Raw genomic sequence first — 229877 nt, forward strand, 5'->3', positions numbered from 1 at the left:
CACCTACCGACGATCACGCCTCCGACCCGCACGAGCACCCCAGCCCCGACCCACACCAGCCCCGCGACCAGCGACTTCAGGATGAAAACTGCTCAGTGCTGTGATGACACTCCTCGCTGATTCGGCCCAGACCGCGGGCGCGTTCACAAGCTACCGCTCGACGTTCGTCGAGGGTGCCACCGGCGCGCCTGCCCACTTCCACACGCGTGCCTGGGAATTGTTCTTCGTACTGAGCGGCTCGCTCCAGGTGCTGCTCGACGCGGAGGTGACCATCCTGCACCAGGGCGACTTCCTCGCCGTGCCGCCGGGCACCCCGCACGCCTTCCGCGCCGCCCCGGGCTCGGGCGCCGACGTTCTCTGCGTCTTCACGCCAGGCATGGACCGCTTCGACTACTTGCGTCTGCTGGGACAGGTCACCCGCGGTGAGGAGCCCCCGAGCCGGCTCACCGAGACTTCGGAGCGCTTCGACAATCACTACGTCGACAGCCCGGTCTGGCGCGCAACGCTGGAGGCCTCGGCGTGATCACCCCGGACACCCGTATCAGGGTCGCCCGCCCGTCCCGGAACCTTGCGGCGGCCGAGCGCTTCTACGTCGAGGGCCTCGGTCTCGACGTTCTGTGGCGCACAACCGAGCGTGTCTCCGGCAAGCATGACCTGGTGATGCTCGGACTCCCGGGCGGCTCCTGGCACTTCGAGCTCACCCACGACCCCGAGCGGCCGCTGGAGCCCACGCCCACAGCGGACGACCTCTTCGTCCTCTACCTCGGTGCCTCGGTCGACGACGCCCTCGTCGACCGCCTCGTCGCCGCAGGCGGAACCCGCACCGCGGCGCACAACCCCTACTGGGACCAGTACGGCGTCACCGTTGTCGATCCTGACGGCTACCGCCTGGTGCTCTGCTCGCGTTCCTGGAACACCTGAAGTTCGCCGCCGTTGACAGGCCGGGTCACGGGCGCGGTTGGGTGAACCAGCCGGGCTCGGGCGCAGATTGACGGTCGACCAGGGTCGGGCCCTCTCTCCGTACTCGCTAGCGGATCACGCCCTGGGCGACCTGCCAGGAGTCCTCGAACATGTAGTAGCGGCTGATGCGGCCCTCGTGATCGACGACGATGTCGATGGCGAAGGGCGTGTCGATCACCTTGCCCGTCGACCGGACGACGACCCGCGCCCGTCCGATGAGGACCGCGTTCGGGCCGTCGACGACAACGCGCTCGACGTCGAACAGTTCGCGGTCGGTGTGCGCACCGATCGTCTCGAAGAACTCCGGGATGTTCTCGACCGAGCGACGCCCCACCCAGGGGACGATGGCCGGGTCACCGGGGATCTCCCAGACGGCGTCGCGCGCGAACAGCTCAACAACCCCGGCGATGTCGCCTGCTCCGACGCGCTTGAGGAGCTCGTCCACCACGCTGCGCGTGTTCTCACTCATGTTCTGCCCTTTCTTCGCCGAACGGGTTCGGCCTCTCGGACGGTACGGCTTTCAGGATGAGGTAACCGAAGGGCTAGCGGGCGGCGAGCACATCGCACAGCACGGTCTCCAGGGTCACCTTGGCCAGTTCGTTGCGCACGGCGCCCTCGACCCCGTCGTAGACCGCGCGCATCGCCGGCTGGATCCCGGACCCCACCACACACTGCGGGTCCGGGGTCGCGGGGTGCATGCCGAACAGCGGACTGGGGCCGACGACGTCGTAGACGTCGAGCAGGGTGATGGAAGCCAGGTCCCGACTGAGCATCCAGCCTGCGCCCGCGCCCCGCCGGGACTGGCACAGCCCGGCCTTCTGCAACTGCGCGAGCAGCCGGCGGATGACCACGGGGTTCGTGTTCACGCTCGTGGCGATCTGCTCCGAGGTGGCGACCTCGTTGCCGTAACGCTGGTACAGCCCAATCCAGGTCAGGGCATGCGCGGCGATGGTCATCCTGCTGTTGGCGCTCATTGGTCCCCACCTCCCTCTGAATGTAACAGTAACTGTTACGATTGGAACGGTCAAAGCCAGACGTAACGACGATGACGGCGATCGGGAGAGGGCTGGGCATGGTCGCGCACGGGTACTTCACCCTGGACGCTTCGGTCCGATGGCGGTTCAGGACGCCTGACGGAGATCCGTTCCTGTCCATCGGCGTCGTCCACGCCGACGACACGAACCTGCGCTACCCGCACAACATCGGCCTGTTCGCCGAGCGCTACGGATCCTCACGCCGGCGTTGGCTGGCCGAGGGCCTGGTGCCGGAACTGTCGGCCTGGGGGTTCAACACACTCGGGTGGAGCTCCGAGTACGTCAGCGGCAGCGGACTGTCGGCCACCCACGACGCGATCGACCTCGGCCACTCGGAGGGCCTGCCCGACGAAGAGGCGGCCGACACCGGCCTGCCCTACACCCTGTCGCTGCGCGTCGCCGAGATCGAGCACTGGAACGGTCACCCGGCCTACCGCGACCCCCGCTCCGAGGCGTTCGCGCAGTGGTGCGACCACCTGGCCCGGACCCGGTGCCGGCCGCAGGATCCGAACCTGATCGGCTACTTCCTCGTCGACGCGCCGGCGTGGGCGCGGCACCCGGCCGGTGCCGGCTACCCGCCCGGCGAGCTCGGGGAGATCGCGGAGGCCTACTACCGGGTGTCGGCGGAGGCCATCCGCCGTCACGACCCGAACCACCTGATCCTCGGCGACCGCTACGGGACGCGGGCCGGGATCCCGGAACCGGTGCTCGACGCGGCCGCCGCCCACGTGGACGTGCTGAGCCTGCAGAGCTTCCCGGCCGTCGACCAGGCGGCGATCGACTCCGTCGCCGACAGGTTCGACGCGTGGCACGAACGCACGGGGCTGCCGATCCTCCTCGCCGACACGGGCAACTGGTGCCCGACGGCCATGAGCCCTGCCCGCTCCGGGTCCGCGCGCGACCAGGCCGAGCGCGGCCAGGGCTACCGAATGATCGCCGACACGTTCGCAGCCCGCCCGTGGTGCCTCGGCTGGCACTGGTGCAGCTGGCTGGAGAACCCGCACCGCGGCTTCGGACTCAAAGACCCGTGGGACGAGCCGTACACCGACCTGGTGACCATCGCCCAGGAGACCAACCGACGCTGGAGGGACGCGGTCGCACCTGCGGCGCTCGCCGGCAGCAGGCCGGCGGCCGGAACCTCTTACGGATCTCAGCCCTTGAGCCAGTCGCCGTAGAGCTCGTCGCGGATGTCGTCCAGCGCCCGCTGCGTGCGGGCCCGGACGGACAGCCAGGCACCCTCGACCTCCGCGATCAGCACGTCCGGCGTGACGAACCAGCGGATCTCCTTGCCCGTCATGAGCAGTTGACGGTAGTTGTGGGTGAGGTCCAGCTCCGGTTCGGGTCTGATCAGGTGGTCGGTGAGCCCCTCGCCATCCAGAACCATCTCGAACATGACGAGCTCGACGCAGGCCAGCGAGACGCGCGACTCCCACGGGCGCCAGCGCTCCTGCGACTTGTCGACCAGGTCGGGGCGCACGACGGCGGCCGGGTCGTCCTGGTCGAGGTCGGCGAGCAGGATGCCCCAGAGCGCGCAGCCCTGGTTCTCCTCGCGGTAGACCAGGGCGTCGTGCCGGACGAACAGCTCGTCGGGCTTGAGCAGCCGGTTGTGACTGCGCGTCAGGTCGTCACGTCGACCGAAGAGTTCGTACGCCTCGCGCAGGGCGGCCGGCAGCCGCAGGCCCAGGCGCTGTTCGGCGGCGTCCAACTCGGCGCCGCGGTAGCCGTCGCCCGCGGTCAGCGGGCAGTCCCAGTAGGCGGCGAAGTCGGTGATGAAGCGCCAGACCGCAGAGCGGTGCCCGCGGGCGGCGTCGAGGGCGGCATAGGGATCGAGGTCCTCGGTCATGGCAGTACGGTACGGCGCCGGCCGGACGGCCGGAGCGGAAACCCGGGGACCTCACACCCGGTCGAGGAAGGCCAGCGCCGCGGTGTTGACCTGCTCGGCCCGCTGGAACGGCAGACCGTGGTGCGAGACGCCGGGGATGATCGCCGTCTCGACTCCGGGGAGCAGGCGGCGCGCCGCGGTGTCGACCCGGCGCGGGTCGTGCGGGCGGCTGTCGGCGGCGAGCAGGACCAGGGTGGGGGTGGTGAACCCGCGCAGTTGCGCGGCGGTCGGGCGCTTGCCGACGACCGGCCGGCTGTCGGGGAGTTCGGCGGCGAGGCCGTAGAGGTCGAGGAAGGCCGGGTCGATCGGGGCGCCGGCCGTCTCCCAGGCGAGGAACGCGCGGGCGCGGGCGGCGGTGGGACGCAGCAGCATGGGCAGGGCGTGCAGCAGGTAGCCGGGCCGGTAGCCGGCGAAGCACTGGGTCGGATCGAGGAGGACGAGCCTGCTCACCCGCTCGGGTGCGCGCAGCGCGTAACCGAGGGCGAGCCAGGCACCGTAGGAGTGGCCGAGGACGGCGGCGGGGGCGGTGAGGCCGAGGCCGTCGAGGACGGTGTCGAGCCAGCCGAACAACTCGGCCGGGGTGCGCGGCGGGTGGTCGCCGCGCAGGCTGCGGCCGGCCTCGCCGATCCGGTCGACGGCGTAGATGCGGTGCGTGCGGCTGAGGGCGGCGGCGTTGGCGAACCAGACGGCGGCGGTGGTGCCGCCACCGTGCAGCAGGAGCAGGGGCGGGGCGTCGGCGGGGCCGCAGGCGGTGATGTGGGTGCTGCCGAAGCGGGAGGTGAGGAGGCGGGTCTGGCTGGGGACGGGCCAGCGGGCGAGAAGTGCGTCGTAGGCGGCGAGGAACGGTGTCTGTGCCATCGAGAGCCTCCGCGGGTGGGATGAGTCGCTGGGCAAGTATCTCGCTGAGCGAGAGATACTATGCCTATCACGAGTCCGGCGCGGAGAGGCGAGGTGCGGCGTGGAGGAGATCGAACCGGCCCTGCGGGTGGTGCATCAACTGCGCGCGGTGACCGTCGAACTCGACCTGCTGGCCGGTGGTTTCGCGACGCGCAACCGGCTGCACCCGACGGACCTGCGGGCCCTGATCTGCCTGCTGGACGCGGCCCGGGCGGGCACTGCGGCGACGCCCGGGTGGCTGGGGCGGCAGCTGGGGCTCAACTCCGCCGGGACCACCGCCCTGGTGGACCGGCTGGAGCGGCTCGGCCTGGTCCGACGGGCGCGGGACTCGGTCGACCGGCGGCGGGTGCTGCTGGAGGTGACGGAGCAGGCGACGGCCATGGGGTGGGACTTCTTCGGCCCGCTGATCGGTGCGCTGGTGGGCGAGCTGAACGAGTTCGACGAAGCGGAACTCGCGGTGGTGCAGCGGTTCCTGGGGGGCGTGCTGAAGGTGGTGGCGGAGCAGCGGCGAGCGGGGAACGAGGCGCTTGGCCCCGCGTAATACGCGTCATACACTGGCGGCATGCCGAAGACGAGAATCAGCATCAGCCTGGACAGCGACCAGGCCGAGCGGATCCGAGCCCACGCGGAGCGCGCCGGCATGGATGTCTCCGCCTATCTCGCCAATGCCGCGACGCAGCAGATGGCCGAGGCGGAGGCGGCCGAGGCGCAGTTCGCCCAGATCGATGCCGCCATCGTCGCGGCCGAGGCGGCGGCGGCCGACCTACCGCCGCTGGCCGACGTCGCCGACGACGACCTCACCGAGGCGGAACGGCGCGAGGTGCGAGAAGCGATGGAGCTCGTCTACGGCCCGGACAGTGCGGCCGCTCGCCCGGGCAGTGCCGCGTGACCACCCGGGTGCCGGTGTACGACACCGGCATGCTGATCGCACTCGCCGATCGGAAAGCGAAGGCGGTGCGCCTGCACACCGCCCTCAAGGACACCCCGCACCGCGCGGTGCTGCTCGGCCCGGTGCTCGCCCAGGTCTGGCGCCCCGACCCGGCGACCGTGCACGCGCTGGCCGGGGTCATGAAGGACTGCACGGTGCCGCAAGCGCGCAGTTCCGCGCCGGCCATGCGGCCCACCAGCGCGGGCCAGACGGTGTGCATCAGGTGTGCGACCGGTCCGGACCTCACGGAGTGGCAACGCATCGGCAGTGCGCTCGGCACCGCCGCGCTGCCTCCGAAGAAGCGCCCGGACGCGGTGGACGCCCTGGTGGCGCTGACGGCGGCCCAGCATGGCAGCGCCGTGGTCTTCACCAGCGATCCGACGGACCTGACCGCCTGTCTCAACGCGCTGGACGCGCAGGACGTGCACGTGGTGCAGGTCTGAGCCGGTCCGCACGGCAGCCGGGCCCGGAGCGGTTGCTCCGGGCCCGGCTGCTTGCGGGATGACGGTTGATCAGTTCTCGTGGGCCGAGGCGTCGTCGATCAGGAACGCGGTGCCCGGGGTGCTGCCGGTCTCGTGCGAGACGAGTTGCAGGCCGATCGTGGTGCCCCAGCCGACCTGGCTGATGAACGGGCTCAGGTCGACCGACTGTTGCTGGTAGCCGTTGGTGGCGTTCTGGCTGGTCCAGGTCTTCACCGTGCCGAGCGACTGGCCGGTGTACTGGTCGATCACGTTGAGCGTCAGGGTGTCGGGCGAGCTGGTGGAGGTGTTGGTGGTGGAGATGTTCAGCCAGAAGGAGAAGTTGGCCAACTTGTAGCCGGGGTAGGTGTTCAGCGAGGCCGCGATCGAGTCGTCGCTGGTGGTGTCCTGGCCGAGCCAGGCGTACCACTGGCCCGAGTGGGCCGCGTGCAGGCTGGACGGGGTGATGACGTTGTAGCCCGACGGGCTCCACGCGTCGGTCATCACGGTGTGGTCGACATCGGCCGAACCGTTCTCGAAGCCGGGGTCGATCAGCTGCTCGATGCCGCCGCAGCCGGGCGAGCCGGAGGCGGTGACGTCCTCCCAGAATCCGGTGCTGGCCGTCTTGCCGTTGCCGTCACCGGCGTTGACGGTGATCCGCTGGTAGCCGTTGGTGGCAGCGGCGGTGCCGGAGATGACGCCGGTGGAGGCGTTGATGCTCAGGCCGCCCGGCAGGCCGGTCGCGCTGTAGCTGACCGTCGAACCGGTGTTGTCGACCGCGACCGCCGGGATCGAGACCGGGCCGGGGTTGTCCACCCGGTCGCACATGGTGCTCAGCACCACGGGCGGGTTGGTGTAGATCGGGTCGGAGGCCGAGCAGAGGTGGTCCGTGTTGGACCAGAGGGTCTGCAGCGGGAAGGAGCCGGTGGCGAGGTTCTCGAAGAAGAGTCCGCCGTTGGAGCCGTAGGGGATCCAGGCGCACTTGTCGCCGATCTCCTGGCCGGTGGAGTCGGTCCAACCGCCCGGGGTGTTCGGGTCGGTGACCGTCTCGGCGTACTCGTGGCCGCCGATGATGCCGTAGCCGTCCAGCTTGCCGCGCGCGGTGTTCTCACCGAACCAGTTGGCGCCGCAGCCGGCGACGTCCGGCAGGTAGGGCATGTTGCTGTAGGCGATCTGGCCCAGCGAGGAGCGCTGGAAGTCGTGCCAGGCGCAGTAGCCGAGCTCGTGCCACTTGTCCGGGTCGGTGCCCTGCGGCGAGTCGATGACGTACTGCACGTTGCGGTTCTGCGCCTCGGTGGTGTTGCCGAAGTGCTGGGCCGCGGCGAGCGCTTCGGCGCCGAGCTGCGGTTCGGTGGCCGCCTGCGGGGCGGCGGCGCCGTTGTCCACCCAGACGCCGGCCAGCACGCTGCCCTGCTGCGGGAACGGGATGTGCGCGGCGCCGGCCGGGCACTGCATGCTGCCCGAGGCGATGCCCTCGCAGTACTGGGTCAGCACGGCGCTCCAGCCGTCACCGGCGCTGCCCAGGCCCTTGAAGAAGTCCTGCTGGTACGGGACGGCGCCGTCCGGGTCGCCGGACAGCACGGTGTCGCCGGTGGAGTTGGTGGACGGGGTGCCCCACTGGGATCCCCACACCACCAGGTAGACCTTCGGCGGGCCGATCTGCACGCCGACCGAGTCCTGGCCGCCCTTGTAGGTGACCGGCGCGTCGTACTCGTTGGCGACCGAGCCGTCACCGTTGCCGCCGGTGCCCGGGTCGGCGCCGTCGGCCAGTTGCGGGGTGACCTTGCCGCCGGCCTTGCTGCCGGCCTGCGCGAGGGGGCCGGCCGTGGCGACGCGGCCGGCCTTCGCCCGGTGCGGACCCGCGGGGGTGGTGGCGGCGGTCTTCGGGGTGCCGGGCTTGACCTGCACCGCGGCGGTGGGCTTGGCCGTGCCCGGGGAGGCGATGGCGGCGAGCGGACTGGCGAGCCCGGCGCCGAGCAGCGCGGCGGAGAGTGCGACCAAGGCGGTCCGGCGGCTGCGTTCGAACAGGCCGGGTCTGTTTCTGATCACGGATCAACATCCGTTTCCGGTGATGTGGGGGCGCCCCGCCCGCGGGGCCGCGAGCAAGGGTGGAGCCGCTGAGGCGCCGGTACGGCCTGATGGGGCGCGGTTCGAAGGCGTGGGGGACGAACCGCGGACAGGTCCGCACTGGTGGGGGATGCAATGTGCAATACGATATTTCACTGATCGGGACCGCACAAGAGTCAACGCGAGTACGCAGTCGACTGCGCGGAAATGTGACGATCGTGCCGATTTGGACCGGTTCTGAACGACCGTCAGCCGGTGGCGGTGTCCCTCAGCAGGGTGATGCCGTCGCGGGCGTCGACCACCGCGTAACCCGACCGCTCGGCATCCGCGACCACGTGGGCGAGGCCGGCCGGGCAGTTGGTGGTGTCGGCGGTGGTGTCCCGGGTGTCGACCACGAGCCAGGCAACCGGGCGCGGCGCCCGGTGGTACGGGCAGGCCATGCTCACCGTCGCACGGTGCGTCAGCTGCGCGGCCAGGTGGTTGGTGGCCGCCACCGTCACGCCGTTCGGGATCTCGGCCGCCACCGTCAGCGCGGCCCGCTGGTGCGCGGTGGTGCGCCAGGTGGCCGGCTCGACCACCTCGGCCAGCGGGAAGGCGGGCAGCGTCGCCGCCGTCACCGCCAGGCCCGCCGCCAGCACCACCCGCAGCCGCCGTCCCGAGTAGCGCACCCGGTCGCGGGCCAGCGTGTCCACCATCGCGCCGAACAGGATCGGCACCAGCACGCCGTTGTAGTGGTAAGCGGTGCCCCAGTAGGCCGTGTTGTGCGAGAGGAAGCGCCAGCCGAGGGTGGGCAGCGCGAGCGCGGCCAGTGGCGAGCGCAGGGCCAGGAAGGCGGTCGGTGCGAGCAACAGCAGCAAGGTGTCCAGCCGGGTCGGCGGCCACCACTGGCCGCCGGGCACCGACGCCGGGGCGGCGCCGGGTTCGAGCTGTTGGAGGTAGTCGAAGACGCCGGTCGGACTGGCCGCCGGGATCAGCACGAACATCTCGACCAGCGTGCCGAGCACGCCGACCACCACCAGCGTGACGCCCAGCCGGCGCGGGCCGCGCCAGGCGATGTAGAGGCCGAGCATCGCGACGGTCAGCCCGAGGTCCTCCTTCACCAGCAGCAGCGGCAGCGCCCAGCAGGCGGCGGCACGCCAGCGCTCGCGGCCCGCCGCCTCGACGGCGAAGGCCGTCAACGGGACGGCGAAGCAGACCTCGTGGAAGTCGAACGCGTCGACCCGGACGATCCCCCAGGCGCAGCCGGTCCCGATCCCGGCCGCCAGTCCCACCCACAGGCCCCGGGTCCGCTGGCCCCAGCGGGTGATCGGGACGACGGTCAGGGCGAGCAGTGCGGCTTGCGCCAGCAGCAGGGTCAGCGGGGTCGGGAAGAGGCGGTAGAGCGGGGCGAGCACCGCGAGGATCGGGTGGAAGTGGTCGCCCAGCACGTTGTAGCCAGGGCCCTTGAGGTCGGCGACCGGCGCGTGGAAGTGGGCGTAGTTGCGGATCGCCTGCTCGAAGATGCCCAGGTCGTAGCCGCCGGACAGGACTCGCTGGTGGCGGCGGACGGCGACGATGGCGTACAGCAGGAAGAAGAGCGCGGCCAGGCCGTACGGCAGCGCACGGGGGCCGGGGCGGGCCGGCGGCGCGCAATCGGCGGGCCGGCGCTGGGGCCGGACGGCTGCGACGGTCGGCGCCTCCAGCACCTGCCCGTGCGACGTTCGTGCCTCCGGCACCCGCACACTCGACGTCTGCACACTCGGCGTCCGCGCACCCAGCACAGGAACGGTCTCCCTCAGGTCTGCCCGGTTCGGGGCCGGCGATACCGACGGCTGCGGGCCGGTCAGGACAAGAGTCATCGACGCTATCACCCGGCCGGCATCGCCCCTGCGGGCGGCCCGGTCACGGCGGTGGCAGCGCGGCCAGGGCCGCCTCGGTGGCCGCCAGCGAGCGGGCGTCCAGCACGGCGGCGCTGCCGCGCAGGCGGTGGACGGTCTCGGTGACGGCCAGCCCGAGCAGCCCGGGGAGCAGGTCGACGCTGCGGCGGGCCAGCCAGGCGGTGCCGCGGGTGGCGAGCCACCAGAGGTCGGCGCCGCGGCCCGGCGGCGGGGGTGCCGCGACGGCGGCGGGCGGCGGGCCGAGCGGATGCCCGGCCTCGGCGAGCAGGTGGTGGAACCGGCGGGCGATCAGCAGGTGGCCGGCCGGACTCGGGTGCAGCCGGTCGGCGCTGAGCAGTGCGCGGTCGGCCAGCCAGGGCATGGTGGCCAGGTGCAGGTGGACCGCCTGGTGGCGCTGCGAGAGCTCGTGGACGACGGCGTTGACGGCCGCCATCCGGCGGGCCAGCGGGCGGGCCAGCGGTCCCGGCAGGCCGAGCAGCACCCCCGCGTCGGGCAGGCAGGCGGTGAGCAGCACGGCGCCCTGGCCCGCCAGGGCCCCCAGCGTGGCGTCCAGCGCGGCGGCGGTGCGGCCGATGTCGAAACCGGCGCGCAGGGTGTCGTTGCCGCCGATCACGACGGCCGCCAGGTGCGGCCGCAGGCTCAGCGCGGCCGGGAGTTGACTGGTCGTCAGATCAGCGGCCTGGGCGCCGCTGACCGCCAGGTTGCGGTGCCTGACCTGGGACGGATCGGCGGCGAGGGCAGGAGCGAGCAGTGCGGACCAGCCGCGCCAGCCGTCCCCGACCGGGCTGCCGACGCCCTCGGTGAGCGAGTCGCCGAGGGCCACGAAGCGAACCGTGTCGAGCCAGGCGGTGGGGGCGGTGGGGGCGGGTCGGGTGGGGGCGGTCATCTCGCGCTCCCGGCGGCGGCCGCGGCCTGGACGCCGCAGGCGCCCTGGTGCACGGCCAGGAAGGCCGCCACCGCGGCCGGCCAGCCGTACCGCTCGGCCCTGTCCCGGGCCGTGGCGCGCCGCTCGCGCTCCGGAAGATCCAGCAACTCCCGTACCGCAGTGGCGAATCCGCTCCCGCTGTCGACCGCGGGCCGGCCCGCGGGCCCGACGATGTCGGGCAGCGCGGAGGAGCGGCTGACCGCGACCGGGGTGCCGCAGGCGAGTGCCTCCAGGGCGGCCAGGCCGAAGGTCTCGATCGGGCCGGGGGCCAGCGCCACGTCCGCCGAGGCGAGCAGGGCACTCAACTCGGCCCGGTCGGCGAGGTGGCCGAGGAACCGCACCGGCAGCCGCTCGCGGTCGGCCCGCTCGGCGAGCCGGGCGTGCAGCGGCCCGGTGCCGGCCACCACCAGCACCGCGTCCGTTCCGGCGCGCCGCAGTTCGGCGAGCGCGTCCAGGGCCCGGCCCGGGCGCTTCTCCGGCGAGAGGCGCGAGCAGAGCACCAGCATCGCCCGCCCCTGACCCGCGTACCGCGCGCGCAACTCGGCGTCGTACCGCCCGGGGTGCAGCCCCGCCAGGTCGACCCCGAGCGGCGCCCGGACCAGGTTGCGCACGCCCAGCCGGGCGAACTCGCCGGCCGCCCAGGCGGTGGTGCAGACGACGGTGTCGTAGGCCCGCGCGGTCCGGGAGTTGAGCCGGTCCGCGAGCGCCCGGGCGGCGGGGTCGGGCAGGCCCCTGGTGCGCAGCAGCCCGGTGACGTTCTCGTGCGAGACCAGCGCCGCCGGGATGCCCCGACGGCGGGCCCAGTCGCCGGTCCAGCGCAGGGTGGTGCGGTCGGAGACCTCCAGCCGGTCGGGGGCCAGCTCGGTCAGCAGCCGGGCCACCGCGCGGCGGTCGGTGAGCAGCCGGTAGCCGCCGCTGCCGGGCAGCACCGGGCCGGGCAGGGTCACCACCCGGCCCTGGTCGCTCTGCTCGTCGCGGTGGTCCGGACCGGGCACCACCAGCACCGGCTGGTGGCCGGCGGCCAGGTAGCCCGCGCCGAGGTGGCGCAGGGCGGTGCGCAGGCCGCCGGAGACCGGGGTGACGAAGTTGGCGATCCGGACGATGCGCAGGCCCTGGCTCATGCGGGCTGCTCCTCGACCGGTGCCGGAGCGGGGACTGCCAAGGGGGTGGGAGCGGCTGCCGGGGCCGGCGCCGTTCCCGAGGCCACCTCCAGCACCTCCCCCCGGTGCTCCGCCAGCACCTCGGCGTAGTGCCGCAGCAGCAGGTCCCCCACCGCCTCCCAGGTGCGCGCGGTGACGTCCGACCGCCCCGCCCGCCCGTACGCGGCCCGCCGCTCGGGGTCGGCCGCCAGTTCGGCGACCGCCTCGGTGACGGCGCGCGGATCGCGCGGGGCGACCAGCAGCCCGGTGCGGCGGTGGCCGACCAGGTCGAGCGGGCCACCGGCCGCCGGGCCGACCACCGGGACGCCGCTGGCCATCGCCTCCTGGATGGTCTGGCAGAACGTCTCCAGCGGACCGGTGTGCACGAACAGGTCCAAGGTGGCGTAGCAGCGGGCGAGTTCCTCGCCGGTGCGGCGGCCGAGGAAGATCGCGCCGGGCAGCGCCTCCTTCAGCGCGGCGGCGCTCGGCCCGTCCCCGATGATCACCAGCCGCACGCCCGGCAGCGCGCAGACGCCGGCCAGCAGGTCGACCCGCTTCTCGGGAGCCAGCCGGCCGACGTAGCCGACCAGCACCTCGCCGCCGGGGGCCAGCGCGCGGTGCAGCGCCTGGTCGCGGTGGCGCGGGTGGAAGCGCAGCGAGTCGACGCCGCGCGGCCACAGGTGCACCCGCGGCACGCCGTGCGCGGTGAGGTCCTGGGCGGCCGGGGTGGAGGGGGCCAGGGTGCGGGCGGCGGCCCGGTGCACGGAGCGGATCCGGTGCCAGGCGGTGGCCGCGCCGAGGCCGCCGCCGACCCGGTAGGCCTGGGCGTAGCCGGCCAGGTCGGTCTGGTAGACGGCGATCGCGGGCAGACCCAGGCGCCGGGCCTCGGTCATCGCGCGGGCGCCGAGGATGAACGGACTGGCCAGGTGGACCAGGTCGGGCCGGTGCGCGGCCAGCGCGCCGGCCAGCCGGGAGCTGGGCAGCGCGACCCGGACCTGCGGGTAGCCGGGCAACGGGACGGAGGGGATCCGGACGACGGGCAGCTGCACGGCGTCCGGGCCGAAGGAGTGCGCCGGGGTGCTCGCACCGCGGGCCGGCGCCGGGGTGATGACCAGTGGTTGGTGGCCACGCCGGACCAGGTGCTCGGCGGTGCGGAGCACACTGTGGGCGACGCCGTTGACTTCGGGCGGGAAGGACTCGGTGACGATCGCGACTCGCATGCCATCGTTGTTGCCGGGCTGGACGTGCGCTGGGCCAAAGGGATCTGTCGAACAGGCGAACTGCGGCCAGCTCTTTGCCGCTGCCTGCCACGGGACGGGCATTTCGGACTCGGTCCTGTCCGGCCGATCTTGCCGGGCAGGACCTGAGCGCCCGCCAATCCGAGCCCGCTCGGCCAAGGCTCAGGTTCAGCGATGCCATGTCAAACAATCATGACATTTCCGCGCACAGCGACTAGTCAACCGACCAGTAACCCACTTACCGTCAACTCCCCACCCCCACCGTGAGGAGCCGACCCTTGCCCAGCCGCGCCTTACGCCCGCCCCGCCGGCGGCTCAGATTCCCGGCCGCCGCGATCGCCGCCCTACTGGCCGGCGCCCTGCTCGCCGCCGCCCCCGGCGCCGCCACCGCCTCCGCCGTGAAGGCCCTGCCCGCCGCCGCCCCCGACTACTGCGGCGGCCAGTGCAACGACATCCTGCCGCCCGGCGAGAACGGCAACGCCACCCTCGCCGACATCCTGGCCAACAAGGTCTTCGGCACCCGCCCGGCGAACACCGACAGCCAGCTCGGCCCCTACTCCGCGCTCGCCTCCGGCTACCCGAACCTGACCAACGCCCAGTTGGGCAACTTCTTCAACGACGCCTCGTTCGGCGTGCCGGCCAACCAGGTGGCCAGCACCAGCAGCCCGCGCTCGGACGTCACGATCGTGCGCGACAACACCGGCATCCCGCACGTCACCGGCACCACCCGGTCCGGCACCGAGTTCGGCGCCGGCTACGCGGCCGCCCAGGACCGGCTCTGGGTGATGGACCTGTTCCGGCACGTCGGGCGCGGCGAGCTGTCCGGCTTCGCCGGCGGCGCGGCGGCCAACCGGCAGCTGGAGCAGAGCTTCTGGCAGGCCGCGCCGTACACCGAGGACGAGCTGCAGCAGCAGATCAGCAACGTGGCCGCCGACGGCCCGCGCGGCCAGCAGGCGCTGGCCGACGCACAGGCGTACGTGGACGGCATCAACGCCTACATCACGCAGGCCTACAACAACCGGACCTTTCCCGGCGAGTACGACCTGACCGGGCACGTCAACGCGATCACCAACGCCGGCTCGATCCAGCCCTTCCAGCTGACCGACCTGGTCGCGCTGGCCTCGGTGATCGGCGCGCTGTTCGGTTCGGGCGGCGGCGGCCAGGTCCAGTCCGCGCTGGTCAAGGAGGCCGCCGACGCGCGCTACGGCACGGCGCTCGGCGACCAGGTCTGGCAGTCGCTGCGCGAGGCGAACGACCCGGAAGCGGTCACCACGCTGCACGACGGGCAGTCCTTCCCGTACGCGCTGCCGCCGAGCGACCCGCAGGGCGTGGCGCTGCCGGACGCCGGCTCGGTGGTGCCCGAGCAGCTGATCTACAACGCGACCGGCTCGGCGACTTCCAGCACCACCAAGGCGGCCGGCGTGCTGCCCGGCAACCTGCTGACCGCCAAGCACGGCATGTCGAACGCCCTGCTGGTCTCCGGCAAGTACACCGCGAGCGGGAACCCGGTGGCCGTGATGGGCCCGCAGACCGGCTACTTCGCGCCGCAGCTGCTGATGCTGGAGGAGTTGCAGGGCCCGGGGATCAGCGCCCGCGGCGCGGCCTTCGCGGGGCTGAGCTTCTACGTGGAGCTGGGGCGCGGCCAGGACTACGCGTGGAGCGCGACCTCGGCCGGGCAGGACATCACCGACACCTACGCGGTGCCGCTGTGCACCGCCGACGGCTCGCCGGTCACCCTGGCCGCCCAGTCCTACCTCTACCACGGCGTCTGCACGCCCTTCGACAAGCTGGTGCAGACCGACGCCTGGTCGCCGACCACCGCCGACTCCACCCCCACCGGCTCCTACTCGCTGGTGATGTACCGATCCGACTACGGGCTGGTGACCTCGCGCGGCACGGTCGGCGGCAAGCCGGTGGCGTTCACCTCGCTGCGCTCCAGCTACGACCACGAGGTCGACTCGATCATCGGCTTCCAGATGCTCAACGACCCCGGCTCGGTGCACGATCCGGCGAGCTTCCAGCAGGCGACGCAGAACATCAACTACACCTTCAACTGGTTCTACGCCGACTCCCAGCACATCGCCTACTACAACTCGGGGGACAACCCGGTGCGCGCGCCCGGCGTCGACCCCGGGCTGCCGGTGCTGGCCCAACCCGCCTACGAGTGGCAGGGGTTCGACCCGACCGACAACACCGCGCAGTACACCCCGCCGGCCCAGCACCCGCAGGGGGTGGACCAGGACTACTACATCTCCTGGAACAACAAGCAGGCCCAGGACTACGGCTCGGCGGGCTTCGGCGACGGGTCGGTGCACCGGGCCAACCTGCTGGACTCCCGGGTCAAGGCGCTGGTCGCCAAGGGCGGGGTGACCCGCGCCTCGCTCACCCAGGCGATGGCGGACGCGGCGGTGACCGACCTGCGTGGTGAGGACGTGCTGCCCGAGCTGCTCAAGGTGATCAACAGCGCGCCGGTGACCGACCCGCAACTCGCCTCGGTGGTCAGCGAGTTGCAGAGTTGGCAGGCAGCGGGATCGAAGCGGGTGGAGAGCTCGCCGGGCAGCCAGGCCTACGCGAACGCGGCCGCGATCCAGGTGCTGGACGCCTGGTGGCCGCTGGTCGCGGACGGGGTGATGCACCCCGGGCTCGGCGACCAGCTGTTCACCGCGCTGACCGGGGCGCTGCAGATCAACGAGTCCCCCTCGGGCGGCCAGACCGGCGCCGCCAGCGGCGGTCCGGTGGACGCCAACGAGTCGATCCCGCACAAGGGTTCGTCGTTCCAGTTCGGCTGGTGGAGCTACCTGGACAAGGACCTGCGCTCGGTGCTCGGCGAACCGGTCGCCGGTCCGCTGGCCCAGCAGTTCTGCGGTGCCGGCGGCGGTCTGACGGCCTGTCGGACGGTGCTGCTGAACACCCTCCAGGAGGCGGCGGCCGAGTCCGCGAGCCAGGTCTACCCCGGGGACGGCGACTGCGCGGCGGGTGACCAGTGGTGTGCCGACACCATCATCCAGCGGCCGCTGGGCGGGGTGACCGACAACAAGATCAGCTGGCAGAACCGGCCGACCTACCAGCAGGTGGTGGAGTTCCCCTCGCACCGCTGAGCCGACTCGGAGCCGAAGGGGCCGAAGGACCGAAGGGGGTGCCGCGTGCGGCGCCCCCTTCGGTGGCGTCCGGCACCCCCTCACCCGCGCGGCGGCGGGTGGCTTGCCGGGGCCCGGCACCGGCCCGAGGCTGGCCGTGACCCCTCTCTCCCGCCGAGCCCCCAAGGGACCGCCGCCATGACCTCCTCCCCCGCCCCCTTCGGCCCGTACGGCACCCGGCTGGCCGACGAGTCACCCGAGTACGCCCAGGCGCGCGAGGAACTGCGGCTTGCCGAGCTCGAGTTGATGAACCGTCAGGAGCGGGTGGCGCGGCAGCGGCGGGACCTGCCGCCGGGCCCGGTGATCGGGGACTACACCTTCCTGGAGGGGCCGGCCTGGCTGGACCAGGGCGACGACCCGGTCCGTCCGGTCCAGCTCGGCGAGCTGTTCACCGCGCCCGGACGGCCGCTGGTGGTCTACCAGTTCATGTACGGCAAGCGGCAGCAGAGCCCGTGCCCGATGTGCACCATGTGGCTCGACGGGTTCAACGGCATCGCCCACCACCTGACCCGCAACGCCGACTTCGTGGTGGTGGCCGCCGCCGATCCGCAGCCGCTGCGGGCGCACGCGCGGCGGCGCGGCTGGGAGCGGCTGCGGCTGCTCAGCTGCGGGGCCAACACCTTCAAGTACGACCTGGGCAGCGAGGACGGGCAGGGCAACCAGGTTTCGACGGTGTCGATCCTCACCCGGGACGCCGACGGCACGCTGCGCCACCAGTACTCGGCCCGCCCGGCCCTGGCGCAGGAGGTCGACGAGCGCGGCATCGACCTGCTGTCGCCGGTCTGGCACCTGCTGGACCTGACGCCGGGCGGGCGCGGCGACTGGTACCCGGGGCTGGACTACTGAGACTCGCCTGCCCCCCGGAAAACCTCTGGCGCTCCCCGTCGGCTCTCCTCTACGGTGTACGAGTCTTATACGTCGTAGAAGAGAGTGGACCGGAGCCTTGTCCCAGACCGACCGCCGGCCCGACCGGTGGGTGATCCTCGCCGTGATCTGCCTGGCCCAACTCGTCGTAGTACTCGACAACACCATCCTCAACGTCGCCATCCCTTCGCTCACCAGGGAGTTGGGCGCCACCACCGCGCAGACCCAGTGGGTGATCGGCGCCTACTCGCTGGCCCAGGCCGGCCTGCTGATCGCCGCCGGTGGACTGGCCGACCGGTACGGGCGCAAACGGGTCCAGCTGATCGGCCTCGCACTGTTCGGCATCGGCTCGCTCGGCGCCATGCTGGCCGGCAGCCCCGGGCAGTTGATCGCGGCCCGGGCCGGCATGGGCGTCGGCGGCAGCCTGCTGCTGGCCACCAGCCTGGCCATCGTGGTGCGCACCTTCGAGCCCGACGAGCAGCCCAAGGCGATCGCGGTCTGGAGCGCCATCGCGTCGCTCGGCTTCGCACTCGGGCCGGTGATCGGCGGCCTGCTGCTGAGCCGGTTCTGGTGGGGCTCGGTCTTCCTGGTCAACCTGCCGGTCGCCGCGCTCGGTCTGGCCGCCGTGGCCCGCCTGGTGCCCGAGTCCAAGGACCCGCGGGGCGAGAGTCCCGACCTGCTCGGCGCGGTGCTCTCCACGGCCGGGCTGGTCGGCCTGGTGTACGCGGTGATCCAGGGGCCCGGCAACGGCTGGACAGCGGGCAGCACCCTGATCTCCGGCGGCCTCGGCCTGCTCTTCCTGCTGCTCTTCACCCTCTGGGAGCGCCGGATCGAACACCCGCTGCTCGACATGGGCTTCTTCCGCAACGCCCGGTTCCGCGGCGCGATCTCCGGCGGGGTGCTGGTCAGCTTCGGCCTGGGCGGCTCGCTCTTCCTGCTCACCGAGCACCTGCAGTTCGTGCTCGGCTACGGTCCGCTGGCGGCCGGCCTGCGCACCGCGCCGATGGCACTGACCGTGGTGCTGCTCAACCTGACCGGCTTCGGCATGCGGCTGACCATGAAGCTCGGCCTCAAGCCGCCCACCGCGATCGCCTGCGGGCTGACCATGCTCGCCGCCGGCCTGGCCTCGATCGCGCTGCTCGGCCGGCACGGCTCCTACCCCGGCATCCTGCTCGGCCTGGTGCTGATGGGCGCCGGCGTGGCCGTGGCCCAACCCGCGATGGCCGGCTCGATGATGAGCTCGATCCCGCCGGAGAAGGCCGGCGTCGGCTCCGGACTGCTGGGCACCCTCAGTGAACTCGGCACCTCGCTCGGCGTCGCGGTGCTCGGCGCGGTGCTCACCGCCGGCTTCGCCGGCTCGCTGCCGGCCGGGCTGCCGCACGCCGCGGGCCGTTCGCTGCCGGAGGCACTCGCCGCCGCCGGCCCTCAGCAGGCCGATCAGGTCCACTCGGCCTTCGCGAACAGCCTGACCAACAGTCAGCTGATCGGCTCCACGGCCGTCCTGCTCGGCGGCTTCCTGGCCGCGTGGCTGCTCAGCCGAGCCGCTGCCCAGCCGCCGGCCGCAGCCGAGACGCGGCAGGCCGAACCGGCCGAGTCCGCCCGCTGAGCGCCCCTGAGCGCCACTTGAGCTCCACTGAGCGCCACTGACCGTACGATCGCTGCACGGCCGCTCCCGGTGGCCGTGCAGCGATCGTCCGCACAGCGCAAGGACCGAGCATGGCCGAGAAACCCCGCGACCCCGCGGTCAGCATCTGGGTGAAGCCGCCCAAGCGCAGCCGCCGCGGCAGTGCCCCCAGCGGCCTGAGCCGGGAGCGGATCGTGCGCGCGACGGTGGAGCTGCTGGACGCGGACGGCGTCGCGGCCTTCTCCATGCGCAGGCTCGCGGCCGAGCTCGAGGTCACCGCGATGTCGCTCTACTGGTACGTCGACACCAAGGACGACCTCCTCGAACTGGCCCTGGATGAGGCATTCGCCCCGCTGGGCGCCACCACCCTGGAGGACCACGGCGACTGGCGCCGGCACCTGCGCACGCTGGCCCACCAGTACCGTTCCTGCTACCAACACCACCCCTGGGCACCCCAGTTGGCCGGTCAGTTCCTGCCGCTCGGCCCCAACTCGCTGCTCTTCTCGAACAGCGCTGTCGGTGCCATGACCCACAGCGGTCTGCCCGCCGAGCAGTTCGGCGCGGCGCTCGGCCTGCTCTTCGAGTTCGTCTACGGCCACGCGGTGATCGAGTCGCTCTGGCTGGCCCGGGTCCGCGCCTCCGGCCTGAGCGAGGACGAGTTCTACCGGGAGCTCTACGGCGTCATCGAACAGGCCACCCCGGGCTTCGTGGAGAACGCGGACCTGATGGCCAACCAGCCACGGGCCGGCCAGGCCGCCGTCCGGGACCTGCGCTTCGCCCAGAGCCTGGACCTCGCGCTGGCCGGCATCGAGGCGACCATCGCGGCGGCCGCGGCCGGCTGAGCCGGCCGCCCGAAAAGAGAAAAGCGCGGCAGTTCCGATAAATCGGAACTGCCGCGCTTCAGTATTCACTGAAATCACATCGTCTCGGCGACCTCGACGACGATGTCGCTCTCCTTGACGAGCTCGACCACCAGGTTCTGGATGTCCATGTTATTCCCCTCCTTTCCTTTCCGTGCTCTTCGCTTGACAAGAAGGCTAGCCGGTTCTGGATTTCTCCGTCAAGCCTTCGATCAGGGGATTTCGCAAACCTCGGTCGGCTATACGAAATCGTCGTGACCAGTGCGCCGGAAACGGCGCTCCTGGTACTGCAGAACGAGTGCGGCGGCAATCAGCCAGCACCCGGACAGGAGGATGGCGTGGCCGGCCGCCGGCAGATCGGCCCGGCCCGCCACGGCATGCCGGAAGCAGGACACGGCGGCGCCGTAGGGCACCAGGTCCGCCACGACCCGCAGCCAGCCGGGCGCGGCCACGGTCGGCAGCACGCCGCCGAGCAGCAGAAAGGCGTACGAGGCCAGGTTGCCGGCCAGCAGGTCGGCCCGTTTGCCCAGACTGAAGGCGGTGACCAGGAGGCCGACCGACAGCCCTGCCAGCGCCACCACGACCGCGCCGGCCAGCGCCTGTGGAAAGCGGGTCAGCAGCGCTGCGTCACCGATCAGCGGCGGCACCACGAGAAACGCGACCAGCCAGCTGCCGAAGGCCTCGACCAGATAGGGCAGGGAGCGCGCCAGGAACAGTCGAAAAAGGCCCAGTCGACCCATTCGCAATCTGCCCAGGGTGCCCATGTATTTCTCTTCGGCAGCCACGTCCGGCAATTTGGTGACCAGTGCCGGAATCAACGCGAAGGCAATACCGCCGAGGCCGGCGTAAACTCGTCCGGCGGCCCCGTCCTGCATACCACCGAGCAGTACCAGGAATATCGCCTGGAGCAGTGCCCGGGGCAGGATGCTCCAGCCGATCACCCCGTTCGACACATGGGCCCGATAGCTCCGCACCGACATCTTCGCGGCGACCCGGTAGGGCGACCAGCGGTCGGCCAGCTCAATTGAGGTCAACATTGCCACTCTTCCTGGCCCGCTCGGTGAGGCGGCCGAAGATCAGGCTCCCCGCGACGAGGTACCCGACGGTCGACACCGCGATCGCGCCGAGCGCGACCGGGCGCACCGCACTGCCGTCCACCGCGCTCAGCGCCACCTCGCGCAGCCAGCGCAGGCTGAGCAGCGCGGACGGCCAGCGGGCCCAGGGCGGCAGCGCGCCCAGCGGCACCAGGGCGCCGCCGACGATGAAGACCGGGTACATCAGCGCCTCGGCCAGCCGGGCCGCGGAGCGCACCACCAGGAACAGCGCCGCGAGCAGCAGCCCGAAGGCTCCGGCGTTGACCACCGCCAGCAGCACCACCAGCACCAGCAGGCCGGGGCGAGCGACCTCGACCGGGCTGCCGAAGGCCGCCGGCACCACGGCGCAGACCAGGCCGACCGCGACCAGCGCGATCACCGCGGTGCCCACCGCCTTGCCGGCCACCACCACCCGCAGGTCGGCCGGGCGGACCAGCAGTTGGCTCATGGTGCCCATCCGGATCTCCCGGTGCAGCAGCATCCCGGAGGACCAGACCAGGCTGGACCAGAGCGAGATCAGTGCGGTGCCCACGGTCAGCGCCGGCACCCCGCCAGGCGTCGAGCCGGGTCCGGCCGCGAGCAGCAGCGAGAGGAAGACCGTGGGCTGCACGATGCCGAGCACGATCACGGCGGGATTGGCCCGGACGTCCTTGATGTGGAAGCGGGCCGCGCCCAGCATCGTCACGGCGGCGCTCACAGCGGCCTCCCGTTCATCGCAGCATCCTTGAGAACACGTCGTCCAGCGCCACCGGCAGCACCTGGAAGTCCGTCACCCGGGCACCCTCCAGCGCCCCGCCGATGGCCGCCAGGTGCGCCGGGTTCCAGTCCGGCAGGGTGATCTCCACCGACCAGCGCTCCTCATCCCGCGACTCTTGACGCGAGTCCTGCCGCGAGTCCTGCCGCGCCCCGTGACGCGACTCCTGCTGCGACCAGTCGACCGCCAGGGCGGCCGGAAGCCGGAACTCGGGGCGCACGCCGCTGCCGCGGACCGCCACGGTGGCGACGGTGTCCGCCGAGGCGCGGAACTCCTCGATGGTCAGCGTGTGGCTGATCCGGCCGTCGTTCAGCATCACCACCCGGTCGGCCATCCGATCGATGTCCAGCAGGTAGTGGCTGGTCAGGATCACCGCGATGCCCTCACCGCAGAGCTCCCTGACGTTGCGCCGGAACCGCTCGGCCTCCTCCGGGTCCAGGCCCAGGGTGGGCTCGTCCAGCAGCAGCACCCGGGGCCGGGAGACCAGGCCGATCGCGATGTGCAGCCGCTGGCGCATGCCCTTGGAGAAGGTCTCCACCCGCTGGTCAGCCGCCTGCAGCAGGCCCACCTGGCCGAGCAACTCCTCGGAACGCGAGCGCAGTTCACGGGTCCGCAGGCCGGCCAGCAGGCCGAAGAAGGCGAGGTTGTCCCGGGCGGAGAGCCGCGGATACAGGCCGCGGTCGCCGCCGAGCACCAGCGAGACCTGCCGGCGGACCGCCTTGCGGTCGCGCACCACGTCCAGGCCCGCCACGCTCGCGTGGCCCGCCGTGGGGGTCAGCAGGGTGGCCAGGATCTTGATCAACGTGGTCTTGCCGGCACCGTTGACCCCGAGGACCCCCAGTACCTCCCCGTAGTCGACGTGCAGGTCCACGGCGTCCAGCGCGGTGGCGGTGCGACCGTCGCGCTGGTAGTCCCGGCGCAGCCCGACCACCTCGACGGCGCGGGCCGACCTCGGCGTCCCGGCGGTGCCCCCCGCGTGGTCGCCGGGCCGCGGCCGCGCGCCCGTCACGGTGGCTACTCGATCCACTGCGGCACGACCTCCTGGGCCCGGTGCGTGCTGACCGCGAAGGACAGCTCGGCCCGCTCGACCCCGGGCAGCACCGACTGCTCCAGCAGCGCGCTCAGCCGCTTGCCGAGCTCCGCGGCCTCGGCGGCGAAGAAGCGCGGATCGAAGGCGGTACCGACCTGCAGCGCGAGCCGGCCGCCGGCCCCCTCGGGAGTCCACTCCAGGCGCGCCAGTGGCTTGCCCTGGCGCAGCGGGCCGCGCGCGGAGGCCGGGCGCAGGTCGCCCAGCGCCACCTCCGGCAGCCGCTCCAGCGCCTCGGCCAGCAGGAAGGGCGAGAGGACCGGACGCCGCCGCCCGGCCGACTCGAGCTGCCCTTCGGATTCGACGAACGGGGTGAACGGGATCCGCCCGAGCAGCCGGATCGAGACCTCGCCCGGCTCGCAGTCGCTCTCCACCAGCTGGACCAGGTCGCCGGTGCGGTACCGGATCATCGGCTGGATCTGCGAGAACGGGAACAGCTCGGTGAGTGCGAGTTCGCCGATGCCGCCCGCCACCGGCTCGTCCCGGTCCAGCCGCAGCACCTCGGGCACCACGGTGGGGTCGAAGTGGAAGGCCTCGCAGGAGGCGCAGCGGGTGGACCCGCCGATGACCTCGGAGAGGCTGAACCGGTCGCGCAACTCCGCCCCGCCCCAGGCCTGGACGAGGGTGCGACGCTGCCCGGGCGGCAACACGTCGCTCAGGCTCACCAGGCGCTGGACGCCGAGCTCCGCCGGGTCGATCCCGGCGGCCAGCAGGGCGTCGGTGATCAGCAGCAGCGCGGCGGGGTTGCCGCAGATCCGACGTTCGAACCGGTCCTGGTCCGGCAGCAGGCCGTCCCGGGTGAGGGTGGTGACCGCGCGCTCCAGGCCGCGGTCCGAGAACGCGTCGATGGCCAGCCGCAGGTCGGTGATGGTGGTGGCGGCGACGCTGCCGTGGATCGCCATCGGCATGGCCGAGAACATGATCGAACGCCGTTGCGGCACAGCGCTCTTCTGCGCGGTGGCCGCCCGCACGGCGTCCGAGTACTCGGAGAGCGCCTTGAGTTCCTCGACCGAGCGGTAGCGGATGAAGGGCCGGCCTGTCGTGCCGGTCGAGTGAGCAACCTGACTGATCGTCAGGTCATCGCGCAGGGCGGGCAGATCACTCTCGCGCAGGGCCGCCTTGGTGATGGTCGGCAGGACCGGCAGCTCGGCGACGGTACGGACCGCGGCGAGGTCCACGCCCTTCCAGTGCTCCCGGTAGAACGGCACCGTCCGGGCGTTGTCCAGGGTCCGGCCCAGCAGGTGGTTGCGGAAGACCGACTTGGCGTGCGGCTTGGCCTGCGCGGTTGTCGCGGTCATTCGCCACCGCCGGAGGCGGCACTCAGGCGCTGCAGGTCCCGCTCGGAGAAGCCGGCCATCGCGCGCAGCTCCAGGTTGGGCCGGCCCCGGCCGCGGAAGGCCATGTGGTCCGGCTCCCGCTTGGCGTAGTCGCCCAGACCGATCTCGTCCACGATCTCGTTGTGCCGGATCAGGCAGCGCTCGGTGGCCTCTTCCACCGCCAGGTCGTCGCCGCCGTACAGGTGGCCGAGCCAGCGGTTGGCATAGGTGACGTGCCGGAGTTCGTCGGCGAGCACGTGGTCGAACATGATCGCGACCGACTCGTAGCCGGCCGCGCGCAGCTTGGGCACGGCGTTGCCGAACACCTCGATGGCGGCGTCCTCACCGGTGCGGCTCAGCACGATCATGCGGTGGTCCAGCGGCTGTCCCGCCATCGCCGCGTAGAGGTCCGGGTCGCGGTAGGGGAACTGCTTGTAGTCCACGCCCATCGCGGTCAACTCGCTGAACAGCAGGTGGGTGTGGCGCATCTCGTCGTGGGCGTGCCGGTTCATGTCCGTGTAGAAGCCGAGCGGCAGGTCGGCGAAGTCCGCCATGCTGCGCAGCGGGACGTCGGTGGCGATGAACTCGATCTGGACGCCCTTGCGCAGCAGGTAGACGACCGTTTCGTCGTCCAGCTTGGACGGGTCGGGGTCGGGCATCTGGCCGCCGATCGCGGGCACTCGGGGCGCCCAGGCCGGGTAGGCGCGCGCCGGGCAGGCCACCAGCGGGAGTTCGACGGTGCCGGTGGGGGTGACCGAGGCGCCGGCCTGGTGCGGGGCGCTCAGGTAGTCGCCCAGGTCGACCGCCGGCAGGTCGAGTTCGGCGAAGCGGGCCAGTCCGTCCTGGGCCAGCACCCGGCAGCGCTCGTGCAACCGCCGGTCGTGGTAGGTGGTCTCGGCCGTGCAGCTGTCCCGGGCCGCGGCGTGCAGGTGGGCCAGCGCCTGGAGCAGCGCCTGTCCCCAGGCCAGCGCCCGCTGCGGGTCGTCGGCCCGGGCCAGAACGGCCGCCTGCTCGACGGCCACCACCGAGGGACGGCCCAACTTCTCCTTCGGGACCCGGAGTTCACCGATCCGCGTGTGCAGCAGCTCGGCCTGGCCGATCAGGCTGTTGACGGCACTGACCAAGGCGGCCCGGGGCGGGATGTCCCCCAGGCGCGGCGCGAAGGCCGCCAGCAGCCGGCCGGCCAGCAGGGCGCCGTGGTACAGCCGCAGTTCGAAGTCGGCGAGTTCGCCGATGACGAGGGAGTCGATGGCGGGGGTCACAGGTATGGCGTCGGAGTTCACAGGATTCCTTGCCGCTCGTGTGCACTGGTCTTCGGCCGCTGCCGTCGGGGCCGCTCCCGGCAGAGGGCGGGAGCAGGCGGCGCGCGACGGCCCGTGAATCCGACAACGGTGCACCAGGGATTTTCGAGCCGAAACGACGGATGCGCTGCACGGGAGTGGGCGGTTCCCGACAGCACCGATACCCGGAGGCTATAGCGCCGAGCCGACCGCGACCGCTGGACCGGGTCCCGAAGATCCTGACAGACAGCAAGCGCTCAGGCCCGCAAATCGGGCATCCAGCGCGAATCCCGGCGTCAACCTATGCGCCGGCCGTCGACAGGCCGGTCGCTTTCGGTCCGCCCTCCTCCGGGCCGGTCTCCTCCGGGGCCGCCAGCAGGCCCAGGCGGGCGGCGATCACGCCGGCCTGGAAGCGGCTCTCCGCTCCCAGCGCCTGGGTCAGGTCGGAGATGTGGCGCCGGCAGGTGCGGACCGACATGCCGAGTCGCCGGGCCACCACCTCGTCCTTGGCGCCCGTGGCCATCAGCCGCAGGATCATCCGGCGCTGGTGGTCGGTGATGAACTTCGGCTGCGGGAAGGTCGGGTCGAACGGTTGGGCCTGGTCCCAGAGCACGCTGAAGAGCCGAACCATGAACGCCGTGACCTGCGGGTCCCGGATGATCGCGGCGGCCTCGCCGCGCCCCGGGTCGTCCGCGCTGAGCTCGCCGCGCTCGCACAGCGGCCGGATCGGCACGAAGCAGGTGCTCCGGTCGAAGATGACCAGCCGGTCGGGCACCTCGTCCACGCTGCGGAACTCTCCACCGGCCCGGGTCAGCGTCTCCACGTACCCCTGGGTGGGCAGGTCGTAGCGGGCCGCGTGCTGATACACCGTCCGGATCCGCACGCCGCGCGCCAGCATCGCCCGGTCCCGTTCCAGCGCCAGGGCCAGCCGCTCCGGCGAACGCCCGCCGCCGGGCTGGAGGGTGAGGACCTCCCGGGCACACTTGTCACTCTCGGCGTTCAGCAATAGATTCACCACGGTCAGGTCTGACACGATGTCAATCGCCTGGCCCCGGGACTCCTTGCGGCGATAGGCATCGTGGACCGGGACGAGCGCGTGGATTTGTTGGCGCATCCGCTCGGCCAGCGCCGCCTGGTGTCGTATCTTGTTCTCCAGTGGATCGACGACGCGGGCCTTGGCGACATCGGGGCTGACCACCGTCCACCGCCCGTCCTCCGGTGAGCTGAGGACGATCAACTGCAGCTCGACGAGGGTGTCCCGGGCCTGCTCGACCTGTTCCTTGCCGCACCCCAGTGCGGCCGTCAAGCTGGCGACGTCCAACTCCCGTGTCTCCATCACGTGTTGGTAGACAACCGCGTGGAGCTCGTCCAGATCCGACGGCCCGCCGAAATCGAGGCTGGTCATATCGCCCTCACCTGCCGCGGGCCGTGGATGGTCGCACGAGTCCAGACCGCCCGCATGGCCGTCGACTCGCTCGCGATCCTAACAAGGCAGTAACGGAATATGACCAGTGCTCGTCAGCCAGTTGCCGACGGCATCCGCCTCCCGAAGGAGTGATTCGACAGTGGCGATTCCCCGCTCCCATGCGATCGTCGGCTGCGGCCGCGTGGCTCCCAACCACGTCGACGGTTTCCGGTCGCTGCCGGACTGGACCGTCGCGTGGGCCTGCGACCGCGACCAGCCGACCGCCACCGCCTTCGCCGCCGAGCACGGCATACCGCGCTGGTCGGCCGCCTGGCACGAGTTGCTCGACGACCCGGCGCTGACCAGCGCCTCCATCACGGTGGACCACCGGCAGCACGCCGAACTGGCCATCGCGTTCCTGGAGGCCGGAAAGCACGTGCTGGTGGAGAAGCCGATGGCCACTCAGCCGGCGGACGCCCAGCGGATGGTGGACTGCGCGGCCGCGAACGGCCGGGTGCTGTCCGTGGTGGCCCAGCACCGCTACGACCCGCTGGTGTCGGCCGTGCGCGGCTGGGTGCGCGAGGGGCTGCTGGGCGACCTCCTCTACGTCGCGGTGAGCCTGCAGAGCAGCCGCCCGGAGAGCTACTACGCGGACAGCTACTGGCGCGGGACGCTCGACGGCGAGGGCGGCTCGGCGCTGATCAACCAGGGCTACCACTGCCTGGACACGGTCCGCTGGATCTGCGGCGACCTGGCCGTGCGCGCCGCCGTGACCAGCACCAAGGTGCTGGCCGACGTCATCGAGACCGAGGAGACGCTGAGCGCGCTGCTGACCGCCGACGGCGTACCGGTCACCATGAACGTGACCGTGGCGAGCAGCGTGGACTGGCGCACCCGGCTCGAGGTGGTCGGCGCGCTCGGCTCGGTCACCTTCGACCTGGACCACCCCGGCACCCTGCACCACTGGTCGGGCTCGGCGGAGCTGTACCGCCGGGTGAGCGCCGAGCAGGCCCGCACCGCGGTCGCCGAGCCGCCGGGCATCGACTACTACGGCATCTCGCACCGCCGGCAGATCGCCGACTTCTGCCAGAGCGTGACCAGCGGCCGCCCGATGCTGTCCACCGCGCGGGACGCGATCGGGACGCTGGACGCCGTGCTTGGCCTGTACGAGCACGCGGCCGCGTCGGCGGCGGCCGTGCGGTAGGGCCGCTAGGGCCTGTACGGCGGATCTTTTCGGATGAGCCCGCGGCGTTGGGCGCCCGGCTGGGCGTGCGCCCGAGTCGTCCTCGTACTGGACGTACTTGGGCGATTCGGGCGTGCGTCCAGCCGGGATGCCCGGCGTCGCGGGCCCGGAAAGATCCGCCGTACAGGCCCTAAGCCCTGACCGGTCACCGACGCGCCGTGTGGGCCCGTTGCTCGGACCGCCCGGATGGGCGAGGTTCGAGCAACGGGCCCGCGGGCTCAGCCGCGGGCGATGCCCAGCAGGTGCGCACTGGCGTTGACCAGCAGCGGGTCGGTCTCCACCAGCCGGGCGCTGTGCAGCGCCGCCTCGACATGCGCGTCGAACGCATCGTTTCCGGCCATGTCCAGGGCCGACCAGACCGGTCCCTCGACACCGAGGACCGAGATCTCCGACAGCCCCGCCTCGCGCAGTTCCTCGTGCAGTTCCTCGGCGGTGTGGAAGTGGGCCTGGACGAAGCCGAGATGGCCGTCGTACTCGCCGGTCCGCAGGGTCCGGGCCACCCGCTCGGCGATCTCCCGGTCCAACCGTCCGCCGCTGCCGGCCTCCAGCAGCGTGATGTAGCGGCTGGTGCCGGCGGCGGCCAGCAACCCGCCGGGCCGCAGCACCCGGCGCGCCTCGGCCAGTGCCCGCTGCCGGTCGGCGGCGTGCACCAGGTGGTAGAGCGGCCCGAGCATCAGCACCACGTCGGCGCTGTGGTCCGGCGCGGTCAACTCCCGGGCGTCCCCGACCTCCGCCGCCACCCCGGGGATCAGCGCGGCTGCGTCCACGTGCGCCGGCACCGGGTCGACCAGCCGCACCTGGTAGCCGTCCGCCACGAGCCAGCGCGCGTGCGCGCCGGTCCCGCCGCCCACGTCGAGCACCCGGGCGGGCGCAGGCGGCAGCACCCGGCGCAGCAGCTCCTGGGTGCGCAGGAACTCCAGCCGGCCGTGCGGCGTCCTGGACAGCCGCCCGTCCTCCTGGCCGGCCACGTTGTAGTGGTCGCTGGTGTCGATCGTCATGGTTCTCTGGCGCTCCTTCACTCGGCGAACACCTGGGGCATCACATGATGGGCCAACAGTTCCAGCTGGTCCCAGTCCTCCAGGTCCAGGAGCTGCAGGTAGAGCCGCTGCGCGCCGGCCCGCGCGTACTCGCCGATCCGGTCGACGAGCTCCGCCGGCGACCCGGCCAGCCCGGTGGCGCGCAGCTCGGCCACCCCGCGCCCGAGGCGGTCGGCGCGGTCGGCCAGCTGTGCCTCGGTGGTCGCGGCGCAGACCGGCAGCGCGACGGAGTAGCAGAGCTCCTCGGGGTCGCGGCCGATGGCCTCGCACGCGGCCCTGGTCCGCTGGTACTGCAGGCGGGCCTCCTCGGCCCGGACGAAGCCGATGTTGTACTCGTCGGCGTAGCGGGCGGCGAGCGCCGGGGTGCGGCGCGGGCCCTTTCCGCCGACCAGCAGCGGCGGGTGGGGGCGCTGGACGGGGCGGGGCAGCGCGGGGTTCCCGCTGAGGGTGTGGTGCTCGCCGGCGAAGTCGAAGAGTTCACCGGCCGGGGTGGTCCACAGCCCGGTGATGATCCGCAGCTGCTCCTCCAGGATGTCGAACCGGCGGGCCGGGAAGGGCAGGCCGACGGCCCGGTGCTCCGCCTCGTACCAACCGGTGCCCAGGCCCAGCTCGACCCGGCCGCCGGACATCTCGTCCACCTGCGCCACCTGCAGGGCGAGCACGCCGGGCGGCCGCAGGGTGGCCGCGGACATCAGCGTGCCGATCCGGATCGAGGAGGTCTCCCGGGCGATGGCGGCCAGCGTGAGCCAGGAGTCGGTGGGCCCCGGCAGGCCGCTCACCGCGCCCATGCTCAGATAGTGGTCGGACCGGAAGAATCCCTCGAAACCCAGATCCTCGGAGATTCTGGCAACGGCCAGTTGGGCCGCGTAGGAAGCACCCTGCTGGGGCTCAATGAAGATGCGGAGCTGCATTCCGCCATAGTGGACCGCCGGACCGTGCGAAGAACAGCGGCGACGGCTGCCACGGAATAATTGGCCACCCCGGAGGAACCGGACAAAGCAGCCATTAACCGGCTGAGTCCCTTGCCGTCCGCAGGGTGCTGTTCCAGGATTACCGGCGGTATCGGGCGGCTCGTTTCACGGTGACCGCGCCGCCATGACGAGCCGGACCGAGTCGCGCAGGTTTTCAGAAGGGACCGTCCGTTGTCGTCGTCCGCCGATCCCCCGTACGCCGGGGCCACCGTTGCCGACCCGGCGGCGCGCGACGACGCGCCACCGGACCTGCCGGCCGTGCACGCGCTGCGGGACGCGGCGCTGGACGCCCTGCGCCGGCTCACCCCGACCCCCGACGAACTCGCCGACTGGGAACGCGCCCACCTGGGCCGCCGCGCCCCGCTCGCCCGCTGCCGTGCCCGGCTCGGCGAGCTGCCCCGGGAGCGGCGGGCCGAGCTGGGCAAGGCGCTCGCCGACGCGCAGCAGCGGCTGACCCTGGCCGCCGCCGAACTGGCTGGATCCGCTGCCGAGGCCCGGTTCGCGCAGGAGCGGCTGGACCCGACCATGCCGCCGGCGGAGCGGGACCTCGGCGGGCTGCACCCGATCACCCTGCTCACCCGGGAGTGCCTGCGGCACTTCGGCGAGCTGGGCTTCGCGCACCTCGACTCGCCCTGGGTGGAGACGGTGGCGCACAGCTTCGACATCCTCGGCGTCCCCGCCGACCATCCGACCAGGGGCCTGGACCGCAGCTTCTACCTCACGGCCGACACGCTGCTGCGCAGCCACACCACCGCCTCCCAGGCCGGTGTGCTCGAACGCGAGCGGCCGCGGCAGCCGATGCGCTTCGTGGTGACCGGGCCGTGCTTCCGCAACGGCGTGCCGACGCCGCGCACCCACACCCAGTTCCACCAGTTCGAGGTGGTGGCGCTGGGGCCACGGATCCGGCTGAGCGACCTGAAGGGCCTGACCCTGGGCTTCGTCGAGGACGTGATGGGCCCGGGCTTCGCCCCCCGGTTCCGGTTCCGCTCGTTCCCCTACGCCACGCCGGGCGTGGCCGTGGACGTCGACTGCCGCCCGTGCGGCACGGCGGGCTGCGAGCTGTGCCGGGGCAGCGGGCGGCTGGAGATCATGGGCGGCGGCCTGCTGGTCCCCGAGATCCTACGGATCGGCTGCGACCCGCAGCGGACCCGGGGCCTGGCCCTGGCGATCTCCCTGGAGCGGGTGCTGGCGCTGCGGCACGGCCTGCGCGACATCCGGCACTTCCTGCAGAACGACCTGCGCGTCCTCACCCAGTTCGTCCAGTTCGCCCCGAGGTGACTGCTCGTGAGAATCCCCCTGTCCTGGCTCACCGCCTTCCTCGGCCGTGAGCTGTCCGCGCGCACCGTCGACGACCTGCTCGGCGAGGCCGGCGTGACCGTCACCGCCGTGGAACCGCTGGGCCTGCTGCACCCCCGGGTGGTGGCGGCCCGGGTGCTGGCGGACCCCGACGGCACGGGCCGGCAGCTGACCGTGGCGGTGCCCGAGCCGCAGGTCGTCGAGCTGCCCGGCACGCTGGCCCGCCGCCCCGCGCCCGGCGACGTGGTGGCGGTCGCGCTGGCGGGCGCGCGGCTGCTCGCTCCCGTCGGCGCCGCGGCGCCGGACGTGCTGCACGGTGTGCGCAAGGTGGCCGCCGCCCGGCGCGGCGCGCCCGGCGGGCGGCTCTGCGGCCGGGCCGAGCTCGGCCTGGACGGCGGCGACGACGAGCCGTGCCCGCTGCCGGCGGACGCGGCTCTGGGCGAGCCGGTCCACCCACTGCTGCCGGACGGGCGCCGCGAGGAGATCCTGCACGTCAAGGTGCCCGCCGAGTTGGGCCACTGCCGCGGTCTGTGGGGCCTGGCTGTCGAGATCTCGGCCCGGGCGGGATTCGACCTGCCGGAGGGCGCTCGGCTCGCGCGCTCCGAACCCTGCCACTGCGACCGGCCGGTGCCAGGGCCGGCACTGCCGCTGACGGTGGCCGAGCCCGGCCTGCAGGCGGCGGCCGCGCTGCTGGCCGGCCTGCCGGCCGACCTGCGCCTGGCCGGGTACGACGGGCGGCTCGCGCTGGCCGGGATCGCGCCCGCCGAGCCGGCCGAGGGGTTCCCCGGGCTGCGCAGCGCGCTGCGGATCGCGCAGTACGAGTACGGCGTGCGGCTGCGCGCCCACCCGGTGGCCGCGGGGGGCTCGGTGACCGCGGTGACCATGGGCGGGCCGGCCGACGACGCGGCCGCCGCGCTGCCGGGCGAGCTGCCGGTGCCCTGGCCCGAGCGGCTGGGCGTGCGGATCGACAGCGGCGCGGGGCCCGGGCACAGGGACGCGCCGGCCGGCCTGTTGATCGTCGCCGTCGGGCCGGCCGGCCTGGCGCTCGGTGGGGCCGCACCGACCTCGCTGGCGGTGGCGCGGGTCGTGGCGCTGCTGCGCGAGGCCGCGCCGCAGGTCGGCCGGCCGGCCGTGGCGCAGGCCGAGGGGCCCGAGATCGAGCGCCGGGAGCTCCTGCTGGACGTCGAGGAGCTGACCGGGATGCTCGGGGCGTCGCTCAGTCGCGCCGAGTGCCGGTCGCTGCTGCTGCGGATCGGCGCGACCGCCCGGGAGGTCGGCGAGCGGCGGCTGCTGGTCGCCGTGCCGCCGTTCCGGCCCGACCTGTCCGGCCCCGCCGAGCTGGCCACCGAGCTGGCCCGGCTGCACGGGTACCGCGCGCTGCCCGACACGGTCCCCAGCGATCCGGTGGCCCCACGCCGCGATCGCACCAGGGTGCGCCGGGAGGCCGCTCGGGACGCGGTGGCCCGCCAGGGCTTCCACGAGGTGGTCTCACCCGCGGTGCGGGACGGCACGGTGCCCGAGGAGCTGCGCACGGACGCGCCGCACTGGTACGGACGACTGCTGCCGGTGCTCGGCCCCGGCCAGCCGGGCCAGGCGCCGCAGGCGCTGCTGGAGGTCCGCCGCAGCCTGCTGCCCGGGCTGCTCGCCGCCGCCACCGCGAATCTGCGCCTGGCCCGCGGCTGCGCGCTCTTCGAGGCCGGGACGGTGGTGCTGCCCGAGCAGACCGATCGGCCCGAGGCCAGTCGGCTGGCGGTGCTCCTCGGCCGGGTCGAGGCGACCGCGAGTGATCGGGCGGAGCTGAACCAGCAGGCCGTCCGCGAGGTCGCCGGGGCACTGCGGGCCGCGGTGCGGGCAGCCGGGCTCACCGGGTTCACGCTGGTCGCCGCCGACTTCGCCGGCTTCCAGCCCGGCAGTGGCGCCCTCGTGCTGGTGGACGACGCCGCGGTGGGCCGGATCGGGGTGCTGCATCCGCGGGTCGCCCGGGCCGCGGCGGGGGCCGGCCGCTCCTTCGCCGCCGCCGAACTCGACCTCGACGCGCTGCTCGCCGCCCCCGAGCGGCCGCCGCTGGTCACCCCGCCCCCGCGGTTCCCCGCCGTCGAGCAGGACCTGACCTTCCTGCTGCCGGGAGACCTCGCGGTGGCGGCGGTGCTGGCGGCCGTCCAGGCGGCGACCGGGCCGCTGCTGCGCGGGCTGGAGGTGCGCAGCGTCTACCGGGGGCCGCAACTGCCCGCCGGGCTGCGAGCTCTCACCGTGCGGCTGAGCCTGGGCAGCGAGCGCCACACGCCGGCCCGGCACGAGGTGGACGACGCCTGCGCCCGGGCGACCGGCGCGGCGGCGGGGCTGGGAGCGGTGCGGCGAGCGGCTGCGGGCGGCGATCCCGCAGACCCGGAAGGCGGCTGAGCCGGGCCCGTCCGACCACGATCGCCCGGCCGGTGGCCAGGTCCCGCGGAGCGGCCTGCCCGGCCGGGCGATCGCGCTTGTTCGGGGCCGATCGGGGCGTTTCAACGGCCTCCCGACAGCACTATGCCCGTTTTGCGCGGGAAGCCCGATTTGCTGCCCTGCGCTTTTTGCGTCTGTCATCCTCTCCCCGCCGCTGCCCTGTGGATTTCGCCGCAGGTACTGCCTAGATTCCTATTCAAGGTTGACCCGCCGAAAACCGGCGGACGCCGATCTGGCCACCTAATCCCTTTCGCACAGCAGCAATTGGAACCCACATGTTTTCTAAGGCGATTTTCTCTGCGGTCGCGGTTGCGGGTCTGATTCTGGGTACCGCGGCAGCCGTCGCGGCCCCCTCGGTGACACACCGTCCGATTGCCACCGCGGCAACGGTCATCGTTCAGTCCGACACCAGCTGGGGCGACAACTACACCCAGCCGGTCCCCACCAAGTGATTCGTCCCGGGTCCCCCGAAACGAATCGTCATGCCTGAGCCAAGAGGAGACCTCGCGAACGTGAACACCGACTGGGATGCGCTGACCTACGGCACGCGCTGGAGCGGGATCTACGACGGACTGCCCTGGCCGGCTCCGGACGACGCGGTCGACTTCCTGCACAAGCTGGCCGGCGACGGTCCGGCCCTGGAGCTGGCCATCGGCACCGGACGGCTGGCCATCCCGCTGGCGGAGCGGGGGGTCGAGATCCACGGCCTGGACAGCTCGCAGGACATGATCGACAAGATGCGGCAGAAGCCCGGCGGCGCCGACATCCAGGTCACCCTGGCGGACATCTCCTCGTTCGAGGCCGAGCCCGACTACTCGCTCGCGTTCCTGGTGCTCAACACCATCTACGCGCTGCAGACCCAGGAGCAGCAGCTCTCCTGCTTCCGCAGCGCGGCGGCGGCGCTGCGCCCCGGCGGCTACTTCGTGGTCGAGGCCTTCATGCCCGACCCGACCCGGTTCCAGCGCAACTCCCGGGCACACGTGCTGGATCTGGGCCTGGACCACGTGCTCATCGAGGCCGACAAGCACGACCCGTCGACCCAGCGGATCCTCGAGCAGCACATCCACTTGAAGAACGGCGGCGTCGAGCTCTACCCGGCGTTCCTGCGCTACATCTGGCCGTCCGAGATGGACCTGATGGCCCAGCTCGCCGGCCTGCGCAAGGTCGACCGCTTCGGCAGCTGGACGCGCGAGCCGTTCACCGCCCAGTCCGGCCTGCACGTCTCGGTCTACCAGCGCCCCGAGCAGTGAGCGGTTCCGCTCCGGTCGTCCACGCCGACCGGCCCCTCGGCTCCGGTCGCCACCAGGGCGACCGGACCGGAACCCCAGCGGTGGCGGCGGCCGTACGACGCCGGATCCTGCGCTTCGCCGTCGACCAGCCGGTCCATCTGGGCCCCTCCCTCTCGGTGGCCGACATCCTCGTCACCGTCTGCGCGGCGATGGGGCTCGGCCCCTCGTTCCCGGATGATCCGGCCCGGGACCGGCTGATCCTCAGCAAGGGGCACGCGGTGTGGGCCCTGTACGCCGTGCTGGCCGAGCGGGGGGTGCTCGACCTCGACCGCCACGACGGACCGCTGGCCGGACATCCGCACGAGGAGACCGCCGGCGTGGAGGTGTCCACCGGCTCGCTCGGCCACGGCCTGTCCGTGGCGGCCGGCCTGGCCGAGGCCGGGCGGCTGGACGGGCACCAGGGCGTCGTCCATGTGGTGCTGGGCGACGGCGAGTTGAACGAAGGCTCGGTCTGGGAGGCGGTGATGTTCGCGGCCCATCGGCGGCTCGACCGGCTGGTCGCCCTGGTGGACGCCAACGGCATGCAGCAGGAGGGCCGGACGGCCGAGGTGCTGGACCTGTCGCCGCTGGAGGCCAAGTGGCGGGCCTTCGGCTGGCACACGGCCGAGGTGGACGGCCATGACCACCTGGCCCTGGCGGCCGCACTGGCCGACGCGAGGGCTCAGCGGCACCGGCCCTCGGTGATTCTCTGCCACACGATCAAGGGAAAGGGTGTGCCGTTCATGGAACACCGTGCCGAATGGCATGTCGGCCGGCTCTCCACCGAGCAGTTGGCCACGGCGCTGGCAGCCGTCGGCGCCACGGCCGACAGCGGTTCCGATGACTGACCTGGTCTCGCCTGCCCACGCGGCGGCAACCCGCCAGGCGGCCACCGACCTGGAAACGGCCGAACCCGATCGCGCCGCACCGCGGTTCCAGGCGATGCGCCCGGCCTGCGCCGAGGTGCTGGCCGAACTCGGTGACCGCTTCGAGGACTTGGTGGTGCTGGCGGCGGACGGCCACGCGCTGGCCATGCGGTTCCTTCGCGCCCACCCGGAGCGGTTCGTCGACGTGGGCATCGCCGAGGCCAACCTGGTGGGCGTGGCCGCCGGGATCGCCCGCACCGGACGGCGGGTAGTGGTCGGCACCATGGCCCCGTTCCTGGTCCGCCGGGCCGCCGAGCAGATCCGGCTCGACGTCTGCCAACCGGGCCTGGACGTGACCCTGGTGGGGATCGGCGGCGGCCTCGGCTACGGCACGCTCGGCGCCACCCACCATGTCACCGAGGACCTGGCCGCGTTGGCCGCGATGCCCGGCACCCGGGTGTTCTGCCCGGTGGACGTGCACGATGCCGCCTGGGCGCTGCGCGAGGCGGTGGCCTGGCCGGGGCCGGCGTACGTCCGGTTGGGCGCGCGGGAGGACGAGGTCGTCTTCACCGCCGACCAGGAGTTCTCGGTCGACCGGCCTCGCGCGTTCGGCGAGCCCGGCGGTGCGCTCGTGGTGGCGACCGGGGCGACCGTGCCGCAGGCGCTGCGCGCGGCCGAGCGGGTGCGGGCCACCGGCCTGCCGGTCCAGGTCCTGGCGCTGACCTGTGTCGCGCCCTTCCCGAGCGCCGCGGTCGCGGCCGCGGCGCGCACCGCCCGGGTGGTGGTCACCGTCGAGGAGCACCTCGCGGCGGGCGGCCTGGCCTCCGGGACGGCGCTCGCGCTGGCCGGCTGGTGGCACGGCCGCTTCGTCCCGCTGGCGGTGGACGGGCGCCGGGCCCCGGTGGCCGACCGGGGTGAACTCTTCCGCTTCTACGGCATCGACTCCCACGCCATCTCGTGCGCCCTGCTCGCGCCCGCTTCCGAACCTGGAGTGACTGCATGCGCTTCGTCCTAGGCGCCCAGAGCTGCGGCTTTGGGCCGATCTCCAAACTCACCGCGATCTCCCGACTGCTCTCCGAGCACCAGCGGACCTTCCTCGGGACGACCGTCGCGGCGGACTTCGCCCGACGCAACGCGGACGCGTTCGACGAGATCATCGAGATCCCGGAGAGCGCCGAGATCGGCGACGGTCCGCTGCTCGGCGGCTTCGAGCAACTGCTCGGCGAGAGCGACTACATCGTCTCGGTGATGGGCGCCGAGCTGGTGTTCCGGGCCGTGGTGGCCGGGCGCCCGGTGCTGATGGTGGACAGTCTCTTCGGCTTCTGGAAGGTTCCGGAGCCCACGCGGGTCGCCGAACTCTGCGCGAGCGCCCCGCGCGACTCCTACGAGTCGCTGGACGCCCACTTCGCCGGCCTCTCCCCGCACGAGCGGATCTACGCCGCACATCTGCTGGCCGATGCCTCGGTGGTGCAGAACTTCCCCGGCGTGCCGGCCCGGGTGACCGAGATCCGCCGGCTGGGCGTGCGGCAGATGCGGCTGAGCGGCGCGATCATCGACGAGGGCACGCTGCACGGCGTGGTCAAGGGCCGGCCGTCCCGCTACGACCTGGTGATCAATCTGGGCGGCTTCAAGAACTTCCTGCTGGACTACGACCACCACAACGACTACCTGCGGCTGTTCGTCCGCTGGGTGCCCGATCTGCTGGCCGACTGGCCACAGTTCGAGCGGGTGGCGGTCTGCGGCGGCGCCTTCGGTGCGGGCCGCGAACACCAGGTCGAGGTGGCGGGCCGGCGGGCCGAGTTCCAGTGCATGCCGCAGCCGGAGTTCCTCCAGGAGGTCTCCGGCACCCGCCACTACATGCTGACACCAGGCCTGACGGCCATTCACGAGTCGCTCCAGCTGGGCCAGTTGCCGATGGCGCTGCCGGAGCAGCACTACGGCCACATCGTCAATCTGGAACAGCTGGGCGACACCCTGTTCAACCGGCTGGGCGCCCGCTTCTCCGGCCTGATCGAGGACTACCGCGTCCCGGCCGACGACTTCGAGGGAACCGCCGCGATCGTCGACCAGGTCGGCACGGTGCTGGCCTCCGAGGAGGGCTACGCGCGCTTCCGCACCGGGATGAACGAGCGGATCGAGCAGTACCTCGCGGTCGGGCCGCAGGAGCGCCAGGACGGCGTGGCCGAGCTGCGGACGCTGCTGCACGGGCCGTCCTTCGGCACCCTGGTGACCGAGACCTTCGACTCGTTGCGCTCCGATCGGCTGATCGGCGAGCCCCGGTGACCGTCATCGACCGCCAGAGCGAGCACCCGACCGAGACCGAGCGCGAGACCGAGCGCGAGACCGAGCGCGAGACCGAGACGCCGACCGACCGCGAGACGCTCCTGGCGCTGGCGACCGAGACGCTGACCGAGGTCCACCGGGAGCTGGACGGGGTGGCGCCGGAGCGGCTGGGGTTCCGCTCCTGGGTGCCGCGCAGCGCCCGTAAGGCGTGCCAGCGGCTGTTCGTCGGCTCCTCGGTGGACGGCGTGCCGCGGTACGTCGCCAAGATCGCGCTCGACCCGGACGACCGGATGGTGGCCGGCGAGTGGCGGATCCTCAACTCGCTGCGCGAGCCGGTCGTCCCGCTCCCGCGTCCGATCCGCACCTGCCACGGCGGCTTCGTCATGAGCTATGTCCCGGACCGGGACCTGCCCACCGCGATGGCCACCACCGGACCCGCCGGCTGGGCGCGACTCCTGCTGGAGGCAGTGGAGTTGGCAGCTCGACTGCACCTGAGCGGCCCAGCCCTGGCGAAGCCGACCCCGTTGTCGGTGCTGACCGCCTTCCTGCCGGACCTCCCCCGGCCGGCCGACGCCACGGCCGCCGCGCTGGACCGGGCCCTGGTCGGGCCGGTGCACGGCGACTTCGGCCCGTGGAACCTCCAGGTGGACCAGGACGGGCGGCTCGCGGCCATCGACTGGGAGGACTACCAGCCGGCCGGCCTGCCGGCGCTGGACGTGCTCAACGTGGTGGTCACCGCCGCCCTGGCCGCCTTCCCCGAGTATCCGGAGCACGGCTTCGACTGGCTCTTCGACCAGGTCTTCCACCGGGAGAACGCGTTCCGGGCGGCGGCCACCTCGGCCCTGCGCCGCTACGCGCGGCTCACCGGGCAGCGGGTGGACGACATCGTCCAGCTGCTCCCGCTCTTCTGCCAGTGGATGATCCACCGCATCGAGAAGCAGCACCGACCCACCGCCCACCTCTTCTACGGCCCCTTCGCGGCCCGTTTCGAGCAGGAGCGCACACTCTGGCACGGAGGCGACGATGACTGACTGGGTGGCGCCGGCACCGCAGACCGAGCCGCTGGACGCGATCGTGATCGGCGCCGGCCCGGCGGGGCTGTTCTCCGCCTGGCGGCTGGCGGTCGGCGGGGCCAAGGTGGCGCTGCTGGAGGCCGGCGGCACGATGCGCGACAGCCTCTGCCCCCGGGTCAGCGCCCGGATGAACGGCCGTACCGTCCGCGCCGCGGAGAAGTTCCGACTCCAGTGCAACCGCTGCACCTGCCTGACCGGACTCGGCGGTGCCGCCTTCCACTTCGACATCAACCTCGGCTACGTGAACGGGCTGTCCCGCTCCAAGATCGAGCGGGACGGGCAGGGCGGCTTCCGCACCTACAGCGGACTGGAGCGCGCCCTGGGCGACTTCGACCGGGCGGCCCGCTCGGTCGAGGAGGTGTACGCCTCGATGTACCGCTTCGGCCTGCCCCCGGCGCAGGGCGAGCGCCCCGCCGCGAGCACGCTGGCCGGCGCCGGCGGTTTCGCCCTGGTCGACGACGCGGTGTCGCAGGCGATCACCGTGGACGAGGCCCTCACCGTGGTCGACGCGCTGACCGACGAGGCTTGTGCACAAGGCCTGCGACTGCTGCTCGGCTGTCCGGCCGGGCGGGTGACCCGCGAGGCCGACGGGCTGTGGCGGGTCGAGGTGCCGGCCGAGTTCGGCGGGGTGCTGCGGGCCCGCGCGGTGGTGGTGGCGGTCGGCAAGCTCGGCCTCGGCTGGGTCCGCAGGCTGCTCACCGAGGCCGAGGTCGCGCACAGCGCACCGCTGCGGGTCGACCTGGGCGTGCGGCTGGAGGCGCCCCGGGACATCGCGGCCCCGCTGACCGCCTCGTGCCACAACCCCAAGCTCGCCTACCTCAACGAGCAGGGCGAGTCGGTCCGGACGTTCTGCGTCTGCGAGGGCGGCCGGCTGATGCAGTACGCCTTCATGGACGCCGTGGTGCTGGACGGTCAGCACTGCCTCACCACACCCACCGAGCGGACCAACTTCGGGATCATCACCACCGTCGACGTTCCGGCCGGCCTGGACGGAACCGAGTACGCGTTGGGCTTCGCCCGCCGGATCACCGCGCTCGGCAACGGTAGGCCCGTGGTGCAGCGGGCGGCCGAACTGCTCGGGCGCGAGGGCGAGGGCGACGCGAAGACCAGCCTGGTCCACGCGGCCTGGGTGGACCTGCGCGAGGCGCTCGGGCCGCGCCGGGTGGCCGACATCGCCGGCATGGTCGAGCGCCTCGAAGAGCTGGCCCCCGGGATCGGCGGGCCTCAGGCCGTGGTGGCGGCGCCCGTGGTGGAGCGCGTCTTCCCCGCGATCGAGCTGTCCGACGGCATGGAGTCCAGCGCGCCGGGCCTCTTCTTCGTGGGCGACTGCTCCTCGAAGATCATCGGCGTCACCTACGGGGCCGCCACCGGCCTGGCCGCCGCCCAGACGATCCTGCACGGCTGACCTGCTCACCCGAACGAGGTCCTACGGCCGACCGGCCGGCACGGCTGAACCCCCGAACCACGGCACACCAAGGAAGGGTCCCATGCTCGAACTGCCCACTCGTGGAGCGGCGGTCCGCGTTCCCGTCGAAAGCCGGGCGTGGGCGCCGGAGCCGTACGCGCGGCTGCGCGATGCCCACCGTGACGTGCCGCCCTGCCAGCTGGCGGCCGCGCTGCTGCTGATCCTCGCCGAGCGGTATGGCGCGCCCTACCGGATCGGCTCGACCGACGGAGCCGAGGCCCTCGGCGGCTCCGGTTCTCTCGAGGCGGCGCGCCAGGCGCTGGCGGCCACCGAAGGGCGGCTCTCCTGGACCGCGCTGCTGGAGCTGCTGGCCGCTCCCGCCCCGGCCGCCCCAGCCCCGCCGAGTTCCGACGCCCCGCTGCTGGTGGTCGGCCCCGCCACGGCGGAGCCGCCCCGTGGCGACCTCGGCCTGCTGACGGCGCCCGACGCAAGCGTGCGGATCCACTGGAACCCTGACGCCTACCCCGCCGGCACCGTCGAGCTGATCGCCCGTCACCTGGAGCGGATCGCCGCGCAGGTGGCCGCCGAGCCCCGGCGACTGCTGGCCGAGCTGGACCTGCTCACCCCCGAGGAGGCGGCGCTGAACGGCGCCGACCCCGCCGTACTGCCCGAGTACCCGGCCACCACACTGCACGAGCTGTTCGCCCAGCAGGCCGCCCGCACTCCGGAGTCGGTCGCCCTGCGCTTCCGCGACGACGAGTTGACGTACCGTCAGCTCGACCAGGCGGCCAATCGTCTGGCGCACCGCCTGCTGGCGGCCGGCGTGACCACCGGGCAGCCGGTGGCCGTCTCCGGAGAGCGCAGCCTGGGCCTGTTCACCGCGCTGCTGGCCGTGTTGAAGGCGGGTGGCGCGATCCTCTACCTGGACCCGGCGCTGCCGGTGGCCCGGCTGGCGCAGTTCGTCGACAGCGGCGGCCCGGCCGCCCTGCTGCACGGCCCGGGCGGCGCACCGCTCGAACTCGGCCTGCCGGTACTGGAGTTCCCGGCCGTCCCCGACCCGCAGGAGTCCGGCCCCGGCACCGCCCCGCACACCGGGGCCGGCCCGCAGACCCCGGCCTACCTGCTCTTCACCTCCGGCTCCACCGGCGTGCCGAAGGGCGTGGTCCGGCCGCACCGGATGCACACCTCGCGGATCTTCCTCGAACAGGGCATGTACCAGCTCACCGCCGCCGACCGGCACCTGCTCAAGTCGCCGATCAGCTTCCGCGAGTTCCTCTGGCCGCTGGCGACCGGCGGCACGGCGATCGTGGCCGAGCCCGGCGGCGAACGCGACGACGAGTACCTGGTCGGGCTGATCGGCCGGGAGTCCATCTCAGTGGTGAGCTTCGTGCCCTCGATGCTGCGACTGCTCGTCGCGCACCCCGCCTTCGGCGAGCTGGAGCGGCTGCGGCACGTCTTCGTCGGCGGCGAGGCGCTGCCGCCCGACCTGGAGGCGCAGGTCCGCGCCCACGGGCTCGAACTGCACAACACCTACACGCTGACCGAGGCGGACTACGTCACCCACCGGCGCGGGCCGCTGGACGGGCCGTCCGGCAGCCACACCGTCATCGGCCGACCGCTGGACATGCGGGTCTACCTCTGTGACCGGCAGGGCCAGCGGGTCCCGCCGGGCATCGTCGGCGAGATCCTGGTCGGCGGCCCCGGGCTCGCCACCGGCTACGCCGGCGACCCCGATCGGACGGCGGAGCGGTTCCGGCCCAACCCGTTCGGGGACCCGCAGGCGCCGGTCCTCTTCCACACCGGTGACCTCGCCGTGCACCGCCCGGACGGGCAGCTGGAGTACCGCGGCCGCGCCGACCAGCAGGTCAAGGTGCGCGGCCACCGGGTCGAACCGCAGGAGGTCGAACACCTGCTGCGGGAGCACCCGGCGGTCCGGGACGCCGCCGTGGTCGGCTATCCCGACCCGCAGCAGGGCGCCGTGCTGGTCGCCTTCGTGGTCGCCCTCGACCCGGCCGTGACCGACCACGAGCTGCGCCGTGCGCTGGCCGAGCGGCTGCCGGACTTCATGATCCCCCGTCACTTCGCCCAGCTGCCACGACTGCCGCAGCTGCTCAGCGGCAAGGTGGACCGGCAGGCGCTGCGCCCGGCCCGCCGCCCGCGCCCGCGCCGCGCCACCGCCTTGGTCGCCCCGGGCACCCGGACCGAACGGCTGCTCACCGAGCTGTGGCAGCGGGTCCTGGATGCCGACGAGGTCGGCATCGATGACGAGTACACCGCCCTGGGCGGCGACTCGCTGCGGCTGCTGGTGCTGCGTGCCGCGATCCGCGACGAGACCGGTGTCGCGGTCGACCTCGCCGAGTTGCTGCGCCGGCCCACCATCCGGGGCCAGGCCGCGCTGATCGACGGCACCGACCCCGCGGCGGCCGGCACCACCGCAGGCATCGGCATGGTGATCGACGCCGGCAGCCGGCGCCCCGACCCGGCCAGGTCGGCCGCCGAACGCGACCGGCGTGCCGCGCTGCGCGGTGCCGCCCGGGACCAGGAGGCGGCCCGATGACCGCCATCGCCGTGATCGGCCTGGCCGGGCGGTTCCCGAACTCCCCCACCGTGGACCAGTACTGGGCCAACCTGCTGGCCGGGCGCGACTGCATCACCCGGGCGCCGGCCGAGGAGCTGCACGGGCTGGTCCCCGACCGGCAGCTGGCGGATCCCCGCTGGATCGGCGCGTCCGGCCGGATCGAGGGGGTCTTCGACTTCGACCCCGGTTTCTTCGGCATGTCGATCGCCGACGCCCGGATCACCGACCCGCAGCACCGGTTGCTGCTGCGGACCGTCTCCGAGGCGCTGGAGGACGGCTGCGTGGTGCCCGGCTCCGACGACGCCCGGGTCGGCGTCTTCGCCGGCGTCGGCAACAACCGCCACGAGGCCCTCGTCCGCGCGGTGTTGGCGGCCCGTGGCGAGGAGCCGGACGAGCTGGCCCTGGAGATCGGCCATGCCAAGGACCACGCCGCCACCAGGCTCTCCTACCGCCTGGGCCTGACCGGGCCCGGCATGGCGGTGCAATCCGCCTGCTCCACCGGACTGGTGGCGATCCATCAGGCTTGCCAGAGCCTGGCCGACTACGAGTCCGACGTGGCCGTCGCCGCCGCCGCGGCGATCCGGGTGCCCGAGCAGTACGGCTACGTGTACCTGCCGGGCTCCATCGGCTCGGCGGACGGGATCTGCCGTCCCTTCTCGTCCCGGGCCAGCGGGGCGGTCGCCGGCGACGGCGTTGCGGCCGTGGTGCTGAAGCGGCTGGTGGACGCCGAGGCCGACGGCGACCGCGTGCTCGCCGTGGTCCGCGGGTCGGCGGTCAACAACGACGGGGCGAAGTCCGGCTACGGCGCGGTCAGCGCCACCGCCCAGGAACGGGTGATCCGGGACGCCCTGCTGCTCGCCGAGGTCGAGCCGACGACGGTGGGCTCGATCGAGGCGCACGGCTCGGGCACCGCGGTCGGCGACGCCGTCGAGTGGAGCGCGCTGTCCGTCGTCTACGGCAAGGGGTCGGGGAGCCAGCCCGGCCCCTGGGTCGGCTCGGTCAAGTCGGCGGTCGGGCACCTGCGCGAGGCGGCCGGCCTGGCCGGGTTCATCCGCGCCGTGCTGAGCGTGCGCGACGGCGCCGTACCGCCGATCCTCAACCTGGGCCTGCCCGCCGACTACGTCTCCCGCGACCCCGGAGCGCTCCGCCTGCCCCGTGCCGTGCAGACCTGGACCTCGGACGGTCCGCGCCGAGCCGCGGTCAGCTCGTTCGGGCTGGGCGGCACCAATGCCCACCTGATCGTCGAGCAGCCCCCCGCGCCGCCCGCCCGTCCGGCCTCCGAGCAGGACGCCGGTGCGGGCCGCGCCTCGGTCGTGCTGATCTCCGCCGGTTCGGCGCCCGGGCTGGCGGGCACCGCGGCAGCCTGGCGCGACGCGCTGCTGGCCGGCGGCGCCGAGCCGGCCACCATGGCCGACGTGTCGCAGTCCGGCCGCCGGCACCGGGCGCACCGCAGCTTCGCGGTCGGCACCGAACCGGCCGCGCTGGCCGCGCAGTTGACTGCCGACCGGGAGCCGGTGAGCACCGTGCCCGGCCGGACCGACCTCGCCTTCGTCTTCCCCGGCGTGGGCGACCAGTACCCCGCCATGGCGGCCGGGCTGCACGGCCGGCTGCCCGGGTTCGCCACCGCGCTGACCGGATACCTGCGCCAGTGCGGCGAGTTGGTCGGGCGCGACCTGCTGGCCGACCTCTACCCGGACGGCCCGGGCCCGCGGCTCGCGGCCCCCGAGGCGGCCTTCGACCTGCGCCGGCTCGCCGGGCGCAGCACCCAGGACGGCTCGGCGCTGTTCGACCCGGTCGGCTCGCACGCCCTGCTCTTCAGCCTGCAGCTGGCCCTCGCCCAGGCACTGGCGGAGCTCGGCGTGCGGCCGGCCGCGGTCACCGGGCACAGCTTGGGCGAGCTCGCCGCAGCGACCCTGGCGGGCGTCTTCCGGACCGAGGACGCCCTGCGCCTGGTCGTGCAGCGCGCCCAACTGGTCGCCCGGCAGCCCGCGTCGGCGATGCTCGCGGTGGGCCTGCCGGCCGATCAGGCGGCCGAGTTCACCGGCCCCGAGGTGTGGCTGGCGGCGGCGAACTCGCCGCGCGGCTGCGTGCTCGGCGGCACCCGGGCCGGCTTGCTCGCGGTGCAGGAACAGCTCACCCGCCTCGACTCGCCGGGCCGGCTGCTGCCGGTCAACCATGCCTTCCACACCCCGCTGCTGCGGGCGGCCGGCGACGAACTGGCCGAACTCCTCGGCGGCTACCAGCTGTCCCGCCCGACCGTGCCGATGGTCGCCAACCTGACCGGCCGGTGGGCCGACGAGGAGCTCACCGACCCCGGCTACTGGAGCCGCCAGCTCACCTCGCCCGTCCTGTTCGGGCAGGCGCTGGCCACCACCGCCGAGCGCTGCCCCCTGCTGGTGGAGATCGGGCCCGGTCAACTGCGCACGCTGGCGGCCCAGTCGGGTGCCGCGCTCGGCGGTGCGACGGTGTTCGCCACGATGCGCCGGGAGTACCAGCGGGAGGCCGACGACCTGGCGCTCGCCCGGGCGCTGGGCGGGCTCTGGCAGGCGGGCGTGGAGATCGACTGGCAGCGGCTGCGCGATGGCGCGCCGGCTCGCCGGGCCGGGCTGCCACCCACCGCACTGGACCTGCGGCCGCTGCGGATCGCCGAACGGCTGACGGACCTGACGGGCAGTCAGTTCACCGGCGCGCCAGCCGCAGCTGCCGTGACCGACCGTCCCGAGCGGCCGCAGTCGACCGGGATGCCCGCTCCTGGCGAGCCGGCCGACGCCACGCCCGTCCCCGGCGACGGGGTGCTCCCGATGCTGGCCGAGCTGTGGTCCACGGTCCTGGGCGCCCCCGACCCGCAGCCCACCGACGACTTCTTCGAGCTCGGCGGCGACTCGCTGATGAGCTATCGCGTGATCGTCGGCTTGGAGCGGCTGCTGGGTGCCCACGTGCCCGCCCGGGTGGTCTTCCAGCAGTCGACGCTGGGCGGCATGGCGGCCCGGATCGAGCACTGGCGGCAGGAACAACGCCGGCAGTCCGACAGTCGAGGAGAACTCTCTTGAACCAGCACACCGTTGGCATCGTCGGAGCCGGCGTGATCGGCGCCAGCCTGGCCCAGGCCGCGCTCGACAGCGGCCTGCAGGTGGTCCTGCACGACAACGACCCGCAGGCCCTGGCCGCCGCCGAGCAGCGGATGGCGACCGAACGGCGGCTGGCCCGGCTGAGCGGCCGCCGGCCCGCGGCAACGGGCACGCTGACGCTCGCCACCGAGCTCGGCGGCCTGGCCGCCGTCGACCTGGTGGTGGAGAACATCGTCGAGGACGAGGCCGCCAAGGCCGAGCTGCACCGCCGCCTCGACCGGCTGCTGCCCGCCCGCACCGTGGTCGCGGTCAACACCTCGGCGGTGCCGGTCACCAGCCTGGCGCTGGCCACCGACCACCCGGACCGGGTGCTGGGCGCGCACTTCATGAACCCCGTCGGCCTGACCACGATGGTGGAGGCCGTCCGGACCCCGCACACCGCTCCCTGGGCGATCGAGGCGCTGCGCGATCTGCTGTCCCGGATGGGCAAGAGCGCGGTCGTGGTGGACGACGCACCGGGGTTCGTGATCAACCGCTGTCTGATGATCTTCGTCAACGAGGCGGCCGCTCTGCTGGACGACGGCGTGGCCGGCCCGCAGGACGTCGACCGCCTGTTCCAGGGCTGCCTGGGACATCGCAGCGGCCCGTTGCGCACGGCCGACCTGATCGGCGTCGACACGGTGGTGCGCACCCTGGAGGTGCTCGCCCGGCAGTTCGGTGCCGGCGGCCCCGGGGGCTCGGACGGCCCGCAGCGCCCCGAGCGCTTCGAGCCCTGCGCCCGGCTGCGGCGGATGGTCGCGGACGGGCACCTCGGCCGCAAGTCAGGACATGGATTCTTCACCTACCCGGAGCTGCAGACGATATGACCACCCATGCGAGCATCGGCGCCGACCACGTCACGACCGACCCGACCGACCCGACCGAGCCGGCCGACCCGGCCGACCCGGCCGACCCCACGGCCACCGTGGACCAGGACGAGCTCATCCGGCAGGAGACGACCCGCTTCCTGCACCGCTACATCGACGAGGCCGAACTGCGCTCGGGCGACCAGCTGATCACCGCGGGCCTGCTCGACTCGCTGGCCACCGTCGCCCTGGTGGCCTTCGTGGAGCGCCGGTTCGCGGTGCCGGTGCTGGACGAGGACCTCGACCTCGCGAACTTCGACAGCATCGCCGCGATCGTCGGCTTCGTCCGCCGCAAGCAGGACCGGTGAGCGCTCCCGCCGCCCCGGACCTCGGGCTTGCCGACGCGCTGCGCGGGGCCGGTGCGGCCATCGACCGCGAGGCCGAGGTGCCGCAGCGGCTGATCGGCGAACTGGCCCGCAGCGGCGCGCTGGGCGCCATGGTGCCCGAGGAGTACGGCGGCCGGCCGATGAGCTTCGCCGCCTACGGACGGCTCTGCGCGACGGTGGCGGCCGAGTCCGCGGCGCTGCAGAGCCTGCTGACCGTGCACGGCATGGTCTGCCTGAGCATCGCCCGCTGGGCCGGGGCCCGGGCCCGGGCGGAGTTCCTGCCCCGGCTCGCCACCGGTGAGCTGCTCGGCGCCTTCGCGCTGAGCGAGCAGGAGGCCGGCAGCGACATGCGGGCCATCCGGACCACCGCCGACGGTTCGGCGGCCGGCTGGGTGGTCAACGGGGAGAAGAAGTGGATCAGTTTCGGGACCGTCGCGGGTCTCTTCCTGGTCTTCGCCAGGACCGAGAGCAAGACCGGGAGCAAGACCGAGAGCAAAGCCGCGGGCACAGCCGCGGGCGGCGAACTCGCGCTGCTGATCGAGCGCGACGCTCCCGGCGTCCGGCTGCGGCCCGCCCCCCGCACCACGGGATTCCGCGGTGGCATGCTCGGCGAGCTCGTCCTGACGGACAGTCAGGTCCCGCCCGAACGGGCGCTCGGGCGCCCCGGCACCGGGCTGAGCCGGACCGCGCTCGGCGCGCTGACGCTGGGCCGGCTCTGCGTGGCGTTCGGCTCGCTCGGCCTGGCCCGCAGCGCCTGCGACGCCGCGCTCGACCACAGCGGCCACCGCCGGCAGTTCGGCGTGCCACTGCGCGACCACCAGCTGGTGGCAGGGCTGCTGGCCGACGCGGTGGCGGCCACCGAGGCCGCCGAGCTGCACTGCGAGCGGGCGGCGGCCGCCCTGGACGGGGACGACGAATGGAGCCAGTTCCACGTGCTGCTGGCCAAGTTGACCGCATCCCGGGCCGCTTCCACCGCGGCCGGCGCGGCCGCCCAGATCCACGGCGCGGCCGGCCTGCTCGAAGGCAGCCCGGTGGACCGGTACGTCCGCGACGCGCGGGTGATGGAAGTCATCGAAGGAAACACCCAGTTGATCCAGCAGCTGGTCTCGGCCCAGGCTGTGGCCCGCCGGCGCGCGACCCGAGCCCAGGAGCCCTGCCATGCCCGGTGACCAGATCAAGTGCGTCGTGTGGGATCTCGACGACACGCTCTGGAACGGCGTCCTGCTGGAGAACGACGCCCTGACGCTGCGCCCCGGCGTCCGTGAGCTGATCGAGGACCTCGACCGGCGCGGCGTGCTGCTCTCCGTCGCCAGCAAGAACGAGCCGCGGCGCGCGCTGGCCAAGCTCGCCGAATTCGGTCTCCAGGAGTACTTCCTGTATCCGGAGATCTCCTGGAAACCCAAGTCCGAGATGCTCCGCGAGATCGCCCGCCGGCTCGGCATCGGCCTGGACAGCCTGCTGTTCGTCGACGACTCGGCCTTCGAACGGGCCGAGGTGGCCGATGCCGTGCCGCAGGTCCGGCGACTGGACGCGGCGGACCTCGACCAGTTGCCCGGGCATCCCGCGCTCCCCGAGTCGGTCAGCGCCGAGGCCCGTCGGCGGCGTCAGCTCTACCGCGAGGCCCAGTCCAGGCAGTCGTACGAGGAGTCGTACGCCGGCCCGCGGGTCGCGTTCCTGCGCTCGCTGGAGATGAAGCTCCAGTTGGCCCCGGCCACCTCAGAAGACCTGCTCCGAGCCGCCGAGTTGACCCAGCGCACCCATCAACTCAACACCACCGGACTCACCTTCTCGGTCGAGGAGCTGTCCGCCCTGCTGACCGACCCCTCGCAGTCGCTGCTGGTCGCCAGGCTGACCGACCGGTTCGGCGACCTCGGGACCATCGGGCTGGTGCTGCTGGGCCGGCAGCCGGGCGAGTCGCGGATCCGGCTCTTCCTGATGTCCTGCCGCGTGATGGGCCGCAACGTCGGCGGTGCGATCCTCACCTACCTGGCCCGGTCGGCCGACGCGCGGGGCGAGCACCTCACCGCGGACTTCCTGCCCACCGAGGTGAACCGTCCGATGTACCTGGTCTACCGGCTGGCCGGCTTTCAGGAGACGACCGAGGGCGCCGGCCCCGTCCGCAGGCTCCGCCTGGCCCCCGACACCGGTCGCAACTACCCCGACTACCTCCAGCTCGACCTCGGTCGACTCGCCTGAGCCCCTCTCCCTCCTCCCTCCCCTCTTGAACTCCTCCTGAATGGAGCACGACCGTGCAGGCTTTCACCGACCGCTGGGTCAACGGCTTCAGCCAGCTCTACGACAACGACGACCTCGCCAAGATCTCCTGGGTGACCACCTCGGTCAGCCCGGCGCTCCAGGAACTCGTCATCAACGGCACGCTCGCCCACGGCTCCCGCGTGGTGGACCTCGCCTGCGGACCCGGCGTGCACGCCATCTTCCTGGCCAAGCACGGCCTGAAGGTGACCGGCATCGACCGCTCCACCACCGCCCTGGCCAAGGCCCGTGAGCTGGCCGGCTTCTACGCTGCCGACGTCGACTTCGTCGAGGGCGACATCCTCGACGTGCCGCTGCCGGACGGCTGCGCGGACGTCGTGCACGACTCGTTCGTCTTCCACAACGTCCGCCCGGAGGCCCGGGCGGCCTACCTGGACGAGGCCGCCCGGCTGCTGGCGCCGGGCGGGCTGATGGTCATCGTCGGCTTCTCCGACCGGATGTCCCCCGGCTCCGGCCCGATCCGGCTGACCTCCGACGACCTGCTCGAGCACGCCCTGCCGCGGTTCCGGGTCGAGGAACTGCGCCGGTTCCGCAACCTGCCCACCGAGAAGCGCCCCGACCAGTGGCACTGGCTGGCGCTGCTGCGCCGCCGCTGACCTCGTCCCACCCCTCGAACGGCCGGGCGCGGACGACCACCGCTCCCGGCACCCGAACTCCCCCGCTCCCCGCCGCACTCCCCGATCAGGACTCCGCGTGATGAACTCGATGGTGAACTCGTTGATGCGCTTCAAGGACCGGACCGTCCTCGTGACGGGTGGCGGACGCGGTATCGGCCGGGCCGTCGCGCTCGCCTTCGCCGAGGAGGGAGCCCGGGTCGCGGTCCTGAGCCGCACCACCGAGCAGGTGAACGCCGTCGCCGACGAACTGCGCCAACTCGGCAGCGACGCACTCGCCGTCAGCTGCGACGTGGCCGAGCCGGCCGCGGTCCACCGCGCGGTCGATCAGGTGGAGACCGCGTTCGACTCGATCGACATCCTGGTCAACGCCGCCGGCGTCTTCGCCATGGGCCCGACCGAGGACTTCCCCACCGCCACCTCGCGCGCGCTGCTCGACACCAACGTCCTCGGCACGCTGGAGATGTGTCGTGCTGTCAGCAGCGGAATGCTCCGCCGCGGCGACGGTCGCATCATCAACTTCGCCTCCCTGCTCTCCTTCACCGCCTTCCCCGGCCGCGCCAGCTACGCCGCCAGCAAGGGCGCGGTCCTCCAACTGACCCGCTCCCTGGGCATCGAATGGGCCGCCCAGGGCATCCGCGTGAACGCCATCGCCCCCGGCATGATCAAGATCGAGACCCCCCACCCCGCCGTCCAGGCCGGCACCCTCGACGAGGACGCCATCGTCCGCCGCATCCCCCTCGGCCGCCGCGGCCGCCCCTGCGACATCACCGGCCCCGTCCGCTTCCTGGCCTCCGCCGAAGCCGAGTACATCACCGGCCAGACCCTGGTCGTCGACGGCGGCTGGCTGAGCTACGGCTACCTGTAGCGGCACCGGCACCTCCGGCCCGAGCGCCTCCCTGCGGGCGCCGACCGCTCAGGCCTGGGCGACCGCGCACTCCGGGTGCCCCCAGCTCGTGCCGACCTTGGTGATCGTCTCGCCCTTGGCATAGGGCCGGCTGCAGGGGCAGGTCCCGGGGTACCGCGCGGCCAGGGTCCGCGAACCGCCCGAGGAGCTCCTCGCCGTCCCGGCCGCGGCCGCCGGGCGGCGGCTGCGCGGGGCGGACGCGGTCGCGGACGCCGGATCCGGCACCGGAAGGTCGGCCGCGGTGCCGCCCGCGTCCTGCTGGCTGCGAGCGGCATCACTGGCGGCCTTGTCGGCGATCGCGTTCAGCGGATCGCCGTCCACCTGATGGGCCGGGACATACACGAAGGTGACGTCCCGCCCCTCCAGCAGAGCGTCGATGCGCTGGATCAACTCCCGGTTGGCCACCGGCTTGCCCGCAGCCGTCTTCCACCCGTTGCGCTTCCAGCCCGCCAACCACTTCGTCACCGCGTCCCGGGTGTAGGTGCTGTCCAACCGCACCTCCAACGCCGCCCCCGGATCCGTCGCGCCCAGCAACTGCTCCAGCGCCGTCAGCTCGCCGACATTGTTCGTGTTGTGCCCCAGCGCGCCGGCCTGCCAGCGCTGCGGAACCCCAGCACCGTCCGCGATCACGTAGGCCCAGGCCGCGGGCCCCGGGTTCCCCTTGGCGGCTCCGTCACAGGCTGCGATGACTCGTTCGACCATGCACCGATCATGCCAGGCCTGGCGGCGGTCGATCGCACCTGCCCTAGTGCCTGACGCGGCACTAGTCGACGGTGAGGCGGAGCGTCGCCCCGTCAGGGAGGTCGTGGACCTGCCGGGCGATCGGCCCTCGGATCCGCATGGCGGTCACGGCATCGTGCACGACGAGGTTCTCATCGCTGTAATCGCCGCCGCCGACGAAGAACTCGAGCGGCACGAGGCGCTGGCCGGGGTCCAGGGGGCCGTTGCGCTTCTGGTAGGCATGGGCGAATCCCGCCGCGCCGTTGACGTCCGGGTCCGCGAGGAGCCAGCGCGCCCAGTCCTCAAGACTCCCGCCCAGCCGCTCCACCTCGGCCGTCTCGGGGTTGAACCGGACCACGTCCTCGTTGCCCACGATGCCGAACTGGACACCGAAGATGTCCTGCCCGAAGCAGAAGATCTCGTCGGCCAGGCCCTCGTACGCGTCCTTCCACGCCTCGCCGGAGTTCCACGCCACCATGTCCGGTCCCAGGCCCTCCTCGCCCACGCGGAAGACCTGGACACCGGCGTTGAAGAGGAAGAAGCCGTTCATGCCGGAGATGACCGATCCGAGCTCGGCGAACGGCCCGTCCCCCAGGCCGAAATCGAGCTCGACGGCAGGCCCCATGGGCCCGCGGGCCCTTGTGAGCAACTGCTCCAGTGCGCTGGACATGTCGTTCCATTCCGCGGTTACGGGGCCGATCGGCCGGGTCAGCTGGTCATCACGCAACGGGTGCTCGTGCTGCGCCTGCCGGAAGCCGGGACTCAACCCAGCGCCCCCGCCAGCCCGGTGATGACCACCGGCGACCCTACATCCGCCCGCGCCGCCCGTGATCTGCGCAGATCACGGGTGACGCTGACCCGCTTCAGCCAGCGGTCCCGCCCGTCGTAGCGCGCCGGGAACGGCTGACGGCCGTGCACCGCCCGGTAGTTGTCCACGATCAGCAGCTCCCCCGGCGCGAGCGCGATCTCGCTGCGGCCGCGCTGGAGCTGGTCGGTGAGCGCCGCCAGCGCCGCGCGGGCCTCCTCGTCCTCGGGGTCGGTCTCGATGAAGTACTCGTCGAACGCGAGGTAGGGGGCCGACTCGCCGCCGAACAGCACCCCGGTACGCGGCGGCGCGGGCGGCTCCTCACCGCGCTCGGCGGCCCGCCGCAGGTGCTCCTCGTCCGGCACCAGCACATAGCGCGGCTCCGCGAGGATCCGTCGCTGCTCAACGGTGAGCCGGGTCGGGTCGAGCGGCGCGTAGACGGTCGGGATCCGGTCGTCGTTGCGCAGGCAGAGCAGGCCCAGATAGTCGCAGCGCAGCGCCGAGAACGCGTCCTCGTTGTGCAGATCGAGCACGCTGGCGCTGCTGCCGGCGTTCTTCTCCAACTCCTCGCCACGCACCGGCATCAGGTCCTGGACCAGGCTGCCGTCCTGCACGGTGCTCCACGCGAAGACGTCGCCCAGCACGGAAGCCACCAGCACCAGGTAGAGCTCATGGACCGATGCTGTGCCCGCCGTTCCCGCCGGCTTGCGCCAGTGCGCGGGGGTGGGGCCCAACTCGTCGTCGACGACGGTCCAGCCGCTGAGGACGAAGCCGCCCGCCGGCTCCTCGCGGCGGAAGGCCTCCAGGAAGCGGAGAAGCCGCTCCGGCAGCCGGCGCGCCGCCACCGGCAACGCCCGGAAGAACTCGGTCCCGCTCTTGTCGGCGAGTGCCTCGAGCTCGGCTGCGAGACCGGCCACGGCCGCGCGGGCCTGGTCCCGTTCCTCGGGGGACAGGGTGAAGTGCAGCACCGAATGCTCCTTTCCGGCTTCAGCCGTCAGCCGCGGGTCGCCAGGTGGTCGCCGATGGCCACCGCGTCGATGCGGGTCGACCGGAAGGTCGCCAGTGCGTCGGCAGGCGTGCAGACGATCGGCTCGCTGTCGTTGAACGACGTGTTGAGCACCATCGGTACTCCGGTCAGTTCCTCGAACTCGGAGATGAGCCGGTGGTAGCGCGGATTGGCCTCCCTGGACACGGTCTGCACCCGGGAGGTGCCGTCCACGTGCACCACGGCGGGAATCCGGGCGGCCAGGCCGGGGCGGACCGGACAGGTGAAGAGCATGTACTGGTAACTGTCCGAATCCCGCCCCAGGTCGAACCAGTCCCGGGCCCGCTCGGCCAGCACGCTCGGCGCGAACGGCCGGAACGCCTCCCGGTGTTTGACCTTCTCGTTCAGCATGTCCCGCATCCCGGGGTCACGTGGATCGGCCACCAGCGACCGGTTCCCCAGGGCCCGCGGGCCCAGCTCCATCCGGCCCTGGAACCAGCCGACCACCTCGCCACCGGCGATCCGCCGGGCCACCTCGCGGGCGATGTCGGGAGAGCGTCGCGGCACGATGCCTGCCTGGGCGAAGGCCGCACGGATCTGCTCGCCGGTGAACTCCGGGCCGGTGTACTCGCAGCCGGTGGTCGCGGGCTTGGGGAACGCCGGCTGCGTCGCGTAGTAGGCCGCGAGGGCCGCACCGATCGCGGTTCCGCCGTCATGCGGCGCGGAGGGGATGTGCACCCGGGAGAACGGGCCCTCCTCCTTGAGCAGCCAGTTGGTGGTGCAGTTGAGCGCCACACCGCCGGAGAAGCAGAGCGTCCGGGTGGGGTGCAGGGCGTAGGTCCGTTCGGCGAGCCCCAGGATCGTCCGGTTGTTCCAGCTCTGCAGCGCGGCGGCCAGATCGCTGTGCCGCTCCAGGAGCGGCTCGGTGGGCAGGCGTCGTGGACCGAAACGTTTCTCCAGGGCGTCGAAGTGCGGGAGCCGGAACTCGAAGGCCTCGCTGCGCACCGCCGGCTGCGGACCGTCACCGACGATCTCCGCGAGTGCGGCCGTGTAGGTATGCGGGTTGCCGTAGGAGGCGAGGCCCATCACCTTGGAGGCGTCATAGGGGCTGAAGCCGAGGTAGGCGCTGAGCTTCTCCCAGACGAAGCCGACGGACTGCGGATAGCTCAGTTCGCCATGGGACTCGATCAGCACCCCGTTGCCGCCGCCTAGCAGTGCCGTCGCCGACTCCCCGATGCCGTCCACCACCAGGACGGCGGCCCCCTCCTCGCCGCACGGGTAGTACGCGGAGGCCGCGTGAGCCAGGTGGTGCGGTATCCAGCGGATGCTCGCTTCGCAGTCGACGCCGAGCAGCTCGGACAGGCGCTCGGGTATCCGCGCCAACCCGGCGGCGAAGTCCGCCTCGCCCTCGGCGCTGCCCCAGTCGCCGGGGACACTGAGCGGGTCCAGCCGGAAGGTGTCGCGGCGCAGCCGGGGTTCGAAGGCGATCGCGACGAGGTCGAGCTCCTGTGGAACGATCCCCGCTCGCTCCAGGCAGAAGGCCAGGGCCCGCTCCGGCAGGATGTCGGCGTTGGAGACCAGCGCGGGTTTGCCGTGCTTGACGCGGTTGAAACGCTCCTCCTCGGCGGCGGCGACCACGTCACCGTCGATGACGAGGGCGGCCGAGGACTCGTGGTACACGCAGTTGATACCGAGGATCTTCACGTCGACCTTCCGAATGGCGCGGTGCCGCGTCGAGCTTGGTGACGATCGGTCAGGTAATTCTGCACGGTCTGCTCGGACGGGAACAGACATCCGGCGATCTTCGTCGCACCGGCACCCCGGGCGGAGGGCGCGAGGTCCGGGTCGTACCGATCTAGCATGGAGAAGCAAGTCCTCATCTCCAGGCCCGCGCCGCAGCGGCAGGGAGGCCGGCATGGCGTTCGACACGGCTGGTTTCGAGCAGGCGGACGGCTACCGCTACATACCGATCTCCGAACACGGCCTGATCGGCGATCTTCGTACGACCGCCCTGGTCGGCACGAACGGCACCATCGACTGGTACTGCTGCCCTCGCTTCGATGCGCCCAGCGTCTTCGGGTCCATCCTCGACGCCGACCGGGGCGGGTCGTTCGAGCTGGCCGCCGAGGTCCCGACCCGCACCCGGCAGTTCTACTTCCCCGACACGAACGTGCTGATCACGCGGTTCTTCGCCGCGGACGGGGTGGCGGAGATCCAGGACTTCATGCCCGTGGTCGACGAGTCACGCGAGGCGTCCCGGCACCGGCTGATCCGGCGGGTGGTCTGCGTCCGCGGCACCCTCCCGTTCAGGGCGCGGATCGCCCCGCGCTTCGGCTACGGCACCGAAACGCACACCACGCACCTCGAAGGAGACCACGAGGCGGTGTTCCGCTCCCCGTCCCTGACGCTCGCGCTGACCGCCACCGCGCCCCTGGAGAGCGACGGCCTGGACGTGTGGTCGCACTTCAAGCTCCTCGAGGGCGAGTCCAACGTGTTCGCCCTCGACCGGCTCGGCGACGGCGTCCGGCCTCGGTCGTGTCCGCGTGCCGAGGCGGAGGAGCAGGCCGAGGCGACCGTCCGGTTCTGGCGCCACTGGCTGGCCGGTTCGCAGTACCACGGGCGGTGGCGCGAGATGGTGAACCGATCCGCGCTGGTGCTGAAGCTGCTCACCTACGCGCCGACCGGTGCGATCGTCGCCGCCCCGACCACCAGCCTGCCCGAACAGATCGGCGGCGAGCGCAACTGGGACTACCGGTACGTCTGGGTCCGCGACGCCGCCTTCTGCGTCTACGCCATGCTGCGCCTCGGGTTCACCTCGGAGGCCGAGGCGTTCATGGGGTTCCTCGGCGAGCGCGGCATCATGCGCGGCACCGGTGCAACCGGCCCGCTGCAGATCATGTACGGCATCGACGGGCGCAGCGACCTGCCCGAGTACGAGCTGCCGAACCTGGAAGGCCACCTCGGCTCCGCACCGGTCCGGGTCGGCAACGCCGCCACCGGCCAGCTCCAGCTGGACATCTACGGAGCCCTGATCGACTCCGTCTACCTGTACGACAAGTGGGGACAGCCGATCAGCAGCGACCGCTGGGCCGAGGTCGGCGCGATGGCGGACTGGCTCTGCGAGCACTGGGACCAGCCCGACGAGGGAATCTGGGAGACCCGCGCGGGCCGGCGGAACTTCGTGTACTCGCGGCTGATGTGCTGGGTGGCACTGGAGCGGGCGATGCGGATGGCGAACCGCCGCGGCCTGCCGGCCGACCTGCCCCGCTGGCGGGAGTCCCGGGACGCGATCTACCGGCAGATCATGCAGCGCGGCTGGTCGGTCGAGCGGGGCGCGTTCGTCCAGGCCCTGGACGACGGCGAGCTGGACGCCTCGCTGCTGATGATGCCGATGGCCAAGTTCGTCTCGCCCACCGACCCCAAGTGGCTCTCCACGCTGGACGCGCTCACCACGGACCTGGTCTCCGACTCGCTGGTCTACCGCTACGACCCGGCCAGCAGCCCGGACGGCCTGCACGGCCCCGAGGGCACCTTCTCGATCTGCTCCTTCTGGTACGTGGAGGCGCTGGCCCGCGCGGGCCGGCTGGAGGAGGCCCGGCTCGCCTTCGAGAAGATGCTCACCTACGGCAACCACCTGGGTCTGTTCGCCGAGGAGATCGGCCCGACCGGCGAGCAACTCGGCAACTTCCCCCAGGCCTTCACCCACCTCTCGCTGATCAGCGCCGCCTTCAACCTCGACCGCGCGCTGGGCTGACGCACCAGGAACCCGGGGATACGCGATCAGCCCAGCTCGGGAAAGGCTCCGGAGCTGGGCTGATGCTGGGATTCTGGCTGGTCGACTGGTGGGCGCGGACGGTTTCGAACCGCCGACATCTGCTTTGTAAGAGCAGCGCTCTACCACTGAGCTACGCGCCCCCGCCGCATGCCGGCCCTGGGGTGGGGGTCACGCGGTGAAGAGTAAGAGTACCTGGTCGCGGGCGCGGCGCCGCGCAGGGTGCGGGGGTGGGGCGGTGCAGGCGGGGGTGATCGGCGACAATGGGGGGTCGGGTCGGCGGAGCAGGGAGCGCTTGTGAGGGCGGCGGGTAGCGCGCGGGGGTTCGCGGGGCTGGTGCTGATGCCCGTGGCCGTGATCGGGGTGCTGGCGGGGGCGGTGGCCGGGTCGTTCTCCGCAGGTGGGGGCTGGGGCGGCGGCGGTGGCCGGTCGCGGTGGCGGCGGGGTGACGACGCGCAGCGGGCGGCGGCGGTGGCCGCGCGGGATGCGGCGCAGGAGGCGTTCTACGAGCTGGACTCCGCGCAGCGCGAGCTGGAGCTGGCCGTCGAGACGGTGCGGGCCGCCGAGCAGGGGGCGGCGGTGCAGCGGGCGTTGGCCGACTATCAGGACCTGCGGGGGCGGATCGACCAGGTGACCGTCGGGTACCTGGACGCGTTGGACGCGGTGGACCTGGAGGCGCCCGAGCCGCCGCCGGGGGCGCTGGCGCAGGCCAGGCAGCGGCTCGAGCAGGCCAGCCGCGAGCTGGCGGCCAAGCAGGCCGAACTGGCGAACTTCCTCAGCCGTCTGCAGCCGCTGGTGCAGCACGCGGAGGCCCAGCTGATCAAGGTGGCGCCGGCCGTCGAGCAGGCCAAGCGGGCGCTGCTGGGAGCGAGCGGCGCGCTGGACGCGGTGCGGGCTGCCGGGCTGCGGGCAGACGATCTGGCGGCCCGGCTGGCGGAGTTGGGCCCGGAGCTGACCCGGCTGAACGAGGGCGCCAGCCGGCACGGCGTACCGCAGACGCTGCAGCGAGCGCAGGAGGTGGCGCGTCGGGCGGACGGGATCCGGGGCGACGCCGAGCAGTTGCCGGAACGGGCCCGCGAGATCGACCGCCGGGTCGGCAGCCTGCGGACCCGGATCCAGGCGCTGGAGACCAAGGCGGGCACGGTCGAGCCGACGCTCAGCGAACTGCGTCGGCGCTTCTCGGCGGCCTGCTGGCAGGACCTGCAGCGGGTGCCGCAGCAGGTCGCGGAGGCGGGCCGGTCGGCGCAGGGCAAGCTGGCCGACGCGGGGCGGGCCCGGGACGAGCAGCGCTGGGCGGACGCGACGGCGGCGATCGGGACGGTGCGGGCGCTGCTGGAGACCGCCGACGGTTCGGTGGCGGCGGTGGCCGAGCGGCTGCGGCGGCTGAACGAGGCGGAGCGCGACCCGCAGACGGAGATCGAGCGCGCCCGCTTCGCGCTCCGGGACGCCCAGCGGCTGGCGATGGCCGGCCGCCAGGCGCCGGACCCGCGGCACGCCGGGCCGCTGGACGCGGCGGTGGAGCGGCTGGAGCGGGCGTCGCGGTCGCTGGCGGCGGCCGGGCGGCACCCTGACTACTGGCACTTCCTGACCGAACTGGACGGCGTGCGCGGGACGGCGGCCGAGGTGGTGGAGCTGATCCGGGCCGAGCACGCGCGGCACTGAGGCCCGCGTGGAGCAGCCGGCCTCACCCGGCCACCCCTGCGGGTACGCTGCGGGCATGCCACGCTACGACTTCCGCTGCCGCTCCTGCGGCGCGACCTTCGAACTGCGCCGCGCCATGGCCCAGGCCAACGACCCGGCCGTCTGCCCGCAGGGGCACTCCGACACGGTGAAGCTGCTCTCCACGGTCGCCGTCACCGGCGCGAGCGGCTCCGCGCCGCAGCCGCCCGCCGGCGGTGGTGGCGGCGGGTGCTGCGGGGGCGGCTGCTGCAGCTGACCCACGGCTGACCGACGAAGCAGACCGGGACGAGGCAGACCGACGGGGCAGACCGACCGCTAACCGCGGCCGGCCGGGCCTCGCACGTGGGCGAGGAACGCCGCCAGGATCTCCTCGCCCGCGAGCGCACCGCGCCGCACCAGCGCCGTGAGCTGTGGCGCGGTCCAGCCCTGCTCGGCGAGTTCGCCGTGCCCTGGGCGCCAGGACCGGTCCGCGGCGAGCAGCAGGTCGGCGTCGAGCAGCGAGTCACCGGCGGCCAGCAGCTCGACCGGCACCCCATCCGGAGGCTCACCGGCTGCCCCGGCTGCCTCACCTCGACCGGCCACCCGGCGCAGCACCTCCGCCACCGCCCCGCTCTTGGTCAGCGCCCGCGGCACGGCGTACACCTTCCGCCCTTGCAGCGAGACGACCCAGCCGCGCTCGGCGCACCAGTGCGTCAACTCCGCGAGCCACGCCTCGGGCAGCCGGTCCCGCTCGACCACCAGGTAGGCGAAGAGGCCTTCGGCAACCCGCCGCTTCAGCATCCAGTCAGGTGCACCGCACCGGGTCAGCCGGTCCACCACCTCCGCCAGCGGCGCCCCGCTCTCGGCGAGCCGGGTGGCCACCACGGCGTCCCAGTCCCGATCCGGCTCCCCGGCCACCAGCAACCGCCCGCCGTTGGCGCAGACCGCGTAGGCCGGGGAGCCGGCCGCGCCCGGCAGCCGGACCCGCCGGTACTGCTCCACCGTCCGGGTGGTGACCGGCACGAACACCGCCCGGTCCGCCAGCTCGGTGAGCAACTCGGCCGCCCGCTCGGTGAGATGCGACAGCGGCGCCTGCGCACCGTCGCGCTCCACCAGCCGCAGCCGGACGTCCGAGCCGGCCGGCAGCTCGGCACCCCGCGTCGAGTAGATCAGCGTCCGGTCCAGGTCGCTGGCCACCACACAGATCTGACGAATCGTCACTTCACCCTCCCCGTGGCGCCGGTCGCACCTCGGCTGAATCTCGGATGGATCAGCCCGACGCAGGAGTACGGCAGCTCGTCCACCTCCTCGACCGGGACCCCGCGTTGCGCGGCCAGCAGTCGGATGTGGTCGAGGTCCGAGCCGACCCCGCGCCGGGCCAGCACCCGCCACGGGACCCGGCGCAGCAGCACCCGGGTCGTCTCGCCCACCCCGGGCTTGACCAGGTTGACGTCCCCGATCCCGTACTGGGCGCTGATCCGCTCAACCGCGGTCCACCCCGCCCAGGTCGGCTCCCGCTCAACCGCCGAGGAGGCCACCCCGAGCACTGCCCCGCCCGCCTCCGCCAACTCCGCCCGAACGGAGGGAAAGTGGGCAGCGACGATGTCCAGGAACGCCACCGAGACATCCGCGCGGCCCAACTCCCGGTAGTACTTCGCCCCGTGGAAGTCCTCGGGGCCGATCAGGTCGTCCCGCAGCACGGTACGCGAAACCAGCCCGGAGACCGTGGAGTTGAGGCAGGCCGACGGGATCAGGAAGTCCTCCCGGGTGCCGAACGTCCGCACGCAGCGCCCGGGGTCGGCCAGCACGGCGAGCTCCGGGTCGAACGGGGTGCCCGCGAGCGCGGCGGCCAGCTCCCGGGCGATCGCCCCCTTGCCGGTCCAGCCGTCCACGAAGACGACGTCCGACGGATGGTGACGATCCATCAGATAACGCAGCGCGACCGGGTCGATGCCGCGGCCACGGATGATCGAGACGGCGTAGTGCGGCGCCTCGATCCGGTGCTCGGCGGCCAGCCAGCGGCGGATCAGGATCCCGACCGGGGTCCCGGCGCGGGCCAGCGAGGCGAGCACCAGATGCTCCCCCCGCTCGTGCAGCAGCGTCTCGGCGACGGTGCCGACCGCCAGCGCGATCCGCCGTGCCGAGCCGCGCAGCGCGAGGTGGAACAGCTCCTGGTACTCGGGGCTCGGCTGGTACTCCACCGGCAGCGACTCGGCGTAGTGCGCACCGCCCGACTGCACCGCCTCCTCTCGCTCCTCGGTGGACGCCTCCAGCGCGACACCGGACAGATCGGTCAGCAGCCAGCCCACCTCCGCCGCCGGGTAGGAGGAGAACTCCGGCCCCCGCAGCGGACGGGCCGTCACCGGGCGGTACTCCGGCAGCACGGTGAGCACCACCTGGTCGGTCACCTCGCGCAGCTGGGCCAGCAGGCCTTCGGGCGCGTGCAGTTCTGGCGTGTCGGCGGCCGCGTCCACGACCAGCACGATCGCATCGAACCGCCGCCCCGCCTCCCGGCCGGGGGCCACGTTGTAGGCGAACCGCGGCTCGCCGCCCTCGCCCGGCGCACCGTGCGCGGGAAAGCGGAGCCGGGTCCGGATCGGGTAGCCGGGATCGTCCACGGCGAGCACCGGCGAGCGGGTGGTGGTGGAGAACCAGACGTCCGCCGACCAGGGCGTCGCGCGCAGCGTCCCCCGCAACGCGACCTGCAGCGCCTCGGCCAGCCGCAGCGGCGCGTAGATCAGCTCCTCGCAGCCGAGCACCAGCACCCGCCGCTCACCGCCGGCCAGCTCCTTGGCCAGCAGCTCGCCCAACTCCGGCAACGCGGCCTCCAGCCGGACCCGCTGCGCGCAGACGAAGCCGTGGCGTCCGCCCTCCGGCACCCCGACCGGCCACGGCAGCGGCACCCGCACCACCTCGGCGGCATCGCCACCGTCACTGTCACCTGCACCAGCAGCGCCACCGGCACTGGCTCTGGCACGGACGCCGGCGACGGCCGCACCTCCGGCACCCAGCTCCGCCGCCAGCCGCCGAGCCCGCTCCCCGGTGCCGGCCGGCAGCCGCACCCGCCCCTCGGCCAGCGCCACCACCTCGATCGTCACCCCCAGCTCGGCCGCGAAGGTCGCCAGCCGCTTGCGGTCCGCCACGCCCCGCAGGTCCACCAGCGCCGCCAACCCGTAGCGCCGCCGCGGCCGGTGCCGGTGCAGCGCCGCGATGATGTTCAACGCCGTCTGCCCGGTGGACAGTTCGTCATCGACCAGGATCAACGGCCCGGCCGCGGAGAGCAGCTCGGGATCCGCCGGCAGCAGCAGGTGCGAGGTGGCGTGCGAGTGCTCCTCCTCGAAGCCGGCCGCCGGCTCCAGGCCGGCCACCGGGCGCCGGGTGGAGTGCAGGTAGCTCGCCTCCAACTCGTCCGCCACGCAGTGGCCGAGGCCGGTCGCGGTCTCCGCGAAGCCGAGCACCGTCACCGGCTCACCGGGCCGCAGGTCCAGCCGCGAGCGCACCGCCGCGCCCAGCCGCCGCCCGGCGCCGTAGACCACGGCGGGCCGCTGCGGCACGTGCTTGCCCAGCACCTGCGAGACCAGCAGCTGCGCCCGCCTCGGATTGCCCTCCCGGACGGCCAGTCCGAGCAGCTCGGGCAGCTCGGCATCGCCGTGCAGCCCGATCCCGAGCCGGTCCGCCACCCAACGGCCGCTCCACACCGCTTCGGTGGTCACCGTGCGGTCCCCCCGTCCCGGACCGCGTCCCGGCAGGCCGCGTACAGCTCCGCGAAGCCCACCCCCGGGCGGGCCACCCCGAACACCTCGGCCCGGAGCAACACCCGCTCCGCCCAGGCCCGGTGCGGCTTGGCCTCGTTCATCTTGTTGCCGTACGCCGAACCCGACACGCCCAGCCCGCCGCCGGGCCCACCACCCAGCACGTCCTGGGCATCCCGGTACTCCTCGTGCGTGACCACCGATCGCGCGTGCACCGCCGGCACCTGGCTCGGATGGACGCAGGTCTTTCCCAACAGGCCGTTGGCACGGTCGAGTTCGATCTCCCGGAGCAGCCCGGCCAGCTCCACACCGCCGACGCCGAGCGGGAAGTACTCCCAGACCGGCCCGGTCACGGTGTACCCGGTCCCGTCCGCCCGGCCCAGGACGTTGACCACGTCGCCGATCACCGCGGCCACCAGCGCCAGGTCGTAGGCCGTCAACTCCGGCGCACGGCGCAGCCCGTAGGCCGCGCAGAGGTCGGTGACGCCGAGCCGGACGGCCAGCACCCGGTCCCGGAACTTCGCCAGCAGCTCCGCGATGCGCAGCAGTTGGTCCCGCCGCCGCTCCAGCATCGCGAGCTCGGGGGATTCCAGCACCGGCATCCCGAACAGCCGCTGCCCGCAAGCGGTCTCGGCCGCCGCCAACGCCGCCAGATAGGCCTCGCCGAGTTCTTCGGTGAACTTGGGCAGCACGAAGCCGCTGAGCAGCCGCGCCGACTCGCCCAGCCGCTCGATCAGTTCGCCGATCTGCTCCGGCGCCCGGACCCGGACGAAGAGCAGTGGCAGCTCCACCGCCCCCGCGCCGCCCGAAAGCCCGTCACCCGCCAGCTCCCGCAGCCCGGCGACCAGATTCGCCGCGCCGGCCGCCACCTCCCGGTCGGCGATCGCGTCCTCCAGGCAGAGGACCATCGAGACCACCCCGCGCGCCGCCTGCTTGCGGACATCGGCCGCCAGGGTGGGCCGGGTGGCCGGGAGGTAGAGGGTGCCGCCCAGCGCGGTCGCCAGCGTCACGGCCGGGCCGTGCCGGTCGAACGGCACCGGCTCGACGAGGAAGAGCCGCCGGCGGAGGTCCGGGCCGAGGTGGCCGAACTGGCGCAAAATGCACTCCCAGGGAGGTCGGGACGGGCGGGGCCGAGGAGGGCGGGCCGGTCCGCACGGCCGGAACCGACGGCTTTCCCGGCCGCTCGAGAAAATCTCCGCCTCCCCCGAATTCCCAGCTCGCCCCACCTTCGGCCGCCTATCGTACGGTCCTTCCAGTACCGGATGGTGATCGGAAACATGGAATTCGCTGAACATCTCAGCCCACGAATTACTTGCGAAATGACGCAAGTTTTCGGCCATCCAGCCGCCCGCCCGAGCGGCGAGGTCCCGCCCGCACCCGCGTTGTCCACACCCTCGGCCAGCAGGCAGGATGAGTGCCATGACGCACGTGATGGCGAAGGGCGCCAACATCTCGCTGGCCACGGCCGCGGTTCGCGCCGTGCTGCGCTGGAGCACGACGCCCGGGGCACCGGACGTGGACGCCTCCGCGCTGCTGCTCGGCGCCGACGGCAAGGTCCGCTCGGACACCGACTTCGTGTTCTACAACCAGCCCCGGCACCCCACGGGCACGGTGCGGCACCGGCCCAAGTACCGGGTGCCGGGTACCGCGGAGATCGCCGACACGGTCGAGGTGGACCTGGGCAAGCTGCCCGCCGAGGTCCACCGGGTGGTGCTGGCCGGCTCCGCCGAGGAGGGTGACTTCCGCGCGGTGGGCGCGCTGCGGGTGTTGCTGTACGACGCGGCCGCACCGGCCGAGGGCGAGCCGCTCGCCGAGTTCCCGGTCGGCGAGGTGGAGGCGGTCTCCGCGCTGGTCTGCGCCGAGTTCTACCGGCGCGAGGGCGGCTGGAAGTTCCGCGCGGTCGGCCAGGGTTACGCCTCCGGGCTGAGCGGGCTGGCCACCGACTTCGGCGTCACCGTCGAGGACGAGACGCCCGGCGCGCCCAAGGACGGGGAGCCCGCCAACTACGCACTCGCCCCGGCCGCACCGATCGCGCCCCCGGCCATGCCCCCGGCCGCACCGCCCACCGCCAGCGCGAGCGCCCCGAACATCCCGCCCGTCCCCGCCACACCGCCGACACCCCCGCCGCCGGCCGGCCCGCCCGGCTACGGCTACCCGCCCCAGGCCGCCCCTGCCGCCGCGGCTGCCCCCGGCTACGGCTACCCCCAGCAACCTCCGCCCTACGGCTACCCGCCCCAGGCCGCCCCCGGCTACGGCTACCCCCAGCAGCCCCCGTCCTACGGCTACCCGCCCCAGGCCGCCCCGCCGGCGCCGCCGACGCCGACGACGCCGCCCCTCGACCCCACCTTCGCGCTCCCGCCGCAGGGCCCGCAGTTCCAACCCCGCTGACGTTCGCCCGCACGCGGCGCTAGTCCTCCTTGTACCCCCGCTGCCACTGCATCCCGAAGCCGTACAAGCGGTCCAGGTCCGACTGGAATCCGTGCACGTACCGCACCTCCCGACGGGCCGTCAGCTGCCCGCCCTCGTTCTCGATCAGCACCACCGCACACGAACGGGCCGCCGACGCCCGCTCGTCCAGGTTGACCTCCAGTCGCGGCCCGCTCGGCGGCACGATCTGGATCTGCGCGTGCGTCTGGTCGAAGGCCGGCGTGCCGTCGTAGATGTAGACGAAGATCAGCAGCCGCTTGAACTGGTCCTTCTTCTCCAGGTTGATGTACATGGTCTCGCCGGACGGCGCCCCGTACTTGTCGTCACCGCTCAGCTTGATGTAAGGCGGGTGCTGGAGGTCGCCGAAGAACTTCCCGAGCGGCTGCACCACGCCCCGGGTCCCGTCGGTGAGTTCGTACATGCAGGCGAGGTCCAGGTCGACGTTCTCGGCGCCGCCCTGGGTGGTCTCGGTCTGCGCCGCACGCAACGACCGCGGCTGGAGCAGCTTGCGGCGCAGCGCGCCCTGCGAGCCGGCCACCTGCCGCGCGGTCCAGTGCAGGTTGACGAAGAGGGTGCCGGTGGTCGGCCCGTCCGAGGTGATCGGGTAGTGCGGGCGGGACTTGGTGAGCGTCACCTTGCCGACGTTTCCCATCATGTCGGGCATGTTGCGCTCGCCCCGCAGGAACTCCCAGATCGTGGCCATACCGAACGCCCCCAGCCCGAACGCCTACTCCGACGCACCCGTGACGACCGCGGCGCACCCTGACGCACCATTGTGCACTGCGGTCCATACCCAGTACCGGGCCTGAGACACCGTCGGATGAGATGCCTGGTCAGCGCCACCCGAGTGGCGGATGGCCGGGTGAACGTGACTCCCGTACCATGCGGCCCTCTGGGACGCGATATCGTCTAGCCGCACAGGTGTCCCTCCCCTGACGACCCGTCGCACCAGGGGACCGTCCCACTCCCGCCCGACCGCGGAAAGCAGAGGCCTTCCTCGCAATGTCATCCTCCACTCAGCTGGTCTGGGCCGTCATCGGCGGCGCCGCCCTGCTCTTCATAGCCATCCTGGCGACCACCCTGCGCGCGAAGGGCGCCAAGGCCACGGCGAACGAGGACTCCTGGGAGCGCAGCGAGGAGCGACGCCGCCGCAAGGAGACGTGGTACGGGATCGCCTCGTACGTACTGCTCTTCTGCTGCGCCGGGGTCGCGGCCGCGCTCTCCTTCCACGGCCTGGTCGGCTTCGGCACCCAGAACCTGGGCCTGTCCGGCGGCTGGGAGTACCTGGTCCCGTTCGGTCTCGACGGCGCCGCGATGTTCTGCTCGGTGCTCGCCGTCCGCGAGGCCAGCCACGGTGACGCCGCGCTCGGCTCGCGCCTGCTGGTCTGGCTGTTCGCCTTCGCCTCGGCCTGGTTCAACTGGGTGCACGCGCCGCGCGGCGGGGACCACGCCGGTGCACCGCAGTTCTTCTCCGGCATGTCGATCTCGGCCGCCGTGCTCTTCGACCGCGCCCTGAAGCAGACCCGCCGGGCGGCGCTGCGCGAGCAGGGCCTGATTCCGCGCCCGCTGCCGCAGATCCGCATCGTGCGCTGGCTGCGCGCCCCGCGTGAGACCTACGCGGCCTGGTCGCTGATGCTGCTGGAGAACGTCCGCAGCCTGGACGAGGCGGTCGAGGAGGTCCGCGAGGAGAAGCAGACGAAGCTGGACGCCAGGACGCAGGCGCGCAGCGCCGACCGTCGCGAGCGAGCCGAGCTCAAGGCGATCTCCCGCGGCGGCATGCTGGCCCGGTCCCGCTCCGGCCGCCAGGTGCCCGCCCTGACCGCCGGCGGCGGCGACGGCCAGCCCGCTACGGAGCCTGCTCTAGCCGAATCCGAGGACCCGATGGCCAGGGTCGGCCCCTCCGCGCTGGAGCCCGCCGCGCTGGCCGCCGCCCCCCGCCGCACCGCGGTCGGCTCGGGCAGCGCCGCCGGCGGGAGCATCGACCTGACGGCCCACGACGACACGCTCTCGATGCCGACCGTCGACTCCCCCTTCGACTCGCTGGAGCGCAAGCTGCGGGCCATGGAGAAGCGCCTCGGCTGACAGCCGCTCAGCAGACACACGTGGGGCCCGGTTCGTTCATCGAACCGGGCCCCACGTGTACGTCTGACGCGCGCTACCGCCGGCCGGCCTGGGCCGATTCCAGCGCTGCCGCCACGTCCTCGTCGTCCTGGGCGACCCGCCGGTTGCGCAGCATCGAGGAGGCGAGCGCGGCGCCGATGAAGGCCACCCCGATCAGCCCGGTGACGACCTCCGGGATCTTCTTCTCGATCGAGACCAGCAGGATGACGGCCAGCGCACCGATCGCGTAGTGCGCGCCGTGCTCCAGGTAGACGTAGTCGTCCAGGGTGCCCTTGCGGACCAGGAAGACCGTCAGCGAGCGGATGTACATCGCGCCGATGCCCAGGCCCAGGGTGATCTGGAAGATGTCGCTGGAGATCGCGAAGGCGCCGACCACGCCGTCGAAGGAGAAGGAGGCGTCCAGCACCTCCAGGTAGAGGAAGAGGAAGAACGCGGCCTTCCCGGCCACCAGCACCGCCGACCTGCCGGGCCGCGGGGCGAGCGCCGCACCGCCCACGCGCTCCTCCTCGCCCTCGGCGTCCTCGCCCGCCTCGTCCTCGTCCTCGTCCTCGTCCTCCAGGCTCGACTCGAAGACGCCGGAGAGCCCGTTCACCCCGAGGTAGGTCGCCAGCCCCAGCAGCCCGGCGAGCAGGACCGTTTCGGCGTGCTCCTTGGCGAAGAACCGCGCGGCCAGCGCGAGGGTGATCAGCGCGATCACCGAGGAGAGCGCCTCCAGCCGCCCGATCCGCTCCAGCGGCCGCTCGATCCAGCGCAGCCAGTGGTAGTCCTTCTGCTCCAGGATGAAGTCCAGGAAGATCATCAGCAGGAAGATCCCACCGAACGCGGCGATCGCCGGGTTCGCGGCCTCCAGGTGCTGACCGTAGGTCAGCCCGTTGTAGGTATGGCTCGAGTGGAGCGCCAGGTCGATCACGGTGCCCGGGCTGATGTGCGCGGTCAGCGCCACCACCAGCAGCGGGAAGAGCAGCCGCATCCCGAAGACGGCGATCAGCACACCCACCGTCAGGAAGATCTTCTGCCAGAACGGGTTCATCCGCTTCAGCACGGTGGCGTTGACCACGGCGTTGTCGAACGAGAGCGAGATCTCCAGGATCGCGAGGACCAGCACCACGCCGAAGCCGTCGACCCCCCAGATCAGTCCGGCCGCGACCAGCCCGGCGATCGTGATCCCGAAGGACCATCCGAAAGTGCGGAGGAACACGGTATTACTACCTTTCGGTGACGTGGCGCGCCGAGGAATTGACGATGCCTTTACTGTACGTTGACTCCAAAATCGAGGGCGATCCCGCGCAGCCCGGAGGCATAGCCCTGGCCGACCGCCCGGAACTTCCACTCGCCCTGGTAGCGGTAGAGCTCGCCGAAGATCATCGCGGTCTCACTGGAGGCGTCCTCGGTCAGGTCGTAGCGGGCGATCTCCTGCCCGCCCGCCTGGTTGGTCACCCGGATGTAGGCGTTGCGGACCTGGCCGAAGCTCTGCAGCCGGGTGTCCGCGTCGTAGATCGACACCGGGAAGACCACCTTGTCCACCTGGGCCGGCACCAGGTCGAGGTTGACCACGATCACCTCTTCGTCGCCCTCGTCGCCCTCCTCGCCGCCGACCAGGTTGTCGCCCAGGTGCTCGACCGAACCCTCGGGGCTCTTGAGGTTGTTGTAGAAGACGAAGTACTCGTCGCCGAGCACCCGACCGCCCGCGCAGAGCAGCGCGCTCGCGTCGAGGTCGAAGGGCGCGCCGGTGGTGGACCGGGCACCCCAGCCCAGGCCGATCTGAACCTGGGTCAGACCGGGGGCGGCCTTGCTCAGCGAGACGTTGCCGCCCTTGGCGAGCGTGACACTCATCGTCGTCTTTCCTCCCACTCCCTGGCGGTCCGCAGCGTTCGGCACGACGGGAAGGCCGAAGAACCTGTCTACGCCCGCGCGCCCGCACGTGGTTGCGAACCATCCACTGAACATCCTGAACTTCGAACCTATCAAGGTGGTCGAACCGCTGGTCCGCCCGGCATTTCCGGACGCGGACCGGCCGGCACCACCCGCCCGCCCGAGGTCGTACCATCTCAGCTCAGCGGGCGCCCGCGGTCCGTCAAGGGGACGGCCACCTGGACGGCACCGCGCACGGGGGAGCAGTCAGCATGCCCATCCAGTCCCTGGAGCCCACCGACCCCGCCGCCGTCGGGCCCTACCGGCTGCTCGCCAGACTCGGCGCCGGCGGGATGGGCCGGGTCTACCTGGCCCGCTCGGCCGGCGGTCGGACGGTCGCGGTCAAGGTGGTGCGGGCCGAACTCGCCGAGGACCGCGAGTTCCGCGAGCGGTTCCGCCGCGAGGTGGCCGCCGCCCGCGCGGTCAGCGGGGCGCACACCGCGCCCGTGGTGGACGCCGACCAGGACGGCCCGTCGCCCTGGCTGGCCACCGCCTACGTCCTGGGGCCCTCGCTCACCGAAGCGGTGGCCGGGCACGGGCCGCTGCCGCTCGGCTCGGTCCGCGCGCTCGGCCTGGGCCTGGCCCGGGCGCTGGTCGCGATCCACCGGGCCGGGCTGATCCACCGTGACCTCAAGCCCTCCAACGTGCTGCTGGCCGCCGACGGCCCCCGGGTGATCGACTTCGGGATCGCCCGCGCCCTGGAGGGCGAGAAGCTGACCAGCACCGGCGTGGTGGTGGGCTCGCCCGGCTTCATGTGCCCCGAGCAGGTGGCCGGCGCCGCGCTGGGCCCGGCCGGGGACGTCTTCTCGCTCGGCTCGGTGCTGGTCTTCGCCGCCACCGGGGCCGGCCCCTTCGAGCAGACGGGCGAGGCCTCCTCCTCGGCCGCCGCGCTGCTCTACCGGGTGATCCATGACGAACCGTCACTGGACGCGCTGCCCGAGGAGTTGCTGCCCGCCATCGCGGCCTGCCTGGCCAAGGACCCCGCCGACCGGCCCACCCCCGAGGAGCTGGTCGAGCTGCTCGACGACGGCTCCACCACGTCCGGCCCCGGCTGGCTGCCGAGCGCCCTCGCCGCCGAGCTGGCCACCCACGCCGCCGCGGTCCTCGACCTGGACGCCCCGGCACCGCCCGCAGCCGCCGACCCGCGCCCGGCGGTGCCCCACCTGCCCACCGAGATCAGCGGGCCGGCGGCGGGCGCCACCGTGCGGCTGCTCGCGGGCGCCGCCGTCGCACCCGTCGAGCCCGCCGCGGTCGAGCCGGTCACCGCCCGCACGCCCGCCGCGTCCCGCCCCTCCCGGCGGCTCTTCCTGGCCGGTGGCGGCGCCGCGCTGCTGGTCGCCGGGGGCGCCGCCTGGGCGCTGCGCAGCGGCGGCGGCAAGCCCGCGCCCAAGCCTGCGCCGACCGCCTCCGGTCCCAGTGCCGAGCCGTCCACCACCCGCCGCCCCGGCGTCGCACCGGACCCGATCTGGACCCACCCGATCGCCGACGTGCTCAACGGGGCCACCCCGCTGGTGGCCGGGGACACGGTCTACCTGTTCGGGGTCGGCGGAGCGGCGGCGCTGGAGCTGACCAGTGGCCGACCCCGCTGGCAGTTGCCGAACGACTCCGAGGTCGGCGCCGCGGTGGCCGGCGGCGACCTGGTGTACTCCGGCGGCAACCTGGTCAAGGCGGACTCGCTGAGCGGCAACCCGGTCTGGACCTACGCCCCGAAGTCCGCCGCCGGCATGCAACTGCAGCCGGACACCGTGCTGGCCGCCGACGACCAGGCCGTCTACGCCCTGTGCAGGTACCAGCCGCTGGACGCCGGCGGCGATCCGGACCCGAGCGCCAAGACCGTGCCCGGCGTCTTCGCGCTCTCCGCCGCCGACGGCTCGGTCCTCTGGAGCCAGCAGCGCAAGCCCGACGCGACCACCGACGTCCTCGCGGTGCTGACCCGGGACCTGCTGATCTACACCGACTCGCTGCAGAACCTGGTCGCCCGCTCCCGCAAGGACGGCACGCAGCTCTGGTTCGCCACCACCGACTCCAAGGCCAGCTTCCAGCCGGCCACCGACGGGGACCGGGTCTACTGCTCCTCGACCGGCCACGGCGTCCAGGCCGTGGCCCTGGCGACCCAGAAGCAGGCCTGGGTGCAGCCCCCGCCGGCCGGCAGCCACGACCTCTGGTTCGCCCCGCCCGCGGTCTCCGGCGGCGTGGTCTACGCGGTGCTGGGCGGCATCACGATGACGCAGTACAACGCCACCCCCAGCGCCCCGCCGGCCCTGATCGCCTATCAGGCGACGAGCGGTCAGGAGCTGTGGCGCTGCCCGCTGCCGTACGAGTGCTCGATGGACACCCCGCCGACCGTGGTCCAGCAGACCTGCTTCGTCTCCACCGACGACAACGGGATCTTCGCCGTGGACACCGGGACCCACAAGATCCGCTGGACCTTCCGCGCGGACGTGCCGGGCGGTGTCCCCTGGCAGTTCAGCACCGACGGCAAGACCTTGGTCGCCTCGCAGGGGACCAAGGTCTATGCACTGCCGCCGGTCTGAGGCACCCTCAGCCGGCCGACGGACCCGAGGGGGACCGTCAGACGTTGACGCCGAAGTCCTGCGCGATCCCGCGCAGGCCCGAGGCGTAACCCTGCCCGATGGCGCGGAACTTCCACTCGGCGCCGCTGCGGTAGAGCTCGCCGAAGACCATCGCGGTCTCGGTGGAGGCGTCCTCGCTCAGGTCGTAGCGGGCGATCTCCTGGCCGCCCGCCTGGTTGACCACACGGATGTAGGCGTTGCGGACCTGGCCGAAGTTCTGCAGCCGGGTCTCCGCCTCGTAGATCGAGACCGGGAAGACGATCTTCGCGATCGAACCGGGGACCGCGGTCAGGTTGACCTTGATCACCTCGTCGTCGCCCTCGCCCTCGCCGGTCAGGTTGTCGCCGGTGTGCTCCACCGAACCGTCCGGGCTCTTCAGGTTGTTGAAGAAGACGAAGTCGGCGTCCTTGGCGACCTTGCCCTGCTCGGTGCAGAGCAGCGCGCTCGCGTCCAGGTCGAACTCGGCACCGGTGGTGGTGCGCGCGTCCCAGCCCAGACCGACCAGGACGGCGGTCAGGCCCGGGGCCTCCTTGGTGAGCGAGACATTTCCGCCCTTGCTCAGGCTGACACCCACAGGTTCCTCCAAGATGCGGGAGGCACCAGGGCGGCGCCTCGGCGGTGTGGTCCGGAGCCCCCGGCTGACGGGGCCCACGCTCCAGCCAACGGCCCGATCGTAGTACCGGGTTCCCGCCCGCAACGCGAAGTGGCCCGGCGTGGCCCGAGATCCCCTGCCGGGGCTCCCGCCGCACACCGGGCCACGGGGGCCGCGCCGCAGGCTCAGAGCGCCGCGAGCACCTTCAGGTACTCCTGCTCGTCACGGGCGTCCGGCAGGCCGTTGACGACCTCCCAGCGCACCACGCCGGCCTTGTCGATGACGAAGGTGCCGCGCACCGCGCAGCCCTTCTCGGCGTCGAAGACGCCGTAGGCGGTGGAGACCGCACCGTGCGGCCAGAAGTCCGACAGCAGCGGGTACTCCAGACCCTCCTGCTCGGCGAAGACGCGCAGCGTGAAGGGCGAGTCGTTGGAGACCGCGAGGATCTGCACGTCCTCGTTCTGCAGGCGCGGCAGCTCCTTCTGGATCGCGCAGACCTCGCCGGTGCAGACACCGGTGAAGGCGAAGGGGTAGAAGACCAGGACGACGTTCTTCTCGCCCCGGAAGTCGGAAAGCTTGACCAGCTCGCCGTGCTGGTTCTTCAACTCGAAATCCGGAGCCTGGGTGCCGACCTCGATGGCCATGGTGAGACCTTTCTCAGCGGTGGGCGCGGCGCTCACCGTGCCCACGGGTTGCTTGGGCGGCGCAGCGGCCGACCGCGGCCTCATCCTCGCATCCGGGTCCGCGATTTCGGCCTTACGAGTGAGCGGGCAGGGCCCTTCGAGGAGGTTTGGGCACCGGTTTCGCCGCAAGCGAACACGCTCTTGGGCGGCAGCCACAAGCACGGCCGGCAAAGCAGCCGGACCCCGCTGGAGCTTCCTCCAACGGGGTCCGTGCAAGCGGAGCGGAAACGTCAGCGCCTGCCGGACTTCGCCGCCTTGGGCGTCGCCAACCGGGTGCCGGCCCAGTCCTTGGCCACGGCGATCGAGCTGGTCTGCGAGAGGCCGGCGGTCTGCGCCGCCTCGGCGACCTCGTGGGCCTCGACGTGGCCGTCGCGGCCCTTCTTGGGAGTCAGCAGCCAGATCAGACCGCCATCGGCCAGGTACTCCTGGGCGTCGACGAGGGCATCGGTCAGATCCCCGTCCTCCTCGCGGTGCCACAGCAGGACGGCGTCGGCGACGTCGTCGTAGTCCTCGTCGACGAGCTCCTCACCAGTGATCTCCTCGATTCCGTCGCGGAGGTCCTGATCGGTGTCATCGTCGTACCCGAGCTCCTGCACGATCTGGCCGGGCTCGAAGCCCAGCTTGAAGGCCGGGTTGTTGGACTTGTCCGCGGGGTCCGCGGTCGCGCTCACGGGAATAACCTCCAGTATTCGGCCTGGCGTCGATGCCAGGGCTGTGGCCGTAGTCCACACGGGCGCGGCGGTTCGCGCAAGTACCCGACCCCCGATCCCACCCAAAGGTTGACGTCTCGTAGCAAGACACGCCGACTGCTGTGCCAGGAATCACACCGATTTGCCCTTTTGCGGACCGTTCGCCCATGCTGCGGATGCCACTCGTCCATCGGCGGTCGAAGGCCCGCTCGTCCGGCCTGTTGCCCGCGATACGAACGGCATTCGAGACCAACACGATCACGGGCGTAGAGTCTCCTGTTGGCCCTCACCCCGACCGCCCGCCATCGGACGAGCGGGGCACCTGGAGCAGTCCAGGAAACCGGTCGGACCACCTCTTCGTAACACCCGGTGGCAATCGGTGACGGCGGCGACGCCCGATCCGTGCCCCACCTGACCGACGCGCCCATCAAGCGTGCCGGTTACCCATCGGTAGAGATGACGGATCTCCGAGTTGCGGTACACGATGGAGGCGGCGCGACACACCTCTAGTTTCGACCGACAGTGAAGGAACAGCGTGGCTTCCGGATCCGATCGCAACCCGATCATCATTGGCGGCCTTCCGAGTCAGGTCCCGGACTTCGATCCCGAGGAGACCGCGGAATGGCTGGAGTCGCTCGACGCGGCCATTGACGAGCGGGGGCGCGAGCGTGCTCGCTACCTGATGCTGCGGCTCATCGAGCGCGCCCGCGAGAAGCGTGTCGCCGTGCCCGAGATGCGCAGCACCGACTACGTCAACACCATCGCCACCAAGGACGAGCCCTTCTTCCCCGGCAACGAGGAGATCGAGCGCAAGGTCCTCAACGCGACCCGCTGGAACGCGGCCGTCATGGTCTCCCGGGCCCAGCGCCCGGGCATCGGTGTCGGTGGCCACATCGCCACCTTCGCCTCGTCGGCGTCGCTCTACGACGTCGGCTTCAACTACTTCTTCCGCGGCAAGGACGCCGACGGCGAGTCCGGCGACCAGATCTTCTTCCAGGGCCACGCCTCCCCCGGTATCTACGCGCGCGCGTTCCTGCTGGACCGACTGAGCGAGCAGCAGCTCGACGCGTTCCGCCAGGAGAAGTCCAAGGCCCCGTACGGCCTGTCCAGCTACCCGCACCCGCGGCTGATGCCGGACTTCTGGGAGTTCCCGACCGTCTCGATGGGCCTCGGCCCGCTCGGTGCGATCTACCAGGCCCGGATGAACCGTTACCTGGAGCACCGCGGCATCAAGGACACCTCCGCCTCGCACGTCTACGCCTTCCTCGGCGACGGCGAGATGGACGAGCCGGAGTCGCTGGGCCAGCTGTCGCTCGCCGCGCGCGAGGGCCTGGACAACCTGACCTTCGTGGTCAACTGCAACCTGCAGCGCCTGGACGGCCCGGTCCGCGGCAACGGCAAGATCATCCAGGAGCTGGAGTCGCAGTTCCGCGGCGCCGGCTGGAACGTGATCAAGCTGGTCTGGGACCGCAGCTGGGACCCGCTGCTGGCACAGGACCGCGACGGCGTCCTGGTCAACAAGCTGAACTCGACCCCGGACGGCCAGTTCCAGACCTACGCCACCGAGTCCGGCGCGTACATCCGCGAGAACTTCTTCGGTGGCGACCTGCGGCTGCGCGCGATGGTCGAGTCGATGACCGACCAGCAGATCCAGCACCTGGGTCGCGGCGGCCACGACCACAAGAAGGTCTACGCGGCGTTCAAGGCGGCCCGCGAGCACGTCGGCCAGCCGACCGTGATCCTCGCCCAGACCGTCAAGGGCTGGACGCTGGGCCCGAACTTCGAGGGCCGCAACGCGACGCACCAGATGAAGAAGCTGACGGTCGAGGACCTGAAGCGCTTCCGCGACCGCCTGCACCTGCCGATCACGGACAAGCAGCTCGACGAGGGCTACCCGCCCTACTACCACCCGGGCAAGGACTCCGAAGAGATCCAGTACATGCACGACCGCCGCAGCGAGCTGGGCGGCTACATGCCGACCCGCAAGGTGCGGCCGCGCAAGCTGGAACTCCCGGGCGACGACGCGTACAAGGCGGTCAAGAAGGGCTCCGGCCAGCAGACCATCGCCACCACGATGGCCTTCGTCCGGGTGCTCAAGGACCTGATGCGCGACAAGGGCATCGGCAACCGCTTCGTGCCGATCGCGCCGGACGAGTACCGCACCTTCGGCATGGACTCGCTCTTCCCGTCGGCGAAGATCTACAACCCGCTCGGCCAGACCTACGAGTCGGTCGACCGCGATCTGCTGCTCGCCTACAAGGAGTCGCCGAGCGGCCAGATGCTGCACGACGGCATCTCCGAGGCCGGCTGCACCGCCTCGCTGATCGCCGCCGGCTCGTCCTACGCGACGCACGGCGAGCCGCTGATCCCGGTCTACGTCTTCTACTCGATGTTCGGGTTCCAGCGCACCGGCGACCAGTTCTGGCAGATGGCCGACCAGTTGGCCCGCGGCTTCGTGATCGGCGCCACCGCGGGTCGCACCACGCTGACCGGTGAGGGCCTGCAGCACGCGGACGGCCACTCGCAGCTGCTCGCCTCGACCAACCCGGCCGTCGTCGCGTACGACCCGGCGTACGGTTTCGAGATCGCGCACATCATGCAGGACGGCCTCCGCCGGATGTACGGCTCCTCCGCCGAGCACCCGCACGGCGAGGACGTCTTCTACTACATGACGGTCTACAACGAGCCGATCCAGATGCCGGCCGAGCCCGAGAACGTGGACGTCGAGGGCATCCTCAAGGGCGTCCACAAGTACCGTGCGGGCGAGGCGGGCCAGATCCCGGCGCAGATCCTCGCCTCCGGCGTGGCCGTGCCGTGGGCGCTGGAGGCCCAGCGGATCCTGGCCGAGGAGTGGAACGTCAAGGCCGACGTCTGGTCCGCGACCTCCTGGAACGAGCTGCGTCGCGACGCGGTGGAGGCCGAGGAGTTCAACCTGCTGCACCCGGAGGAGCCGCAGCGCGTCCCGTACGTGACGCAGAAGCTCTCCGGTGCCGAGGGTCCGTTCGTCGCGGTCTCCGACTGGATGCGTGCGGTGCCGGACCAGATCGCGCGCTGGGTGCCGGGTCAGTACCAGTCGCTGGGCGCCGACGGTTTCGGCTTCGCCGACACCCGTGGCGCGGCGCGCCGGTTCTTCCACATCGACGCGCAGTCGGTGGTCCTCGGCGTGCTGACCGAGCTGGCCAAGCAGGGCAAGATCGACCGCTCCGCGCTGAAGGAGGCGATCGACCGCTACCAGCTGCTGGACGTGGCCGCCGCCCACCCGGGCGCGGCCGGTGGCGACGCCTGAGGCTGACAGCCTGCTGACCGTCTGAGGTCAGTCCGAGGGCCGGGTTCCCCATCGGGGAGCCCGGCCCTCGGCGTACCGACGCCCCGCACGTCCGGCCCAGCTCCGGGTGCCCGCGGACCGGCGCGCGGTGATGATCGCCCCATGCACGACGACGAGATCCTCGACCGCGCCCGCTGGCTGCTGCGGGAGGTGCACCTCAGCCCCGCCGAGGCCGCCACCCGCCTGCTGGACTACTTCCCCGACCTGGAGCGCGAGGAGCGGGCGCGGTACCTGCGCGAGGCGGCCGAGCGGCCTGCCGAGCACCCTGGTGAGCGGGTCCGGGAGCGGCCGGGGCACGCGGTCCGCGCGAGCTGATCCGAGGTGGCGCCCGGGCCCCGCCCGTCCCCACGAGCTCGTCACCACGCGGGCGCCACCGCGCCGAGATTATGTCAGCTGCTGACAACTGGCAATATGTGACTTATGGCGGCCCCTGGCGTGCGGCCCCCGGGCCGGTCGGCGCCCGCGCGCTATCGTGTCCGCATGGCCTCCCTCGCCGCCGTGCCGAACCCGGCGCCTCCCGGCGCCCCCACGGGCCTGCGCGAACGCAAGAAGCAACGCACCCGGGACGCCCTGGTGGACGCCGCGCACCGGCTCTTCCTCAGCCAGGGCTACGCCGCCACCACCGTGGACGAGATCGCCGCGGCGGTGGACGTCTCGCAGCGCACCTTCTTCCGCTACTTCGCCAACAAGGAGGAGGCCGCGCTCGCGGTGCTGGCCGATGCCGAGGAGTACTTCGTCGGCCGGCTGCGGGCCCGCCCCGCCGCGGAGAACCCGCTGACCGCGATGCGCGCGGCGATCTGCGAGTCCTGGCGCGACCTGAGCGCCGCACACGCGCACGGCGGGCGCGGGGTCACCGCGGCACTGGAGCTGCTCCAGCTGATCGAGTCCACCCCGACCCTGCTCGCCGCCCACCTGCGCCGCTCAGCCGACCAGGAGCGGCGGGTGGTCGAGATCCTGGCCGCCCGCGAGGGCCTGGATCCGGCCGTCGACCTGCGGCCGCGGCTGCTGGCGGCGGTCTTCGGCGCGGTGATCCGCTCCGCCCACCTGGCCTGGTCCGCCGAGCGGACCGACCCGGACAGCCAGGCCTCGCGGGACGACGGGCCGGAGGCCATGATCGCCCTGATCGAGCGTCATCTGGACCAGCTGGCACCGGCATTGACCGGCGACTGGCGCCGGTGACGAGACGACCCGGCACCGGTCACTGTGACCCAACCCACAGTTTGGACCGGCTCCACCGCTCCCCGGGACCTAATACGCTGGCCAACTGAACGTTGTCCGTGGTAGCACCCCCCAGGAGTTGACTAGATGCAGCGCAGGCGGCTGAAGCGCATCCTGATCGGCGCTTTCGCGGCCTGCGCGGTGCTGGCCGACGCCGGCGGCGCGGCTGCCACCGCGGCGGCCTCCAACGAGCAGGTGGCGATCACCAGCCCGCCGGCCGGCTCGGACGCCTGGGTGCGCGACCACTCGCTGGGCCGCCCGCTGCCCGACCCGGCCACCGCCACCGCGGCCACCGTGACGGCCTTCTTCGGCTCGCTCACCCCCGCCCAGCAGGACCGGCTGGCGCACGCCTACCCGCTGGTGGTGGGCAACCTGGACGGCGCCCCGCCGCGGCTGCGCTACCAGGCCAACGCGCTGGCCCTGGCCGCCGAGGTGGCCCGGGCCAAGGCGGTGGCGGCCGACCACAAGGTCGACCCCACCACCCACGCGCTCGCCGTCTCGCGGGCCAACGACTGCCAGGCCCTGCTGCGCCCCGGCCGGCAGATCCTGGCCTTCGACCCGCGCGGCCGCGGCCTGGTCACCGAGGTCTTCGGCGACCTGGCGAGCGCCCAGCGGGTCTCGGTGATCGTGCCCGGCTCGGACACCGACCTGGGCCACCACGACCGGGCGGACGACCCGCTGCGCTCCCCCGCCGGCATGGCCCGCGCGCTGCAGGCCGAGGAGCAGCACCAGGCCCCGAACGTGCGCACCGCGGTGATCGCCTGGACCGGCTACGTCACTCCCGTGGGCCTGGGCCCGGACGCGGTCACCTCGCGGCTGGCCGACGCCGGCGCGCCGCGGCTGGCCCGACTGCTCGACGGCCTGAAGCAGACCAGCGCGCCGGTCGCCCCGCCGACCCTGCTCTGCCACTCCTACGGCACGGTGGTCTGCGGCACCGTGGCGCCCGAACTGCACGGCGCGACCACCGACATGGTGGTGCTCGGCAGCCCCGGCATGGGCGTGCAGAACGCGGACGAGCTGGGCACCGGCGTCCACCTCTGGGCCACCCGCAACCCCAGCGACTGGATCGGCGACGTGCCCTACCTGCAGGTCGGGGGCCTGGGGCACGGGGCCGACCCGACCGCCGCGGACTTCGGCGCCGAGCAGATCTCCTCGGCCGGCGCCGCGGGGCACGTGGGCTACTTCGACCCGGGCACCACCAGCCTGTACAACTTCGCGGCGATCGCGCTGGGCGACTACCAGGACGTGGTCTACCGGGCCGGCTGACGCCCGTTCACCTGGCGCCGGGTCAGCTGAGACCGATTCAGCTGGCGCCGGGTCAGAGGAACGGCCTGGCGTCCTCGGGCGGCCAGGTCCACTGCCGCTGGGGCCGGGCATCCTCGGGCCGGGCGTCCTGCGGCGGCTCGGCGACGGCCGGGGTGGCCAGCGCCGCCGCCAGCCCGTCGATCGTCTCCCGGCGGGGCGTCAGGATCGCGACCGCGGAGCCGTCCGCGAAGTGCAGCCGGAACCGGGCCATGATCTGCAGCCGCGGCCGGCGTTCGACCCGCGTCACCAGGGCCCTGGGGGCCTGCCAGGCGACCCTGGCCACCGCCTGCGGGCCGGCCGCCGCACCGACGTAGGCGACCCGCCGGTCGGTGACCACCAGCACTTTGCGCACCTCCGGGATCCGCACCGGGAAGCCGGCGGCGACACTGCCCGCTCCCCCGGTCACCGACCCCAGGTGCGAGACCGCGTTGCCGATCTCAGCGGTCGGGCCGATCCCCACCCCCGAGGTCCCGGCCACCGGATAGGCCGAGGCCACATCCAGCAGCCGCTCCCCCGGGGCCAGCAGCGGGTCCAGCACGGATCGGTAGTGCTCCGTCAGCTTCTCGGTCACCGCAGCAGCGTACTGGCCTACTCGCGGGCGGTGGCCGTGAAGTTCATGTCCGGGTAGCGAGTGCCCGCGACCGCGTCGGCCAGCGCGTCCAGGACGCCGAGTTCGGTCCCGGTCAGGCGCAGCGTGGCGGCGGCCGTGTTCTCGGCCAGGCGGCTGCGCTTGCGGGTGCCGGGGATCGGCACCACCGTCAGCTTGTGCACCTCGGCGCGCTGGTGGACCCAGGCGAGCGCGATCTGGGCCGCCGTCGCCTCGCGCTCGGCCGCGATCCGCTGGATCGAGGCGACCAGCTCGGCGTTGGCGGCCGCGTTGTCGCCGGTGAAGCGAGGCTGGTGGCGACGGTAGTCGTCGGCCGCCAGCTCGGTGGCACTGGCGAAGCTGCCGGTCAGGAAGCCGCGGCCGAGCGGCGAGTAGGGCACGAAACCGACGCCCAGCTCGGCGGCCGCGCCGACCACGCTCTGCTCCACGTCACGGGAGAAGAGCGACCACTCCTGCTGCACGGCGGCGATCGGGTGGACCGCGTGCGCCTCGCGCAGCTCGGCGCCGGTCACCTCGGACAGGCCCAGGTGGCGCACCTTGCCGGCCTGGACCAGCTCGGCCATCGCGCCCACCGACTCGGCCAGCGGGACCTGCGGGTCGCGGCGGTGCATGTAGTAGAGGTCGATCACCTCGATGCCCAGGCGGCGCAGCGAGGCGTCCACCGCGCTGCGGATGTAGGCGGGGTCGTTGCGCACGCCGCGGTGGTGCGGGTCGTCGGCCTTGCGCTCGACGGCGAACTTGGTGGCCAGCACCACCCGGTCGCGGTTGGCCCGGACGAACGGGCCGATCAGCTCCTCGTTCTGGCCCGATCCGTAGATGTCGGCGGTGTCGAAGAGGGTGACCCCGGCCTCCAGCGCGGCGTCCAGCGTGGCCAGTGCCTCGGCGGTGTCGGTCGGACCGTAGAACTCGCTCATGCCCATGCAGCCCAGGCCCTGGACGCCGACGAGCGGGCCGTCGCTGCCGAGCCGGACGGTGGGGAGCTTGGACGAAGACTGGCTGGTGGTCATGTGTTCTGCTTCTTCCCTGAGTAGAGGTCGATCTTGCGGTCGAGCACCGCGAGCGTGGCGTGCAGGTCGGCGATCTTCTGCCGGACCTCGTCGCGATGGGCGACCAGCAGGTCACGCCGTCCTTCGACGGTGTGGTCGCCCGCCCGGACCAGCTCCACGTAGCGGAGCATGTCCGCCACCGGCATCCCGGTCAGGCGCAGCCGGCCGAGGAAGGCCAGCCGCTCCAGGTCGCGGTCGCTGTAGAGCCGGCGCCCGGCGTGCGAGCGGTCGATGGGGTCGAGCAGGCCGATCCGCTCGTACCAGCGCAGCGTGTGGGTGGTCAGCCCGGTGCGGGCGGACACCTCGCTGATGCTGTGGCGCAGCGTCCTGTCGGCGGGCGCGGCGGCGGGCTCGGTGGCCTGCTCGGCTGGTACGGCGCTCATGGGCGGTTCCCCCGGAGGTGGTGCGGCGTGACGGATACGACGCTATCGAGTTGGAGTGCACTCCAAGCAAGCACTGACCAGGGTCGCACTAGAGTTCCTGGCATGCAGAGCTTGCGGATGATCGAGGACTGGCCGGTCGGCACGGCGGCCGTGGCGGTGGTGCGGGGCGCGGACGGCGCGTTGCTGGGCGCGCACGGACCGCAGCACCACCGCTTCCAGCTGGCGTCGGTGACCAAACCGCTGACCGCCTACGCGGCGCTGGTCGCCGTCGAGGAGGGTGTCTTCGAGCTGGACGACCCGGCCGGCCCCGAGGGCTCGACGGTCCGTCACCTGCTCGCCCACACCTCGGGGCTGGCCTTCGACGACAACCGCCCGATGGCCCAGCCCGGCACCCGGCGGCTGTACTCCAACGCCGGGTTCGACGTGCTCGCCGAGACCCTGGCCAAGGCGGCCGGGATCCCGTTCGAGCGGTACACGGCCGAGGCGGTCTTCCAGCCGCTGGGCATGGCCGACACCACGATCGAGGGCGTGCACCGCAGCCCGGCCGGCGCGGGCGGCCTCTCCACCGCGGCCGACCTGGCCAGGTTCGCCGCCGAGCTGCAGGCCCCGCGGCTGCTGGACCCCTCGACGCTGGCCACCGCCACCCGCGAGGTGGCCTTCCCCGGCCTGACCGGGGTGCTGCCGGGTTACGGGCACCAGAAGCCCAACGACTGGGGCCTGGGCTTCGAGATCCGCGACCACAAGGCCCCGCACTGGACCGGCGCCACCAGCTCGCCGCAGACCTTCGGCCACTTCGGGCAGTCCGGCACGTTCCTGTGGGTGGACCCGCAGGCCGGCGTGGCCTGCGTGGCACTGGCCGACCGGGACTTCGGGCCGTGGGCGGCCGAGGCCTGGCCGGTCTTCACCGACGCGGTGCTGGCGGAGCTGCGCGGCTAGGGCCGAGTGCGGCTAGCCGAGCTTCAGGTCCGAGTGCAGCTCCCAGAGCAGCAGTTGGGCGCCGTCCGGACCGGCCACCGGGGCGGTGAAGGCCTCGCCGGTGATCCGCACGCTGTCCCCCGGTTCCAGCGAGCGGCCCACCCCGCGCGGGCCGGGGACGGTGCGGTAGCCGAGCGCGCCCGCGGTCAGGTGGGCGTAGCGGTAGGGGGCCTCGGGCAGGTCGGGGAGCAGCTGGCCGGGGTCGGCGGTGACCAGGTGGAGCGCGGCGTCCGAGCGGCGCAGCCGCAGCGCCTCGGTGTCGGCGTCCCGTGGCAGCCCGGAGGCGAGCAGCGTCAATCCGTCGCCACCCGGCGTCACCCGGCGCAGCCCGTAGGCCGGCTCGGTGCCGAAGACGTCCGGCTGGAGCCACATCTGGACGAACCGGACCGGGACCTCGGCCCCGCCGACATTGCGCTCGGTGTGGCTGACCCCGCGCCCGGCGCTCAGGTGCTGGACCATCCCGGGGCGCACCACGCCCGCGTGTCCGTCGCCGTCCCGGTGGGCCAGCGCGCCCTCCAGTACCCAGGTGAGGATCTCCACGTCCCGGTGCCCGTGCGCCTCGAAGCCGGCGCCCGGCGCCAGCGTCTCCTCGTTGCACGCCAGCAGCGGGCCGAAGTGCACGTTCTTCGGGTCGTAGTGCCCGGCGAAGGAGAAGGCGTGCCGGGTCTGCACGCCGGGCGCGGGCGCGGAGCGATAGCGTTCAGCGGTACGGCGCAGGTCGGCCCGGGGGCGCGCAGGGTCGGTCACCTGACCCACCGTAGCCGGTGTGACCGGGGCCACCGGCGCTCGGCCACGGGGGTGGGCGCGAAGCGGGCGCGCGGTGAGGCAGTCTTGTCCCTGTGCCAGCCCCCACAGCTCCGACCGCCGACGACCAGAACCAGCCCGCCAAGCGCCCCGTGAGACGGACCGCCGGCTCGGGCGCGACCGCCGTGGAACGCCGGCTCGCGGCCGAGCGCGCCGAACTGCGCGCCGCCACCCTCAAGCGGTTGGAGAAATCGGCCGGAAAGCTGGCCACCGCGGCCATCACGCGGATGGACGACCAGCTCGGCTGGTACCGCCGGATGCCGCCCGAGCACCGCTCCTGGATCGGCCTGGTCGCCCAGGCCGGTATCGCCGCCTTCACCGAGTGGTACCGCCACCCCGAGGCCCCGCAGGCGATCAGCACCGACGTCTTCGGCACCGCCCCGCGCGAGCTGACCCGGGCGATCACGCTGCGCCAGACCGTGGAGCTGATCCGCACCACCATCGAGGTGATGGAGGAGGCGATCCCGGAGGTCGCGGCGCCCGGCGACGAGGACGGGATGCGCGAGTCGGTGCTGGTCTACGCCCGCGAGATCGCCTTCGCCACCGCCCAGGTCTACGCCCAGGCGGCCGAGGCGCGCGGCGCCTGGGATGCCCGGCTCGAAGCCCTGGTGGTGAACTCCCTGCTCTCCGGCGACGCCGACGAGGGCGTGCTGTCGCGGGCCGCCGCGCTGGGGTGGGGGCAGCCCAGCCAGGTCCGGGTGGTGATGGGCAGCGCCCCGGACGGGGACAGCGAGGCGGTGGTGGAGGCGATCCGGCGGGCCGCCCGGTACGCGCGGCTGCACGTGCTCACCGGGGTGCTCGGCAAGCGCCTGGTGGTGGTGGTCGGCGGTGACAAGGAGCCGGTGCACGCCGCCCGGGCGCTGATCGGCCAGTTCGCGCCCGGCCCGGTGGTGGTCGGCCCGAGCGTCGGCGACCTGCTCTCGGCCACCCGCTCCGCGCACGCCGCGGCGGCCGGCCTGCGGGCCTGCGCGGCCTGGCCGGACGCGCCGCGGCCGGTGCTCGCCGACGATCTGCTGCCCGAGCGCGCGCTGGCGGGCGACCAGGTGGCACGCCGTCAGTTGGTGGAGGAGATCTACACACCGCTGGACGAGGCCGGCTCGGCACTGCTGGAAACGCTGAGTGTCTACCTGGAGCAGGCCTCCTCGCTGGAGGGCGCCGCTCGGATGCTCTTCGTCCACCCGAACACCGTGCGCTACCGGCTTCGTCGTGTGACTGACGTCACGGGCTATGCTCCCTCGGATGTGCGTTCGGCGTTCACGCTGCGCATCGCCCTGGCGCTGGGTCGGCTCGAGTCGACCGGGGACTGACTCAGACAGCCTGTAGAGACCCCACAATCCGAGGTCCTTTTCTTCGTTACCGTCGCCTACCCGCCCTCGGGCGCCTGGCGAGAGAGGGTTGAACCGTGCTCGTTATCGTCGCCCCTGGACAGGGTGCCCAGACTCCCGGCTTCCTCACCCCGTGGCTCGACGTACCCGGGGTGACCGAGCGGTTGACCGCATGGTCCGAAGTGGCAGGCCTCGACCTGGTCCACTACGGGACCAACGCCGACGCCGATGAGATCAAGGACACCGCCGTCGCCCAGCCGCTGCTGGTGGCAGCCGGCCTGGTGACCGCCGGTGCGCTCTTCCCGGACGAGGAGGTCGCCCGCAAGCTGATCGGCGCCGTCGCCGGACACAGCGTCGGCGAGATCACCGCGGCGACGCTCGCGGGCGTGCTGAGCGCCACCGACGCACTGACCTTCGTCGGCGAGCGCGGCCGGGCGATGGCCGCGGCCGCCGCGGTCACCGAGACCGGCATGACCGCGCTGCTCGGCGGCGACCCCGAGGAGGTCGCGGCCAAGCTGGCCGAGCACGGCCTGACCGCGGCGAACAACAACGGCGGCGGCCAGATCGTCGCGGCCGGCACGCTGGACCAGCTGGCGGCCCTCAAGGCCGACCCACCGGCCCGGGCCAAGCTGGTCGCGCTGAAGGTGGCCGGCGCCTTCCACACCGAGCACATGGCCCCGGGCGTGGCCCGGCTGGCCGAGCTGGCGCCCACCCTGACCGTGGCCGACCCGGCCGTGGCCTACCTCTCCAACCGGGACGGCGAGGTCGTCGCCACCGGCACCGAGGTACTGGCCCGCCTGGTCAGCCAGGTCTCCAACCCGGTCCGCTGGGACCTGTGCATGGAGACCATCGAGCAGCTCGGCGCGACCTGCGTGATCGAGCTCTCGCCCGGCGGCACGCTGACCGGCCTGATCAAGCGCAACGTCAAGGGCGTCGCGACGCTGGCCCTGAAGACGCCGGCCGACCTGGAGAAGGCCGCCGCCCTGGTGGCGGAGCACGCCGGTGAGGAGAACGCCGCATGACATCGGTCCCGCAGATCCGTCCGGCCACGGGAGCCGCCTTCTCCCGCATCCGCGGCGTCGGTGGCTACCGCCCGGTCCGGGTGATCCCCAACGAAGAGGTGCTGACCTGGATCGACTCGTCCGACGAGTGGATCCGCACCCGCAGCGGCATCACCGAGCGCCGCTGGGCCGGCCCCGAGGAGACCGTCGCCGAGATGTCGGTGCAGGCCGCCGGCAAGGCGATCGCGCAGGCCGGCATCGACCCGGCCCAGATCGGCGGCGTGATCGTGGCCACCGTGACGCACCTCAAGCAGACGCCGGCCATCGCCACCGAGATCGCGCTGCGGCTGGGCTGCGGCACCGCCCCGGCCTTCGACATCTCGGCCGCCTGTGCCGGCTTCGGCTACGGGCTGAACCTGGCCGACGGCATGATCCGGGCCGGCAGCGCGGAGTACGTGCTGGTGATCGGCGTGGAGCGGCTCAGCGACCTCACCGACAAGCACGACCGCTCCACCTCGTTCATCTTCGGTGACGGCGCGGGCGCGGCCGTGGTCGGCCCCTCCGACACGCCTGGCATCGGCAAGGTCATCTGGGGTTCGGACGCCTCGCAGAAGGACGTCATCACCCAGACCGAGGCCTGGGACACCGCGTTCGCCAAGGCGGACGGGGTCAACGGCCTGACCGAGCACGCCGCCGAGGGCCCGAAGTGGCCGGCCCTGCGGATGGACGGCCAGCCGGTCTTCCGCTGGGCGGTGTGGGAAATGGCCAAGGTGGCCCAACAGGCGCTGGACGCCGCCGGGGTGACGGCGGACCAGCTCGGCGCCTTCATCCCGCACCAGGCCAACATGCGGATCACGGATGCCATGATCAAGGCCCTGAAGCTGCCGGAATCGGTGCCCGTCGCCCGCGACATCGCCGAGACCGGCAACACCTCGGCGGCCTCCATCCCGCTCGCCATGGAGCGGATGCTGGAGGGCGGCGAGGCCAAGAGCGGCGACCTGGCTCTGATCATCGGGTTCGGGGCGGGTCTGGTCTACGCCGCGGCAGTCGTTACCCTCCCATAGGCACACATAGCGCCTTACGTACCGTCAGTCGGCGTCGAGCATCCCGCGCGGCGTCACCTACCACTCCCAGAGGAGTAGCCAAGATGGCTAGCAAGGAAGAGGTCCTGGAAGGTCTCGCGGAGATCGTCAACGAGATCGCCGGGATCCCGACCGAGGACGTCGAGCTCGACAAGTCCTTCACCGACGACCTGGACGTCGACTCGCTCTCCATGGTCGAGGTCGTCGTCGCCGCCGAGGAGCGCTTCGAGGTCAAGATCCCGGACGACGAGGTCAAGAACCTCAAGACCGTCGGCGACGCGGTGGACTACATCCTCGCCAACGCCTGATCCCCTCCGGGTGGGGGCGGCCCCTTCCACGCCGCCCCCATCCGGAACCCCCCGCCCATCCGGAACCCCTGCCCGGCCGGCAACCCCTCCCCCGCACACGTGAGAGAAGAAGAACCAGTGACCGCTGAAAACCGCACCGTGGTAGTCACGGGTATCGGCGCCTTCACGCCGCTGGGCGGCGACGCCGCCACCACCTGGGAGGGACTGCTCGCCGGCCGTTCCGGGGTTTCCGCGCTGACCGAGGAGTGGGCCGCCGACCTGCCGGTCCGGATCGCCGCGCGCACCGCGGTGGACCCGGGCGAGGTGCTGCCCAAGCCGCTGGCCCGCAAGCTCGACCGCTCGGCCCAGTTCGCGCTGATCGCCGCCCGTGAGGCCTGGGCCGACGCCGGCTTCCAGGTGGCCGCCACCAACGAGGCCTCCACCCTGGCCCCCGAGCGGCTGGGCACCGTGATCGCCTCCGGCATCGGCGGTGTGACCACCCTGCTCGACCAGTACGACGTGCTGAAGGAGAAGGGCGTCCGCAAGGTGTCCCCGCACACCGTGCCGATGCTCATGCCCAACAGCCCCTCCGCCAACGTGGGCATCGAGGTCGGTGCCCAGGCCGGCGTGCACACCCCCGTCTCGGCCTGCGCCTCCGGCGCGGAGGCGATCGGCTACGCGATCGAGATGATCCGTACCGGCCGCGCCGACGTGGTGGTGGCCGGCGGCACCGAGGCGGCGATCCACCCGCTGCCGATCGTCGCCTTCGCCAACATGATGGCGATGTCCAAGAACAACGACGAGCCGCAGCGCGCCTCGCGCCCCTTCGACAAGGCCCGCGACGGCTTCGTGCTCGGCGAGGGCGCGGGTGTCGTGGTGCTGGAGTCGGCCGAGCACGCGGCCGCGCGCGGCGCCCGGGTCTACTGCGAGGCGGTCGGCCAGGGCCTGTCCTCGGACGCCCACCACATCGCGCAGCCGGAGCCGACCGGCTCGGGCATCGCCCGGGCGCTGGCCCACCTGTTCGCCACCAGCGACCTGGACAAGGCCGAGGTGGTGCACGTGAACGCGCACGCCACCTCCACCCCGCTGGGCGACGTCGCGGAGATCAAGGCGCTGCGCAAGGAGCTCGGCGAGCACCTGGACCACGTCGCGGTCTCCTCCACCAAGTCGATGACCGGCCACCTGCTGGGCGGCGCCGGCGGCATCGAGACGGTCGCCACCGTGCTGGCGCTGTACACCCGGCAGGCCCCGCCGACCATCAACGTCGACGACCTGGACAACGACGTGGACGCGGACATCGTGCGCTTCGAGCCGCGCGAGCTGCCCGCGGGTCGGATCGCCGCGCTGAACAACTCCTTCGGCTTCGGCGGCCACAACGTGGTGCTGGCCTTCCGCAGCGTCTGACCAGCCGTCAGTCAACAGGGGCCCCGTCATGGGGCCCTTTTTGGCGACTTCAGACCACCTGGTGCAGCCAGCGCACCGGCGCGCCCTCGCCCGCGTAGCGGAACGGTTCCAACTCGTCGTCCCAGGGCTTGCCGAGCAGCCGGGCCAGCTCCGCCTCCAGGTCGGTGCCCTCGCTGCGGGCCCGCAGCAGCACCGCGCGCAGCCGGTCCTCGGGGATCAGGATGTCGCCGTGGATGCCGGTGACGGCGTGGAAGATGCCGAGCGCGGGGGTGCTGCTGAAGCGCTCGCCCTCCGCACCGGCGCAGGGCTCGCTGGTCACCTCGTAACGCATCAGCTGCCAGCCGCGCAGCGCGGAGGCCAGCTTGGAGGCGGTGCCCACCTCCCCCTGCCAGGAGAACTCGGAACGCCACTGGCCCGGGGCGGCCGGTTGGCGGATCCAGTCGAGGCTGACGCGGACGTTGAGCACGCCCGCCACCGCCCATTCGACGTGCGGGCACAGCGCGCGGGGCGCGGAGTGGATGTACAGGACTCCACGTGTCGTCACCGGGACCTCCAGGCTGTGGACGAGGGTCGCCTTCCCCAGCTGCCTCGTGCCGGTGGCCGGTTGGTCCTGGGCGCCACTTGGCCAACTCCTGCCCGACTCTGACTCATAAGTAACTCAGGTCAACCGACATTAAGTCACTTAGTTGAGCAAAACGGACAAGCTGCAACCATGGTAGTCAGTTCCGGGGACAGGTCTACCCCTGATCGGGATCTCTCCCCCGAACGGCCCCATCAGCCGGCGCTACAGCGGTGTCGTCACGCTATCGCGCTGCACCCGGGGACGTCTGACGCTCCGTCGGAACCGGCGGAAACAGGCCGCGCGGGGTCGCGTGCGACAACGCCGCGCGCCCCGGCCGACCCTGGCGGGTCGAGCGGGGCGCGCGGTCTGACGACGGGTCAGGAGGCCAGTCGGACGACCATCTTGCCGGTGTTCTCACCGCGCATCAGGCCGAGGAACGCGTCCATCATCCGCTCGATGCCCTCGACGGACGTCTCGTCGTACCGCAGACCGCCGTCCGTCAGCCAGCCGGCCACCTCGGCGGTGAACTGCGGCTGCAGCGCGGCGTGGTCGCCCACCAGCATGCCCTCGATGCGCAGCCGCTTGCCGATCGCCTGCACCAGGTTGCGCGGGCCGGGCGACGGCGCGGTCTCGTTGTACTGGGCGATCGCGCCGCAGAGCACCGCCCGGCCGTGCACGCCCAGGGCACCGATCGCGGCCTCCAGGTGCTCGCCGCCGACGTTGTCGAAGTAGACGTCGATGCCCTCGGGAGCGGCCTTGGCGAGCTGCTCGCGGACCGGCCCCTCCTTGTAGTTGAAGGCCGCGTCGAAGCCGTAGTCGTCCACCAGCTTGGCCACCTTGGCCGCCGAACCGGCCGAACCGACCACCCGGGAGGCGCCCTTGAGCCGGGCGATCTGGCCGACCAGCGAGCCGACCGCGCCGGCCGCACCGGAGACGAAGACCACGTCGCCGGGCTTGATCCCGGCGACCGAGACCAGGCCCGCGTAGGCGGTCAGACCCGGCATGCCGAGCACGCCCAGGAAGTAGGAGAGCGGCGCCTTGGACGCGTCCACCTTCACGGCGTGCGCCGCCTGGACCGTCGCGTACTCGCGCCAGCCCTGGCCGTGCAGCACCGCGTCGCCGACCTCGAAGCCCTCGGCGGCGGAGGCCGCCACGTAGCCGACCGCGCCGCCGTCCATCGGGCGGTCCAGCTGGTACGGCGGGGCGTAGGACTTGACGTCGTTCATCCGCCCGCGCATGTACGGGTCGACCGAGAGGTAGGCGTTGCGGACCAGGATCTCGCCCGGCTCCGGCAGCCGGACCGGGGCCTCGACCAGCGCGACGTCAGTCGCAACGGGCCAGCCGTTCGGTCGGGCCTTGAGGTGCCACTCACGGGCCGTGGCGGGTACCGGCTGCTCTGCCATCACTGCGCTCCTTGCTCCTGCGGGCCTGCGGTCTGCTGCCTGCTCCGGGTTCCACCTGAAAGGTTGAGGTGATGAAGCAACGATGGACATGAAAGGTTCAGGTTGTCAAATATTCAGGTAGACTCGGAGTATGCCGAACGACGAGCTGATCCCTGAGGACGCGCTGACCCGTGAGGTGGTGGACCTCATGGCCGGCCTGGTCGCGATCTTCCATCGGGAGTACGAGGAGGCCGCCGCCGCCCGCTCCCTCACCGGCGCCCAGGCCAAGGTGCTGGCGCTGCTGCGGCGCGGCCCGATGCCGATGCGGCACATCGCCCAGACGCTCAGCTGCGAGCCGTCGAACATCACCGGCATCGTGGACCGGCTGGAGGCTCGCGGCTTCGTCACCCGGGAGAGCGACCCGCAGGACCGCCGGGTCAAGCTGGTCGCCGCCACCGAGCAGGGCCAGGCCGCCTCCGCCGAACTGCGCGAGTCGCTGAACTTCGCGCGCGAGCCGCTGGCCGCCCTGGGCCCCGAGGAGCGCGGCGTCCTGCGCGACCTGCTGCACCGGATGCTGGTCGGCGCGGGCGGCTAGGGTCTGTCTGACGCGCGCGCCGACCGCTACGCGCGCGCCGGTACCGCCGCTGGGGCCGCCCGCCGCTCGGCGCGTTCGCTGAACCGCCACCAGAGCCAGCGCCCGACGCCGAGCAGCGCCGCGTAGCCGGCCACCACCAGCGCCAGCGAGCCGTAGGCGGCCGGTGGCAGCTCCTCGAAGCCGAGCCGCTCGCCCAGCGCGCTCGGCGGCAGCAGCAGGCCGACCAGTGCGAGCAGGCCCGCCGCCCACCAGACCGGGCGCGGCGGCCGCAGCCGGGGGCGGCTCAGCCGGTACAGCACCGGCAACGCCATCGCCTGGGTGACCAGGTTCTCGGTGAACCAGGCGGTGTGGAACATCGCCGCCGAGTTCGGCGCCGTGAAACCGTGGGTCACCTGGCGCATCGCCTCGAACATCGCGATGTCCGAGAACGAGTTGAGCAGCCCGAAGCCGACCGCGAACCCGGCCAGCGCGCCCCAGCGCAGCCGGGCCGGGCGGCCGCCGAGTCCGGCCGAGCGACCGCTGACCGCGAAGGAGAGCTGCGCGGCGTCGAAGCAGAGGTTCTGCAGCAGCACCTGGGCCGGCTGCATCGGCAGGAAGGGCAGCAGCACCCCGCCGGCCAGCATCGAGAGCACGTTGCCCAGGTTGCAGGAGAGCGCGATCCGCAGGTACGCCCCGACCCGGGCGGTGGCCTCCCGACCCACCGCGACGGCCCGGCCGAGCCGGGTCAGGTCGCGTTCGCCGAGCAGCAGGTCCGCCCATTCCCGGGCCGCGCCGACCGCGCCCGCGGTGGCGATCCCGACGTCGGCGGCCCGCAGCGCGGGGACGTCGTTCACCCCGTCGCCGAGGAAGCCGACGCACTGCCCGGCCGCCCGTAGCGCCCGCACCACCTGCGCCTTCTGCTCGGGGGTGCAGCGGGCGAAGACCGCGCCCGCGGCGCCGGCCGCCGCGATGCTCCCGGGGTCGAGCGCGGCCAGCTCCGCGCCGAGCAGCACCCGCCCCGGGGTCAGGCCCAGCCGCTGCGCCAACCGCAGCGCGGTGCGCGGGTGGTCTCCGGTCAGCACGGTGAGCGCGATGCCGGAGCGACGCAGCACGGCCAGCGCCGCCTCGGCGGAGTCCTCCGGCTCGTCGAGCAGCTCGACGAAGCCGAGCAGGGTCAGCCCCTCCTCGTCCTGCGCCCGGTGGGGGCCGAGCCGCGGCTCGCGCTCCGCCCGGGCCACCGCGATCAGCCGCAGCCCCTGCCCGGCCCGCTCCTCGACCAGCCGGGCCAGCGCCGCGCGCGCCGCCCGGTCCAGCGCGGCGCCCCCGGCCAGCGTGTCGCAGCGCTCCAGCACCGCCTCCGGTGCGCCCTTGACCACCAGCACCCGCCCGCTGCCCGGCCCGCGCAACACCGCGCCCGAGCGGCGGCGCACCGGGTCGAAGGGGATCACCTCGACCACCGTGGGCAGCGGGTCGGTCAGCAGCCCGGCGGCGTCCGCGGCGGTCAGCAGTGCCTCGTCCAGCGGGTCGAGCAGCCCGGGGTCGTCGTCCAGCAGCCCGGCCTCGCCGACCAAGCCCGCCCAGCGCAGCGGCTCCTGGTCCGGGCGGCCGAACGGGTCCAGCGCTCCGGCCACCACCAGCTCGCCGGTGGTCAGCGTGCCGGTCTTGTCCAGGCAGAGCAGGTCGAGGGCCCCCAGCTCGCTGACCGCCGGCAGCGCGCGCACCGGCATCCCGGCCTTGGCCAGCCGGTGGCCACCGCTGGCCAGCACCGTGCTGACCACCAGCGGCAGCAGCTCCGGGGTGAGCCCGACCGCCGCGGCCACCGCGAACGGCAGCAGGGCGCTGCTCCAGCCGTGCAGCAGGGCGTCGGTGCCGATGGTCAGCGGGACCACCGCGAGCATGAAGACGATCAGTGTCAGCACCGCGCGACGCACCCCGCGCTCGACCACCGAGCGGCCCCCCGGACCAGGAACCACTGCGCTCAGCGGGCCCGGCGCGTGCGCGGCGCCGAACCGGGTGGCGGCGCCGGTGGCCAGCACCACGGCGGTGGCGCCGCCGGTGATCACCGTGCTGCCCGCGAAGCAGAGCTGCGGCTCGTCGAAGGGTCCGCCGGGTGGTGCGGTGGGCGGCAGGTCCAGGGCCGCGCGCGACACCGGGGTGCTCTCCCCGGTGAGCGCCGACTGATCCACCGTCAGCCCCTCGGCCCGCAGCAGCCGCAGGTCGGCCGGGACGGCGTCGCCGCCCGCCAGTCTGACCACGTCACCGGGGACCAGTTGCTCGGCCGGGACCTCCCGGGCGATCGGCAGGTCGCTCTGCCCCGCCCGGCGCAGCACCGTCGCGGTGCTCGGCGCCAGCGCCCGCAACGCGCGCAGCGCGGCGGCCGAGCGGCGCTCGCCCCGCAGCCGCAGCAGGCCGGCACCCAGCACCAGGATCGCGACTATCGCCGCGCTGCCCCAGGAGCCGCTCAGCGCGCAGATCACCGTCAGGCCCGCGAGCAGCGCGGTGAAGGGGTCGCCGAACGCGGTGCGCAGGCGACGGAGGGGGCCCGGCTCGGGCAGCGGCAGCACGATGTTCTCGCCGCATTCGGCGATCCGGGCCTCGGCCTCGGACTCGGTGAGGCCGCGCGGGGTCGCGCGCACCGCGCGCAGCGCTTCGAGCCGGCTCAGCCGGGCCGGGTCCACCGGGTCCGGCTCGGTGGCGGGGCCGGCGGCCGGTGCGCGGACGGCTCGGCCACCTGGCAGCGGCAGCAGGCGCGCCCCGCGCTCAGGCACCGCTGCTCCGGAAGTGGAGCAGGTCGCCGCCCGCCGCGCCGGCCGGTCCGGCCGCCCCCTCGCCCGGGTCGAGCTTCTCGACCATCAGCCGCACCAGCGTCGCCACCTGCGAGTCGTCGACGCCGTAGACCTGGCGCCGGCCCTCGCGACGGTTGGAGACCATGCCGGCCAGCTTGAGCTTGGCCAGGTGCTGGCTGACCGCCTGCAGCGTGCCGCCGACCCGCTCGGCCAGCGTGCCCACATCGGCCTCGCCCTGGCTGAGCACCCAGACGATGTGCAGCCGCATGGTGGAGGCGAGCAGTCCGAAGGAGGCCGCCGCCTGCTGCAGCAGTTCGGGGGACGGATCGTCGGCCCCGCTGACGCCCGTCATCCTGGACCGCCCTCTCCCTGTTCGCGAAGGCGCTCAGTCTAACCGCGCCGCCTCGGGGCGCCACGGGATCACCCCCGCGCTCCCCCGGCCGTGGGCCTGAGCCGGCCGGTGGGCCGGGGAATGCTCAGGACGTGCGAGAATTCGGCGGTCCAGAGTGCCACGCCGGTGGGGAGTTCGTGTGATAGGCAGCCAGCGGACCGAGGGCCAGCGGGGAGCCGACCGGCGTCGCAACATCGAGCTGGCACTGCTCGGCTTCGCGTACGTGGTCTGCCTCGCCGCCTACATCGACGCCGACGAGGCGATGAACAACAAGCTCCCCCCGGGCCTGCTGGTCTACGGGGTGGCGTTCGGTGCGCTGATCATCGCCGCGAACCTGGTGATGCGGCGCTTCGCGCGGTACGCCGACCCGTTGATCCTGCCCTGTGCGGTGCTGCTCAGCGGCTTCGGCCTGGTGCTGCTCAACCGGCTCGACGAGTCCTACGCGATCGCGTACTCGGCCTCCTTCCAACGCTTCCCCTCGGCGCCGGCCCAGGTGCAGTGGCTCTTCATCGCGCTGCCGGTCGCGCTCGCCCTGATCGCCGTCATCAAGCACCACCGGTTCTTCCAGCGCTACCTCTACATCCTGATGGTCGGCGCCCTGGTGCTGCTGATCGCGCCGGCCTTCGGCTCGTCCGACGCCGACTACGGCGCCAAGCGGTGGATCCACCTGCCGGGCATCACCGTCGAGCCGGACGAGTTCGTCAAGATCGCGATCTGCATCTTCTTCGCCGGCTACCTGATGGTCAGCCGGGACGCGCTGGCCCTGGTCGGCCGCAAGGTCTGGGGCCTGAGCCTGCCGCGCGGCCGCAACGCGGCGCCGGTGCTGGCGATCTGGGTGATCAGCCTGCTGGTGCTGATCTTCGAACGCGACCTGGGCACCTCGCTGATCTTCTTCGGCGTCTTCATCGTGATGCTCTACGTGGCCACCGAACGCACCAGCTGGGTGGTGATCGGGGTGATCCTGGCGGTCGGCGGCGCGGCCGTGGTGGGCACCCTGGAACCGCACGTGCACGGCCGGGTCGAGGCCTGGCTGAACCCGATGGGCGCCTTCAAGCTGCTCCCGAACGGCTCGCCCCCACCGGGCACCTCGACCCAGCAGGCGCAGGCGCTGTTCAGCTTCGGCAGCGGGCACATCCTGGGCACCGGGCTCGGCCAGGGCCACCCGTGGCTGATCGGCTTCGCCGGGCGCAGCGACTTCATCTTCACCACGGTCGGCGAGGAGCTGGGCCTGGCCGGGGTGACGGCGGTGCTGCTGGTCTACGTGATCTTCTTCCAGCGCGGCCTGAAGACGGCGCTGACCCTGACCGACCCGTTCGGCAAGCTGCTGGCCGCCGGCCTGTCGAGCGTGGTGGCGCTGCAGGTCTTCGTGGTGGTCGGCGGTGTCACCGGGCTGATCCCGCTGACCGGCAAGGAACTGCCCTTCCTGGCCGCCGGTGGCTCCACGACACTGGCGAACTGGCTGCTCACCGCGCTGCTGATCAAGCTGAGCGACGCGGCCGGGCGCACCGAGCTGGAGCCGGAGCCGGAGCCGACGGGCACCATCGCGCCGCCGAAGCCGGCCCTCGACAACGCCGGCGAGGCGGGAGCCTCGCTGCCGGGCCAGCAGGGCCCCGGGGCCTCGAACGGCACGCCGGTGCCGTACGGGGCCCCGACCGTGCACGGGACGGCGACCGGGACGCCCGGCGGCGGCGCGCAGCCGGTCGGCACCGGGACGCAGCCCGCGCTGCCGACCGCGAACCCCACCGACCCGACCGGCACCGGCCCGACCGGCGGGCCCGCGACGCCCCTGCCCGGCGGCACGGCGGAGCAGCCCTCCGGCGGCTTCCCCCCAGCCGCACCCGGCTACCCGGGCGGTGGCTTCGGTGCACCGCCCGCCCAGAGCGGCTACCCGGTCCAAGGCGGATACCCTCCCCAGGGCGGCTACCCTCCGCAAGGCGCCTACCCCGCCCAGAGCGGCTACCCGACGGGCGGTCAGGCCATGGTCCCGCCGCCGATCCCGGGCTACCAGACGGGCGGTCAGCCCGAGTACCTCTCCGGTTCCGCGCCGCAGTACCCGCCGCGCACCGATCCGGACGGCCCGGCGGCGCCCACCTTCTGACGGTCGGTCACCGTCGCGATCGGCCGGCGGCCGGGGGTCCACCACCCGGCCGCCGCCGCCCACCCTTCTGGCGGCGTTGCCAAGCTGGGCAGTATGGCCAATACTTGCTAGATTGCGCAACTGTGCAACCGGTCACCCGACCGAGCCGTCCTATCGAGCAGCCAGCCCGGCTCCCGGCGACCCGGAGAACGCCTGATGACCGAACCCGAGGACCGCCTCGGCAGACAGCGCGCCCGCTCCGCCCCAGGCGGTCGGCGGGTGCGGGAGCACCTCAGCTTAGGCCCGGGCCGCTCCGCGCCGCGCTCGCGCCGCCGCCGTGTCGCGCGGATCGCCGGACTGACCGCCGCCTCGCTGGTGCTGACCACGGCCGGCGCCGGCTTTCTCTTCTACGAGCACCTCAACGGCAACCTCAGCATCTTCGACAGCAGCGGGATCTCCGCCAGCCGCCCACCGGCCGGACCGGGCGACGGTTCGGGGTCGACGCCGGTCAACGTCCTGCTGCTGGGCTCGGACAGCCGGGCGGCAGGCAACGAGGACCTGGCCGGCGGCGACATCGGCCCGGGCAACTCGGACACCGCGATCCTGCTGCACGTCTACGCCGACCACCGGCACGCCGTCGGGGTCTCGATCCCGCGCGACGCGCTGGTGGACATCCCGCCCTGCCTGCTGCCCAGCGGCAGGTGGACCGTCGAGCAGCACGGCGAGATGTTCAACTCCGCCTTCGCCATCGGCGGTTACCCGGGCGGCAACCCGGCCTGCGCACAGAACACCGTGGAGGCGCTGACCGGCCTGCGGGTCGACCACACCATCGTGGTGGACTTCAAGGGCTTCGCCGCCATCACCACGGCGATCGGCGGCGTCCCGGTCTGCGTGCCGAACGACGTGGACGGGTTCGGCATCCGGCTCCGGAAGGGGCGTCAGACCGTCGCCGGGGCACAGGCGTTGGCCTTCGTGCGGGCGCGGCACGGGATCGGGGACGGTTCGGACATCGGCCGGATGAAGCGTCAGCAGGCCTTCCTCTCCGCGCTGATCCAGAAGGTGCAGAGCCAGGGGTTCAACCTGACCACGCTGCTCCCGCTGGCCGACGCGGCGACCAGGGCGCTCACCGTGGACGCCGGCCTGGGCACCGCGATGAAGCTGGCCTCGTTCGCCCAGTCGCTGCACACCATCACGTTGCGCGACATCAACTTCGTGACCGTGCCGTGGCAGTACGCCGGCGACCGGGTCTCCCTGGTCCACCCCGACGCGGATACGCTGTGGACGCTGCTGCGCCAGGACCGCACACTGGATGGCCGGAGCACCCGTCAGGTCGCCACCCCCAGCGCCGTGAGCCCGGTCCGGCCCGCCGATCCGACGGTGCCGATCACGGTGCAGAACGGCACCGCCACCGTGGGCCTGGCCGTCCGGGCCGCCCACGACCTGCTGGCGAAGGGATACCAGGACGTCACGGCGGGGTTGGGCGGGATCGACCACGCCGTCACCAGCATCGGCTACCCGCCGGGCAGGCAGGCCGATGCCGAACAACTCGCCCGGTACTTCCCCGGCGCCGACGTCCGCGCCGACACCGAGAGCACCGCACTGACCCTCACGCTCGGCACCGACTACGCCACCGCCGTCGCCTCGGCCGAACCGACGGGGACGGCGACGGCGAGCGCGACCGGCGCACCAACGGCCGACGCACCGTCGCACGGCCCGTCACCCGGCCCCTCGCCCGGCGCGGTGCCGAGCGGGATCGCCCAGAACACCCGCCCTGCCGACGCCGACATCTGCGCCGGCCTCACCTACGGCTGACCTGTCCGACCTGCGAGAGGAACGACGCTGACGATGTACCGGGGGGACCGAGGGGACCGAGCGTCCACCAACACCGACGCGCTGCGGCTGGCCGCGGCCGTCGCCGAGATCGAGGGCCTGCACGCCGCGCTGATCCACAGCACCGACCCCGCCCGGCGGCGTCGACTGCTCTCCGAACTGGCCCGGGCCGGCGCCCGGTTGGCCGATCTGGCCGCCACCCCGCCGGGCCGGATCCCGGCGCAGGCCCGGTTCAACTCCCGGCGCCAGCGTCGCCGGGCCGCCCTGCTGCGCGGCGCCCACTGGCTCACCGAACGGCTGAGCTGAGGCCGCTGTGGGTGGGCAGTGGCGGTGGCGGTACGCCTGCGCCGCGACGCCTCCGGTTGTCCCCGGCTGTCCCCGGAGCGGGTGAATCTCGGCGTGGCACGCGGCCACAGGCCGGCTGACTGCTCTAGGATCTGCGGCAGAGACCGGGGTGTTCTCGCAGGTCAGAGCCAGGATTACTCTGATGATCCGGCAGGATCTTGAGTAGGGCGGGTGGGACTCGAACCCACGACCCAGGGATTATGAGTCCCCTGCTCTAACCGGCTGAGCTACCGCCCCGACTCCGCGTCGGCACCACCACCACAGTGGTGGTCCATCGCAGCACAGACGGCCCCGCAGGGCCGCCTCGGGCAGCATATCCGGTCGATCAGCCGTGGTGCGCGCCGGGTGCGCACCACGAGTGCGCTCCCGGGCCCGGTCCTGCCGTCCGTGAACCGCCGGGGCCCGTAGGCTGCCAGGTGTCAGGCCGCTGCCGCCCGGGTGAAGTCGGGGCGGCGATCGGGCGGCCCGCAGGCTGCGGAGGGAGTCGCATGACGGCGCGTAGGGTGGCGCTCGGTCTGGCGGCCGCGCTGGTGGTCCCGATCACGGCGAGCGGCTGCGGTTCCTCCGGCGGGCCGTCGAGCAGCGCGCTCTTCCTCACCCCCTCGCCCGGTGCGACGAGCACCGCCGGTGCGAGCGGCTCGGGATGGAACCGGCACCGCTTCCTGGGCGCCTTCGACCGGCACAAGGGCACGACCAGGACCGCCGCCCCCACCGCGCTCAACGGGCTGGTCGGCGCGGTCTTCACCAACGACGCCTCGGGCGACCACTTCTGCACCGCCAGCGTGGTGGACAGCGCCGGCCAGAACCTGATCATCACCGCCGCGCACTGCGTCTACGACCCGGGCGTCGGGCAGCGGGCCGACCTGGTCTTCGTCCCCGGCTACCGCGGCGGGGACGCCCCCAGCGGGGTCTGGCCGCTGGCCGCGATCACCGTGGACCAGAGCTGGGCGCAGAGCGGCAACCCCGACCTGGACGTGGCCTTCGCGGTCGTCCAGCCGCAGGGCGGCAAGCAGGTGCAGCAGGTGCTCGGCGCCAACAAGCTGGGCATCGGCAAGGGCTACCAGCTGCGGGTGAAGCTGACCGGCTATCCGAGCAGCGCGGACGTGCCGATCACCTGCGTGAACACCACCACCCAGCAGAGCCCGACCCAGCTGCGGATCGCCTGCCCCGACTACACCGGCGGCACCAGCGGCAGCCCGTGGGTGACCGACCTCGACCCGATCACCCGGACCGGGACGGTGGTCGGCGTGATCGGCGGCTACCAGCAGGGCGGCGACACCCCGGACGTCTCGTACAGCAGCTACTTCGGCGCCGCCGTGCAGGCCCTGTACGACCGCGCCACCGGCTGAGCAGCCCGGCTCACCCCGGATTCAGCCTGGCGTCGGGCGGCTCTGGCCTGGTAGATCTTGGGGCCGACGTCCGGTGCGACCCCGCCCGGAGCTGACCTGGAGGTACACCGGATGGCCGGGCCGCAGCGGCTGCGAGGCGCGCTGGCGCTCGGCACGGCCATGGCGGGTTTGCTGGCCGCCGCGGGCTGTGCCTCGTCGCAGGGGTCCGAGCACCCGGCGCCAGGGCTGAGCGCCGCCATCGCCCCGCCGGACAGCCACTCCGCCCGGGTCGGCGTGCTGCTGTTCGACCAGGGCGCCAGCCGCTCCTGCACCGCCAGCGTGGTGGACAGCCCCGGACGCGACCTGCTGGTCACCGCCGCGCACTGCGTCACCGCCACTGACGGCTCGCCGGTCACCGGTCTGAGCTTCGCCCCCGGCTACCGCGACGGCGCCGCCCCGCTCGGCAGTTGGACGGTGGACCGGGTGGTGGTCGACCACCGCTGGAGCGCCAACGCCGACCCCGAGTACGACGTGGCCTTCCTCACCGTCGACCCGGCCGGCGGCCGGCAGATCGAGGACGTGGTGGGCGGCAACCCGCTCGGGGTGAACCGCGGCTTCGGGCTGGCGGTGACCGTCACGGGCTACCCGAACGACCACGAGGAGCCGATCACCTGCACCACCCGGACCACCGCGCGCAGCGCCACCCAGGAGCGGTTCGACTGCGGCGGCTTCTCGGACGGGACCAGCGGCAGCCCCTGGCTCACCGAGGACGACACGGTGGTCGGCGTGATCGGCGGCTACCAGCAGGGCGGCGACACCCCGGACGTCTCCTACAGCGTGACCTTCGACAACCGGGTCGCCGCGCTCTACCAGCAGGCCACCGGGCAGTAGGCCCGGTCCGCCCGAGCCCCCGGGGCGGGCCGGTCGGCGGGCGGCGCCGGGAACGACGAACGCCCCCCGGCGGACCGGAGGGCGTCGAAGCCTGCTCCCCCAATTGGACTCGAACCAATAACCTGCCGATTAACAGTCGGCTGCTCTGCCAATTGAGCTATGGGGGATCACTGTGCCAGGCATCGTGTGCCGGTTGGTCCCGGCCCACTCACCTGCGCTCCCGCAATTGGACTCGAACCAATAACCTGCCGATTAACAGTCGGCTGCTCTGCCAATTGAGCTATGCGGGATTGAGTTGTCGCGGCGCACCCTGTCAGGTGCTCGCTGCGGGACATACATTAGCGCATCCAGGGGGGTGGTCCGCCAATCGCTTTCCCGGGCGGGCAACGCCGCGCCCCGCCCCGCTCGGCGCGCCCGACGCGCCGGGCGTGCTCCGGCCGGGGATGCTGAGGGATGCGCCGGGCGGTTCGCCGCGCGGCTGGACGGGTAGGGCATCGCGGCAAGCGCCGCATGAAGAGGGTGGAGGCCGAAGATGTGGAAGCTGTCGTTCGTCGCGGGGGCCGCGGCCGGCTACGTCCTGGGAGCCCGGGCCGGCCGGCAGCGTTACGAGCAGATCGCCGCCGGCGCGCGCAAGGTCGCCGAGCACCCGGTGGTGCGCGACGCCACCCAGCGGGCGAAGGACTCGGCCGGCTCGGCGGCGGGCCGGGCGGTGGACGCGGTCACCGGGAAGGTGGGCGAGAAGCTGCCGCACGCGCTCTCCGACCGGGTCCCGTACCTGAGCCGCAAGCGGAGCGAGGACGACAGTTGGGGGACGGTGCGCCCGTAGTTCCGGTCCACCCGCCGGCCCGCGCCGGCGCCGACGCTCACGCCGACCGGGCCGATCCGAGCCGGGCCGATCACTGGCAGGCCGGTCACTGGTGGGCACCGAAAGATACCGGTGGGTAACAGCGGTACCGAGTGGGCAACACTTGCCGCGCGCGACCGGGCGAGCGGCCCGGCCTGCGGCATGATCTCTCCCATGGCCATCGTCGCGGGCATCGACAGCTCTACCCTTCGCACCCGGATCGTCGCGTGTGACGCGGACACCGGGGCCGTGCTGCGCTCGGGCAAGGCACCGCATCCGGCCTCCGAGGCCTCGCAGAGCCGCGCCACCGAGGCGGACCCGCAGTCCTGGCTGCACTCGCTGGGCGAGGCGGCCACCGGCGGTCTGCTCGAAGGCGTGCGGGCCATCGGGGTCGCCGCCCAGCAGCACAGCATGATCGGGCTGGACGCGGGCGGGGTGCTGGTCCGCCCGGCGATGCTCTGGACCGACCCGCGCTCCTCGGGCGCCGCGGCCGCGCTGGTGGACGCCCTCGGCGGCCCGGCCGCCTGGACCGAGGCGATCGGCGCGGTGCCCGCCGCCACCTACACCATCGCCAAGCTGCGCTGGCTGGCCGAGTTCGAGCCGGCCAACGCCCGCCGGATCGCCGAGGTGCTGCTGCCGCACGACTGGCTGGTCTGGCAGCTGCTCGGCCACCCGCAGCGGCGCACCACCGACCGCGGCGACGCCTCGGGCACCGGCTACTGGTCGCCGATCACCGGCGAGTACCGGCAGGACCTGGTCAAGCTGGCGCTCGGGCACGAACTGCTGCGGCTGCCCGAGGTGCTCGGCCCGAACGAGCCCGCCGGACACACTCCCGAGGGCCTGCTGATCTCGGCCGGCACCGGCGACAACATGGCCGCCGCGCTGGGGCTGGGCCTGGTGCCGGGCGACGCGGTGGTCTCGCTCGGCTCCTTCGGGACCATCTTCGCGGTGCACGACCAGCCGGTGGTGGACCCGACCGGCATCGTCTCCTCCTTCGCCGACGCCACCGGACACCACCTGCCGATGGTCGGCACGCTCAACGCGGCGCAGGTGCTGCGTTCGACGGCCAACCTGCTCGGCCGTGACCTGGAGGGCCTGAGCGAGCTGGCGCTGCGCTCCTCGCCCGGCGCCTACGGGATGGTGCTGCTGCCCTACCTGGCGGGTGAACGCACGCCCCAACTGCCGAACGCCGCCGGCACCCTGACCGGCCTTCGGGCCGAGTCGATGACGCCCGAACACCTGGCCCGCGCGGCCGTGGAGGGCATGCTCTGCAACATCGCGGACGCGCTGGACGCGCTGCGCGCCCGCGGTGTGCAGGTGAATCGGGTGGTGCTGCTCGGCACGGTCGGCCGGCTCGCGGCGGTGCGCGAGATCGCCCCGCTGATCTTCGGGATCCCCGTCCTGATCCCACCGCCCGGCGACCACGCGGCCCGCGGTGCGGCCCGGCAGGCCGCCTGGGCACTGGCCGGCACGCCCGAGCCGCCGCAGTGGCGGCTGCCCGAGGTGCAGACCATCGAACCCGACCCGGATCAGCCGTTCGGCGCCGCGATTCGCCGACAGTACGGCGTGGTCCGTGACCAGACGCATCCGGAGATCGCCGAGATGGCCTAGCGTGGAAGCCCTGGCTTCTCGTCGAAGGGTTCTGAGGCATGGCGCTGCACCACGGCACGAGCGCGGATCACCGACTGACCGTCAACGCCCTGCTGGGTGAGGCCGATCCGCTCGGGGCGATGCGCATGGCCCCGCCCAAGCACCGGCTGCACCACGCGCCGCTGGCGCCGCGGATCGCCTACCAGCTGATCCACGACGAGCTGATGCTGGACGGCAACGCCAAGCTCAATCTGGCCACCTTCGTGACCACCCAGATGGAGCCCGAGGCGGACCGGTTGATGCTCGAGTGCGCCGACAAGAACATGATCGACAAGGACGAGTACCCGCAGACCGCCGAGCTGGAGCGGCGCTGCGTGGCGATCCTGTCCGACCTGTGGCACGCGCCGGATCCGAACGAGGCGGTGGGCTGCTCCACCACCGGCTCCAGCGAGGCCTGCATGCTGGCCGGCCTGGCGCTCAAGCGCCGCTGGATGCGCCGCAACCAGGCACGCTACGACGCCGGGGCCCGGCCCAACATCGTGATGGGCGCCAACGTCCAGGTCTGCTGGGAGAAGTTCGCCAACTTCTGGGAGGTGGAGTGCCGGCTCGCGCCGATGGAGGGTGAGCGGTACCACCTGGACGCCGAATCCGCGCTGGCGCTCTGCGACGAGAACACCATCGGCGTGGTGGCCGTGCTGGGCTCCACCTTCGACGGCTCCTACGAGCCGGTCGCCGAGATCTGCGCGGCGCTGGACGACCTGCAGCAGCGCACCGGCCTGGACATCCCGGTGCACGTGGACGGCGCCTCGGGCGCGATGGTGGCGCCGTTCCTCGATCCCGAGCTGGTCTGGGACTTCCGGCTGCCCCGGGTCGCCTCGATCAACACCTCGGGCCACAAGTACGGCCTGGTCTACCCCGGCGTCGGCTGGGCGCTGTGGCGGGACCAGGACGCGCTGCCGCAGGAGCTGGTCTTCAAGGTCAACTACCTGGGCGGTGACATGCCGACCTTCGCGCTCAACTTCTCCCGCCCCGGCGCCGAGGTGGTCGCGCAGTACTACACCTTCCTGCGGCTGGGCCGCGAGGGCTACCGCGCGGTGCAGCAGTCCTGCCGCACCGTGGCCCGCCACCTGGCCGCCGGGATCGAGAAGTTGGGCGCGTTCCGGCTGATCACCCGGGGTGACCAGCTGCCGGTCTTCGCCTTCACGGTGGCCGACCACGTGACCGCCTTCGACGTCTTCGACGTCTCCCGGCGGCTGCGCGAGCGCGGCTGGCAGGTGCCCGCCTACACCTTCCCGGACAACCGCACCGATCTGTCGGTGCTGCGGGTGGTCTGCCGCAACGGTTTCACCACCGACCTGGCAGACCTGCTGCTCTCCGACCTGACTCACCTGCTGCCCGAACTGCAGGGCCAGCCGGGGCCGTTGCAGGACCGCGGGGTCGAGCCGAAGAGCGCCTTCCACCACTGACGCACCGTCAGCTCCGCCAGTCTGCCGGTCAGTCGAGGTAGCCGCGCAGCTGGTCGGCGAAGGCGTGGTCGCGCAGCTTGGCCAGGGTCTTGGACTCGATCTGGCGGATCCGCTCCCGGGTCACCCCGAAGAGCGAGCCGATCTCCTCCAGGGTGCGCGGCCGCCCGTCGGCGAGCCCGTAGCGCAGTTCGACCACCTTGCGCTCGCGCTCGCCGAGGGTGGCCAGCACCGCCTCCAGGTGCTCGCGCAGCAGCAGGAAGGCGGCGCTCTCGACCGGCGAGGCGGCGTCGGCGTCCTCGATCAGGTCGCCGAGCGCCACGTCCTCCTCCGCGCCGATCGGGGTGTGCAGCGAGACCGGCTCCTGGGCCAGCCGCAACACCTCGCGCACCCGGGTCTCGGTCAGCTCCAGGACCAGCCCGACCTCGGCCGCGGTGGGTTCGCTGCCGCGCTCCTGGAGCAGTCGGCGCTGTACCCGCAGCACCCGGTTGATCAGCTCCACCACGTGCACCGGCACCCGGATGGTGCGGGCCTGGTCGGCCAGGGCCCGGCTCATCGCCTGCCGGATCCACCAGGTCGCGTAGGTGGAGAACTTGTAGCCGCGGGTGTAGTCGAACTTCTCGACCGCCCGGATCAGGCCGAGGTTGCCCTCCTGGACCAGGTCGAGCATGGTCAGCCCGCGGCCGACGAAGCGCTTGGCGACCGAGACCACCAGGCGCAGGTTGGCCTCGATCAGCCGGCGCTTGGCGATCCGGCCGAGCACCACCAGCTGGTCGAGATCGTCCGCCAGCCGGTCCTCCGGCAGGCCGTGCTCGCTCAGGTACTGCTCGGCGAAGAGGCCCGCCTCGACCTGCCGGGCCAGCTCCACCTCCTCGGCGGCGGTGAGCAGCCGGATCCGCCCGATCTCGCGCAGGTACTGGCGGAACAGGTCGGCGGCCGGTCCGCTCGGCTCGTCCAGCAGGACCAGCGGGGCCGCGGCGTCGAGTTCCTCGGGCGCGGGGCCGACCGCTTCGGGGTCGACTGCCCCGGGGTCGTCCAGCTCGAGCTCGGCAGGCTCCGGCACCGCGGCGGGCGGTGCGTCCTCGGGCGCTCTGACGATCTCCAAAGGGGCCCACCTCCACGGGCGCGCACGCCCGAACACCGAGGGACTGAGACCCTTTCAGTGTGGGGTACGCCACACCTGGGCGCTACAGCCCGGCAGTGCCGCGGGTCTTCAGGTTGTCGTCGTACTGCTGCAGCGCCCACAGCTCCTGCTGCACCGGGGCCAACTGCTCGGCCGTGGCCCGGTTTCCGAGGCGCTGGAGCTGGGCACGGACCTCGTCGACCCGGCGCTTGACGGCGGCCCGGCGCAGGTTGACCAGGAAGTCCCCCGCGTAGATGGCGTCCGGCTTGCGCCGGGTGCGGATCGGCTCGACCGTCAACTCGGTGACCAGCAAGCGGACCTGCTCGTTCTCGGCGGCCTCCTGGACCAGGTCGATGAAGTTCGGCACGGCGGCGCCGTAGCCGGTGCCGCCGGCCTTGCCGATGGCCCGGCGGACCGCCGCGTACGGCGGGGTCGGGAACTCGTCCTCGCCGTACTGGTCGAACGCGGGGCTGACCAACTCCGGATTTTGCAGCGCCAGTTTGAGCAGTTCACGCTCGACGATCAGGGATCGGTCGTTCGGATCGAGCCGGAACGCGGGGCGGGCGACCGGCGCCTGCTGCTGCGGCTCGATCCGGCGCGGCTGCGCCGAGCGGCCCTGCTGCGGGGAGTCGCGCTGCCAGCGGGCGATCTGGCCGACCCGGCGGACCACGAACTGCTCGTCCAGGATGCCGAGCAGGCCCGCGAGTTGGACGGCGTACTCGTGCCGGATCGACGGGTCCTTGATCTTGGCGACGATCGGCGCCGCCTCCTCCAGCGCGGCGGCCCGGCCCTCGGCCGCGTCCACTCGATGCCGGGCGACGGTGCTGCGCAGCGCGAACTCGAAGAGCGGCACCGGGTTGGAGATCAGCTCGCGCACCGCGTCATCGCCCTGGGCCAGGCGCAGTTCGCAGGGGTCCATGCCGCCGGGGGTGATCGCGATCGAGGTGCGGGCGGCGAACTTCTGGTCGTCCTCGAAGGCGCGCAGTGCGGCCTTCTGGCCGGCCGTGTCGCCGTCGAAGGTGAAGACGGTCTCGCCCCGGTAGGAGGAGGTGTCCATCAGCAGCCGACGAATGATCTTGATGTGGTCCTCGGCGAAGGCGGTGCCGCAGGTGGCCACCGCCGTGGTGACACCGGCCAAGTGACAGGCCATCACATCCGTGTAGCCCTCGACCACCACCGCGCGCCCGGTCTTGGCGATCTCCTTCTTGGCGAGGTCGATGCCGTAGAGCACGTGCGACTTCTTGTAGATCGGCGTCTCGGGCGTGTTGAGGTACTTGGGCCCGTTGTCGTCCTCGCGCAGCCGGCGCGCGCCGAAGCCGACCACCTCGCCGGCCGCGTCCCGGATCGGCCAGACCAGCCGGCCGCGGAAGCGGTCGATCAACCCACCGCGCTGGCCCTGCGAGGCCAGGCCGCCCTGGAGGATCTCCTTGTCGGTGAAGCCCTTGCCGCGCAGGTAGCGGACCAGGTGCTCCCAGCCGGCCGGCGCGTAGCCGACGCCGAAGTGGGCGGCGGCCTCGGCGTCGAACCCGCGCTCGGCGAGGAAGGCGCGGCCGATCTCGCCCTCGGGCGTCTCCAGCTGCTCCCGGTACCAGGCGGCGGCCACCTTGTGCGCCTCGACCAGCCGGGTCCGCTCGCCCTGCTGCCCGCGCGAGGAGTAGCCGCCCTCCTCGTAGCGGAGCGTGATGTTGGCCTGGGCGGCCATCCGCTCCACGGCCTCGGCGAAGGAGAAGTGCTCGATCTTCATCAGGAAGGAGATCGTGTCGCCGCTCTCCTGGCAGCCGAAGCAGTGGAAGACGCCCTTGCTCGGACTGACGTAGAAGGAGGCGGACTTCTCGTCGTGGAACGGGCAGACGCCCTTCAGCTGACCGCCGCCCCCGTTGGTCAGCTGTACATAATCGCCGACGACCACGTCGATGGGCAGCGCGCTGCGCACCGCCTGCACATCTTCATCCCTGATCCGTCCCGCCACCCCGGAAGTCTACGGCTTCGACCCGGAAACCAACCGGCCGTGCCAGGCCAGCGCCGAGGCGTCGGTCAGGGTGGCGATCTGGTCGATCACCGCCCGCAGTGCCGCGCGGTCGTCAGTGGCCTCGGCGTACTGGGCGGCGAAGACCGGGTCCAGCTCGGCCGGGTCGCCGGCCGCCAGCAGCTCGGCCAGCTCCGCGATCACGATCCGTTGCCGGGCTCGCAGCTGGGCCTGCTCGTCGCGCTGCATCACATAGCGGACCGCGACCGCCTTGAGCACCGCGCACTCCAGCCGGACCTCGGTGGGGACCACCAGCTCGGCGGCGTACCGGGTCAGCGGCCCTGGGCCGTAGCGGGCCCGGGTGGCCTGCTCGGCGGCCAGGCAGAACCGGCCGATCAGCTGGCTGGTGAGGTCCTTGAGGCCGGCCCGGTCGCGTGGCGAGCCGTCGTAGCCGCCGGGCCACCACTCCTGGGCCTGCAGCCGGTCCAGGGCCGCGCCGAACTCCTCGGGCTCGGCCAGCGGTGCGTACCGTTCGGCGACCTTGAACAGCTCGGCCCGCTCGCTCGGGCTACGCAGCGCGGCCGGGTGGATGTGCCCCGCGTACAGGCCGTCCTCGACGTCGTGGGTGGAGTAGGCGACGTCGTCGGACCAGTCCATCACGGTGGCCTCGAAGCACTTGCGGCCCTGCGGGGTGCCCTGCCGGAGCCAGCGGAAGACCGGCAGGTCGTCGCCGTAGACGCCGAACTTGGCGGACTTCGGTTCGCTGGGGTGGCCGCCGCGCGCCCAGGGGTACTTGGTGGCGGCGTCCAGCGCGGCCCGGGTCAGGTTGAGGCCCACGCTGCGCCCCGGCCACGGGGCCAGCCGGGCGGGCGCCTCGTCCGACGGGGCGAAGCGCTTGGGCTCCAGCCTGGTCAGGATGCGCAGCGACTGGGCGTTGCCCTCGAAGCCGCCGCAGGCCTCGGCGGCCTGGTCCAACGCCTGCTCGCCGGTGTGGCCGAACGGCGGGTGGCCGATGTCGTGGGCCAGGCAGGCGGTCTCCACCAGATCCGGGTCGCAACCCAGCGCGGCACCCAACTCCCGCCCCACCTGGGCGCATTCGAGCGAGTGGGTGAGCCGGGTGCGGGGGAAGTCGCTGCGCATGGGGGCGACCACCTGGGTGGTGCCGGCCAGCCGGCGCAGTGCGGCGGAGTGCAGCACGCGGGCGCGGTCGCGCTGGAAGGCGGTGCGCCCCGGCCGCTTGTCGGGCTCGGGCACCCAGCGGGTCTGGGCGGCCTCGTCGTAGCAGGGCATGTCGTAGCGGGGCACGTCGTATTGGGGGACGTCGTATTGGGGCACATCGTATCGATCGTCGCTCATATAGCAGTCACCGTACGCCGCCGCCATGACGGTTCGGGCGCAGCGCGCATGGCGATGTTGCAGAGAATTCTCTGCAGAGTTCCCTATGCAGAGAGTCCTCTGCACGTTAGAGTCCTCCGCATGAGCAACGAGCACCCTCCCTCCTCCCGGACCGTCGATCCGCGCAGCCTGCGGGCGCTGGCCCACCCGCTGCGGATGCGGATCCTGGACCTGCTCGGCGACCACGGCCCGAGCACCTCGGCTCGGCTCGCCGAGCAACTCGGCGAGAACACCGGGACGGTCAGCTGGCACCTGCGCCACCTCGCCGAGCACGGCTACATCGAGGAGGAGGAGGGGCGCGGCACCAAGCGCGAGCGCTGGTGGCGGCGCAAGGACCGCACCCTGGTGCTCAACACCGGCGAGCTGCAGGAGGACCTGCAGACCCGCGAGGCGATGGACGTCTACCGCCGGCACTACCTGGAGCGGACCTTCCAGCGGGCCGCCCGGGCGCTCGCCGTGCGCCCCACCGGCGACTGGGTCGGCGCCGGGAACATGTCCGACTGGGGCGACGTGCGGATGACGCCGGATCAGCTCCGGGCGCTCGGCGCCGAGCTGATGGCGGTGATCCAGCGGCACGTCCCCGATCCCGAGGCGCCGGTGCCCGCCGAGGCGCAGCCCGTCCTGATCCAGCTCCAGGTCCTGCCCGTACTGCCGCTGCCCGCCGAGGAGTCCGAGTGAAGCTTTCGACCGCCCCCGCTGCCCCGTCCACCGCCCAGGCCGAGCCGCGCCGCAGCCTGCTGCGCCGCCACCGCGACTTCCGGCTGCTCTTCGTCGGCGAGGTGGCCGGCAAGTACGGCGCCTCGGTGACCGGCCTCGCGTTACCGCTGATCGCCGTCACCCGCCTGCACGCCGGCGCCTTCCTGGTCAGCACGCTGCCCGCCGCCACCTGGCTCCCCTGGCTGCTGATCGGCCTGCCGGTCGGCGCCTGGGTGGACCGGATGAGCCGCCGGGCCGTGATGCTGGCCTCCGCCGCCGCCTCGCTGCTGCTCTACCTGACCATCCCGATCACCGCCGCACTCGGCCTGTTGAGCTACCTCCAACTGCTGGTCGTGGCACTCCTCGCGGGCACCAGCACCGTCTTCTTCCAGACCGCCTACACCGCCTACCTGCCCAGTCTGGTGACCGAACCCGACCGCGCCGAGGGAAACGCCAAGCTGCAGGGCAGCGCCTCGGCCGCCCAGATCGTCGGCCTGGGCTCGGGCGGCACCCTCGCGCAGCTCTTCGGCGCGGTCGACAGCCTGCTGGCGAACACCCTGACCTTCGCGGTCTCGCTGCTCTGCACCGCCTCGATCAAGCAGCGCGAGCAGTTGCCCCCGGCGGTCGAGCGCGAGCGGCGGACCCTGCTCGCCGAGGTCGGCGAGGGCCTGCGGATCGTCGTCCGGGACCGCTGGCTGCGCAGCTTCCTGCTCTACGGCGCCACCGCCAACCTGGCGCTGACCGCCTACCAGTCGATCCAGGTGGTCTTCCTGCTGAACCGCGCCCACCTGCCGGCGAGCGCGCTCGGCACCCTGATCGGCGCCGCGAGCGTCGGCGGCGTGCTGGGCGCCCTGGTGGCCCGCCGGGTCGGCGCGGCGATCGGCACGGCCCGCGCGATGCTGCTCTTCCTGCTCGGGCTGCCCTCGCTGGTCCTGCTCATCCCGCTGACCGGCAACGGCGCCGGCGTGCTCTGCTACCTGGTCGGCGGGGCCGCCGTGTCGGGCGGCGTGGTGGCGGGCAACGTGCTGCGCGCCACCTTCACCCAGGGCTACGTCCCCGCCGAACTGCTCGGTCGGATCAGCGTCAGCAGCGCGTTCCTCAACTACAGCCTGATCCCGCTCGGCGCCCTGCTCGGCGGTGCTCTGGCCGGCGGACTCGGTGTCCTGCCCGCGATGTGGCTGACCTGCGCGGCGCTGCCGCTGGCGGCGCTGATCCTCTGGTTCTCGCCGCTGCGCCGCTACCGCGACCTGCCCACCGGGTCCGTCGCGCGGGCCGCGGCCTCCTGAACCACCGGCCCTGGCGGCCCTCGACCGGCTGCGCGGGGGCACCCGAACTCCCGCTCTGGGCCCGCCCCTCGCGCTGGACGGGCTGGACCGGTGCCGGGGCACCGGACTCGGCGAACGCCTGCGATCCGGGCGCCGGAGCGCGATGATTCGCAGTGTCGCAACCATCCCTGGACCGACCGAGGGGGCCTGATGTCCGACCTGCACGAAGCACAACAGCTCGTCGAAACCCTGGCCTTGACCGGCGCCACCACCGTGGCGGCCGCGATGGGCACCGACGCCTGGCAGGCCACCCGGGGCTGGACGGCCAGGCTGTTCCACCGGCGCGGCCACGACCTCGGCGAGGTCGAGCGCCAACTGGACAACGACGCGGCCCTGGTGACGGGCGGGGAGGCCGACGCGGCCCGCTCGGAGCTGGTCGCGCCCTGGCGGCGCCGGCTGCTGGCCCTGCTGCGCGAGGACCCGCAGGCTGTCGAGGACCTCCAGGAGCTGATCGACCTGGTCCGCGACCGCCTGCCGGCCGCCGCCCCCGGCATGACGCAGAACGTCACGGCCTCCGGCCACGCGATCGTCAACGTGGTGCAGGGCGGCGATCAGCACAACCGGTTCATGGATACCCCGCGCCGGGCGGAGGGCGGGGCCACCGCGTGAGCCAGGGCCCGGCGCCGCAGGGCATCGTCTTCACCCAGAACATCACCGCCTCGGGCGGTCGGGTGAACGCGGTCCAGCACGGCGACCAGTACAACTACATCTACCGTGCCGAGCCGCCCTACCGGGTCGAGCCGTTCCCGCTCGGGCGCCCGACCGCTCCCGAGCCCGGCCTGGCACGGGTCCCCAGCCGGCTGCTGACGGCCCGGCACCAGGTCGTCCCGTTCTTCCCGCGACCGGAGCTGGAGCTGCTGGCCGCCTGGCGCGACGACCCGTCGCCGGGCCTGACGGTGCGTCTGCTGCACGCCGAGGGCGGGCGGGGCAAGACCCGGCTGGCCGCCGAGTTCGCCGCGTGCTCGGTGCGGGCCGGATGGACGGTGGCGCAGGCGCGGCACCGCAGCGAGGTGGCCTCGGCCGGCGGCGGGGACCAGAGTCTGACGGTGCGTCATCCCGGCCTGGTGCTGGTGGTCGACTACGCGGAGCGCTGGCCGCTGGCGGACCTGCTCACCCTGGTGCGCCAGCACCGGGAGGCGGCCCGCGACCGGCTGCGGGTCCTGCTGCTGTCCCGCCCGGCGGGCGACTGGTGGCAGGGCCTGGCCCACCAGTTGGCCAAGCTCGACATCTTCGACGCCGCTGCCGTCCCGCTGGCGCCGCTGCCGGACGACGCCCGGGTGCGCGGCGGGATCTACGCCTCGGCCCGGGACAGCTTCGGCGGGGCGCTCGACCTGCCGGACCCCGCCGGCCTGGGCGTGCCCGACGGACTCGACGACCCGCAGTTCGCGCTGACCCTGGCCGTGCACATGAAAGCACTGGTGGACGTGGACGCGGCGCGCCGCGGCGTGCTGCCGCCGGCCGGCCGGGACCAGGCAGCGCTCTCCTCGTACCTGCTGGACCGCGAGCACGACCACTGGCGCGCCTCGCACGACGGGACGCGCGGTCCGCTGCGCACCGGCGAGGGAGCGCTGCGCCGCGCGGTCTACCTCGCCACCCTCACCCGCCCGCTGCCGGCCGCCGAGGCGGCCGCGGCGCTCACCCGTACCGATGCGCTCCCCAGGGCTGACCCGGCGAGCGTGGCGGCGGCCGTGGCCGACCACGCCCGCTGCTACCCGCCGCAGGACCCCGGCCTGGTCTTCGAGGCCCTGTCGCCCGACCGGCTGGCCGAGGACTTCCTCGCCCTCACGCTGCCCGGCCGCGAGGAGCCGACCGGCTACCACGCGACCGACTCCTGGGCCGCGGGTGCCCCGGCGCTGCTGCTCGACCAGCCCGCCGACGGCACGCCGCCCGCCCTGACCCGGCAGGTGCTCACCATGGTGATCGAGGCCGCCCACCGCTGGCCGCACCTGCTGCACACCCAGCTGGTGCCGCTGCTGCTCGCCCGCCCCGCACTGGCGCCGGCTGCCGGGGGCGCCGCGCTGCTGCGCCTGTGCGAGCTGGACGAGTTGCCGGGCACCGTCCTGGAGCGGATCCGGCCGTGCCTGCCGCACCAGCGCCACGTCGAACTCGACCTCGCCGTCGCGGTGTTCACCAGGCGGCTGATCCAGCACCGGTTCGCCACCACTACGGTCGCCCCCGCGGAGCGGGCGGAGCTGTTGAGGATCCTCGCCGGGCGGTACGGCAACGCCGGCCTGCTCACCGAGGCCCTGGCCCCGGCGCGGGAGTCCGTCGCGCTCTACCGGGACCTCGCCGCGAGCGATCCCGGACACCTGGCGGACCTGGCGACGGCGCTCAACAGCCTGGCCGCCGCGGCGAACAGCGCGGGCCGCTACCAGGAGGCTCGGGCACCGCTGGAGGAGGCCGTCGCGCTGCACCGACAACTCGCCGGGGCCGACCCCGCCGGACAGCTGCCGGATCTCGCCAGGGCCCTGAACAACCTGGGGCTCCAGCTGCTGCGCACCGGCGGGGCCGCCGAGTCGGTGCCACCGGCGGTGGAATCGGTGGGCACCTACGAGCAGTTGGCGGCGGCCGACCCCGAACGGTACCTGCCGGAGCTGGCCACGGCACTGACCGGGCTGAGCAACAGCCTCTCCGAGTCCGGCCGTACCGAGGAGGGGCTGGCCGCCGGCGAGCGGGCCGCGGACCTCTACCGCCGGCTGTCGCAGGCCGACCCGGACCGGCACCTGCCGGACCTGGCGATGACCGTGATCAACCGCGGCCTGCGGCTGATGAACGCGCAGCGGCTCGACGAGGCGCTGCCCACCTGCGAGGAGGCGGTGGCCCTCCAGCAGCGGCTGGCCCGGGTCAACCCCGCCGCCCATCGCGCCCAACTGGCGGTGGCCTGGGACAACCTGGGCAACCTGTTCGCCCGGCTGCAGCGGCGGCCGGACGCGCTGGCGGCGACCCGGGAGGCACTGGCGATCCGCGAGGAGCTGGCCGCCGCCGACCCGTTGCTCCACCTGCCGGGCCTGGCCAAGTCGCTGACCAACCTCAGCATCCGCCTCTCCCAGCTGGACCGCAGCGACGCCGACGGCAGCCCGTTCGACGGGCTCGCGCCCGCGCAGCGGGCGGTGAGCCTGTTCCGCCCGCTGGCCCAGGGCAATCCCGCCCACCTGCCCGACTTCGCGACCGCGCTCTTCACCCTCGGCCACTGGCACGCCTGGCGCCGCGAGCACGAAGAAGCGCTGGCAGCGACCGAGGAGGAGCTGGCCGTGCGCCGACGACTGGTCGCGGCGGACCCGGCCGCGCACCGGCAACGGCTGGCCGAGGCGCTGCGGACCGCCGGTCAGCGGCTCGTCCGCGCGGGCCGGGTGGCGGCGTCCTTCCAGCCGCTGGCCGAGGAGACCGCAGTGCGCACCGCGGCCGCGGCCGCCGGGTCGAAGGCCGAATTCGCCCGGCTGCACAGCTGTGTGGCGATGTACGGCCTGCACCTGGTCGAGGCCGGGCGAGCACCGGAGGCACTGCGGGTGACCGCCCTCGCCCTCGGTGCCCTGCGCACCGCCGTCAACGACGACCCGGCCGCCCACCGGCCCGAAATCGCGCGCGGCATGGTCCTGCTCGGCCTGCGGCTCGCCCAGGACGGCCGGTTGGACCAGGCGCTCCTGATGACTCGTCAGGGCACCCAGGCACTCACCCGCTTCGCCCAGGCCGACCGGCGGGCCCACCTCGCCGACTGCGCCCACGGTTTGAAGGCGTTCGCCCTGGTGCGACTGCGAGCGGGAGTGGAACTCCCCGACGCGCTGGAGGCGAGCGGTTCCGCCCTGCGCGCTTCCCGGCTGCTGGCACCCGGGGAACTGAGCGGCGACCACCTCTTCCCCGGCCTGCCCGACTTCCCGACCGTCCACGCCGCCGCCCTGGAAGCCCTGGGCCACACCGAGCAGGCCGCCACCGTCCGCCGCGAACACGCTGCCCACTGAAACGCGCAGGGAGCGCCGGCCGGTCAAGGAGTCGGAGGAGCCGTAGCGGGCCGCACGCCGAAGCCCGGGCGCCGCGCGGGGCGGGGCTGCGGGTCAGACGACGGGCGGCGGCCTGACCCTCCGGCTCGCTCCGCCGACGGTCCGTCAGCCGCCAGTCAGTCGCCCCTCAGCGGCCCCTCAGCCGCCCCGGACGGCCCGCAGCACCGCCGCGGCCATCCCCTGCTGCCCGGCGGCGTTCGGGTGCAGCGGTGCCCGCCCGTGGGCGGGGAACGGCGGCTCGATCCACCGGGCGTCCGACCCGGCGCACATGTCGTGGCCGAGCGAGGGGGCGTAGGTGTCCACGTAGCCCGCGCCGGCCGCCGTCGCCCGCTGGCGCAGCACCTCGTTCAGCCGCTGCTCCTGCGTGGCGAGGAAGGACAGGTCGCCGGGGGTCACGGTGTCGCCCAGCACCGGGGCGCAGGTGGCCGGGTCGGCCGGCAGCAGCGCCGGGTACCCGACCACGTACACCTTGGCCCGCGGCGCCCGCCGCGTGACCTCGGCCAGCACCGCCGCCACCCGCTGCCCGACGGTGTCCAGCACGCCGGTCAGCTTGTCACTGCCGTCGGCGGCGGTATACGCGGCCTGGCAGGGCGCGTTGCTGGCCTTGTCGGGGTCGACCCACTTGAGCGCCGTGTTCGCCAGCCCGTCCTCGGCGCACTGCTTGACCACCGTCATGAAGTCCGCGTCATTGCCGCCGATACCGACCGTGACCAGCCGGGTGTCCGCGGTCAGCGCGTCCAGCTGCGGCGGGTTGGGGCCGCCGGTCACCCGCTGGGCGTCCGTCAGATCGGCCGTGGTGGCGCTGGAACAGCTGACGTCGGTGAACCGGCCGGGCGCCAGCTTCAGCCCTGCCGCCACCAGCGAGGGGTAGTTCACCGCCGAGCGGCCACAGCCCTTGGGACCCCCGCCGGTCGGGTCGACCTGTAAGCCGGCGGTGTAGGAGTCACCCAGCGCCGCGTACGGGCCGGTCGGTAACGCGGCCGCACCGGGCGAGGCCGAGACGCTGGGCCGAGACGCCGCCCGCTCCCCCGGCGTCGCGCCGCCCGAGCAGCCGACGATGAGCGCCAGCGGCGCTGCCAGTACCGTCACCAATCCGGTGCCCCGCGTCACCCCACGCATCGACCCCCACCCCCCGGCGGCACGCTACTCCGCCCCGCGCTCGTGCTCTGCCAGGAACTCCTCGAAGCGGCGCCCCAACTCTTCGGCCGAGGGCAGGTCGGCGGCCTCGGCGAGCAGGCTCTCGCGGCCCTCGGCGCCGGCCACCGCGTCGTACTGGCCCTCCATGCCGCGGATCGCCGAACGCAGCTCGTCGTCGCCCTGGGCCAGCTGCTCCTCGATGTCGGCGTAGACCTCGCCGACGTGCTCACGCAGCTCGTTGCCGGGCAGCACCAGGCCGGTGGCGGACTGGACGGCCTCCAGGATCAGCACGGCGGCGGCCGGATAGGCCGACCGCGCCACGTAGTGCGGCACGTGCACCGCGAAGCCGAGCACGTCGCGGCCCGCCTCGGCCAGCCGGTACTCGACCAGTGCCTGGGCGCTGCCCGGCACCTGCGCCTTCTCGAACCACTGCGGGTACCCGCCGGCCAGGTCCAGCCGGTTGCCGTGCGGGGTCAGGCCGACCGGACGGGTGTGCGGCACGCCCATCGGGATGCCGTGGAAATCCACCGCCAAGCGCACGCCCAACCGCTCCGCCAGCTTGCCGACGGCGGCCGCGAAGGCGTCCCACTCGACGTCCGGCTCCGGGCCGGTGAGCACCAGGAACGGCGCGCCGGCGGCGTCCGTGACCAGCTGGAGCAGGATCTGCGGCGGCTCGTAGGAGACCCAGCTCTCCCGGTCGAAGGTCATCGCGGGGCGGCGTGCGCGGTAGTCCACCAGGCGGTCGTGGTCGAACCGGGCGACCACCTGCGGGCTGCCCTCGGCCAGCAGATGGGCCATCACCTGGCCGCCGGCCTCGCCCGCGTCCATGAAGCCCTCGAAGTGGTAGAGCAGCACCAGGCCGGCCTCGGCCGTGGAGGTCGCGGCGGCCTTGGCAGCCGCCACCGCTGCCACGCCCTGCGGCTCAAGCTCGTACAGCTCCTCGGGATCACGCACCGCGCACCCAACCGTTTCTCGTCGTCGGTCCTACCTGTCCGGCCGTACCGGTCCGGCAACAGCACCAGCGTGCCGCACGGCACTGACATTCCCGCCGACCGGAACGCACTCGAATCCTCTCACCTGCGACCACCCGCGCCGCTCGTCCGCGGCTCGAGCGCGCGGGGCCGTCGGCGCAGGTCAGCACGGCGAATCGGGGTCGAGGACTGGTCCTCGGCGCGGCGCCGGGCGTAGCATCGGGACACTCGCGTCCCCCACCCGCGTGCCGCGAAGTGACGCACGGGGCCAAGCCGGGTATCGTCCTCTCGCTGCCTCGCATCATCGCGTCGTCGCCACGTCGTCCGTCACGCCGTGGGCCGCGGCCCGATCCATGTGCGGCCAGCCCCCTGATTCGCACCTTGCCTTCACTTGGCCGCCTGCTTCCCTTCGCGCCTTCGTTCCTTCTTCGGCCATCTCGCGGACGCACACTGTCCCCCCGCAACTCCCCGCCGGACCGGTCCATGAGAACCGTGCCCGCTCCGGCACCGCGCTGCCCGTTCCGGGCCGCCCCTCCCCCGTCGTACGACCGAGCTCCGGCGTACCCGAGGAGCGGCGGAGCCCCCGGCCGGGGCGATCTGCCCAGCCCGAACGCCCGCACCCTGGGCGCGAGGGTCCCTCCGACCGCCGAAGGACCGAAGGTTCCGTGCCAGCACCTGTCACCCTCACCGGCCGCACCGTTCGGCTGGAGCCCCTTTCCGAGCAGCACACCGAAGGGCTGGCCGCGGCCGCCGCCGCGGATCGGACCTCGTTCGGCTTCACCGCCGTCCCGCAGGGCCTGGACGGCGCCCGCGAGTTCATCGCCACCGCGCAGCGCGACATGGCGGCCGGCCGGTCGCTGGTCTTCGCCAGCGTGCGGGCGGCCGACGGCCTGGTGGTCGGCTCCACCCGGTTCCTGGAACTGGACTACTGGCAGGGCCCGGTGGTCTGGCCGCCGCTGCCCTCGGGCCCGATCGGCGACCCGGCCACCGCCGTGCCGGACGCCGCCGAGATCGGCCGCACCTGGCTCTCCGCGCACGCCCAGGGCACCGGCATCAACACCGAGGCCAAGCTGCTGATGCTCCGGCACGCCTTCGAGACCTGGGGCGTGCAGCGGATCTCGATGCGCGCCGACGCCCGCAACCTGCGCTCGCGCGCGGCGATCGAGCGGCTCGGGGCCACCTCGGAAGGCGTGCGGCGGGCCCACAGCCGCGGGCTGGACGGGGTGGTGCGCAGCACCGCGTTCTACTCGATCCTGGCCGAGGAGTGGCCCGCCGTGCGGGACATCATCGAGCTGCGGATCGCCGCCGCGATCGCGCCGAGCGCGCCCGAGCGGCGGCTGGACCGGGGCATGGGCCGCGAGCTCGACCAGGAGTGCGTCAGACACGCCGGCGCGCTGATCCCGGCCTGACCCTGACCCGACCGTCGCTGGAGCACGACTGGAGCACGACTGGAGCGTGGCCGGCGCCCGAGTCAACACGTGGTGGAGATGACCCCCTGAGGGGGATATTTCGCATACCCACGGTTCGGCTGGGCACCACCCCGCCATGACTCCCCTCGATTCCGTCCGGCTGCTCGGCGCCGACCAGCAGCACATCGTCACCCGCGCGCAGCTGATCGAGCACGGGGTCCCGTCCGGGACCATCGCGCATCGACTGCGCCCGGGTGGGCCCTGGCAGCGGGTGCTCCCACGGGTGATCTGCCTGCAGAGCGGGCGGCTGACCGCGCATCAGCGCCTGCGCGCGGCGCTCAGCTACGCCGCGCCCAAGGGCGAGCGGCCACGCCCGGGTGCCGTCCTGCTCACCGGCCTGGCCGTGCTGGCCGATGCCGGGCTGACCGGCGCCGGGCACCCGTCGGACATCGAGGTGGTCGACGTGCTGATCCCGGCGGGGCGGCGGGTGGCGAGCCGGGACTTCGTCCGGGTGCACCGGGCCCCGGCCAGAGCCAGCGGACTACCGGCCGGCTTCGAACGGGACGACGGCCTGTGGAGCGTGAGCGTCGGGCGGGCGCTGGCCGACGTGGCACCGCATCTGACCAGCGGTAGACAGTTCCGGGCGCTCTGCGCGGAGGCGACGCAGCGGCGGTTGTGCGAGCGCGCCGATCTGCTCACCCGGCTGCTCGGCGGACCGTCGACCACCGCGGCACTGCCGCACGTGCAGCAGGTGGCCGACGAGCTGACCTGCGGCATCTACTCGATCGCGGAGAGCGAGGCCCGCGAACTCCTACGGCGCGGCGGCCTGCCGGAACCGCTGTGGAATCCGGTGCTGATGCTGGACGGACGGTTCCTGGCGATCCCGGACGCGTTCTGGCCGCAGGCCTGCGTGGCGCTGGAGATCGACTCGCGGGCCTGGCACCTGCGCCCGGCGGACTACGAGCGCACCCTGACCCGGGGCAACCGGCTGGCGGCGGCCCGGCTACCGGTGGTCCGGGCCACCCCCCACCAGCTGCGCACCGACGCGGCGACCGTGCTGCGGGAGCTGCGCACCCTGCTCGCCACCGGCCCGCACGGGCCGTACCACCGGCTGAGCTGGGCGCGGCAGCGGATCGGCTAGGTCCTGCCGTCAAACCCCCTTCGTTCGCCCGCAGGGCGGCTTGGCGGCGTCAGGCGCGTGCTCTCGGCGTGCCGGGCGCGGGCCCTCGTACTGGGCGTACTCGGGTCTGTGCCCGGTGCGGCGAGAGTGCGTGCATGGCGTCGCCGAGCAGAAGGGGGTTTGACGACAGGACCTGGGCGTGTTTCATGATTCGCGCCGGCCGAGGACCCCTGACCAGGAGTCAGGGGGTCCCCCGCTGCTCGGCCGTCGCCGCGCCGGCGGCCGTGGCGACGGCGGCCAGCGCCTGCAGCGCGGCGAGGTGGGAGGTCAGAGCGGTGCGCCCGGTGCGGGTGGCGGCGAGCCAGGTGCGCGGGCGCTTGCCGACGTAGCCCTTCTTGACCGTCAGGTAGCCGGCCGCCTCGAGCGCGCTCGCCGCCTTGCTGAGCACCGAGTCGGAGACCTCGCAGTAGTCCCGCACCACGCCGAACTCGGCTTCGGTGCAGCCGCAGAGGAAGGCGAGCAGGGTCAGCCGGGTCGGCAGCTGGAGCAGCGGATCGACGGTGTTCACGCGGCGGCCCGCTCCCCGCGGACCCGCCGGTTGGCCAGCAGCATCAGCGCCCAGAAGCCGAAGCCGCCGCCGACTCCCGCCCCGGCGCAGGCCGCCAGCTGGCCGCCGATCGGCCAGCAGGCCAGACCGACCACGCCCGCCACCGCGACGACCGCCGCCGTGCCGCCCCGGATGAAGCCGCGCCAGGCCCGGTTGTCGTCGAGCCGGCCGACCACGCCGGTGCTGCGCATGCCGAGCCTGGCCACCAGGCCCATCAGGGCGGCGAAGAGCAGGATGCCGGCGAGCAGCAGCCAGGTGAGGTGGTAGGCGCGGGAGATCCCGATGAGCGTGCCGTAACCCGCCAGGATCGCGCCGAAAGTCGGCCCGTACCAGCCGGGCAGCAGCCGCGGTCGGTGGGCGGCGACGTTCGCGCGCTCGGCGAGCGCGAGGGCCTCGGCGGGATCGAGGACCCGGGCAGAATCAGCGGGTTCGGCGGAATCGAGAACGGAATCGCTGGTCATGATGCTCCCCCTGGATGTGGACTTCTTTTCCAGGATGGCACATACTTTCCAATTTGGAAAGTACTTTCAGCATGCATAACGGCGCGAGGCCGGGGCGGGAACGGACGCCATTGTCCGTTCCCGCCCCGGCCTCAGTACGTCCGGCGGTTCTCCTGCGCCGAGCACCGCCGGACGCCCCTCCCCGCTGGAGGGGGGCACGGGTCAGCGAGAGTCGCTGCCCGCAGTCTCGAGGGCGGCGCGGCCGGCTTCCAGGCGCGCCACCGGGATCCGGAACGGCGAGCAGGAGACGTAGTCCAGGCCCGCCTCGTGGAAGAAGTGCACCGACTCCGGGTCGCCGCCGTGCTCGCCGCAGACGCCGAGCTTCAGGTCGGGACGGGTGGCCCGGCCCTCCTTGACGGCGTGCTTGACCAGCGCGCCGACGCCGTCGCGGTCGATGGTCTCGAACGGGGAGACCCCGAAGATGCCCTTCTCCAGGTAGGCCGTGAAGAACGAGGCCTCCACGTCGTCCCGGGAGAAGCCCCAGACCGTCTGGGTGAGGTCGTTCGTTCCGAAGGAGAAGAACTCGGCCGCCTCGGCGATCTGACCGGCCGTCACGGCGGCCCGCGGAAGTTCGATCATGGTACCGAGCTTGATGTCCAGCTTGACGCCGGTCGAAACGGCGACCTCGGCGAGCACCCGCTCACACTCGTCCCGGACGATCTCCAGCTCCTGGACGGTGCCGACCAGCGGGATCATCACCTCGGGGCGCGGGTCGCCGCCGGCCAGCTTGCGCTCGGCGGCCGCCTCGGCGATCGCCCGCACCTGCATGCCGAACAGGCCGGGGATGACCAGGCCCAGGCGCACACCGCGCAGGCCCAGCATCGGGTTCTGCTCGTGCAGCTTGTGCACCGCCTGGAGCAGGCGCAGGTCGTTCTCGTTCGGGTCCTTGCGGGCCTCGGCGAGCGCGACGCGCACCGACAGCTCGGTGATGTCGGGCAGGAACTCGTGCAGCGGCGGGTCCAGCAGGCGGACCGTGACGGGCAGTCCGTCCATCGACTGGAAGAGCTCGACGAAGTCGCCCTTCTGCAGCGGCAGCAGGGTGGAGAGCGCCTGCTCCCGGTCCTTGTCGTTGTCCGCCAGGATCAGGTGCTCGACCTCCTTGCGGCGCTCCTCACCGAGGAACATGTGCTCGGTGCGGCACAGGCCGATGCCCTGGGCGCCGTAGCGGCGGGCCCGGTTGGCGTCCTCGGCGTTGTCGGCGTTGGCCCGCACGGCCAGCCGGCGGCGTACGTCGGCATGCGACATCAGCCGGTGCACGGCCTGCACCAGGCCGCCCTGGATGTCGGCGCCGGCGTGCAGGGTGCCCTCGAAGTACTCGACCACCGGGGACGGCAGCACCGGCACCTCGCCGATGTAGACCTTGCCGGAGGCGCCGTCGATGGAGACGACCTCGCCCTCCTCGATCACCAGACCGTCGGAGGTGGTCATCTTGCGGCGCTTGGTGTCGACCTCGAGGTCCTCGGCGCCGCAGACGCAGGTCTTGCCCATGCCGCGGGCCACCACGGCGGCGTGCGAGGTCTTGCCACCGCGCGAGGTCAGGATGCCCTCGGCGGCGATCATGCCGTCCAGGTCGTCCGGGTTGGTCTCGCGGCGGACCAGGATGACCTTCTCGCCGGAGCGCGACCACTTGACGGCGGTGTAGGAGTCGAAGACCACCTTGCCGATCGCGGCGCCGGGCGAGGCGGCCAGGCCCCAGGCGATCTGCTTGGAGTCGGGCTGCGGGGCGAAGCGCGGGAACATCAGCTGGGCCAGCTGGCCGCCGGTCACCCGGTGCAGCGCCTCGTCCAGGTCGATCAGGCCCTGGTCGACCAGCTGGACGGCGATCCGGAAGGCGGCCGCGGCGGTGCGCTTGCCGATCCGGGTCTGCAGCATCCAGAGCTTGCCGCGCTCGATGGTGAACTCGATGTCGCACAGGTCGCGGTAGTGCAGCTCGAGCTTGTGCATGATCGCCATCAGCTCGTCGTAGGACTTCTTGTCCAGCTGCTCCAGGTCCGCGAGCGTCAGGGTGTTGCGGATGCCGGCCACCACGTCCTCGCCCTGGGCGTTGGAGAGGTAGTCGCCGTAGACGCCGACCGCGCCGGTGGAGGGGTCGCGGGTGAAGGCGACGCCGGTGCCGGAGTCCTCGCCGAGGTTGCCGAAGACCATGGTGCAGACGTTGACCGCGGTGCCCAGGTCGTTCGGGATCCGCTCCTGGCGGCGGTAGAGCCGGGCCCGGTCGCCGTTCCAGGAGTGGAAGACGGCGTGGATGGCCAGGTCCATCTGCTCGCGCGGGTCCTGCGGGAAGGCCCGCCCGGTCTCGCGCTGCACGATGGCCTTGAAGGTCTCGACCAGTACCTGGAGGTCGGAAGCGTCCAGGTCCAGGTCGTTGACGGTGCCCTTGGCGTGCTTGGCCTGCTCCAGGGCGTCCTCGAAGAGCTCGCCGTCCACGCCGAGCACGGTCTTGCCGAACATCTGGACCAGGCGCCGGTAGGAGTCCCAGGCGAACCGCTCGTTGCCGGACTGGGCCGCGAGGCCGGCCACCGAGGCGTCGGACAGGCCGATGTTCAGGACGGTGTCCATCATGCCGGGCATGGAGAACTTGGCCCCGGAGCGGACCGAGACCAGCAGCGGGTTGTCGGCCTGGCCGAGCTTCTTGCCCATCTGCGCCTCGAGCGCGGACAGGTGCTCGCCGACCTCCTGGTTGAGCGAGGCGGGCTCCGCGCCGGTCTCCAGGAAGACCTTGCAGGCCTCGGTGGTGAGGGTGAATCCGGGGGGCACCGGGAGCCCGAGGTTGGTCATCTCGGCCAGGTTCGCGCCCTTGCCACCCAGCAGGTCCTTGAGGTCCCTGTTTCCTTCGGTGAAGGAGTAAACAAACTTCTGCGTCGCCGCCACGGGTCGGTCTCCTCGCACGGGGTTGCCTGACGCCGGAGAACATACCCATTTCGAAGGCGATTGCGCGCCGTCGATAGGCCGTCCGATCCCGAGGACCGGTACCGACCCTCGGGATCAAATGCTTGTGAAGGCGTTCACCTCTGTTGCCGAAATCGTCCGGATGACGCTAGCGATCGTTCAAGTATTGAAGACACGGACACGCGAAGATCGCCTGGGCCGGACAGAGGGTAGTGGTGGATGGTCCACCGTGTTTCCCCGGCTTGATTTCCTGCAGCCAAGGGACGGATCGGCCCGAGCGCCCGTTCGGGAAGCGATTTGGACGCCGTGGCACTTTCCATGCCCCTGACGCGCCGTCAGTCACTCTTTGGTGTGGCAAGAGTCACGGACGCGACTCGCTCATCGTACGTATCGAAACTCGTCTGTTCGTCGCCCAACGCGCCGTTTCGTGTGCGCTCCGTGATGACGATCTGCCAAAAGGGAGCCCTCTTGGCCAGATTGGCCAAGAGGGCCAGGACACCTTGTCCCAGGGCCCCGAGCGGGCGTATTCGCCGCTCTGGATGAATCAGCCGCCGGAGCTGTCCGATTCGGCGTCAATGCTCGGTACGGCGCAGTCGTACGGATCGTCCAACCAGCCTTCCGGCAGGACCACCCGGCCGTTGCCGCTGGTGCGCCCGCGCGGGCCGTCGGCGCCGGCCGGCCAGCGCTGCTCCTGCTCGACCTCGGCGAGCAGCCCGGCCAGCTCGTCGAGCGAGCCTGCCATCGCCAGCTTGACCCGCAGCTGGGAGCCGACCGAGAAGCCCTTGGTGTACCAGGCGACGTGCTTGCGGAAGTCGACGACGCCGCGCTGCTCGTCCTTCATCCACCGGCCCAGCAGCTCGGCGTGGCGCAGCATGGTGGCGCCCACCTCGGCGAAGCTCGGGCGGACCGGGTCGGTGACGCCTTCGAAGACCGCGACCAGGTCCTTGAAGAGCCACGGCCGGCCCAGGCAGCCGCGGCCGACCACCACGCCGTCGCAGCCGGTCTCGCGCATCATCCGCACCGCGTCCGGCGCCGACCAGATGTCGCCGTTGCCGAGCACCGGGACCTGCGCGGGGACCGCCTCGCGCAGTCGGGCGATCGCCGACCAGTCCGCGGTGCCGCCGTAGTGCTGGGAGGCGGTGCGGCCGTGCAGGGCGATCGCCGAGACGCCCTCCTCCGCGCCGATCCGGCCGGCGTCCAGGTAGGTGAGGTGGTCCTCGTCGATGCCCTTGCGCATCTTCATGGTGACCGGCAGCCCGCCCGCGCCCGCCACCGCCTCGCGCAGCAGCTCGCGCAGCAGGTTGCGCTTGTAGGGCAGCGCCGAGCCGCCGCCCTTGCGGGTCACCTTGGGGACCGGGCAGCCGAAGTTGAGGTCGATGTGGTCGGCCAGGTCCTCCTCCGCGATCATGCGGGCGGCCTTGCCGACGGTGGCCGGGTCCACGCCGTACAGCTGGATCGAGCGCGGCTGCTCGCTCGCATCGAAGTGGATCAGCTGCATGGTCTTGGCGTTGCGCTCGACCAGCGCCCGGGTGGTGATCATCTCGGAGACGAACAGGCCCTTGCCGCCGGACTGCTCGCGACAGAGCGTGCGGAACGGAGCGTTGGTGATCCCCGCCATCGGCGCGAGCACCACCGGCGGCCAGACCTGGAGCGGGCCGATCGACAGCGGCGCGAACTCGCCGGCGGAGGCTTCGGGAGCGGCTGCGGGTGCTTCGGGCGTGACGGTCATGCGCGGGCGGTCCTCGGCGGGAGCGGGTGGACGGGACTCTCCATTGTCCCCCACCGCCGCGCGGGCCCTCTTTCTGCCGCCCGACCGGGGCCGGTCAGCCCGAGGTGTAGCCCAGGCCGGTGTGCCCCGAGCCGCAGGTGGCGACGATCGAGTTCGGCGAGGTCGGGTCGTTCAGCGCCGGATTCACGTCGGAGGGCCCGGCCACGTTGAGGCGGTAGGTGCTGCCCGGCGGCAGCCGCACGGTGAGCGAGCCCGAGGAGCAGTTCAGCGCGGTACTGCGGGGCGGCGCCGCGAAGCCCAGGTCCACCGAGCCCGAGGTGACCGCGGCCTGCACCTCGGCCGAGGAGATGTTCGTGCCACTGATCGAGCCGCTGGTCAGCCGCGCGGCGATCCGGCCGGAGACGTCGTCCAGCTGGATCGAGCCGGAGTAGCTGCGCAGGCTCAGGTCGCCGGCCAGGCCCCGGATCCTGGTGTCGCCCGAGCTGCTGGTCAGCGTGACGGCGGTGGCGAGCGGCGCCCCGATGTCCAGCCCGACGGAGCAGGACGGCTCGCTGATCCCGAGCACCTGCGGGCAGCGGGCCGAGATCCGCAGGGTGTTGTCGACCACCGTGCGGGTGACCACTGGTCGGCTGACCGTCCAGTGCTCGACCTGCTGGACCGTCACGTGGTCCTTGTCGGTCGCCGTCACGGAGACGCTGGCGTTCTGCACGTCCAGCTCCAGCGCGGTGACGCCGCTCGGGTAGCTCGCCGGCCGGACCGCGCTCTGCCGCACCAGGCCGCTCCAGGTCTGCCCGGCGCCGACCAGGACCACCAGCACCCCGGACAGTGTCCCGATGGACCGCCAGATCCGGCGCTCCCGGCCGGGTCGCGCCGCGCCGCTCAGCCAGGCCACCGCTAGCCCTCCCCGAGGAAGCGCAGCACGGCCAGCACCCGGCGGTGGGTGGCGTCGGCGGCCGGCAGGTCCAGCTTGGTGAAGATGCTGCTGATGTGCTTGGCCACCGCGCTGTCGCTGACCACCAGCGCCTCGGCGATCGCCGCGTTGGAGTGGCCCTCCGCCATCAGCTTGAGCACGTCCCGCTCGCGCGGGGTCAGCTTCTCCAGCGGATCGCGGTGGCGGCGGACCAGCAGCTGGGCGACCACCTCGGGGTCCAGCGCCGTGCCGCCGGCGGCCACCCGCTGCAGCGCGTCGACGAAGTCGTCCACATTGGCCACCCGCTCCTTGAGCAGATAGCCCACCCCGCTGGTGTTGGAGGAGAGCAGGTCGGCGGCGTACCGCTCCTCCACGTACTGGGAGAGCAGCAGCATCGCCACCTGCGGCCACTGCCGGCGTATGAGCAGCGCCGCCCGCACGCCCTCGTCGGTGAAGCTCGGAGGCATCCGCACGTCCGTGACGACCACCTGCGGCTGGTGTTCCTCGACGGCGGCCAGCAGCGCCTCGGCGTCCCCGACGGCGGCGACCACCTCGTAGCCCACCGCCTCCAGGACCTTGACCAGGCCGACCCGCAGCAGGACCGAGTCCTCGGCGATCACAGCTCGCACGGCAACTCCACAGTGATGAGGGTGGGGCCCCCGAAGGGGCTGCTGATGGTCAGGGTGCCGTCCACCGAGGCGGCGCGTTTGCGCAGCCCGGTCAGGCCGGTCCCGCGGGACGCGTCGGCGCCGCCCACGCCGTCGTCGCGGATCACGATGCACAGCCGCCCGTCCTGCTGACGGACCGACAGGTCGACGCGGGAGGCCCTGGCGTGCTTGGCGACGTTGGCCAGCGCCTCGGAGACGACGAAGTAGGCGACCGCCTCGACGGTGGGCGCCATCGGGGCCGGCAGGTCGACCGCCAGCCGCACCGGCAGCGGGGCGCGGGCCGCGATGCCGGAGAGCGCGGCGTCCAGGCCGCGGTCCTCCAGCACCACCGGGTGCAGGCCGCGGACCAGGTCGCGCAGCTCGGCGATGGCCGCCTGGGCCTCCTCGTGCGCCTCGACGATCACCCGCATCGCCTCCGGGGAGACGTCCTTGAGCGTCTTGCGGGCCAGGCCCAGGTTCATCGCGAGCGAGACCAGGCGCTGCTGCGCACCGTCGTGCAGGTCCCGTTCGATCCGGCGGCGCTCGGCGTCGGCGGCGTCCACCACACCGGCCCGGCTCTCCGCCAGGTCCTCCACCCGGCGCTCCAACTCGCGTGCCCGGCTGGGCCCGAGCAGCGCACGGGCGGCGCGCCGGTCGATCCGGGCCACCCGCACGGCCAGCCAGGGGCCGGCGGGGAGCAGCGCCAGCCCGACCACGGTGAGCAGCACGTCGAGCGCAAAGCTGGCGCGGACCGCGCTGCCGCGCGGGATCAGCGCGTGCCAGAGCAGCACGGTGGCCATGGTGCCGCCGGCCCCGAGGGCCAGCAGCGCGACCAGGCCGGCCAGGGCCAACACCGGGCCGATCAGCAGGTGGTAGCCGACCTGGCGCCAGGTCGACTCCGAGCTGCACCAGGCCAGCAGGCGCCACAGCACCGGGGCACCGGGCGAGGCGACCGGCGGGTGCGGGCGGATCTCCAGGTCGCCCAGCGCCCGGAAGCGGCCGCGCTGGGCCCGGGTCAGCGCGGGCAGGATGACGGGCAGCAGGCAACTGACCGCGACGGCCAGCTTGCTGACGGTGACCACCGTCACCAGCGGCAGCAGGAACGGCAGGCCGGCCGCGACCAGCCGCACCTCGCGGGCGGCCTTGGCGGACCAGGGCGCGACGTGCGGGGTGCGCGCGGGGCGCTCGGTGGGACGGCTGCTGGGCTCGGCCTCCGGTCCGTTGTCCTGCTCGGAGAGCCAGGCCAGGCTCGGGTGCGCCGTCCCCCGGCGGATCCCCTCGCGCAGTTGGCGCAGCCCACCGGTCCCGATCACGTCGCACAGCTTAAGGGGACGCTCCAGGCGCGGTCAGTGCAGCAGGGTGCAGGCCGGGGGTGTAGCCAGGTACACCCCCAAGACGGGCCCCCACGCCAGAGACCCAGGCGGCCGGAATCGGCAGGCTGGAGGCTGTCGGAAAACGGATGCCGGACAGCGGACGGCGGCGAGCCAAGTGGCGGGCGTGATGAACGGGGTGGCACGGATGGACGCGACACGCGAGGTCCGGCAGGCGGCGGGCGCCCGGCCGACCGCCTTGACCTGGCCGGTGGCCGGCCCCTGGTCGGCCCGGCTGACCGTCAGCCGTGGCGGCCGCCCGGCACTGGAGGTCTACGAGCACGGCGAGCTGCTCGACGTGGTGGTGGCCAGCACGCTCGGCGGCCAACTGCTGCGCGGCGCCCGCCGCGCGGTGGTCGACGGGCAGCGGCCGACCGGCTTCGCCTGGGGGCGGCTGGACGCGGCCGGGCGGCTGCCGGCCGTCGTCTTCGCCGGCGGCCGGCTGCGGCCGCTCTGGCGCCCGGCCGAGCCGCGCGAGCTGGACGGCGGCTTCTGGTTGGCCACCGCGCCGGGGCCGTTGGCGGGTGTGGTGGCCAGTTGGCCGGACGGACATCGGGAGCGGCTGCGGCCGTCCCGGGCGTCCTGAGACACCGAGCCTGAGACACGGAGTGCGGGGGGAATCGCGATGGACACCAGGATCAGGCACCTGCTCGTCGTCCTGCTCGGCGGCGCCGGCCTGGCGCTGCTGCCGTGGATCGTGGTGCTGGCGCTGACGCTGCGCCACGCGGCGGGCTGGGTCGCGCTGGACCTCGCCGAGGCCGCCGCGCTGCTCGGCGCGGCCTGGCTGCTGCGCACCGACCACCGCCTGCACCGCCCGATCGCGGCGCTGGCCGCCGTCCTGCTGCTGGCCGACGCCGGGTGGGACATCGGCACGGCGGGCGAGCCCGGTGCCCTGCTGTCCGCGCTCGCCATGGCGGCGGGCGCCGAGCTGCCGCTGGCGGCGCTCTGCGTAGGGCTCGCGCTGCGCGGACTCGCGCTGCGCGGGCGGGCTTCCGCGGGCCGGCCGCTGCTGAGCCGGCCCGCTCTGCTGCTGGCGGCCTGAGACCCGACTCGTACGTCGAGCGGCTGAAACGGACCGTCCTCGCCGCCCCGGTGTGGCCACGAAGTTCGAGCGACTGTTACCGTCCCTGTGCCGAGCAATTCATGAGGGGGCGTCATGGCGATCGAGCTGCCTGACGAGGTGGTGTCGTTCCTCCAGTTCATCGGGATCAACTGGCCGAACGTCAATGAGGACCAGGTACGTGATCTGGCCACGCACATCCGGGACTTCGCGGACAAGGTGGACAGTACCCACCAGGCCTCGACGGCCACCGTGCAACAGATGTCCGAGGCCTACCAGGGCCAGTCCTACGAGGCCCTGGTCTCGGCCTGGTCGCACATGTCCAGCAATCACATGACCGAACTGATCAACGCCTGCCATGTGGTGGCCGACGCGCTGGACGTGGCCGCGGACGTGATCGTCGGGCTGAAGGGCACCGCGATCGCCGAACTGATCGGGCTGGCGGTCTCCTTCGTCGCCGACCAGGCCGCGGCCGTGGTCACCTTCGGCCTGGCCGAGGTCGCCGAGGCGGGGATCATCAAGGCCGCCGAAGCCGCCATCGACTACCTGGAGCAGCAGGTGGTCCAGCACATCCTGGGCGAGGTGATCGAGAAGGCGATCGACCCGCTGGTCGACGTGGTCGGCCGGGCGGTCAGCGGCCTGGTCTACTCGGCCGCCGCCGACGCGCTCGGTGTGAAGCCCGGCGGCGACGGCGCCGGCACGCACATGATGGTCGACCCGGCCGTGCTGATCCAGCACGCGGAGACGATGAGCCAGCACGCCCAGACGGTGGCCGGTCACGCCGACGAACTGCGGACCAAAATGGCGACTGTGACGTTCGTATGACCAACGCGATCGTCCAGGCCCTCGAAGGCGGCGCCAAGAAGCTGGGCAAGGCGCTCACCGACGACACCGGCAAGGCCGTTCACGGGCTGTACAGCGACACCGCGAACGGCGCCAAGAAGGTGGTGGAGAACACCACCAAGACGGACGCCGAGCACGCGACGCACCTCACCAAGATCCTTGACGACGGCAAGCACGACACCGTCAAGGACCCGAAGGTGCCCGGCCAGGGCGGCGAGCACCCGGGCGGCGAGGGCGGCGGCCACCCGGGCGGCGGCGACGGGGGCGGGCACCCCGGCGGCGAGGGCGGCAGCGGTAGCAGCCCCCAGCCCAAGGGGGTCAAGCTCGACCCCCAGCCGGACTGGCACGGCAAGACCGCGGGCGACATGAAGGGCCACCGCGGGCCGGCCCTCTCCGTCACGGGCCTGGACAGCGAGGCCCGCAAGACGGTGCTGCGCGACGAGTCGGCCACCTTGGCCGACGCCGCGAGGGCGCCGCGGAACACCAAGGTGGCGCCCGGCCCCGGCGAGTACCGGGTGACGACAGGCTGCGCCGGCAGCTTCGAACACGGGGACACCATCACGTCCCACACCAGCACCAAGAAGAACGGCCTGCAGGAGAAGCCGACGACCCACCCGATGGTGGCGAAGGTGCTGGACGAGATCGAGCAGGACCAGAAGGCCGGGAAGATCGACCCGCTCGGCGCGGGACACGGCAAGTGCGCCGAAGTCTCGCTGCTCAGCGACCGCCTGCACCAGCTGGATCCGGACGGCACGAAGATCACGACGGTGGAGGAGGCCAAAGCGGCCCTGTCCGGTGGCAATATGCATACCAGGCAGATCGGTGACAGCAGAGGTCCCGGCGAGAAACACGGGGAGTACAAACCACCCTGCGGGACCTGCATGCACCTGTTGCCCCGCCTCGGCGTCAACGCCATCAAGTAAACCCACAGATCGGAACGTTCTCCATGGCTCCGCCGCCCACCGGCCGCGAGACCGAAGACTGGCTCACCTCGCACGGCTGGTATCCCGGCCGGGACATCGGCGCGCGCGCCGAGCAGCTGATCGCCCTGCTGGTCGAGGACGCCGAGGAGCAGGGCAGCCCGCTGGCCCCGTCCCGGGCGGCCGCGGAGTTCCTGCACACCTTCGGTGATCTGACGCTCATCTACCCGGGCGGCTCCGGGGTCTCCATGATCCTGCAGCCGACGCCCGGCTACGACGGCGACGCGGAGGACATCAACGAGCTGGCGGAGTCGCTCGGCGAGGCGCTCTTCCCGGTCGGCTACGAGACGTCCGAGGACGGGACCGTGCTGATCACCCCCCGGGGCAGGTTCTTCTACCTGCACCACACCGGGGGCTACTACCTCGGCGAGGACGCGTGGGAGGCCTTCGAGACGAGACTGTCGGGGGGCGTGCTGCGGGACGCCGAGGACTTCTTCGTCGGTAGCGGGAACAGCCCGGAGTCCCCGGTGGGCCTGGACGGCGAGCCCATCGGACCGCCGGAGGTGCCCACCGTCGCCTCCTCGCTGGTGGTCGGCGACACGCTGGTGAGCGCGACCAGCCTGTCCGGCGACGGCGAGCCGAACCTGCACCCGACCATCGCGGCCTTCCTGACGTCGCTGCCGCCCTCCAAGCGGGAGCCGTTCATCGGCTACTGCGCCGAATCCCTGCTGGTCGCCGACCAGTTCTGGCGGATCGACGACGAGCGGGCGGACGGCACCGTCTGCACCATCGCGCAGGCCGTCCCGCACTTCGCCGGCAGCCAGATCATCTCCCGCGCCGTGCGCGACGAGGGCGACCCGCAGCACGGGCAGGTCATCGCGCCGTGCCTCTCCTGCACCGCGCTGCTCGAGGTGCTGGGCGTGGAGATCCTCCTTTCATGAGCGACCGGCACCACACGGAGTTGCCCGGCGTCCTGCGCACCGCTCTCGCGGACGGCGGCTGGACGACGTGGTACGACCCCGCCTCGACGGCCCGACGCTGGCTGATCGAGACCATGGCGACCCCGGGGCCCTCGGCCACCGGCGCCTGGCAGCTCTTCCCGGCCGCGCAGCAACTCATCCGCAAGTACGCGGCACTGACGCTGCGTCCGGTCGGTCCGGGAGTCGACGTGGTGGCGCGCGGCTGCGTCATCGACCCGCGTGAGGGGCAGTACGCGCGGGCGGCCTACACGCTGCTCTCGAGTCTGGTCGGCGCGGCCGTCTTCCCGGTGGGCTCGGCCGACGGGTCGCTGCTGGGCGTCGACGCGCACGGGCGGCTCTACATCCAGGACCCCGGCGGCTGGTGGTTCCTGGGCGCCGACCCGCTGGCGGGGCTGGCCCGGCTGGTCGAGGGGTTCGCCCCCTCCCGGGTGACGCCGGACGGCCGTTGGCTAGCGCTGCCGCCACTGCCCCGCGTGGTGGAGCGGCTCAGCTGGCGCGCGCCCGAGCAGGCCGAACCGGATCCGGTGGCGACCGTGGTGCGGATCGCCCTGGTGACGGCGTACGAACTGTGGCGGTGCCGGCTGACCGCTCCACGGGTGCTGCGGCTCTTCGCGCTCGGCGCCGGGAGCGAGCCACTGCTCGACCGCGAATACCCGCTGGGCACGGAGAGCCTCGACGACCTGGCCGCCACGATCGCCGCCGCCGAACTGCCGCAGCAGGCCGGCCGACACCGGCTGCACGCCCGACTGTCCGGTTCCGGCGCCTGGGACTGCCTGGTCACCCGGCAGGCGAACGGGGAGCTGGAAGTGCTGCTGCGCCACCGGGGCGCGCCGGACGCCGCGGCGGCCGGTACGGCGCAGGCCGCCGCGTTCGCCGCGGCGATCGACCGCTACGCGTTGGCGCTGGGGCGGCGGACCCGGTGACCTGCTGACGCGCAAAGCCTCCGTGCAATGTTACTGAATAGTCATCCAGATGTCCGCTCAGGTTGTTCCGTCCACGACGACGACCCGCCATCATGAGCCGACGGCATCGCCGTTCTTCGAGCACGTGGCCCTCTCCCCACCACTCCTGGACGGACGATGAAGACCTTCGCGACCCGCGCCGTGGCAGCCGGCGCCGCCCTGCTCTCGCTGCTCGCCTGGTCGGCCGGCACCGGCTCCGGCCAGGCCGGCGCGACAACGGCCGCCGCCCGCCCGAGAGTTCTGACCGGCGCCCAGCTCGCGGCCTCCTGGACCGGCCCGCTGAGCACCAAGGGCCGGTACGTCGTCGACGCCACCGGGCGGCGGTTCAAGCTGCAGTCCGGCAACTGGGAGGGCGCGCAGGGCACTTGGACCGGCAGTGGGGCGGTCGACGACCCGGCGAACAACGCGCACGGCGAACCGTCGAACAACCTGCCGCTGGGCCTGGACCGGGCGCCGATCGGCACCATCCTGGCCGGGTTCCACAGCCTGGGCATCAACAGCATCCGGCTGCCGTTCTCCAACGCACTGGTCCACGACAGCACGCCGGTGCCCGACGCGGCCGTGGCCGCCAACCCGCAGCTGAGCGGCGACACCCCGCTGCAGGTCTACGACGCCGTGGTGGCCGCGCTGACCGCCGACGGCTTCGCGGTGATCCTCAACAACCACACCACCACGGCTCGTTGGTGCTGCGGACTGGACGGCAACGAGCGCTGGAACAGCGGCCAGAGCACCCAGCAGTGGGAGGCCGACTGGCTGTTCATGGTGCGGCGCTACCAGTCCAACAAGCGCGTGGTCGGCGCCGACCTGCGCAACGAGGTGCGCCGCGACGCCACCGACGACCCCAACTGGGGCTGGGGCGACGCCCACGACGAGAACGCCGCCTTCGAGGAGGCCGGGAACCAGATCCTGCAGGCCGATCCGGACCTGCTGATCATCATGGAGGGCATCAACTGGTACGGCATCCCGCTGAACGGCCTGCCGCACGGGCGGCCGATGCTGACGCCGGTCGCCACCCTCTCCAACACCCTGATCGAGTCGGACAAGCTGGTCTACTCGGCGCACTTCTACGCCTACACCGGCCCCGCCAACTCCGGTGCCGGCAGCGGCCTGGGCGCGACCAACGACCCGCGCTACGAGGACTTCACGCCCGCTCAGCTCGCCCAAGTGGTGAACCAGGAAGCGCTGTTCGTCACCCAGGCGGGCCAGCACTTCACCGCGCCGGTCTGGGTGAGCGAGTTCGGCGCGGCCGGCCGCGGCGCCACGGACGCCAAGGAGCAGGCCTGGTTCGACGAGTTCACCGGCATCCTGGCCGCGAACGACACCGACTTCGCGATCTGGCCGCTGGTCGGCTGGACCGACAACTCCGGTGCACCGATGGACAACTGGGCGATGCTCTCGTACGACGCCGGCGGTCGGCAGCTGAGCGTCGAGGATCCCGGCGACTGGCGCGCCGCCGACTGGAACAAGCTGCTCACCGCGCCGAGCCTGACCGGTCCGGCGCCGGACGTGAACCACTGGAACCTGCTCGACCTCGACCACGCCGACTACGACGTCTCGGCCACCATGCTCGCGCTGCCCGACTGGGACTCCGGCGCCCGCAAGGCCGCCTGCCCCGACACCGAGCGGCTGGTGGGCCTGGGCCGCAGCAGCAGCCGCGGCCTGTGCACGGACGCCGGCGAGCCCGTGAAGAGCGGGGCGCCGGACGTGGTGGTCACCGACGAGCGGTATGTCACCGACGGCGACTGGGCTTCCGGCTACAACAAACTGCAGTGCCCCGACGGGGACTTCGCGGTGGGCTACAGCGTCCGAGGCGGCGCGATGTCCGCGCTGCTCTGCGCGCCCGCCGCGCACGCACTGCCGACCGGCGGGCGGGACGTCTGGTTCGACCACGGCGACAACCGGCCGAGCACCGGCGGGTCCGGCGGCAGCGACTGGGCCCCGGGGGACTACAAGGGGCAGTGCGCGGACGGCGAGTACCTCGCGGGCGTCGCCTACACCTGGAAGTGGGTCTCCCAGGGGGTGCCGGACGCGCTGCTCTGCCGGCCGCTGAGCTGAGGTCCCGGGTGGTGGAGTGCCGTCAGCTCCGGTTGTGGTCGCCCGTCCGGCCGTCGATCAGCTCGCGCAGGATGTCCAGGTGGCCCGCGTGCCGTGCCGTCTCCGTCGTCATGTGGATCAGCACCCAGCGCAGGGACACCGCGTCGCCGAACCACGCCTTGCCGAGGTCGTCCAGCTCCAACTCGCCGATCACCTGGTCGGCGGCGGCCCGGGCCCGGGCGTAGAACGCCAGGATGTCCGCCGTGGATTCGTCCGGCTCCACCCGCATGTCGGACGTCTCGTCGACCTCGAAGTCGAACGGCAACGGCCCGGTCTCGCGCCCGAACGCCTCGCAGAACCACCCGAGTTCGGCGCCCCCGAGATGCTTGACCAGCCCCAGCAGGTTCGTCCCCGACGGCGTCATCGGCCGCCGCACCTGCTCGTCGTCGAGACCGTCCAGCTTCCACAGCACCGCATCGCGATGCCGGTCGAGGGCGACCTGCAGACTCTCCTTCTCGCCACCGGTGAATGGCACACGCTTCATCATGCGGGGACGGTAGCAGGCGGCCGTCGACCTGGCTTCGATGCCCTGACCTCTCATAACATGAGACCCATGGGACGCGAACCGGTTCATGTGACGGTCTGGAACGAGTCGAAGCGGCAGGTGCCGCGCGCGGTACTGGTCCACGGGACGATGACGTGGGGCACCGAGTGCTTCGCCGAACAGCGGCCGCTGGCGCAGGCGTTCCGCGTCGAGCTGATGGACCGGCGCGGCTACGGCGACAGCCCGGACATCGATCGCTGCGACTACGAGGTGGACGCCGACGATGTCGTGGAGTTGCTGGGCGCGGGTGCGCATCTGGTCGGGTACTCCTACGGCACTGCGGGTGCCATGATCGCCGCCGCGCGAAAGCCCGAGGCCGTCCACTCGCTGGTGCTGATCGAGCCGCCGGTGCTGCGGGTCGCGCAGCAACACCCGGTGGTGGCGGCCGCGTTGCAGGAGATCAGGGCGGCCTTCGGCACCGAACGCGCCCCGATGAGCCCCGAGGAATACCTGCGGTACTCGACCGAGGACTACGGGCTCCCGGTCCCCGAGTTCACCCCGCGCCGGCTCCGCGCGGCGCGCTCGGCGATGGCCGAGCGCGTCGCCTGGGACGCGGAGATCGACTTGGCACCGCTGGCCGCGGCGAGTTGGCCGAAGGTGGTGGTCAACGGCACCTGGGAGACCGCGCATCCGGACTACCGCCGTTTCATCGGCGAAGCGATGATGGCGTGCGGGGAGTTCGTCGCGGAGCGGATCGGTGCGCGGGCCGTCCGGGTGAGCGGCGCGGACCACTACCCGCACCGCGACAGGGCCGAGCTGGTCAACGCTCTGCTCACCGAGGTGTGGGGCCCGTCCGCGACCTGGGAGTGACCGTCGGCGCCGGAACGGATGACCCCGCCGCGCCGCCGACGCCGTTGACCTGGGTTCGGGGGCACCAGGGTGTAGAAGTGAACGCGACCCGTTCCGCGCTGACGCCCGACTGGAGTTCCCCGATGAAGGCTCTCGTAGCCCGCGAGTACACGACGCTCGACGGGGTCGTCGTCACCGACCTCCCGAAGCCCGTCGCGGGTCCCGGTGAGGTGCTGCTCAAGGTGGAGGCCGCCGCCCTCAATCCGCTGGACCTCGCGCTGATCACGGGTGCGATGAAGGACATCTACCCCGTCGAGCACCCCCTCGTCGTGGGGATGGACACCGCCGGAACCGTCGCCGAACTCGGTCAGGGGGTGACGGCCTACGCACCGGGCGACCTGGTGCTCGCCTTCACCGGTCAAGCCGGGGCCGTCGCCGAGTACACCGTGGTCGCAGTGGGCCCGCACCTCGCCCAGCGGCCCGCCGGCCTCGCCGCTCCGACCGCCGCGGCCATCCCCGAGTCCGGGATGACGGCCACCTGCCTGCTGCGCGCGGTCGGCCTCGCGGCAGGGGAGAGCGTGCTGGTCGTCGGTGCGACGGGAGGTATCGGCCTGTACGCGGTCCAGCTCGCCGCCTCGCTCGGCGCCAAGGTGATCGCCACCGCGACAGCCGAGGACGCGGACTACGTGCGCGGGCTCGGCGCGCAGGGCACCGTCGACTACAAGGCGGGCGACGTCGCGGAGCAGACGCTGCGCCAGGTCCCGGACGGGGTGGACGTGGTGGTCGACCTGGTCAATCGCGGTGACGCGCTCTCCAACACCGCCCGCGCGGTCCGCGCCGGGGGCCGGCTGGTCTCCCCCCTCTTCGGGCCGCAGGACCTGGGCCGGGGAGTCACCGGCGTCTACATCGGCAGCTTCACCGCCGAGCCCGGCGACCTGGCGGACCTGGCCGCCCGCGCGGCCGACGGACGGTTGCGGGTGGAGATCGGCGCCACCTACCCGTTCGCCGACGCCCCGCAGGCCGTGGCCGACTTCGCGGGCAAGCACATCCGGGGCAAGGTCGTCGTCACCGTCCCGTAGCGACGCCTGCTCAGCTGCGGGCGGGTGGGCGCCGGTACGGGTTCGTACCGGCGCCCACCCGGGGCCCGCTCGCTCCGGCTCCCGCGAACGCGCGGGTCAGAAGCCGGACAGGCCGTTGGGCGTCCCCAGGCCGGTCGGGCCGTCCCAGCCGGAGCCGGAGGCGCACAGCACGGTGCAGCCGCTGTTCGTCGGGGCGTTCTGGCCGAGCGTGACGTCGTTGAACGCCGAGGACGGAGCGGCGTAGAGGGTGCTCGGCCCCTCGACGGCGGCCAGGTTGCCGCCACGGGCGTACAGGCCGGCGATGTACGGGCTGGACTGGCTGGTGCCGCCCACCGCGAGCCAGCTCTGCGGCTGGCCGGAGAACGGGGTGTAGTCGTCGTAGACGGCCGCGCCGGTGGTCGGGTCGGCGTCCGCGGAGACGTCCGAACCGGCTCGGTGGCCACCGCAGTTGGCCGAGACGCCGGTGGGCTGGCCGAGCGCGGGCGGCAGTTCGGCGGCGCAGCCGCTGCCGGAGCCGTCCCAGGCCACCTCGGTGTAGCCGTTGTGCCCAGCGCCGGGCGAGCGATAGAGGGCGGTCCCGCCGACGGAGGTGACGGTCGGCAGGTTCTGCGGCCAGCCGGAGGGCGTGCCCTCGTAACCGCCGTCACCCGAGGAGGCGGTGATCGCCATGCCCGGGTGGTAGAAGTCGCGGGCCGCCTGCCCCAGGTCGAGTGTCGCGTCCGGCGCGAACTGGTAGCTGACGCTGGCCGCCGACGCCCCGAGCGACGCCGCCGTGTTCATCGCGACGCCGAAGTCCTCGGCCGCCTGGTCCTGACTGGTCGTCATGTCCCGGTTGACGGTGATCTCGAGGATGTGACACGTCGGGCAGGCGGCGGAGGCCATGTCGACGTCCAGCGTGGTCTCGACGCCGACCTGCTCGTCGAAGTTCTTCTCGTCGGCGGTCGTGCCCGGAGCCAGCGGCGCCCCGCCGTGCTCGCCGACCTGCTTGAAGCAGCCGTTGGCCGTGGTGCACGCGGGCAGCCCGTACTGCGTGCGGTAGGCGTTGAGGTTGGCTTCGAGCGTCGGGAACGCGCCCTCGTCAAGGATCGCGATGGTGTTGGCCGGGCCGACGTTGGCCGCCGGCAGGTTGTACGCGGCGGCGAAGTCGGCCGGCCCGTACCCCGCCGGCGTGCTGGTGACCAGGGGCTTGGCCGAGCCGTGGGCCACGGTGACCACCTGGGCCAGGCAGCGCCCCCGCGCGATGCCGGCGCAGACCTGGGCGGTGCCCCGGTTGACCAGTTCGGGACTGGGCAGGCTGGCCGCCGTGCCGATCCTGGGACTTGCGGCGCTGGGGGCGCTGGCGCTGCCTGCGGCGCCCTGCGCCTGTGCCGCGCCGGCTGGCAGGATGACCGGGCCGGCGACCAACGCGCCGACCGCCACTGCCGCCAGGGCGGCCTTACGGATGTTCATCGAAGCGGTTCCTCTCACCGGGCGCACGGCGGGGGCCCGCTGTGCGCTAGCCCGAAATGCTGAGCGTCACGATCATGTCAACTCAGAGGCGACATGTGACACGTGGTGCACTGGAGGTTCGATGGATACCGGCACGCTGATGGACAGTCAGCATCGGTCTACGCAAGGGCACATGGGTTACCCGGGCGTGAATTGATGTGTCCATGTGTGAAGTGCCGGTGCAACATTCACACCATGGGACCGGCCGCGTCAATAGGTGCCACAGCAGGCGCAGGGCCGGGCGGGCTCACCGTGGATCCCCCAGCGGCGCGTGGTGGCAGCGGGCTGGGCGCCCTGCCGCTGCCCTCACTGCCCGACTCCCACGCCGCCGGACCCGCGGCACTAGTGACCGGAAATCGCCTACCGGCAGAGGAGCACAACCTCCACCGCCTGCCGCTCGACCACTGCGTCCGCCCACGGGCGTAACCCCGCAGGCGGACGCCGGCGACCGGCACCGCTGGCTAGCATCGCGGCATGGACAGGCAGCGAGAACACCCGATCGCATGGCAGGCGTTGGCGTGGTGCGCCGTCGGCACCTTCGCCCTGCTGATCCTGCGCACGCTGAACCGCACCGTGGTCCCGGTGTTCGTCCCCACCCACCACGCGCTTCACCTCAGCTACCCGGCCCGGGCCGTGCTGGCCGTGCTCCTCGCCCTGCCGATCGGCTGGGTGCGACGCAAACCGGTGGCAGTGCTCGGCGTGCTGCTCGCCGAGCCCGTCGTGCTGGCGGCGTTCCGGCTGCGGAGTTGGCCGTTCCTGCTGGTCACCGCCATCCTGCTGGGCTACCTCGCGGCCACCCGGTCGCCTCGCGACTCCGCGCTCGCGGCCGGCGGCGCGCTCCTCGCGTGGTACGGGCATCTGCCGTTCCTGAATCCGTGGGTGTTCGACGATATCGGCGAGGCGTCGACCGTGCTCGCGCTGGTCGTCACGGCCTGGGCGATCGGCAGCTCGATCAGGCTGCGCCGCGTGTACGACGCGGCGGTCCGCGAGCGGCTGGCCGAGCGGGCGGTGGCGGCCGAACGGCTGCGGATCGCGCGCGAGTTGCACGACATGGTGGCGCACAGCATCGGCGTGATCGCGATCCAGGCGGGCGCGGCGAGCCGGGTCGTGGAGACCCAGCCCGCCGGTGCGCGCAAGGCGGTCAGTGCCATCGAGCTCACCAGTCGCGAGACGCTCGCGGGGCTGCGCCGGATGCTGGGCGCGCTGCGTCGAGCCGACGCCGACCACGCGGAGTCCACGCCGCCGGCGGGCCTGGAGGAGGTGGACCGGCTCGCCGAGCGGACGGCGGGCGCCGGCCTACGGGTCGACGTGCTCTGGCGCGGGCAGCGGCGCCCGTTGCCGCCCGAGATCGACCTGGCCGCCTTCCGGATCATCCAGGAGTCGGTGACCAACGCGGTGCGGCACTCGGGCTCCCGGCGCTGCCAGGTGTCGGTGGACTACCGGGAGGCGGAGCTGGCCATCGAGGTGCTGGACGGCGGCCATGGCACCCGCCCGGCCCCGACCGCGACGGCCGGGACCGGCTTCGGGCTGGTCGGCATGCGCGAGCGGGTCGCCCTGCTGAACGGTCAGTTCAGCGCCGGGTCCAGGCCCGAGGGCGGCTTCCGGGTGGCGGCCCGGCTGCCGGCCTGACTGCGGCCTGACCTGACCTCGAACTCCGTCGCCTGCCCTCGAATTCCGTCGCCCGGGGCCGCCGGGTCCTGAGACGATGGCCCGATGACCCACCCGTCCGACACCCGCACCCGCGAAGAGCTCGCCGCCCTGGTCGCGGCCGGCACTCGACCCAAGTACCTGTTCTTCTGGGGCCACCAGCCGCAACGCGACGGAACGGTCGGCACCGGAGCGCTCAGCCAGTGGTGGCCGTGCCGGTTCACCATCGACGGGATCGACTACGCCAGCGCCGAGCACTGGATGATGGCACAGAAGGCCCGCCTCTTCGAGGACGCCGACACCGAGCGGCGAATCCTCGCCGCCCGTACTCCCGCCGAGGCGAAGAAGCTCGGCCGACTGGTCCAGGGATTCGACGAGGAGCGCTGGGCCGCCGAGCGGTTCGGCTTCGTGGTGGCGGGCAACGTCGCCAAGTTCGGCCAGGACCAGGCGTTGCGCGACTACCTGCTCGACACCGGCAACCGGGTGGTGGTCGAGGCGAGCCCGCTGGACCGCGTCTGGGGCATCGGCCTGGCCGCCCACGACCTGGGCGCCGACGACCCGCAGCGCTGGCGCGGGCTCAACCTGCTCGGCTTCGCACTGATGGAAGCCCGCGCGCGGTTGGCTGCCTGAACACGCGTCAGCACCTGAACAGGCGTCAGGGCCCGTACCATTGCGGCGGTACGGGCCCTGACGGTTCAGTCCAACAGGCTCAGCAGCCGATCAGTCGCGCGCCCAGGTACGCCTTGACCTGGTCCAGCGACACCCGCTCCTGCGCCATGGTGTCGCGCTCGCGGATGGTCACCGCGTTGTCGTCCAGGGTGTCGAAGTCGACCGTGACGCAGAACGGCGTGCCGATCTCGTCCTGGCGGCGGTAGCGCTTGCCGATCGCGCCCGCGTCGTCGAACTCGACGTTCCACGCGGTGCGCAGGTCGGCGGCCAGGCCCCGGGCCTTCGGCGAGAGGTCGCTGTTGCGCGACAGCGGCAGCACCGCGACCTTGACCGGGGCGAGCCGGGGGTCGAGCCGCATGCCGACGCGCTTCTCCATGACGCCCTTGGCGTTGGGGGCCTCGTCCTCGAAGTAGGCGTCGAGCAGGAACGCCAGCATGGCGCGGTTCAGGCCCGCTGCCGGCTCGATGACGTACGGGAAGTACCGCTCGCCGGACTCCTGGTCGAAGTACTTGAGGTCCTGGCCGGAGTGCTCGCTGTGCACCGTCAGGTCGTAGTCGGTGCGGTTGGCGATGCCCTCCAGCTCGGAGAACTCGGTGCCGCCGAAGTTGAAGCGGTACTCGATGTCCACCGTGCGCTTGGCGTAGTGCGAGAGCTTCTCCTTGGGGTGCTCGAAGAAGCGCATGTTCTCCGTCCGCAGACCCAGGTCGGTGTACCAGTCCCAGCGCTGCTGCAGCCAGTACTCGTGCCAGGTCTCGTCCTCGCCGGGCTTGACGAAGAACTCCATCTCCATCTGCTCGAACTCGCGGGTCCGGAAGATGAAGTTGCCGGGGGTGATCTCGTTGCGGAAGCTCTTGCCGACCTGGGCGATGCCGAACGGCGGCTTGCGGCGCGAAGTGGTCTGCACGGCCTTGAAGTTGGTGAAGATACCCTGCGCCGTCTCCGGGCGCAGGTAGGCCAGGCCGCCCGCGTCCTCGGTGACACCCAGGTGGGTCTTCAGCATGCCCGAGAACTCCTTGGGCTCCGTGAAGGCGCCCTTGGTGCCGCAGTGCGGGCAGTTGATGTCGGCCAGGCCGTTGGCGGGCAGCTTGCCGTGCTTGGCCTCGTACGCCTCCTCCAAGTGGTCCGCGCGGAACCGCTTGTGGCAGGAGGTGCACTCGGTCAGCGGGTCGTTGAAGGTGGCAACGTGGCCGGAGGCCTCCCAGACCTCGCGGGCCAGGATCACCGAGGAGTCAAGTCCGACCACGTCCTCGCGAGCGTGCACCATCGTGCGCCACCACTGGCGCTTGATGTTCTCCTTGAGCTCCACGCCCAGTGGCCCGTAGTCCCAGGCGGCGCGGGTGCCGCCGTAGATCTCGCTGCAGGGGTAGACGAAGCCACGGCGCTTGCTCAGGCTGACGATCGTGTCGATCTTGTCGGCGGCCACAGTGCTCTCTTCAGACGACGCCGCACACCCGGTGCGACGGCACGGTCAAGGCGCGGCTGGTTGCGCGCACCCGAATACCTCAGGTTACCGGGCAGGCGGGTGGGGGGTTCAAATCGATAACGTCCGCGCGCGTTCGAGCCGGCGAACAGCCGGCGCCGCCTGTTTCGAGGTACGCTCGAGTAAGATGACAATGATTTTCATGGCGTGCCGACGCACCCTCCTCCCCCGGCCCTGGCCGCGACCGGCTCCGCGCCGGGTGGCACGGCGGCCGCGATCCCGGAACCCGCACGAGCAGCTCGTCAGGACGACCCGTGCGACAGTGCGAGGCTGGCACAATGAGGTGTGACCCGACCCGATCCCCTGGAGGAGCACCGGTGACCACCGCAGGCCCGTCGCCACGCGCCCGATCGACCCGGCAGCGCGCCGCCGTCTCCGCGGCGCTGGACGAGATCGAGGACTTCCGCAGCGCGCAGGAACTGCACGACATGCTCAAGCACCGGGGCGACTCGGTGGGCCTGACCACCGTCTACCGGACGCTGCAGTCGCTCGCCGACGCCGGCGAGGTGGACGTGCTGCGCACCGCCGACGGCGAGGCGGTCTACCGCCGCTGCAGCAGCGGGCACCACCACCACCTGGTCTGCCGGCTCTGCGGCAGCACGGTGGAGGTCGAGGGCCCGGCAGTCGAGCGCTGGGCGAACACGGTGGCGGCCGAGCACGGGTTCAGCGACATCGCGCACACCCTGGAGATCTTCGGCACCTGCGCGGAGTGCACGGCCAAGCAGCGGGCGGCCCCGCTGCAGTAGCCGGCAGCGGGGACGTCAGGCCGGCCACTGCCAGACGGCGGGCGGGAAGGCGGCGGTGACGGCCGCCATGGTCTCGGCGAGCCCGATCAGTTCCTCGTAACTGCGGCGCTTGCGGACCCAGCCGATCAGCCGGGAGCGATCGATCCGCCAGCCGCACCCGGCCTCGACGGTCAGCCGCTCGATCTCCTCGGTCAGCAGCAGCTTGCCGAACTCCGCATCGACGCTGACCAGGTTGACCGTGCCCTTGCGCCCGCCGGCCAGTTGGGGCAGCTGCTCAACAGACGCGCGCGGGATCGGCACTGCCTTGCTCCCGGCGTGCCTCGCCAGGTCGAACTCCGTCATGGCCGTGTCGGGGAAGGCGCGAGGGAGCTCCAGTGTGGCGATCGAGAAGTCGTACGAGTGACTGCCCGAGGGCGCGCCCGGCCTGGAGACCACCACATAGCCCAACGTGACGGGATAGCCCGCCACCTGACCGCGCAGCACATGGTGCAGCCGGTCGCGGAAGGACCCGGCGCTGAACGGGTACCCGAGCGGGTTCCAGTCCGGGTACTCGATCGTCACGGCCCGCTGGTACGCCCAGGCAGGGTCCTCCCGGAAGCGGCGGATGCTCTTGCGGATCTCGAACACAGCTCTCCCCCGTCAGGATGAGTCCCGCCACTGCCAGACGGCGGGCGGGAAGGCGGCGGTAATGGCCGCCATGGTCTGCGCGAGGTCGATGATCTCCTCATACGGGCGGTACTTGCTCACCCAGCCGATCAGCCGGGAGCGATCGATCCGCCAACCGCACCCGGCCTCGGCGGTCAGCTGCTGGATCTCCTTGGTCGCCACCAGACGCCCGAACTCCCCATCCGCACAGACCAGATCGACCGAGCCCTTGCCCGAGCCGACCAGGTGCGCAGGCCGCTGCTGCCACGGCCCGTCGGGAATCGGCCGGGCCCGGCTCCCGGCCCGCCTCGCCAGGCCGAACTCGGTCATGGCGGTGTCGGGCAGGACCAGCGGGAGATCGAGCGCGGCGATCGAGAAGTCACTGATGTGGCCCTGCTCGGAATTGACCGCCACGTGTGCGAGCAGGACGCGGTGACCTGCTACCTCACCGCGCAGCACCTTCTGCAGCCGATCATGAAAGAACCCGATGCTGAACGGGTACCCCAGCGGATTCCAGTCCGGGTACTCGACCTTCACGAGCCCCTGGTACTCCCAGGCCGGATCCTCCCGGAAGCGGCGGACACTCTTCCGGATCTCGAACACAGCTCTCCCCCCTCAGGATGAGTCCCGCCACTGCCAGACGGCGGGCGGGAAGGCGGCGGTGACGGCCGCCATGGTCTGCGCGAGGTCGATGATCTCCTCATACGGGCGGTACTTGCTCACCCAGCCGATCAGCCGGGAGCGATCGATCCGCCAACCGCACCCGGCCTCGACGGTCAGCCGCTGGATCTCCTCCGTCGCCACCAGACGCCCGAACTCCCCATCCGCACAGACCAGATCGACCGAGCCCTTGCCCGAGCCGACCAGGTGCGCAGGCCGCTGCTGCCACGGCCCGTCGGGAATCGGCCGGGCCCGGCTCCCGGCCCGCCTCGCCAGGCCGTACTCGGTCATGGCGGTGTCGGGCAGGACCAGCGGGAGATCGAGCGCGGCGATCGAGAACTGGTCCACCCGCGTGCGCCCGGACGTGACCGACATGTGCGCGAGCAGGACGGGACGGCCGGCCACCTCCCCGCGGAGCACACGGCGCAGCCGATCGTGGAAGATCCCGCCGCTGAACGGGTACCCCAGCGGATTCCAGTCCGGGTACTCGACCTTCACGAGCCCCTGGTACTCCCAGGCCGGATCCTCCCGGAAGCGGCGGACACTCTTCCGGACCTCGAACACGGCTCTCCCCCTCGGTGGTGCGAGCGGCCCCACCGGCGGTCGCTCGCACCACCTTAGCGATCAGGGGTGCATCGCTCCCTTGGGGTCCACCAGCGGAGAGCCGTCGTCGAACGGCGTGTGGTCCATCGGCTCGCCGTTAAGCGCGTTCTCGGCCGCGTTGGCCAAGCCGTACGCGGTTCCGCTGACCGCCGAGTCGCGGGGCGTGTGCTTGTCGCCACCGGAGTAGATCTTCTGACCGTTGTGCACTCCGGTGCCTGCCAGCATGCCACCGGCCAGCGAGGTCAGGCCGTCCTCCCAGGCGCTGCCCGCGTTGCCGTCGACCAGGTCGGTCGTGAACTGGCCGAGGCCGCTCGTGGCGCCGTTCATGGCCACGTTCCCGAGCAAGCCATTGCCCTGCAGAACGTCACCCAGCTTGCCCTTCGGCGCGATCGCCTCCGCGCCGGTCGAGAGCAGGGTGCTGAAGCCCGCGTCGATCGCCGCGGACTGGAAGTCGGCGCCCCAGGTGACCTGCTGCCCGGACAGCGCCTGCCCCAGCACGTTGCCGCTGTAATCGCCCGCCAGGTTGCCGGCGAAGGTGATGCCGATCTTGAGCAGCTTGCTGTCCTCCATCGCGTCCTTGATGCCTTCCAGCACCTTGTCGATCGCGTTCAGGACCCGGGCCAGCTGGGCCACTGCGGCTCCGGCCTCCGCCGCCTCCGCGGCGGCGTCCGTGGCGGCCGCGACGTCCGAGAAGCCGGCGGTGACGATCGACAAGCCGATCCCGATCGCGGCCGTGGCGGCGATCTGCACGACGATCTCGTCGATCTGGTTGTTGATCGACTCGATCGCGTCAGCCGCCGCGTCCAACTGCTTGGCGACGTTCTCGAAGTTGGGCAGTGCCGTGTCGATCTGCTGCCGGGTGTGGTCCCAGTGCGCATGGAAGGAGTCGGCGGCCTGGCCGGTCCAGGCACCGCCCAGACCGTTGACCTGCTGATCCAGGCCGTCCCGGGTGCTCTTGAGCTCGGTCGCCATGGTCCGCCAGGCGTTCGCGCACGCCCGCAGCACGCCCGGGTCGCCGCCCGGACTGAAGATGTCGAAGCTCTTCTCGATCGGCGGGGGCGGCGGCGTGGCCGGCTGGGCGCTCTGTCCGCCGCTGTTCTGTCCACCACTGCTCTGCTGACCCATGGTCAGGCCCCCCGCAACTTCTTCGCGTGGTGCTGATCGGTCTTCCGGTAGTTCGCCGCAGTCTGGTCCAGGCCGGCCGAGTACTGCTGCAGTTGGGTCTGCAGCTGGCGCAGGCTGGTCACCGTGGCCTGGGTCATCGCGACGTACTGCTGCAGCACGGCGGTGGACTCCGAAAGCACGCCGAAGGCGTCGTTGACGTTCTCGGCCTTGCTCTCGAAGGTGCCGATCTGCCCGCCCAGGGTGTCGGCCGAGCTGTGGAAGTCGGCGCCAAGTGCGCTGACCTTGTCCGGTTGTATGGAGAAGTGGCTGCCCGCCATGGCTCTCGTCCCCGTTCGTCCCCACGATGGGCCGTGGCTCATCCGACGGCCCGTCAGTTGTGGAACGAACGATAGCCCCCCGCCGTGACGTTGCCACCGCGAGGGGTTATCACGCGACGTCAGCGCTGGGTCGGCAGCTCCGGCGCCTCCGGGACCTCGTTGGGCAGCGCGCCGCCGAAGCGGCGGTCGCGCATCGCGTACTGCTCGCAGGCCCGCCACAGGTCGCGCCGGTCGAAGTCGGGCCAGAGCACGTCCTGGAACACGAACTCCGCGTAAGCCGACTGCCAGAGCCAGAAGTTGGAGGTGCGCTGCTCGCCGCTGGGGCGCAGGAACAGGTCCACGTCCGGCATGTCGGGGTGGTACATGTACTTGGAGATGGTCTTCTCGTTGACCTTCTTCGGGTCCAGCTTGCCGGCCGCCACGTCGGCGGCGATCGCGGCCATCGCGTCCGTCAGCTCGGCCCGGCCGCCGTAGTTGACGCACATGTAGAGGGTGACCAGGTCGTTGCCCTTGGTCTGCTCCTCGGCCACCTTGAGCTCCTGCACCACGCTCTTCCAGAGCTTGGGCATCCGGCCGGCCCAGCGGATCCGCACGCCCAGCTCGTCCAGCTCGTCGCGGCGGCGGCGGATCACGTCCCGGTTGAAGTTCATCAGGAACTTCACCTCGTCCGGGGAGCGCTTCCAGTTCTCGGTGGAGAAGGCGTAGAGCGAGATGTTCTTGACGCCCAGCTCGATGGCGCCGGCCAGCACGTCGAGCACCACGCTCTCCCCGACCTTGTGACCCTCGGTGCGGGGCAGGCCGCGCTCCTTGGCCCAGCGGCCGTTGCCGTCCATCACGATCGCGACGTGCTCGGGGACCAGCTCACCGGGGATCTTCGGCGGCACGGCGCCGCTCGGATGCGGGTCCGGGGTGCGGTAGGTCCGCTGCTTGCTGCCACCGAAGAGCCGTCGCGCTGCCATGCTCACTTCTCCACGTATCTCATCGAGCGGATGCCCCGCTCGAGGTGCCACTGCAGGTAGGCGGCGACCAGCCCGCTGCCCTCCCGCCAGTACCTCGGTTCGCACGAGTCCGCCGTCCGCCAGTCTCCGGACAGCAGGGCGCCGAGCAGAACCAGTGTCTCAGGGGAGGGTACGGCACAACCGGGCACGCGGCAGTCCGCGCAGAGCACGCCACCGGCCTGCAGCGAGAAGAACCGGTTGGGGCCGTCCAGGCCGCACTTGGCGCAGTCGGTGAAGCTGGCGCCGTAGCCGTTGACGGCCAGCGAGCGCAGCAGGAAGGCATCCAGCACCAGGTGCGACTCGTGCGCGCCGGCGGCCAGCGTGCGCAGTGCGCCGATCAGCAGCAGGTACTGCTGGACGGCCGGCTCGCCCTCGTTCTCGGCGAAACGTTCCGCCGTCTCCAGCATCGCGGTGCCGGCGGTGTACCGGCCGTAGTCGGTGACGATGGAGCCGCCGTAGGGGGCGATGGTCTCCACCTGGGTGCAGAGCGGCAGCGAGCGGCTGATCAGCTCACTCCCCCGGCTGAAGAACTGCACGTCCACATGGGAGAAGGGTTCGAGCCGGGCGCCGAACTTGGACTTGGTCTTGCGGACCCCGCGGGCCACCGCTCTGACCTTGCCGTGCTGGCGGGTGAGCAGGGTGATGATCCGGTCGGCCTCACCGAGCTTCTGGGCGCGCAGCACGACGCCGTCGTCGCGGATCAGACTCATTCCCCCATTGTCCCGCACGGCGCACCGGTCCCGGACATCCGGGCACCGGGCGGCCCCGGGCAGCCAGGTCCCGTCAGGGAGAAGGTCCAGGTCCCATCAGGGAGGAGGTTCAGTGCGCGGTGCGGGTGGCCGCTTCCAGCAGCCGGTCGACCACGTCCTCGGCGAGCCGCAGGCAGCCGCCCACCGCGGTCAGCGCGGCGCGCTCCTGGGGCAGGTAGCGACCGTCGGCCAGGGCGATCCTGGCGCCCTGCAGCAGCAGCCGCTCACGGCCCTGCTGGGCCAGGTGCGGGGCCAACGGCTCCAGCGCGGCATGCAGTTCGACCAGCAGCCCGCCCCCGTCGGCCTGCAGGTCGACCGGCTCGCCGGCGTCCAGGCCGAGCAACGCGGCCAGCGCCGCGAGCAGTTGGGCCTCACCGCAGTCCTCGAAGCCGGCGTCGCGGACCAGTTCGCCGGCCTCCGTGCGGGCGGCGGCCGCGTTCGTCCCGCCGGCCGCCAGCAGGGCGAGCGCGATGGTGTAGTGGGCGTCCCGCAGCAGCCCGGTCAGCCGCCCACTGGTGGGCTGCTCCAGGCTCTCCAGGCCGTACCGGCCAAGGCAGTTGGTGCACTGCACGCTGCCCAGCACCGGGCCCAGCGGCAGCACCGGGGTACCGAACAGCCGCAGCCAGCGCCGACCGTGCTGGCGGCGGTAGTTGCGGTCGCCGCCGCACCCCGGGCAGAAGAAGTCACCGAGCACATCCGTCCGCCACCGCGGGCGAACACCCCACAACTGCGTCACGGCGCCAACTCCCCAGACCTGGCAGACGGCCTGCACGACAACGGGCAGGTCACGCGACCGGAGGCGACGGCCGTCCCACCGACCTCGATTCCGGTCCGTCGATGGTGCCACGGTTGCCGGACGGTGTCAGCACCCCGAACGGGTGCCGAAGGGAAAAAATGTGGCCCAGGACACATCTGTTCCCAGCGAGTCGACTACCACGCCGTGATCTGGCGGATGTGGACGCGTTCGTGCCGAGGAACGATCAGGTGGACGAACGTGCCGTCCGGCAGCAGAGCGTCCTGGCCCTTCGGGCCACCGCGGCGCTCGTAGCGGTCGGGGCGCCGCTCGATCTCGACCTCGCCGGCCCAGATTGTCAGCCAACCGTGCAGCGGTCCGAGGGTGTTGTGCCTGGAGTGACCACCGGCCGCCCTACGGCAGTGGCCTGCCGCCCGGTACGGACGGCAGGCCACGAAGGAATGACTCAGTGCCGGGCCGTCCGGTTGACGGCGCTGATGATCGCCTTCAGCGAGGCACGCACCGTGTTGCCGTCGATGCCCACGCCCCACAGCACCCGGCCGTCCACCGCGCACTCGACGTACGCGGCCGCCTGGGCGTCGCCGCCCTCGCTCAGCGCGTGCTCGGCGTAGTCCAGCACCCGGACGTCCACGCCGACGCCGGCCAGCGCGTCGGCGAAGGCGGAGACCGGGCCGTTGCCGGAGCCGGTCAGCTCGACCTCGGCGCCGTCCACCAGCGCCTGGACCGCCAGCGCGTCGCGGCCGTCCTCGGTGGTCAGGCTCTGCTGCTCGCGCAGCGCGATCCGGCCCCACGGGTTCTCGGGGGTGGGCAGGTACTCGTCCTGGAAGACCGCCCAGATGTCGGCCGGGGTGACCTCGCCGCCCTCGGCGTCGGTCTTGGCCTGGATGATCCGGGAGAACTCGATCTGCATCCGGCGCGGCAGGTCCAGCTTGTGGTCGTTCTTCAGCACGTAGGCGATGCCGCCCTTGCCGGACTGGCTGTTGACCCGGATCACGGCCTCGTAGCTGCGGCCCACGTCCTTGGGGTCGATCGGCAGGTAGGGCACGCCCCAGGTGTACTCGCCCATCGGCACGCCGGCCGCCTTGGCGTCGGCCTCCAGGGCGTCGAAGCCCTTCTTGATCGCGTCCTGGTGCGAGCCGGAGAAGGAGGTGTAGACCAGGTCGCCGGCGTAGGGGTGGCGCTCGGGGACGTTCATCTGGTTGCAGTACTCGTAGGTACGGCGGATCTCGTCGATGTTGGAGAAGTCGATCATCGGGTCGACGCCCTGCGAGAACAGGTTCATCCCCACGTTGACCAGGTCCAGGTTGCCGGTCCGCTCGCCCTGCCCGAACAGGCAGCCCTCGACCCGGTCGGCCCCGGCCATCACGGCCAGTTCGGCGGAGGCGACCCCGGTGCCGCGGTCGTTGTGCGGGTGGGTGGAGAGCGCGATGAACTGACGGCGCGACAGGTTGCGCGACATCCACTCGATCATGTCGGCGTACACGTTGGGCGTGCAACGCTCCACCGTGGTGGGCAGGTTCAGGATGATCTCGCGGCCCTCACCGGGCTGCCAGACGTCCATCACGCCCTCGCAGACCTCCAGCGCGAAGTCCAGCTCGGTGTCGATGAAGATCTCCGGCGAGTACTGGTAGCCGAAGACGGTCGCGCTGTCGCCGGAGCCCAGCAGCTTCTCCGCGTACTCCATGACCAGCCGGGTGCCGTCCACCGCGATCTGCTTGATGTCGGCCTTGCTGCCCTTGAAGACCACCCGGCGGAACAGCGGCGAGGTGGCGTTGTACAGGTGCACGGTCGCCCGCGGGGCGCCGACCAGGGACTCCACGGTGCGCTCGATCAGGTCCTCGCGGGCCTGGGTCAGCACCGAGATGGTGACGTCCTCGGGGATCGCGTCCTCGTTGATCAGCGAGCGGACGAAGTCGAAGTCGGTTGCCCCGGAGGAGGGGAAGCCGACCTCGATCTCCTTGTAGCCCATCTTCACCAGCAGGTCGAACATCTTGCGCTTGCGGGCCGGCGACATCGGGTCGATCAGCGCCTGGTTGCCGTCCCGCAGGTCCGTGGAGAGCCAGCGCGGCGCCTTGGTGATCAGCTTGCTCGGCCAGCTGCGGTCCGCCAGGTCCACGGTGCCGAACGGTACGTAGCGCTCGAAGGGCATCCCGGACGGCTGCTGACGCACGGCGGCCGCGGTGATCGGGGTCGGCAGTTCGACGAAGGGACGAGCACTGTAGGCACGGGCGACGGAAGACTGCTCAGTCATGTGGTGAGACTCTCGGCTTCTCTTCGGATGCGGGCTGGTCGGGGTGGTGCTCACCCGACGGGCCGACTCGTGCGGCGCTCAGCGATCGACGCATGCGCCCAGCACAGACTCCGCGGCGAGGGAGCCGGCCTCCGATGGTCTTACAGGCCCTCGCCGCGGCAGCTAAGAAGAAGCAGCCCGTAACGCATGATGTGAGCCAGCGTAGCCGAGGGTCCGGCGATGCCGAAGCGAGTGCCGCGACATTTCCACTCCTTGAGACGGCGCCTGCGTGACAGCAGGTCGTGGAGTCCTCACCCTGAGTGCCATGACGCAGCCCATCTCACCGCTCTGCACCATCGTGCCGCCCTATCTGCTGGACCGGCTGGCCGGCCTCGGCCACGAGGGCGCGCTGCGCTCGCGTCAGCTGGACGCCGCGCTGCGCGCGGCGCGCGCCGCCCAGGCCACGCCACCGCCGGACGGCGAACAACGGGCCGGCGAGCAACCGGCTGCCGGACCCGCCGCCGCGGCCGGGGTGACGGGCCGGCCGGGGCGGACCATCGCCGACGCCGAACACACCGAGCACCTCCCCGGCCGCGCGATGCGCACCGAGGGCGGCCCGCCGACCGCCGACCCGTCCGTCAACCGCGCCTACGACGGCCTCGGCGCCACCCTCGCGCTGCTCCTGGAGGTCTACGGCCGCCGCTCGGTGGACGGCGCGGGCCTGCCGCTGCACGCCACCGTGCACTACGGCACGGGGTACGACAACGCGTTCTGGGACGGCCGCCGGATGGTCTTCGGCGACGGCGACGGCACGATCTTCGGCGACTTCACCGGCTGCCCCGACGTGATCGGCCACGAACTCGCCCACGGGCTGGTGCAGTACAGCACGAAGCTGGCCTACCACGGCCAGCCCGGAGCGCTCAACGAGTCGGTGGCGGACGTCTTCGGCACCCTGGCCAAGCAGTACGCGCTGGGCCAGCAGGCCGACGACGCCGACTGGCTGATCGGCGCCGGCCTGTTCGGCTCCGGGGTGCGCGGGGTGGCGCTGCGCTCGCTGAAGGCACCCGGCACCGCCTACGACGACCCCCGGCTCGGGCGCGACCCGCAGCCGGGCTCGATGGACGACTACGTCGAGACGGACGAGGACGAGGGCGGGGTGCACATCAACTCCGGCATCCCCAACCGGGCGTTCCAGCTGCTCGCGGCCGACCTCGGCGGCGCCGCCTGGGAGCGGGCCGGGCGGATCTGGTACGACGCGGTGACCGGCCCCGAGCTGCGCCCGGACGCCGACTTCGCCGCCTTCGCCCGGGCCACCGTGACCGCCGCCCGCACCCGCTTCGGCGAGGGCCCGGTGCCGGAGGCGGTGGCCGGCGCCTGGAAGCGGGTCGGCCTCTCGGCCACCTGAGCACGGCACCCCGGCGCTGGACGACACGCGCTGGACCACACACGCGCGACGACACGCGGCCGATGCGTTCTCAGCAAAATCCCAGCATCGGCCATCCGTGGGTAGCAGACTGGCCACCATGCGCATACAGGTGACCAGGAGCGGCGGCTTGACCGGTCAGATCCTGCGGGCCGAGCTGGACACCGAAGCCCGGATGGACGCGCCGCACGTGCACGCGCTGGCCCGCGAGGCGGTCGCGGGCGCCGCCCGGTCCCCCGGCTACGGGGTGCCCGACGGCTACCACTACGCGATCACCGTGGACGGCCGCACGGTGTACTGCGCCGACCCGCGACTGACCGCCTGCCAGCGGGAGTTGGTCTCGCTGATCCTGCACCAGGGGACGGCGGTACCGCCGGGCGGCGACTGGGTCGCCACCCCCGGCTGACGCCCGTAAAACCGCCGGGCGGCCGCAGGCTCGGAGAACGAGCCCGCGGCCGCCCGGCGGCGCGATCTGAGCCGGCGTCAGAAGCCGAGCTTGCGCAGCTGCTTGGGGTCGCGCTGCCAGTCCTTGGCCACCTTGACGTGCAGGTCGAGGTAGACCGGGGTGCCGAGCAGCGCCTCGATGTGCTTGCGCGCGGTCGTCCCGACGTGCTTCAGCCGCGCGCCCTTGGCGCCGATCACGATCGCCTTCTGGCTCTGCCGCTCGATGTAGACGTTCGCGTGGATGTCCAGCAGCGGGCGGTCGGCGGGCCGGTCCTCGCGCGGGATCATCTCCTCGACGACCACGGCCAGCGAGTGCGGGAGTTCGTCGCGCACACCCTCCAGGGCGGCCTCCCGGATCAGCTCGGCGACCATGATCTGCTCGGGCTCGTCGGTCAGGTCGCCGTCCGGGTAGAGCGGCTGGCCCTCGGGCAGCAGCTTGGTGAGCAGCTCGGCGACCAGGTCGACCTGCTTGTCACCGGTGGCCGAGACCGGAATGATCTCCGCCCACTCGATGCCCAGCTCGGCGCCGAGCTGGGCGATGGCGATCAGCTGCTCGGCCAGCCGCTTGGAGTCGACCAGGTCGGTCTTGGTGACGATGGCCACCTTGGGGGTCTTCTTGATCTCGGCCAGTTCCTTGGCGATGAACTTGTCGCCGGGGCCGAGCTTCTGGTCGGCGGGCAGGCAGAAGCCGATCACGTCCACCTCGGCCCAGGTGCTGCGAACCAGGTCGTTGAGCCGCTCGCCGAGCAGGGTGCGCGGCTTGTGCAGGCCCGGGGTGTCCACCAGCACGAGCTGGGAGTCCGGGCGGTGCACGATGCCGCGCACGGTGTGCCGGGTGGTCTGCGGGCGGTCGGAGGTGATCGCGACCTTGGTTCCCACCAGGGCGTTGGTCAGGGTCGACTTGCCCGCGTTGGGTCGGCCGACGAAGCACGCGAAGCCCGAACGGTAGGGGCTTGCCGGGGAGGAGGGGGTGTCGCTCATGAGGACCATTGTCCCTGATCGCCTGGGAGCCCCCGCCACCCCCGCCACCAGCCGTGTCACTTGCGTCGCGACTGCAGCGCGCCGACCAGCGTGAGCACCAGCAGCGCGATCGAGCCGGCCAGCCAGTAGGGCGAGCCGCTCTCGTGCCAGCGGCCCAACCCCATCACCACGGCCAGCAGCGCCGCGAAGAACCCGAGTACGCCGAACATCACCCCACCCCCTCGGGGTGAGATTATCCGCTCTTCGTACTTAGGCCACGGCGGGTCACGCCTCGACTCACGCCTCGACGCGAACCCGCAGCACCCCGTCCGGCCCGGCCAGCAGCAGCGGCGCACCGGCCCCGCCCAGGTCACGCACCACGGCCAGGTCCGCCTCAGCCGGCTCCGCGCCCGCCGTCACCACGGCCGCCGCCTCCAGGCCCTTGGCGCCACTGGCCACCGCCATCGCCACCGCCGTCTGCACCGCACTCAGCTTCAGCGAGGCCAGCTCGACCGTCCCGGCGACGTAGGTGCGGCCGGTCTCGTCACGCACGGCCGCGCCCTCCGCGACCCCGTTGCGAGCCCGGGTGGAGCGGGCGAGGGTGAGCAGCTTCTGGTCTTCGGGATCAAGCTCAGTCATGCCGCCGAGCATAGGCGGCCGAGCCGGGGCGAACCACGATGGTCCATTCCCTCCCGTTCTCGTCGTCGCCGTGGGAGGCTACGCAGCGATCTGCCAACGAGGGGGAACCGATGAACCGGCGGACCGGAATCAGCCGCGCCACGGGGGCGGCACTGCTCGTCCTGACCCCGGCCCTGGCGAGCGGCTGCGGCGGGCCTGCCGGGCACGCTCCCGCAGCCCCCTCGCCGCACCCCTCGGCTTCCGCGACGCAGGTGCGCTACCCGGTGACGCCCACCCGGCCGAGCGACGCGGGGCAGGCCGACCAGTTCGTCGAGCAGCTGAAGTCATTCGCGGGCAGCCCCCACGTGACCCTGCCGGAGTCCACCACCGACCTGATGGTGCTGCGCCCGCTCACGGACGCCGACGGGGACGCGGCCTGGCTGCCCGACAGCGGGAGCGCCTGCCTGCTCTCCTCCCAGAGCGGCGGCACCCCCGCTCCGCATGTCGGTGTCAGCTGCCTCGACCTGCCCGCGAGGTCTCCCGCCGATCCCCCGGTGATGGTCGGTCCCTCGAACCTCGGCGGCAACGACCACGCGATGGAGTGGTTCGCGGCGGTGATCGGCTCGACCAACCCCGTGGTCGTGCGGCACGACCCCGACGGCGAGATCGACCCGCTCAACCAGGCCACGGCCAAGGCGGCGAACGGCGTCACGTACACCGTCGTCGAGTACCACGCACTCGACTACCCGAACGGCACCCCGTCGCCGCCCCTGCCCGCCGACGCGGGCACGCCGCAGCTCTGCATCGGATCGGGCGCGCTCTGCCGCGACGCGCTCCAGAACGGCTAGCGCCTGACGGTCCGTCAGACGATGCCGAACTCCCCACCGGCAACACCGCGGGTGAACGCGGACCACGCGTCGGCACCGAACGCCAGCTCCGGCCCCTGCCGGTCCTTGCTGTCGCGCACCGGCACCACGCCATCAGCGGCGGCCAGGTTCAGCGCCACCTCCACGCAGTCCCCACCGTCACCCTCGCTGTAACTGCTGGTCCGCCAGTCCACTCAGACCTCCCCGAACCGGCCACCCGCAACGCCACGGGTGAACGCCGCCCACGCCTCGGCGCCGAACGCCAGCTCCGGCCCCTGCCGATCCTTGCTGTCGCGCACCGGCACCACGCCATCGGCGGCGGCCAGGTTCAGCGCCACCTCGACGCACTCGCCACCGTCGCCCTCGCTGTAACTGCTGGTCCGCCAGTCCGCCTTCCGGTACGAGTACGCAACGGGCTGCTGTCGCCTGGGGATGCTCACGTTGTAGAAACCTCTCATCGCGCTGCGGATCAGGCGAGCGGACTCCGACACGGACAGCGACTCCGCCCTGAGCCGATCATAGAACCGCGAACGCTCCCTCAGCGTCTGTTCATCGGTAACGAAGTAGCCCTTGCTCATCGTCTCCGAGTAGGCCCACTCTTCGCTCCCAGGCAGAGACAGCAAGGTCAAGCTGTTACTGGTCCCGGTCCGCTCGCCCAGCTCGAACGGGGCCACCTGGATGATGATGTCGGGGAACGCCTTCCCGACATCGAGCAGGTGCTGCAGCTGCTCGTGCATCACCGCTCGACCGCCAACCGCCCGCCAGATCACCGCCTCGTCGAGGATGGAGATCAGCTGCGGTCCGCCCTGCTTCAGGAAGCGCTTCTGCCGGCCCATCCGAGCCGCGACTGCCGCCGCGATCGCTGGCTCATCAGCGTCAGGTCGCGCAAAGCGGAAGAGGGCCCGCGCATAGTCCGAAGTCTGGAGCAAGCCTCGAATTCGCTTGACGTCATACCCCCTGATCAACGAAGCCGCCCCCTCCAGCCGCGCGTACAGCTTGAACCAGTCCGGGTGCACCACCTCCCGATCCCAGTCCACGTCGTGCCACGCCCGCACCAAAGCCTGCTTGGCGTCCAGGACTTCGTCCAGCCGCACCACGTAGTCCTCGCGCGGGAACCGCTCCGCCGACTCGAACCGCGAGAGCAGCGAGGGATCGATCGGGATCGTCCGCGCGAGCTCCACGGTCTTCATCTTCCGCAGCTCCCGCCAGTCCTTGAGCAGCCAGCCGAAGGCCTCGGGCGTCAGCAGCCGGTGCTCAGTGGAACGTCGACTCGCCATCGTGCACCCCTCGATCGTGAGATCCGCCGGGCACGCAGCCGCCAACCAGCCACCCCTTGGCCGGAATTGAACGCGGCGCCACCCACTGCAGTCCATTGGTAGCACCGCGCAACCACCCCGCGCGACGGAAGACCGGAACTACACCCGTTCGGCCTACTCGAACGCCGATCCCCCTGGCAACCACGGCCGTTCGCCCCTTTGGGCACTTCGCAGACAGGTCTCTAGACACAATTGGTTTGCCATGCAAACCTCGATCTCATGGCGACTCAACCCGTTCCGTCCTCAAGTGACCCCCGGCACCTCCTGGCAACGACCGGGGCCCTGGTCCAGCGTGTCCGCCGCGAGCAACGCGGCGCCTGGTTCCCGCTCCTGGTCTTCGCCGCCGTGAGGTTCGCCGCGGCACCGATCGTCGAGTACGGCCAGGGCCCCTGCGATGCGGCCAACGGCGGCCTGGGCGGACTCTGCGTCAACTCCCTGCCCCCTGCGATGTGGTACTGGCCGGTGGCACTGCTGCTCGCCTATGTCGCGATCAGCTGGTTCTACCTCCGTCGTTCCGCCAAGCTCGGCCTGGGCACCCGGATCCAGCCGTACCTGGTGCTGGGCGTCGCCCTCGCCTTGCTCATGGCCGCCGACCAGGCGTGGACGGCGGCCCACCCGGGGTTCCTGGCCGAGCTGGACGGGACGGGGCCGATCTCCGTGTTCGCCCGCACGGTGTTGAGCCCGGCCGGCACGATCGGTCTGGCGTTGCTGCTGCTCGCCCGGATCGAGCGCAGCTGGCCGCTTCTCGCCGTCACCTGCGGGTACCTGCTCGCCATGCTCAGCTCTGACAGCCGTCCTGACCCGTCCCCGTGGTCCTTCCTCCCGAGCCTGCTGCTGGAAGGCGGCGTGCTGCTGGTCGGCGGCGTCGTCCTCGCCCTGCTGCACCGGGCCCAGGGGCGGTCGGCCGGATGACCGAGCACCCCACCAACAGCCTCGACGACGTCGTGCACCAGCGCGTCCGCCTGGGCATCCTCGCGGTGGCCAAGGAGGCCCGGCGGGTGGAGTTCACCTTCCTGCGCAGCACACTCGGTCTCACCGCCGGCAACCTCTCCCAACACCTGGGCGTCCTGGAGAAGGCCGGCCTGGTCACGATCGACAAGGGCTACGAGGGCAAGCGGGCCCGCACCTGGGTCCAGCTCACCAAGGCCGGCAAGAAGGCCCTGCACGACGAGATCACGACGCTCAGGACCCTGATCCACCAGCTCGAAGGCCTTGAAGAACGTGACGGCGGAGTCAATCCCGGTTCCACAGCCGCTCCATCGCCTGGTTGAGCGTCCTGCCGGCGTGGACGCCGCCGTGGTGGTCGCCACGGCCAGGAAGAGCTGACGGACCGTCAGCCGAACTCGGCGCCCGCCGACTGCTCCGGTGAGCCGCCCGGCCCGACCGGGGCGGCCACCACGGTGCCGATCCGGTTGCGCCGGCCGGCCGAGCTCTCGGCGGTCAACCGGATCGCCTTCAGTCCGGCCGGGCCGTCCTCGGGCACCGGGATCTCGCAGGCCGAGCCGGGGATCGGCACCCGGCCCAGGTGCTTGGCGAGCAGGCCGCCGACCGTCTCGACGTCCTCGTCCTCCAGCTCGATGCCGAACAGCTCGCCGAGGTCCTCGACCAGCAGGCGGGCGGTGATCCGGAACGAGCCGTCGCCGAGGTCCTCGATCGGCGCGATCTCGCGGTCGTACTCGTCGGTGATCTCGCCGACGATCTCCTCCAGGATGTCCTCGATGGTGACCAGCCCGGCCGTGCCGCCGTACTCGTCGATCACGATCGCCACGTGGGAGCGCATCTGCTGCATCTCGCGCAGCAGGTCGTCGACCGGCTTGCTGTCCGGGATGAAGACGGCCGAGCGCATCACGGTGTCCACCTGGTCGGACTCCGCCTCGGGGTTCACGTGGGTGCGCCGGACCAGGTCCTTGAGGTAGACGATGCCGACCACGTCGTCCTCGTTGTCACCGACCACCGGGATCCGCGAGAAGCCCGAACGCAGCGCCAGGGTCAGCGCCTGCCGGACCGTCTTGTGCCGCTCGATCATCACCAGGTCGGTGCGCGGCACCATCACCTCGCGCACGATGGTGTCGCCCAGCTCGAAGACGGAGTGCACCATCCGGCGCTCGTCGTCCTCGATCAGGTCGTCCTTCTCGGCCAGGTCGACCAGCGCGCGCAGTTCGGCCTCGGAGGCGAACGGGCCCTCCCGGTAGCCCTTGCCGGGGGTGAGCGCGTTGCCCAGCAGGATCAGCAACCGCGGGATCGGCCCGAGGATCCGGGCCAGCGGCAGCAGCACGAAGGAGGCCGCGGTCGCGGTGGTCAGCGGGTGCTGGCGGCCGATGGTGCGCGGGGAGACGCCGACCGCCACGAAGGAGACCAGCACCATCACCCCGAAGGCCAGCAGGATCGCCTGCCAGGTCTGCTGCAGGGTGCGCACGCAGACCACGGTGACCAGGACCGCGGCCGCCATCTCGCTGGCCACCCGGATCAGGGTGGCCAGGTTGAGATAGCGGATCGAGTCGCTGGCCAGCGTGAGCAGCCGGACCGCGCCGCGCCGGCCGTTGCGCACGGCCTCGTCGGCGCGGAACCGGGAGACCCGGGAGATGCCGGCCTCGGCGCAGGCGGCCAGCCAGCCCAGCACGACCAGCAGGCAGGCGCCGACCAGAAAGCTCGTACTATTGCCACTCATGCGGCCGCCTCGCTGCCCTCGGCAGGCGCTTCGCGGCACACGCACCTATCGATGATGAGCTCGCTTCGCTCGCTCATCGGATCAGTGGGTCGTCGGCGCCGGGGAGATCCCCGAAAGCCCGCGACCGGCCCGCCAGTCGTCGAGGATCCGCTTCTGGAGGGCGAACATGATCTGCTCCTCCTCCGGCTCCTCGTGGTCGTAGCCGAGCACGTGCAGCACCCCGTGGACGGTGAGCAACTGCAGCTCCTCGTCCATCGAGTGCTTGGAGGGAGCGGCCAGGCCCTGCGCCTGGGCCACCTCGGGGCAGAGCACGATGTCGCCGAGCAGGCCCTGCGGCAGCTCCTCGCCCTCCTTGCCGGGGCGCAGCTCGTCCATCGGGAAGGACATCACATCGGTGGGACCTGGCAGGTCCATCCACTGGATGTGCAGCTGCTCCATCGCCTCGGCGTCCACGAGGATCACGGACAGTTCGGACAGCGGGTGGATCCGCATCTTGTCGAGGGCGAAGCGGGCGACGTCGAGGATGGACTCCTCGTCGGCCTCCCAGCCGGACTCGTTGGCGATGTCGATGGACATGAAGCGGTGTCGACTCAGCTTTCGGTGCGATGGGACTGTCGGGGCGCGTGGCCACGGGGGCCGCGCGGGGCGGTCTTGCGCGGGGACCGGTCGGAGGCCGCACGGTCCGCGTCCTCGGCGTTCTCGGCGTCCCAGCGCTCGTAGGCGTCAACGATCCGGCCGACCAACTTGTGACGGACCACGTCGGTACTGGTCAGGATCGAGAAGTGGATGTCGGGGACGCCGGCCAGGATCTCCTGGACCACCTTCAGACCGCTGCGGGTGCTGCCCGGCAGGTCGATCTGGCTGGTGTCACCGGTGACCACGACCCGGGAGTTGAAGCCCAGGCGGGTCAGGAACATCTTCATCTGCTCGGGCGAGGTGTTCTGCGCCTCGTCCAGGATGATGAAGGCGTCGTTCAGGGTCCGGCCGCGCATGTAGGCGAGCGGGGCGACCTCGATGGTGCCGGCCGCCATCAGCCGCGGGATCGAGTCCGGGTCCATCATGTCGTGCAGCGCGTCGTAGAGCGGGCGCAGGTACGGGTCGATCTTCTCGTAGAGGGTGCCGGGCAGGAACCCGAGCCGCTCGCCGGCCTCCACCGCCGGGCGGGTCAGGATGATCCGGTTGACCTCCTTGGCCTGCAGCGCCTGCACGGCCTTGGCCATCGCCAGGTAGGTCTTGCCGGTGCCGGCCGGGCCGATCCCGAAGGTGATGGTGTGCCGGTCGATCGCGTCGACGTAGGTCTTCTGGTTCACCGTCTTGGGGCGGATGGTCCGGCCCCGGTTGGAGAGGATGCTCTGGGTGAAGACGGCGGACGGGCTGACCGCGCCGTCCGGGTCCTGGGCCCCGCTCTTGAGCATCGCGATCGACCGCTCCACGGCGTCCTCGGTCAGCGGCTGGCCGGTGCGCAGCACCAGCATCATCTCGCTGAACAGCTGCTTGACCAGCGCGATGTCGGCCCGGTTGCCGGTCGCGGTCACCTCGTTGCCACGGACGTGGATGTCGGTGTCCGGGAAGGAGCGCTCGATCACTCTCAGGAGGGAGTCGGTGGCACCGAGCAGGGTGACCATCGGGTGCTTCTCGGGGATCACGATCCGGGCGGTCGATCCGTCGCCGCCCTGGACGCCGCTGGGGGCGCTGGTCTGTACGGTGTCACTCATCGGTTCGCTCATGGGTCGGCGCTGAGGCCTGCCTCATCCCATCCGTGTCTCGGGGTGCCGCTCGGTCGGTTCCGGGGTCACCAGGGTACGCCGCGCAGGTGTTCGCTGTGACGCGGCCCGATCGATGGTGGGCCAGTTCCCCCTGGGACGCCAGCGGATTTCGGGCCTCGCGGTTTCCGGGCCTCATCGACGCGGCGGCACCGGGATCCGGGCCAGGTCCTCGGCGACCACCAGCTCGCCGTCGAAGTCCGCCCGGGCCTCGGCGAGGTGGCCGGCCAGGTCCGGGTAGCGCTGCGAGAAGTGGGTCAGCACCAGGGTCCGCACGCCCGCCTCGGCGGCCAGCATGGCCGCCTGCCCGGCGGTGAGGTGGCCGTGCTGCTCGGCCAGGTGCGCGTCGGCGGCCAGGAAGGTGGCCTCGGCGACCAGCAGGTCGGCGCCCTCGGCCAGCGCCTCGGCGCCCGGGCAGAGCCGGGTGTCCATCACGAAGGCGAAGCGCTGGCCGCGCCGCACCTCGCTGACCTCCGCCAGGGTGACCGTGCGCCCGTCGACCTCGACGGCGCCCTCGCGCTGCAGCCGGCCGACCGAGGGTCCGCGCAGGCCGAGCGCGGCCAGCTTCTCGGGCAGCAGGCGACGGCCGTCGGGCTCGGTCAGCCGGTAGCCGAAGGCGTCCACCGGGTGCGAGAGCCGGATCGCCTCCAGGGTGAAGGCGGCGCCCTCGGTGGGCAGCTCGCCGGCCTCGGCGATCGGGTGCGGGCGCAGCTCGGCCGTCTCGTGGAAGGCGGTGGCCTGCCGCAGCCGGTCGAAGAAGACCTGGCCGCTGGCCGGGTAGTAGGCGTGCACCGGGTGCGGGACCTGGTCCAGGTTGATCCGCTGGACGACCCCGGCCAGGCCCAGGCTGTGGTCGCCGTGGAAGTGGGTGACGCAGATCCGGGTCAGGTCGGTGGCCGAGACCCCGGCGAACTGCATCTGCCGCTGGGTGCCCTCCCCCGGGTCGAACAGCAGGCCCTCGCCGTCCCAGCGCAGCAGGTAGCCGTTGTGGTTGCGCTGCCGGGTCGGCACCTGGCTGGCCGTGCCGAGGACGACGAGTTCGCGTTGTGACACGGGATCAGACCATGCCCTCGCGCAGCGGCTTGCCGCCCAGCACGTGGACGTGTGCGTGGAAGACGGTCTGGCCGGCCCCGGCGCCGGTGTTGAAGATCAGCCGGTAGGCGTCGATCCCCTCGTCGGCGGCGACCGCGGCAGCCTCGGTGAGCAGTTCGGCCGCGATCAGCGGCTCGGCGGCGGCCAGCGCGGCGGCGTTCGGGTAGTGCACGTGCGGGATCACCAGGATGTGCGTCGGGGCCTGCGGGTGGATGTCCCGGAACGCCATGGTGTGCTCGGTCTTGCGGACCACGGTGGCCGGGATCTCGCCCGCCACGATCTTGCAGAACAGGCAGTCCGCCTGCGGCTCGCCGGACATCCGGTTCTCCTCGCGATGCGTTGCCGGCCTCTGGCCACCGGCATCTGACGGACCGCAGCCTAGCCGAGCCGCTGCGGGGGAAGGCCTCGGCGGCCCTCCCCCGCAGGGTGGTCGGTCTCGGGCGGAGCCGGTCAGAGCGGCGGCAGCGGCGGCGGGGTCCTGGCCGGCGTGACGGCCAGCGCGGCCAGCGCGATCCGCACCCCCTCGGCGAGCTGCGGGTCGCGGCCCGCCGCCCAGTCGTGCGGGGCGATCGGCACCTCGACGTCCGGGACGACCCCGCGGTTCTCCAGGCCCCAGCCGTAACCCTCCAGCCAGGTCGCGTACTTGGGCTGGGTCACCCCGGTGCCGTCGACCAGGCCGTACTTGCCGTCGATCCCGATCACGCCGCCCCAGGTGCGGGTGCCGACCACCGGGCCGATGCCCAGGGCCTGGATCGCGGCGTTGACCACGTCGCCGTCCGAGCCCGCGTGCTCGTCGGCCAGCGCCACCACCGGGCCGCGCGGCGCCTCGCCGGGGTAGGGCTCGGCGGTGGCCATGCCGCGGCCGTAGCCCCAGCCGACGATCCGGCGGGAGAGCTTCTCGATGATCAGCTGGGAGGTGTGACCGCCGCGGTTCTCCCGCAGGTCGACCAGCAGGCCCTCCTTGGCCAGCTCCACCCGCAGGTCGCGGTGGAGTTGGGCCCAGCCGGCGCTCATCATGTCCGGGATGTGCAGGTAGCCCAGCCGCCCCTCGGAGAGCCGGCGCACCTCGGCCCGGCGGCCGGCCACCCAGTCGTGGTAGCGCAGCGCCTCGTCGTCGGCCAGCGGCACCGCCACCGGGTAGCGCACGGTGCCGTCGGCGTGCTGGACGGTCAGCTCGACCGGCTGCCCCGCCGTGCCGGCCAGCAGCGGGGCCGGGCCGGCCACCGGGTCGACCGGGCGGCCGTCCACCGCGAGCAGCGCGTCACCGGCCCGCACCGCGACCCCGGGAGCCAGCAGCGGGGAGCGGGCCCTGGGGTCGGAGGACTCGCCGGGCAGGATCCGGGCGATCCGCCAGACCTCGCCGTCGCGCACCAGGTCGGCCCCGAGCAGGCCCTGCGGCCGCGAGGCGGTCGCGCCACGGGCGTGCGGCGAGACGTAGGCGTGCGAGGTGCCCAGCTCGGCGACCACCTCCCAGAGCAGGTCGATCAGATCGTCGTGCGAGCCGAGCCGCTCGACCAGCGGGCGGTAACGGTCCAGCACCCCGGCCCAGTCGACGCCGCCCAGGTCGGCCCGCCAGAAGTTGTCGCGCATCAGGCGGCCGTTCTCCTCGAACATCTGCCGCCACTCGGCCGCCGGGTCGACGGTGACCCGCAGCCGCCCGAGGTCCACCCGGGCCTCGTCGTCATCGCCGGCCTTGCGGTCGGCCGGGACGATCCGCAGCTCGCCGCCGTCCAGCACCGCGAGCCGGGCGCCGTCGCCGCTGACCGCGAAACCGTCCAGGCTCTCCGCCAGTTGCTCGGCGCGCAGCTTGACCAGGTCGAAGCGCTCCAGCACCGGACCCGGGCGCTCGTCGTCGGGGGTGGCGGCGTCGTCGCCGAGCTCGCCGACCACCGGGTACCTGGTCCACAGCACGCCGTCCTTGGCGGTCCGCAGCACGCCGAACCGGCCGCCCTCGACCGGGAACGGGACGATCCGGTCGGCCAGCCCCACCAACTCGACGGTGGTGACGGGGACATCCGACTTCTCGGTGGCCTCGGCGGTCTCCGTGGCCTCGGTGGTCCCGCCCGCCTCGGTGCCCTCCGCCGGCTTCTCGGCCGCCTTCTCCTCCGCCTCGTCCACCCCCTCGGCGGGCCGCCCGCCGCGCCGGGGGCCGAACGGCGAGGGCGTCTCGGCGGCCAGCGTGATCAGGTACGGCCGGGCGCCGGTGGGGAAGCCCAGGTCGAAGCTGTGCGCGTCGTAGACCGGGTCGAAGTTGCGCAGCGAGAGGAAGGCGAGGTGCTTGCCGTCGGCCGTGAACGCCGGTGACGTGTCGACAAATCGCTGCGGGGTGGCCTCACTTACGGTGCCCGAGGCCAGCTCGGCGAGCATGATCTGGCGCAGCGAGAAGGGACCCAGGGCCGGCTGGGACCAGGCCAACCAGGCCGAGTCGGGGCTGAAGGCCAGCCCGGTGACCTCGCCGTCGACGGCGCCGGCCAGCTCCCGCACCGCGCCGTCGGCCAGCGTGACCAGCAGCACCCGGCCGTCGGCCGCCGCCACCGCCGCCTGCTTGCCGTCGGGGGCGACCAGCAGGCCCAGCACCCGGCCCAGCGCGCCCGCCGCGAGGCGGTGCCGCTCGGCGCCCAGCACGTCGGGGGCGTACTCCAGGGCGTCCTCGCCCTCGGCGTCGGTCACCCAGAGCGCACCCTGGGCAGCACCCTCGGCAGCGCCCTCGGCGGCCGGCGGCACCACCCGGGCCAGCCGGGCCCGCGCGCCCGGGGTCTCGTCCAACACCCGGGCCGGGCCCTCCCGGTGGGTCAGCCAGTGCACGGTGCCGCGCACCACCACGGCGGCGGCGCGCGCGGTGGCGTCCGGGGCGGCCGAGGTGAGCCAACCCGCCGCGGGCAGCGGGTAGCTGCGGCGCCCGGTGCGCGGACCGGCCGGGCGCACGTCCAGCCGCCGCGGCCGGGCCTCGCCCTCCAGGGTGTCGAGCAGCCACAGCTCGCCGCCGCTGTGCCAGACCACCCGGGTGCCGTCGGTAGCGGCGTTGCGGGCGTAGAACGGGCGCTCGAGGTCGGTGTGCCGGCGCAGCCCCGAGCCGTCGGGGCGGCTGGAGTAGAGCTCGCCGCTGCCCTCGTGGTCGCTCAGGAAGGCGATCCGGTCCCCCACCCAGAGCGGCGACTCCACGTTGCCGTCCAGCTCCTCGTGCACCCGGGCGAACTCGGCACCGGCGCTGCCCAGCCACAGCCGCCCGGCGTTGCCGCCCCGGTACCGCTTCCAGTACGCCGGCTCCGTGGCGGCCGCCGAGAGCAGCAGCACCCGGGCCTCCTCCCCGCCCTGCGCGCCGACCGGACCCTCGAAGGCCAGGTTGCCGATCGGCCCGAACGGCAGCCGCCGCGGCTCGCCGCCGTCCAGCGGGACGGCGAAGGCCCAGGTCTGACGGGACGTCGGCTGGCCCGCGCTGGTGATCGCCACCGGCTCGCCCTGCGGGGTCCAGCCGCGCAGCCGGCTGCGCCCGGTGTGTCCCCAGTGGGTGAGCCGGCGGGCCTCGCCGCCGTCGACCGGGGCGACGTAGACCTCGGCCGAACCGTCCCGGGTGGAGGTCCAGGCGATCAGCCGGCCGTCCGGGGAGAACCGCGGACGGGAGACCGGCGAGCGGTCGGCGGTCAGCCGCCAGGCTCGGCCGCCGTCCACCGGGGCGAGCCAGATGTCGTCCTCGGCGACGAAGGTCACCAGGTCGCCGTGCAGGTGCGGGTGGCGCAGATAAGCGCTCGCTGGAGTGCTCTCGGTTTCCATCACCGCGCCAGGTTATGCAGCCCGGGGCGGGTGGGACCAGCGATTCTCCCGAGCTCGGGCAGCTGCTGGTTCAGGACCAGCGGCCGGTGCGCCCCAGCAGCAGGGCACCCGCGGCCACCCCTGCCGTGGAGGTGCGCAGCACCGAGGGGCCCAGCCGGTAGGGCTTGGCGCCGGCCTCGGCGAAGGCGGCCAGCTCCTCGGGGCTCACCCCGCCCTCCGGGCCGACGATCAGCACCAGCTCGCCGCGCTCCGGCAGCTCGGCGGTGGCCAGCGGTTCGGCGCCCTCCTCGTGCAGCACCGCCGCGAACGCCGCCTGGGCCAGCAGCGGGGCCAGTTGACGGGTCGTCATCGGCTCGCGCACCTCGGGGAAGCGCAGCCGGCGTGACTGCTTGCCCGCCTCGCGGGCGGTGGCCCGCCACTTGGCCAGCGCCTTGGCGCCGCGCTCGCCCTTCCACTGGGTGATGCAGCGGGACGCCGACCAGGGGATCACCACGTCGACGCCGACCTCGGTCATGGTCTCCACCGCCAACTCGCCCCGGTCGCCCTTGGGCAGCGCCTGGACCACCGTGATCCGCGGCTGCGGCTCGGCCTCGGCGCGCAGCTCGGCGAGCGCGATGTCCAGCGCGTCCTTGCCCAGCACGGCGCTGACGGTGCCGTGGCCGCCCAGGCCCCGGCCGTCGGTCAGGGTGACCGGCTCGCCGACCTCCAACCGCTTCACGGCGGCCGCGTGCCGCCCCTCGGGTCCGTCCAGCCGGACCACGCCGCCCGGCACGGCGCCGGCCAGCGTCGCACTCTCCACGACGAAGACGGGTGCGGTCATCGCGCGCTTCTCCTAGAAAACGGGTCGGGGTGGGCCGCCAAGGTCCTGGAGGCCCACCCCGAGAGAGTCGGTGACCGCTCAGCGGCCGTTGAAAGCGTCCTTCAGCCGGGAGAACAGCCCCTGCTGCCCCGGCGCGAAGTGGCCCGAGGGCCGCTCCTCGCCGCGCAGCACCGCGAGGCGGCGCAGCAGTTCCTCCTGCTCGGGCTCGAGCTTGGTGGGCGTCTGCACCTCGACGTGCACTATCAGGTCGCCTCGGCCGCCCCCGCGCAGGTGGGTGACGCCCCGTCCGTGCAGCGGGATCGACTGGCCGGACTGGGTGCCGGGCCGGATGTCGACCTCCTCCAGGCCGTCCAGGGTCTGCAGCGGCACCTGGGTGCCGAGCGAGGCGGCCGTCATCGGGATGGTCACCGTGCAGTGCAGGTCGTCGCCGCGCCGCTGGAAGGTGGCGTGACTGGTCTCGGCGATCTCCACGTAGAGGTCGCCGGCCGGGCCGCCGCCGGGGCCGACCTCGCCCTCGCCGGCCAGCTGGATCCGGGTGCCGTTGTCGACACCGGCCGGGATCTTGACCGTGAGGGTTCGGCGGGCCCGGACCCGGCCGTCGCCCGCGCACTCCGGGCACGGGGTCGGGACCACGGTGCCGAAGCCCTGGCACTGCGGGCACGGGCGCGAGGTCATGACCTGGCCCAGGAAGGAACGGGTGACCTGGGAGACCTCACCCTTGCCGCGACACATGTCACAGGTCTGCGCCGAGGTGCCCGGGGCCGCGCCCTCACCGGAGCAGGTGGTGCAGGTGACGGCCGTGTCGACCTGGAGCTCCTTGGTGGTGCCGAAAGTGGCCTCCTCCAGGGTGATCTCCAGCCGGATCATCGCGTCCTGGCCGCGCCGGGTGCGCGAGCGCGGGCCGCGCGGGCCGGCGGCGGCGCCGAAGAAGGCGTCCATGATGTCGGAGAACCCGAAGCCCGCCGCACCCGCGCCGAAGCCGCCCCCGCCGCCGTTCGGCGACAGCGGGTCCCCACCCAGGTCGTAGACCTGCCGCTTCTGCGGGTCGGAGAGCACCTCGTAAGCGGCGTTGATCTCCTTGAACCGCTCCTGCGTCTTCGGGTCCGGGTTGACATCCGGGTGCAGTTCACGGGCAAGGCGCCGGAACGCCTTCTTGATCTCGTCCTGCCCCGCGTCCCGTCGGACGCCGAGTACCGCGTAGTAGTCCGTGGCCACCAAATGCTCCGCTTGTTCTGCCTGTGGAAAGTCCTGCTGCGACTGGGTTGCCTACTAAATCTAGTAGGGGTGCTGCTACGACTCGGCCAGGATCTGCCCCACGTACCGGGCGACCGCCCGGACCGCCCCCATCGTGCCGGGGTAGTCCATCCGAGTCGGGCCGATCACTCCGAGCTTGGCCACGCTCTCATCGCCCGAACCGTAACCGACCGAGACGACAGACGTGGAATTCAGGCCCTCGTACTCGTTCTCCCGACCGATCCGCACCGTCATCCCGCCGTCGGCGCTCTCGCCGAGCAGGCGCAGCAGCACCACCTGCTCCTCCAAGGCCTCCAGCACCGGCTGGATGGTGAGCGGGAAGTCATGACCGAAGCGGGTCAGGTTGGCCGTGCCGGCCAGCATGATCCGCTCCTCGTTCTGCTCCACCAGGGTCTCGAAGAGGGTGGAGAGCACGGTGGAGACGATCGGGCGCTCGGCCGGCTCGAAAGCGGCGGGCAGATCGTCCACCAGGGCGGGGACGTCGGGGAAGCGCTGGCCGCCGGCCCGGGCGTTCAACCGGGCGCGCAGGTCGGCCAGGGTGGACTCGCGGGCCGGCCCCGGGCAGTCGACCATCCGCTGCTCGACCCGCCCGGTGTCGGTGATCAGCACCAGCATCACCTTGGCCGGGGCGAGCGAGACCAGCTCGACATGACGCACCGTCGAGCGGGAGAGCGAGGGGTACTGGACCACGGCGACCTGGCGGGTCAGCTGGGCGAGCAGCCGCACGGTGCGGGCCACCACGTCGTCCAGGTCGACCGCGCCGTCCAGGAAGTGCCGGATCGCCCGGCGCTCGGGGGCGCTCATCGGCTTGACCTCGGCCAGCCGGTCGACGAAGAGCCGGTAGCCCTTGTCGGTCGGGATCCGGCCTGCGCTGGTGTGCGGCTGCTGGATGTAGCCGTCCTCTTCGAGGGTGGCCATGTCGTTGCGCACGGTGGCCGGCGAGACGCCGAGGTTGTGCCGCTCCACCAGGGCCTTGGAGCCCACCGGCTCCTCGGTGCCGACGTAGTCCTGGACGATGGCGCGCAGCACGGAGAGCTTGCGCTCGTCGAGCTGGCGGATCTCCAGCCGGCCGACCTCGCCGCCCTTGCCCGCGCGGGCCGCCGAGCTGGCCCTGGCGCTGCTGCGAGCCGGGCGGGCGGCGGGCCCGGACCGACCGGTCGACTGGTCGCCGACCGGGTCACGGCCGCTCTGACGCGGGTCGGAATCAGGTTCGTCGAACATGGCACGCACCTCCCTCTTCGCGCGTTGTCCAGGTACCAGGCCTGCATGGCAAGCACCGTGCCGAGTGGCTCGGCGGGTACTTCGTCGGATCGGGCTTGGCACTCTGCTCTGTGGAGTGCCAAAACCGTACCTGCCAGTGTAAGGCCCGGGTCCGACGGCAGGAACGCCCTGGCCGTGGATGCCGCGCGGATCACTCCGCGTAGCATCCCGCCCGGACGGACGTGACGCGCGACGCGCGAACGCGCCCGACAAGGGTGGTGCCCGCCGCCCGGCGAAGTGGCAGCATCGATAGCAACTGAGACCGAGGCGGGCAGAACCGCCTCGGCGATGGAGATCTGAATGGACAGAGGAGCAGCCATGTCGGCGTCCGGCCCCCACACTCGTTTTGCTCCCGACCGTGGGCTGTCCACGCGGATGGTCACCACGATGTTCCTGATCGGGCTGCTGTACGTCGGCTTCACGGGTGTGCTGATCGTCCTGCTGAGGGGCGCCTGGCCGCTGATCGTGGTGCTGATGGGCGGGCTCTTCGTCGCGCAGTTCTGGTTCAGCGACAAGATCACCGAGCGGGCGATGGGTGCCCACCAGGTCACCCCCGAGCAGTACCCGCAGCTGCACGGCACCATTGACCGGCTCTGCGCGCTGGCCGACATGCCCAAGCCGCGTGTCGCGGTCGCCGACAACGACATGCCCAACGCCTTCGCCACCGGCCGCAACCCGGAGAACGCGGTGGTCTGCGTGACCACCGGCCTGCTGCGCCGGCTGGAGCCGGAGGAGCTGGAGGGCGTGCTGGCGCACGAGCTCTCGCACGTCGCGCACCGGGACGTCGCGGTGATGACCATCGCCGGCTTCCTCGGCGTGCTGGCCGGCGCGATCACCCGGATCGCGCTCTACAGCGGCATGATGAGCGGCGGCAACCGGAACAACAACAACAATGACAACGCCGCGATCCTGATGATCATCATCCCGATCGTCAGCGTGGTGGTCTACGCGATCAGCTTCCTGCTCACCCGGCTGCTCTCCCGCTACCGCGAGCTGGCCGCCGACCGGGCCGCCGCCCAGCTCACCGGCCGGCCCAGCGCGCTCGCCTCGGCGCTGACCAAGGTGACCGGGCAGATCTCCGCGATCCCGACCAAGGACCTGCGCCAGGCGCAGCCCTACAACGCCTTCTTCTTCGCCCCGGCGCTGAACGCCCGCGAGGCGGCCACCCAGCTGATGTCCACCCACCCCAGCCTGGAGCAGCGGCTCGAGCAGCTGGGCAAGATCTCCACCGAGCTGGGTCAGCGCTGACCCGCGAACCACCCCTCGAGAAGCACCCTCGAAAGGAACGATCCGTGGGATTCCTGGACGCGCTGCTGGGCCGCAGCAAGCCGGTCAAGCCCGACCTCGACCAGCTCTTCGGTGTGCCCTCCGCCGCCCTGACCCTGGAGGCCGCTGCCGGCTTCACGCCCACCGGACTGGGCTCGGTCTGCTTCGCCGCAGTCGAGGGCGGCGCCTTCGTCGAGGTCGAACGGCAGGTGCGGGCCCTGCTGGACGCCGACACGGCGGGCGGCGGCACGCCGGTCGAAGCCAGCCGGGACGAGTACGGCTACTCCTGGCTGCTCGCCCGGCACACCCCCGACGAGCTGCCCGACCTGGTCAACGACCTGCACGCGGTCAACAGCGAGCTGGAGGCCAACGGTTTCGGCCCGCAGCTGCTCTGCTCGCTGGTCGGCTTCCGCAACGAGGCCGGGCAGTCGCTGGCGCTGGTCTACCTCTACAAGCGCGGCTCGTTCTACCCGTTCGCCCCGATGCCCGGTGGCGGCGAGCGGCGCAACAGCCCGCTGGAGCTGCAGACGAAGGCGATGCTCGCCAACGACCTGCGGCTCGAGGCCGACCTGAGCCGCTGGTTCCCGGTCTGGGGCGCGCCCGGCCTGTGAGCGGCAGTGCGCGATGGTGAGCCGACGGCCCGTCCGATCCTGACGGGCCGTCGGCTTTTCCTATAGTTCCTCCCATGCGCAGCACTCAGTACGGCCCGGACCTCACCCCGCCCTGGAAGCGGCAGCAGCCAGCCCCGGAGGTACCCGCCGAGCGGGACCTGGTGGTCGAGGAGGCCGCCACCGGCTTCTGCGGCGCGGTGGTGCGCTGCGAGAAGACCGCCGAGGGCGTGACCGTCACCCTGGAGGACCGGTTCGGCAAGCACCGGGTCTTCCCGCTGGTGCCGCGCGGCTTCCTGCTCGAGGGCAAGGTGGTCACCCTGGTCCGCCCGAGCGGCCCGGCGCCCGCCCGGGGCCCGGCACGGACCGCCTCCGGCTCGATCGCCGTCCCCGGGGCCCGGGCCCGGGTCGCCCGGGAGTCGCGGATCTACGTCGAGGGCCGGCACGACGCGGAGCTGGTCGAGCGGGTCTGGGGCGATGACCTGCGGATCGAGGGCGTGGTGGTCGAGTACCTGGAGGGCATCGACGACCTGCCGGCGATCGTGGCCGAGTTCGGCCCGGGGGACGGACGGCGGCTGGGCGTCCTGGTGGACCACCTGCTCCCCGGGACCAAGGAGCACCGGATCGCCTCGGCCGTCACCGGGGAGGCCGTGCTGGTGGTGGGCCACCCGTTCATCGACATCTGGCAGGCCGTCAAGCCGGACAGCGTGGGGATCGCCGCCTGGCCCGAGGTGCCGCGCGGGGAGGTCTGGAAGGAGGGCATCTGCCGCCGCCTGGGCTGGCCGGTGGACACCCCGGCGGCCTGGAAGCGGATCCTGGCCTCGGTGAACTCCTTCCGGGATCTCGAGCCGGAGCTGCTGGGACGGGTCGAGGAGCTGATCGATTTCGTCACCCAGTCGGAGGGCTGACGGCCCGTCAGTCTCGTGCTCAGTCCACCAGGTCCCGGACCACCGCGTCCGCCAGCAGCCGCCCGCGCAGGGTCAGCGCGGCGCGACCGGCCGCGAACGGCTCGGCGGCCAGCAGCCCGTCGGCCAGTGCCCGCTCGGCGGCCTTCAGACCGGCGGGGGCCAGCAGGTCGAGCGGGCAGCCCTCGACCAGGCGCAGCTCCAGCAGGATCCGCTCGACCCGGCGGTCCTCGGCCGGCAGCACCTCGCGCCCCTGGGCGGGCGTGCGGCCCTCGGCGAGCGCCCGCGCGTAGGCGGCCGGGTGCTTGGCGTTCCACCAGCGCACGCCCCCCACGTGGCTGTGGGCGCCGGGGCCGGCGCCCCACCAGTCGGCCCCCGTCCAGTACAGCTCGTTGTGCCGGCAGCGGGCCGCCTCGTCGGTGGCCCAGTTGGAGACCTCGTACCAGTGGTAGCCGGCCGCGGCCAGCGCCTGCTCGGCGATCAGGTAGCGGTCGGCGTGCACGTCGTCGTCGACCATCGGCAGCTCGCCGCGCTTGATCCGCCCGGCCAGCCGGGTGCCCTCCTCGACGATCAGCGAGTAGGCCGAGACGTGGTCGGGCCCGGCGCCGATCGCGGCCGCCAGCGACGCGCGCCAGTCCTCGTCGGACTCCCCCGGCGTGCCGTAGATCAGGTCCAGGTTGACGTGCTCGAAGCCGGCCGCCCGCGCCTCGGCGACGCAGGCCTCCGGACGGCCCGGGGTGTGGTGGCGGTCCAGCACCTTCAGCACGTGCGGCCGGGCGCTCTGCATCCCGAAGGAGATCCGGTTGAAGCCGCCCTCGCGCAGCTCGGCCAGGTAGGCCGGGTCGACCGACTCGGGGTTGGCCTCGGTGGTCACCTCCGCGTCCTCGGCGAGCCCGAACTCCTCCCGGATCGCGGTCAGCATCGCCACCAGGTCGCGGGCCGGCAGCAGGGTGGGCGTGCCGCCGCCGAGGAAGACGGTGCGCACCGGCAGCTCGGCGCTGCCCAGCACCTTGCGGGCCAGCCGGATCTCGCCGACCAGGTTCTGCGCGTAGGTCTCCTGGGAGGCGACGGCGCCCGAGGAGTGCAGCTCGGTGGCGGTGTAGGTGTTGAAGTCGCAGTAGCCGCAGCGGGTGGCGCAGTACGGCACGTGCAGATAGAAGCCGAACGGCCGGTCACCGAGTCCGGTGAGGGCGTGGGCGGGCAGCGAACCGTCGGACGGCACGGGTTCGCCGTCGGGGAGTGCGGAGGGCATGGGTCCATTGTCCGGTACGGCGGGGGTTACCCCGTCCGTACCGGACCAGCCCGTGACTCAGGCCTCGTTGGCGCCCGCGTACATCTCCTGGACCGCCTCGGCGTAGACCCGCTCGACCACCGGACGCTTGATCTTCAGGCTCGGGGTCAGCTCGCCGTGCTCGATGTCCAGGTCGCGCGGCAGGAGGTGGAACTTCTTGACCGTCTGCCAGCGCTGCAATTCGCCGTTGAGCTTCTTCACGAAGCCCTCGATCAGCGCCCGCGTCTCGGGCGAGCCGGCCACCTCGGCGTAGCTCTTGCCGCTCAGGCCGTGCTCGGCGGCCCACTGCATGATCACCGGCTCGTCCAGCCCGATCAGCGCGGTGCAGTAGTTGCGGCCGTTGCCGATCACCAGGATGTTGCTGACGAACGGGCAGAGCGCCTTGAACTTGCCCTCGACCTCGCTGGGCGCGACGTACTTGCCGCCCGAGGTCTTGAACATGTCCTTCTTGCGGTCGGTGATCCGCAGGTAGCCGTCCGAGCTGAGCTCGCCGATGTCGCCGGTGTGGAACCAGCCGTCCGGCTCCAGCACCTCGGCGGTCTGCTCGGGGTTGTCGTGGTAACCGCGCATCACGCCGGGGCCACGCAGCAGGATCTCGCCGTCCTCGGCGATCCGGACCTCGGTGCCCGGCAGCGGCAGGCCGACCGTGCCGATCCGCACGTCCTCGGCGGGGTTGACCGCCGAGCCGGCGCTGGTCTCGCTGAGCCCGTAGCCCTCCAGGATCGGCACGCCGGCGCCCATGAAGAAGTAGCCGATCTCGGGGGCCAGCGCGGCGCTGCCGGAGACCGAACCGCGCAGCCGCCCGCCGAAGGCCTGGCGGATCTTGGCGTAGACCAGCTTGTCGGCGATCGCGTGCTGGACGGACAGGGCGAGCGGCGCGCTGTCGCGGCCGGTGGCGATCCGGTTGTCCTGGGTGGTCCGGGCGTACTCCCGGGCCACCCTGGCCGCCCACAGGAAGATCTTGTACTTGGCGCCGCCCTCGGCTCTGGCCCGGCCCGCGATGCCGTTGTAGACCTTCTCGAAGATCCGCGGCGCGGAGGCCATCAGGGTGGGCTTGATGGCGGGCAGGTTGTGGATGATCCGGTCCACCCGGCCGTCCACCGCCATCACGTGGCCGGTGGCGATCTGGCCGGAGATCAGCGTCTTGCCGAAGACGTGGGAGAGCGGCAGCCACATGAACTGCACGTCGTCGGCGCGCAGCAGGCCGCTCTCCTGCTGGGCCAGGCCCTCGTACGACCAGCAGTCGTGCACCAGGCGCACGCCCTTGGGGCGCCCGGTGGTGCCGGAGGTGTAGATCAGGGTGGCGAGCTGCTCGGGGTCCAGCGCGTCGACGGAGTCGCGGACGGCGTCCGGGTTCTCCTTGAGCAGGGCGGCGCCGCGCTCCTCGAGCTCGGTCAGGGTGAGCACGGTCAGACCCTCGACCTCCGGGCGCTCGGCCGGGGCGTCGAGCAGGATCACCGTGGCCAGCTCGGGCAGCCGGTCCCGCTGGTCGACCGCCTTGGCGAGCTGGGCGGCGTTCTCGGCGAAGAGCGCCTTGCTGGCCGAGTTGGCGAGGATGAAGCCGGTCTCCTCGGCGTTGGTGCTCGGGTAGACCGTGGTGGTGGCGGCCCCGGCGCACATGTTGCCGAGGTCGGCGAGGATCCACTCGATCCGGGTCGAGGCCGCGATCGCCACCCGGTCCTCGCGCTCGATGCCCAGCGACATCAGGCCGGCGGCCACGTTCTTGACCCGCACCGCGGTCTGCGCCCAGGTGAGCGAGCGCCACTGCTCGGCGCCCGGCGCACCGTCCGCCGCGTGTTCGTCGACCGGAACGGGGAACCTGTATGCCTCCGTGTCAGGCGTGGCATCTACCCTGCTGAAGAACAGATGGGCCACTGAGGCCGGGCGCCCGGCGATCTTGTCGGAGCCGATGACGGACTGCGCTGAACTCAACGAGACCTCCGGGGGACCAGGTGGCCGAGGGGTGGATGCGTGCGGGGGCTAGGGGGTGGGCCACCCGACGGGTTCGTTATCAGCGGGTTACTTAACTCGCCGGTAACAAAGCTGCCGACAGCCTAGGCCCAAAGGGCGCCCCTGTTAAGAGGGAACCGCAGTCTGACATCGTGCCGAACTCGTAGTGCCGCATCAGTGCTTCACCAGTGCTTCAACCGTGTCTCAACAGCGCCTCATAAGCCCCTCATCAGCGCCTCAACCGAAGACGTGACCAATCCGATGGTCGGATCAGGAGATATACCCGCGTGGCAAGCGTGGCAAGGCAGAAAATGAGGGTGCGAATCCTCCCGTCAACGTCGAGAGTGTCCGAGTGCTGATCAGACTTCTCAGGGCCCACCTCGGGCCCTATACCAAACCCATCTCCCTGCTGGTGCTGCTCCAGCTGGTTGCCACCATCGCCTCCCTCTACCTGCCGACCCTGAACGCCGACATCATCGACACCGGCGTGATCAAGGGCGACACCGGCTACATCATCCGCACCGGCGGAGTGATGCTGGCGATCACCCTCGCGCAGATGCTCTGCTCGATCGGCGCCACCTACTACGGCGCCCGCACCGCGATGGCCGTCGGACGGGACCTGCGGGCCTCCGTCTTCGACCGGGTGCAGAGCTTCTCCTCCCGCGAGGTCGGCCAGTTCGGCGCCCCCTCGCTGATCACCCGCTCCACCAACGACGTCCAGCAGGTCCAGATGCTGGTGATGATGTCCTTCGCGCTGATGGTGGCCGCACCGATCATGTGCGTGGGCGGCATCATCATGGCGCTCAACCAGGACGTCCCGCTCTCCAGCCTGCTGGTCATCGTGGTCCCGGTGCTCGCCGTCATCGTCATCCTGCTGGTGCGCAAGCTCCGCCCCGCCTTCCGCGGCATGCAGACCCGGATCGACGGCGTGAACCGGATCCTGCGCGAGCAGATCACCGGTATCCGGGTGATCCGCGCCTTCGTCAAGGACGGCCACGAGCAGGACCGGTTCGGCGTCGCCAACGACGAGCTGACCGACTACTCGCTGCGCACCGGCCGGCTGATGGCCTTCATGTTCCCGTCCGTGATGCTGGTGGTGAACGTGTCCAGCATCGCCGTGCTCTGGTTCGGCGCGCACCGGATCGCCAGCGGCGGCATGCAGGTCGGCGCGGTGACCGCGTTCCTCTCCTACCTGATGCAGATCCTGATGAGCGTCATGATGGCCACCTTCATGTTCATGATGGTGCCGCGCGCCGAGGTCTGCGCCGAGCGCATCGTCGAGGTGCTCGACACCGAATCCAGCGTCGTGCCGCCGGTCACGCCGGTCACCGAGCTGCGCTCGCACGGGTACCTGGAACTGCGCGACGTCGAGTTCCGCTACCCCGGCGCCGAGACCCCGGTGCTGCGCGGCATCGACATCACCGCCCGCCCGGGCGAGACCACCGCCGTGATCGGCAGCACCGGCAGCGGCAAGAGCACGCTGCTCAGCCTGATCCCCCGGCTCTCCGACGCCACCGGCGGCCAGGTGCTGGTCAACGGCGTGGACGTGCGCGAGGTCGCACCCGCGACGCTGGCCGAACGGGTCGGCCTGGTGCCGCAGAAGCCGTACCTGTTCTCCGGCTCGGTGGCCAGCAACCTGCGCTACGGCAAGCCCGACGCCACCGACGAGGAGCTCTGGCAGGCGCTGGAGATCGCCCAGGCGAAGGACTTCGTCGAGCGCATGGAGGGCGGTCTGGACGCACCGATCGCCCAGGGCGGCGGCAACGTCTCCGGCGGGCAGCGCCAGCGCCTGGCGATCGCCCGGGCCCTGGTCCGCAGGCCGGAGATCTACCTCTTCGACGACTCCTTCTCGGCCCTCGACTACGCCACCGACGCCCGGCTGCGGGCCGCGCTGCTGGCGGAGACCTCGGAGGCCACCGTGGTGATCGTCGCCCAGCGGGTGAGCACCATCCGCGACGCCGACCGGATCATCGTCCTCGACGAGGGTGAGGTGGTCGGCAGCGGAACGCACCACGAGCTGATGGCCGACAACCCGACATACCGGGAGATCGTGCTCTCCCAGCTCACCGAGCAGGAGGCGGCGTGACCACCCCGCAGAAGTCCGGCGGCCCCGCCGTCGGCGCGGCCGAGCCCGAGGACGCGGCCAAGCCCGGCGGCGGCCCGGCGCTGACCGCCTCGCAGGAGGCCGCCGCCCGCCGCGGTCCGGCCGGCCCCGGCCGGTTCATGGGCGGCCAGGGTGCCGAGAAGTCGATGGACTTCAAGGGCTCCAGCCGCCGGATGCTCGGCCTGCTGCGCCCCGAGCGTGCGGCACTGAGCGGCATGGTCGTCCTGGGCGCGCTCAGCGTCGGCTGCGCGGTGGCCGGGCCCAAGCTGCTCGGCAACGCGATGGACCTGATCGTCAAGGGCTTCCTCGGCCACCAGATCCAGACCCCGCAGGCCCTGCAGTACATCCTGAGCAAGGGCGGCAAGCAGGCCGACGTGCTCCGCGCGACCCACTTCACCCCCGGCCACGGGATGGACTACGGCGCCATCGGCACCGTGCTGATCTGGGTGCTGCTGATCTACGTCGGGTCGGCGGCGTTCGGCATCGTGCAGGGCCGGCTGGCCGCGCGCGCGATCAACAAGACGGTCAACCGGCTGCGCGGCCAGGTGGAGACCAAGATCAGCCGGCTGCCGCTGAGTTACTTCGACAAGCAGCCGCGCGGCGAGGTGCTCAGCCGGGTCACCAACGACATCGACAACGTCGGCCAGTCCATGCAGCAGACCATGGGCCAGGTGGTGAACTCGCTGCTCACCATCGTCGGCGTGCTGGCGATGATGTTCTGGATCTCCTGGATCCTCGCGCTGATCGCGCTGGTCTCGGTGCCGCTCTCGGTGGTCGTCGCGGCCCGGGTCGGCAAGCGCGCCCAGCCGCAGTTCGTCGCGCAGTGGAAGACCACCGGCAAGCTGAACGCGCACATCGAGGAGATGTACACCGGGCACGCCCTGGTGAAGGTCTTCGGCCGGCAGAAGGAGGCGGCGGAAACCTTCCGCCAGCAGAACGAGGAGCTCTACGCCTCCAGCTTCCGGGCGCAGTTCATCTCCGGGATCATCCAGCCCGCGATGATGTTCATCGGCAACCTCAACTACGTGGCGGTCGCCGTGGTCGGCGGGCTGCGGGTGGCCAGCGGCGCGCTCTCCATCGGTGACGTGCAGGCCTTCATCCAGTACTCGCGGCAGTTCAGCCAGCCGCTCACCCAGGTCGCGAGCATGGCCAACCTGCTGCAGTCCGGCGTCGCCTCGGCCGAGCGGGTCTTCGAACTGCTGGACGCCGACGAGCAGTCCGCCGAACCCGAGCGCCCCGAGCGCCCGGCCGAACTGCGCGGCCTGGTCTCCTTCGAGGACGTCGCCTTCCGCTACGACCCCGACAAACCGCTGATCGAGGACCTCTCCCTCAAGGTCGAACCCGGCCAGACCGTCGCCATCGTCGGCCCCACCGGCGCCGGCAAGACCACCATGGTCAACCTCCTCATGCGCTTCTACGAGGTCACCGGCGGCCGGATCACCCTGGACGGCGTCGACATCGCCGCCATGTCCCGCGAGGAACTGCGCGCCGGCATCGGCATGGTCCTCCAGGACACCTGGCTCTTCGGCGGCACCATCGCCGACAACATCGCCTACGGCGCCACCCACGCCACCCGCGAGCAAGTCATCGAAGCCGCCAAAGCCGCCCACGTCGACCGCTTCGTACGCACCCTGCCCGAGGGCTACGACACCGTCATCGACGACGAAGGCACCGGCGTCAGCGCCGGCGAGAAACAACTCATCACCATCGCCCGCGCCTTCCTCGCCCAACCCAGCATCCTGGTCCTGGACGAAGCCACCAGCTCCGTCGACACCCGCACCGAAGTACTGATCCAACGCGCCATGGCCCTACTGCGCACCGGCCGCACCAGCTTCGTCATCGCCCACCGCCTCTCCACCATCCGCGACGCCGACGTCATCCTCGTGATGGAGAACGGCTCGATCGTCGAACAGGGCTCGCACGACGACCTGATCGCCACCGAAGGCGCCTACGCCCGCCTCTACCAAGCCCAGTTCGCCCAAGCCGTGGCCGAGCAGGACTGACCTGACGCATGACGAAGGGCCGCCGTCCGCAGCTGCGGACGGCGGCCCTTCGTCATGCGGCCACGCCAGGCACCGGCTACTTCTTGGCGTCCTTCGGGGCGTCCGCGTCGGTGGAGAGCGCGGCGATGAAGGCCTCCTGCGGGACCTCCACGCGGCCGACCATCTTCATCCGCTTCTTGCCCTCCTTCTGCTTCTCCAGCAGCTTGCGCTTACGCGAGATGTCACCGCCGTAGCACTTGGCGAGGACGTCCTTGCGGATCGCCCGGACCGTCTCACGGGCGATGACCCGCGAGCCGATCGCGGCCTGGATCGGCACCTCGAACTGCTGACGCGGGATCAGCTTCTGCAGCTTGCCGGCCATCATGACGCCGTAGTTGTAGGCCTTGTCCTTGTGCACGATGGCGGAGAAGGCGTCCACGGCGTCGCCGTGCAGCAGGATGTCGACCTTGACCAGGTCGGCGGTCTGCTCACCGATCGGCTCGTAGTCGAAGGAACCGTAGCCGCGGGTCTTGGACTTCAGCTGGTCGAAGAAGTCGAAGACGATCTCGGCCAGCGGCAGCGTGTAGCGCAGCTCGACCCGGTCCTCGGAGAGGTAGTCCATGCCCTGGAGGTTGCCGCGACGAGCCTGGCAGAGCTCCATGATCGCGCCGACGAAGTCGTTCGGCGCCAGGATGGTGCCGCGCACCACCGGCTCGTAGACCTCGGCGATCTTGCCGGTGGGGAACTCGCTCGGGTTGGTGACGGTGTGCTCGGTGCCGTCCTCCATGACCACCCGGTAGATCACGTTCGGGGCGGTGGAGATCAGGTCGAGGTTGAACTCGCGCTCCAGGCGCTCCCGGATGATCTCCAGGTGCAGCAGGCCGAGGAAGCCGCAGCGGTAGCCGAAGCCGAGCGCGACCGAGGTCTCCGGCTCGTAGACCAGCGCGGCGTCGTTGAGGCGCAGCTTGTCCAGCGCGTCGCGGAGCAGCGGGTAGTCGCTGCCGTCGAGCGGGTAGAGGCCCGAGAAGACCATCGGGCGCGGATCCTTGTAGCCGCCCAGCGCCTCGGTCGCACCCTTGTGCATCGAGGTGATGGTGTCACCGACCTTGGACTGCCGGACGTCCTTCACACCGGTGATGATGTAGCCCACCTCGCCGACGCCGAGGCCGTCGGCGACCTTGGGCTCGGGCGAGATGACGCCGATCTCCAGCAGCTCGTGGGTGGCGCCGGTGGACATCATCGCGATCCGCTCACGCTTGGTGAGCTGGCCGTCGACCACCCGGACGTAGGTGACCACGCCGCGGTAGGAGTCGTAGACCGAGTCGAAGATCATCGCGCGGGCCGGGGCGTCCTTGACGCCGACCGGGGCGGGGATCTTCGCGACCACGTGGTCGAGCAGGTCCTCGACACCCAGGCCGGTCTTCGCGCTGACCTTGAGCACGTCCTCCGGGTCGCAGCCGATGATGTGCGCGAGCTCGGCGGCGTACTTCTCGGGCTGGGCGGCCGGCAGGTCGATCTTGTTGAGGACCGGGATGATCGTGAGGTCGTTCTCCAGGGCCAGGTACAGGTTGGCCAGGGTCTGCGCCTCGATGCCCTGGGCCGCGTCCACCACCAGGATGGTGCCCTCGCAGGCGGCCAGGGAGCGGGACACCTCGTAGGTGAAGTCCACGTGGCCCGGGGTGTCGATCATGTTGAGGATGTGCGTGGCGCCCTCGTGCTCACCGGTCTTCGGGGCCCACGGCAGGCGGACCGCCTGCGACTTGATGGTGATGCCGCGCTCGCGCTCGATGTCCATCCGGTCGAGGTACTGGGCACGCATCTGCCGGGGGTCGACAACGCCGGTGATCTGCAGCATCCGGTCGGCGAGGGTCGACTTGCCGTGGTCGATGTGGGCGATGATGCAGAAGTTGCGGATCAGCGCCGGGTCGGTACGGCTGGGCTCTGGCACGTTCGTAGGGGTCGCGGGCACCTTGGTCCGATTCTCCGTTGGTCCGGGGGGGGCCGGACGCTGTCGTCCGATCCAGGAGCCCTGGACTGTGTCTCAAATACCAGGGTTCCGTCCATCTTCCCATGAGCCCGCCGCCACCCGCCGGTTTGGGGGGCGCGGCCGGGCCCTGGTAGCGTGGGGCGCTGCACCTCGCTTTCGGCATGCCCTCTCAGCTGGTCCGGAGCGAAGGACGCAACACCCGCAGACCCGATCGATCAGATAAGACTGAGGCTCTTTCGTGGCGAACATCAAGTCCCAGATCAAGCGCAACAAGACCAACGAGAAGGCGCGCCTGCGCAACAAGGCCGTCAAGTCCTCGCTGAAGACCGCGCTGCGCAAGGCCCGCGAGGCCGTTGCCGCCGGTGAGACCGAGAAGGCCACCGTGCTGGCCCGCGAGGCCTCCAAGGCCCTCGACAAGGCCGTGAGCAAGGGCGTCATCCACAAGAACCAGGCCGCCAACAAGAAGTCGGCGATCACCAAGCAGGTCGTCGCCACCCAGGCCTGAGCACCGCTCGCCTGGCTCGGCGGCGGCACGCCGTCGCCGTAGCTCTTCGCAGTACCTCGCAGTATCCCTCGGGTGATCGTCCGGCCCTCTACCCGGAGCCCCCAGGGCGCACGAACTCGTACCGCACGCGGCCTGCGTTCGCCACGCGGGTGCGGTGCACAGCTCGACCGGCAGGCGCCGTGGCAGTCCCTTCACCGGGACGTCGCGGCGCCTGTCGGCGTTTGCGGGGCGCTTGCGGGGGCCGGCGCGGGCGGGGGCCGGCGCGGGCGGGGTTGTGTCCGTTGTCGGTGTCGGGGGTGGGGAGGTGCGCCGGGTATATCGTCGAGCAACGCTCCGATCCCGGCTCATCACTCTCCGCCGCCTCCTGGGGGACCGCCCATGTCGACACCGCCGCAGGCTCAGCCCGGCTACGGCTACGGCTATCCGGTGTTGCCGGCCCAACCGCCCCAGCAACTGCCGCCCCAGCAACCACCGGTCGAGCAACCCGTGCAGGGGCCCACGCCCGTGCCACGTGGGCGGCGACTGCTGCGGCGGGCCCGGTGGGGGTTCGCGGGTGCGCTGGTGGCCTCGGCCTTCTGGACGGTGGCGGTGTGGACCGTGCCCGGGATGGTCAGACCGCCCTCCGCCGCACTGTCGACCGGGGCGTACCGGGTGACCGACAACCTGTGCGCCACGGCGCCACTGACTCGGCTCGGCCAGCTGTACCCGGTCTCGGCCGGGACGCCGAACCACTTCACCACGCGGACCAAGGCACTCGACGACATGAGCTGCACCGAGTACCTCAAGAGGTCCGCCACCGACGCCGGCTACGTCTCGGTGTACCTGGACACGTCACTGCACCACGCGGTCAACCCGGCGGCCGAGTTCGCGTCGGAGCGCAGTGCCCTGTCGCAGCGGCAGTTCCAGACCGGCGACGTCCCGGAGTTGGGCAGCCAGGCCTTCACCGGGTACCAGGACCTGCAGAGCGGCCCCGACCGCAACCAGCACTTCGTGACCCAGCTGATCTATGTCCGGGACGGTGGGGCGGTCTTCTACCTGTCCTGGACCGGCTCCTACGAGGCCGGCAAGGACTCCGTGCCCGACCGGGACGGGATTCGGCAGGCCGTGGTGATCGACGCCCGCGACGCGCTGCGGGCACTGGGCGGGCGGGGCTGAGCGGGCGGGGGTGAGCGGGCGGGGGTGAGCGCGAGCAGGGTTGTCGCGCACAGCCGTTGCCCCTGTGCTGCTTTTGTGCTGCCGCTGAGGTCCGTCAGTACGGGCGGGCGCCGGCGCGAGCCGCCCGGGCGACCGCGACCACCGCGCGCTCCAGGGCATAGGCGGGATCGTCCGAACCGCCCTTGACGGCGGCGTCGGCCTGCGCGATCGCGGTCAGCGCGGCGGCGACGCCGTCGCCGGTCCAGCCGCGCATCTGCTGGCGGACCCGGTCCACCTTCCACGGCGGCATGCCCAGTTCGCGTGCCAGGTCGGCCGGGCGCATCGAGCGGTCCGCCGTGGCGAGCCGGCCGATGCTGCGCACGCCGGCGGCCAGCGCGTAGGTGATGCCGGTCGGCGGCTGGCCCACCGCCAGCGCCCAGCGCAGCCGCTCCAGCGCGTCGGCGGCCCGACCGGTGACCGCCAGGTCGGCGACCTCGAAGCCGGTGGCCTCGGCCCGACCGCTGTAGTAGCGGGCCACCACGCGCTCGTCGATGGTGCCCTCGACGTCGGAGGTGAGCTGGCTGCAGGCGGCGGCGAGCTCCCGCAGGTCACCCCCGAGCGCGTCCAGCAGCGCCTGGCAGGCCTCCGGACTGGCCGACCGGCCGAGCGTGCGGAACTCGCCACGGACGAAGGCGATCCGCTCGCCGGCCTTGGTCAGCTTGGCGCAGGCCACCTCGCGGGCGCCGGCCTTGCGGGCCGCGTCGAGCAGGCCCTTGCCCTTCGGTCCCCCGGCATGCACCAGGACGATGATCACCTCATCGGCCGGCGCATCCAGGTAGGCCTTGAGCTCCTTCACCGACTCCGCCGCGAGATCCTGCGCGGCCCGGACCACGATCACCTTGCGCTCGGCGAAGAGCGAGGGAGTGGTCAACTCGGCCAGGCTCCCGGGCTGCAGGGCGCCGGGGGCGAGATCGCGCACGTCCGTATCGGGATCCGCCGCCCTCGCCGCGGCCACCACCTGGGCAACCGCACGGTCCAGCAGCAACTCCTCCTGGCCGACCGCGAGGGTCAGCGGGGCGAGCAGGTCGTCGGGTGCACTCTTCCTGGCCATCGCGTACCAGCATCCCATGGGCGACCGACAGGTCCGGGGCCACCGACGGCAGACCACCGGAGACAATGGTCAGCGTGAGCTCTCGTGACATCCCTGACACCCGTGACTTCGACACCCCTCCGGCCGTGCCCGTCGGCGTGACCACGGGCCGGCAGCTGCTGGTCCTGGCCGACCGCGACGAGGCCGAGGCGGTGGCCGAGGCGCTGCTCGAACAGTGGCCGGCGCTCGGTCCGTTGGAGCTGGTGCGGGATGCGCTGGCCGGGGAGGACGACGCCGAGGACGCGCAGTGGCTGGTCGTGTTGGAGGAGCCCGTGGGCGGCTGGCAGGCGGAGCTGGTGGCAGCGGTGGACGCGCTGGTCGCGGAGCACGAGGGGTGGCGCGAGGAGGGCTAGGGCCTGTACGGCCGGCTTCGGTGGTGCTGTCATCCTCGTTCTCGCTGTCCGGGTGGGGGTGGATGAGGGCGCGCAGGGCGGTGGGGGTGTCACCGAGGACGGCGATGTCGCCGCTCTGGTCGGTGCGCAGCACGGTGGTGCCCAGGGCGCGTAGTTGGTCGACGGTGCGGGCGGCCGGGTGGCCGTAGGGGTTGCCGGCGCCGACCGAGATCAGCGCGAGGCGCGGTCGCAGGGCTCGGGCCAGGTCCCAGTCCTGGTTGGCCGAGCCGTGGTGGGCCACCTTGAGGACGTCGACCGGTCCCGGGTGCGCCCGGCTGAGCAGTTCGGCCTGGGCGGCCGGTTCGAGGTCGCCGAGCAGTGCCAGGCGCAGGCCGCCGGCCGTGACCAGCAGCGCAACGCTCGCGTTGTTGGCCCCCGGAGTCGCCGGGCCCAACTCGCCGACCGGCCACAGCACATCCCAGGACAGCTCGGGCCCCGCCGTACGGTGCTCCCCCGGCATCGCCCGCAGCACCGGCACCCCCGCCTCGGCCGCCCAGCGGGTCACCTTCGCGACCTCTCCCGGCGGTGTCGCCACGGTGGTCGTCTCGATCGCGCCGACCGAACGGTTGCGCAGCACACCCGGCAGACCCTCACTGTGATCAGCGTGGAAATGGGTCAACAGCACCATCGGCACCCGGGTGATCCCCAGATCGCGCAGGCAGGCGTCGGCCGCCGCCGGGTCGGGACCGGTGTCGACGACCACGGCGGTGTCCGAGCTGTCGTCACCAGGTCCGCCGGTGACGGGGAGGACCAGTAGGTCTCCCTGACCGACCGAGCACATCACCAGCCGGGCTCCGGTGGGCGGCCAGCCGGTGGCGATCCGGACCAAGGGCGCCGGGCGGAGCAGGAGCAGCAGAAATCCGAGCACGAGCAGGGCGGCCACCAGCACGCGGACGCGCCGCCGCAGCGGAGACGGGAGCACCGGCACGGGCACGGGCGTGGGACCAGACGCGAACGGGGCATCGAGCTGCTGCCCCGTCAGATCGCCATCGGCCTCGGCATCGCTACCGGCGTCATGCTTCGCGGGCAGCAGCAGCCGAACCGCGTAGCAGGCGGCGAGCACGGCGAGGGCCAGGCTGATCGTGCCCAACCAGCCTGGGGTCCAAGCGAGTTCGGCGCCCGGGAGGTCGGCGCCTGTCCTGGCCACCATCGCGAGCCACTCCGTCGGCAGCCCTGCCAACCCCGCCGCGAACCGGGCCAGCCCGGCGGAGAGCGGGGCGAGCGCAAGGGCGGCGAAGCCGATCAGGGTGGCCGGGGTGATGGCGAGTTCGGCGAGCAGGTTGCACGGGATACCCACCAGGCTGACGCGCGGTGCCAGCAGCACCGTGGCCGGTGCGCAGAACGCCTGCGCGGCGGCGGCGACGGCCACGCCGCCGGCCAGGTGGTGTGGCCAGCCGCGCTCGTGCAGCGCCCGCGCCCAACGCTGACCGGCGGTGAGCACCCCCAGGGTCGCGAGGGCGGACAGCAGGAAGCCGTAGGAACGGGCCAGGAACGGGTCCACCAGCAGCAGTACCAGGACACCACCGGCCAGTGCGGGAACCGCCTGGCGAGGCCGCCCCATGGCGAGCGCGAGCAGCCCGACCAGGCCGGTGGCGGCAGCTCTCAGCACGCTCGGGTCGGGCCGGCAGAGCGTCACGAAAGCCACCGTCAACACCGCGCCCAGCAGCGCCGTGACACGCAGCGGAACGCCCAGCAGCGCGGCCAGCCCACCGCGCTCGGCGGTGCCGGCCCGCGCGGGCGCGCCGAGCAGGACGGCGAGCACGATGGAGAGGTTGGCGCCGCTGACGGCCGTGAGGTGCACCAGGTCGGTGGCGCGGAACGCCTCGTCCAGGTCATCCGGCATCGCGGAGGTGTCGCCCACCACGAGCCCCGGGAGCAGCGCGCGGGCGTCGGACGGCAGCCCGGCACAGGCCTCGCGCAGGCCCTGGCGCAGCCGACCGGCTAGCCGTTGGGCCCAGCTGGGCGGGGCGAGTTGACGCGGTGACCCCTGGGCGAGCAGAGCGGCCGCCGTGTCCCGTCCGGCCCCGGAAGCTGGCAGCACCCGGGCCTGCGCGGCGATCCGGGCGGACGGCAGCAGGCCCTGCCAGGCGGCGGCGTCGCGCTCCTGGACGATGACGGTGACGGGCGTGCGGGTGCGGGTGGTGGCACCGGTCGAGACGGTGACCTGGTCGGCGATCGCGTCGACGGTGAGGACGGGGTGGCCCGGGTTGGAGCCGCGCGCGTGGGAGGTACGGGTGTGCGGGTCGCCGGTGATGGTGAGGTCGACCGAGACGTGGGTGGAGCTGGGCGCTGGAGCGGGCGTGGGAGTGGGCACGGGGGTACGGGCGGCGACCGGAGCGTCGGGGGCGGCGGCAGTTGAGCGGGCCAGCGCGGGCAGCGGGCCACGGTGCAGGTCGGCGGTGTGCAGCACGGTGCAGGCGGTGGCGGCCGCGCCGGTGAGCAGCAGGGCGGCGACCATCGCGAGCGGTGCGTGCGGGTGGTGGCGGGCGTTGCCGTCGGGGTCGTCAGCGTCGGGGTCCTCATCGTCGGGGTCGGCGTGGTGGCGGTGGTGGTAGTGGACGGCCAGCAGGAGGAGCGCGGCGGCTCCCGCGGCGAGGCCGGCGGCGGTCAGCAAGGCCGGGGCGTGCCCGGCGTCGGCGCCGAGCAGCAGGGCGGTGACACACCAGGCGACGATGGCGGGCAGCAGCAGGCGCAGGTCGGTGTGCTGGCCGGCGGCGGAGGGTGGAGGTGGCATCAGTGCCCCCGGAGTCGGGTGGGCGGGCGCGGGCTCACAGGGTCACCAGGGGTTTGAGCTCGGCAAGCTTTCGATCTCCGATACCGCTGATCTGGCGAAGTTGGTCGAGCGAGCGGAACAGGCCGTGCGCGCTGCGGAAGTCGAGGATGTGCTTGGCCAGGACCGGCCCCACCCCCGGCAGCGCGTCGAGTTGATCCAGCGTCGCGTGGTTGAGGCTCACCGGGGCCTTCGGACCGGTTGGTGAGAGACCGCCCTGAGCCGGCGGGGACGGCGCGCCGACCAGGACCTGCTCACCGTCCAGCAGGATGCGGGCCATGTTGAGCGTGTCGGTGTCGACCCCCGGCAGCGCGCCGCCGGCGGCCCGGAGAGCGTCGGCGACCCGCGAGCCGCTGGGGAGCGTCCGAATGCCCGGGTGGGCCACCCGGCCGGCGACGTCGATCACGACGGGCGACGACGCCGGGCTGTCGCTCCCCGCTGTCGGCGCGCCCGGGGAGGCCGGGAGCGGAGCAGCGTCGGGAGCCGCTGTCGGCGCAGCGGCGGAGCCGGCGTTGAGGGCAGGTGCGGTCGAGAGCTCCGCTTGAGCGGCCGATTTGCTGACCGGTCTGGTGGAGCCGACCGGGACGGCGACGGGTTGCGGGCGGCCGAACCAGAAGTGCTGCACCGCATAGCCGACGGCGAGCAGGAGGAGCACGGTGAGGCCGAGCACGGCCTTGCGGTCGGCGAGCAGCAGGGAGTGCAGGGCGGCGGGGAGGCGGAAGCGACGGCCGCCGGAGCGGGTGAGGACGGGGCTGGGCGCGAGCGGGCTGGCAGGGGGCGCGGGCTCGGGGGTTGCAGGAGCGGGAGTGGGGGCGGCCCCGCCCGGTGGCTCGGCGGCCGAACTGCCCGGCGTGGCACGGCGACCGTAACCCTGCGGCCAACCATCCGGCAGACCGGCCGAGTCGGTCTGCGGCGGGGCGGGCTCGCGGGCAGCGGCGGGCGAGGTCGGCGGCCTCAACGGCGAGGCGACGGCAGGAGCGGCAGGGACGGCAGGAGCGGCAGGGTCGACAGCCGGACCGACGGAAGTGGCAGCACCGGAGGCAGTGGGCGGTCGAGGCGAGGAAGGAGCAGGCGCAGACTCAGCGGCCGGGCCCGCGGATTTCAGCGCACCCGCGGCCGTCGCCGACCGACCCTGGGCGAGCGAGGCGCGGAGTCGGGCCGCCGCGGCTGACCCGGCGTCCACGCGCGGGGCACTCGTGTCAACGCGCGGCGATGGGCGGATGGGTGCTGGGGCACTGAGGGCAGCCAGGCGGCTGCGGGCGAGGTCGGCGGCCTCAAGGCGACGGGTGGCGGCAGGGGTGCGTAGGCGTTTCATGGGGCCGACGGTACGGAGCGCCGGCGCTGCCTGTCAGAGACCGTTCAGAACCTGTGGACAACCCCGCCCTTGTGGATAACCACGCCCCAGTTCACGGCAGCTGACCACCTGTCAGCTCACCACCGGCGCCACCACCACCGCGAGCAGCCCGGGCCCCGCGTGGGCACCGATCACCGCGCCCACCTCTTCCACCAGTACGTCGCGGACACCCGGGACGCGCTCCCGGAGCCGTTCGGCCAGCGGCTCGGCCCGGTCCTCGGCGGCCAGGTGGTGGACCGTGATGTCCACCTCCCCCAGGCCGGCCTGCTCGACCGCGATCTCCTCCAGCCGGGCGATCGCCCTGGACGCCGTGCGGACCTTCTCCAGCGGCTCGATCCGACCGCCGGTGAGGTGCAGCAGCGGCTTCACCGCGAGGGCCGAGCCGAGCAGCGCACGCGCGGTGCCGATCCGGCCGCCGCGGCGCAGGTGTTCGAGGGTGTCGACGTAGAAGATGCCTCGGGTCGCCGCGGCCCGGCGCTCGGCGACCGCGGCCACGGCAGCCGGATCGAACCCGGCCTCGCGGGCCTCGGCTGCGGCCAGTACCGCGTAGCCCAAGGCCATCCCGACCAATCGGCTGTCGAGCACCTGGACCGGGATCGGCGCCTCGGCGGCGGCGAGTCGGGCGGCCTCGGCGGTGCCGGACAGCTCGGCGGAGAGGTGGATCGACAGGATCGCGCTCGCCCCGCCCGCGGCGGCCGCGCGGTAGGCGGCGGCGAAGGTCGCCGGGTTGGGGCGGGAGGTGGTCAGGCGATGCCGGGCGCGCAGTGCCTCCCCGACGTCCTTGGGGGTGATCTCCAGCCCCTCGGCCCGTACCTCGTCGCCCAGCACCACGCTCAACGGGACCACCGTGATCTCGTGCCGGTCGATGACCCGCTGGGGCAGATAGGCCGTGGAATCGGTGACAAGCGCGAGGTCGGCGGGCATGTGCCGGAGGTTACTCCCCGAAACGGGCAGAGGACAGCCGGGCCCGAGCGGGTCGGGTCAGCTCGGCGAGGACCCGGGGTGGGGCTTGCGCAGCCGCTGACCGAGCCGGCTCAGCGGCTCGGTCAGGTTGAGCGCCTCCTCCGCGCTCAACCGCCCGGCCCGCGCCGCGATCCCGGGGCGCGAGGAAGCGGCGGAAGCGGCGGAAGCAGAGGCAGCGGACGTCGTGGAGGCAGCAGCGGCACGAGAGCCCGCACCATCGCCACCCTCCGCCGAAGCCCCCGAGTCCACCCGGTCCCAGTGCCGCAGCGCCCCCGCCTCGCTCTCGCACTCCGCGCTCAGCCGGCCCAGCTCGTCCGCCGCGAACCGGTGCGCCCGGTCCTGCGCCGCCCAGCGCATCGACTCGGCGGAGTGGGTGATCCGGTCCGCGCGCTCGCGCAGTTCGGGCAGCTTGGCGGCGATCCGGGTCGGCTCGGGTTCGCGCTCCAGCATCCGCAGTTCGGCGTCCAGCTCGGCGGCGTGCACGTCCAGGCGGTCCAACAGGCGCAGCGACTCGGCGAGTTGACCGTCCGTGCCGACCCCGCCCGCCAGCACCGCGCGGGTGCCGGCCAGCGAGGTGCGCAGCCCGAGGCGGACGGCGGCCAGCTCGCCCTGCGCACCGGGCTTGGTGTACCGCTTGGCCTTCAAGGCGACGTTCTCCACCGCGCGGCGGGCCTGCACCTCGGTCTGCTCGACCTTCGCCACCACCGCCTTGGTGGCCTTGATCGCGCCCACCACGACGAGCACGACCACGGCGGCCGAGAAGAGGCCGAGCAGGATGAGCACCGCGCCGATCGCGTCCATCAGTTGCCGCCTTCCAGCGGAAGCCGGGCTCGCCCGGGCTCCGTATCGGTTACCGGCTTACCACGGTAGCCGCCGCGCAGCCGCAGCAGAGCGGTAACCGGGGATGGATCAGGGTGCGGTCAGGGATCTCCCTGAGCCGCCGGTTGCGAGCGGTCCGGGTCGATCGCGCCGGGAAACGGCCGGCGCCGACCGAACCCAGCGGGCCGGCCACCCCGCGAACGGAGCGGCCGGCCCGGTGAGCCACTGATGCGGTCAGCCCGTGACGATGTTCACCAGCTTCGGCGCCCGGGCGATCACCTTGCGCACCGGAGCCCCGGCGATCGCGGCGACCACGGCCGGGTCGGCCAGTGCCAGCGCCTCCAGCTCGGCGTCCGTGATGGTCGGCGGGACCTCCAGGCGGGCCCTGACCTTGCCCTTGATCTGGACCACGCAGGTCACCGCCTCGTCCACCAGGTAGACCGGGTCGGCGACCGGGAAGTCGGCGAAGGCCAGCGAGTCGGTGTGGCCCAGCTTGCGCCACAGCTCCTCAGCGATGTGCGGGGCCAGCGGGGCGACCATCAGGACCAGCGCCTGGGCCACCTCGCGCGGCGTGGAGCCGCGCTTGACCAGGTAGTTGTTCAGCTCGATCGCCTTGGCCACGGCCGTGTTGAAGCGCAGCCCGGCCAGGTCGCCGCGGATCCCGTCGATCGCCTTGTGCAGCGCGCGCAGGGTCGGCTCGTCGGCCGGCTCCTCGCTGACCACCAGCTCACCGGTCTCCTCGGAGACCACGTTGCGCCACAGCCGCTGCAGGAAGCGGTAGGAGCCGACCACGGCGCGCGGGTCCCACGGGCGGGAGACGTCCAGCGGGCCCATCGACATCTCGTACAGGCGCAGCGTGTCGGCGCCGTACTCCTCGCAGATGGTGTCCGGGGCGACGGCGTTCTTCAGCGACTTGCCCATCTTGCCCGCCTCGCGGGTGACCGGTTGCCCCTGCCAGACGTAGCCGCCGTCCACCTCCTCGACCTCGACGGCCGGCACCGGGAAGCCGCGCGCGTCACGGTAGACGTCGGCGGTGATCATGCCCTGGTTGAACAGCTTGTGGAACGGCTCCACCGAGGAGACGTGGCCCAGGTCGTGCAGCACCTTGTGCCAGAAGCGGGCGTACAGCAGGTGCAGCACCGCGTGCTCCGCCCCGCCGACGTACAGGTCCACGCCGCCGGCCGGCTTCTGCTCGGTCGGGCCCATCCAGTAGGCCTCGTTGGCCGGATCGACCACCTTCGAGGCGTTGACCGGGTCGACGTAGCGCAGCTCGTACCAGCAGGAACCGGCCCAGTTGGGCATGGTGTTGGTCTCGCGGCGGTAGGTCCGCTCCCCGTCACCCAGGTCCAGCCGCACGCTGACCCAGTCCTCGTTGCGCGACAGCGGGGTCTTCGGGGTGCTGGCGGCGTCGTCGGAGTCGTAGGTGTGCGGCGAGTAGTCGTCCACCTCGGGGACCTCGACCGGCAGCATCGACTCGGGCAGCGCGTGCATCACGCCGTCCTCGTCGTAGACGATCGGGAACGGCTCGCCCCAGTACCGCTGCCGGCTGAACAGCCAGTCGCGCAGGCGGTAGTTGACCGTGCCTTCGCCGATGCCGCGCTCGGTCAGCCAGGCGGTGACGGCGGCCTTGGCCTCGGCCACCCGCAGGCCGTTCAGCGACACGTCGGGGTTGGCGGAGTTCACGATCACCGAGTCGTAGGTGTCGAACGCGTCGTCCCACTCGGCCGGGTCGGTGCCGCGCCCGTCGGTCGGCTCGACCACGCAGGTCATCGGCAGCGAGAAGGCGCGGGCGAAGGCGAAGTCGCGGTGGTCGTGCGCGGGCACGGCCATGATCGCGCCGGTGCCGTAGCCCATCAGCACGTAGTCGGCGATGAAGACCGGGACCGGCTTGCCGGTGACCGGGTTGGTCGCGTAGGCGCCGGTGAAGACACCGGTCTTGACCTTGGCGTCGACCTGCCGCTCGACGTCCGACTTGGCGGCGGCCACGGCCCGGTAGGCGGCGACGGCCTCGGCGGGGGTGTGCGCCTCGCCCTTCCAGTCGGCGTGCGTCTCGGCCGGCCAGGCGGCCGGGACGATCGCGTCGACCAGCTCGTGCTCGGGCGCCAGCACCATGTAGGTGGCGCCGAACAGGGTGTCGGGGCGGGTGGTGAAGACGGTGATCGGCTGCTGCCCCGCACCGCCGTTGTGGGTCGGGACGGTGAAGTCGACCCGGGCCCCCTCGGAGCGGCCGATCCAGTTGCGCTGCTGCAGCTTGATCGCTTCCGGCCAGTCCAGCATGTCCAGGTCGCTGATCAGCCGGTCGCCGTACGCGGTGATCCGCATCATCCACTGGCGCAGCTTGGACTTGAAGACCGGGAAGTTGCCGCGCTCGGAGCGGCCGTCGGCGGTGACCTCCTCGTTGGCCAGCACGGTGCCCAGCCCGGGGCACCAGTTGACCGGCACCTCCTTGCTGTACGCCAGGCGGTACTCGCCCAGCAGCTCCTCGCGCTCCAGCCCGGACAGTTCGGACCAGGCGCGGCCGTCCGGGGTCGGGCGCGAGCCGTCGGCGAAGGCGGCGATCAGCTCGGCGATCGGGCGGGCCGCGTTCACGGCCGGGTCGTACCAGGAGTTGAAGATCTGCAGGAAGATCCACTGGGTCCAGCGGTAGTACTCCGGGTCGATGGTGGAGATCGACCGGCGGCTGTCGTGGCCCAGGCCCAGCCGGCGCAGCTGGGCGCGCATGTTGGCGATGGCGGCCTCGGTGGAGACCCGGGGGTGCACGCCGGTGGCCACCGCGTGCTGCTCGGCGGGCAGGCCGAAGGCGTCGTAGCCCAGCGTGTGCAGCACGTTGTGCCCGGTCATCCGCTGGAACCGGGCGTAGACGTCGGTGGCGATGTAGCCCAGCGGGTGACCGACGTGCAGGCCGGCGCCGGAGGGGTACGGGAACATGTCCATGATGAAGGCGTGCGGCTTGGCCGCGACGTCACCGGCGGCGCTGTGCGGCGCCAGCGGGCCGGCCGGGTTGGGGGCGTCGAACGTCCCGTCCTTCTCCCAGGTGTCCTGCCAGCGGGCCTCGATGTCGGCGGCCAGGCCAGCGTCGTATTTGAACGTCGGCGTCCGGAACGGCTCGGTGGCAGCGGGGGTCGTCTCGCTCATGGTCCTTCAGGCTCCATCGTGTCAGATCGCGAATCGTCAGCGGGGTTGCCGGGCACGGCGCGAAAGGCCCGGAGAAACAAAAAAGCCCCTCGACAGGAGGGGGCGCCACGCTGACTCCGGCATGGCCCGCTGGGGTCGGCCGGTCCTGGTCAGCGCGGCCGGCTAAGGAGCAGGCGCACGGTTCGCATGGCAGCAGGGTACCGCAGCCGTGCCCCGGGCGTGGCGGTCGCCCCGAGCCCGGACGGGTCGACGGGGCTCAGTCGAGCCGCTGTTCGCCGTCCCGGCCGCCGACCGCCGACCCCCTCGCCGGCCCGGCCGCCGCGTCGAACTCGCGCAGTGCCCGGGCGACCACCTGGGACTGCATGCCGGCGGCCAGTCGGCGGGCCTGGCCGGCGGCCTCGACGGCGCGGTCCCGGTCGCCGGTGCGGTGCCAGGAGTCGGCCAGCCGGATCAGCAGCAGGGCCCGGGCCCGGGCACCGGCAGCGCCGGCCGCCGCCTCGGTCAGCATCGGCCGGGCCGGCTCGTGCTCGTCCAGGAACAGGTACGCGCCGCCGACCAGGCCGAGCAGCTCGGCGCGCCGCGGGCCGCCCTCCCCGGCGAGCAGCGCCAGGGCCCGCTCGGCGGCGTCCTCGGCGCCCGCCCGCTGTCCGGCGCGGGCCCGGGCCAGCGCCAGGCGGCCCAGCTGGCGGGCCTGCTGATGGGGCGTCAGCTGGTCGCCGACCGCCGCCAGCGCCTGCCCGAGCAGCGCGGCCGGATCCAGGCCCCGCGCGGTGCCCTGGTAGGTGACCTGAACCGCGAGGCCACCTACCACGCTCATCGCCAGCCGCGGCTCGCCGGCCACGTGCGCGGCCCGCAGCGCCGCCACGTAGGAGCGCTGGGCGGCCGCCTCCTGCCCGAGGTCGGCGGCCGCCCAGCCGACCAGCCGGGCCAGCCGTCCCGCTGCCCCGTAGAGCGCGCGGCCCAGCCGCTCGTCCTCGGCGTAGCCCCCCAGTTCGAGCAGCTTGCCGGCCATCGACAGCTCGGCCCTGGCCGGGTCGAGCACCAGCCCGCCGCCACAGGCCTGGGCCAGCCGCCGCTTGCCCTGGTAGCCGAGGCGCAGGTCGGCCAGCTGTCCGGGTGTCACCCGCAGCGCGCCCTCGCCGCCGGTGAGCGGCGGGGGCGCGCTGGCCCAGTGCTCGACCGCCGCGGCCAGCTCCGCACCGCGGAACAGGTCGGTCAGCCGCACCGGGGCGGCCTGCGCGCCCGCCTCGCGCAGCGCCGTCTGCGCGGTGTCGGCCGTCCACGGGTCGGTGAGCAGCCGGGCGGAGAGCACCTTGGCGCCGCGGTTGCTGCCCATCCGCCCCCACAGCTGGCCGTAGGTGACCGCGATCCCCACCGCGCGGCTGAGCACCTCGCAGACCGCCTGGTCGTGCGGCGCCCGCGGCACCATGCCGCGGTCGCGCCACTTGTACGGGGCGGTCTGGCTGATCGACAGTCCGACGGGCAGCACCTGGTTGACCTCGCGGGCCAGCCGCTCGGGGCTCCAGGAGAGCTGATGCAGTATCCGGGCGAGCTCTTCGTTGCGCTTGCGGGCGAGATCGGCCATGGCCCGACGGTAGCGGGCTCGGGGCAGCACCCGGGGGCCATCGCGCGGAGATCCGGGAGACTTCAGGGCGGCATCACCGCGCGTATCGGACAGGGCCGAACGGTCCAGCGGTTTCACCAGCTCAGGGTCGGCTGCCGCAGCCCGGCGTAACCGGATGCGGTCACGCAGCGTAGGACACCCGGAATCCTCCACCCTCGAGAAACGGTGATCCTCTTGCCCCAGTCCGCCCTGCTCCCCCGCCCCGGCCTCGCCACCCCCGCCCCACCCAGGTCCCGCCGGCGGATCGGCCGGCGGATCGGCCGCCGCCGGGGCCTGGTGGCCGCCGCCGTGGTCCTCAACCAGCTGGCCTACGGGTCGGTGTACTCCTGGAGCATCCTGTCGGCCGGCCTCCAGTCCCGGGGCAACGGCTTCGCCCTCGGCCGGGACGAGGCCGGGCTGCCGTTCGCCACCGCACACGCGCTGGTCTTCCTCGGCACCGTGCTGGGCGGGACACTGATGAGCCGACGGCCGCCGCGCGGGATCGCGCTGCTGGCCGGGGCACTCTACGCGGGCGGCTTCCTGCTGGCCGGCTGCGCCCACGGGCGGGACGACTTCTGGCTGGTGCTGCTCGGCTACGGCGTGGTCAGCGGGGTGGGCCTCGGACTCGGCTACATCGTGCCGACCACCCTGCTGCAGCGCTGGTTCCCCCGGCACCGGGCGCTGGCCGCCGCGATCGCCACCGGCGGCTTCGGGCTCGGCTCGGTGCTCAGCGCGCCGCTCACCCGGCTGCTGGTCGCGCACTTCGCGGCGAACCCGGTGCGGGCACTGCTGGTGCTCGGCGGGCTGTTCCTGGTGACCACGCTGACCGGCGCCGCCTTCTTCCGGAACCCGCCGCAGCCGCAGCCGGTGCCCGCCCAGCGCGGCCCGGGCGCCACCACGATGGGCTACCGGCCGGCCCAGGCGCTGCGCACCCGGCAGTGGTACCTGCTGACCCTGATCCTCTTCTTCAACACCGCGGCCGGGATCAGCATGCTCGCGGTGATCGCCCCGGCGGCCGGCAGCCTGACCGGGCTGAGCCCGACCGCGGCCGCCGCGCTGACCGGTGCGCTCGGCGTCTTCAACACCGTGGGCCGGCCGCTCTGGGGCTGGCTCTCGGGCCGCACCGGGCTGCTGAACGCGTTCGTGCTGATGCTCGCCTCGCAGGGCCTGTGCCTGCTGGCGCTCTCCCAGGTGGCCTCGCCCGAGCTGTTCTTCCCGCTCGCGGCGCTGGTCTGCCTCTCCTTCGGCGGCGGCTTCGCCACCATGCCGGCCGTCGCCTCGGACTTCTTCGGGCTGGCGCACGCGGGCGGGGTGTACGGGCTGATGCTGATCGGCTGGAGCCTGGCCGGGATCGCCGGACCGCTGCTGGTCTCGGAGCTGGCGGCGCGCTCCTCGTACGGGACGGCGTTCCTGGTGCTCGGCACGGTGACGGTGGCGGCGGCGGTGCTGCCGCGGCTGACCAGGCGGCCGGCGGCGGCCTGACGCCGACCGGCCGGCCGACCCGGCGGCGGTCGCTCCGACAGCGGACAGCGACTAAGTCCGACGGCGCCGCGGCCGGACACGCCGCAGGGCGCTCGGGAGATGTCCCGAGCGCCCTGCGGTTCACTGTGGAGCTACGGGGAATTGAACCCCGGACCTCTTGCATGCCATGCAAGCGCTCTACCAACTGAGCTACAGCCCCATGTGCATTTTTTTGCCGCCCCCGGTCTCCCGCGGCGACAGGTCTTACTTTACACGGTCGACGGGACGGTTAACGAATCCATTCCCCGCCCCCACCCGAGAGGGGCGGGGACGGGACACCTACGGACCCCGGGTCGGACTAACCGGGTAGCGCCGCGCGGCGCGTGCGGAAGGCGAAGCCGGCCGCCAGCGCGGCGCAGACCAGCGTCGCGAAGGTGGTCACGGCCAGCGCGTGGCCCGAGGCCGCGGCCGGCGCCGGGTAGTTCACCGAACTGAGGAAGATCGTGCCGACCAGCGCCACCCCGACCACCTGCCCCAGCTGGATCATGGTCACCATCACCCCGCTGGCATCCGCCGCGTCGGCGGCCGCCACCCGGTTCAACGCCCGGGCGAACAGCGGGCTGTAGGCGCTGCCGGAGGACATCCCGATCACCAGCAGCAGCAGATCCGCACCGACGCCGAGCCGGCCGCCAGAGCGCAGCAGCTGACCGAGCGCCAGATAGCCGCCCGCGATCACCAGCAGCGACAGCACCGGCAGCGACAGGTGCAGCCGCTCGGGCAGCCGCTGCCAGTGCAGGCCGGCCACCCCGAAGCCGACCGCCAGCGGGCCGAAGACCAGTCCGGCGTGCAGCGGGCTGAAGCCGAGGCCGGCCTGCAGGTGCAGGGCGAAGGCGAACATGAAGCCCGCGAAGTTGAGCATGATCAGGAAGATCGCCACCGCGGCCGGCAGCAGGCCCGGTGCCCGCAGCACCCGGCCGTGGATCAGCGGCTGGCCGCCGCGCGCCGCGATCCGGCGCTCGACCACCACGAAGGCGGCGAAGGCCGACGCCGAGCCGGCCAGCATCAGCCAGCCCCAGAGCGGCCAGTTCAGCTCGTGGCCGAGCACCAGCGGCACCACCAGCAGCCCGATCGCCAGCGCCAGCACCAGCAGGCCCACCAGGTCGAAGCGGCGCTCCCGGTCCACCGGCAGTTCGGGCAGCAGCCGGTGCCCGGCCGCCAGCAGCACCAGCCCGATCGGCACGTTGACCAGGAAGACGGGGCGCCAGCCGGAGCCGAAGAGATCCGCGCTCACCAGCAGGCCACCCAGCACCTGCCCGACCACGGTGGCACCGGCCAGCACCGCGGTGTAGATGCCCAGTGCCCTGGCCCGGGCCGGACCGCTGAAGGTCTTCTGGATCAGACTCATCACCTGAGGCACCATCAGTGCGGCACCCGCGCCCTGCAGCAGCCGGAAGGCGATCAGACTCCCGGTGTCCTGGGCCAGACCGCAGAGCAGCGAGGCGGCGGTGAAGCCGACCAGACCGCTCTGGAAGAGCAGCCGGTGCCCGAACCTGGCACCCAGCCGGGCACCGGTGATCAGCAGCACCGCGTAGGCGATGGTGTAGCCGGCGATCACCAACTGCAGTCCGGCGCCCGAGGCGTGCAGGTCGGTGCGCATGGTCGGCACCGCGACGTTCACGATCGCCACGTCCAGCACGGCCATGAACTGGCCGGTGAGGATGAGCCCGAGCAGCAGGCCGGGGCGGCGGTGGCCGCCGGACGCGGCGGCCGGGACGGGGGCGTCCGCGGTGGTGGTGCGGGCGGTCCGTGGTGACCGCGCGGTCTGAAGGTCCGTCATGGGGACCAGCCTGCCGGGGTCGTGATACTGGTGGTTAGAGCCTGCTGATCCTGGTACCGGCACTACCTCCCAAAGCCCGGACAACTACGTCAGGATGGAGCCATGACCGTGCTGGACACCCCTGCCGAGGCACCCGCCACCACCGCCGGCGCAGGCCAGGCGCGAGCCCGCCGGACCGAGCTCGCGGCCTTCCTCAAGGCCTGCCGGGCCCGGGTCTCCCCCGAGGACGTCGGCCTGCCGCCAGGCCTGCGCCGCCGCACCCCGGGCCTGCGGCGTGAGGAGGTGGCGCAGCTCGCCGGGGTCGGGGTCACCTGGTACACCTGGCTCGAACAGGGGCGGCCGATCAACGCCAGCGAGCAGGTGATGTCCGCCGTCTCCCGGGCGCTGCTGCTCGACGCGGTGGAGCGCACGCACCTGTTCCGGCTGGCCGGCCTGCCCGGCGACGAGCTGGCAGGCCTCAGCTGCCTGGCCGTCGATCCCACGATGCAGGTGATCCTGGACGGCCTGACGCCGATGCCGGCCGCGATCTGCAACCGCCGCTTCGACGTGCTCGCCTTCAACGCCGGCTACGACGCGCTCTTCCCCGGCGCCACCCGCACCGTGGCGCCGGGCGGCCGGCGCAACTCGATGTGGTGCGCCTTCACCGTGCCCGACTGCTGCAACCCGTTCCTCAACCGGGACGAGGAACTGCCCCGGATGGTCGGGGTGATGCGCGCCGCCTACGCCTCGCACATCGGCGAACCGGCCTGGGAGGAGTGGGTCCGCGAACTGTCCGCCGCCAGCCCCCGGTTCCGCGAGCTCTGGGCGACCCAGCAGGTGGCGCCGGCCAGGACCGCGCTCAAGGTGTTCCGGCACGCCGGCGCGGGCGAGATCCGGGTCCAGGCCGCCTACCTGACCATGCCGGGCGCGCCCGAGCTGTACATGGTGGTCTACACCCCGGAGACGGAGCTGGACCGGGAGCGGATGGCCTGGGTCACCGCGCACCCGGACGCGCCGGTGACCGACCACGGGCACTGAACCGGAAAGCGCCGAAGGCCGGTACCTGACGGTACCGGCCTTCGATGCGCTGTGGAGCTACGGGGAATTGAACCCCGGACCTCTTGCATGCCATGCAAGCGCTCTACCAACTGAGCTACAGCCCCGCGACACGCACGGCCCGCGAGGACCGCTGGTGCGGAGTGGAGCTACGGGGAATTGAACCCCGGACCTCTTGCATGCCATGCAAGCGCTCTACCAACTGAGCTACAGCCCCGCACTCCCAGGATCCCGCGCCGCCCTGCCGGGCCGCGTTCTCTCCTGCGAACGAGGAAGACTCTAGCTGGTCAGACCCGGAATGACGAAATCCCACCGGTGCCCGGCCCACCGCACTCAGCTCTCGTCACCGATCACCGGCTCCGGCAGCGTTCCCGCGTTGTGCTCCAGCAACCGCCAGCCGCGCGCGCCCTGGCCGAGCACCGACCAGCAGCAGTTGGAGAGCCCGCCGAAGCACTCCCACAGGCTCGGGTCCAGGCCGAGCAGCCGGCCGAGCATGGTGCGGATGGTGCCGCCGTGGCTGACCACCACGAGCGTGCCGTCCTCCGGCAGCTTCTCGAACGCGTCCAGCACCACCGGGACCGAGCGGTCCGCGACCTCGCTGGACAGCTCGCCGCCACCGCGCCGGACCGGCTCGCCGCGACCGAAGGCCGCGTACTCCTCCGGGTACCGCGCGCGGATCTCGGCGTGGGTCAGGCCCTGCCAGCTGCCCGCGTAGGTCTCCCGCAGGCCCTCGTGCAGCTGCGCCTCCAGGCCGACCAGCGTGGCCAGCTCGGCCGCGGTGTCCGCGGCCCGCTGCAGGTCGGAGGAGATCAGCAGGTCGGGGCGCAGACCCGCGAGCAGCCGGGCCGCGCGCCGGGCCTGGCCGCGGCCGTGCTCGGTGAGCGGGATGTCGGTGCTGCCCTGGAACCGCGAATCAAGGTTCCAGGAGGTCTGCCCGTGCCGCCAGAAGACGATCCGCGGTCCCCCCGCGCGGCTGCTCAGCTGAAGTCCTGGATGAAGCCGACGGCGTTGCCCGCCTCGTCGGTCGCGGCGTCCTCGGGACGGTTGCGGGTGGCCAGCGCGTCGGCCGGCAGCGGCAGCTCGGGGCAGTCCTTCCAGAGCCGGTCCAGCGAGTAGAAGGAGCGCTCCTCGGAGTGCTGCACGTGCACCACGATGTCCAGGTAGTCGAGCAGGATCCAGCGACCCTCGCGCTCGCCCTCACGGCGCACCGGCTTGACGTCGAGCTGCTCGCGCAGCTGGTCCTCGATCTCCTCGGCGATCGCCTTGACCTGGCGGTCGTTGGCGGCGGAGGCGATCAGGAACGCGTCGGTGATCGCCAGCACCTCGCTGACGTCGAAGGCGATCACGTTGTGCGCGAGTTTGTCGGCCGCGGCCTGGGCGGCGACGTTGATCAGTTCCTGCGAGTGTTCGGTTGCGGTCACGATGTTCTTCCGGCTTGATGACATGAATTTCCGTCTCCAGGATCTCACGCCACCACGGCGAGCCCGGCCGGAGTTTTCCGGCCGGGCTCGCGGGCGCACCGCCCGGCTACTGCTTGGGCGGCTGGTAGTCCTTGCCCAGCACCACCACGATGTCCGCGGTCTGCGCGGTGCCGACCTTCTTCACCGCACCGGCCGGCAGGCCCAGGGTGGTGGCCAGCGACTGGGCGGTCGCCTGGCGGCCGTCGTCGGTGTAGTCGATCTCCGAGGTGGCCTGCGCGGTGGCCGCGGTGCTGCCGCCGGGGACGAAGGTCAGCCCGGCGTTGACCACCTGCACCTGGGCGGCCTGGGCGTCGGCGGTGCCGCCGCTGCCGGTGGCGTCCACGATGCTCACCCGGGCCGGGGCGCTGGTCGCGACGGCCAGGTGCACGGTGCTGCCGAGCACCTCCTTGACCACCGGGGCGACCTTGGCCTGGTCCAGCGTGCCGTCCGGCTGGACCGGCAGCTCGGTGGTGCCGAAGTGCCCGGCCGCCGCCTGCTGGGAGAGCTCGACCAGCAGACCGGCCAGCGCCTTCTCCGGCAGCGACGGGTCGAGCACGGCGCCCATCTTGTGGACGTCGTCGGTGGCGTCCGAGAGCGTGGTGGGCATGGTGGCGATCACCGCGGAGAGCACCTGGCCGAAGCGGTTCAGCTGGGCGTCGCGGCTCTCGCCCGGCGCCTGGTAGGTCGCGTAGGCCACCGCGGCGTCGCCGGTCAGCATCCGCCCCTGGCCCTGCTCGACCAGCGGCTTGCCGTCCGGGCCGTTGACCGCCGCGTTGGTGTCCACCTTGATGCCGCCCAGCTGGGCGACCAGCAGCCGCAGGTAGGGGGTGTCCAGCCGCCAGGTGCCGGCCACCGGGGCGCCGAGCAGGTTGCCCAGCGCCTCCCGGGTGGAGGCCGGGCCGACCGAGTCCATCGCACTGCCCAGCTGGGTGGTGGGGCTGTCGCCGGCGGTCGGCAGCTGCAGGGTGTCGGGCAGCAGCAGCATCGAACCCTTGTGCCCGGCCGCGTCGTTGACCAGCAGCACGCTGCTCACCTTGCCCTGCAGGTCGCGCAGGTGGACCACGACGACGCTGCGCTGGCCGACCGCCGCGGCGGCCGACTGGGAGTTGCCCAGCGCGCCGGTGAAGAAGAGGTAGCCCACCGTGCCGCCGCCCACCAGGGCCAGCGCGACCGCGCCGCCGATCAGCCGATTGCGCAGCTTGCGGCGACGCTCGTCGCGCCGCTCGGTGCGCGACTCGGCGAACTTCAGCCAGTCGATGACGTCCTCGGTCTCCTCCGCCGGTTCGTCGACGAAGGTGAACTCGCCTGTCTGGTAAGCGTCCTGGTCACTCGCCCGGGCCGGCTTGGCGGCCGCGCGGCGCCCGCCCACCTGCTCGGAGGGCTCGTCGGGCACGGTCGGCGCAGCAGCCGCGGGCGCCGGCGCGGGGCGCGGCCGCGGTGGGGCCGGCCGGACGGGCGCGGGCGCCGGTGCGGCGAGCGCGGGCGGGACCTGCTGCTGGTACCCGGACTGCTCGTACACCGGCTGCTCGTGCACCGGCTGCTCGTAGACCGGTTGCTGATAGGTCTGCTGCTGGTACGGGTCGTACCCCGGCTGCTGGTAGGCCTGCTGCTGGTACCCGGACTGCTGGTACGGGTCGTACCCGGGCTGCTGCTGGTAGCCCTGCTCCTGGTAGCCGTGGTCCTGGTACGGCTGTTGGGCATAGCCCTGCGGCTGCTCGTACGACCCGTACTGCTGCTGGTACGGGTCGTACGGATACGGCTGCTGCGGGTACTGCCCGGTGGACCAGTCGCCGTCCTCGGGCCCTTGGTGGTCTGCCGTCACGCCATCCCTCAAGGTCTTCCTCCGGCTCACCCGGCGTCCAGATAGAGCGCCCGCTTGTCGATGTACCGCACCACGCCGTCCGGGACGAGGTACCAGACCGGCTCACCCTTGGCCACCCGCAGCCGGCAGTCCGTGGAGGAGATCGCCAGCGCCGGCACCTCGACCAGGGAGACCCCACCGGCCGGCAGTCCGGCGGCGGTGAGGGTGTGCCCGGGACGGGTGCAGCCGATGAAGTGGGCGAGCGAGAAGAGCTCCTCGGCGTCGCGCCAGGTGAGGATCTGGGCCAGCGCGTCGGCACCGGTGATGAAGAAGAGGTCGGCGTCCGGGTGCTGGGCCCGCAGCTCGCGCAGGGTGTCGACGGTGTAGGTCGCGCCGCTGCGGTCGATGTCGATCCGGCTGACCGAGAACTGCGGGTTCTCGGCGGTCGCGATCACCGTCATCAGGTACCGGTCCTCGGCGGACGAGACGCTCGTGCCGCTCTTCTGCCAGGGCTGCCCGGTCGGGACGAAGATCACCTCGTCCAGGTGGAAGGCGCTGGCCACCTCGCTGGCGGCGACCAGGTGCCCGTGGTGGATCGGGTCGAAGGTGCCGCCCATCACACCGAGACGCTTTCTGCGCCCGGGCCCCGTCGTCGGCCTGCTCTCTCCCATGGCGCATCACCTTACGCGACCCGCTCGGCGACCCGCCGCCCAGCCCGAGCGGCGACCGGTTGCCGCGTCCGCCGGGGCCGGATGCTCCACCGGATGCGCCACCGGATGCGTCGAGGGGAGCGTCCCGCCGTCCGGGGCGCTCCCTCTTCGCTCGCGCGCTCTGCCGACCTAGCGGTCCTTGTTGAAGCGGGTGACCAGGAAGAGCAGCATCAGCAGGATGAACAGCGCGCTGCCGCCGGTGAGCAGCGGGTTGAGGCTGTCGTGGCCGCCGCCCTCGGCGAGACGGGTCAGTGCGGGCAGAGCGCTAGCGGTCATGTTCGGCAGGGCCTTCTCGACTCGGTGGGGGCCAGGACGCGGGTCCCGGCGAGCCGCTTCGGCCCGCACCCCTCATCTTACGAGGCCCTTACTCGCAACCGCGCGGCGGCTCCCCGCGTCTGACAGCAGGTGAGGCGTCAGTTGTCGCGACCGGCTCGGACCAGGATCCAGGCGAGCAGGCAGACACCCACGATGGAACCGAGCACCACCAGGCGCAGGAAGAGGCCCGGACCGGGACCGCCGGAGATCGCGGCCAGGTTCACCAGGGCGTCGGGGGACATCGGCGGGCTCCTCGGGGAGGGTGTGACATATCGGAAGCCAGGGTAAACCGGCGACTCCCCGGCACGACGCACCGCCCCCGATCCGGCGCGGTCGACGGCATCCGGGTGTCATCCCCGCGATCCGGGGACGAGTACGCGCACGCGGACGTTGAAGCAGACGGATCCAGCGGGGGCCGGCGAAGGGCCGGGACCGGCGTCGAGCAGGAGGTACTCAGCACATGATCGATTCCACCCAGCCGGGCGGCACCCCGGGCACGCCCAGCCGCCGCCGCGAGCGCTTCCCCGGGATCTCCACCCGGGCCTGGGAGCACCCGGCGGACCGCTCGGCGCTGGTCGCGCTGCGCAAGCTGTCCGGGTTCGACGACATCCTGAAGAAGCTGGCCGGCCTGGTCTCCGAGCGCAGCATGCGGCTGATGTTCCTGGCCACCGCGGTGAAGACCTCGGAGCGCCAGTACCCGGAGATCTTCAACATGGTCCGGGACGCGGCCTACGTCCTGGACCTGGAGCAGGTCCCCGACCTGTACGTGACCCAGGACCCGACCGTCAACGCGATGTGCATCGGCATGGACACCCCGGTGATCGTGCTGACCACCGGGCTGGTCGAGTTGCTGGACGAGGAGGAGCTGCGGGCCGTGATCGGCCACGAGGTCGGGCACGCGATGTCCGGCCACGCGGTCTACCGGACGATGCTGCTGATCCTGACCAACCTGGCCGCCCGGGTCGGCTGGATACCGCTCGGCAACCTGGCGATCATGGCGCTGGTCACCGCGCTCAAGGAGTGGTTCCGCAAGGCCGAACTCTCCTGCGACCGGGCCGGCCTGCTGGCGGGTCAGGACCCGCAGGCCTCGATGCGCGGCCTGATGAAGCTGGCGGGCGGCCACAACCTCGGCGAGATGAACGTGGACGCCTTCCTGGAGCAGGCCGAGGAGTACGAGAAGGCCGGCGACCTGCGCGACGGCGTGCTGAAGCTGCTTCAGGTGCTGCCGCAGACCCACCCGTTCGCGGTGGTCCGGGTCGCCAGGCTCAAGCAGTGGTCGGAGAGCGAGGAGTACCGCTCGATCATGGCCGGCGCCTACCCGCGCCGCGCCGACGACCCGGACGCCAGCGTGGCCGACCAGTGGCGGGCCGCCGCCGACTCGTACGGCAAGTCGATCAAGGAGAGCAAGGACCCCTTCTTCTCCCTGCTGCGGGACATCGCGGACGGCGCCGGCTCGGTGGGCGGCAAGCTCCGCGACACCTTCACCGGCGCGAAGACCCCCGGCGGCACCCCGCAGGACGAGCCGCGCGAGTAACCGCCGGCCGAGCGGCTGACGGCACCGAGCAATCGGCGCCTCGCAGTTGGCGCCTCGCGCCGAGCGGGGCGTCAGCCGCTCGGTGCCGTCATCACCGCGCAGCTCTGCCAGGCCGGCTGCGCGTGGTCGGCCGGGTTCACCGCGGGGGGCGGCCCGACGGCCGGCCCGGCGGGGCCGACCGGCAGCGGCTGCAGGTACTCGGCCTGCGCGGCGCCGCAGGCGCTCGGTCCGGCCTGCTGCGCCGAGTCGACCACGTGCACCTGCCCGTTCGCGATGTCGGTGATGCCCAGGTCGAAGCGGAGTTCACGGCGGACCGTGTAGAGGCTGACCGGGCCGTTGGTCGCCGCGCCGGCCGGGCGCAGCGCGTAGACCAGGGTGTGGTCGGTGGTGACCTCCAGGGTGCCCGGGTCCAGCTCGGCCACCTTCACGCTGCCCGCCACCTTGACGGTGTCGGTGGCCAGCCCGATCTTCATCGGGTCGAACCGGACCATCCAGCCGGTCGCGCTGTGGTGCTGGTCGTCGACCGGGGCGGTCAGGCTCTGGTCGAACTGGCCCTGCTCGTCGGGTGCCAGCAACGCTCGCACCGCGGCGGTCTGGCCCTGCACCAGGACCGCGGGGGCCAGCTCGGAGGCCGTCAGGTACCGGCTCACGGTGTCGACGGCCGCACTGACCTGGGCTTGGCTGAAGTGCGCCGTCGCGGTGCGGGCGGCAGGCAGGCCGAGGCCCGCGCTGCCGTCCGCGAAGCCCGTCGCGGCCGCGAGTGAGGCGAACGGGCTGCTCGGGTCGGCCGCCGGCACGCCGCCGGAGGCCGGGGTGAGGACGGTCAGCTCGGCGGTCAGCTGGGCGCCGCCCGCCCCGCCCGCGTCGCGCTGCGGGGCGGTGACGCCGAAGTACACGGCGGCCCCGAAGGCCAGCACGATGAGCAGCAGCAGGGTCAGCGCCTGGCGCGGCAGCGTGCCGAACATCCGGCCGCCGAGCTTGTGCCGGACCGCCTGCGGGGCGCCGCCCAGGCGCTCCTCCGCCGAGAGTTCGGTGATCCGGGCAGCCCGGACGAATGATTCGTCGAAAACGACGGATCGGTATTCGTCCTCGCTTCCGGAACCGCCCTCGGGCACACCCTCCGGAGGCTCACCCGGGTCACCCATAACTCAAGGGTAGAGCCGGAGACAGCCTCTGAACGAGGGCCCGGACGCAACGGATCCGAGCGCGGATCCGCTCATCGCGCCGGGCCGCTCAGCCGGTGGGCAGGACACCGGCGCCCGCGCTCGCCGGGGCGCTGGCGACGGCCCCGACGCCGGCGGGCGGCGCCGGCGAGGCCGAGCGGCTGGTGCCGACCTCGGGACGCCGTGCGGGGGCACCGCCGGTCCCCCGGTAGACCGAGGCGACCGCGACGGCCACCAGGCTGATCCCCATCACGATCACCAGCACCCAGGCCAGCGGCCGGTGCCAGCGCTGCTGCGCGACCTGCCCGCGGGCGCCCGTCCGGGGCCCGTAACCGGGCCAGCGCACGGCGCGCCGGCCGGCGCCGACCCAGGGATCGGTGTAGATCCGGTCGTCCTCCAGGCCGGCGGGGTGCGGCCGCAGCTCCAGCGGCAGCCCGTCGTACCGGTCGGCGCCGAACTCGACGGCCCGGCCGGCAGCGCCCGGCTCCGGCTCGTTGCGGGCCTCGGCGGCGGCCAGCTGCCGCTCCTTGGCACTCGGCTCGTGGACCGCGGCGGATCTGATGAAGGCCTCGTCAAGGACCACGGTGGCGAACTCGTCGTCCGCTCCACCGTGGTCGGCGCCGTCGGAGTACGGCGAGCCCCCCACATCCTCAGCCACGGGAATCAGCGTATTACCGGGCGCGCGATTTGTCTGTGGCTCCCGGCACTTGGGCCGGCGCGGCGTAGGCCGATCAGCCGCCGACACTCGGGGCGGGGGCGCCGCGCAGGTGTCCGTCACCGGTGACGATGTACTTGGTCGAGGTCAGCTCCGGCAGGCCCATCGGTCCCCGGGCGTGCAGCTTCTGGGTGGAGATGCCGATCTCGGCGCCGAAGCCGAACTCACCCCCGTCGGTGAACCGGGTGGAGGCGTTGACCGCGACCGTGGTCGAGTCGACCAGCTGGGTGAAGCGGCGGGCGGCGGCCTGCGAGGTGGTCACGATCGCCTCGGTGTGGCCGGAGGACCAGCGCCGGATGTGCTCGACCGCGGCCTCCAGTGAGGGCACCACGGCGGCCGCCAGGTCCAGCGAGAGGTACTCCGCGCCCCAGTCCTCGTCGGTGGCGGGCAGCACGGTGGCGGGCGAGCCGGCCGCCAGCTTCCGCACCTCCTCGTCGCCGTGCACGGTCACTCCCGCCTCGGCGAGCGCGGCCAGCGCGAGCGGCAGGAACTCCGCGGCCACCGCCTGGTGGACCAGCAGCGTCTCGGCCGTGTTGCAGACGCTGACCCGCTGGGTCTTGGAGTTGAGCAGGATGCCGACCGCCATCGCCAGGTCGGTGTCGGCGTCCACGTAGACGTGGCAGTTGCCGGTGCCGGTCTCGATCACCGGCACCGTGGAGCCCTCCACCACGGTCTTGATCAGCGAGGCTCCGCCGCGCGGGATCAGCACGTCGACCAGGCCGCGGGCCCGCATCAGCTCGGTCACCGACTCGCGGCTCTCGCCCGGCACCAGCTGGATCACGTCGGCGGGCAGCCCCGCGGCGGCCACCGCGTCGCGCAGCACCGCGACCAGCGCGGTGTTCGACCGGTAGGCGGAGGCCGAGCCGCGCAGCAGCACCGCGTTGCCGGACTTCAGGCAGAGCGCGGCGGCGTCCACCGTGACGTTCGGGCGGGCCTCGTAGATGATGCCGACCACGCCGAGCGGGACCCGGACCTGCCGCACGTCCAGGCCGTTGGGCAGCGTGTAGCCGCGCACCACCTCGCCCACCGGGTCGGGCAGGCCGACCACGCTGCGCACGTCGGCGGCGATCGCGGCGATCCGCTCCTCGGTCAGGGTGAGCCGGTCGATCACCGAGTCGGGCGTACCGGCCGCCACGGCCCGGGCGACGTCCTCGGCGTTGGCGGCGGTGATCTCCGCGGCCCGCCCGGTGAGCGCATCGGCGATCGCCAGCAGCGCGGCGTCCTTGGCCGAGCGCGGCAGCGGAGCGAGCGCGGCGGCGGCCGTACGGGCGCGGCGCGCGGTGGCGAGGACGGGGCTGTCGATGGTCATGCTCTGAAGGGTAGCGACCGGGCGGCCGCCGACTTCGCCACCGTCACCCAGTGAGACATCCGCTTCTCAGTACGGGTGCACGCCGCCCAACTGGGACGGCGGTTGCCCGAACCCTTCGGCGATCCGCTGGTGGTAGGTGGCCCGGTCGACCACCTCCAGCCCGACGATCTCCCAGGGCGGCAGTTTGGCGCTGGCCTTGTGCTCGCCCCAGAGCCGCAGCGCGATGGCCGCCGCGTCGTGCAGGTCGCGGGCCTGCTCCCAGTAGCGGATCTCGGCGTGGTCGGCGGCGTAGCGGGCGGTCAGGAAGAACGAGTGGTCGTGGGCGAGCCGCTCCAGCCCCGCGCGCAGCGGAACCAGCGGGGTCACCTCCCCCGCCACGCTGAGCACCACGTGCCAGAGCCGGCCCTGCTCGGCACCGTCCCCGTCCTGCCCGTCGTTCCCGCCGTCGTAGCCGAGCCGCAGCTGATGGACGGTGGCACCGCCCTCCTCCGCCACCTCCGGCAGCGCTCGGTCGCCCCAACGTCCCACCGGCGGCCTCCTGTTCGGCGTTGGTCTGTGCCCGGCTTCGGTCTGTGCCCGCCCGCCGCCACCGGACGGACCGTCAGCCGCGCAGCACCACCAGGTCGTCCCGGTGGATGACCTCGCGCTCGTACGCGGCACCGAGCTCCTGGGCCAGGTCCCGAGTCGACCGGCCGAGCAGGCGCGGCAGCTCCCTCGCATCAAAGTTGACCAGGCCACGAGCGACGATGTGGCCGTTTTCGGCAAGAAGGTCGACCGGATCGCCCGCAGCGAACTCGCCGTCCACCTTGGTGACGCCCGCCGGCAACAGCGACTTGCCGCCCTCGACCACCGCGCGCACCGCGCCCTCGTCCAGGTGCAGGGCGCCGCGCGGGCTGCTCGCGTGGGCCAGCCAGAGCAGCCGGTCGGCGGTGCGCGCGCCGGTGCGGGTGAAGAGCGTGCCGGTGGGGCGCCCGGCCAGCGCGTCGGCGGCGTGCCGGGCGGCGGTGAGCACCACCGGGATCCCGGCGCCGGTGGCGATCCGGGCCGCCTCGACCTTGGTCACCATGCCGCCGGTGCCCACCCCTGCCTTGCCGGCGCTGCCGATCTCGATGCCCTGGAGGTCGTGCGGGCCGTTCACCTCGGCGATCCGCCGGGTGCCGGCCTTACCGGGGTCGCCGTCGTAGAGGCCGTCCACATCCGAGAGCAGGATCAGCAGGTCGGCCCGGACCAGGTGGGCGACCAGCGCGGCCAGCCGGTCGTTGTCGCCGAACTTGATCTCGGCGGTGGCCACCGTGTCGTTCTCGTTGACCACCGGGACGGCGCCCATCGCGAGCAGCTGGTCCAGCGTGCGGTAGGCGTTGCGGTAGTGGGCGCGGCGGCTGGCGTCCTCGGCGGTGAGCAGCACCTGGCCGACCCGCAGGCCGTAGCGGGCGAAGGAGGCGGCGTAGCGGGCCACCAACAGTCCCTGGCCGACGCTGGCGGCCGCCTGCTGGCGGGCCAGGTCCTTGGGGCGGCGGTCCAGCCCGAGCGGCGCCAGCCCGGCCGCGATCGCGCCGGACGAGACCAGCACGATCTCCGGTGCGCCGGACCTGGCCAACGCCTTGGCGACGGCGTCGACCAGCGCGTCCACCCGGTCCGCGTCCAGTCCGCCGGCCGCCGTGGTGAGCGAGGAGGACCCGACCTTGACCACGATCCTGCGGGCGGTCAGCACGTCCTGACGGAGCGTCGGATCGGTCAGGGGGGTCTGATCGCTCATCGGTCTTCCTCGCTGCGCCGGTCCGGTCTCCCGCGCAATCTACGCGAAATCCCGGACCGGCCCGTAGCGGGTTTCACCCGGTGGACGGTCAGTCCTCGTCGTCGCCCTCGTCCAGCTCGGCGGCGCGGCCGGAGGAGAGCGCCTCGAAGGCGAGGTACTCGCTCTCGGCGGCGTCCCGGCCCTTCTGCTTGTCCCGGCGGCGGTCGACGGCCGGGCGGGGCGTCTCGAACCGGTGGTCCTCGCCACGGCGGCCGAGCATCTCGGCACCGGCGGCCATGGTCGGCTCCCAGTCGAAGACGACCGCGTTCTCGTCGGGACCGATGATGACGGTGTCGCCCTCCTGGGCGCCGACCTTCCACAGCTTGTCCTCGACGCCGAGCCGGGCCAGCCGGTCGGCCAGGTAGCCGACGGCCTCGTCGTTGGCGAAGTCGGTCTGGCGCACCCAGCGCTCCGGCTTGATGCCGCGCACCCGGTAGGCGCCGTCCTCCTCGGTGACCGTGAAGCCCGTGTCGTCAACGGCCTTGGGCCGCAGCACGATCCGGGTGGCCTCCTCGATCGGCTTGGCCGCGCGCGCCTCGGCGACGATGCCGGCCATCGCGTAGTTCAGCTCGCGCAGACCCGCGCGGGAGGCGGCGGAGACCTCGAAGACCCGGTAGCCGCGCTCCTCCAGGGAGGCGCGGGTGAGGTCCGCGATGTCCTGTCCGTCCGGCACGTCGATCTTGTTCAGCGCGACCAGTCGGGGCCGGTCGTCCAGGCCGCCGTACTGGGAGAGTTCGGACTCGATGGTCTCCAGGTCGGTGAGCGGGTCGCGACCGGGCTCCAGGGTGGCGCAGTCCAGCACGTGCACCAGCACGGAGCAGCGCTCGACGTGCCGGAGGAACTCCAGGCCCAGGCCCTTGCCCTGGCTGGCGCCGGGGATCAGCCCGGGCACGTCGGCGACGGTGTAGACGGTGTCGCCGGCGGTGACCACGCCGAGGTTGGGGATCAGGGTGGTGAACGGGTAGTCCGCGATCTTCGGCTTGGCGGCCGAGAGCACCGAGATCAGCGAGGACTTGCCGGCGCTCGGGTAGCCCACCAGGGCGACGTCGGCGACGGACTTGAGCTCCATCACGATGTCGCGGGCCTCGCCCGGCTCACCGAGCAGCGCGAAGCCGGGGGCCTTGCGCCGGGCGGAGGAGAGCGCCGAGTTGCCGAGCCCGCCGCGACCGCCGGCCGCGGCGACGAAGCTGGTGCCGTGACCGACCAGGTCGGCCAGCACGTTGCCCTGCCGGTCCAGCACCACGGTGCCGTCCGGCACCGGCAGCACGATGTCCTCGCCGTTGGAGCCGGTGCGGTGGCCGCCCGCGCCCGGCTTGCCGTTGCCGGCCTTGCGCTTGGGCGAGTGGTGGTACTCGAGCAGGGTGGTGATGTTGGCATCGACCAGCAGGGTGACGCTGCCACCCTCACCGCCGTTGCCACCGTCAGGACCGCCGAGCGGCTTGAACTTCTCCCGGTGCACGGAGGCGCAGCCGTGGCCTCCGTTACCCGCGGCGACGTGCAGTTCGACGCGGTCCACGAAGGTGGTCATGAGCGGTGCCTCCAGTTGACAAACAGGGTGAGAGAACAGGAGTTCTCTGAAATGCGTGCAGGGTGGACCGGAGAGACCCGATCCACCCTGCACAGGACCCAGCGGAAGAGCTGGATCAGGCCTCGACGGCCACGATGTTGACGACCTTGCGGCCGCGACGGTTGCCGAACTGAACCGCACCGGCGGTCAGCGCGAACAGGGTGTCGTCGCCACCGCGACCGACGCCCGCACCCGGGTGGAAGTGGGTGCCACGCTGGCGGACCAGGATCTCGCCGGCGCTGACGACCTGACCGCCGAAGCGCTTCACGCCGAGGCGCTGGGCGTTCGAGTCACGGCCGTTGCGGGTAGAGCTTGCGCCCTTCTTGTGTGCCATCTCGCTATCCCCTTACTTACTTCGCGGAGTCGATGCTGGTGATGCGGACGGCGGTGTGGCGCTGGCGGTGACCCTGGCGCCGACGGTAGCCGGTCTTGTTCTTGTAACGGAGGATGACGATCTTCTCACCCTTGGTGTGGTCGACGACCTCGGCGTGGACCTTCACGCCGGCCAGCACCCACGGGTCGACGGTGACCGCGTCACCGTCGGAGATCAGGATGGTCGAGAGCTCCACCGAGTCACCCGGCTTGACGTCAATACGGTCGATCTCCAGCACGTCGCCCACGGCGACCTTGTGCTGGCGGCCGCCGGCGCGAACGATCGCGTACATGCGGTACCTGCTTTCCACAACTCGGTTCGGAACTCTCGATGCCAGCCGCTGGGTATGGACACAGCAGCCTCCCCCGCTCCTTCTCGCGAAGGCCCGGGAGGTGATGTGCTCGGGAGCGTGGCGTAGACACGCCGAAGGTCAAGAATACGGACCGGCCGCCACTGGAGCAAACTGAGGAGTTTGCCGAGCGATCGGGTGCTCGGCAGACCACCGAGCACCCGTCAGCCGGGCCCTACGAGGCGCGGGAGTGACCGGTGTGGCCGCCCCCGCGCTCCGGGTCACTCCGCGGCCGAATCACCCTCGGCCGCGGCTGCCTTCTTGGCCGCCGCGCTGGTCCGCTTGGTCGCGGTCTTGCGGGCGGTGGTCTTCTTGGCCGTCGTCGTCTTCTTGACGGCGGCGGCGGTCTTCTTGGCGGCGGCCTTGCGCGGGGCCCGCTTCTTCGGCGCCGGCTCCTCGGCCGGGGCCTCCTCGGCGGACGGCTCCTCGGCCGGTGCCTCCTCGGCGGCCGGCTCCTCGGTGCCGGACTCCGCGGCCACGGGCTCCTCGACCGGCGCCTGCGCGGCGGCGGCCAGCGCGGCCTCCACCACGGCCTCGGCGCGCGACTGCAGCACCACGATCTCGGCCTCGTCCGGCGCGCCCGCCGAGGCGGTCGCCTTGCGGACCGCGCGACGGCGGGTGCGACCGGCGGCCGGGGCCGCGGCGGTCAACGCGATTTCCACCAGGGTGGGCTGCTCGACGACCGGGGCCTCGGTGGCCGGCTGGGCGGCGGGCGCCTCGGCGGCCGGTGCCTCGGCGGCCGGCTCGGCCGGCGCCTCGCGGACGATCAGCTCGAACTCCTCGTGCTCGTGCTCCGGGCCCGACTCGTCCTCGATCAGGTGCGGCTGCGGCTCCTCGTGCCCGGCCCCGCCCTTGCCGCGACGGCGGCGCTTGCCCGCACCCGCACCCTCGCCGGCGGTGCCGACCGGGCCGCCACCGCCACCGGGGGCGGTCGGCTGCTCCATGTGGACGATCACGCCGCGCCCGTTGCAGTGCACGCAGGACTCGGAGAAGGACTCCAGCAGGCCCTGGCCGACCCGCTTGCGGGTCATCTGCACCAGGCCCAGCGAGGTGACCTCGGCCACCTGGTGCTTGGTCCGGTCCCGGCCCAGGCACTCGAGCAGGCGGCGCAGCACCAGGTCACGGTTGGACTCGAGCACCATGTCGATGAAGTCGATCACGATGATGCCGCCGAGGTCGCGCAGCCGCAGCTGGCGGACGATCTCCTCGGCCGCCTCGATGTTGTTGCGGGTGACGGTCTCTTCCAGGTTGCCGCCCTGGCCGACGAACTTGCCGGTGTTGACGTCGACCACGACCATCGCCTCGGTCCGGTCGATCACCAGCGAACCGCCGCTGGGCAGCCAGACCTTGCGGTCCAGCGCCTTCATCAGCTGCTCGTCGATCCGGTAGGTGGCGAAGACGTCGACGTTGGACGTCCACTTCTGCAGGCGGTCCGCCAGGTCGGGGGCCACGCCGCCGACGTACTCGTGGATGGTGTTCCACGCCTCGTTGCCGGAGACGATGACCTTGCTGAAGTCCTCGTTGAAGATGTCGCGCACGACCCGGACGGTCATGTCCGGCTCGCCGTAGAGCAGCGTCGGCGCGTTGCCGGTGGCCGCCTTCTTCTGGATCTCCTCCCACTGCGCCTGCAGGCGCTGCACGTCGCGGGTGAGCTCCTCCTCGCTGGCGCCCTCGGCGGCGGTGCGCACGATGACGCCCGCGTCGTCCGGGACGATCTTCTTGAGGATCTGCTTGAGGCGGGCCCGCTCGTTCTCCGGCAGCTTGCGGCTGATGCCGGTCATCGAGCCCTCGGGCACGTAGACCAGGTAGCGGCCGGGCAGCGAGATCTGGCTGGTGAGGCGGGCGCCCTTGTGGCCGATCGGGTCCTTGGAGACCTGGACCAGCACGGACTGGCCCGACTTCAGCACCGACTCGATCCGGCGCGGGCCGCTGTGGCCGAGCTGGCCGAAGTTCACCTCGCCGGCGTAGAGCACCGCGTTGCGGCCCTTGCCGATGTCGACGAACGCGGCCTCCATCGACGGCAGCACGTTCTGGACCTTGCCCAGGTAGACGTTGCCGACGTAGGAGGTGGCCTGCTCCTTGTTGACGTAGTGCTCGACCAGGACGCCGTCCTCCAGGACGCCGATCTGGGTGCGCTCGCCGTTCTGGCGGACCACCATGACGCGCTCGACCGACTCGCGGCGGGCCAGGAACTCGGCCTCGGTGATGATCGGCACCCGGCGGCGGCCCAGCTCGCGGCCCTCACGGCGGCGCTGCTTCTTGGCCTCCAGGCGGGTGGAGCCCTTGATCGACTGCACCTCGTCCGGGTCGAAGGACGGCTCGGTCGAGCGGCGACGCGGCTCGCGCACCTTCACGACCGTGCGGACACCGTCCTCGGCGGCCGGCTCGGCGGCGGGCTCGCCCCCGGTGTCCCCGCTGCGACGGCGACGGCGGCGACGGCGACGCGACGAGGCCAGGCCGTTGGCCAGCTCGTCGTCCTCCTCGTCGTCATCCTCGGCCGACTCGGCCTCGACCTTGGCGGTCTCGCTCGCCGCGGCGGCGGGCTGCTCCAGCTCCTGGCCCTCGGTCTCGAACTCATCGGCCTCACCACGACGGCGACGGCGGCCGCCACGACGGCGACGGCGCGAGGACGGCCGGCCGTCCTCCTCCCAGTCGCTCTCCTGCTCCGGGCCCTGCGCGGGCGCGGCGAGCTCGGCGGGCTGCTCCGGCGCGGCGGGAGCCGGCGCCGGGGCGGGCGTGGGGGCGGCGACAGCGGCCGAACGGGCGGCACGGGCCGGCGGGGTGACCCGCACGGCGGCGCGACCGCCGCGGCGACGGCGGCCGACGCCGCTGTACTCGTACTCGTCCTCCGACTCGCTCTGGGCCGGAGCGGCCTGAGCGGCGGCCTTCTTCGGTTCGGCGGGCGCGGCCTGGGCGGCGGCCTTCTTCGGCTCGGCGGGCGCCGGGGCGGCCGCGGCCTGGCCGGTGGCGACGTAGGCGGTGGGCTCCTGGAAGACCGGGGCCTGGAAGACCGCGGTGGCCGGGCGCACCGCACGGCGGCGGGCCCGGGGGGCCTCGGCGGGCTGCTCCTCGACCGGGGCGGGCTGCTCGACGGCGGCCTCCTCGGCGGGCTCCTCCTCGACGGCGGGCTCTTCGGCGGCGGGCTCCTCGACGACCGGGGTGGTCACCGGGGCCTCGGCACGCTTGCGGGCTCGACGGGCCCGGACCGGCTTCTCAGCGGCGGGCTCCTCGACCGGCACCGGCTCGGCGGCCGGGGCCTCCACAGCAGCCGGCGTCTCCTCGGCGACCGGGGCCTCGGCACGCTTGCGGGCCCGGCGGGCCCGGACCGGCTTCTCAGCGGCGGGCTCCTCGACCGGCACCGGCTCGGCGGCCGGGGTCTCCTCGACGACCGGGCTGGTCACCGGCGCCTCGGCACGCTTGCGGGCCCGGCGCGCTCGGACCGGCGGCTCGGCGGCGACCGGCTCGGCCGCGGGTGCCTGGGCCGCCGGGGCGGCGGCGGTGGTCTCGACCGGGATCACGGTCTCGGCGCCCTCGGCCCCCTGCGGGGTGCCGGCCGGGCGGGACACCGCGCGGCGACGGCGGCGCGGCGGTGCGGCATCCCCGATCGGGTTCTGCTGCGAATCGTTGTTCTCGTTGTTCTCGTTCTCAGGCATGCGGGTGGATCTCCCGTCAGGCCCCCGGGCTCCGCACCCAGGCACGGCCGGGCACCGGTGGCCGGCCTCGGGCGCTATGGCGCCCAAGCCGACTCTCCACGGTGCCGCCGTGCGGACGCGAGGCCGCACAGGGGCTCGTAGTCTCACTCGGCGCCCCGCACGGTGCGGGGTGTCGAAAAGTCTTCTGGTCCAACCAGTGTTCTCAGGTTTTCCCAAGCTGCGCGGCCCCACAACCCAGGTGGCTCCCAGGGCCTGTGCGCGACGACGCTCGCTCCCCTGGGGAGCCGCGGCGGCCTGGAGCGCGCAGAGCCGGGCGGTTAATCCGGCTCTGGCCTCCGCCCGCTAGGCGGACGCTGCGGCCTGCGGCTCGACGGCCGTGTCCGATGGGACGGCCGGGGCCGCAGCGCGGTCGAGCGCCAGCGGGTCGGTCACCGTGCCGGTCTCCTCATCGAGCGGCCCCTGCGCCAGCCTGGTCACCTCAGCGGGGACCGGCAGCGCCAGGTCGGCCGTCGCACGGAGACCGGACAAGACGTCGTCTGGTCGTACGGCTGGTGTGGCGTGTCGTACTACCAGGCGCAGTATCGCACAGGCCTGACCGGTACGAACATCGGAGGTGGCTGAGTATTCCCCGAGCGGACCAACGCCGACCTGGGACGAGACCAGCTCCAGCCGGCTCACCGCCTCGCGCGCGTCGAAGACCCGCAGCCCGTTCTTGGTCTGCCGTTCGACCTCGACCCGCTCGGCGGCCAGGAACAGCGCGACCGCCCGCCCCGCCTCGGCCTCGGTCACCTGGGGCAGCCGCAGCTCCCAGTGCGAGGCCTCCAGCCGCTCCACGAAGTTCGCGGTGCGCACCTCGACGGCGTCCACGATGTCCAGCCCGGTCGGCAGCGACTCGTCCAGCTGCGCGCGCAGCGCCTCGGGGTCCCGGACCTCGGCCAGGCCGATCTCCAGGTACTCCGCCTCACTGGCCACCCCGGTCGGGGCGGCGTTGGCGTAGGACACCTTGGGGTGCGGGGTGAAGCCGGCCGAGTACGCCATCGGAACGGCGGAACGGCGCAGGGCCCGCTCGAAGGCGCGCTGGAAGTCCCGGTGACTGGTGAAGCGCAGACGGCCCCGCTTGGTGTAGCGCAGACGGATGCGCTGCACCGTCGGCGCGGGAGGCGGACCGTCGGGCGTGCGGCGTGCCAGGGTCGCTCAGTCCTTCGTGAGAAGCCGGGGTCCGATCGGGGCAGGGGTACTGCTGGGGCCACCGGTCCGGACTCTGTCAATGTGCAAGCCTACCCGGGCCCGGACCGCCACCCGCCGGCTCAGTCCAACGACCCCGGCTCGGCCAGCCAGCGGGTCTTCAACTCGGTGTGCTGGGCGATGGTTTCGAAGTCGCGGTCGTAGTGCAGCACGGTGAGGTCGTGATGGAGCGCGGTGACGGCGACGAGGAGGTCCGCCAGGCTCGGCGCGCGATGATGCCCGGCCGAAGCCATCGCCAGCTGTAGCCGTCCGAGCCGCCGCCAAGCGTCGTCCGGCAACTCCCACCAGGTGTAGAGCTGCCCCAGGCCCACTGCCAGCTGTTCCATCTCGGCCGCGGAACGCGCGGAGTAACGGAGCTCTGCCTCAGTAGGGGCACAGATGCCGATCAGGCCTGAAGCAGCGATGCCACCCCAGTTGGCCAGAACCTCCGGGCGCCTCATCCGCGCCACCCCCGAGGTGTCGATCAGGAAGGACTCCCGATCTCCCATTCCGCCCCACCATGCCCTCTGCCCCAGGCCTCATGCTTGAAGCCGGGCTCCAGCGCCTTGTCGAAGGCACCATCCTCCGCGAGCCGCACCAGGTCTGCCAGCGCCCGCTCTCTGCGGCGTCGCGCCCCTATTTCGACCAGGGCGGCATTGACGGTGTCCTTCTTCGTCTTAGTTCCGAGGACCTCGGCAGCAATAGCGAGAGCCTCGTCGTCGATGTCGATCATCGTCTTTGACATATTCCACACCACCAGTCATTGATCCATAACCGACAGTAAAAACTATAGCACATTTAAGGTATTCGAACACCAAGATGCCCCGAGTGGATATATCCACTCGGGGCATCCCCATCTATCGAACGCCTACTTCACCACGGTCAGCGGCAGCAACTTCTGTCCCGTAGGTCCGATTTGAATGGAAGTGTCCATCTGCGGACACACCCCGCAGTCGAAGCACGGCGTCCAGCGGCAGTCGTCCACCTCGACCTCCTCCAGCGCGTCCTGCCAGTCCTCCCAGAGCCAGTCCTTGTCGAGGCCGCTGTCCAGGTGGTCCCAGGGCAGCACCTCCTCGTAGGTGCGCTCGCGGGTGGTGTACCAGGCGACGTCGACGCCGGTGCCGGCCAGGCCCTTCTCGGCGCTCTGCATCCAGCGGTCGTAGGAGAAGTGCTCGCGCCAGCCGTCGAAGCGGCCGCCGTCCTCGTAGACCGCGCGGATGACCGCGCCGATCCGCCGGTCGCCGCGGGAGAGCAGGCCCTCGACGATGCCGGGCTTGCCGTCGTGGTAGCGGAAGCCGATGTTCTTGCCGTACTTGCGGTCGCCGCGGATGGAGTCGCGCAGCTTGGCCAGGCGGGCGTCCGTCTCCTCGGCGGAGAGCTGCGGGGCCCACTGGAAGGGGGTGTGCGGCTTGGGGACGAAGCCGCCGATCGAGACGGTGCAGCGGATGTCGTTCTGACCGGTGACCTCGCGACCCTTCTGGATCACGTTCTTGGCCATGGTGCCGATCTGCAGCACGTCGTCGTCGGTCTCGGTGGGCAGGCCGCACATGAAGTACAGCTTCACCTGGCGCCAGCCGTTGCCGTAGGCGGTGGCGACCGTGTTGATGAGGTCCTCCTCGGACACCATCTTGTTGATCACCTTGCGGATGCGCTCCGAGCCGCCCTCGGGGGCGAAGGTCAGGCCCGAGCGGCGGCCGTTGCGGCTCAGCTCGTTGGCGAGGTCGATGTTGAAGGCGTCGACCCGGGTGGAGGGCAGCGAGAGGCCGATCTTGTCCTCGGTGTAGCGGTCGGCCAGGCCCTTGGCGATGTCGCCGATCTCGGTGTGGTCGGCGCTGGAGAGCGAGAGCAGGCCGACCTCTTCGAAGCCGGTGGCCTTCAGTCCGCGCTCCACCATCTCGCCGATGCCGGTGATGCTTCGCTCCCGCACGGGGCGCGTGATCATGCCGGCCTGGCAGAAGCGGCAGCCACGGGTGCAGCCGCGGAAGATCTCCACGGACATCCGCTCGTGCACCGTCTCGGCGAGCGGGACCAGCGGCTGCTTGGGGTAGGGCCACTCGTCCAGGTCCATCACGGTGTGCTTGGAGACCCGCCACGGCACGCCGGGGGCGTTCGGCACCACCCGGGCGATCCGGCCGTCGGGCAGGTACTCGACGTCGTAGAACCGGGGCACGTAGACCCCACCGGTCTTGGCCAGGCGCAGCAGCAGCTCGTGCCGGCCGCCGGGGCGGCCCTCGGCCTTCCAGGCCCGGATGATCTCGGTGATGTCGAGCACGGCCTGCTCGCCGTCGCCGACCACCGCGCAGTCGATGAAGTCCGCGATCGGCTCGGGGTTGAACGCGGCGTGGCCGCCGGCCAGCACGATCGGGTCCTCGTCGGTGCGGTCCCTGGCATCCAGCGGGATGCCGGCCAGGTCGAGCGCGGTCAGCATGTTGGTGTAGCCGAGCTCGGTGGAGAAGGAGAGCCCGAACACGTCGAAGGCCTTGACCGGCCGGTGCGCGTCCACCGTGAACTGGGGCACCCGGTGCTCGCGCATCAGCGCCTCCAGGTCCGGCCAGACGCTGTACGTCCGCTCGGCCAGCACGCCCTCGCGCTCGTTGAGTACCTCGTAGAGGATCATGACGCCCTGGTTGGGCAGCCCGACCTCGTACGCGTCCGGATACATCAGCGCCCACCGCACGTCACAGGAGTCCCACTCCTTGACGGTCGAGTTGAGCTCGCCGCCGACGTACTGGATCGGCTTCTGGACGTGCGGGAGGAGGGCCTCCAGGCGTGGGAAGACCGATTCGACTGGCATACGGCGAAACCCTTTGTGAGTACGGGTGGGGGTGACCCTCAAGGGTAGCGCGAGCTGTCCGGTCCCCCGGAACGGCGAGTGGCGGCGGCCGGCCGACGGCGTTGACAGTGCGCGATCGACCGTGCGCTACTGGGCGGCTGTGTATCTGACTCATGAACAACTCCTGTCGCACGCAAGGGAACTGGCCCGCACGAAGGCGTCCTGCACGCTCCGCCGGGTCGGCGAGTCCGCCCAGGGACGGGGGCTGTACCTGCTCTCGGTCGACCGGTCTGGACCCGATGTGCTGGTGGTGGCCGGCGCGCACGCCAACGAGCCGGTGGGGATGAGCACCGTCCTCGCGCTGGCCCACCGGGCGCTGGAGGGGCCGAGCGGCGCCCGCTGGAGCTTCCTGCTCTGCCTGGACCCGGACGGCGCCGTGCTCAACGAGGGGTGGCTGGCGGGGCCGCTCACCATGGCCCGGCACTTCGAGCACTTCTACCGGCCGCCCACGGACGCCCAGCCGGAGTGGCTCGGGGACGCGCCGCTGCCCGAGACGGCGGCGCTGCTGAGCGTGATCGAGGAGTTGCGCCCGGCGCTGCAGTGTTCGCTGCACGGGGTGGACTTCGGCGGGGCCTTCGTCCAGCTCACCGAGCCGATCGCGGGGCTGCGGGAGCCGTTCGGTGTCGACCCGGGCGTCCCGCTGGACGTCGGCTCGTTCGACGCCCCGTACTGGCCGATGCCGTACCCGGGCGTCTACCTGCGCCCCGCGGCCGGTCGCCCCGACGCGTTCGACGCGACACCGGCAGTCACCGAGCGCTCCACCTGGCTGATGCCCAGCGGGCCGACCGCCGTGGTCGAGGCGCCGATGTGGGCGGTGCCGGCGGTGGCCGACGGCGCGCCGCACCCCGAGCCGCAGAAGGCGCTGCGGGTGCTGGCCGAGCGCCTGCGCACCGGGTTCCCGGACCTCGCCGGGGTCGGCGGGGCCGACCCGTTCGCCCGTGCGGCGGCGGAGAACGCGGCGGTCGGAGTGGCGCTCGCCGACGAGTGGGAGCAGAGCACGTGGGCCCGCACCGTCGCCCAAGTGACCGCGCTGGAGCTTGCGGCCGAGCGGCTGCCGCTGCGGGCGGCGGCCGGGCTGGCCCGGCTGGGCTCGAGCGCAGACCGGGCGGGAGAGGTGGCCGAGCGGTGCCGGTGGATCGAGCGGCGGTTCGCGGCGCGCTGGGTGCCGGTGCACCGGCAGGTCGCGCTACAGGCCCGGGCGGTCGAGTCGATCGCCCGGGCCGTGCTCGGCTGAGACCGCTCAGCCCGCTATCGGTCGCTGGGTCCGGACGGCCTGGAGCAGCCCGATCGCGATCCAGCCCGCGAACATCGAGGAACCGCCGTAACTGACGAAGGGCAGCGGGATGCCGGCCACCGGCATGATGCCCAGCGTCATGCCGATGTTCTCGAAGGACTGGAAGGCGAACCAGGTGATCACCCCGCCGGCGACCACGGTGCCGAACAGGTCGGTGGCCTGGCGGGCGATCCGGCAGGCCCGCCAGAGGATGATCCCGACCAGCACGATGATGGCCAGACCGCCGACGAAGCCCAGCTCCTCCCCCGCGACCGTGAAGACGAAGTCGGTCTGCTGCTCGGGGACGAACTGCCCTATGGTCTGGGTGCCGTGGAAGAGGCCCTTGCCGGTCAGGCCGCCGGAGCCGATCGCGATCCGGGCCTGGGCGGTGTTGTAGCCCACGCCCGCGGGGTCCAGGGCCGGGTTGGCGAAGGCGGCGAAGCGGTCGATCTGGTACTTGCTGAGCACACCCAGCTTCCAGACCGCCGTCGCCCCGAGCCCGCCGGTCGCCAGCAGGCCGAAGAGCCACCGGTTGGCCACCCCGGAGGCCAGCAGGATGCCCAGGATGGTCACCGCCATCACCATCACGGAGCCGAGGTCGGGCATCAGCAGCACCACCGCGATCGGGATGCCGCCCAGCACCAGCGCCTGCAGCACGGTGCGGCTGGTGGGCATCTCGCGCTCGCCGGTGTCCACCCGGGAGGAGAGCACCATGGCCATCCCGAGCACGATCGCCAGCTTGGCGAACTCGGCCGGCTGGATCGAGAAGCCGCCGCCGAACTGGATCCAGGAGTGCGCGCCGTTGATGGTCGAGCCCAGCGGGCTGAGGGTGGCGAGGAGCATCAGCAGCGCCAGCACGTAGAGCACCGGCACCGCGGCCTTGATCCGGTGGTGCCCTATCGCGATCGCGCCCGCGCAGAGCGCCACGCCGATCACCAGGTTGGTCAGGTGGCGGTACAGGAAGTACTGCGGGTCCCCGTGGGTCAGCGAGTCGCGGCCCCGGGTGGCCGACCAGACCAGCATCGAACTGCCCAGCGACAGGGCCAGCGCGGCCAGGATTATCACCCAGTCGAGCCGGCGCAGCGGGGCGTCCTTGGCCAGCGCCCTGGCCACCGGGCCGCGCTGCGGCGAGAACCGCAGCTGGCGGTAGGAACCGTACGAGGAGGAGGTCATGCCCGGCCCCTTCCGGTGCTCCGCAGCGCGGGCTCCAGCGCGACCAGGTCGGCGTAGACCGCGGACCGGGTCGGCGCCGACGGGTAGTCGTAGGAGTACGAGGCGGTCTTCAGGATCGCGGTGCCGTCCGGGTTGAACTTGGGCAGCGCGGTCTGCGGAGTGGGCAGGAGCGCCTTGCTCTGGTCGATGCCGCCCTTGTCGTCCACGCCGTACAGCGCCTGGTAGATCCGGCGCACCGCGTCACCGGAACCGCCGGAACCGGTACCGGCCTGACTGATCGTCATGACCACCGCGTAGTCCTTGCTGTAGGTGGTCAGCCAGGAGGTGGTCTGCTTGCCGTAGACCTCGGCGGTACCGGTCTTGGCGTGCAGCTGGATCTTGTCCTGCGGCCAGCCGGCGCCGGTGAACTTCCAGGCCGCGGTGCCCTCGGTCACCACGCCCGCGGTGGCCTGGTCGATGTACTGCAGGGTCTTCTGGTCGTCCGGCAGCTTGCCGCTGATCTGCGGCGCGATGTCCTGGACCAGCTGGCCGCTGGGGGTGATCACGGCCTTGGCGACGCTCGGCTTGTAGAGCGTGCCGCCGTTGGCCAGCGCGGAGTAGATGGTGGCCATCTGGATCGGGGTGACCAGCGTGTCACCCTGGCCGATCGCGTAGTTGACCGAGTCACCGGCGCGCATCACGTTGCCGTCCACGCAGTTCTCGCGGGCGATCTCGGTGGCGTAGTCGGTGCCGCCGCCGGCCGCCTGCTTGCACCAGGCGTCCTTGTTGGCGTTGAAGAAGTCGGTCTTCCACTGGCGGTCGGGGACCCGGCCCGGCACCTCGGCCGGCAGGTCGATGCCGGTCTTGGCGCCGAGGCCGAACTGGTGGGCCGTCTTGTAGAACCAGTCGGCGGGGTTGGCCTTGGGCTTGATGCCGCCGTCCTTCATCCACTGGTCGTAGGACAGGCCGTAGAAGACGGTGTCGCAGGAGATCTCCAGCGCCTTCTCCAGCGAGATGTCACCGGCCGACTCGCCCTCGAAGTTCTTGAACTCGCGCCCGCCGATGGTCAGGCTCGACGGGCACGGGTAGTGGCCGTCCAGCGAGTAGCCGGCCTGGACCGCGGCGCTGGTGGAGACCACCTTGAAGGTCGAGCCGGGGGCCGACTGGCCCTGGATCGCCCGGTTCAGCAGCGGGTAGTTGGAGGCCTGGTTGGTCAGGTTGGCGTAGTCCTTGGCGGAGATGCCGCCGACCCAGAGGTTGGGGTCGTAGGTGGGGGCGCTGGCCATCGCGACGATCCGGCCGGTGTGCACGTCCATCACTATGGCCGCCCCGGAGTCGGCGACGAAGTTCTGGTTGGTCACCGTGTCGAAGGTGTTGCGGGCGTCGGTCATGGCCTGGTTCAGGTTGTCCTCGACCACCTTCTGCACCCGGGCGTCGATGCTGGTCACCACGTTGTCGCCGGGCTGGGCGGGGGTGGTGCCGGCGCTGCCGATCACCCGGCCGAGGTTGTCCACCTCCAGCCGGTCGACGCCGGTGGTGCCGCGCAGCTGGTTGTCGTAGACCGACTCCAGACCGGCCCGGCCGATCTGGTCGCTGGGCAGGTACTTGTTCTTGCCGCTCTGGTTCGCGGTCTTGGTGACCTCGTCGTCGGTGACCGGCGAGAGGTAGCCGAGCACCTGGGCCATGTTGGCGCCGCCCGGGCTCGGGTACTGGCGCACCGCGGTGGGCTGGGCGGTGATGCCGGGGAAGTCCTCGCTGCGTTCCATTATCTGCATCGCCTGCTGGGTGGTGGCCTGGTCGGTCACCGGGATCGGCTGGTAGGGCGAGCCGTTCCAGCAGGGCTGCGGGGTCTTGGCGTCGCAGAGCCTGACCTTGTCCTGGACGTCCTTGGCGTTCATCCCGAGCACCTGGGCGAGCCGGGTCAGCACGGCCTTGCCGTGGTCCTTCTGCTCCAGCAGCGAGGTGCGGCTGACCGAGACCACCAGCTTGGTCTGGTTGCCGGCCAGCACCTGCCCGTTGGCGTCCAGGATCTCGCCGCGGATGGCCGGCGAGACCACCTCGCGGATGTGGTTGTTGGACGCCTGGGCGGTGTACTGGCTGCCGTTGCGGATCTGCAGGTACCACAGGCGCCCGCCGAGCGTGCCCAGCAGCGACAGCACCAGGATCTGCAGGACGACCAGACGGATCGTCACCCGACGGGTGCGCCCGGTCTCCGGGATGTTGCTCACCTCAAGGACTCCCCTCCGGCAAGGCTTCAGACAGTCAGGACTTCATGCCGCGGAACTTGCGGGCGGGTGGCCCGGCGGACGGCTCACGGGTGGTGCGGTAGCGGGCGATGGTGCCCAGGCCGGGGCCGGTCACCTCGCCGCCCGTCGAGGACGGGTCGACCCGGCGGGCCAGCAGCATCACCGCCGGCACCACGAACGGCGCCAGCAGCAGGTCGTAGAGGAGCGCGGTCGCCGCCAGCGAGGGCAGCCCGACATGCCGGGCGGCGGTGTCGCCGACCAGCGCGCCGACCCCCGCGTACAGCAGGGTGGAGACCACCGCGGCACCCGCCACCACCAGCAGCGGGGTGAACACCGAGCGCTGGCGGCCGGTATCGGCGCCCAGCAGCCCGGCGGCGTAACCGATCAGGCAGAGCACCAGCGCGTACCGGCCGATCGCGTGGTCGGAGGGCGGTGCCAGGTCGGCCAGCAGCCCGGCGGCGAACCCGGTCAGGCAGCCGCCGGAGGGCCCGAAGACCAGTCCCAGCGCGACCACCATGAGCAGCAGCAGGTCCGGGGTGGCCCCGGGCAGCTGGAGCCGGCCCAGCACGCTGACCTGGACCACCAGGGCGAGCAGGATCAGCGGGGCGGAGAGCAGGACGCGCTTGACGACCATCGGATCAGTTCCCCGTAGGCGAGGCGGACGGCTGGGCGGGCTGCTGCGGCGCCCCCGAGGGCTGCGCCGCGACGGCCGCGGCCGCGGGCGGCTGGGCGGGCGCGGGGGTGGGGACCGGGCTCGGGCTGGGCGGCAGCACCGAGTCCCTGGGGTCGGCGCGCGGCGGCACCACGACCACCCCGATCAGGTCGAGGCTGGTGAACGAGACGAACGGCTGGACCAGCACCGTCTTGGTCAGCTCCCCCGGGGTGGCCTCCACCTGGGTGACCGTACCGACCGGCACGCCGGGCACGAACGGACGCCCGCTCTGCGAGCCGAAGGTGACCATCCGGTCGCCCGGCTTGACCTGCGCCTTGCCGTTGAGCAGCTGCACCTTCAGCGGCCCCTGGCCCTGCCCGGTGGCGAAGCCGATCTCGCCGCTGCCCTCCATCCGGGTGCCGGCGGTGAAGCCGGGGTCGGTGGCGAGCAGCACGGTGGCGGTGGTCGGGGCGACCGTGGTGACCCGGCCGACCAGGCCCGCGCCGTTGATCACGGTCATGTCCCGCTGCAGGCCGTCGTCGCTGCCGGCGTCGATGGTGATGGTCCAGGAGAAGCCCTGGGCCGCGCCGATGGCGATCACCTGCGCGGCCTTGATGGTGTAACCGCCGGTGCCGGCGGTGCGCAGCAGGTCGTCCAGCTGCTTGGTGCGTCCGGTGGCGGCGTCGGAGGAGGCGAGCTTCTGACGAAGCTCGGTGTTCTCCGCACCGATCCGGTCCAGCCGCTGCTGCTCGGTGCCGGAGTCGCGGATCGCCCGGACGGTACGCGCTATCGGGTCGACGGCCCCCGCGGCGCCCCGCTCGACGGGGCCGAACAGGTCGGCCGCGGTTCTGCGGGCACCGTTCAGCGGGGAGCTCTCGCCGCCCTTGATGTCCACGGTGATCAGGGCGAAGGCGACGGCCACCAGCAGAATGAGCAGCAGTCGACTCTCTCGTGTGTCCCTCACGGCGGCGCGGCTGCCCCTTCTGAACGTGTTCGGCCTTGACGGTGGGTCTAACGACGCGGTTGGGCGTCCAGTACCTGCTGCAGTGCCTCGAACTCCTCGACGCAGCGGCCGGAGCCGAGCGCCACCGAGTCCAGCGGGTTCTCCGCGATGTGGATCGGCATGCCGGTCTCCCGGCGCAGCCGTTCGTCCAGTCCGCGCAGCAGCGCGCCGCCGCCGGTGAGCACCACGCCACGGTCCATCACATCGCCCGCGAGCTCCGGCGGGCACTGGTCCAGGGTGGTCTTGACGGCGTCGATGATCGAGTTGACCGGCTCGTCGATCGCCTCGCGGACCTCGGCGGCGGAGATCACCACGGTCTTCGGCAGGCCGCTGACCAGGTCGCGGCCGCGGATCTCGGCGTGCTCGTCCTTCTCGTTCTCCGAGCCGTAGGCCGAGCCGATGCTCATCTTGATCTGCTCGGCGCTGCGCTCGCCGAGCAGCAGCGAGTACTCCTTCTTGATGTGCTGGACGATCGCGTTGTCCAGCTCGTCGCCGGCCACCCGGATGGACTGCGCCGTGACGATGCCGCCCAGCGAGATCACCGCGACCTCGGTGGTGCCGCCGCCGATGTCGACCACCATGTTGCCGGTGGGCTCGTGGACCGGGAGCCCGGCGCCGATCGCGGCGGCCATCGGCTCCTCGATGATGTGCACCTGGCGGGCCCCGGCCAGGTGGCTGGCCTCCACCACGGCCCGGCGCTCGACGCCGGTGATGCCGCTGGGCACGCAGACCACCACCCGGGGGCGGACCAGGTAGCGGCGGCGGTGGATCTTCTGGATGAAGTAGCGCAGCATCCGCTGGGTGATCTCGAAGTCGGCGATCACGCCGTCCTTGAGCGGGCGGATGGCGATGATGTTGCCGGGCGTGCGCCCGATCATCTTCTTCGCCTCGGAGCCGACCGCGAGGATGCCGCCGGTGTTGGTGTTGACCGCCACGACTGACGGCTCGTTCAGGACGATCCCCTTGCCCCTGACGTACACCAGCGTGTTGGCAGTGCCAAGGTCGATCGCCAGATCACGGCCGATGAACGACAGATTGTTGGCCATGGAGTGTGGAACGCCTTCCCGAACTGGATGTCATGGGCAGGGAGTTGAGCCTCGCCTGAGACCCGCACTGCGGCGCGCCGAGAGCGCGGCGGGCCCATCTGGCCCGCAGGGTGCCTCCATCGTAGCCACGCCCGGCGAGCTGGTCGGCGGGGTGGGCATGGCGTCCATTCTGCGTGGCAGGACCGCTTCTGCTGGCATTGGACGCCGTGTCGGAGCACTCAGTTCCATATTTGACGATCAGATTCCCACGGTTGGCTGAGCCGGCGCGATGCCGCTCGGCCAACCGTGGCGATCCTGACGGAGCGTCCGGTCAGGCGTGGTCGGGAAAGAAGATCTTGATCTCGCGCTCGGCCGAGGACTCCGAGTCCGAGGCGTGGATCAGGTTCTCCCGGGTGATCGTGGCGTAGTCGCCGCGGATCGTGCCGGCCCCCGCCTGCAGCGGGTCGGTGGCGCCGGCGAGCGCGCGGATGCCCGGGATCACGTTCTCGCCCTCGACGATCAGTGCGATCGACGGGCCGGAGGTCATGAACTCCAGCAGCGGCTCGTAGAACGGGCGGCCGACGTGCTCGGCGTAGTGCTGCTCCAGCGTCGTCCGCTCGAAGGTGCGCAGTTCGACGGCGGCCAGCTGCCAGCCGGCCTTGCGCTCGATCCGGCTGATGATCTCGCCGACCAGGCCACGGCGGACGGCGTCGGGCTTGAGCAGGACGAGAGTGCGCTGGGTCACGATGCGGCTCCAGTGGTATGGGTGGGACGGTGAGAACGCGGTGCGGGCCACCGCAGCAGAGGTTACCTTGCGTGAACAGCAGGTCAGGCAGCCGCTGTCTGACGTTCCCGTTCCGCTCTGATGACGTCGATCTTGCGGCCGTAGTGCACCGAGCACCACCAGAGCCCGGCGAAGATCACGCCCAGCCCGTACATGGTCGGCAGCAGCAGCCCGGCGGCGAACAGGCCCAGCTGGAGCGCCCAGCCGACCGCCACCGCGCCAGGCCGGGTGATCACGCCGCAGAGCAGCACGCAGAACACCATCACCGCGCCGCTGACACCCCAGATCACCGCGGTCGAGACATCCGTCATCTTCATCGCGACACAGGCCGCGAAGAGCACCACGAAGACCTCGCCGATCAGCGTGGACGA

The 229877-nt window shown here is 72.4% G+C and carries 199 protein-coding genes, 7 tRNA genes and 2 pseudogenes (1 of these 208 running past the window's edge); 87 read left to right on the forward strand and 121 right to left on the reverse strand.

The window, feature by feature from the left end:
* Positions 1-94: 94 nt before the first annotated feature.
* Positions 95-523, forward strand: a pseudogene (locus P3T41_RS14340) (cupin domain-containing protein); the annotation flags it as partial.
* Complete coding sequence (locus tag P3T41_RS14345; protein WP_280690205.1) at positions 520-921, forward strand: VOC family protein; 402 nt, start codon at positions 520-522, stop codon at positions 919-921. The pseudogene P3T41_RS14340 and the gene P3T41_RS14345, both read left to right, overlap by 4 nt.
* A 106-nt stretch (positions 922-1027) precedes the next feature.
* On the opposite strand, the gene P3T41_RS14350 is transcribed toward P3T41_RS14345, so the two are convergent.
* Positions 1028-1405, reverse strand: a complete 378-nt coding sequence (locus tag P3T41_RS14350; RefSeq protein ID WP_280690206.1) for a nuclear transport factor 2 family protein — start codon at positions 1403-1405, stop codon at positions 1028-1030.
* A 97-nt stretch (positions 1406-1502) separates the two neighbouring features.
* The gene (locus tag P3T41_RS14355; RefSeq protein WP_280690207.1) at positions 1503-1934 is read right to left on the reverse strand and encodes an Rrf2 family transcriptional regulator; all 432 of its coding nucleotides are present in this window, start codon (positions 1932-1934) and stop codon (positions 1503-1505) included.
* 98 nt (positions 1935-2032) lie between these two features.
* Between P3T41_RS14355 and P3T41_RS14360 the strand changes: the two genes are divergently transcribed.
* Positions 2033-3169: a hypothetical protein gene (locus P3T41_RS14360; RefSeq protein ID WP_280690208.1), complete on the forward strand. Its 1137-nt coding sequence runs from the start codon at positions 2033-2035 to the stop codon at positions 3167-3169.
* Here P3T41_RS14360 and P3T41_RS14365 read toward each other — a convergent pair.
* Entirely contained in the window at positions 3145-3837 is a 693-nt protein-coding gene (locus P3T41_RS14365) for an SMI1/KNR4 family protein (protein ID WP_280690209.1), read from the reverse strand. The genes P3T41_RS14360 and P3T41_RS14365 overlap by 25 nt on opposite strands.
* Positions 3838-3888: 51 nt before the next feature.
* Complete coding sequence (locus P3T41_RS14370; protein ID WP_280690210.1) at positions 3889-4734, reverse strand: alpha/beta hydrolase; 846 nt, start codon at positions 4732-4734, stop codon at positions 3889-3891.
* Positions 4735-4834: 100 nt separating this feature from the next.
* Between P3T41_RS14370 and P3T41_RS14375 the strand changes: the two genes are divergently transcribed.
* Genes P3T41_RS14375 through P3T41_RS14385 form a run of 3 tightly spaced genes read left to right on the forward strand, consistent with a single transcriptional unit; the run spans position 4835 to position 6144 of the window.
* The gene (locus P3T41_RS14375) at positions 4835-5314 is read left to right on the forward strand and encodes a MarR family transcriptional regulator (RefSeq protein ID WP_280690211.1); all 480 of its coding nucleotides are present in this window, start codon (positions 4835-4837) and stop codon (positions 5312-5314) included.
* A 21-nt stretch (positions 5315-5335) separates the two neighbouring features.
* Entirely contained in the window at positions 5336-5662 is a 327-nt protein-coding gene (locus tag P3T41_RS14380; RefSeq protein ID WP_280690212.1) for a ribbon-helix-helix protein, CopG family, read from the forward strand.
* Positions 5659-6144 (forward strand): hypothetical protein, encoded by a 486-nt coding sequence (locus tag P3T41_RS14385; RefSeq protein WP_280690213.1) that lies wholly within the window; start codon positions 5659-5661, stop codon positions 6142-6144. Before P3T41_RS14380 ends, P3T41_RS14385 begins: the two co-directional genes overlap by 4 nt.
* 69 nt (positions 6145-6213) lie before the next feature.
* Here the strand turns inward: P3T41_RS14385 and P3T41_RS14390 are convergent, their stop codons facing one another.
* From P3T41_RS14390 to P3T41_RS14410, 5 genes are all read right to left on the reverse strand, one after another.
* Positions 6214-8208, reverse strand: a complete 1995-nt coding sequence (locus P3T41_RS14390) for an Ig domain-containing protein (RefSeq protein WP_280690214.1) — start codon at positions 8206-8208, stop codon at positions 6214-6216.
* A 266-nt stretch (positions 8209-8474) separates the two neighbouring features.
* Entirely contained in the window at positions 8475-9962 is a 1488-nt protein-coding gene (locus tag P3T41_RS14395; RefSeq protein ID WP_280690215.1) for a DUF2079 domain-containing protein, read from the reverse strand.
* A 145-nt stretch (positions 9963-10107) separates the two neighbouring features.
* Positions 10108-10989, reverse strand: coding sequence for an SGNH/GDSL hydrolase family protein (locus P3T41_RS14400; protein ID WP_280690216.1), 882 nt, complete (start codon positions 10987-10989; stop codon positions 10108-10110).
* Positions 10986-12149, reverse strand: a complete 1164-nt coding sequence (locus P3T41_RS14405) for a glycosyltransferase (RefSeq protein ID WP_280690217.1) — start codon at positions 12147-12149, stop codon at positions 10986-10988. Before P3T41_RS14405 ends, P3T41_RS14400 begins: the two co-directional genes overlap by 4 nt.
* The gene (locus tag P3T41_RS14410) at positions 12146-13387 is read right to left on the reverse strand and encodes a glycosyltransferase family 1 protein (RefSeq protein WP_280690218.1); all 1242 of its coding nucleotides are present in this window, start codon (positions 13385-13387) and stop codon (positions 12146-12148) included. Before P3T41_RS14410 ends, P3T41_RS14405 begins: the two co-directional genes overlap by 4 nt.
* Positions 13388-13683: 296 nt before the next feature.
* Here P3T41_RS14410 and P3T41_RS14415 point away from each other — a divergent pair, with 296 nt between their 5' ends.
* The 4 genes from P3T41_RS14415 to P3T41_RS14430 all read left to right on the forward strand — a co-directional run bounded on the left by P3T41_RS14415 (position 13684) and on the right by P3T41_RS14430 (position 19872).
* Positions 13684-16503, forward strand: coding sequence for a penicillin acylase family protein (locus P3T41_RS14415; protein ID WP_280690219.1), 2820 nt, complete (start codon positions 13684-13686; stop codon positions 16501-16503).
* A gap of 177 nt (positions 16504-16680) precedes the next feature.
* Entirely contained in the window at positions 16681-17388 is a 708-nt protein-coding gene (locus P3T41_RS14420; RefSeq protein WP_280690220.1) for a DUF899 family protein, read from the forward strand.
* Between the two features lie 97 nt (positions 17389-17485).
* Positions 17486-19012: an MFS transporter gene (locus P3T41_RS14425; RefSeq protein WP_280690221.1), complete on the forward strand. Its 1527-nt coding sequence runs from the start codon at positions 17486-17488 to the stop codon at positions 19010-19012.
* A gap of 110 nt (positions 19013-19122) precedes the next feature.
* Positions 19123-19872: a TetR/AcrR family transcriptional regulator gene (locus P3T41_RS14430; RefSeq protein WP_280690222.1), complete on the forward strand. Its 750-nt coding sequence runs from the start codon at positions 19123-19125 to the stop codon at positions 19870-19872.
* Between the two features lie 257 nt (positions 19873-20129).
* On the opposite strand, the gene P3T41_RS14435 is transcribed toward P3T41_RS14430, so the two are convergent.
* The 6 genes from P3T41_RS14435 to P3T41_RS14460 form a co-directional block, all read right to left on the reverse strand.
* Entirely contained in the window at positions 20130-20927 is a 798-nt protein-coding gene (locus tag P3T41_RS14435; RefSeq protein ID WP_280690223.1) for an ABC transporter permease, read from the reverse strand.
* Positions 20911-21681, reverse strand: coding sequence for an ABC transporter permease (locus P3T41_RS14440; protein WP_280690224.1), 771 nt, complete (start codon positions 21679-21681; stop codon positions 20911-20913). The genes P3T41_RS14435 and P3T41_RS14440 overlap by 17 nt, the downstream gene beginning before the upstream one ends.
* A 13-nt stretch (positions 21682-21694) precedes the next feature.
* Entirely contained in the window at positions 21695-22765 is a 1071-nt protein-coding gene (locus P3T41_RS14445; protein WP_280690225.1) for an ABC transporter ATP-binding protein, read from the reverse strand.
* Positions 22753-24123 carry a hypothetical protein gene (locus tag P3T41_RS14450; protein ID WP_280690226.1) on the reverse strand — a complete coding sequence of 457 codons (1371 nt, stop codon included), beginning with the start codon at positions 24121-24123 and terminating at the stop codon, positions 22753-22755. Before P3T41_RS14450 ends, P3T41_RS14445 begins: the two co-directional genes overlap by 13 nt.
* Complete coding sequence (locus P3T41_RS14455; protein WP_280690227.1) at positions 24120-25424, reverse strand: DUF455 family protein; 1305 nt, start codon at positions 25422-25424, stop codon at positions 24120-24122. Before P3T41_RS14455 ends, P3T41_RS14450 begins: the two co-directional genes overlap by 4 nt.
* Before the next feature lie 298 nt (positions 25425-25722).
* Positions 25723-26826: a hypothetical protein gene (locus tag P3T41_RS14460; RefSeq protein ID WP_280690228.1), complete on the reverse strand. Its 1104-nt coding sequence runs from the start codon at positions 26824-26826 to the stop codon at positions 25723-25725.
* A 160-nt stretch (positions 26827-26986) separates the two neighbouring features.
* Between P3T41_RS14460 and P3T41_RS14465 the strand changes: the two genes are divergently transcribed.
* On the forward strand, positions 26987-28030 hold the full coding sequence (locus P3T41_RS14465) for a Gfo/Idh/MocA family oxidoreductase (protein ID WP_280690229.1): 1044 nt from the start codon (positions 26987-26989) through the stop codon (positions 28028-28030).
* Between the two features lie 257 nt (positions 28031-28287).
* On the opposite strand, the gene P3T41_RS14470 is transcribed toward P3T41_RS14465, so the two are convergent.
* Both P3T41_RS14470 and P3T41_RS14475 read right to left on the reverse strand, forming a co-directional pair.
* Positions 28288-29067, reverse strand: a complete 780-nt coding sequence (locus P3T41_RS14470; RefSeq protein ID WP_280690230.1) for a class I SAM-dependent methyltransferase — start codon at positions 29065-29067, stop codon at positions 28288-28290.
* Between the two features lie 17 nt (positions 29068-29084).
* The gene (locus P3T41_RS14475; RefSeq protein WP_280690231.1) at positions 29085-30017 is read right to left on the reverse strand and encodes an LLM class F420-dependent oxidoreductase; all 933 of its coding nucleotides are present in this window, start codon (positions 30015-30017) and stop codon (positions 29085-29087) included.
* A 231-nt stretch (positions 30018-30248) separates the two neighbouring features.
* Here P3T41_RS14475 and P3T41_RS14480 point away from each other — a divergent pair, with 231 nt between their 5' ends.
* The 16 genes from P3T41_RS14480 to P3T41_RS14555 all read left to right on the forward strand — a co-directional run bounded on the left by P3T41_RS14480 (position 30249) and on the right by P3T41_RS14555 (position 51340).
* A complete protein-coding gene (locus P3T41_RS14480; protein WP_280690232.1) occupies positions 30249-31355 on the forward strand; it encodes a hypothetical protein in 1107 nt (368 codons plus the stop codon).
* Between the two features lie 6 nt (positions 31356-31361).
* Positions 31362-33773 (forward strand): hypothetical protein, encoded by a 2412-nt coding sequence (locus tag P3T41_RS14485; protein WP_280690233.1) that lies wholly within the window; start codon positions 31362-31364, stop codon positions 33771-33773.
* 551 nt (positions 33774-34324) lie between these two features.
* Positions 34325-35062, forward strand: a complete 738-nt coding sequence (locus P3T41_RS14490; protein ID WP_280690234.1) for a class I SAM-dependent methyltransferase — start codon at positions 34325-34327, stop codon at positions 35060-35062.
* On the forward strand, positions 35059-35928 hold the full coding sequence (locus P3T41_RS14495; RefSeq protein WP_280690235.1) for a transketolase: 870 nt from the start codon (positions 35059-35061) through the stop codon (positions 35926-35928). The genes P3T41_RS14490 and P3T41_RS14495 overlap by 4 nt, the downstream gene beginning before the upstream one ends.
* On the forward strand, positions 35921-36961 hold the full coding sequence (locus tag P3T41_RS14500; RefSeq protein WP_280690236.1) for a transketolase C-terminal domain-containing protein: 1041 nt from the start codon (positions 35921-35923) through the stop codon (positions 36959-36961). Before P3T41_RS14495 ends, P3T41_RS14500 begins: the two co-directional genes overlap by 8 nt.
* Positions 36946-38229 carry a hypothetical protein gene (locus P3T41_RS14505; protein ID WP_280690237.1) on the forward strand — a complete coding sequence of 428 codons (1284 nt, stop codon included), beginning with the start codon at positions 36946-36948 and terminating at the stop codon, positions 38227-38229. The genes P3T41_RS14500 and P3T41_RS14505 overlap by 16 nt, the downstream gene beginning before the upstream one ends.
* Positions 38226-39260, forward strand: a complete 1035-nt coding sequence (locus P3T41_RS14510) for a phosphotransferase (protein ID WP_280690238.1) — start codon at positions 38226-38228, stop codon at positions 39258-39260. The genes P3T41_RS14505 and P3T41_RS14510 overlap by 4 nt, the downstream gene beginning before the upstream one ends.
* On the forward strand, positions 39253-40707 hold the full coding sequence (locus P3T41_RS14515) for an NAD(P)/FAD-dependent oxidoreductase (protein WP_280690239.1): 1455 nt from the start codon (positions 39253-39255) through the stop codon (positions 40705-40707). The genes P3T41_RS14510 and P3T41_RS14515 overlap by 8 nt, the downstream gene beginning before the upstream one ends.
* 82 nt (positions 40708-40789) lie before the next feature.
* Positions 40790-43264 (forward strand): non-ribosomal peptide synthetase, encoded by a 2475-nt coding sequence (locus P3T41_RS14520; RefSeq protein WP_280690240.1) that lies wholly within the window; start codon positions 40790-40792, stop codon positions 43262-43264.
* The gene (locus P3T41_RS14525) at positions 43261-46335 is read left to right on the forward strand and encodes a beta-ketoacyl synthase N-terminal-like domain-containing protein (RefSeq protein WP_280690241.1); all 3075 of its coding nucleotides are present in this window, start codon (positions 43261-43263) and stop codon (positions 46333-46335) included. Before P3T41_RS14520 ends, P3T41_RS14525 begins: the two co-directional genes overlap by 4 nt.
* Positions 46332-47219 carry a 3-hydroxyacyl-CoA dehydrogenase family protein gene (locus P3T41_RS14530; protein ID WP_280690242.1) on the forward strand — a complete coding sequence of 296 codons (888 nt, stop codon included), beginning with the start codon at positions 46332-46334 and terminating at the stop codon, positions 47217-47219. Before P3T41_RS14525 ends, P3T41_RS14530 begins: the two co-directional genes overlap by 4 nt.
* The gene (locus tag P3T41_RS14535; protein ID WP_280690243.1) at positions 47216-47566 is read left to right on the forward strand and encodes an acyl carrier protein; all 351 of its coding nucleotides are present in this window, start codon (positions 47216-47218) and stop codon (positions 47564-47566) included. The genes P3T41_RS14530 and P3T41_RS14535 overlap by 4 nt, the downstream gene beginning before the upstream one ends.
* Positions 47563-48753 carry an acyl-CoA dehydrogenase family protein gene (locus P3T41_RS14540; protein WP_280690244.1) on the forward strand — a complete coding sequence of 397 codons (1191 nt, stop codon included), beginning with the start codon at positions 47563-47565 and terminating at the stop codon, positions 48751-48753. The genes P3T41_RS14535 and P3T41_RS14540 overlap by 4 nt, the downstream gene beginning before the upstream one ends.
* Entirely contained in the window at positions 48743-49780 is a 1038-nt protein-coding gene (locus P3T41_RS14545) for an HAD-IIIC family phosphatase (RefSeq protein ID WP_280690245.1), read from the forward strand. Before P3T41_RS14540 ends, P3T41_RS14545 begins: the two co-directional genes overlap by 11 nt.
* A gap of 53 nt (positions 49781-49833) precedes the next feature.
* Positions 49834-50454: a class I SAM-dependent methyltransferase gene (locus P3T41_RS14550; protein ID WP_280690246.1), complete on the forward strand. Its 621-nt coding sequence runs from the start codon at positions 49834-49836 to the stop codon at positions 50452-50454.
* 100 nt (positions 50455-50554) lie between these two features.
* Positions 50555-51340, forward strand: coding sequence for a glucose 1-dehydrogenase (locus tag P3T41_RS14555; RefSeq protein ID WP_280690247.1), 786 nt, complete (start codon positions 50555-50557; stop codon positions 51338-51340).
* A 48-nt stretch (positions 51341-51388) separates the two neighbouring features.
* Here P3T41_RS14555 and P3T41_RS14560 read toward each other — a convergent pair whose 3' ends face one another.
* The 4 genes from P3T41_RS14560 to P3T41_RS14575 form a co-directional block, all read right to left on the reverse strand.
* Positions 51389-52081, reverse strand: coding sequence for a ribonuclease H (locus tag P3T41_RS14560; protein ID WP_280690248.1), 693 nt, complete (start codon positions 52079-52081; stop codon positions 51389-51391).
* 61 nt (positions 52082-52142) lie between these two features.
* Positions 52143-52769 (reverse strand): SMI1/KNR4 family protein, encoded by a 627-nt coding sequence (locus P3T41_RS14565; RefSeq protein WP_280690249.1) that lies wholly within the window; start codon positions 52767-52769, stop codon positions 52143-52145.
* A 92-nt stretch (positions 52770-52861) separates the two neighbouring features.
* Complete coding sequence (gene gntD, locus P3T41_RS14570) at positions 52862-53872, reverse strand: guanitoxin biosynthesis L-enduracididine beta-hydroxylase GntD (RefSeq protein WP_280690250.1); 1011 nt, start codon at positions 53870-53872, stop codon at positions 52862-52864.
* A 26-nt stretch (positions 53873-53898) separates the two neighbouring features.
* Positions 53899-55593: a carbamoyltransferase C-terminal domain-containing protein gene (locus tag P3T41_RS14575; protein WP_280690251.1), complete on the reverse strand. Its 1695-nt coding sequence runs from the start codon at positions 55591-55593 to the stop codon at positions 53899-53901.
* A gap of 211 nt (positions 55594-55804) precedes the next feature.
* Here P3T41_RS14575 and P3T41_RS14580 point away from each other — a divergent pair, with 211 nt between their 5' ends.
* A complete protein-coding gene (locus tag P3T41_RS14580) occupies positions 55805-57643 on the forward strand; it encodes a glycoside hydrolase family 15 protein (RefSeq protein WP_280690252.1) in 1839 nt (612 codons plus the stop codon).
* An 86-nt stretch (positions 57644-57729) separates the two neighbouring features.
* Here P3T41_RS14580 and P3T41_RS14585 read toward each other — a convergent pair.
* Positions 57730-57804, reverse strand: a tRNA-Val gene (locus P3T41_RS14585).
* A 154-nt stretch (positions 57805-57958) separates the two neighbouring features.
* Between P3T41_RS14585 and P3T41_RS14590 the strand changes: the two genes are divergently transcribed.
* Positions 57959-59323 carry a hypothetical protein gene (locus P3T41_RS14590; RefSeq protein WP_280690253.1) on the forward strand — a complete coding sequence of 455 codons (1365 nt, stop codon included), beginning with the start codon at positions 57959-57961 and terminating at the stop codon, positions 59321-59323.
* A 55-nt stretch (positions 59324-59378) separates the two neighbouring features.
* Positions 59379-59597 carry a zinc ribbon domain-containing protein gene (locus tag P3T41_RS14595; RefSeq protein WP_280690254.1) on the forward strand — a complete coding sequence of 73 codons (219 nt, stop codon included), beginning with the start codon at positions 59379-59381 and terminating at the stop codon, positions 59595-59597.
* Between the two features lie 59 nt (positions 59598-59656).
* Here the strand turns inward: P3T41_RS14595 and P3T41_RS14600 are convergent, their stop codons facing one another.
* From P3T41_RS14600 to P3T41_RS14610, 3 genes are read right to left on the reverse strand one after another with little or no spacing between them, the layout of a single operon-like run.
* Positions 59657-60541 (reverse strand): HAD family hydrolase, encoded by an 885-nt coding sequence (locus P3T41_RS14600; RefSeq protein WP_280690255.1) that lies wholly within the window; start codon positions 60539-60541, stop codon positions 59657-59659.
* Positions 60538-63033: a phosphoribosyltransferase gene (locus tag P3T41_RS14605; RefSeq protein WP_280690256.1), complete on the reverse strand. Its 2496-nt coding sequence runs from the start codon at positions 63031-63033 to the stop codon at positions 60538-60540. Before P3T41_RS14605 ends, P3T41_RS14600 begins: the two co-directional genes overlap by 4 nt.
* Positions 63030-64169: an HpcH/HpaI aldolase/citrate lyase family protein gene (locus tag P3T41_RS14610; protein ID WP_280690257.1), complete on the reverse strand. Its 1140-nt coding sequence runs from the start codon at positions 64167-64169 to the stop codon at positions 63030-63032. The genes P3T41_RS14605 and P3T41_RS14610 overlap by 4 nt, the downstream gene beginning before the upstream one ends.
* A gap of 322 nt (positions 64170-64491) precedes the next feature.
* Here P3T41_RS14610 and P3T41_RS14615 point away from each other — a divergent pair, with 322 nt between their 5' ends.
* Positions 64492-65460, forward strand: coding sequence for a TerD family protein (locus P3T41_RS14615; RefSeq protein WP_280690258.1), 969 nt, complete (start codon positions 64492-64494; stop codon positions 65458-65460).
* Positions 65461-65479: 19 nt separating this feature from the next.
* Here P3T41_RS14615 and P3T41_RS14620 read toward each other — a convergent pair whose 3' ends face one another.
* Positions 65480-66202 carry a Tellurium resistance gene (locus tag P3T41_RS14620; protein ID WP_280690259.1) on the reverse strand — a complete coding sequence of 241 codons (723 nt, stop codon included), beginning with the start codon at positions 66200-66202 and terminating at the stop codon, positions 65480-65482.
* Between the two features lie 299 nt (positions 66203-66501).
* Here P3T41_RS14620 and P3T41_RS14625 point away from each other — a divergent pair, with 299 nt between their 5' ends.
* Complete coding sequence (locus tag P3T41_RS14625; RefSeq protein WP_280690260.1) at positions 66502-67581, forward strand: DUF2637 domain-containing protein; 1080 nt, start codon at positions 66502-66504, stop codon at positions 67579-67581.
* Positions 67582-67654: 73 nt separating this feature from the next.
* Here P3T41_RS14625 and P3T41_RS14630 read toward each other — a convergent pair whose 3' ends face one another.
* Together P3T41_RS14630 and P3T41_RS14635 are read right to left on the reverse strand one after the other, a co-directional pair.
* The gene (locus tag P3T41_RS14630; protein ID WP_280690261.1) at positions 67655-68818 is read right to left on the reverse strand and encodes a DUF475 domain-containing protein; all 1164 of its coding nucleotides are present in this window, start codon (positions 68816-68818) and stop codon (positions 67655-67657) included.
* Positions 68819-68868: 50 nt separating this feature from the next.
* Positions 68869-69453: a TerD family protein gene (locus P3T41_RS14635; protein WP_280690262.1), complete on the reverse strand. Its 585-nt coding sequence runs from the start codon at positions 69451-69453 to the stop codon at positions 68869-68871.
* Positions 69454-69743: 290 nt separating this feature from the next.
* Here P3T41_RS14635 and P3T41_RS14640 point away from each other — a divergent pair, with 290 nt between their 5' ends.
* Complete coding sequence (locus P3T41_RS14640) at positions 69744-72065, forward strand: serine/threonine-protein kinase (RefSeq protein WP_280690263.1); 2322 nt, start codon at positions 69744-69746, stop codon at positions 72063-72065.
* Positions 72066-72102: 37 nt separating this feature from the next.
* On the opposite strand, the gene P3T41_RS14645 is transcribed toward P3T41_RS14640, so the two are convergent.
* From P3T41_RS14645 to P3T41_RS14655, 3 genes are all read right to left on the reverse strand, one after another.
* Complete coding sequence (locus P3T41_RS14645) at positions 72103-72678, reverse strand: TerD family protein (RefSeq protein WP_280690264.1); 576 nt, start codon at positions 72676-72678, stop codon at positions 72103-72105.
* 203 nt (positions 72679-72881) lie between these two features.
* Positions 72882-73340, reverse strand: a complete 459-nt coding sequence (locus tag P3T41_RS14650; protein WP_280690265.1) for a peroxiredoxin — start codon at positions 73338-73340, stop codon at positions 72882-72884.
* Positions 73341-73609: 269 nt separating this feature from the next.
* Positions 73610-74050: a DUF3052 domain-containing protein gene (locus P3T41_RS14655; RefSeq protein WP_280690266.1), complete on the reverse strand. Its 441-nt coding sequence runs from the start codon at positions 74048-74050 to the stop codon at positions 73610-73612.
* Between the two features lie 553 nt (positions 74051-74603).
* Between P3T41_RS14655 and aceE the strand changes: the two genes are divergently transcribed.
* The 4 genes from aceE (at position 74604) to P3T41_RS14675 (ending at position 79877) form a co-directional block, all read left to right on the forward strand.
* On the forward strand, positions 74604-77354 hold the full coding sequence (aceE, locus tag P3T41_RS14660; protein ID WP_280690267.1) for a pyruvate dehydrogenase (acetyl-transferring), homodimeric type: 2751 nt from the start codon (positions 74604-74606) through the stop codon (positions 77352-77354).
* A 141-nt stretch (positions 77355-77495) separates the two neighbouring features.
* Positions 77496-77708: a hypothetical protein gene (locus tag P3T41_RS14665; protein ID WP_280690268.1), complete on the forward strand. Its 213-nt coding sequence runs from the start codon at positions 77496-77498 to the stop codon at positions 77706-77708.
* Positions 77709-77873: 165 nt separating this feature from the next.
* A complete protein-coding gene (locus P3T41_RS14670; RefSeq protein ID WP_280690269.1) occupies positions 77874-78572 on the forward strand; it encodes a TetR family transcriptional regulator in 699 nt (232 codons plus the stop codon).
* Between the two features lie 126 nt (positions 78573-78698).
* Positions 78699-79877 carry an alpha/beta hydrolase gene (locus P3T41_RS14675; RefSeq protein ID WP_280690270.1) on the forward strand — a complete coding sequence of 393 codons (1179 nt, stop codon included), beginning with the start codon at positions 78699-78701 and terminating at the stop codon, positions 79875-79877.
* A gap of 52 nt (positions 79878-79929) precedes the next feature.
* On the opposite strand, the gene P3T41_RS14680 is transcribed toward P3T41_RS14675, so the two are convergent.
* The 3 genes from P3T41_RS14680 to P3T41_RS14690 are packed head-to-tail and all read right to left on the reverse strand — an operon-like array spanning position 79930 to position 81952.
* A complete protein-coding gene (locus P3T41_RS14680) occupies positions 79930-80487 on the reverse strand; it encodes a hypothetical protein (protein WP_280690271.1) in 558 nt (185 codons plus the stop codon).
* 17 nt (positions 80488-80504) lie between these two features.
* Positions 80505-81530, reverse strand: coding sequence for an aldo/keto reductase (locus tag P3T41_RS14685; RefSeq protein WP_280690272.1), 1026 nt, complete (start codon positions 81528-81530; stop codon positions 80505-80507).
* Positions 81527-81952, reverse strand: a complete 426-nt coding sequence (locus P3T41_RS14690; RefSeq protein WP_280690273.1) for a MerR family transcriptional regulator — start codon at positions 81950-81952, stop codon at positions 81527-81529. The genes P3T41_RS14685 and P3T41_RS14690 overlap by 4 nt, the downstream gene beginning before the upstream one ends.
* A 102-nt stretch (positions 81953-82054) precedes the next feature.
* Between P3T41_RS14690 and P3T41_RS14695 the strand changes: the two genes are divergently transcribed.
* Positions 82055-82888: a serine hydrolase domain-containing protein gene (locus tag P3T41_RS14695; protein WP_280690274.1), complete on the forward strand. Its 834-nt coding sequence runs from the start codon at positions 82055-82057 to the stop codon at positions 82886-82888.
* A 12-nt stretch (positions 82889-82900) separates the two neighbouring features.
* On the opposite strand, the gene P3T41_RS14700 is transcribed toward P3T41_RS14695, so the two are convergent.
* Entirely contained in the window at positions 82901-83674 is a 774-nt protein-coding gene (locus P3T41_RS14700) for a pirin family protein (protein WP_280690275.1), read from the reverse strand.
* 182 nt (positions 83675-83856) lie between these two features.
* Between P3T41_RS14700 and P3T41_RS14705 the strand changes: the two genes are divergently transcribed.
* The 5 genes from P3T41_RS14705 (at position 83857) to fabF (ending at position 88830) form a co-directional block, all read left to right on the forward strand.
* The gene (locus tag P3T41_RS14705; RefSeq protein WP_280690428.1) at positions 83857-85038 is read left to right on the forward strand and encodes a helix-turn-helix domain-containing protein; all 1182 of its coding nucleotides are present in this window, start codon (positions 83857-83859) and stop codon (positions 85036-85038) included.
* A 95-nt stretch (positions 85039-85133) separates the two neighbouring features.
* Positions 85134-86078, forward strand: coding sequence for an ACP S-malonyltransferase (locus P3T41_RS14710; RefSeq protein ID WP_280690276.1), 945 nt, complete (start codon positions 85134-85136; stop codon positions 86076-86078).
* Positions 86075-87121: a beta-ketoacyl-ACP synthase III gene (locus tag P3T41_RS14715; RefSeq protein ID WP_280690277.1), complete on the forward strand. Its 1047-nt coding sequence runs from the start codon at positions 86075-86077 to the stop codon at positions 87119-87121. The genes P3T41_RS14710 and P3T41_RS14715 overlap by 4 nt, the downstream gene beginning before the upstream one ends.
* An 83-nt stretch (positions 87122-87204) precedes the next feature.
* Complete coding sequence (locus P3T41_RS14720) at positions 87205-87447, forward strand: acyl carrier protein (protein WP_280690278.1); 243 nt, start codon at positions 87205-87207, stop codon at positions 87445-87447.
* Between the two features lie 117 nt (positions 87448-87564).
* On the forward strand, positions 87565-88830 hold the full coding sequence (gene fabF, locus P3T41_RS14725; protein ID WP_280690279.1) for a beta-ketoacyl-ACP synthase II: 1266 nt from the start codon (positions 87565-87567) through the stop codon (positions 88828-88830).
* A 49-nt stretch (positions 88831-88879) separates the two neighbouring features.
* Here the strand turns inward: fabF and P3T41_RS14730 are convergent, their stop codons facing one another.
* Together P3T41_RS14730 and P3T41_RS14735 are read right to left on the reverse strand one after the other, a co-directional pair.
* Positions 88880-89374 carry a DUF3145 domain-containing protein gene (locus P3T41_RS14730; RefSeq protein WP_280690280.1) on the reverse strand — a complete coding sequence of 165 codons (495 nt, stop codon included), beginning with the start codon at positions 89372-89374 and terminating at the stop codon, positions 88880-88882.
* Positions 89375-89769: 395 nt separating this feature from the next.
* Positions 89770-90795, reverse strand: coding sequence for an NADP-dependent oxidoreductase (locus P3T41_RS14735; RefSeq protein WP_280690281.1), 1026 nt, complete (start codon positions 90793-90795; stop codon positions 89770-89772).
* Positions 90796-90925: 130 nt separating this feature from the next.
* Here P3T41_RS14735 and P3T41_RS14740 point away from each other — a divergent pair, with 130 nt between their 5' ends.
* Positions 90926-91369 (forward strand): MarR family transcriptional regulator, encoded by a 444-nt coding sequence (locus P3T41_RS14740; protein WP_280690282.1) that lies wholly within the window; start codon positions 90926-90928, stop codon positions 91367-91369.
* A gap of 26 nt (positions 91370-91395) precedes the next feature.
* Here P3T41_RS14740 and P3T41_RS14745 read toward each other — a convergent pair whose 3' ends face one another.
* Together P3T41_RS14745 and P3T41_RS14750 are read right to left on the reverse strand one after the other, a co-directional pair.
* The gene (locus P3T41_RS14745; RefSeq protein WP_280690283.1) at positions 91396-94116 is read right to left on the reverse strand and encodes an HAD-IC family P-type ATPase; all 2721 of its coding nucleotides are present in this window, start codon (positions 94114-94116) and stop codon (positions 91396-91398) included.
* Positions 94109-94486 (reverse strand): metalloregulator ArsR/SmtB family transcription factor, encoded by a 378-nt coding sequence (locus P3T41_RS14750; RefSeq protein WP_280690284.1) that lies wholly within the window; start codon positions 94484-94486, stop codon positions 94109-94111. Before P3T41_RS14750 ends, P3T41_RS14745 begins: the two co-directional genes overlap by 8 nt.
* Positions 94487-94664: 178 nt before the next feature.
* On the opposite strand from P3T41_RS14750, the gene P3T41_RS14755 reads away from it, so the two are divergent.
* From P3T41_RS14755 to P3T41_RS14765, 3 genes are all read left to right on the forward strand, one after another.
* Positions 94665-96623: an FtsW/RodA/SpoVE family cell cycle protein gene (locus P3T41_RS14755; protein WP_348533655.1), complete on the forward strand. Its 1959-nt coding sequence runs from the start codon at positions 94665-94667 to the stop codon at positions 96621-96623.
* A gap of 195 nt (positions 96624-96818) precedes the next feature.
* Complete coding sequence (locus P3T41_RS14760; RefSeq protein WP_280690285.1) at positions 96819-98414, forward strand: LCP family protein; 1596 nt, start codon at positions 96819-96821, stop codon at positions 98412-98414.
* 33 nt (positions 98415-98447) lie between these two features.
* Positions 98448-98738 (forward strand): hypothetical protein, encoded by a 291-nt coding sequence (locus P3T41_RS14765; RefSeq protein WP_280690286.1) that lies wholly within the window; start codon positions 98448-98450, stop codon positions 98736-98738.
* Positions 98739-98940: 202 nt separating this feature from the next.
* Here the strand turns inward: P3T41_RS14765 and P3T41_RS14770 are convergent.
* A tRNA-Ile gene (locus P3T41_RS14770) sits at positions 98941-99014 on the reverse strand.
* 251 nt (positions 99015-99265) lie between these two features.
* Here P3T41_RS14770 and P3T41_RS14775 point away from each other — a divergent pair.
* On the forward strand, positions 99266-100126 hold the full coding sequence (locus P3T41_RS14775) for a hypothetical protein (RefSeq protein ID WP_280690287.1): 861 nt from the start codon (positions 99266-99268) through the stop codon (positions 100124-100126).
* 111 nt (positions 100127-100237) lie between these two features.
* Entirely contained in the window at positions 100238-100996 is a 759-nt protein-coding gene (locus P3T41_RS14780) for a trypsin-like peptidase domain-containing protein (RefSeq protein ID WP_280690288.1), read from the forward strand.
* A 94-nt stretch (positions 100997-101090) separates the two neighbouring features.
* On the opposite strand, the gene P3T41_RS14785 is transcribed toward P3T41_RS14780, so the two are convergent.
* Together P3T41_RS14785 and P3T41_RS14790 are read right to left on the reverse strand one after the other, a co-directional pair.
* A tRNA-Asn gene (locus P3T41_RS14785) sits at positions 101091-101163 on the reverse strand.
* A gap of 50 nt (positions 101164-101213) precedes the next feature.
* A tRNA-Asn gene (locus P3T41_RS14790) sits at positions 101214-101286 on the reverse strand.
* 242 nt (positions 101287-101528) lie between these two features.
* Here P3T41_RS14790 and P3T41_RS14795 point away from each other — a divergent pair.
* The 3 genes from P3T41_RS14795 to P3T41_RS14805 all read left to right on the forward strand — a co-directional run bounded on the left by P3T41_RS14795 (position 101529) and on the right by P3T41_RS14805 (position 104896).
* The gene (locus tag P3T41_RS14795) at positions 101529-101822 is read left to right on the forward strand and encodes a hypothetical protein (RefSeq protein WP_280690289.1); all 294 of its coding nucleotides are present in this window, start codon (positions 101529-101531) and stop codon (positions 101820-101822) included.
* A gap of 192 nt (positions 101823-102014) precedes the next feature.
* Positions 102015-103451, forward strand: a complete 1437-nt coding sequence (locus tag P3T41_RS14800) for an FGGY family carbohydrate kinase (RefSeq protein ID WP_280690290.1) — start codon at positions 102015-102017, stop codon at positions 103449-103451.
* 38 nt (positions 103452-103489) lie between these two features.
* The gene (locus tag P3T41_RS14805; protein ID WP_280690291.1) at positions 103490-104896 is read left to right on the forward strand and encodes a glutamate decarboxylase; all 1407 of its coding nucleotides are present in this window, start codon (positions 103490-103492) and stop codon (positions 104894-104896) included.
* 28 nt (positions 104897-104924) lie between these two features.
* Here the strand turns inward: P3T41_RS14805 and P3T41_RS14810 are convergent, their stop codons facing one another.
* The 3 genes from P3T41_RS14810 to P3T41_RS14820 form a co-directional block, all read right to left on the reverse strand.
* Entirely contained in the window at positions 104925-105998 is a 1074-nt protein-coding gene (locus P3T41_RS14810; protein ID WP_280690292.1) for an RNA polymerase sigma factor, read from the reverse strand.
* A gap of 82 nt (positions 105999-106080) precedes the next feature.
* Positions 106081-107985 (reverse strand): DNA primase, encoded by a 1905-nt coding sequence (gene dnaG, locus P3T41_RS14815; RefSeq protein WP_280690293.1) that lies wholly within the window; start codon positions 107983-107985, stop codon positions 106081-106083.
* A gap of 9 nt (positions 107986-107994) precedes the next feature.
* A complete protein-coding gene (locus P3T41_RS14820; protein ID WP_280690429.1) occupies positions 107995-109272 on the reverse strand; it encodes a deoxyguanosinetriphosphate triphosphohydrolase in 1278 nt (425 codons plus the stop codon).
* 186 nt (positions 109273-109458) lie between these two features.
* On the opposite strand from P3T41_RS14820, the gene P3T41_RS14825 reads away from it, so the two are divergent.
* From P3T41_RS14825 to P3T41_RS14840, 4 genes are all read left to right on the forward strand, one after another.
* Positions 109459-110055 (forward strand): helix-turn-helix domain-containing protein, encoded by a 597-nt coding sequence (locus tag P3T41_RS14825; RefSeq protein WP_280690294.1) that lies wholly within the window; start codon positions 109459-109461, stop codon positions 110053-110055.
* Positions 110052-111359, forward strand: a complete 1308-nt coding sequence (locus tag P3T41_RS14830) for an MFS transporter (protein WP_280690295.1) — start codon at positions 110052-110054, stop codon at positions 111357-111359. Before P3T41_RS14825 ends, P3T41_RS14830 begins: the two co-directional genes overlap by 4 nt.
* Before the next feature lie 189 nt (positions 111360-111548).
* Positions 111549-112007, forward strand: a complete 459-nt coding sequence (locus P3T41_RS14835) for a hypothetical protein (protein ID WP_280690296.1) — start codon at positions 111549-111551, stop codon at positions 112005-112007.
* A complete protein-coding gene (locus P3T41_RS14840; protein ID WP_280690297.1) occupies positions 112004-115354 on the forward strand; it encodes a tetratricopeptide repeat protein in 3351 nt (1116 codons plus the stop codon). Before P3T41_RS14835 ends, P3T41_RS14840 begins: the two co-directional genes overlap by 4 nt.
* A 177-nt stretch (positions 115355-115531) precedes the next feature.
* Here the strand turns inward: P3T41_RS14840 and P3T41_RS14845 are convergent, their stop codons facing one another.
* Positions 115532-116512 carry an SGNH/GDSL hydrolase family protein gene (locus P3T41_RS14845; RefSeq protein ID WP_280690298.1) on the reverse strand — a complete coding sequence of 327 codons (981 nt, stop codon included), beginning with the start codon at positions 116510-116512 and terminating at the stop codon, positions 115532-115534.
* A gap of 24 nt (positions 116513-116536) precedes the next feature.
* Positions 116537-117484 (reverse strand): PAC2 family protein, encoded by a 948-nt coding sequence (locus tag P3T41_RS14850; RefSeq protein WP_280690299.1) that lies wholly within the window; start codon positions 117482-117484, stop codon positions 116537-116539.
* Between the two features lie 682 nt (positions 117485-118166).
* On the opposite strand from P3T41_RS14850, the gene P3T41_RS14855 reads away from it, so the two are divergent.
* The gene (locus P3T41_RS14855; RefSeq protein ID WP_280690300.1) at positions 118167-118910 is read left to right on the forward strand and encodes a GNAT family protein; all 744 of its coding nucleotides are present in this window, start codon (positions 118167-118169) and stop codon (positions 118908-118910) included.
* 136 nt (positions 118911-119046) lie between these two features.
* Positions 119047-120051, forward strand: coding sequence for a hypothetical protein (locus tag P3T41_RS14860; RefSeq protein ID WP_280690301.1), 1005 nt, complete (start codon positions 119047-119049; stop codon positions 120049-120051).
* 220 nt (positions 120052-120271) lie between these two features.
* Here P3T41_RS14860 and P3T41_RS14865 read toward each other — a convergent pair whose 3' ends face one another.
* From P3T41_RS14865 to P3T41_RS14895, 7 genes are all read right to left on the reverse strand, one after another.
* Complete coding sequence (locus P3T41_RS14865) at positions 120272-120598, reverse strand: transcriptional regulator (RefSeq protein WP_280690302.1); 327 nt, start codon at positions 120596-120598, stop codon at positions 120272-120274.
* Positions 120595-121098 (reverse strand): hypothetical protein, encoded by a 504-nt coding sequence (locus tag P3T41_RS14870; RefSeq protein WP_280690303.1) that lies wholly within the window; start codon positions 121096-121098, stop codon positions 120595-120597. The genes P3T41_RS14865 and P3T41_RS14870 overlap by 4 nt, the downstream gene beginning before the upstream one ends.
* A 201-nt stretch (positions 121099-121299) precedes the next feature.
* Positions 121300-124008 (reverse strand): pyruvate, phosphate dikinase, encoded by a 2709-nt coding sequence (ppdK, locus tag P3T41_RS14875; protein ID WP_280690304.1) that lies wholly within the window; start codon positions 124006-124008, stop codon positions 121300-121302.
* A 562-nt stretch (positions 124009-124570) separates the two neighbouring features.
* A complete protein-coding gene (dusB, locus tag P3T41_RS14880) occupies positions 124571-125755 on the reverse strand; it encodes a tRNA dihydrouridine synthase DusB (RefSeq protein ID WP_280690305.1) in 1185 nt (394 codons plus the stop codon).
* 94 nt (positions 125756-125849) lie between these two features.
* Complete coding sequence (locus tag P3T41_RS14885) at positions 125850-126647, reverse strand: DUF4097 family beta strand repeat-containing protein (RefSeq protein ID WP_280690306.1); 798 nt, start codon at positions 126645-126647, stop codon at positions 125850-125852.
* A gap of 2 nt (positions 126648-126649) precedes the next feature.
* Positions 126650-127294, reverse strand: a complete 645-nt coding sequence (locus P3T41_RS14890; protein ID WP_280690307.1) for a response regulator transcription factor — start codon at positions 127292-127294, stop codon at positions 126650-126652.
* Positions 127282-128625, reverse strand: a complete 1344-nt coding sequence (locus P3T41_RS14895) for a sensor histidine kinase (RefSeq protein ID WP_280690308.1) — start codon at positions 128623-128625, stop codon at positions 127282-127284. The genes P3T41_RS14890 and P3T41_RS14895 overlap by 13 nt, the downstream gene beginning before the upstream one ends.
* A 205-nt stretch (positions 128626-128830) precedes the next feature.
* Here P3T41_RS14895 and P3T41_RS14900 point away from each other — a divergent pair, with 205 nt between their 5' ends.
* From P3T41_RS14900 to P3T41_RS14930, 7 genes are all read left to right on the forward strand, one after another.
* Positions 128831-129268: a hypothetical protein gene (locus tag P3T41_RS14900; RefSeq protein WP_280690309.1), complete on the forward strand. Its 438-nt coding sequence runs from the start codon at positions 128831-128833 to the stop codon at positions 129266-129268.
* 39 nt (positions 129269-129307) lie between these two features.
* Entirely contained in the window at positions 129308-129724 is a 417-nt protein-coding gene (locus tag P3T41_RS14905) for a hypothetical protein (protein ID WP_280690310.1), read from the forward strand.
* A 114-nt stretch (positions 129725-129838) separates the two neighbouring features.
* Positions 129839-130567, forward strand: a complete 729-nt coding sequence (locus tag P3T41_RS14910; protein WP_280690311.1) for a WXG100 family type VII secretion target — start codon at positions 129839-129841, stop codon at positions 130565-130567.
* Positions 130564-131508 carry a YwqJ-related putative deaminase gene (locus P3T41_RS14915; protein WP_280690312.1) on the forward strand — a complete coding sequence of 315 codons (945 nt, stop codon included), beginning with the start codon at positions 130564-130566 and terminating at the stop codon, positions 131506-131508. Before P3T41_RS14910 ends, P3T41_RS14915 begins: the two co-directional genes overlap by 4 nt.
* A gap of 23 nt (positions 131509-131531) precedes the next feature.
* Positions 131532-132446: an SUKH-3 domain-containing protein gene (locus P3T41_RS14920; RefSeq protein WP_280690313.1), complete on the forward strand. Its 915-nt coding sequence runs from the start codon at positions 131532-131534 to the stop codon at positions 132444-132446.
* Positions 132443-133408 (forward strand): SUKH-3 domain-containing protein, encoded by a 966-nt coding sequence (locus P3T41_RS14925; protein WP_280690314.1) that lies wholly within the window; start codon positions 132443-132445, stop codon positions 133406-133408. Before P3T41_RS14920 ends, P3T41_RS14925 begins: the two co-directional genes overlap by 4 nt.
* Before the next feature lie 156 nt (positions 133409-133564).
* Complete coding sequence (locus P3T41_RS14930; protein WP_280690315.1) at positions 133565-135502, forward strand: cellulase family glycosylhydrolase; 1938 nt, start codon at positions 133565-133567, stop codon at positions 135500-135502.
* A 22-nt stretch (positions 135503-135524) separates the two neighbouring features.
* On the opposite strand, the gene P3T41_RS14935 is transcribed toward P3T41_RS14930, so the two are convergent.
* Positions 135525-136028: a DinB family protein gene (locus tag P3T41_RS14935; RefSeq protein WP_280690316.1), complete on the reverse strand. Its 504-nt coding sequence runs from the start codon at positions 136026-136028 to the stop codon at positions 135525-135527.
* Positions 136029-136094: 66 nt separating this feature from the next.
* On the opposite strand from P3T41_RS14935, the gene P3T41_RS14940 reads away from it, so the two are divergent.
* Both P3T41_RS14940 and P3T41_RS14945 read left to right on the forward strand, forming a co-directional pair.
* A complete protein-coding gene (locus tag P3T41_RS14940) occupies positions 136095-136895 on the forward strand; it encodes an alpha/beta hydrolase (protein ID WP_280690317.1) in 801 nt (266 codons plus the stop codon).
* Positions 136896-137017: 122 nt separating this feature from the next.
* Positions 137018-137953, forward strand: coding sequence for an NADP-dependent oxidoreductase (locus P3T41_RS14945; RefSeq protein ID WP_280690318.1), 936 nt, complete (start codon positions 137018-137020; stop codon positions 137951-137953).
* 96 nt (positions 137954-138049) lie between these two features.
* Here the strand turns inward: P3T41_RS14945 and P3T41_RS14950 are convergent, their stop codons facing one another.
* Positions 138050-139402 carry a peptidase S8 gene (locus P3T41_RS14950; protein WP_280690319.1) on the reverse strand — a complete coding sequence of 451 codons (1353 nt, stop codon included), beginning with the start codon at positions 139400-139402 and terminating at the stop codon, positions 138050-138052.
* Positions 139403-139915: 513 nt separating this feature from the next.
* Between P3T41_RS14950 and P3T41_RS14955 the strand changes: the two genes are divergently transcribed.
* Entirely contained in the window at positions 139916-141070 is a 1155-nt protein-coding gene (locus tag P3T41_RS14955) for a sensor histidine kinase (protein ID WP_280690320.1), read from the forward strand.
* 84 nt (positions 141071-141154) lie between these two features.
* Positions 141155-141718: an NADAR family protein gene (locus P3T41_RS14960; protein WP_280690321.1), complete on the forward strand. Its 564-nt coding sequence runs from the start codon at positions 141155-141157 to the stop codon at positions 141716-141718.
* A 79-nt stretch (positions 141719-141797) separates the two neighbouring features.
* Here P3T41_RS14960 and P3T41_RS14965 read toward each other — a convergent pair whose 3' ends face one another.
* A complete protein-coding gene (locus tag P3T41_RS14965) occupies positions 141798-143180 on the reverse strand; it encodes a glycine--tRNA ligase (RefSeq protein WP_280690322.1) in 1383 nt (460 codons plus the stop codon).
* A gap of 374 nt (positions 143181-143554) precedes the next feature.
* On the opposite strand from P3T41_RS14965, the gene P3T41_RS14970 reads away from it, so the two are divergent.
* Positions 143555-143983, forward strand: coding sequence for a Fur family transcriptional regulator (locus P3T41_RS14970; protein WP_280690323.1), 429 nt, complete (start codon positions 143555-143557; stop codon positions 143981-143983).
* A 15-nt stretch (positions 143984-143998) separates the two neighbouring features.
* Here P3T41_RS14970 and P3T41_RS14975 read toward each other — a convergent pair whose 3' ends face one another.
* The 10 genes from P3T41_RS14975 to leuA all read right to left on the reverse strand — a co-directional run bounded on the left by P3T41_RS14975 (position 143999) and on the right by leuA (position 152085).
* Positions 143999-144610 (reverse strand): hypothetical protein, encoded by a 612-nt coding sequence (locus tag P3T41_RS14975; RefSeq protein ID WP_280690324.1) that lies wholly within the window; start codon positions 144608-144610, stop codon positions 143999-144001.
* A 12-nt stretch (positions 144611-144622) separates the two neighbouring features.
* Positions 144623-145231: a hypothetical protein gene (locus tag P3T41_RS14980; RefSeq protein ID WP_280690325.1), complete on the reverse strand. Its 609-nt coding sequence runs from the start codon at positions 145229-145231 to the stop codon at positions 144623-144625.
* 12 nt (positions 145232-145243) lie between these two features.
* Positions 145244-145852 carry a hypothetical protein gene (locus P3T41_RS14985; protein WP_280690326.1) on the reverse strand — a complete coding sequence of 203 codons (609 nt, stop codon included), beginning with the start codon at positions 145850-145852 and terminating at the stop codon, positions 145244-145246.
* A gap of 60 nt (positions 145853-145912) precedes the next feature.
* Positions 145913-147016, reverse strand: coding sequence for a WXG100 family type VII secretion target (locus P3T41_RS14990; protein WP_280690327.1), 1104 nt, complete (start codon positions 147014-147016; stop codon positions 145913-145915).
* Positions 147017-147018: 2 nt separating this feature from the next.
* A complete protein-coding gene (locus P3T41_RS14995) occupies positions 147019-147333 on the reverse strand; it encodes a type VII secretion target (RefSeq protein ID WP_280690328.1) in 315 nt (104 codons plus the stop codon).
* Between the two features lie 119 nt (positions 147334-147452).
* Complete coding sequence (locus P3T41_RS15000) at positions 147453-148292, reverse strand: isoprenyl transferase (protein ID WP_280690329.1); 840 nt, start codon at positions 148290-148292, stop codon at positions 147453-147455.
* A gap of 2 nt (positions 148293-148294) precedes the next feature.
* On the reverse strand, positions 148295-149041 hold the full coding sequence (recO, locus tag P3T41_RS15005; protein ID WP_280690330.1) for a DNA repair protein RecO: 747 nt from the start codon (positions 149039-149041) through the stop codon (positions 148295-148297).
* Positions 149042-149150: 109 nt separating this feature from the next.
* Complete coding sequence (locus P3T41_RS15010) at positions 149151-149816, reverse strand: TerB family tellurite resistance protein (protein ID WP_280690331.1); 666 nt, start codon at positions 149814-149816, stop codon at positions 149151-149153.
* Positions 149817-150010: 194 nt separating this feature from the next.
* Positions 150011-150268 carry a hypothetical protein gene (locus P3T41_RS15015; protein ID WP_280690332.1) on the reverse strand — a complete coding sequence of 86 codons (258 nt, stop codon included), beginning with the start codon at positions 150266-150268 and terminating at the stop codon, positions 150011-150013.
* Positions 150269-150279: 11 nt separating this feature from the next.
* The gene (gene leuA, locus P3T41_RS15020; protein ID WP_280690333.1) at positions 150280-152085 is read right to left on the reverse strand and encodes a 2-isopropylmalate synthase; all 1806 of its coding nucleotides are present in this window, start codon (positions 152083-152085) and stop codon (positions 150280-150282) included.
* A 304-nt stretch (positions 152086-152389) separates the two neighbouring features.
* Between leuA and P3T41_RS15025 the strand changes: the two genes are divergently transcribed.
* Together P3T41_RS15025 and P3T41_RS15030 are read left to right on the forward strand one after the other, a co-directional pair.
* Positions 152390-153469 carry a M4 family metallopeptidase gene (locus tag P3T41_RS15025; protein WP_280690334.1) on the forward strand — a complete coding sequence of 360 codons (1080 nt, stop codon included), beginning with the start codon at positions 152390-152392 and terminating at the stop codon, positions 153467-153469.
* 118 nt (positions 153470-153587) lie between these two features.
* Positions 153588-153893, forward strand: coding sequence for a protealysin inhibitor emfourin (locus P3T41_RS15030; protein ID WP_280690335.1), 306 nt, complete (start codon positions 153588-153590; stop codon positions 153891-153893).
* A gap of 77 nt (positions 153894-153970) precedes the next feature.
* On the opposite strand, the gene era is transcribed toward P3T41_RS15030, so the two are convergent.
* From era to P3T41_RS15045, 3 genes are all read right to left on the reverse strand, one after another.
* On the reverse strand, positions 153971-154921 hold the full coding sequence (gene era / locus P3T41_RS15035) for a GTPase Era (RefSeq protein WP_280690336.1): 951 nt from the start codon (positions 154919-154921) through the stop codon (positions 153971-153973).
* 47 nt (positions 154922-154968) lie between these two features.
* On the reverse strand, positions 154969-155121 hold the full coding sequence (locus P3T41_RS15040) for a hypothetical protein (RefSeq protein ID WP_280690337.1): 153 nt from the start codon (positions 155119-155121) through the stop codon (positions 154969-154971).
* A gap of 67 nt (positions 155122-155188) precedes the next feature.
* Positions 155189-155542, reverse strand: coding sequence for a cytidine deaminase (locus tag P3T41_RS15045; RefSeq protein ID WP_280690338.1), 354 nt, complete (start codon positions 155540-155542; stop codon positions 155189-155191).
* 98 nt (positions 155543-155640) lie between these two features.
* On the opposite strand from P3T41_RS15045, the gene P3T41_RS15050 reads away from it, so the two are divergent.
* Entirely contained in the window at positions 155641-156357 is a 717-nt protein-coding gene (locus P3T41_RS15050) for a hypothetical protein (protein WP_280690339.1), read from the forward strand.
* Positions 156358-156371: 14 nt separating this feature from the next.
* Here P3T41_RS15050 and P3T41_RS15055 read toward each other — a convergent pair whose 3' ends face one another.
* Both P3T41_RS15055 and P3T41_RS15060 read right to left on the reverse strand, forming a co-directional pair.
* On the reverse strand, positions 156372-156569 hold the full coding sequence (locus P3T41_RS15055) for a DUF397 domain-containing protein (RefSeq protein WP_280690340.1): 198 nt from the start codon (positions 156567-156569) through the stop codon (positions 156372-156374).
* The gene (locus P3T41_RS15060; RefSeq protein WP_280690341.1) at positions 156570-157652 is read right to left on the reverse strand and encodes a Scr1 family TA system antitoxin-like transcriptional regulator; all 1083 of its coding nucleotides are present in this window, start codon (positions 157650-157652) and stop codon (positions 156570-156572) included.
* A 258-nt stretch (positions 157653-157910) separates the two neighbouring features.
* Here P3T41_RS15060 and P3T41_RS15065 point away from each other — a divergent pair, with 258 nt between their 5' ends.
* Positions 157911-158603 carry a hypothetical protein gene (locus tag P3T41_RS15065; protein WP_280690342.1) on the forward strand — a complete coding sequence of 231 codons (693 nt, stop codon included), beginning with the start codon at positions 157911-157913 and terminating at the stop codon, positions 158601-158603.
* On the forward strand, positions 158600-158962 hold the full coding sequence (locus P3T41_RS15070) for a transcriptional regulator (RefSeq protein WP_280690343.1): 363 nt from the start codon (positions 158600-158602) through the stop codon (positions 158960-158962). Before P3T41_RS15065 ends, P3T41_RS15070 begins: the two co-directional genes overlap by 4 nt.
* Before the next feature lie 62 nt (positions 158963-159024).
* Here the strand turns inward: P3T41_RS15070 and P3T41_RS15075 are convergent, their stop codons facing one another.
* From P3T41_RS15075 to hrcA, 9 genes are all read right to left on the reverse strand, one after another.
* Entirely contained in the window at positions 159025-160359 is a 1335-nt protein-coding gene (locus tag P3T41_RS15075; protein WP_280690344.1) for a hemolysin family protein, read from the reverse strand.
* Between the two features lie 81 nt (positions 160360-160440).
* Entirely contained in the window at positions 160441-160935 is a 495-nt protein-coding gene (gene ybeY / locus P3T41_RS15080) for an rRNA maturation RNase YbeY (protein WP_280690345.1), read from the reverse strand.
* Between the two features lie 14 nt (positions 160936-160949).
* A complete protein-coding gene (locus P3T41_RS15085) occupies positions 160950-162074 on the reverse strand; it encodes a PhoH family protein (protein ID WP_280690346.1) in 1125 nt (374 codons plus the stop codon).
* Positions 162075-162257: 183 nt separating this feature from the next.
* Positions 162258-163175: a ribonuclease Z gene (locus P3T41_RS15090; protein WP_280690347.1), complete on the reverse strand. Its 918-nt coding sequence runs from the start codon at positions 163173-163175 to the stop codon at positions 162258-162260.
* A 4-nt stretch (positions 163176-163179) separates the two neighbouring features.
* Entirely contained in the window at positions 163180-163533 is a 354-nt protein-coding gene (locus P3T41_RS15095; protein ID WP_280690348.1) for an HIT domain-containing protein, read from the reverse strand.
* Between the two features lie 131 nt (positions 163534-163664).
* Entirely contained in the window at positions 163665-166985 is a 3321-nt protein-coding gene (locus P3T41_RS15100; protein WP_280690430.1) for a S41 family peptidase, read from the reverse strand.
* A gap of 70 nt (positions 166986-167055) precedes the next feature.
* Positions 167056-167805 carry a 16S rRNA (uracil(1498)-N(3))-methyltransferase gene (locus P3T41_RS15105; RefSeq protein ID WP_280690349.1) on the reverse strand — a complete coding sequence of 250 codons (750 nt, stop codon included), beginning with the start codon at positions 167803-167805 and terminating at the stop codon, positions 167056-167058.
* 78 nt (positions 167806-167883) lie between these two features.
* Positions 167884-169020 (reverse strand): molecular chaperone DnaJ, encoded by a 1137-nt coding sequence (gene dnaJ / locus P3T41_RS15110; RefSeq protein WP_280690350.1) that lies wholly within the window; start codon positions 169018-169020, stop codon positions 167884-167886.
* Between the two features lie 75 nt (positions 169021-169095).
* Positions 169096-170118 (reverse strand): heat-inducible transcriptional repressor HrcA, encoded by a 1023-nt coding sequence (gene hrcA, locus P3T41_RS15115; RefSeq protein ID WP_280690431.1) that lies wholly within the window; start codon positions 170116-170118, stop codon positions 169096-169098.
* Between the two features lie 519 nt (positions 170119-170637).
* Between hrcA and htpX the strand changes: the two genes are divergently transcribed.
* The 3 genes from htpX to P3T41_RS15130 all read left to right on the forward strand — a co-directional run bounded on the left by htpX (position 170638) and on the right by P3T41_RS15130 (position 173101).
* Positions 170638-171567: a zinc metalloprotease HtpX gene (htpX, locus tag P3T41_RS15120; protein WP_280690351.1), complete on the forward strand. Its 930-nt coding sequence runs from the start codon at positions 170638-170640 to the stop codon at positions 171565-171567.
* Between the two features lie 44 nt (positions 171568-171611).
* Positions 171612-172196 (forward strand): hypothetical protein, encoded by a 585-nt coding sequence (locus P3T41_RS15125; protein WP_280690352.1) that lies wholly within the window; start codon positions 171612-171614, stop codon positions 172194-172196.
* 74 nt (positions 172197-172270) lie between these two features.
* Positions 172271-173101, forward strand: a complete 831-nt coding sequence (locus P3T41_RS15130; RefSeq protein WP_280690353.1) for a DUF3097 domain-containing protein — start codon at positions 172271-172273, stop codon at positions 173099-173101.
* 19 nt (positions 173102-173120) lie between these two features.
* Here the strand turns inward: P3T41_RS15130 and hemW are convergent, their stop codons facing one another.
* Together hemW and P3T41_RS15140 are read right to left on the reverse strand one after the other, a co-directional pair.
* On the reverse strand, positions 173121-174350 hold the full coding sequence (gene hemW, locus P3T41_RS15135; protein ID WP_280690354.1) for a radical SAM family heme chaperone HemW: 1230 nt from the start codon (positions 174348-174350) through the stop codon (positions 173121-173123).
* A 57-nt stretch (positions 174351-174407) separates the two neighbouring features.
* Positions 174408-176321 carry an AMP-dependent synthetase/ligase gene (locus tag P3T41_RS15140; RefSeq protein ID WP_280690355.1) on the reverse strand — a complete coding sequence of 638 codons (1914 nt, stop codon included), beginning with the start codon at positions 176319-176321 and terminating at the stop codon, positions 174408-174410.
* Positions 176322-176691: 370 nt separating this feature from the next.
* Between P3T41_RS15140 and P3T41_RS15145 the strand changes: the two genes are divergently transcribed.
* The gene (locus P3T41_RS15145) at positions 176692-178425 is read left to right on the forward strand and encodes an ABC transporter ATP-binding protein (protein WP_280690356.1); all 1734 of its coding nucleotides are present in this window, start codon (positions 176692-176694) and stop codon (positions 178423-178425) included.
* A gap of 137 nt (positions 178426-178562) precedes the next feature.
* Positions 178563-180446 carry an ABC transporter ATP-binding protein gene (locus P3T41_RS15150; protein ID WP_280690432.1) on the forward strand — a complete coding sequence of 628 codons (1884 nt, stop codon included), beginning with the start codon at positions 178563-178565 and terminating at the stop codon, positions 180444-180446.
* Between the two features lie 76 nt (positions 180447-180522).
* Here P3T41_RS15150 and lepA read toward each other — a convergent pair whose 3' ends face one another.
* Entirely contained in the window at positions 180523-182394 is a 1872-nt protein-coding gene (lepA, locus tag P3T41_RS15155) for a translation elongation factor 4 (protein WP_280690357.1), read from the reverse strand.
* Between the two features lie 256 nt (positions 182395-182650).
* Here lepA and rpsT point away from each other — a divergent pair, with 256 nt between their 5' ends.
* Entirely contained in the window at positions 182651-182917 is a 267-nt protein-coding gene (gene rpsT, locus P3T41_RS15160) for a 30S ribosomal protein S20 (RefSeq protein ID WP_280690358.1), read from the forward strand.
* A gap of 378 nt (positions 182918-183295) precedes the next feature.
* Positions 183296-184072, forward strand: a complete 777-nt coding sequence (locus tag P3T41_RS15165; RefSeq protein ID WP_280690359.1) for a hypothetical protein — start codon at positions 183296-183298, stop codon at positions 184070-184072.
* Positions 184073-184166: 94 nt separating this feature from the next.
* On the opposite strand, the gene holA is transcribed toward P3T41_RS15165, so the two are convergent.
* Positions 184167-185162: a DNA polymerase III subunit delta gene (gene holA, locus P3T41_RS15170; RefSeq protein ID WP_280690360.1), complete on the reverse strand. Its 996-nt coding sequence runs from the start codon at positions 185160-185162 to the stop codon at positions 184167-184169.
* A gap of 137 nt (positions 185163-185299) precedes the next feature.
* Here holA and P3T41_RS15175 point away from each other — a divergent pair, with 137 nt between their 5' ends.
* Complete coding sequence (locus tag P3T41_RS15175) at positions 185300-185554, forward strand: hypothetical protein (RefSeq protein WP_280690433.1); 255 nt, start codon at positions 185300-185302, stop codon at positions 185552-185554.
* 283 nt (positions 185555-185837) lie between these two features.
* On the opposite strand, the pseudogene P3T41_RS36940 reads toward P3T41_RS15175, so the two are convergent.
* The 6 genes and pseudogenes from P3T41_RS36940 to P3T41_RS15205 form a co-directional block, all read right to left on the reverse strand.
* Positions 185838-188327, reverse strand: a pseudogene (locus tag P3T41_RS36940) (ComEC/Rec2 family competence protein); the annotation flags it as partial.
* Between the two features lie 34 nt (positions 188328-188361).
* Entirely contained in the window at positions 188362-189321 is a 960-nt protein-coding gene (locus P3T41_RS15185; protein ID WP_280690361.1) for a helix-hairpin-helix domain-containing protein, read from the reverse strand.
* Between the two features lie 468 nt (positions 189322-189789).
* Positions 189790-190641: a DegV family protein gene (locus P3T41_RS15190; RefSeq protein WP_280690362.1), complete on the reverse strand. Its 852-nt coding sequence runs from the start codon at positions 190639-190641 to the stop codon at positions 189790-189792.
* A 57-nt stretch (positions 190642-190698) separates the two neighbouring features.
* Positions 190699-191481, reverse strand: coding sequence for a hypothetical protein (locus P3T41_RS15195; protein ID WP_280690363.1), 783 nt, complete (start codon positions 191479-191481; stop codon positions 190699-190701).
* Positions 191482-191733: 252 nt separating this feature from the next.
* Positions 191734-194634, reverse strand: coding sequence for a leucine--tRNA ligase (leuS, locus tag P3T41_RS15200; protein WP_280690364.1), 2901 nt, complete (start codon positions 194632-194634; stop codon positions 191734-191736).
* Between the two features lie 256 nt (positions 194635-194890).
* Complete coding sequence (locus P3T41_RS15205; RefSeq protein WP_280690365.1) at positions 194891-196219, reverse strand: hypothetical protein; 1329 nt, start codon at positions 196217-196219, stop codon at positions 194891-194893.
* Positions 196220-196432: 213 nt separating this feature from the next.
* On the opposite strand from P3T41_RS15205, the gene P3T41_RS15210 reads away from it, so the two are divergent.
* Positions 196433-197719: an MFS transporter gene (locus P3T41_RS15210; RefSeq protein WP_280690366.1), complete on the forward strand. Its 1287-nt coding sequence runs from the start codon at positions 196433-196435 to the stop codon at positions 197717-197719.
* Positions 197720-197845: 126 nt separating this feature from the next.
* Here the strand turns inward: P3T41_RS15210 and P3T41_RS15215 are convergent.
* Positions 197846-197918 (reverse strand) — tRNA-Ala (locus P3T41_RS15215).
* Between the two features lie 138 nt (positions 197919-198056).
* The gene (locus tag P3T41_RS15220; protein WP_280690367.1) at positions 198057-199535 is read right to left on the reverse strand and encodes an MFS transporter; all 1479 of its coding nucleotides are present in this window, start codon (positions 199533-199535) and stop codon (positions 198057-198059) included.
* A 102-nt stretch (positions 199536-199637) separates the two neighbouring features.
* Between P3T41_RS15220 and P3T41_RS15225 the strand changes: the two genes are divergently transcribed.
* On the forward strand, positions 199638-200552 hold the full coding sequence (locus tag P3T41_RS15225) for a helix-turn-helix transcriptional regulator (RefSeq protein ID WP_280690368.1): 915 nt from the start codon (positions 199638-199640) through the stop codon (positions 200550-200552).
* A 52-nt stretch (positions 200553-200604) separates the two neighbouring features.
* Here the strand turns inward: P3T41_RS15225 and P3T41_RS15230 are convergent.
* From P3T41_RS15230 to P3T41_RS15265, 8 genes are all read right to left on the reverse strand, one after another.
* Positions 200605-200677 (reverse strand) — tRNA-Ala (locus tag P3T41_RS15230).
* 37 nt (positions 200678-200714) lie between these two features.
* A tRNA-Ala gene (locus tag P3T41_RS15235) sits at positions 200715-200787 on the reverse strand.
* Positions 200788-200903: 116 nt separating this feature from the next.
* Positions 200904-201551, reverse strand: coding sequence for a histidine phosphatase family protein (locus tag P3T41_RS15240; protein WP_280690434.1), 648 nt, complete (start codon positions 201549-201551; stop codon positions 200904-200906).
* Positions 201548-201991 carry a ribosome silencing factor gene (rsfS, locus tag P3T41_RS15245; RefSeq protein WP_280690369.1) on the reverse strand — a complete coding sequence of 148 codons (444 nt, stop codon included), beginning with the start codon at positions 201989-201991 and terminating at the stop codon, positions 201548-201550. Before rsfS ends, P3T41_RS15240 begins: the two co-directional genes overlap by 4 nt.
* Positions 201992-202097: 106 nt before the next feature.
* Positions 202098-203852 carry an LCP family protein gene (locus P3T41_RS15250; RefSeq protein WP_280690370.1) on the reverse strand — a complete coding sequence of 585 codons (1755 nt, stop codon included), beginning with the start codon at positions 203850-203852 and terminating at the stop codon, positions 202098-202100.
* 26 nt (positions 203853-203878) lie between these two features.
* The gene (gene nadD, locus P3T41_RS15255) at positions 203879-204502 is read right to left on the reverse strand and encodes a nicotinate-nucleotide adenylyltransferase (protein ID WP_280690371.1); all 624 of its coding nucleotides are present in this window, start codon (positions 204500-204502) and stop codon (positions 203879-203881) included.
* Between the two features lie 168 nt (positions 204503-204670).
* Positions 204671-204817, reverse strand: a complete 147-nt coding sequence (locus P3T41_RS15260) for a hypothetical protein (RefSeq protein WP_266297835.1) — start codon at positions 204815-204817, stop codon at positions 204671-204673.
* 137 nt (positions 204818-204954) lie between these two features.
* A complete protein-coding gene (locus tag P3T41_RS15265; RefSeq protein WP_280690372.1) occupies positions 204955-205098 on the reverse strand; it encodes a hypothetical protein in 144 nt (47 codons plus the stop codon).
* 218 nt (positions 205099-205316) lie between these two features.
* Here P3T41_RS15265 and P3T41_RS15270 point away from each other — a divergent pair, with 218 nt between their 5' ends.
* On the forward strand, positions 205317-206390 hold the full coding sequence (locus P3T41_RS15270) for a M48 family metallopeptidase (RefSeq protein WP_280690373.1): 1074 nt from the start codon (positions 205317-205319) through the stop codon (positions 206388-206390).
* A gap of 71 nt (positions 206391-206461) precedes the next feature.
* On the opposite strand, the gene P3T41_RS15275 is transcribed toward P3T41_RS15270, so the two are convergent.
* The 13 genes from P3T41_RS15275 to P3T41_RS15335 all read right to left on the reverse strand — a co-directional run bounded on the left by P3T41_RS15275 (position 206462) and on the right by P3T41_RS15335 (position 221332).
* Positions 206462-207535, reverse strand: coding sequence for a hypothetical protein (locus P3T41_RS15275; RefSeq protein WP_280690374.1), 1074 nt, complete (start codon positions 207533-207535; stop codon positions 206462-206464).
* 88 nt (positions 207536-207623) lie between these two features.
* Positions 207624-208211, reverse strand: coding sequence for a hypothetical protein (locus P3T41_RS15280; protein WP_280690375.1), 588 nt, complete (start codon positions 208209-208211; stop codon positions 207624-207626).
* A 73-nt stretch (positions 208212-208284) separates the two neighbouring features.
* The gene (locus tag P3T41_RS15285) at positions 208285-209577 is read right to left on the reverse strand and encodes a glutamate-5-semialdehyde dehydrogenase (RefSeq protein ID WP_280690376.1); all 1293 of its coding nucleotides are present in this window, start codon (positions 209575-209577) and stop codon (positions 208285-208287) included.
* Positions 209578-209643: 66 nt separating this feature from the next.
* Positions 209644-210039, reverse strand: coding sequence for a hypothetical protein (locus P3T41_RS15290; RefSeq protein ID WP_280690435.1), 396 nt, complete (start codon positions 210037-210039; stop codon positions 209644-209646).
* 139 nt (positions 210040-210178) lie between these two features.
* On the reverse strand, positions 210179-211333 hold the full coding sequence (proB, locus tag P3T41_RS15295; RefSeq protein ID WP_280690377.1) for a glutamate 5-kinase: 1155 nt from the start codon (positions 211331-211333) through the stop codon (positions 210179-210181).
* Positions 211334-211421: 88 nt separating this feature from the next.
* On the reverse strand, positions 211422-212900 hold the full coding sequence (gene obgE, locus P3T41_RS15300; RefSeq protein WP_280690378.1) for a GTPase ObgE: 1479 nt from the start codon (positions 212898-212900) through the stop codon (positions 211422-211424).
* 115 nt (positions 212901-213015) lie between these two features.
* Positions 213016-213273: a 50S ribosomal protein L27 gene (gene rpmA, locus P3T41_RS15305; RefSeq protein ID WP_030058248.1), complete on the reverse strand. Its 258-nt coding sequence runs from the start codon at positions 213271-213273 to the stop codon at positions 213016-213018.
* Between the two features lie 16 nt (positions 213274-213289).
* Positions 213290-213604, reverse strand: a complete 315-nt coding sequence (gene rplU, locus P3T41_RS15310; protein WP_280690379.1) for a 50S ribosomal protein L21 — start codon at positions 213602-213604, stop codon at positions 213290-213292.
* Positions 213605-213882: 278 nt separating this feature from the next.
* Entirely contained in the window at positions 213883-217314 is a 3432-nt protein-coding gene (locus P3T41_RS15315) for an Rne/Rng family ribonuclease (protein WP_280690380.1), read from the reverse strand.
* Positions 217315-217656: 342 nt separating this feature from the next.
* On the reverse strand, positions 217657-218460 hold the full coding sequence (locus tag P3T41_RS15320) for a TIGR03936 family radical SAM-associated protein (RefSeq protein WP_280690381.1): 804 nt from the start codon (positions 218458-218460) through the stop codon (positions 217657-217659).
* 161 nt (positions 218461-218621) lie between these two features.
* Entirely contained in the window at positions 218622-219047 is a 426-nt protein-coding gene (locus P3T41_RS15325) for a PIN domain nuclease (RefSeq protein WP_280690382.1), read from the reverse strand.
* Positions 219023-219283, reverse strand: coding sequence for a type II toxin-antitoxin system VapB family antitoxin (locus P3T41_RS15330; protein ID WP_280690383.1), 261 nt, complete (start codon positions 219281-219283; stop codon positions 219023-219025). Before P3T41_RS15330 ends, P3T41_RS15325 begins: the two co-directional genes overlap by 25 nt.
* 123 nt (positions 219284-219406) lie before the next feature.
* Positions 219407-221332: a TIGR03960 family B12-binding radical SAM protein gene (locus P3T41_RS15335; RefSeq protein ID WP_280690384.1), complete on the reverse strand. Its 1926-nt coding sequence runs from the start codon at positions 221330-221332 to the stop codon at positions 219407-219409.
* A 139-nt stretch (positions 221333-221471) separates the two neighbouring features.
* On the opposite strand from P3T41_RS15335, the gene P3T41_RS15340 reads away from it, so the two are divergent.
* Positions 221472-222605, forward strand: coding sequence for a M14 family zinc carboxypeptidase (locus P3T41_RS15340; protein ID WP_280690385.1), 1134 nt, complete (start codon positions 221472-221474; stop codon positions 222603-222605).
* 6 nt (positions 222606-222611) lie between these two features.
* On the opposite strand, the gene rodA is transcribed toward P3T41_RS15340, so the two are convergent.
* From rodA to P3T41_RS15375, 7 genes are all read right to left on the reverse strand, one after another.
* The gene (gene rodA, locus P3T41_RS15345; protein ID WP_280690386.1) at positions 222612-223817 is read right to left on the reverse strand and encodes a rod shape-determining protein RodA; all 1206 of its coding nucleotides are present in this window, start codon (positions 223815-223817) and stop codon (positions 222612-222614) included.
* Positions 223814-226024 (reverse strand): penicillin-binding protein 2, encoded by a 2211-nt coding sequence (gene mrdA, locus P3T41_RS15350; protein ID WP_280690387.1) that lies wholly within the window; start codon positions 226022-226024, stop codon positions 223814-223816. The genes rodA and mrdA overlap by 4 nt, the downstream gene beginning before the upstream one ends.
* 34 nt (positions 226025-226058) lie before the next feature.
* A complete protein-coding gene (gene mreD, locus P3T41_RS15355; RefSeq protein ID WP_280690388.1) occupies positions 226059-226676 on the reverse strand; it encodes a rod shape-determining protein MreD in 618 nt (205 codons plus the stop codon).
* Between the two features lie 4 nt (positions 226677-226680).
* Positions 226681-227658: a rod shape-determining protein MreC gene (gene mreC / locus P3T41_RS15360; RefSeq protein WP_280690389.1), complete on the reverse strand. Its 978-nt coding sequence runs from the start codon at positions 227656-227658 to the stop codon at positions 226681-226683.
* Between the two features lie 47 nt (positions 227659-227705).
* Positions 227706-228731: a rod shape-determining protein gene (locus P3T41_RS15365; protein WP_280690436.1), complete on the reverse strand. Its 1026-nt coding sequence runs from the start codon at positions 228729-228731 to the stop codon at positions 227706-227708.
* Positions 228732-229053: 322 nt separating this feature from the next.
* Positions 229054-229467: a nucleoside-diphosphate kinase gene (ndk, locus tag P3T41_RS15370; RefSeq protein ID WP_280690390.1), complete on the reverse strand. Its 414-nt coding sequence runs from the start codon at positions 229465-229467 to the stop codon at positions 229054-229056.
* Between the two features lie 83 nt (positions 229468-229550).
* Positions 229551-229877: the 3' portion of a DUF4233 domain-containing protein gene (locus P3T41_RS15375; RefSeq protein ID WP_280690391.1), read on the reverse strand. It continues 15 nt past the right edge of the window; only the last 327 of its 342 coding nucleotides appear in the window; its start codon lies off the right edge, out of view — the gene reads right to left on this strand; it ends in the stop codon at positions 229551-229553.

Source organism: Kitasatospora sp. GAS204B (assembly GCF_029892155.1).
Taxonomy (GTDB): Bacteria; Actinomycetota; Actinomycetes; order Streptomycetales; family Streptomycetaceae; genus Kitasatospora.

Bases quoted from the DNA above. Each gene is read 5' to 3' on its own strand.
- P3T41_RS15205 (WP_280690365.1), bottom strand. From the start codon at position 196,219: ATGGCCGATCTCGCCCGCAAGCGCAACGAAGAGCTCGCCCGGATACTG.
- P3T41_RS14910 (WP_280690311.1), top strand. From the start codon at position 129,839: ATGGCGATCGAGCTGCCTGACGAGGTGGTGTCGTTCCTCCAGTTCATC.
- P3T41_RS14560 (WP_280690248.1), bottom strand. From the start codon at position 52,081: ATGGTCGAACGAGTCATCGCAGCCTGTGACGGAGCCGCCAAGGGGAAC.
- P3T41_RS14430 (WP_280690222.1), top strand. From the start codon at position 19,123: ATGGCCGAGAAACCCCGCGACCCCGCGGTCAGCATCTGGGTGAAGCCG.
- era (WP_280690336.1), bottom strand. From the start codon at position 154,921: ATGGTCCTCATGAGCGACACCCCCTCCTCCCCGGCAAGCCCCTACCGT.
- P3T41_RS14695 (WP_280690274.1), top strand. From the start codon at position 82,055: ATGCAGAGCTTGCGGATGATCGAGGACTGGCCGGTCGGCACGGCGGCC.
- dusB (WP_280690305.1), bottom strand. From the start codon at position 125,755: ATGACCGTCACGCCCGAAGCACCCGCAGCCGCTCCCGAAGCCTCCGCC.
- P3T41_RS14475 (WP_280690231.1), bottom strand. From the start codon at position 30,017: ATGCAGCTCCGCATCTTCATTGAGCCCCAGCAGGGTGCTTCCTACGCG.
- P3T41_RS14845 (WP_280690298.1), bottom strand. From the start codon at position 116,512: ATGCGTGGGGTGACGCGGGGCACCGGATTGGTGACGGTACTGGCAGCG.
- P3T41_RS14505 (WP_280690237.1), top strand. From the start codon at position 36,946: ATGCGCTTCGTCCTAGGCGCCCAGAGCTGCGGCTTTGGGCCGATCTCC.
- P3T41_RS15100 (WP_280690430.1), bottom strand. From the start codon at position 166,985: ATGGAAACCGAGAGCACTCCAGCGAGCGCTTATCTGCGCCACCCGCAC.
- P3T41_RS14920 (WP_280690313.1), top strand. From the start codon at position 131,532: ATGGCTCCGCCGCCCACCGGCCGCGAGACCGAAGACTGGCTCACCTCG.
- holA (WP_280690360.1), bottom strand. From the start codon at position 185,162: ATGGCCAGGAAGAGTGCACCCGACGACCTGCTCGCCCCGCTGACCCTC.
- P3T41_RS15025 (WP_280690334.1), top strand. From the start codon at position 152,390: ATGACGCAGCCCATCTCACCGCTCTGCACCATCGTGCCGCCCTATCTG.
- P3T41_RS15270 (WP_280690373.1), top strand. From the start codon at position 205,317: ATGATCGATTCCACCCAGCCGGGCGGCACCCCGGGCACGCCCAGCCGC.
- P3T41_RS14460 (WP_280690228.1), bottom strand. From the start codon at position 26,826: ATGACCAGCCTCGATTTCGGCGGGCCGTCGGATCTGGACGAGCTCCAC.
- P3T41_RS14915 (WP_280690312.1), top strand. From the start codon at position 130,564: ATGACCAACGCGATCGTCCAGGCCCTCGAAGGCGGCGCCAAGAAGCTG.
- P3T41_RS15150 (WP_280690432.1), top strand. From the start codon at position 178,563: ATGGGCGGCCAGGGTGCCGAGAAGTCGATGGACTTCAAGGGCTCCAGC.
- P3T41_RS15050 (WP_280690339.1), top strand. From the start codon at position 155,641: ATGAACCGGCGGACCGGAATCAGCCGCGCCACGGGGGCGGCACTGCTC.
- P3T41_RS15285 (WP_280690376.1), bottom strand. From the start codon at position 209,577: ATGACCATCGACAGCCCCGTCCTCGCCACCGCGCGCCGCGCCCGTACG.
- P3T41_RS14900 (WP_280690309.1), top strand. From the start codon at position 128,831: ATGGACGCGACACGCGAGGTCCGGCAGGCGGCGGGCGCCCGGCCGACC.
- P3T41_RS15335 (WP_280690384.1), bottom strand. From the start codon at position 221,332: ATGCCAGTCGAATCGGTCTTCCCACGCCTGGAGGCCCTCCTCCCGCAC.
- P3T41_RS14580 (WP_280690252.1), top strand. From the start codon at position 55,805: ATGGCGTTCGACACGGCTGGTTTCGAGCAGGCGGACGGCTACCGCTAC.
- P3T41_RS14650 (WP_280690265.1), bottom strand. From the start codon at position 73,340: ATGGCCATCGAGGTCGGCACCCAGGCTCCGGATTTCGAGTTGAAGAAC.
- P3T41_RS15260 (WP_266297835.1), bottom strand. From the start codon at position 204,817: ATGACCGCTAGCGCTCTGCCCGCACTGACCCGTCTCGCCGAGGGCGGC.
- P3T41_RS14565 (WP_280690249.1), bottom strand. From the start codon at position 52,769: ATGTCCAGCGCACTGGAGCAGTTGCTCACAAGGGCCCGCGGGCCCATG.
- P3T41_RS14555 (WP_280690247.1), top strand. From the start codon at position 50,555: ATGAACTCGATGGTGAACTCGTTGATGCGCTTCAAGGACCGGACCGTC.
- P3T41_RS14720 (WP_280690278.1), top strand. From the start codon at position 87,205: ATGGCTAGCAAGGAAGAGGTCCTGGAAGGTCTCGCGGAGATCGTCAAC.
- proB (WP_280690377.1), bottom strand. From the start codon at position 211,333: ATGAGCGATCAGACCCCCCTGACCGATCCGACGCTCCGTCAGGACGTG.
- P3T41_RS15225 (WP_280690368.1), top strand. From the start codon at position 199,638: ATGACCGTGCTGGACACCCCTGCCGAGGCACCCGCCACCACCGCCGGC.
- P3T41_RS14615 (WP_280690258.1), top strand. From the start codon at position 64,492: ATGACGCACGTGATGGCGAAGGGCGCCAACATCTCGCTGGCCACGGCC.
- P3T41_RS15265 (WP_280690372.1), bottom strand. From the start codon at position 205,098: ATGTCCCCCGACGCCCTGGTGAACCTGGCCGCGATCTCCGGCGGTCCC.
- recO (WP_280690330.1), bottom strand. From the start codon at position 149,041: ATGAGTCTGATCCGCGACGACGGCGTCGTGCTGCGCGCCCAGAAGCTC.
- P3T41_RS15075 (WP_280690344.1), bottom strand. From the start codon at position 160,359: ATGAGTGGCAATAGTACGAGCTTTCTGGTCGGCGCCTGCCTGCTGGTC.
- P3T41_RS15330 (WP_280690383.1), bottom strand. From the start codon at position 219,283: ATGTCAAAGACGATGATCGACATCGACGACGAGGCTCTCGCTATTGCT.
- P3T41_RS14995 (WP_280690328.1), bottom strand. From the start codon at position 147,333: ATGGCGGGCAGCCACTTCTCCATACAACCGGACAAGGTCAGCGCACTT.
- P3T41_RS14625 (WP_280690260.1), top strand. From the start codon at position 66,502: ATGTCATCCTCCACTCAGCTGGTCTGGGCCGTCATCGGCGGCGCCGCC.
- P3T41_RS14400 (WP_280690216.1), bottom strand. From the start codon at position 10,989: ATGACCGCCCCCACCCGACCCGCCCCCACCGCCCCCACCGCCTGGCTC.
- leuS (WP_280690364.1), bottom strand. From the start codon at position 194,634: ATGAGCGAGACGACCCCCGCTGCCACCGAGCCGTTCCGGACGCCGACG.
- P3T41_RS14595 (WP_280690254.1), top strand. From the start codon at position 59,379: ATGCCACGCTACGACTTCCGCTGCCGCTCCTGCGGCGCGACCTTCGAA.
- P3T41_RS14950 (WP_280690319.1), bottom strand. From the start codon at position 139,402: ATGAACATCCGTAAGGCCGCCCTGGCGGCAGTGGCGGTCGGCGCGTTG.
- P3T41_RS15130 (WP_280690353.1), top strand. From the start codon at position 172,271: ATGCGCAGCACTCAGTACGGCCCGGACCTCACCCCGCCCTGGAAGCGG.
- P3T41_RS14905 (WP_280690310.1), top strand. From the start codon at position 129,308: ATGGACACCAGGATCAGGCACCTGCTCGTCGTCCTGCTCGGCGGCGCC.
- P3T41_RS14665 (WP_280690268.1), top strand. From the start codon at position 77,496: ATGCACGACGACGAGATCCTCGACCGCGCCCGCTGGCTGCTGCGGGAG.
- htpX (WP_280690351.1), top strand. From the start codon at position 170,638: ATGTCGGCGTCCGGCCCCCACACTCGTTTTGCTCCCGACCGTGGGCTG.
- P3T41_RS14955 (WP_280690320.1), top strand. From the start codon at position 139,916: ATGGACAGGCAGCGAGAACACCCGATCGCATGGCAGGCGTTGGCGTGG.
- P3T41_RS14435 (WP_280690223.1), bottom strand. From the start codon at position 20,927: ATGTTGACCTCAATTGAGCTGGCCGACCGCTGGTCGCCCTACCGGGTC.
- P3T41_RS14370 (WP_280690210.1), bottom strand. From the start codon at position 4,734: ATGGCACAGACACCGTTCCTCGCCGCCTACGACGCACTTCTCGCCCGC.
- P3T41_RS14525 (WP_280690241.1), top strand. From the start codon at position 43,261: ATGACCGCCATCGCCGTGATCGGCCTGGCCGGGCGGTTCCCGAACTCC.
- P3T41_RS14715 (WP_280690277.1), top strand. From the start codon at position 86,075: ATGACATCGGTCCCGCAGATCCGTCCGGCCACGGGAGCCGCCTTCTCC.
- P3T41_RS14535 (WP_280690243.1), top strand. From the start codon at position 47,216: ATGACCACCCATGCGAGCATCGGCGCCGACCACGTCACGACCGACCCG.
- P3T41_RS15060 (WP_280690341.1), bottom strand. From the start codon at position 157,652: ATGGCGAGTCGACGTTCCACTGAGCACCGGCTGCTGACGCCCGAGGCC.
- P3T41_RS14835 (WP_280690296.1), top strand. From the start codon at position 111,549: ATGTCCGACCTGCACGAAGCACAACAGCTCGTCGAAACCCTGGCCTTG.
- P3T41_RS14690 (WP_280690273.1), bottom strand. From the start codon at position 81,952: ATGAGCGCCGTACCAGCCGAGCAGGCCACCGAGCCCGCCGCCGCGCCC.
- P3T41_RS15045 (WP_280690338.1), bottom strand. From the start codon at position 155,542: ATGCTCGGCGGCATGACTGAGCTTGATCCCGAAGACCAGAAGCTGCTC.
- P3T41_RS15195 (WP_280690363.1), bottom strand. From the start codon at position 191,481: ATGGACGCGATCGGCGCGGTGCTCATCCTGCTCGGCCTCTTCTCGGCC.
- P3T41_RS15325 (WP_280690382.1), bottom strand. From the start codon at position 219,047: ATGGGAGATCGGGAGTCCTTCCTGATCGACACCTCGGGGGTGGCGCGG.
- P3T41_RS14870 (WP_280690303.1), bottom strand. From the start codon at position 121,098: ATGACCAGCGATTCCGTTCTCGATTCCGCCGAACCCGCTGATTCTGCC.
- P3T41_RS14940 (WP_280690317.1), top strand. From the start codon at position 136,095: ATGGGACGCGAACCGGTTCATGTGACGGTCTGGAACGAGTCGAAGCGG.
- nadD (WP_280690371.1), bottom strand. From the start codon at position 204,502: ATGGGAGAGAGCAGGCCGACGACGGGGCCCGGGCGCAGAAAGCGTCTC.
- P3T41_RS14945 (WP_280690318.1), top strand. From the start codon at position 137,018: ATGAAGGCTCTCGTAGCCCGCGAGTACACGACGCTCGACGGGGTCGTC.
- P3T41_RS15095 (WP_280690348.1), bottom strand. From the start codon at position 163,533: ATGTCCGGCGAGCCGCAGGCGGACTGCCTGTTCTGCAAGATCGTGGCG.
- P3T41_RS14670 (WP_280690269.1), top strand. From the start codon at position 77,874: ATGGCCTCCCTCGCCGCCGTGCCGAACCCGGCGCCTCCCGGCGCCCCC.
- P3T41_RS15030 (WP_280690335.1), top strand. From the start codon at position 153,588: ATGCGCATACAGGTGACCAGGAGCGGCGGCTTGACCGGTCAGATCCTG.
- P3T41_RS15315 (WP_280690380.1), bottom strand. From the start codon at position 217,314: ATGCCTGAGAACGAGAACAACGAGAACAACGATTCGCAGCAGAACCCG.
- P3T41_RS15105 (WP_280690349.1), bottom strand. From the start codon at position 167,805: ATGACCGCACCCGTCTTCGTCGTGGAGAGTGCGACGCTGGCCGGCGCC.
- P3T41_RS15190 (WP_280690362.1), bottom strand. From the start codon at position 190,641: ATGCCCGCCGACCTCGCGCTTGTCACCGATTCCACGGCCTATCTGCCC.
- P3T41_RS14935 (WP_280690316.1), bottom strand. From the start codon at position 136,028: ATGATGAAGCGTGTGCCATTCACCGGTGGCGAGAAGGAGAGTCTGCAG.
- P3T41_RS15065 (WP_280690342.1), top strand. From the start codon at position 157,911: ATGGCGACTCAACCCGTTCCGTCCTCAAGTGACCCCCGGCACCTCCTG.
- P3T41_RS15070 (WP_280690343.1), top strand. From the start codon at position 158,600: ATGACCGAGCACCCCACCAACAGCCTCGACGACGTCGTGCACCAGCGC.
- rplU (WP_280690379.1), bottom strand. From the start codon at position 213,604: ATGTACGCGATCGTTCGCGCCGGCGGCCGCCAGCACAAGGTCGCCGTG.
- hemW (WP_280690354.1), bottom strand. From the start codon at position 174,350: ATGCCCTCCGCACTCCCCGACGGCGAACCCGTGCCGTCCGACGGTTCG.
- P3T41_RS14930 (WP_280690315.1), top strand. From the start codon at position 133,565: ATGAAGACCTTCGCGACCCGCGCCGTGGCAGCCGGCGCCGCCCTGCTC.
- P3T41_RS14420 (WP_280690220.1), top strand. From the start codon at position 16,681: ATGACCTCCTCCCCCGCCCCCTTCGGCCCGTACGGCACCCGGCTGGCC.
- obgE (WP_280690378.1), bottom strand. From the start codon at position 212,900: ATGACCACCTTCGTGGACCGCGTCGAACTGCACGTCGCCGCGGGTAAC.
- P3T41_RS14500 (WP_280690236.1), top strand. From the start codon at position 35,921: ATGACTGACCTGGTCTCGCCTGCCCACGCGGCGGCAACCCGCCAGGCG.
- P3T41_RS15040 (WP_280690337.1), bottom strand. From the start codon at position 155,121: ATGTTCGGCGTACTCGGGTTCTTCGCGGCGCTGCTGGCCGTGGTGATG.
- P3T41_RS14360 (WP_280690208.1), top strand. From the start codon at position 2,033: ATGGTCGCGCACGGGTACTTCACCCTGGACGCTTCGGTCCGATGGCGG.
- P3T41_RS15220 (WP_280690367.1), bottom strand. From the start codon at position 199,535: ATGACGGACCTTCAGACCGCGCGGTCACCACGGACCGCCCGCACCACC.
- rpmA (WP_030058248.1), bottom strand. From the start codon at position 213,273: ATGGCACACAAGAAGGGCGCAAGCTCTACCCGCAACGGCCGTGACTCG.
- P3T41_RS15275 (WP_280690374.1), bottom strand. From the start codon at position 207,535: ATGGGTGACCCGGGTGAGCCTCCGGAGGGTGTGCCCGAGGGCGGTTCC.
- P3T41_RS14355 (WP_280690207.1), bottom strand. From the start codon at position 1,934: ATGAGCGCCAACAGCAGGATGACCATCGCCGCGCATGCCCTGACCTGG.
- P3T41_RS14515 (WP_280690239.1), top strand. From the start codon at position 39,253: ATGACTGACTGGGTGGCGCCGGCACCGCAGACCGAGCCGCTGGACGCG.
- P3T41_RS14635 (WP_280690262.1), bottom strand. From the start codon at position 69,453: ATGAGTGTCACGCTCGCCAAGGGCGGCAACGTCTCGCTGAGCAAGGCC.
- P3T41_RS14800 (WP_280690290.1), top strand. From the start codon at position 102,015: ATGGCCATCGTCGCGGGCATCGACAGCTCTACCCTTCGCACCCGGATC.
- P3T41_RS14640 (WP_280690263.1), top strand. From the start codon at position 69,744: ATGCCCATCCAGTCCCTGGAGCCCACCGACCCCGCCGCCGTCGGGCCC.
- P3T41_RS14780 (WP_280690288.1), top strand. From the start codon at position 100,238: ATGGCCGGGCCGCAGCGGCTGCGAGGCGCGCTGGCGCTCGGCACGGCC.
- P3T41_RS14545 (WP_280690245.1), top strand. From the start codon at position 48,743: ATGCCCGGTGACCAGATCAAGTGCGTCGTGTGGGATCTCGACGACACG.
- P3T41_RS14775 (WP_280690287.1), top strand. From the start codon at position 99,266: ATGACGGCGCGTAGGGTGGCGCTCGGTCTGGCGGCCGCGCTGGTGGTC.
- P3T41_RS14925 (WP_280690314.1), top strand. From the start codon at position 132,443: ATGAGCGACCGGCACCACACGGAGTTGCCCGGCGTCCTGCGCACCGCT.
- P3T41_RS14740 (WP_280690282.1), top strand. From the start codon at position 90,926: ATGCCGAACGACGAGCTGATCCCTGAGGACGCGCTGACCCGTGAGGTG.
- P3T41_RS14765 (WP_280690286.1), top strand. From the start codon at position 98,448: ATGTACCGGGGGGACCGAGGGGACCGAGCGTCCACCAACACCGACGCG.
- P3T41_RS14470 (WP_280690230.1), bottom strand. From the start codon at position 29,067: ATGACGATCGACACCAGCGACCACTACAACGTGGCCGGCCAGGAGGAC.
- P3T41_RS15000 (WP_280690329.1), bottom strand. From the start codon at position 148,292: ATGGCAGCGCGACGGCTCTTCGGTGGCAGCAAGCAGCGGACCTACCGC.
- P3T41_RS14990 (WP_280690327.1), bottom strand. From the start codon at position 147,016: ATGGGTCAGCAGAGCAGTGGTGGACAGAACAGCGGCGGACAGAGCGCC.
- ybeY (WP_280690345.1), bottom strand. From the start codon at position 160,935: ATGTCCATCGACATCGCCAACGAGTCCGGCTGGGAGGCCGACGAGGAG.
- P3T41_RS14365 (WP_280690209.1), bottom strand. From the start codon at position 3,837: ATGACCGAGGACCTCGATCCCTATGCCGCCCTCGACGCCGCCCGCGGG.
- P3T41_RS14820 (WP_280690429.1), bottom strand. From the start codon at position 109,272: ATGCCCTGCTACGACGAGGCCGCCCAGACCCGCTGGGTGCCCGAGCCC.
- P3T41_RS14380 (WP_280690212.1), top strand. From the start codon at position 5,336: ATGCCGAAGACGAGAATCAGCATCAGCCTGGACAGCGACCAGGCCGAG.
- P3T41_RS14960 (WP_280690321.1), top strand. From the start codon at position 141,155: ATGACCCACCCGTCCGACACCCGCACCCGCGAAGAGCTCGCCGCCCTG.
- P3T41_RS14805 (WP_280690291.1), top strand. From the start codon at position 103,490: ATGGCGCTGCACCACGGCACGAGCGCGGATCACCGACTGACCGTCAAC.
- P3T41_RS15165 (WP_280690359.1), top strand. From the start codon at position 183,296: ATGTCGACACCGCCGCAGGCTCAGCCCGGCTACGGCTACGGCTATCCG.
- P3T41_RS14860 (WP_280690301.1), top strand. From the start codon at position 119,047: ATGACTCCCCTCGATTCCGTCCGGCTGCTCGGCGCCGACCAGCAGCAC.
- P3T41_RS14450 (WP_280690226.1), bottom strand. From the start codon at position 24,123: ATGACCGCGACAACCGCGCAGGCCAAGCCGCACGCCAAGTCGGTCTTC.
- P3T41_RS14685 (WP_280690272.1), bottom strand. From the start codon at position 81,530: ATGACCACCAGCCAGTCTTCGTCCAAGCTCCCCACCGTCCGGCTCGGC.
- P3T41_RS14520 (WP_280690240.1), top strand. From the start codon at position 40,790: ATGCTCGAACTGCCCACTCGTGGAGCGGCGGTCCGCGTTCCCGTCGAA.
- P3T41_RS15085 (WP_280690346.1), bottom strand. From the start codon at position 162,074: ATGAGTGACACCGTACAGACCAGCGCCCCCAGCGGCGTCCAGGGCGGC.
- P3T41_RS14795 (WP_280690289.1), top strand. From the start codon at position 101,529: ATGTGGAAGCTGTCGTTCGTCGCGGGGGCCGCGGCCGGCTACGTCCTG.
- P3T41_RS14760 (WP_280690285.1), top strand. From the start codon at position 96,819: ATGACCGAACCCGAGGACCGCCTCGGCAGACAGCGCGCCCGCTCCGCC.
- P3T41_RS14735 (WP_280690281.1), bottom strand. From the start codon at position 90,795: ATGGCAGAGCAGCCGGTACCCGCCACGGCCCGTGAGTGGCACCTCAAG.
- mreD (WP_280690388.1), bottom strand. From the start codon at position 226,676: ATGGTCGTCAAGCGCGTCCTGCTCTCCGCCCCGCTGATCCTGCTCGCC.
- P3T41_RS14410 (WP_280690218.1), bottom strand. From the start codon at position 13,387: ATGCGAGTCGCGATCGTCACCGAGTCCTTCCCGCCCGAAGTCAACGGC.
- P3T41_RS14825 (WP_280690294.1), top strand. From the start codon at position 109,459: ATGAGCAACGAGCACCCTCCCTCCTCCCGGACCGTCGATCCGCGCAGC.
- P3T41_RS14750 (WP_280690284.1), bottom strand. From the start codon at position 94,486: ATGACGGGCGTCAGCGGGGCCGACGATCCGTCCCCCGAACTGCTGCAG.
- P3T41_RS14675 (WP_280690270.1), top strand. From the start codon at position 78,699: ATGCAGCGCAGGCGGCTGAAGCGCATCCTGATCGGCGCTTTCGCGGCC.
- leuA (WP_280690333.1), bottom strand. From the start codon at position 152,085: ATGACTGAGCAGTCTTCCGTCGCCCGTGCCTACAGTGCTCGTCCCTTC.
- P3T41_RS14405 (WP_280690217.1), bottom strand. From the start codon at position 12,149: ATGAGCCAGGGCCTGCGCATCGTCCGGATCGCCAACTTCGTCACCCCG.
- rodA (WP_280690386.1), bottom strand. From the start codon at position 223,817: ATGACCTCCTCCTCGTACGGTTCCTACCGCCAGCTGCGGTTCTCGCCG.
- P3T41_RS14620 (WP_280690259.1), bottom strand. From the start codon at position 66,202: ATGGCCACGATCTGGGAGTTCCTGCGGGGCGAGCGCAACATGCCCGAC.